Annotated in this window: 210 protein-coding genes, 1 other RNA gene, 1 pseudogene and 1 riboswitch (2 of these 213 running past the window's edge); of the genes and pseudogenes, 95 read left to right on the forward strand and 117 right to left on the reverse strand. The window is 61.0% G+C overall.

Going from position 1 to position 226,166, the window contains the following annotated elements; all coding sequences use genetic code 11:
* On the reverse strand, positions 1-851 hold the 5' end (the start) of the coding sequence (locus AB4O16_RS14325; protein ID WP_224791561.1) for a BCCT family transporter. The gene continues 1,090 nt to the left of window position 1, outside the view; the window shows 851 of its 1,941 coding nt (coding positions 1-851); its start codon is at positions 849-851; the stop codon falls past the left edge of the window.
* Positions 852-1,231: 380 nt separating this feature from the next.
* Between AB4O16_RS14325 and betI the strand changes: the two genes are divergently transcribed.
* The 11 genes from betI (at position 1,232) to yccS (ending at position 16,369) form a co-directional block, all read left to right on the forward strand.
* A complete protein-coding gene (gene betI / locus AB4O16_RS14330) occupies positions 1,232-1,825 on the forward strand; it encodes a transcriptional regulator BetI (protein ID WP_150719160.1) in 594 nt (197 codons plus the stop codon).
* 63 nt (positions 1,826-1,888) lie between these two features.
* Complete coding sequence (betB, locus tag AB4O16_RS14335) at positions 1,889-3,361, forward strand: betaine-aldehyde dehydrogenase (RefSeq protein ID WP_160388490.1); 1,473 nt, start codon at positions 1,889-1,891, stop codon at positions 3,359-3,361.
* A 175-nt stretch (positions 3,362-3,536) separates the two neighbouring features.
* On the forward strand, positions 3,537-5,240 hold the full coding sequence (gene betA, locus AB4O16_RS14340; protein ID WP_160388491.1) for a choline dehydrogenase: 1,704 nt from the start codon (positions 3,537-3,539) through the stop codon (positions 5,238-5,240).
* A gap of 327 nt (positions 5,241-5,567) precedes the next feature.
* Entirely contained in the window at positions 5,568-6,293 is a 726-nt protein-coding gene (locus AB4O16_RS14345; RefSeq protein WP_460157964.1) for an AzlC family ABC transporter permease, read from the forward strand.
* Positions 6,290-6,634, forward strand: a complete 345-nt coding sequence (locus AB4O16_RS14350) for an AzlD domain-containing protein (RefSeq protein ID WP_057398214.1) — start codon at positions 6,290-6,292, stop codon at positions 6,632-6,634. The genes AB4O16_RS14345 and AB4O16_RS14350 overlap by 4 nt, the downstream gene beginning before the upstream one ends.
* Positions 6,635-6,867: 233 nt before the next feature.
* Positions 6,868-8,310, forward strand: a complete 1,443-nt coding sequence (locus AB4O16_RS14355; protein WP_460157965.1) for a TldD/PmbA family protein — start codon at positions 6,868-6,870, stop codon at positions 8,308-8,310.
* The gene (locus AB4O16_RS14360; protein ID WP_460157966.1) at positions 8,310-9,647 is read left to right on the forward strand and encodes a TldD/PmbA family protein; all 1,338 of its coding nucleotides are present in this window, start codon (positions 8,310-8,312) and stop codon (positions 9,645-9,647) included. The genes AB4O16_RS14355 and AB4O16_RS14360 overlap by 1 nt, the downstream gene beginning before the upstream one ends.
* Positions 9,648-9,758: 111 nt before the next feature.
* Positions 9,759-11,186, forward strand: a complete 1,428-nt coding sequence (gene mdtD / locus AB4O16_RS14365) for a multidrug transporter subunit MdtD (RefSeq protein ID WP_160386070.1) — start codon at positions 9,759-9,761, stop codon at positions 11,184-11,186.
* A 105-nt stretch (positions 11,187-11,291) separates the two neighbouring features.
* Entirely contained in the window at positions 11,292-12,629 is a 1,338-nt protein-coding gene (gene dbpA / locus AB4O16_RS14370) for an ATP-dependent RNA helicase DbpA (protein WP_256678226.1), read from the forward strand.
* Positions 12,630-12,776: 147 nt separating this feature from the next.
* Positions 12,777-13,955, forward strand: coding sequence for a BaiN/RdsA family NAD(P)/FAD-dependent oxidoreductase (locus tag AB4O16_RS14375; protein ID WP_460157967.1), 1,179 nt, complete (start codon positions 12,777-12,779; stop codon positions 13,953-13,955).
* A gap of 230 nt (positions 13,956-14,185) precedes the next feature.
* Positions 14,186-16,369, forward strand: coding sequence for a YccS family putative transporter (gene yccS / locus AB4O16_RS14380; protein ID WP_160386073.1), 2,184 nt, complete (start codon positions 14,186-14,188; stop codon positions 16,367-16,369).
* Positions 16,370-16,495: 126 nt separating this feature from the next.
* Here the strand turns inward: yccS and AB4O16_RS14385 are convergent, their stop codons facing one another.
* Entirely contained in the window at positions 16,496-17,233 is a 738-nt protein-coding gene (locus tag AB4O16_RS14385; RefSeq protein WP_160386074.1) for a substrate-binding periplasmic protein, read from the reverse strand.
* Positions 17,234-17,489: 256 nt separating this feature from the next.
* Between AB4O16_RS14385 and AB4O16_RS14390 the strand changes: the two genes are divergently transcribed.
* On the forward strand, positions 17,490-17,942 hold the full coding sequence (locus AB4O16_RS14390) for a GNAT family N-acetyltransferase (protein WP_460157968.1): 453 nt from the start codon (positions 17,490-17,492) through the stop codon (positions 17,940-17,942).
* Between the two features lie 281 nt (positions 17,943-18,223).
* On the opposite strand, the gene AB4O16_RS14395 is transcribed toward AB4O16_RS14390, so the two are convergent.
* The 4 genes from AB4O16_RS14395 to AB4O16_RS14410 form a co-directional block, all read right to left on the reverse strand.
* On the reverse strand, positions 18,224-19,282 hold the full coding sequence (locus tag AB4O16_RS14395; RefSeq protein ID WP_460158063.1) for an IS110 family RNA-guided transposase: 1,059 nt from the start codon (positions 19,280-19,282) through the stop codon (positions 18,224-18,226).
* Between the two features lie 194 nt (positions 19,283-19,476).
* Positions 19,477-19,773 carry a winged helix-turn-helix domain-containing protein gene (locus tag AB4O16_RS14400; protein WP_007894945.1) on the reverse strand — a complete coding sequence of 99 codons (297 nt, stop codon included), beginning with the start codon at positions 19,771-19,773 and terminating at the stop codon, positions 19,477-19,479.
* Positions 19,774-19,810: 37 nt separating this feature from the next.
* On the reverse strand, positions 19,811-20,299 hold the full coding sequence (locus tag AB4O16_RS14405; protein WP_460158064.1) for a YgjP-like metallopeptidase domain-containing protein: 489 nt from the start codon (positions 20,297-20,299) through the stop codon (positions 19,811-19,813).
* Positions 20,300-20,344: 45 nt separating this feature from the next.
* Entirely contained in the window at positions 20,345-22,468 is a 2,124-nt protein-coding gene (locus AB4O16_RS14410) for a putative bifunctional diguanylate cyclase/phosphodiesterase (RefSeq protein WP_460157969.1), read from the reverse strand.
* Positions 22,469-22,790: 322 nt separating this feature from the next.
* Here AB4O16_RS14410 and AB4O16_RS14415 point away from each other — a divergent pair, with 322 nt between their 5' ends.
* The gene (locus AB4O16_RS14415) at positions 22,791-23,459 is read left to right on the forward strand and encodes a polysaccharide lyase family 7 protein (protein WP_460157970.1); all 669 of its coding nucleotides are present in this window, start codon (positions 22,791-22,793) and stop codon (positions 23,457-23,459) included.
* A gap of 180 nt (positions 23,460-23,639) precedes the next feature.
* Here the strand turns inward: AB4O16_RS14415 and fba are convergent, their stop codons facing one another.
* From fba to tkt, 6 genes are all read right to left on the reverse strand, one after another.
* Positions 23,640-24,704: a class II fructose-bisphosphate aldolase gene (gene fba, locus AB4O16_RS14420; protein ID WP_007981624.1), complete on the reverse strand. Its 1,065-nt coding sequence runs from the start codon at positions 24,702-24,704 to the stop codon at positions 23,640-23,642.
* Between the two features lie 260 nt (positions 24,705-24,964).
* Entirely contained in the window at positions 24,965-25,297 is a 333-nt protein-coding gene (locus tag AB4O16_RS14425) for an MliC family protein (RefSeq protein WP_460157971.1), read from the reverse strand.
* A gap of 56 nt (positions 25,298-25,353) precedes the next feature.
* Positions 25,354-25,575 carry a hypothetical protein gene (locus tag AB4O16_RS14430; protein ID WP_460157972.1) on the reverse strand — a complete coding sequence of 74 codons (222 nt, stop codon included), beginning with the start codon at positions 25,573-25,575 and terminating at the stop codon, positions 25,354-25,356.
* 35 nt (positions 25,576-25,610) lie between these two features.
* On the reverse strand, positions 25,611-26,774 hold the full coding sequence (locus AB4O16_RS14435) for a phosphoglycerate kinase (RefSeq protein ID WP_460157973.1): 1,164 nt from the start codon (positions 26,772-26,774) through the stop codon (positions 25,611-25,613).
* A 12-nt stretch (positions 26,775-26,786) separates the two neighbouring features.
* Positions 26,787-27,839 carry an erythrose-4-phosphate dehydrogenase gene (epd, locus tag AB4O16_RS14440; protein ID WP_160386080.1) on the reverse strand — a complete coding sequence of 351 codons (1,053 nt, stop codon included), beginning with the start codon at positions 27,837-27,839 and terminating at the stop codon, positions 26,787-26,789.
* A gap of 180 nt (positions 27,840-28,019) precedes the next feature.
* On the reverse strand, positions 28,020-30,017 hold the full coding sequence (tkt, locus tag AB4O16_RS14445; protein WP_460157974.1) for a transketolase: 1,998 nt from the start codon (positions 30,015-30,017) through the stop codon (positions 28,020-28,022).
* Positions 30,018-30,278: 261 nt separating this feature from the next.
* Here tkt and AB4O16_RS14450 point away from each other — a divergent pair, with 261 nt between their 5' ends.
* From AB4O16_RS14450 to AB4O16_RS14465, 4 genes are all read left to right on the forward strand, one after another.
* Positions 30,279-31,274, forward strand: coding sequence for an ArsR/SmtB family transcription factor (locus AB4O16_RS14450; protein WP_160386082.1), 996 nt, complete (start codon positions 30,279-30,281; stop codon positions 31,272-31,274).
* A gap of 18 nt (positions 31,275-31,292) precedes the next feature.
* On the forward strand, positions 31,293-32,483 hold the full coding sequence (metK, locus tag AB4O16_RS14455; protein WP_103396728.1) for a methionine adenosyltransferase: 1,191 nt from the start codon (positions 31,293-31,295) through the stop codon (positions 32,481-32,483).
* A 315-nt stretch (positions 32,484-32,798) separates the two neighbouring features.
* Positions 32,799-34,478 (forward strand): NAD-dependent DNA ligase LigB, encoded by a 1,680-nt coding sequence (gene ligB, locus AB4O16_RS14460; protein WP_460157975.1) that lies wholly within the window; start codon positions 32,799-32,801, stop codon positions 34,476-34,478.
* A gap of 96 nt (positions 34,479-34,574) precedes the next feature.
* Positions 34,575-34,970, forward strand: coding sequence for a DUF1090 domain-containing protein (locus tag AB4O16_RS14465; RefSeq protein ID WP_160386084.1), 396 nt, complete (start codon positions 34,575-34,577; stop codon positions 34,968-34,970).
* Between the two features lie 150 nt (positions 34,971-35,120).
* Here the strand turns inward: AB4O16_RS14465 and AB4O16_RS14470 are convergent, their stop codons facing one another.
* Positions 35,121-35,570 carry a c-type cytochrome gene (locus AB4O16_RS14470; protein ID WP_160386085.1) on the reverse strand — a complete coding sequence of 150 codons (450 nt, stop codon included), beginning with the start codon at positions 35,568-35,570 and terminating at the stop codon, positions 35,121-35,123.
* Positions 35,571-35,698: 128 nt separating this feature from the next.
* Between AB4O16_RS14470 and mltA the strand changes: the two genes are divergently transcribed.
* Positions 35,699-36,883, forward strand: coding sequence for a murein transglycosylase A (mltA, locus tag AB4O16_RS14475; protein WP_460157976.1), 1,185 nt, complete (start codon positions 35,699-35,701; stop codon positions 36,881-36,883).
* 133 nt (positions 36,884-37,016) lie between these two features.
* Here mltA and AB4O16_RS14480 read toward each other — a convergent pair whose 3' ends face one another.
* Positions 37,017-37,400: an MAPEG family protein gene (locus tag AB4O16_RS14480; protein ID WP_160386087.1), complete on the reverse strand. Its 384-nt coding sequence runs from the start codon at positions 37,398-37,400 to the stop codon at positions 37,017-37,019.
* Between the two features lie 49 nt (positions 37,401-37,449).
* A complete protein-coding gene (locus tag AB4O16_RS14485) occupies positions 37,450-38,283 on the reverse strand; it encodes an EamA family transporter (protein ID WP_160386088.1) in 834 nt (277 codons plus the stop codon).
* A 279-nt stretch (positions 38,284-38,562) separates the two neighbouring features.
* Between AB4O16_RS14485 and AB4O16_RS14490 the strand changes: the two genes are divergently transcribed.
* Positions 38,563-39,732: an MFS transporter gene (locus AB4O16_RS14490; RefSeq protein WP_160386089.1), complete on the forward strand. Its 1,170-nt coding sequence runs from the start codon at positions 38,563-38,565 to the stop codon at positions 39,730-39,732.
* On the opposite strand, the gene AB4O16_RS14495 is transcribed toward AB4O16_RS14490, so the two are convergent.
* On the reverse strand, positions 39,687-40,598 hold the full coding sequence (locus AB4O16_RS14495) for a LysR family transcriptional regulator (protein WP_160386090.1): 912 nt from the start codon (positions 40,596-40,598) through the stop codon (positions 39,687-39,689). The genes AB4O16_RS14490 and AB4O16_RS14495 overlap by 46 nt on opposite strands.
* A gap of 91 nt (positions 40,599-40,689) precedes the next feature.
* Between AB4O16_RS14495 and AB4O16_RS14500 the strand changes: the two genes are divergently transcribed.
* Both AB4O16_RS14500 and AB4O16_RS14505 read left to right on the forward strand, forming a co-directional pair.
* Positions 40,690-41,103 carry a VOC family protein gene (locus AB4O16_RS14500; protein WP_160386091.1) on the forward strand — a complete coding sequence of 138 codons (414 nt, stop codon included), beginning with the start codon at positions 40,690-40,692 and terminating at the stop codon, positions 41,101-41,103.
* 38 nt (positions 41,104-41,141) lie between these two features.
* Entirely contained in the window at positions 41,142-42,431 is a 1,290-nt protein-coding gene (locus AB4O16_RS14505; protein WP_256678224.1) for a cation:dicarboxylate symporter family transporter, read from the forward strand.
* A gap of 2 nt (positions 42,432-42,433) precedes the next feature.
* Here AB4O16_RS14505 and AB4O16_RS14510 read toward each other — a convergent pair whose 3' ends face one another.
* Together AB4O16_RS14510 and AB4O16_RS14515 are read right to left on the reverse strand one after the other, a co-directional pair.
* Entirely contained in the window at positions 42,434-43,330 is an 897-nt protein-coding gene (locus tag AB4O16_RS14510) for a formate/nitrite transporter family protein (RefSeq protein WP_160386092.1), read from the reverse strand.
* A gap of 177 nt (positions 43,331-43,507) precedes the next feature.
* The gene (locus AB4O16_RS14515) at positions 43,508-43,912 is read right to left on the reverse strand and encodes an acyl-CoA thioesterase (RefSeq protein WP_102699934.1); all 405 of its coding nucleotides are present in this window, start codon (positions 43,910-43,912) and stop codon (positions 43,508-43,510) included.
* A gap of 198 nt (positions 43,913-44,110) precedes the next feature.
* A riboswitch (S-adenosyl-L-homocysteine riboswitch) is annotated at positions 44,111-44,210 on the forward strand.
* A gap of 23 nt (positions 44,211-44,233) precedes the next feature.
* Between AB4O16_RS14515 and ahcY the strand changes: the two genes are divergently transcribed.
* The 4 genes from ahcY to AB4O16_RS14535 all read left to right on the forward strand — a co-directional run bounded on the left by ahcY (position 44,234) and on the right by AB4O16_RS14535 (position 49,753).
* Positions 44,234-45,643 (forward strand): adenosylhomocysteinase, encoded by a 1,410-nt coding sequence (gene ahcY / locus AB4O16_RS14520; RefSeq protein WP_160386093.1) that lies wholly within the window; start codon positions 44,234-44,236, stop codon positions 45,641-45,643.
* Positions 45,644-45,826: 183 nt separating this feature from the next.
* The gene (metF, locus tag AB4O16_RS14525) at positions 45,827-46,672 is read left to right on the forward strand and encodes a methylenetetrahydrofolate reductase [NAD(P)H] (protein WP_110660518.1); all 846 of its coding nucleotides are present in this window, start codon (positions 45,827-45,829) and stop codon (positions 46,670-46,672) included.
* A 171-nt stretch (positions 46,673-46,843) separates the two neighbouring features.
* The gene (locus AB4O16_RS14530) at positions 46,844-47,659 is read left to right on the forward strand and encodes a substrate-binding periplasmic protein (RefSeq protein ID WP_160386094.1); all 816 of its coding nucleotides are present in this window, start codon (positions 46,844-46,846) and stop codon (positions 47,657-47,659) included.
* Positions 47,660-47,881: 222 nt separating this feature from the next.
* Positions 47,882-49,753, forward strand: coding sequence for a DEAD/DEAH box helicase (locus AB4O16_RS14535; RefSeq protein ID WP_160386095.1), 1,872 nt, complete (start codon positions 47,882-47,884; stop codon positions 49,751-49,753).
* Between the two features lie 161 nt (positions 49,754-49,914).
* Here the strand turns inward: AB4O16_RS14535 and AB4O16_RS14540 are convergent, their stop codons facing one another.
* From AB4O16_RS14540 to AB4O16_RS14550, 3 genes are all read right to left on the reverse strand, one after another.
* Positions 49,915-50,508 carry a YceI family protein gene (locus AB4O16_RS14540; protein WP_460157977.1) on the reverse strand — a complete coding sequence of 198 codons (594 nt, stop codon included), beginning with the start codon at positions 50,506-50,508 and terminating at the stop codon, positions 49,915-49,917.
* A gap of 32 nt (positions 50,509-50,540) precedes the next feature.
* Positions 50,541-51,092 (reverse strand): cytochrome b, encoded by a 552-nt coding sequence (locus AB4O16_RS14545; RefSeq protein WP_160386097.1) that lies wholly within the window; start codon positions 51,090-51,092, stop codon positions 50,541-50,543.
* Positions 51,093-51,353: 261 nt separating this feature from the next.
* Positions 51,354-53,108 (reverse strand): flavin monoamine oxidase family protein, encoded by a 1,755-nt coding sequence (locus AB4O16_RS14550; protein ID WP_460157978.1) that lies wholly within the window; start codon positions 53,106-53,108, stop codon positions 51,354-51,356.
* Between the two features lie 223 nt (positions 53,109-53,331).
* On the opposite strand from AB4O16_RS14550, the gene AB4O16_RS14555 reads away from it, so the two are divergent.
* Positions 53,332-54,738, forward strand: coding sequence for an adenosylmethionine--8-amino-7-oxononanoate transaminase (locus tag AB4O16_RS14555; protein ID WP_460157979.1), 1,407 nt, complete (start codon positions 53,332-53,334; stop codon positions 54,736-54,738).
* A 151-nt stretch (positions 54,739-54,889) separates the two neighbouring features.
* A complete protein-coding gene (locus tag AB4O16_RS14560) occupies positions 54,890-55,609 on the forward strand; it encodes a 16S rRNA (uracil(1498)-N(3))-methyltransferase (protein WP_460157980.1) in 720 nt (239 codons plus the stop codon).
* Positions 55,610-55,717: 108 nt separating this feature from the next.
* On the opposite strand, the gene trhA is transcribed toward AB4O16_RS14560, so the two are convergent.
* Complete coding sequence (trhA, locus tag AB4O16_RS14565) at positions 55,718-56,335, reverse strand: PAQR family membrane homeostasis protein TrhA (RefSeq protein WP_160386101.1); 618 nt, start codon at positions 56,333-56,335, stop codon at positions 55,718-55,720.
* A gap of 131 nt (positions 56,336-56,466) precedes the next feature.
* Here trhA and AB4O16_RS14570 point away from each other — a divergent pair, with 131 nt between their 5' ends.
* Positions 56,467-57,381: a LysR family transcriptional regulator gene (locus tag AB4O16_RS14570; protein ID WP_110661568.1), complete on the forward strand. Its 915-nt coding sequence runs from the start codon at positions 56,467-56,469 to the stop codon at positions 57,379-57,381.
* Between the two features lie 112 nt (positions 57,382-57,493).
* Here the strand turns inward: AB4O16_RS14570 and madM are convergent, their stop codons facing one another.
* From madM to pilG, 15 genes are all read right to left on the reverse strand, one after another.
* On the reverse strand, positions 57,494-58,258 hold the full coding sequence (gene madM / locus AB4O16_RS14575) for a malonate transporter subunit MadM (RefSeq protein WP_160386102.1): 765 nt from the start codon (positions 58,256-58,258) through the stop codon (positions 57,494-57,496).
* 1 nt (position 58,259) lies between these two features.
* A complete protein-coding gene (gene madL, locus AB4O16_RS14580) occupies positions 58,260-58,676 on the reverse strand; it encodes a malonate transporter subunit MadL (protein WP_160386103.1) in 417 nt (138 codons plus the stop codon).
* A 63-nt stretch (positions 58,677-58,739) separates the two neighbouring features.
* Positions 58,740-59,651 carry a malonate decarboxylase subunit epsilon gene (gene mdcH / locus AB4O16_RS14585; protein WP_460157981.1) on the reverse strand — a complete coding sequence of 304 codons (912 nt, stop codon included), beginning with the start codon at positions 59,649-59,651 and terminating at the stop codon, positions 58,740-58,742.
* A complete protein-coding gene (locus AB4O16_RS14590; protein ID WP_460157982.1) occupies positions 59,648-60,268 on the reverse strand; it encodes a malonate decarboxylase holo-ACP synthase in 621 nt (206 codons plus the stop codon). Before AB4O16_RS14590 ends, mdcH begins: the two co-directional genes overlap by 4 nt.
* Positions 60,262-61,065 carry a biotin-independent malonate decarboxylase subunit gamma gene (mdcE, locus tag AB4O16_RS14595; protein ID WP_460157983.1) on the reverse strand — a complete coding sequence of 268 codons (804 nt, stop codon included), beginning with the start codon at positions 61,063-61,065 and terminating at the stop codon, positions 60,262-60,264. The genes AB4O16_RS14590 and mdcE overlap by 7 nt, the downstream gene beginning before the upstream one ends.
* Positions 61,062-61,913: a biotin-independent malonate decarboxylase subunit beta gene (locus AB4O16_RS14600; protein ID WP_460157984.1), complete on the reverse strand. Its 852-nt coding sequence runs from the start codon at positions 61,911-61,913 to the stop codon at positions 61,062-61,064. The genes mdcE and AB4O16_RS14600 overlap by 4 nt, the downstream gene beginning before the upstream one ends.
* Entirely contained in the window at positions 61,906-62,205 is a 300-nt protein-coding gene (locus tag AB4O16_RS14605) for a malonate decarboxylase subunit delta (protein ID WP_007975424.1), read from the reverse strand. Before AB4O16_RS14605 ends, AB4O16_RS14600 begins: the two co-directional genes overlap by 8 nt.
* Positions 62,205-63,080 carry a triphosphoribosyl-dephospho-CoA synthase gene (locus AB4O16_RS14610; RefSeq protein ID WP_460157985.1) on the reverse strand — a complete coding sequence of 292 codons (876 nt, stop codon included), beginning with the start codon at positions 63,078-63,080 and terminating at the stop codon, positions 62,205-62,207. The genes AB4O16_RS14605 and AB4O16_RS14610 overlap by 1 nt, the downstream gene beginning before the upstream one ends.
* Entirely contained in the window at positions 63,080-64,750 is a 1,671-nt protein-coding gene (gene mdcA, locus AB4O16_RS14615) for a malonate decarboxylase subunit alpha (protein WP_460157986.1), read from the reverse strand. Before mdcA ends, AB4O16_RS14610 begins: the two co-directional genes overlap by 1 nt.
* A 218-nt stretch (positions 64,751-64,968) precedes the next feature.
* On the reverse strand, positions 64,969-65,430 hold the full coding sequence (locus tag AB4O16_RS14620; RefSeq protein ID WP_160386110.1) for a chemotaxis protein CheW: 462 nt from the start codon (positions 65,428-65,430) through the stop codon (positions 64,969-64,971).
* Entirely contained in the window at positions 65,423-71,461 is a 6,039-nt protein-coding gene (locus AB4O16_RS14625) for an Hpt domain-containing protein (RefSeq protein ID WP_460157987.1), read from the reverse strand. Before AB4O16_RS14625 ends, AB4O16_RS14620 begins: the two co-directional genes overlap by 8 nt.
* A gap of 37 nt (positions 71,462-71,498) precedes the next feature.
* Entirely contained in the window at positions 71,499-73,559 is a 2,061-nt protein-coding gene (locus AB4O16_RS14630; RefSeq protein ID WP_460157988.1) for a methyl-accepting chemotaxis protein, read from the reverse strand.
* Between the two features lie 160 nt (positions 73,560-73,719).
* A complete protein-coding gene (locus AB4O16_RS14635; protein WP_460157989.1) occupies positions 73,720-74,259 on the reverse strand; it encodes a chemotaxis protein CheW in 540 nt (179 codons plus the stop codon).
* Positions 74,260-74,269: 10 nt separating this feature from the next.
* Positions 74,270-74,635 carry a twitching motility response regulator PilH gene (gene pilH / locus AB4O16_RS14640; protein WP_160386114.1) on the reverse strand — a complete coding sequence of 122 codons (366 nt, stop codon included), beginning with the start codon at positions 74,633-74,635 and terminating at the stop codon, positions 74,270-74,272.
* A 57-nt stretch (positions 74,636-74,692) separates the two neighbouring features.
* Positions 74,693-75,097 carry a twitching motility response regulator PilG gene (gene pilG, locus AB4O16_RS14645; protein ID WP_007987791.1) on the reverse strand — a complete coding sequence of 135 codons (405 nt, stop codon included), beginning with the start codon at positions 75,095-75,097 and terminating at the stop codon, positions 74,693-74,695.
* Positions 75,098-75,452: 355 nt separating this feature from the next.
* Here pilG and gshB point away from each other — a divergent pair, with 355 nt between their 5' ends.
* From gshB to AB4O16_RS14680, 7 genes are all read left to right on the forward strand, one after another.
* Positions 75,453-76,406 (forward strand): glutathione synthase, encoded by a 954-nt coding sequence (gene gshB / locus AB4O16_RS14650; protein ID WP_460157990.1) that lies wholly within the window; start codon positions 75,453-75,455, stop codon positions 76,404-76,406.
* A gap of 64 nt (positions 76,407-76,470) precedes the next feature.
* Complete coding sequence (locus AB4O16_RS14655) at positions 76,471-77,370, forward strand: energy transducer TonB (RefSeq protein ID WP_160386115.1); 900 nt, start codon at positions 76,471-76,473, stop codon at positions 77,368-77,370.
* Positions 77,371-77,562: 192 nt separating this feature from the next.
* Positions 77,563-78,135, forward strand: coding sequence for a YqgE/AlgH family protein (locus AB4O16_RS14660; RefSeq protein WP_160386116.1), 573 nt, complete (start codon positions 77,563-77,565; stop codon positions 78,133-78,135).
* Positions 78,135-78,572 carry a Holliday junction resolvase RuvX gene (gene ruvX, locus AB4O16_RS14665; protein ID WP_150718517.1) on the forward strand — a complete coding sequence of 146 codons (438 nt, stop codon included), beginning with the start codon at positions 78,135-78,137 and terminating at the stop codon, positions 78,570-78,572. The genes AB4O16_RS14660 and ruvX overlap by 1 nt, the downstream gene beginning before the upstream one ends.
* Positions 78,573-78,650: 78 nt before the next feature.
* Positions 78,651-79,154, forward strand: a complete 504-nt coding sequence (pyrR, locus tag AB4O16_RS14670; protein WP_103395763.1) for a bifunctional pyr operon transcriptional regulator/uracil phosphoribosyltransferase PyrR — start codon at positions 78,651-78,653, stop codon at positions 79,152-79,154.
* Between the two features lie 27 nt (positions 79,155-79,181).
* On the forward strand, positions 79,182-80,186 hold the full coding sequence (locus AB4O16_RS14675; protein ID WP_103395764.1) for an aspartate carbamoyltransferase catalytic subunit: 1,005 nt from the start codon (positions 79,182-79,184) through the stop codon (positions 80,184-80,186).
* Positions 80,183-81,454 (forward strand): dihydroorotase, encoded by a 1,272-nt coding sequence (locus AB4O16_RS14680; RefSeq protein WP_460157991.1) that lies wholly within the window; start codon positions 80,183-80,185, stop codon positions 81,452-81,454. Before AB4O16_RS14675 ends, AB4O16_RS14680 begins: the two co-directional genes overlap by 4 nt.
* 76 nt (positions 81,455-81,530) lie before the next feature.
* On the opposite strand, the gene AB4O16_RS14685 is transcribed toward AB4O16_RS14680, so the two are convergent.
* Positions 81,531-81,959, reverse strand: coding sequence for an NINE protein (locus tag AB4O16_RS14685; RefSeq protein WP_460157992.1), 429 nt, complete (start codon positions 81,957-81,959; stop codon positions 81,531-81,533).
* Between the two features lie 251 nt (positions 81,960-82,210).
* Between AB4O16_RS14685 and AB4O16_RS14690 the strand changes: the two genes are divergently transcribed.
* A complete protein-coding gene (locus AB4O16_RS14690) occupies positions 82,211-82,831 on the forward strand; it encodes a C40 family peptidase (protein ID WP_160386119.1) in 621 nt (206 codons plus the stop codon).
* A gap of 143 nt (positions 82,832-82,974) precedes the next feature.
* Here AB4O16_RS14690 and AB4O16_RS14695 read toward each other — a convergent pair whose 3' ends face one another.
* Positions 82,975-84,009 carry a type IV pilus twitching motility protein PilT gene (locus tag AB4O16_RS14695; protein WP_460157993.1) on the reverse strand — a complete coding sequence of 345 codons (1,035 nt, stop codon included), beginning with the start codon at positions 84,007-84,009 and terminating at the stop codon, positions 82,975-82,977.
* Between the two features lie 56 nt (positions 84,010-84,065).
* Here AB4O16_RS14695 and AB4O16_RS14700 point away from each other — a divergent pair, with 56 nt between their 5' ends.
* The 9 genes from AB4O16_RS14700 to AB4O16_RS14740 all read left to right on the forward strand — a co-directional run bounded on the left by AB4O16_RS14700 (position 84,066) and on the right by AB4O16_RS14740 (position 90,747).
* Positions 84,066-84,752, forward strand: a complete 687-nt coding sequence (locus AB4O16_RS14700) for a YggS family pyridoxal phosphate-dependent enzyme (protein ID WP_460157994.1) — start codon at positions 84,066-84,068, stop codon at positions 84,750-84,752.
* A gap of 20 nt (positions 84,753-84,772) precedes the next feature.
* Complete coding sequence (proC, locus tag AB4O16_RS14705; RefSeq protein ID WP_460157995.1) at positions 84,773-85,591, forward strand: pyrroline-5-carboxylate reductase; 819 nt, start codon at positions 84,773-84,775, stop codon at positions 85,589-85,591.
* 10 nt (positions 85,592-85,601) lie between these two features.
* Positions 85,602-86,192 carry a YggT family protein gene (locus tag AB4O16_RS14710; RefSeq protein WP_160386122.1) on the forward strand — a complete coding sequence of 197 codons (591 nt, stop codon included), beginning with the start codon at positions 85,602-85,604 and terminating at the stop codon, positions 86,190-86,192.
* 198 nt (positions 86,193-86,390) lie between these two features.
* Positions 86,391-87,530, forward strand: coding sequence for a homoserine O-succinyltransferase MetX (gene metX, locus AB4O16_RS14715; RefSeq protein ID WP_460157996.1), 1,140 nt, complete (start codon positions 86,391-86,393; stop codon positions 87,528-87,530).
* Positions 87,531-87,537: 7 nt separating this feature from the next.
* Positions 87,538-88,158, forward strand: a complete 621-nt coding sequence (metW, locus tag AB4O16_RS14720) for a methionine biosynthesis protein MetW (protein WP_160386124.1) — start codon at positions 87,538-87,540, stop codon at positions 88,156-88,158.
* A 26-nt stretch (positions 88,159-88,184) separates the two neighbouring features.
* A complete protein-coding gene (locus AB4O16_RS14725; RefSeq protein ID WP_160386125.1) occupies positions 88,185-88,619 on the forward strand; it encodes a DUF4426 domain-containing protein in 435 nt (144 codons plus the stop codon).
* Positions 88,616-89,212 (forward strand): RdgB/HAM1 family non-canonical purine NTP pyrophosphatase, encoded by a 597-nt coding sequence (gene rdgB, locus AB4O16_RS14730; protein WP_160386126.1) that lies wholly within the window; start codon positions 88,616-88,618, stop codon positions 89,210-89,212. The genes AB4O16_RS14725 and rdgB overlap by 4 nt, the downstream gene beginning before the upstream one ends.
* Positions 89,209-90,414, forward strand: coding sequence for a radical SAM family heme chaperone HemW (hemW, locus tag AB4O16_RS14735; RefSeq protein ID WP_256678225.1), 1,206 nt, complete (start codon positions 89,209-89,211; stop codon positions 90,412-90,414). The genes rdgB and hemW overlap by 4 nt, the downstream gene beginning before the upstream one ends.
* A 9-nt stretch (positions 90,415-90,423) precedes the next feature.
* Positions 90,424-90,747, forward strand: a complete 324-nt coding sequence (locus tag AB4O16_RS14740) for a DUF3392 domain-containing protein (RefSeq protein WP_007987827.1) — start codon at positions 90,424-90,426, stop codon at positions 90,745-90,747.
* 115 nt (positions 90,748-90,862) lie between these two features.
* On the opposite strand, the gene trmB is transcribed toward AB4O16_RS14740, so the two are convergent.
* The 4 genes from trmB to AB4O16_RS14760 form a co-directional block, all read right to left on the reverse strand.
* The gene (gene trmB, locus AB4O16_RS14745) at positions 90,863-91,588 is read right to left on the reverse strand and encodes a tRNA (guanosine(46)-N7)-methyltransferase TrmB (protein WP_007975392.1); all 726 of its coding nucleotides are present in this window, start codon (positions 91,586-91,588) and stop codon (positions 90,863-90,865) included.
* A 9-nt stretch (positions 91,589-91,597) separates the two neighbouring features.
* Positions 91,598-92,392 carry a thiazole synthase gene (locus AB4O16_RS14750; RefSeq protein WP_150701761.1) on the reverse strand — a complete coding sequence of 265 codons (795 nt, stop codon included), beginning with the start codon at positions 92,390-92,392 and terminating at the stop codon, positions 91,598-91,600.
* Positions 92,393-92,452: 60 nt separating this feature from the next.
* On the reverse strand, positions 92,453-92,653 hold the full coding sequence (gene thiS, locus AB4O16_RS14755; protein ID WP_160386128.1) for a sulfur carrier protein ThiS: 201 nt from the start codon (positions 92,651-92,653) through the stop codon (positions 92,453-92,455).
* A 71-nt stretch (positions 92,654-92,724) separates the two neighbouring features.
* On the reverse strand, positions 92,725-93,105 hold the full coding sequence (locus AB4O16_RS14760; RefSeq protein WP_160386198.1) for a DUF423 domain-containing protein: 381 nt from the start codon (positions 93,103-93,105) through the stop codon (positions 92,725-92,727).
* Between the two features lie 77 nt (positions 93,106-93,182).
* On the opposite strand from AB4O16_RS14760, the gene mtgA reads away from it, so the two are divergent.
* On the forward strand, positions 93,183-93,905 hold the full coding sequence (gene mtgA / locus AB4O16_RS14765; RefSeq protein WP_460157997.1) for a monofunctional biosynthetic peptidoglycan transglycosylase: 723 nt from the start codon (positions 93,183-93,185) through the stop codon (positions 93,903-93,905).
* 206 nt (positions 93,906-94,111) lie between these two features.
* On the opposite strand, the gene rpoH is transcribed toward mtgA, so the two are convergent.
* From rpoH to ftsY, 4 genes are all read right to left on the reverse strand, one after another.
* On the reverse strand, positions 94,112-94,966 hold the full coding sequence (gene rpoH / locus AB4O16_RS14770; protein ID WP_007975386.1) for an RNA polymerase sigma factor RpoH: 855 nt from the start codon (positions 94,964-94,966) through the stop codon (positions 94,112-94,114).
* Positions 94,967-95,086: 120 nt separating this feature from the next.
* Positions 95,087-96,109, reverse strand: coding sequence for a permease-like cell division protein FtsX (gene ftsX, locus AB4O16_RS14775; protein WP_460157998.1), 1,023 nt, complete (start codon positions 96,107-96,109; stop codon positions 95,087-95,089).
* Positions 96,106-96,777 carry a cell division ATP-binding protein FtsE gene (gene ftsE / locus AB4O16_RS14780; RefSeq protein WP_007975383.1) on the reverse strand — a complete coding sequence of 224 codons (672 nt, stop codon included), beginning with the start codon at positions 96,775-96,777 and terminating at the stop codon, positions 96,106-96,108. Before ftsE ends, ftsX begins: the two co-directional genes overlap by 4 nt.
* Entirely contained in the window at positions 96,774-98,303 is a 1,530-nt protein-coding gene (gene ftsY, locus AB4O16_RS14785; protein ID WP_460157999.1) for a signal recognition particle-docking protein FtsY, read from the reverse strand. The genes ftsE and ftsY overlap by 4 nt, the downstream gene beginning before the upstream one ends.
* A 343-nt stretch (positions 98,304-98,646) precedes the next feature.
* Here ftsY and AB4O16_RS14790 point away from each other — a divergent pair, with 343 nt between their 5' ends.
* The 5 genes from AB4O16_RS14790 to AB4O16_RS14810 are packed head-to-tail and all read left to right on the forward strand — an operon-like array spanning position 98,647 to position 103,985.
* On the forward strand, positions 98,647-100,002 hold the full coding sequence (locus tag AB4O16_RS14790) for a M16 family metallopeptidase (RefSeq protein WP_460158000.1): 1,356 nt from the start codon (positions 98,647-98,649) through the stop codon (positions 100,000-100,002).
* Positions 99,995-101,485 carry a M16 family metallopeptidase gene (locus AB4O16_RS14795; protein ID WP_460158001.1) on the forward strand — a complete coding sequence of 497 codons (1,491 nt, stop codon included), beginning with the start codon at positions 99,995-99,997 and terminating at the stop codon, positions 101,483-101,485. Before AB4O16_RS14790 ends, AB4O16_RS14795 begins: the two co-directional genes overlap by 8 nt.
* Positions 101,485-102,093, forward strand: a complete 609-nt coding sequence (gene rsmD, locus AB4O16_RS14800; protein ID WP_460158002.1) for a 16S rRNA (guanine(966)-N(2))-methyltransferase RsmD — start codon at positions 101,485-101,487, stop codon at positions 102,091-102,093. Before AB4O16_RS14795 ends, rsmD begins: the two co-directional genes overlap by 1 nt.
* 56 nt (positions 102,094-102,149) lie before the next feature.
* Positions 102,150-103,148 carry a hydrolase gene (locus AB4O16_RS14805; protein WP_160386135.1) on the forward strand — a complete coding sequence of 333 codons (999 nt, stop codon included), beginning with the start codon at positions 102,150-102,152 and terminating at the stop codon, positions 103,146-103,148.
* A gap of 3 nt (positions 103,149-103,151) precedes the next feature.
* On the forward strand, positions 103,152-103,985 hold the full coding sequence (locus AB4O16_RS14810) for an AraC family transcriptional regulator (RefSeq protein ID WP_160386136.1): 834 nt from the start codon (positions 103,152-103,154) through the stop codon (positions 103,983-103,985).
* A 139-nt stretch (positions 103,986-104,124) separates the two neighbouring features.
* Here the strand turns inward: AB4O16_RS14810 and AB4O16_RS14815 are convergent, their stop codons facing one another.
* Together AB4O16_RS14815 and AB4O16_RS14820 are read right to left on the reverse strand one after the other, a co-directional pair.
* Positions 104,125-104,979, reverse strand: a complete 855-nt coding sequence (locus AB4O16_RS14815) for a sulfurtransferase (RefSeq protein ID WP_460158003.1) — start codon at positions 104,977-104,979, stop codon at positions 104,125-104,127.
* Between the two features lie 32 nt (positions 104,980-105,011).
* Positions 105,012-105,683, reverse strand: coding sequence for a TetR/AcrR family transcriptional regulator (locus AB4O16_RS14820; protein ID WP_160386138.1), 672 nt, complete (start codon positions 105,681-105,683; stop codon positions 105,012-105,014).
* Between the two features lie 145 nt (positions 105,684-105,828).
* Here AB4O16_RS14820 and AB4O16_RS14825 point away from each other — a divergent pair, with 145 nt between their 5' ends.
* From AB4O16_RS14825 to AB4O16_RS14845, 5 genes are all read left to right on the forward strand, one after another.
* A complete protein-coding gene (locus AB4O16_RS14825; RefSeq protein ID WP_460158004.1) occupies positions 105,829-107,259 on the forward strand; it encodes a coniferyl aldehyde dehydrogenase in 1,431 nt (476 codons plus the stop codon).
* Between the two features lie 28 nt (positions 107,260-107,287).
* The gene (locus AB4O16_RS14830) at positions 107,288-107,833 is read left to right on the forward strand and encodes a twin-arginine translocation pathway signal protein (protein ID WP_460158005.1); all 546 of its coding nucleotides are present in this window, start codon (positions 107,288-107,290) and stop codon (positions 107,831-107,833) included.
* Between the two features lie 92 nt (positions 107,834-107,925).
* Positions 107,926-109,521 carry a GMC family oxidoreductase gene (locus tag AB4O16_RS14835; protein WP_160386141.1) on the forward strand — a complete coding sequence of 532 codons (1,596 nt, stop codon included), beginning with the start codon at positions 107,926-107,928 and terminating at the stop codon, positions 109,519-109,521.
* A gap of 115 nt (positions 109,522-109,636) precedes the next feature.
* Positions 109,637-110,116, forward strand: a complete 480-nt coding sequence (gene coaD, locus AB4O16_RS14840; RefSeq protein WP_007897855.1) for a pantetheine-phosphate adenylyltransferase — start codon at positions 109,637-109,639, stop codon at positions 110,114-110,116.
* Between the two features lie 182 nt (positions 110,117-110,298).
* Positions 110,299-110,550, forward strand: a complete 252-nt coding sequence (locus AB4O16_RS14845; protein ID WP_003195146.1) for a YfhL family 4Fe-4S dicluster ferredoxin — start codon at positions 110,299-110,301, stop codon at positions 110,548-110,550.
* Between the two features lie 123 nt (positions 110,551-110,673).
* On the opposite strand, the gene mutM is transcribed toward AB4O16_RS14845, so the two are convergent.
* Together mutM and AB4O16_RS14855 are read right to left on the reverse strand one after the other, a co-directional pair.
* Complete coding sequence (gene mutM / locus AB4O16_RS14850; protein WP_460158006.1) at positions 110,674-111,486, reverse strand: bifunctional DNA-formamidopyrimidine glycosylase/DNA-(apurinic or apyrimidinic site) lyase; 813 nt, start codon at positions 111,484-111,486, stop codon at positions 110,674-110,676.
* Positions 111,487-111,528: 42 nt separating this feature from the next.
* Positions 111,529-112,398: an HDOD domain-containing protein gene (locus AB4O16_RS14855; RefSeq protein ID WP_460158007.1), complete on the reverse strand. Its 870-nt coding sequence runs from the start codon at positions 112,396-112,398 to the stop codon at positions 111,529-111,531.
* 153 nt (positions 112,399-112,551) lie between these two features.
* On the opposite strand from AB4O16_RS14855, the gene AB4O16_RS14860 reads away from it, so the two are divergent.
* From AB4O16_RS14860 to ilvD, 4 genes are all read left to right on the forward strand, one after another.
* A complete protein-coding gene (locus tag AB4O16_RS14860; protein ID WP_103395796.1) occupies positions 112,552-113,748 on the forward strand; it encodes a class I SAM-dependent rRNA methyltransferase in 1,197 nt (398 codons plus the stop codon).
* A gap of 237 nt (positions 113,749-113,985) precedes the next feature.
* Positions 113,986-115,182 (forward strand): MFS transporter, encoded by a 1,197-nt coding sequence (locus AB4O16_RS14865; RefSeq protein WP_460158008.1) that lies wholly within the window; start codon positions 113,986-113,988, stop codon positions 115,180-115,182.
* A 193-nt stretch (positions 115,183-115,375) separates the two neighbouring features.
* Positions 115,376-115,834, forward strand: a complete 459-nt coding sequence (locus tag AB4O16_RS14870) for an REP-associated tyrosine transposase (protein WP_160386146.1) — start codon at positions 115,376-115,378, stop codon at positions 115,832-115,834.
* 362 nt (positions 115,835-116,196) lie between these two features.
* Positions 116,197-118,038 carry a dihydroxy-acid dehydratase gene (gene ilvD, locus AB4O16_RS14875; RefSeq protein ID WP_460158009.1) on the forward strand — a complete coding sequence of 614 codons (1,842 nt, stop codon included), beginning with the start codon at positions 116,197-116,199 and terminating at the stop codon, positions 118,036-118,038.
* 190 nt (positions 118,039-118,228) lie between these two features.
* On the opposite strand, the gene AB4O16_RS14880 is transcribed toward ilvD, so the two are convergent.
* Together AB4O16_RS14880 and AB4O16_RS14885 are read right to left on the reverse strand one after the other, a co-directional pair.
* Complete coding sequence (locus tag AB4O16_RS14880) at positions 118,229-118,477, reverse strand: DUF6124 family protein (protein WP_110660892.1); 249 nt, start codon at positions 118,475-118,477, stop codon at positions 118,229-118,231.
* A 612-nt stretch (positions 118,478-119,089) separates the two neighbouring features.
* On the reverse strand, positions 119,090-120,145 hold the full coding sequence (locus AB4O16_RS14885) for an HAD family hydrolase (RefSeq protein ID WP_160386150.1): 1,056 nt from the start codon (positions 120,143-120,145) through the stop codon (positions 119,090-119,092).
* 241 nt (positions 120,146-120,386) lie between these two features.
* Here AB4O16_RS14885 and AB4O16_RS14890 point away from each other — a divergent pair, with 241 nt between their 5' ends.
* Positions 120,387-121,778, forward strand: a complete 1,392-nt coding sequence (locus AB4O16_RS14890) for an L-cystine transporter (protein ID WP_150718481.1) — start codon at positions 120,387-120,389, stop codon at positions 121,776-121,778.
* A 114-nt stretch (positions 121,779-121,892) separates the two neighbouring features.
* Here AB4O16_RS14890 and AB4O16_RS14895 read toward each other — a convergent pair.
* Together AB4O16_RS14895 and AB4O16_RS14900 are read right to left on the reverse strand one after the other, a co-directional pair.
* A protein-coding gene (locus AB4O16_RS14895; RefSeq protein ID WP_371925942.1) for an IS3 family transposase occupies positions 121,893-123,262 on the reverse strand; the annotation gives its coding sequence in 2 pieces (ribosomal slippage) (positions 121,893-122,786 and positions 122,789-123,262; 1,368 coding nt in all).
* 83 nt (positions 123,263-123,345) lie between these two features.
* Complete coding sequence (locus AB4O16_RS14900; protein WP_460158010.1) at positions 123,346-123,858, reverse strand: dihydrofolate reductase; 513 nt, start codon at positions 123,856-123,858, stop codon at positions 123,346-123,348.
* An 85-nt stretch (positions 123,859-123,943) separates the two neighbouring features.
* Between AB4O16_RS14900 and AB4O16_RS14905 the strand changes: the two genes are divergently transcribed.
* Both AB4O16_RS14905 and AB4O16_RS14910 read left to right on the forward strand, forming a co-directional pair.
* Positions 123,944-125,314: a DUF2868 domain-containing protein gene (locus AB4O16_RS14905; protein ID WP_460158011.1), complete on the forward strand. Its 1,371-nt coding sequence runs from the start codon at positions 123,944-123,946 to the stop codon at positions 125,312-125,314.
* Positions 125,307-126,683, forward strand: a complete 1,377-nt coding sequence (locus AB4O16_RS14910; protein ID WP_460158012.1) for a GTPase/DUF3482 domain-containing protein — start codon at positions 125,307-125,309, stop codon at positions 126,681-126,683. The genes AB4O16_RS14905 and AB4O16_RS14910 overlap by 8 nt, the downstream gene beginning before the upstream one ends.
* Before the next feature lie 127 nt (positions 126,684-126,810).
* Here AB4O16_RS14910 and AB4O16_RS14915 read toward each other — a convergent pair whose 3' ends face one another.
* The 7 genes from AB4O16_RS14915 to AB4O16_RS14945 form a co-directional block, all read right to left on the reverse strand.
* The gene (locus AB4O16_RS14915; protein ID WP_460158013.1) at positions 126,811-127,368 is read right to left on the reverse strand and encodes a phosphonate degradation HD-domain oxygenase; all 558 of its coding nucleotides are present in this window, start codon (positions 127,366-127,368) and stop codon (positions 126,811-126,813) included.
* Positions 127,368-128,501, reverse strand: coding sequence for a TIGR03364 family FAD-dependent oxidoreductase (locus AB4O16_RS14920; protein WP_460158014.1), 1,134 nt, complete (start codon positions 128,499-128,501; stop codon positions 127,368-127,370). The genes AB4O16_RS14915 and AB4O16_RS14920 overlap by 1 nt, the downstream gene beginning before the upstream one ends.
* 143 nt (positions 128,502-128,644) lie before the next feature.
* A complete protein-coding gene (locus AB4O16_RS14925; RefSeq protein ID WP_008020008.1) occupies positions 128,645-129,670 on the reverse strand; it encodes a putative 2-aminoethylphosphonate ABC transporter substrate-binding protein in 1,026 nt (341 codons plus the stop codon).
* 39 nt (positions 129,671-129,709) lie between these two features.
* Complete coding sequence (locus AB4O16_RS14930; RefSeq protein ID WP_460158015.1) at positions 129,710-131,434, reverse strand: putative 2-aminoethylphosphonate ABC transporter permease subunit; 1,725 nt, start codon at positions 131,432-131,434, stop codon at positions 129,710-129,712.
* The gene (locus AB4O16_RS14935) at positions 131,434-132,510 is read right to left on the reverse strand and encodes a putative 2-aminoethylphosphonate ABC transporter ATP-binding protein (protein WP_160386158.1); all 1,077 of its coding nucleotides are present in this window, start codon (positions 132,508-132,510) and stop codon (positions 131,434-131,436) included. The genes AB4O16_RS14930 and AB4O16_RS14935 overlap by 1 nt, the downstream gene beginning before the upstream one ends.
* Positions 132,511-132,688: 178 nt before the next feature.
* Complete coding sequence (locus AB4O16_RS14940) at positions 132,689-133,552, reverse strand: LysR family transcriptional regulator (protein WP_460158016.1); 864 nt, start codon at positions 133,550-133,552, stop codon at positions 132,689-132,691.
* A gap of 16 nt (positions 133,553-133,568) precedes the next feature.
* Positions 133,569-135,830, reverse strand: coding sequence for a heavy metal translocating P-type ATPase (locus AB4O16_RS14945; protein WP_160386160.1), 2,262 nt, complete (start codon positions 135,828-135,830; stop codon positions 133,569-133,571).
* 93 nt (positions 135,831-135,923) lie between these two features.
* Here AB4O16_RS14945 and cadR point away from each other — a divergent pair, with 93 nt between their 5' ends.
* Complete coding sequence (cadR, locus tag AB4O16_RS14950; RefSeq protein ID WP_160386161.1) at positions 135,924-136,373, forward strand: Cd(II)/Pb(II)-responsive transcriptional regulator; 450 nt, start codon at positions 135,924-135,926, stop codon at positions 136,371-136,373.
* 122 nt (positions 136,374-136,495) lie between these two features.
* Here the strand turns inward: cadR and AB4O16_RS14955 are convergent, their stop codons facing one another.
* The 3 genes from AB4O16_RS14955 to AB4O16_RS14965 form a co-directional block, all read right to left on the reverse strand.
* Complete coding sequence (locus tag AB4O16_RS14955; RefSeq protein WP_460158017.1) at positions 136,496-137,467, reverse strand: thymidylate synthase; 972 nt, start codon at positions 137,465-137,467, stop codon at positions 136,496-136,498.
* Positions 137,468-137,516: 49 nt separating this feature from the next.
* Positions 137,517-138,329 carry a prolipoprotein diacylglyceryl transferase gene (gene lgt, locus AB4O16_RS14960; RefSeq protein WP_160386163.1) on the reverse strand — a complete coding sequence of 271 codons (813 nt, stop codon included), beginning with the start codon at positions 138,327-138,329 and terminating at the stop codon, positions 137,517-137,519.
* A gap of 97 nt (positions 138,330-138,426) precedes the next feature.
* Positions 138,427-139,209: a sulfite exporter TauE/SafE family protein gene (locus AB4O16_RS14965; protein ID WP_460158018.1), complete on the reverse strand. Its 783-nt coding sequence runs from the start codon at positions 139,207-139,209 to the stop codon at positions 138,427-138,429.
* A gap of 134 nt (positions 139,210-139,343) precedes the next feature.
* On the opposite strand from AB4O16_RS14965, the gene AB4O16_RS14970 reads away from it, so the two are divergent.
* On the forward strand, positions 139,344-140,090 hold the full coding sequence (locus tag AB4O16_RS14970) for an NRDE family protein (RefSeq protein ID WP_460158019.1): 747 nt from the start codon (positions 139,344-139,346) through the stop codon (positions 140,088-140,090).
* A 126-nt stretch (positions 140,091-140,216) separates the two neighbouring features.
* Here AB4O16_RS14970 and ptsP read toward each other — a convergent pair whose 3' ends face one another.
* Together ptsP and AB4O16_RS14980 are read right to left on the reverse strand one after the other, a co-directional pair.
* A complete protein-coding gene (gene ptsP, locus AB4O16_RS14975; RefSeq protein ID WP_460158020.1) occupies positions 140,217-142,496 on the reverse strand; it encodes a phosphoenolpyruvate--protein phosphotransferase in 2,280 nt (759 codons plus the stop codon).
* 22 nt (positions 142,497-142,518) lie between these two features.
* Positions 142,519-142,998, reverse strand: coding sequence for an RNA pyrophosphohydrolase (locus AB4O16_RS14980; RefSeq protein WP_003229203.1), 480 nt, complete (start codon positions 142,996-142,998; stop codon positions 142,519-142,521).
* A gap of 143 nt (positions 142,999-143,141) precedes the next feature.
* On the opposite strand from AB4O16_RS14980, the gene AB4O16_RS14985 reads away from it, so the two are divergent.
* Complete coding sequence (locus AB4O16_RS14985; RefSeq protein WP_160386167.1) at positions 143,142-143,798, forward strand: histidinol-phosphatase; 657 nt, start codon at positions 143,142-143,144, stop codon at positions 143,796-143,798.
* Between the two features lie 120 nt (positions 143,799-143,918).
* Here AB4O16_RS14985 and AB4O16_RS14990 read toward each other — a convergent pair whose 3' ends face one another.
* Positions 143,919-144,344, reverse strand: coding sequence for a DUF2269 domain-containing protein (locus tag AB4O16_RS14990; protein ID WP_160386168.1), 426 nt, complete (start codon positions 144,342-144,344; stop codon positions 143,919-143,921).
* 39 nt (positions 144,345-144,383) lie between these two features.
* Positions 144,384-145,898, reverse strand: a complete 1,515-nt coding sequence (gene ilvA / locus AB4O16_RS14995; RefSeq protein WP_057712867.1) for a threonine ammonia-lyase, biosynthetic — start codon at positions 145,896-145,898, stop codon at positions 144,384-144,386.
* Positions 145,899-146,043: 145 nt separating this feature from the next.
* Between ilvA and rpiA the strand changes: the two genes are divergently transcribed.
* Complete coding sequence (gene rpiA / locus AB4O16_RS15000) at positions 146,044-146,718, forward strand: ribose-5-phosphate isomerase RpiA (protein ID WP_160386169.1); 675 nt, start codon at positions 146,044-146,046, stop codon at positions 146,716-146,718.
* 173 nt (positions 146,719-146,891) lie between these two features.
* Here rpiA and AB4O16_RS15005 read toward each other — a convergent pair whose 3' ends face one another.
* The 4 genes from AB4O16_RS15005 to AB4O16_RS15020 all read right to left on the reverse strand — a co-directional run bounded on the left by AB4O16_RS15005 (position 146,892) and on the right by AB4O16_RS15020 (position 151,221).
* A complete protein-coding gene (locus AB4O16_RS15005; RefSeq protein WP_460158021.1) occupies positions 146,892-147,809 on the reverse strand; it encodes an SdiA-regulated domain-containing protein in 918 nt (305 codons plus the stop codon).
* Between the two features lie 118 nt (positions 147,810-147,927).
* On the reverse strand, positions 147,928-148,854 hold the full coding sequence (locus tag AB4O16_RS15010; RefSeq protein WP_460158022.1) for an SdiA-regulated domain-containing protein: 927 nt from the start codon (positions 148,852-148,854) through the stop codon (positions 147,928-147,930).
* A gap of 269 nt (positions 148,855-149,123) precedes the next feature.
* A complete protein-coding gene (locus AB4O16_RS15015) occupies positions 149,124-149,789 on the reverse strand; it encodes a fumarylacetoacetate hydrolase family protein (RefSeq protein ID WP_160386172.1) in 666 nt (221 codons plus the stop codon).
* Positions 149,790-149,826: 37 nt separating this feature from the next.
* Positions 149,827-151,221 (reverse strand): FAD-binding oxidoreductase, encoded by a 1,395-nt coding sequence (locus AB4O16_RS15020; RefSeq protein ID WP_160386173.1) that lies wholly within the window; start codon positions 151,219-151,221, stop codon positions 149,827-149,829.
* 204 nt (positions 151,222-151,425) lie between these two features.
* Here AB4O16_RS15020 and serA point away from each other — a divergent pair, with 204 nt between their 5' ends.
* On the forward strand, positions 151,426-152,655 hold the full coding sequence (gene serA, locus AB4O16_RS15025; RefSeq protein WP_110659339.1) for a phosphoglycerate dehydrogenase: 1,230 nt from the start codon (positions 151,426-151,428) through the stop codon (positions 152,653-152,655).
* A 62-nt stretch (positions 152,656-152,717) separates the two neighbouring features.
* Here the strand turns inward: serA and AB4O16_RS15030 are convergent, their stop codons facing one another.
* Entirely contained in the window at positions 152,718-153,143 is a 426-nt protein-coding gene (locus tag AB4O16_RS15030; protein WP_160386174.1) for a DUF4399 domain-containing protein, read from the reverse strand.
* Positions 153,144-153,278: 135 nt separating this feature from the next.
* Between AB4O16_RS15030 and AB4O16_RS15035 the strand changes: the two genes are divergently transcribed.
* Complete coding sequence (locus AB4O16_RS15035; protein WP_460158023.1) at positions 153,279-153,863, forward strand: transporter substrate-binding domain-containing protein; 585 nt, start codon at positions 153,279-153,281, stop codon at positions 153,861-153,863.
* 124 nt (positions 153,864-153,987) lie between these two features.
* Here AB4O16_RS15035 and AB4O16_RS15040 read toward each other — a convergent pair whose 3' ends face one another.
* Positions 153,988-154,473 carry a 2-thiouracil desulfurase family protein gene (locus tag AB4O16_RS15040; protein ID WP_460158024.1) on the reverse strand — a complete coding sequence of 162 codons (486 nt, stop codon included), beginning with the start codon at positions 154,471-154,473 and terminating at the stop codon, positions 153,988-153,990.
* A 2-nt stretch (positions 154,474-154,475) separates the two neighbouring features.
* The gene (locus tag AB4O16_RS15045; RefSeq protein WP_150719382.1) at positions 154,476-155,108 is read right to left on the reverse strand and encodes a 2OG-Fe(II) oxygenase; all 633 of its coding nucleotides are present in this window, start codon (positions 155,106-155,108) and stop codon (positions 154,476-154,478) included.
* A 108-nt stretch (positions 155,109-155,216) separates the two neighbouring features.
* Between AB4O16_RS15045 and AB4O16_RS15050 the strand changes: the two genes are divergently transcribed.
* The gene (locus AB4O16_RS15050) at positions 155,217-155,969 is read left to right on the forward strand and encodes a DUF2059 domain-containing protein (RefSeq protein WP_160386177.1); all 753 of its coding nucleotides are present in this window, start codon (positions 155,217-155,219) and stop codon (positions 155,967-155,969) included.
* 120 nt (positions 155,970-156,089) lie between these two features.
* On the opposite strand, the gene bipL is transcribed toward AB4O16_RS15050, so the two are convergent.
* Complete coding sequence (bipL, locus tag AB4O16_RS15055; protein ID WP_160386178.1) at positions 156,090-157,037, reverse strand: phospholipase BipL; 948 nt, start codon at positions 157,035-157,037, stop codon at positions 156,090-156,092.
* 96 nt (positions 157,038-157,133) lie between these two features.
* On the opposite strand from bipL, the gene AB4O16_RS15060 reads away from it, so the two are divergent.
* Both AB4O16_RS15060 and AB4O16_RS15065 read left to right on the forward strand, forming a co-directional pair.
* Positions 157,134-157,715: a DUF6436 domain-containing protein gene (locus AB4O16_RS15060; protein ID WP_460158025.1), complete on the forward strand. Its 582-nt coding sequence runs from the start codon at positions 157,134-157,136 to the stop codon at positions 157,713-157,715.
* A 100-nt stretch (positions 157,716-157,815) separates the two neighbouring features.
* Entirely contained in the window at positions 157,816-160,215 is a 2,400-nt protein-coding gene (locus AB4O16_RS15065) for a penicillin acylase family protein (protein WP_160386180.1), read from the forward strand.
* Positions 160,216-160,356: 141 nt separating this feature from the next.
* Here AB4O16_RS15065 and AB4O16_RS15070 read toward each other — a convergent pair whose 3' ends face one another.
* A complete protein-coding gene (locus AB4O16_RS15070) occupies positions 160,357-161,322 on the reverse strand; it encodes a GlxA family transcriptional regulator (RefSeq protein ID WP_160386181.1) in 966 nt (321 codons plus the stop codon).
* 306 nt (positions 161,323-161,628) lie between these two features.
* Between AB4O16_RS15070 and AB4O16_RS15075 the strand changes: the two genes are divergently transcribed.
* Positions 161,629-162,270, forward strand: a complete 642-nt coding sequence (locus tag AB4O16_RS15075) for an HD domain-containing protein (RefSeq protein WP_460158026.1) — start codon at positions 161,629-161,631, stop codon at positions 162,268-162,270.
* Positions 162,271-162,401: 131 nt separating this feature from the next.
* Here the strand turns inward: AB4O16_RS15075 and AB4O16_RS15080 are convergent, their stop codons facing one another.
* The 7 genes from AB4O16_RS15080 to AB4O16_RS15110 all read right to left on the reverse strand — a co-directional run bounded on the left by AB4O16_RS15080 (position 162,402) and on the right by AB4O16_RS15110 (position 170,789).
* Positions 162,402-163,292 (reverse strand): ABC transporter permease subunit, encoded by an 891-nt coding sequence (locus tag AB4O16_RS15080; protein ID WP_015097268.1) that lies wholly within the window; start codon positions 163,290-163,292, stop codon positions 162,402-162,404.
* Entirely contained in the window at positions 163,289-164,209 is a 921-nt protein-coding gene (locus tag AB4O16_RS15085) for an ABC transporter permease subunit (RefSeq protein WP_460158027.1), read from the reverse strand. Before AB4O16_RS15085 ends, AB4O16_RS15080 begins: the two co-directional genes overlap by 4 nt.
* Complete coding sequence (locus tag AB4O16_RS15090; protein ID WP_160386184.1) at positions 164,206-165,348, reverse strand: ABC transporter ATP-binding protein; 1,143 nt, start codon at positions 165,346-165,348, stop codon at positions 164,206-164,208. Before AB4O16_RS15090 ends, AB4O16_RS15085 begins: the two co-directional genes overlap by 4 nt.
* Before the next feature lie 72 nt (positions 165,349-165,420).
* Positions 165,421-166,518, reverse strand: a complete 1,098-nt coding sequence (locus AB4O16_RS15095; protein WP_160386185.1) for a polyamine ABC transporter substrate-binding protein — start codon at positions 166,516-166,518, stop codon at positions 165,421-165,423.
* A gap of 188 nt (positions 166,519-166,706) precedes the next feature.
* The gene (locus AB4O16_RS15100) at positions 166,707-167,819 is read right to left on the reverse strand and encodes a polyamine ABC transporter substrate-binding protein (RefSeq protein WP_103395837.1); all 1,113 of its coding nucleotides are present in this window, start codon (positions 167,817-167,819) and stop codon (positions 166,707-166,709) included.
* A 187-nt stretch (positions 167,820-168,006) separates the two neighbouring features.
* The gene (locus AB4O16_RS15105; protein ID WP_160386186.1) at positions 168,007-169,371 is read right to left on the reverse strand and encodes an aspartate aminotransferase family protein; all 1,365 of its coding nucleotides are present in this window, start codon (positions 169,369-169,371) and stop codon (positions 168,007-168,009) included.
* Between the two features lie 59 nt (positions 169,372-169,430).
* Positions 169,431-170,789 carry a glutamine synthetase family protein gene (locus tag AB4O16_RS15110; protein ID WP_160386187.1) on the reverse strand — a complete coding sequence of 453 codons (1,359 nt, stop codon included), beginning with the start codon at positions 170,787-170,789 and terminating at the stop codon, positions 169,431-169,433.
* Positions 170,790-171,444: 655 nt separating this feature from the next.
* On the opposite strand from AB4O16_RS15110, the gene AB4O16_RS15115 reads away from it, so the two are divergent.
* Positions 171,445-172,821: a glutamine synthetase family protein gene (locus tag AB4O16_RS15115; protein WP_160386188.1), complete on the forward strand. Its 1,377-nt coding sequence runs from the start codon at positions 171,445-171,447 to the stop codon at positions 172,819-172,821.
* A 227-nt stretch (positions 172,822-173,048) separates the two neighbouring features.
* Complete coding sequence (locus tag AB4O16_RS15120) at positions 173,049-173,681, forward strand: TetR/AcrR family transcriptional regulator (protein ID WP_460155246.1); 633 nt, start codon at positions 173,049-173,051, stop codon at positions 173,679-173,681.
* A gap of 192 nt (positions 173,682-173,873) precedes the next feature.
* Here the strand turns inward: AB4O16_RS15120 and AB4O16_RS15125 are convergent, their stop codons facing one another.
* The 9 genes from AB4O16_RS15125 to AB4O16_RS15165 form a co-directional block, all read right to left on the reverse strand.
* On the reverse strand, positions 173,874-174,089 hold the full coding sequence (locus AB4O16_RS15125) for a TOBE domain-containing protein (RefSeq protein WP_007967989.1): 216 nt from the start codon (positions 174,087-174,089) through the stop codon (positions 173,874-173,876).
* A gap of 33 nt (positions 174,090-174,122) precedes the next feature.
* Positions 174,123-174,929 carry an aliphatic sulfonates ABC transporter ATP-binding protein gene (ssuB, locus tag AB4O16_RS15130; RefSeq protein WP_160386190.1) on the reverse strand — a complete coding sequence of 269 codons (807 nt, stop codon included), beginning with the start codon at positions 174,927-174,929 and terminating at the stop codon, positions 174,123-174,125.
* Positions 174,926-175,708, reverse strand: a complete 783-nt coding sequence (ssuC, locus tag AB4O16_RS15135) for an aliphatic sulfonate ABC transporter permease SsuC (protein WP_160386191.1) — start codon at positions 175,706-175,708, stop codon at positions 174,926-174,928. The genes ssuB and ssuC overlap by 4 nt, the downstream gene beginning before the upstream one ends.
* 9 nt (positions 175,709-175,717) lie before the next feature.
* Positions 175,718-176,866 (reverse strand): FMNH2-dependent alkanesulfonate monooxygenase, encoded by a 1,149-nt coding sequence (gene ssuD / locus AB4O16_RS15140; RefSeq protein ID WP_160386192.1) that lies wholly within the window; start codon positions 176,864-176,866, stop codon positions 175,718-175,720.
* A gap of 25 nt (positions 176,867-176,891) precedes the next feature.
* Positions 176,892-177,857, reverse strand: a complete 966-nt coding sequence (locus tag AB4O16_RS15145; protein ID WP_460155247.1) for a sulfonate ABC transporter substrate-binding protein — start codon at positions 177,855-177,857, stop codon at positions 176,892-176,894.
* 90 nt (positions 177,858-177,947) lie between these two features.
* Positions 177,948-178,541, reverse strand: a complete 594-nt coding sequence (gene ssuE / locus AB4O16_RS15150; RefSeq protein ID WP_460155248.1) for an NADPH-dependent FMN reductase — start codon at positions 178,539-178,541, stop codon at positions 177,948-177,950.
* Positions 178,542-178,859: 318 nt separating this feature from the next.
* Positions 178,860-179,498, reverse strand: a complete 639-nt coding sequence (locus AB4O16_RS15155) for a peroxiredoxin (protein WP_160390226.1) — start codon at positions 179,496-179,498, stop codon at positions 178,860-178,862.
* Positions 179,499-179,791: 293 nt separating this feature from the next.
* Positions 179,792-181,132 (reverse strand): OprD family porin, encoded by a 1,341-nt coding sequence (locus AB4O16_RS15160; RefSeq protein ID WP_160390225.1) that lies wholly within the window; start codon positions 181,130-181,132, stop codon positions 179,792-179,794.
* A 412-nt stretch (positions 181,133-181,544) separates the two neighbouring features.
* On the reverse strand, positions 181,545-182,876 hold the full coding sequence (locus AB4O16_RS15165; protein WP_160390224.1) for an OprD family porin: 1,332 nt from the start codon (positions 182,874-182,876) through the stop codon (positions 181,545-181,547).
* 353 nt (positions 182,877-183,229) lie between these two features.
* On the opposite strand from AB4O16_RS15165, the gene tauA reads away from it, so the two are divergent.
* The gene (tauA, locus tag AB4O16_RS15170) at positions 183,230-184,219 is read left to right on the forward strand and encodes a taurine ABC transporter substrate-binding protein (protein ID WP_460155249.1); all 990 of its coding nucleotides are present in this window, start codon (positions 183,230-183,232) and stop codon (positions 184,217-184,219) included.
* 92 nt (positions 184,220-184,311) lie between these two features.
* On the opposite strand, the gene argA is transcribed toward tauA, so the two are convergent.
* The gene (gene argA, locus AB4O16_RS15175) at positions 184,312-185,610 is read right to left on the reverse strand and encodes an amino-acid N-acetyltransferase (RefSeq protein ID WP_007978929.1); all 1,299 of its coding nucleotides are present in this window, start codon (positions 185,608-185,610) and stop codon (positions 184,312-184,314) included.
* A 231-nt stretch (positions 185,611-185,841) separates the two neighbouring features.
* Positions 185,842-187,008, reverse strand: coding sequence for an acetylornithine deacetylase (gene argE, locus AB4O16_RS15180; RefSeq protein WP_460155250.1), 1,167 nt, complete (start codon positions 187,006-187,008; stop codon positions 185,842-185,844).
* A gap of 157 nt (positions 187,009-187,165) precedes the next feature.
* On the opposite strand from argE, the gene AB4O16_RS15185 reads away from it, so the two are divergent.
* Positions 187,166-188,533 carry a CYTH domain-containing protein gene (locus AB4O16_RS15185; RefSeq protein ID WP_460155251.1) on the forward strand — a complete coding sequence of 456 codons (1,368 nt, stop codon included), beginning with the start codon at positions 187,166-187,168 and terminating at the stop codon, positions 188,531-188,533.
* Positions 188,534-188,656: 123 nt separating this feature from the next.
* Here the strand turns inward: AB4O16_RS15185 and AB4O16_RS15190 are convergent, their stop codons facing one another.
* A complete protein-coding gene (locus tag AB4O16_RS15190) occupies positions 188,657-189,121 on the reverse strand; it encodes an Lrp/AsnC family transcriptional regulator (protein WP_253558241.1) in 465 nt (154 codons plus the stop codon).
* Between the two features lie 126 nt (positions 189,122-189,247).
* On the opposite strand from AB4O16_RS15190, the gene AB4O16_RS15195 reads away from it, so the two are divergent.
* From AB4O16_RS15195 to AB4O16_RS15215, 5 genes are all read left to right on the forward strand, one after another.
* Complete coding sequence (locus AB4O16_RS15195) at positions 189,248-189,586, forward strand: hypothetical protein (RefSeq protein ID WP_160390219.1); 339 nt, start codon at positions 189,248-189,250, stop codon at positions 189,584-189,586.
* Between the two features lie 90 nt (positions 189,587-189,676).
* Complete coding sequence (locus AB4O16_RS15200) at positions 189,677-191,461, forward strand: GspE/PulE family protein (RefSeq protein WP_460155252.1); 1,785 nt, start codon at positions 189,677-189,679, stop codon at positions 191,459-191,461.
* A gap of 84 nt (positions 191,462-191,545) precedes the next feature.
* The gene (locus tag AB4O16_RS15205) at positions 191,546-192,466 is read left to right on the forward strand and encodes an SPFH domain-containing protein (RefSeq protein ID WP_104450213.1); all 921 of its coding nucleotides are present in this window, start codon (positions 191,546-191,548) and stop codon (positions 192,464-192,466) included.
* Between the two features lie 8 nt (positions 192,467-192,474).
* Positions 192,475-192,924 carry an NfeD family protein gene (locus AB4O16_RS15210; RefSeq protein WP_460155253.1) on the forward strand — a complete coding sequence of 150 codons (450 nt, stop codon included), beginning with the start codon at positions 192,475-192,477 and terminating at the stop codon, positions 192,922-192,924.
* Between the two features lie 68 nt (positions 192,925-192,992).
* Positions 192,993-193,310 (forward strand): DUF2388 domain-containing protein, encoded by a 318-nt coding sequence (locus tag AB4O16_RS15215; protein WP_460155254.1) that lies wholly within the window; start codon positions 192,993-192,995, stop codon positions 193,308-193,310.
* A 65-nt stretch (positions 193,311-193,375) separates the two neighbouring features.
* On the opposite strand, the gene gcvP is transcribed toward AB4O16_RS15215, so the two are convergent.
* The 10 genes from gcvP to AB4O16_RS15265 form a co-directional block, all read right to left on the reverse strand.
* A complete protein-coding gene (gene gcvP / locus AB4O16_RS15220; RefSeq protein ID WP_460155255.1) occupies positions 193,376-196,249 on the reverse strand; it encodes an aminomethyl-transferring glycine dehydrogenase in 2,874 nt (957 codons plus the stop codon).
* A gap of 244 nt (positions 196,250-196,493) precedes the next feature.
* Complete coding sequence (gene gcvH / locus AB4O16_RS15225) at positions 196,494-196,877, reverse strand: glycine cleavage system protein GcvH (protein WP_460155256.1); 384 nt, start codon at positions 196,875-196,877, stop codon at positions 196,494-196,496.
* A gap of 49 nt (positions 196,878-196,926) precedes the next feature.
* Positions 196,927-198,009, reverse strand: a complete 1,083-nt coding sequence (gcvT, locus tag AB4O16_RS15230; protein ID WP_460155257.1) for a glycine cleavage system aminomethyltransferase GcvT — start codon at positions 198,007-198,009, stop codon at positions 196,927-196,929.
* A gap of 156 nt (positions 198,010-198,165) precedes the next feature.
* Positions 198,166-199,782 (reverse strand): ABC transporter permease, encoded by a 1,617-nt coding sequence (locus AB4O16_RS15235; RefSeq protein WP_160390213.1) that lies wholly within the window; start codon positions 199,780-199,782, stop codon positions 198,166-198,168.
* 186 nt (positions 199,783-199,968) lie between these two features.
* A complete protein-coding gene (locus AB4O16_RS15240) occupies positions 199,969-200,973 on the reverse strand; it encodes an extracellular solute-binding protein (RefSeq protein WP_460155258.1) in 1,005 nt (334 codons plus the stop codon).
* 221 nt (positions 200,974-201,194) lie between these two features.
* Positions 201,195-202,412: a 2-octaprenyl-3-methyl-6-methoxy-1,4-benzoquinol hydroxylase gene (locus tag AB4O16_RS15245; protein WP_460158065.1), complete on the reverse strand. Its 1,218-nt coding sequence runs from the start codon at positions 202,410-202,412 to the stop codon at positions 201,195-201,197.
* A 9-nt stretch (positions 202,413-202,421) separates the two neighbouring features.
* Positions 202,422-202,907, reverse strand: coding sequence for a DUF4442 domain-containing protein (locus AB4O16_RS15250; RefSeq protein WP_110661970.1), 486 nt, complete (start codon positions 202,905-202,907; stop codon positions 202,422-202,424).
* Positions 202,900-204,087, reverse strand: a complete 1,188-nt coding sequence (gene ubiH / locus AB4O16_RS15255; protein ID WP_160390209.1) for a 2-octaprenyl-6-methoxyphenyl hydroxylase — start codon at positions 204,085-204,087, stop codon at positions 202,900-202,902. The genes AB4O16_RS15250 and ubiH overlap by 8 nt, the downstream gene beginning before the upstream one ends.
* Entirely contained in the window at positions 204,084-205,418 is a 1,335-nt protein-coding gene (gene pepP, locus AB4O16_RS15260; RefSeq protein ID WP_160390208.1) for a Xaa-Pro aminopeptidase, read from the reverse strand. The genes ubiH and pepP overlap by 4 nt, the downstream gene beginning before the upstream one ends.
* A gap of 27 nt (positions 205,419-205,445) precedes the next feature.
* Positions 205,446-206,003, reverse strand: a complete 558-nt coding sequence (locus AB4O16_RS15265) for a YecA/YgfB family protein (RefSeq protein ID WP_460155259.1) — start codon at positions 206,001-206,003, stop codon at positions 205,446-205,448.
* A gap of 197 nt (positions 206,004-206,200) precedes the next feature.
* Between AB4O16_RS15265 and AB4O16_RS15270 the strand changes: the two genes are divergently transcribed.
* From AB4O16_RS15270 to AB4O16_RS15285, 4 genes are all read left to right on the forward strand, one after another.
* The gene (locus tag AB4O16_RS15270; protein ID WP_007982902.1) at positions 206,201-206,410 is read left to right on the forward strand and encodes a TIGR02449 family protein; all 210 of its coding nucleotides are present in this window, start codon (positions 206,201-206,203) and stop codon (positions 206,408-206,410) included.
* Positions 206,407-206,724 (forward strand): cell division protein ZapA, encoded by a 318-nt coding sequence (locus AB4O16_RS15275; protein WP_008055229.1) that lies wholly within the window; start codon positions 206,407-206,409, stop codon positions 206,722-206,724. The genes AB4O16_RS15270 and AB4O16_RS15275 overlap by 4 nt, the downstream gene beginning before the upstream one ends.
* A gap of 30 nt (positions 206,725-206,754) precedes the next feature.
* Positions 206,755-206,933: non-coding RNA, 6S RNA (gene ssrS / locus AB4O16_RS15280), on the forward strand.
* 86 nt (positions 206,934-207,019) lie between these two features.
* Entirely contained in the window at positions 207,020-207,625 is a 606-nt protein-coding gene (locus tag AB4O16_RS15285; protein ID WP_046039060.1) for a 5-formyltetrahydrofolate cyclo-ligase, read from the forward strand.
* Between the two features lie 35 nt (positions 207,626-207,660).
* Here AB4O16_RS15285 and AB4O16_RS15290 read toward each other — a convergent pair whose 3' ends face one another.
* Positions 207,661-207,816, reverse strand: coding sequence for a hypothetical protein (locus AB4O16_RS15290; RefSeq protein WP_007982896.1), 156 nt, complete (start codon positions 207,814-207,816; stop codon positions 207,661-207,663).
* Between the two features lie 195 nt (positions 207,817-208,011).
* Here AB4O16_RS15290 and AB4O16_RS15295 point away from each other — a divergent pair, with 195 nt between their 5' ends.
* Both AB4O16_RS15295 and AB4O16_RS15300 read left to right on the forward strand, forming a co-directional pair.
* Positions 208,012-208,461 carry an EVE domain-containing protein gene (locus AB4O16_RS15295; RefSeq protein ID WP_160390206.1) on the forward strand — a complete coding sequence of 150 codons (450 nt, stop codon included), beginning with the start codon at positions 208,012-208,014 and terminating at the stop codon, positions 208,459-208,461.
* A 137-nt stretch (positions 208,462-208,598) separates the two neighbouring features.
* Positions 208,599-209,657, forward strand: a complete 1,059-nt coding sequence (locus AB4O16_RS15300; protein ID WP_460158066.1) for an IS110 family RNA-guided transposase — start codon at positions 208,599-208,601, stop codon at positions 209,655-209,657.
* 373 nt (positions 209,658-210,030) lie between these two features.
* Here the strand turns inward: AB4O16_RS15300 and AB4O16_RS15305 are convergent, their stop codons facing one another.
* Complete coding sequence (locus AB4O16_RS15305) at positions 210,031-210,441, reverse strand: flagellar basal body-associated protein FliL (RefSeq protein WP_150716287.1); 411 nt, start codon at positions 210,439-210,441, stop codon at positions 210,031-210,033.
* Between the two features lie 150 nt (positions 210,442-210,591).
* On the opposite strand from AB4O16_RS15305, the gene AB4O16_RS15310 reads away from it, so the two are divergent.
* Positions 210,592-211,569, forward strand: coding sequence for an NADPH:quinone oxidoreductase family protein (locus AB4O16_RS15310; RefSeq protein ID WP_460155260.1), 978 nt, complete (start codon positions 210,592-210,594; stop codon positions 211,567-211,569).
* 51 nt (positions 211,570-211,620) lie between these two features.
* Here the strand turns inward: AB4O16_RS15310 and AB4O16_RS15315 are convergent, their stop codons facing one another.
* Positions 211,621-212,238 carry an energy transducer TonB gene (locus AB4O16_RS15315; protein WP_160390894.1) on the reverse strand — a complete coding sequence of 206 codons (618 nt, stop codon included), beginning with the start codon at positions 212,236-212,238 and terminating at the stop codon, positions 211,621-211,623.
* Between the two features lie 330 nt (positions 212,239-212,568).
* Between AB4O16_RS15315 and glpT the strand changes: the two genes are divergently transcribed.
* On the forward strand, positions 212,569-213,918 hold the full coding sequence (gene glpT, locus AB4O16_RS15320) for a glycerol-3-phosphate transporter (protein ID WP_160390848.1): 1,350 nt from the start codon (positions 212,569-212,571) through the stop codon (positions 213,916-213,918).
* On the opposite strand, the pseudogene AB4O16_RS15325 reads toward glpT, so the two are convergent.
* The 7 genes and pseudogenes from AB4O16_RS15325 to AB4O16_RS15355 all read right to left on the reverse strand — a co-directional run bounded on the left by AB4O16_RS15325 (position 213,894) and on the right by AB4O16_RS15355 (position 222,234).
* Positions 213,894-214,563 (reverse strand): annotated as a pseudogene (locus AB4O16_RS15325) (gamma-glutamylcyclotransferase). The gene glpT and the pseudogene AB4O16_RS15325 overlap by 25 nt on opposite strands.
* 308 nt (positions 214,564-214,871) lie before the next feature.
* Entirely contained in the window at positions 214,872-215,840 is a 969-nt protein-coding gene (locus tag AB4O16_RS15330; RefSeq protein ID WP_460155261.1) for a CDP-6-deoxy-delta-3,4-glucoseen reductase, read from the reverse strand.
* The gene (gene ubiD, locus AB4O16_RS15335) at positions 215,840-217,306 is read right to left on the reverse strand and encodes a 4-hydroxy-3-polyprenylbenzoate decarboxylase (RefSeq protein WP_160390850.1); all 1,467 of its coding nucleotides are present in this window, start codon (positions 217,304-217,306) and stop codon (positions 215,840-215,842) included. The genes AB4O16_RS15330 and ubiD overlap by 1 nt, the downstream gene beginning before the upstream one ends.
* 69 nt (positions 217,307-217,375) lie before the next feature.
* On the reverse strand, positions 217,376-219,373 hold the full coding sequence (locus AB4O16_RS15340) for an acyltransferase family protein (protein WP_460155262.1): 1,998 nt from the start codon (positions 219,371-219,373) through the stop codon (positions 217,376-217,378).
* Positions 219,374-219,568: 195 nt separating this feature from the next.
* Positions 219,569-220,828: a transcription termination factor Rho gene (rho, locus tag AB4O16_RS15345; RefSeq protein WP_046039047.1), complete on the reverse strand. Its 1,260-nt coding sequence runs from the start codon at positions 220,826-220,828 to the stop codon at positions 219,569-219,571.
* A 247-nt stretch (positions 220,829-221,075) separates the two neighbouring features.
* Positions 221,076-221,405, reverse strand: a complete 330-nt coding sequence (trxA, locus tag AB4O16_RS15350) for a thioredoxin TrxA (protein WP_003206727.1) — start codon at positions 221,403-221,405, stop codon at positions 221,076-221,078.
* 121 nt (positions 221,406-221,526) lie between these two features.
* On the reverse strand, positions 221,527-222,234 hold the full coding sequence (locus tag AB4O16_RS15355; protein WP_160390852.1) for a FadR/GntR family transcriptional regulator: 708 nt from the start codon (positions 222,232-222,234) through the stop codon (positions 221,527-221,529).
* Positions 222,235-222,490: 256 nt separating this feature from the next.
* Between AB4O16_RS15355 and AB4O16_RS15360 the strand changes: the two genes are divergently transcribed.
* From AB4O16_RS15360 to ppx, 5 genes are all read left to right on the forward strand, one after another.
* Positions 222,491-223,276, forward strand: coding sequence for a transporter substrate-binding domain-containing protein (locus tag AB4O16_RS15360; RefSeq protein WP_460155263.1), 786 nt, complete (start codon positions 222,491-222,493; stop codon positions 223,274-223,276).
* 22 nt (positions 223,277-223,298) lie between these two features.
* Positions 223,299-223,967, forward strand: coding sequence for an amino acid ABC transporter permease (locus AB4O16_RS15365; protein WP_046039042.1), 669 nt, complete (start codon positions 223,299-223,301; stop codon positions 223,965-223,967).
* Positions 223,964-224,614, forward strand: coding sequence for an amino acid ABC transporter permease (locus tag AB4O16_RS15370; RefSeq protein ID WP_460155264.1), 651 nt, complete (start codon positions 223,964-223,966; stop codon positions 224,612-224,614). The genes AB4O16_RS15365 and AB4O16_RS15370 overlap by 4 nt, the downstream gene beginning before the upstream one ends.
* Entirely contained in the window at positions 224,601-225,338 is a 738-nt protein-coding gene (locus AB4O16_RS15375) for an amino acid ABC transporter ATP-binding protein (RefSeq protein ID WP_460155265.1), read from the forward strand. The genes AB4O16_RS15370 and AB4O16_RS15375 overlap by 14 nt, the downstream gene beginning before the upstream one ends.
* 201 nt (positions 225,339-225,539) lie before the next feature.
* A protein-coding gene (ppx, locus tag AB4O16_RS15380) for an exopolyphosphatase (protein WP_460155266.1) crosses the window boundary here: on the forward strand, positions 225,540-226,166 show its beginning. 876 nt of this gene lie beyond the right edge of the window; only the first 627 of its 1,503 coding nucleotides appear in the window; its start codon is at positions 225,540-225,542; its stop codon lies beyond the right edge, outside the window.

Genomic DNA, 226,166 nt, shown 5'->3' on the forward strand with positions numbered 1-226,166 from the left:
ACGCCGTTCAGGTAATCACCGACGTTCTGTACAAAGCCGTTGAGCAGGTGCAGGGTCGGACCAAACAGCAGCACGAAAATCAGCAGGCCGCTGAACAGCACGATGTTCAGGTTGGACAGGCGGCGGATACCGTTTTCCACACCCGACACGGCAGCGATGGTCGCCACGGTGCTCATCACGATAATCACGATCAGCAGATTGGTGTTGCTGTGTTCCATGCCGAACAGGTTTTCCAGCCCCGACGACACTTGCAGCGAACCAATCCCCAGGTTGGTCACCAGACCCAACAGGGTCACGAACATGCCAAAGCCGTCTACCGCATGACCGGCCGCGCCTTTGACCCAGCGCTCACCTACCAGCGGATACAGCGCCGAACGCAAAGCCAGCGGCTGGTTATGACGATAAGCAAAGTAGGCAACGGCCAGACCGACCAATGCGTAGATCGCCCAGCCGTGCAGACCCCAGTGCAGGAACGTCAGCTGCACCGCCTGACGGGCGGCAAGATTGCTGCCAGCCACGCCTTCCGGCGGATTGAAGTAGTGATCCAGCGGCTCGGAAGCACCGAAGTACAGCAACGAAATGCCGATACCCGACGAGAACAGCATCCCCGCCCAGGCGCCGTAGCTGAAGTCCGGGGTGTCGTCCTTGCTGCCCAGTTTCAGTTTGCCGTAGGACGAAAACGCCAGGCCGACGACGAAGATCAGGTAGGCGGCAATCACCACCATGTAGTACCAGCCGAAGCTACGGGACAACCAGGCTTGCGCCGTACCGAGCAGTCTGCCGGCCTCTTGCGGGGCAATGATCAGAATGGCGGTCAACAACAGAATCAACGCGGTAGAGGTGTAGAACACCCAACCGTTGACCGTCACCTTCTCGGGTGGGGTCTTTATTAGCGAGGCAGAACTCATGGCACAGATGCTCCGGGCAGTGCGAGAGAAGAACGCAAGACAAACGTGTTACCCGACCAATCGGTTAGTGGGCAGCCGACCAGCGGGTGATATAAAGACACCCCGAAAAAAGCCCGAAAGCCTGAAGCGCCGTGGCGCGTAGGTTTCGAGCATTTTCGGAAGTCGATTTTTTCGCCGCCATCTGTAGGAAAAATCTGTTGATAGCGACGATTTGTCGCAGATCTTATTCTTTGTTGATTGAACGTTCAATCAAAACAAAATAGACTGGCCCACAAGCCGATAGACGTTCGACGTCTGCCGGAAGGCCTAAGGAGATGTGCAAGATGCCCAAGGTCGGTATGCAACCCATCCGCCGCCAGCAATTGATCGAAGCCACTTTGCTGGCCGTCGATCAGGTCGGAATGGGGGACGCCAGCATTGCGCTGATCGCCCGTTTGGCCGGTGTCTCGAACGGCATCATCAGTCACTATTTTCAGGACAAGAATGGCCTGATCGCCGCCACCATGGGGTACTTGATGACTGTGCTGAGCGAGAACGTCACCGCGCGCCGACTGGCGTTGACAGATGACAGCCCGCGGGCGCATCTGCAGGTGATCATCGAAGGCAACTTCGACGCCAGCCAGGTCAATGGCCCGGCAATGAAAACCTGGCTGGCCTTCTGGGCCACCAGCATGCACCAGCCGTCTTTGCACAGGTTGCAGCGGATCAACGATCACCGTCTGTATTCCAACCTGTGCTGCCAGTTCCGCCGCGTGTTGCCGCTCGATGATGCGCGCACCGCCGCCCGTGGCCTGGCAGCGTTGATTGACGGTTTGTGGTTGCGCGGCGCGCTGTCGGGAGACGCTTTCGACACCGGGCAGGCGCAACAGATCGCTTACGAATACATGGATATCCAACTGGCCAAGCGGGTGAGTTAGAGCACATACAGAACGCTCAACCACCGGACCGTGCCAACCACTTGATGCTCTTGCGAGGACTTTATGGCCCGTTTCGAATTGCAAAAACTCTACATCGATGGTGCTTACAGCGACGCCAGCAGCGACGCCACTTTCGAAGCCATCAACCCGGCTAACGGTGAAGTCCTCGCAAAAGTACAGCGCGCAACCTTCGATGACGTCGAGCGCGCTGTCGTCAGCGCCGAAAAGGGCCAGAAAATCTGGGCTGCCATGACCGCCATGGAGCGTTCGCGCATCCTGCGTCGCGCCGTGGAAATCCTGCGTGAGCGCAACGACGAACTGGCCGCCCTGGAAACCCTGGACACCGGTAAATCGTTCTCCGAAACCAAGTACGTCGACATCGTTACCGGTGCTGACGTGCTGGAATACTACGCAGGCCTGGTGCCGGCCATCGAAGGCGAGCAGATTCCGCTGCGCACCACGTCGTTCGTCTACACCCGTCGCGAGCCGCTGGGCGTCGTCGCCGGTATCGGCGCGTGGAACTACCCGATCCAGATCGCCCTGTGGAAATCCGCACCGGCCCTGGCGGCTGGCAACGCGATGATCTTCAAGCCAAGCGAAGTCACCTCGCTGACCACCCTGAAACTGGCCGAGATCTACACCGAAGCCGGCCTGCCAAACGGCGTGTTCAACGTCCTGACCGGCAGCGGCCGTGAAGTCGGCACCTGGCTGACCGAGCACCCGCGCATCGAGAAGATCTCGTTCACCGGCGGCACCGACACCGGCAAGAAAGTCATGGCCAGCGCTTCGGCTTCGTCGCTCAAGGACGTGACCATGGAACTGGGCGGCAAATCCCCGCTGATCATCTGCGACGACGCCGACCTCGATCGCGCCGCCGACACCGCGATGATGGCCAACTTCTACAGCTCCGGCCAGGTCTGCACCAACGGCACTCGCGTGTTCGTACCGGCTCACCTGAAAGCCGCTTTCGAAGCCAAGATCGTTGAGCGCGTTGCGCGCATCCGCGTCGGCAACCCGGAAGATGAAAACACCAACTTCGGCCCGCTGGTCAGCTTCGCCCACATGGAAAGCGTGCTGGGCTACATCGCCAAGGGCAAGGAAGAAGGCGCACGCGTTCTGTGTGGCGGTGAGCGTCTGACCGACGGCGATTTCGCCAAGGGCGCCTTCGTGGCCCCGACCGTGTTCACCGACTGCACCGACGAGATGACCATCGTCCGTGAAGAAATCTTCGGCCCGGTGATGGCGATCCTGTCGTACGAAACCGAGGAAGAAGTGATCCGTCGCGCCAACGACACCGACTTCGGCCTGGCCGCCGGTATCGTCACCAAGGATCTGAACCGCGCCCACCGCGTGATTCATCAACTGGAAGCCGGTATCTGCTGGATCAACGCCTGGGGCGAGTCCGACGCGAAAATGCCGGTCGGCGGCTACAAGCAGTCGGGTGTCGGCCGTGAGAACGGCATCAGCTCGCTGAACAACTTCACCCGCATCAAATCGGTACAGGTCGAGCTGGGCGATTACGTCTCGGTGTTCTAAGGCGGCAATTGCTTCGCCTGCGAGGCCGTCATCGCCAGCAAGCCGGCTCCTACAGATTTGGCGTCGTTCGCCAAATCATTGGTTACCTCAACCCTGTAGGAGCCGGCTTGCTGGCGATCGAGTGCGCAGCACTCGCCAAGGCCCGACCTGACCACTATCAAAGAGGGTGCATTCAATGTCCCAAGAATTCGATTACATCATCATCGGTGCCGGCTCGGCCGGTAACACCCTGGCGACCCGTCTGACCGAAGACGCAGGCGTCACCGTCCTGCTGCTCGAAGCCGGCGGCCCGGACTACCGTTTCGACTTCCGCACGCAGATGCCGGCCGCTTTGGCGTTCCCGCTGCAAGGCCGTCGCTACAACTGGGCCTACGAAACCGATGCCGAGCCACACATGGACGGTCGTCGCATGGAATGCGGTCGCGGCAAGGGCCTGGGTGGTTCTTCGCTGATCAACGGCATGTGCTACATCCGCGGCAACGCCATGGACTACGACGGCTGGGCGAAACTGCCAGGCCTTGAAGACTGGTCGTACCTCGACTGCCTGCCGTATTTCCGCAAAGCGGAAACCCGTGACATCGGTCCGAACGATTACCACGGTGGCGACGGCCCGGTCAGCGTGACTACACCGAAAGCCGGCAACAACCCGCTGTTCCACGCCATGGTTGAAGCCGGCGTACAGGCCGGTTACCCGCGCACCGAGGACCTCAACGGCTACCAGCAGGAAGGCTTCGGCCCGATGGACCGCACCGTGACGCCGAAAGGCCGCCGTGCTTCCACCGCCCGCGGCTATCTGGACGTCGCCAAGAAACGTTCGACCCTGACCATCGTCACCCACGCCCTGACCGACAAGATCCTGTTCGAAGGCAAGCGTGCGGTCGGTGTGCGTTACCTGGTCGGCGCCGCTGAAGAGCGTGTTGAAGTCAAGGCGCGCAAGGAAGTGCTGCTGTGCTCCGGCGCCATCGCTTCGCCGCAGATACTGCAACGTTCCGGCGTCGGCCCGGCCGAATTGTTGAACAAGCTCGACATTCCGGTGGTCCACGACCTGCCGGGCGTCGGTGAAAACCTGCAGGATCACCTTGAGTTGTACCTGCAATACGCTTGCACCCAACCGGTTTCGCTGTACCCGTCGCTGCTCTGGTACAACCAGCCGGCCATCGGTGCCGAGTGGCTGTTCAACGGCACCGGCATCGGCGCCAGCAACCAGTTCGAAGCCGGCGGTTTCATCCGCACCCGTCCGGAATTCGAATGGCCGAACATCCAGTACCACTTCCTGCCGGTAGCGATTAACTACAACGGCAGCAACGGTGTGAAAGAGCACGGTTTCCAGGCACACATGGGCTCCATGCGTTCGCCTAGCCGCGGACGCATCCAGGCCAAGTCGAAAGACCCGCGCCAGCATCCGAGCATCCTGTTCAACTACATGGCCACCGAGCAGGACTGGCAGGAATTCCGCGACGGCATCCGCCTGACCCGGGAAATCATGCAACAGCCGGCTCTGGACGCCTTCCGTGGTCGCGAGATCAGCCCGGGCATCGAAGTGCAAACCGATGAACAGCTGGACAAGTTCATCCGCGAACACGCCGAAACCGCGTTCCACCCTTCCTGCTCGTGCAAGATGGGCACCGACGAAATGGCCGTGGTCGATGGCGAAGGTCGCGTGCACGGCATGCAAGGCCTGCGTGTGGTCGATGCCTCGATCATGCCGATCATCACCACCGGCAACCTCAATGCACCAACGATCATGATGGCCGAGAAAATCGCCGACAAGATCCGTGGTCGCAAGCCATTGCCGCGCAGCACCGCCACCTACTATGTGGCAGGTGAAGCGCCGGTGAAGGGCAAGCCGGCGCGGGAAGTGAGCCAGACAGCTCTGTAACCGTTCTCGCACTTGCTTCAAACAGAACCGTCAACCTTTCCGGGTTGGCGGTTTTTTTTCGATTAACACAAGCTATTTACAACAAACAATAATCTTCACACCAAGTAACTAAAAACAATTACAGACTCTCAACAACACTCGTTACACATGTATTCCCACGAACCTAAAGACCTCCATTACTATCCGCGACCCGCTTCAGCCGGACGCGAGCAGTTCAATGGAGATCAAGGACATGCCTGGCATCGACAGACTCAAGACCCCAAGTCACTTTCGTAGAAAGCACTACTTCCCACTGGATGAAACAACCTATACGCGAGCGGCCCACTGATGGTGACTCCAGTTACATCCACTCGATCCTCGACCATCAACGTTTTCACTGAAGGTGCGCGCGACGCAATCACGTTTGGCGTCGCGTTCATTTTCCTGTACTTATCCATCGGTATTTTAAGCGCAACTCAATCATTATCACTAAGCCAAGCGCTTGCAACGACTCTGTTAATATTTTCCACCCCACTGCAGTTCCTGCTGATACAAAGTCATAACGACGGATGGATACTGGTCCCTATCATCCTGGCGCTCAACGCTCGCTTCGTACTACTTTCCGCAACGCTTGCCCCCTATATTAGAAACACTTCCACCTCGAAAACCATGGCTTCCCTGATTCTGATCACTCCCTCGATATTCACTGGGTGCGTCACTCGATTCAAGCGCAAAACCGATCGCCCCTTCACTTACATGATCGGCCTTGGTCTTCCAATATTTGCTGTATCGATTATCTGTACCTACGTCGGCTTCATCACCGGCGCACAATTCACTTCACCGGTCATCTATGCCGCGATGACACTTCTATTACCGCTGCAATTTACCGCTTTGGCCGGCAAGCACTGGCCTCATTACTCGGAAGTGTCGAGTTACTGGCTTGGCTTTGTCGGCGCCCCCCTTCTGGTCTATTTATTCAAGGATTACAGCTTGCTCTGCACGCCTTTTATAATCGGCGGATTGATCGTGTTGATTGAAAACAATTACAAAAAACGAGGTGGTGTAGCTCCATGACAATCTGGCTTCTTATTGCATTTTCCGCCCTTACCGCCTTTGCATTTCGTGCCCTTCCCTTTGCCTTCAAAAACAGCACCGCACTTACGCAAACCCAAGGTTCCTTTTATCGGTTTATCAGCTACAGCGCACAAGCAATGTTGGGAGTCATCATTTACGACACTGCATTCAACAAGAAGGATGCTCTGACACTGATACAGCAATTTGAAACGCTGGATGCACTGAAGCTGTTCTTGCTAGTCGGCACCTTCATCGCGGTGGCCAAAACAAGAAAAATTCTGCCTGCTTTTTTTGCAAGCCTATTCATTTATGTTGCAGCTTTCGTTTATCTGAACGGCTGAATGCAGTACTTTGCCGGACAGTGGAATTGTTCGCGAGCAAGCTGCAATGGCTGTTCGCGAACTCAATCTTCAGCCAATTCGTCACGCGCCCTCTGCACTTCGTAATCTTTTCCGCCACTGCTCCGCCCTTGATCCGCCCACCCTCGCAGGCCTAATCTAGCGCCACGCAATCGTTTCACCCCTTCCCCTCGCAGCACCGCTCCATCGCCACTCCAGACCCAGGAGGTTCACGAATGTTCGACTTCTACCCCCAGCTCAAGCAGCGCTTCGCTGCCTTGCGCACGGGTGCTGAATTCTTTTCCCTGCGTTATGTGCGCGAATACGGGCAGTACCTGTCGGTGCGCAAGAACGTCGCCGAGCCGCCGAGCCTGAGCCGTGACGAAGGGGCGATGCTGACCGTGCGGGTCAATGGTGTCGAGGCCTATGCGGCCACCAACGACCTGTCGCCAACAGGCTTGCAGGCTGCCCTCGAACGTGCCGAGCTGCTGGCCCGTCGACTCAAGCCCCACGCCTTGCTGGACCTGCGTTCGCAGGCTGTTTCCAGCGACCGTGCCGATTATTTTTCGCCGAACCTCGACCAAGCCTTCCCGTCACTGAACGACTGCTACCACCTGCTGGGCGCCGAGTCGGCCGCCGTGCCCGGGGACGAGCGCCTGGTGAACTGGCAAGTCAGCCTCGGCATCACCCACGTCGAGCAGATCTACCTCAACAGCGCCGGCGCCGAACTGCGCCAGGCCCAACGTTTTGTGTACCCCGGCCTGGATGTCACGGCCTACGACGGCAACGACAGCCAGACCCGCAGCCTTGGCCGCGAGAACTTCGGCCAGCAGGGCGCGGCGGACGTCATCAGCCGCTGCGGCCTGATCGGTGCCGGCGCCCATGTGGCCGACCAGGCGCTGCAATTGCTTCTGGCGCCAAACACCCCGCAAGGCAAACGCGACCTGCTGCTGATGCCCGACCAGATGATGCTGCAAATCCACGAATCCATCGGCCACCCGCTGGAGCTGGACCGCATCCTCGGTGACGAGCGCAATTACGCCGGCACCAGTTTCGTCAAAACCGAAGACTTCGGCCGCCTGCAATATGGTTCCGGACTGCTCAACGTGACCTTCGATCCGGATATACCCGAGGAGCTCGCCAGCTACGGCCATGACGACGACGGTACGCCCGCCAGCAAGCAGTTCCTGATTCGTGAAGGCCTGTTGCTGCGCCCGCTGGGCGGTGCGCTGTCGCAATTCCGGGCCGGCATGGACGGCGTGGCCAACAGCCGCGCCTGCGGCTGGAACCGTGCGCCGATCGATCGCATGGCCAACCTCAACATCGAACCGGGCGATCAGTCCATCGAACAGTTGATCGGTGGCATCGAACACGGCGTGCTGATGTCGACCAACCGATCCTGGTCGATCGACGATGCGCGCAACAAATTCCAGTTCGGCTGCGAATGGGGCCAACTGATAGAAAACGGCGAACTCAAGGGCGTGGTGAAGAATCCCAACTACAGGGGCATCTCCGCGCAGTTCTGGAAGAGCCTCAGCGCCGTTGGCGATGCCAGCACCCTCAAGGTCCTCGGCACACCGAACTGCGGCAAGGGTGAGCCGAACCAGGTGATCCGCGTCGGCCACGCTTCACCGGCCTGCGTGTTCAGCAACGTTGATGTATTCGGAGGAGACGCCTGATGCATCCGTCAATCAGCCAGTCCGCATCGTTCAAGGCGCTGGTCAACAGCCTGCGTGAAGCCCTGCAAGAGCCCGAGCAGTTCACCCTCAGCTACGCCGCCGAATCGTCGGCCTTCATACGCTTCAACCAGGCCAGGGTGCGCCAGGCCGGTCAGGTGCAGCAGGCGAGCATTGGCCTGAAGCTGATCAACGAAGGCCGCCATGCCGATCTGCAGATCACGCTGGCGGGTGATCCCCACGTTGATCTGCAACGCTTGACCGACGGTCTGCACCAATTGCGGGAAACCTTGCCGCTGTTGCCTCCGGATCCTTACCTGCTGCTCAACCACAATGGCTGGCAGAGCAACAACGTGCAGGCCCATCCGCTACCGGACACCGAGCAGGTGGTCGCGCAGATTACCCAGGCCGCCGAAGGGCTGGATCTTGTCGGTTTCTACGCTGCCGGACCGATCAGTCGTGGCTTTGCCAGTTCTTCGGGCGCCTTCGGCTGGCATCAGGCCAACAGTTTCAATTTCGACTTCAGCCTGTTCCACGAGAACGGCCAGGCCGTAAAGGCCAGCTACGCCGGGCATGAATGGGATGGCGAAGGCTTTGCCAAACGCTTCCAGCAAGCCCGCGAGCAGCTTGAGGTTCTGGGTCGGCCGCTGCGTACCCTGGCGCCCGGCCAGTACCGCGCTTACCTGGCACCGGCGGCGCTGGAAGAAATAATGGGCATGCTGTGCTGGGGTGGTTTCTCGGCACAATCAATTGCCAGCAAAAGCAGCCCGCTGCAAAAGCTCTACGCTGGCGACAGCACGTTCAGCCCGCTGGTCTCGCTGGATGAAAAAGTCAGCGGTTCACTGAGCCCGGCATTTTCCGATGAAGGTTACCCGCGCAGCGATCTGGGGTTGATCGTCGACGGCAAGGCCGGGGCGCGGCTGGTCAGCTCGCGCAGCGCCGCGGAATACGGTTTGACCGCCAACGGTGCCAGCGGCGGTGAATCGCCGAGCGCACTGAACATGAAGGCCGGAGCATTGCCCGACGCGGACATCCTCAAGCAACTGGGCACGGGGTTGTACATCAGCAACCTGTGGTACCTGAACTTCTCGGATCAACCCGCCGCCCGCCTGACCGGCATGACCCGCTTTGCCACGTTCTGGGTCGAGAACGGCGAGATCCAGGCACCGGTCAGCACCATGCGCTTCGATGACAGCGCCTTCAGCCTGCTCGGTTCACGCCTGGAAGCGTTGACCGCAGAGCGCGAATTGCTGTTGTCGGCGAGTACCTACAGCCAGCGGGCCACGGCTTCGGCGTTGTTGCCTGGAGCGCTGGTCAGTCGACTAACGTTGACCTTGTAAAAGCATCGCGGGCAAGCCCGCTCCCACAGGTTGAGCGTGATCCCTGTGGGAGCGGGCTTGCCCGCGATGAAGTCACCACGGACTCCCTGACTCACACTGACAAGAGGTTCCATGCCCAACCGCCCGCCTCTCGACGCTGTGACCGCCCGCTGGATACCCTGGGTCGTCGCCATTGCCTTCTTCATGCAGTCCCTCGACGGGACCATCCTCAACACTGCCCTGCCGGCCATGGCCCGCGACCTGGCCGAAGACCCGTTGCGCATGCAGGGTGTGATCATCGCCTACATGCTCACGGTCGCCTTGCTGATTCCCGCTTCGGGATGGATCGCCGATCGCTTCGGCACCCGGAAGATCTTTTTCAGCGCGATCCTGCTGTTCAGCCTCGGCTCGCTGCTGTGCGCCCTGTCGACCACCCTGACCCAGTTGATCGGCGCCCGGGTGATCCAGGGCCTGGGCGGCGCGTTGATGTTGCCGGTCGGGCGGCTGGTGGTGTTGCGCGCCTACCCGCGTTCGGAACTGGTGCGGATCATGGGCTTCATCACCATTCCCGGGCTGCTCGGCCCGCTGATCGGCCCGACCATGGGCGGCTGGATGGTGCAATACCTGACCTGGCACTGGATTTTCCTGATCAACCTGCCGGTGGGGCTGGTCGGTTGCTACGCCGTGTGGAAATTCATCCCCGACCTGCGCGGGTCCGAGCGCACCCGCTTCGATAGCCTGGGCTTCGTGCTGTTTGGCGCGGCGATGATCCTGATCACCATCGCCATGGAAGGCCTGGGTGAATTGCACCTGCCACACCTGCGGGTGATGTTGCTGCTGTTCGGCGGCATGGCGTGCCTGGCGGCGTATTGGCTGCGTGCCGGGCATATCGACAATCCCTTGTTCGCGCCGTCGCTGTTCAAGACCCGGACCTTTGCCGTGGGCATTCTCGGCAACCTGTTCGCTCGCCTGGGCAGCGGCGCCCTGCCCTTTCTGGTGCCGTTGCTGCTGCAAGTGGCGCTGGGCTATTCGCCATCACAGGCCGGGATGAGCATGCTGCCGCTGGCCGCGGCGGCGATGATTGCCAAGTGGGTCGCGCGGCCGCTGATCGAGCGTCTGGGCTACCGCATCGTGCTCACCGGCAATACCCTGGCGCTGGGCATCATGCTGGCGAGCATGGGCCTGGTCAGCGAGCAGACGCCGTACTGGCTGCTGCTGTGCCAGCTGGCGATCCTTGGCGCCATCAACTCCCTGCAGTTCACCGCGATGAACACCGTGACCCTGATCGACCTCGACGACGCCAGCGCCAGCAGCGGCAACAGTTTGCTGTCGGTGGTCGCGCAATTGTCCCTGAGCCTGGGCGTTGCGTGCGCCGGTGCGTTGCTCGGCGGGTTCACGGCGGAGATTGGTAACGACGGTGTAGACACGGTTCTGGGTGCGTTCCAGCTGACGTTTGTCACGGTCGGGATCATGGCGATGCTGGCCGCAACGATCTTTTCTCAACTCTCAAAGGAAGACGGACGGCGCGTCAAACGTCCGGAAGAGCACATAGAGCCTTAGGGCGAATGGCCATCGGGCTGGTACACTGCGCGACATTTTGTTTTGCAGGCCAGTCCCGTGACCACCATCGCCACCGAATTTAATACTTTGCCGCTGTCCGCCGCCATGCTGGCTAACCTCGACTCCCTCGGTTATGCCCAGATGACGCCGATCCAGGCGCAAAGCTTGCCGGTGATCCTCAAGGGGATGGACCTGATCGCCCAGGCCAAGACCGGCAGCGGCAAGACCGCGGCCTTCGGCATCGGCCTGCTGAACCCGATCAATCCGCGCTACTTCGGTTGCCAGGCGCTGATCCTGTGCCCGACCCGCGAGCTGGCTGACCAGGTCGCCAAGGAAATCCGTCGCCTGGCCCGGGCCGAAGACAACATCAAGGTCCTGACCCTGTGCGGCGGCGTGTCCCTCGGCCCGCAGATCGCTTCGCTGGAACACGGCGCGCACATCATCGTCGGCACCCCGGGACGCATCCAGCAGCACCTGCGCAAGGGCTCGCTGGTATTGCACGGCCTGAACACGCTGATCCTCGACGAAGCCGACCGCATGCTCGACATGGGTTTCTACGATTCCATCGAAGAAATCATCATGCAGGCCCCGGAACGTCGCCAGACCCTGCTGTTCTCCGCCACCTACCCGGTGGGTATCAAGCAGTTGGCCTCGAAGTTCATGCGCAACCCGCAGCAAGTGAAGGCCGAAGCCTTCCACGACGACACGCAGATCGAACAGCGCTTCTACGAGATTTCGCCGGATGACCGCATGAGTGCGGTGACCAAGGTGCTTGGCCACTTCCGCCCGGCGTCCTGCGTGGCTTTCTGCTACACCAAGCAGCAGGTTCAGGAAACCGTCGATCACCTGACCGCCAAAGGCATTTCCGCCGTCGGCCTGCACGGCGATCTGGAACAGCGTGACCGTGACCAGGTGCTGGCGATGTTCGCCAACCGCAGTACTTCGGTACTGGTGGCCACCGACGTCGCCGCTCGTGGTCTCGATATCGATTCCCTGGACATGGTGATCAACGTCGAACTGGCCCGTGATTCGGAAATCCACATCCACCGCGTCGGCCGTACCGGCCGCGCCGGTGAGAAAGGCCTCGCCATCAGCCTGGTGGCGCCGTCCGAAGCTCAGCGCGCCCAAGCCATCGAGCAATTGCAGCAGACGCCGCTGACCTGGGATCAGGTCGACAACCTCACCTCCAAGGGTGGCGGTCCGCTGCTGCCGCAGATGAGCACCCTGTGCATCGCTGCCGGCCGCAAGGACAAGGTTCGTCCGGGCGACATTCTTGGCGCACTGACCGGTGATGCCGGCATCCCGGGTGCCCAGGTCGGCAAGATCGCGATTTTCGACTTCCAGGCCTATGTGGCCGTGGAACGCGGCGTCGCCAAGCAGGCCTTGCAGCGCCTGAACGACGGCAAGATCAAGGGCCGCTCGTTGCGCGTGCGTATCCTGTAAGAACAACGTATACCCCTGTGGGAGCGGGCTTGCCCGCGATGAGGCCAGAACATTCAACATCAATGTTGTCTGTCAGTCCGCCATCGCGGGCAAGCCCGCTCCCACATGGATCGCCGGTGAATTTGAATTTTGTGTGAGGACACCGTTTTGCGCTCTACCGAAGTCGTGATCATTGGCGCTGGCGCCGCAGGGTTGATGTGTGCACTGACCGCCGCCGGGCGCGGGCGCAAGGTGTTGCTGCTCGACCATGCCAACAAGGCCGGCAAGAAAATCCTGATGTCGGGCGGTGGCCGCTGCAATTTCACCAACATGTACACGGAGCCGAGCAATTTCCTCTCGCAGAACGGGCATTTCTGCAAGTCCGCCCTGGCCCGTTACACCCAGTGGGACTTCATCGGCATGGTGGCCAAGCATGGCGTGCCGTACCACGAGAAGAAACTCGGCCAGTTGTTCTGCGATAACAAGTCCAGCGACATCCTCGAAATGCTGCTCAACGAGTGCGACCAGGTCGGCGTCAGCCTGCACCTGGACACGTCGATCCAGACCATCGAGAAGCTCGAAAAGGGCTATTTGCTGGACACCACGCTCGACCAGATCACCTGCGAATCGCTGGTGATCGCCACCGGCGGCCTGTCGATCCCGACCCTGGGCGCCACCGGATTCGGCTATCAGGTGGCCAAACAGTTTGGCCACGAACTGCTGCCGACCCGTGCCGGCCTGGTGCCCTTCACCATCACCGATCAGCTCAAGGCCTTGTGCACCGAGCTGTCCGGTACGTCGGTGGATTGCCTGGTGAGCTGCAACGACCAGAGCTTTCGCGAGAACATCCTGTTCACTCACCGTGGCCTCAGCGGCCCGGCGATTTTGCAGATCTCCTCGTTCTGGGAATCCGGTGACACTGTCGAAATCAACTTGATGCCGGACCACGACGTGCCGGCCTGGCTGCAACAGCAACAGGCCGAACGCCCCAACAGCGAGCTGAAAACCCTGCTCGGGGAAATCTTCACCAAGAAGATGGCCAACCTGCTGGCGGACAACTGGTTCGTCTCCAAGCCGATGAAGCAGTACACCCACGCGGAACTGGCCGATATCGCGGAGAAACTGGCGAGCTGGAAAGTCGTACCGGCGGGCACCGAAGGCTATCGCACCGCCGAGGTGACCCTGGGCGGCGTCAACACCAATGAAGTCTCATCCAAGACCATGGAATCGCTGAAAACCCCGGGGCTGTACTTCATCGGCGAGGTACTCGATGTGACCGGGCATCTGGGCGGGTTCAATTTCCAGTGGGCGTGGGCATCCGGATACGCGGCTGCGCAGTACGTCTGATTCAAAAAATCAACACCACCCCCTGTGGGAGCGAGCTTGCTCGCGATGAGGCCATAACATTCAACAGAGATGTTGATTGACAGGCCGCCATCGCGAGCAAGCTCGCTCCCACAGTGGTTTGTGGTGCCTGACAAGGAACAGATTTTGCTGTCTGATGTGATCGACGCCATTGCGTCGGCGTCATTAGTGGCTCAATTTAGCGTCATTGCCTCGGAAGGCCTTCGCATTTCATGTCATCGACTTCGTTCCGCCAGTCTCTGCGTCGCCTTTGGGCGCTGGATAAGTTCAGCTACAGCGTGCGGGTATTCATTGCCCTGACCGGCACCATGGCGCTGTGTTGGTATCAGGACGAGATGGGCCTGTTGATCCCGTTGTTCCTGGGGATTATCGCCAGCGCCCTGGCCGAGACCGACGACAGCTGGCAGGGCCGTCTCAACGCGCTGGCCGTGACCCTGGTGTGTTTCGCGGTTGCCGCCCTGTCCGTCGAACTGCTCTTCCCCTATCCCCCGCTGTTTATCATCGCCTTCGCCCTGGCCGCGTTCTGCCTGACCATGCTCGGCGCCCTCGGCGAGCGCTATGGCGCGATTGCCTCGGCGACGCTGATTCTGTCGGTCTATACCATGATCGGCGTGGACCAGCGCGGTGGTGCGGTCATCGACGTGTGGCACGAGCCGGTGCTGCTGGTGGCCGGCGCCGCCTGGTACGGCCTGCTCTCGGTGTTGTGGCAGGCGCTGTTTTCCAATCAGCCGGTGCAGCAGAGCCTGGCGCGGTTGTTCCGCGAACTGGGTTATTACCTGAAGCTGAAATCCTCGCTGTTCGAGCCGATCCGGCAGATGGACGTGGAGGCGCGGCGCCTGGAACTGGCCCAGCAGAACGGTCGGGTTGTGGCGGCGCTCAACGCCGCCAAGGAGATCATCCTGCACCGGGTCGGCAACGGCCGCCCGGGGTCGAAGGTCAGCCGTTACCTCAAACTGTACTTCCTCGCCCAGGACATCCACGAGCGCGCCAGTTCATCGCACTACCCTTACAACGCCCTGGCCGACGCCTTCTTCCACAGCGACGTGCTGTTCCGCTGCCAGCGCCTGCTGCGCCAGCAAGGCAAGGCCTGCCGGGCATTGGCCGAATCGATCCAGATGCGTCAGCCGTTCACCTACGACGCCAGTTTCGCCGAAGCCCTGAGCGACCTCGACGCCTCCCTCGAACACCTGCGCATCCAGAGCAACCCGGCCTGGCGCGGCCTGCTGCGTTCGCTTCGGGCGCTGGCGGCGAACCTTGGCACCCTCGACCGCTTGCTCAGCGATGCCAGCAACCCCGACGCCCTGGCCGACGCCACCGACAGCAGCCTGCTCGATCGCTCGCCGCGCAACCTCAAGGACGTATGGCTGCGCCTGCGCACACAGCTGACGCCGACTTCGCTGCTGTTCCGCCATGCCCTGCGATTGCCCCTGGCCTTGAGCATCGGCTACGCCATGGTGCATTTGATTCACCCGTCCCAAGGCTACTGGATCATCCTCACTACGCTGTTCGTCTGCCAACCGAACTACGGTGCCACCCGCCGCAAACTCGGCCAGCGGATCATCGGCACCGCCATCGGCCTGACCCTGGCCTGGGCGCTGTTCGACCTGTTCCCGAACCCGCTGATCCAGTCGTGTTTCGCCATCGCCGCCGGGGTGGTGTTCTTTACCAACCGCACCACCCGCTACACCTTGGCGACGGCGGCGATCACCCTGATGGTGCTGTTCTGCTTCAACCAGGTGGGTGACGGTTACGGGCTGTTCCTGCCACGGTTGTTCGATACCCTGCTCGGCAGCCTGATCGCCGGGCTGGCGGTGTTCCTGTTCCTGCCGGACTGGCAGGGACGGCGCCTGAACAAAGTGCTGGCCAACACCCTGGTCTGCAACAGCATTTACCTGCGCCAGATCATGCAGCAATACGCGGCGGGCAAAAGCGATGACCTGGCCTACCGCCTGGCCCGCCGCAACGCGCACAACGCCGACGCCGCGCTGTCGACCACACTGGCCAACATGCTGATGGAGCCGGGGCATTTCCGTAAGGAAGCGGACGTGGGCTTCCGCTTCCTGGTGCTGTCACACACGCTGCTCAGTTACCTGTCGGGCCTCGGTGCGCACCGGGAAACCCAACTGCCGCCGGACGTGCGTGAACATTTGATCGAGGGGGCCGGAGTGAAACTCGCCGCCAGCATCGATGAAATCGCCCAGGGGCTGGCGAGCAAGGCTTCGATTGCGATCCAGAGCGATGAAGAAGAAGCGCTGGCCAATGAGCTGGAACAGATGCCTGATGAAATCGATGAGGGGCAGCGACTGGTGCAGACGCAGCTGGCGTTGATCTGTCGGCAGTTGGGGCCGTTGCGGACGCTGGCGGCGCACCTCATCAAGGATACGAGTGAAGATTGAGACTTGTAGTGTCTGGGCGGGCGTAATCGCTGGCAAGCCAGCTCCCACAGTTGATCCGTGGCGCAACGCAAATAAATTGTAGGAGCTGGCTTGCCAGCGATAAGGCCATCAGCCCCATCACAAAGCCTACATCCCGTGCTGCTTCATCAACTTGTCATAACTCCCGTCCGCCTTCATCGCCGCAATCTCGCGGTCGAAACCGGCGACGATCTGTTCGTGTCGGGGATTCTTCAGGCTGACCAGAATGTGCAGGCTGTTTTCGCTCAAGGCCTTGGGCAAAAACTCCACGGCGTTGCGTACCTTGGCTGGCTCACGGGCCAGGTAATAGCGGGCGACGTACTCATCCTCCAGCGTCAGTTTGACTCGGTCTGCAGCGACCATGCGTACCGCCATGGCGAAGCTGTGCACCGGGATTTTCTGCAACGAGTCGTCCTTGTCGAACGCGGGCGAATAGGCGTAGCCGCGCACGATGGCAATCGGATACGTGTGCAATTGCTGCAGGTTGTTGAACTCGATGGGCGCGTCTTTGCGCTTGAGAAAACGTACGCGATTGAGCAGGTATTCGCCGGAAAACTGGCCGAGCTTCGTACGCTCGTCGTTGTACCAGGCGTTGACCAGCACGTCATATCGACCCTCGCCCAGGCCCATCAAGGCCCGCGCCCAGGGCACCTGTTCAAATTCACTGGCATAGCCGGCCCTGGCGAGCGCGGTACTGACAATGTCCGTGGCCAGACCACCGTTGACGAGCGTGGAATCGGTAAAAGGGGGCCAGGCATCGGCGACCAACCGCAGTTTTTCTGCCGCCGCTCCCTGAACCAGCAACAGCAATCCAATCAAAGCAAAAGCTCGATGCAATCGCGGCATGCCAGAAATCCTTAGCGGGCGGATTGCCCGACGTGTTTTCAGCCAAAACCCCACGGCCCCGTACCGGCAAGACCCGGGTACTCAACATTAGCTCATCGAAGCCATAGCACAGCGCTTGGATTCAGATTACACAAAGAAGACATCCGCGCGAAAAATGAATGATGGCATTTTGGCCTATATCACAGATTCTTCCGCCATAAAGACTTCTGGCGTGAGTACGCTTAGTATCGGAACGACGTTTTCAGGGAATCAAAACATGACAGTCGATTGGATCTGCAAACACCACAGCGACCTCGGCAAAGAGCAGCTGTACGCCATTTTGCAGTTGCGCGCCGAGGTGTTCGTCGTCGAGCAAAAATGCGTTTACCAGGATATCGATGGCCAGGATCTGGAAGGTGACACCTGCCACGTGATGGCCTGGGACGGTAACCAGCTGGTGGCCTACCTGCGGCTGCTCGACCCGCAATCGCAGGGCGGCGACGTGGTGATCGGGCGGGTGATCATCGCTCCGCACGCACGCGGCACGGGGCTTGGGCATGAGCTGATGGATCAGGCGCTGCACCAGATCGAAAAATACTGGCCCGGCCTGCCGGTCTATCTCTCTGCCCAGGCGCATTTGCAGGGGTACTACGGGCGCTACGGGTTTGTCGTGGCGGGTGAGGAATATGTCGAAGATGGCATTCCACACATTGGGATGCGTCGCGCTTGAAGACCCTATCGCTGGCAAGCCAGCTCCTATGTATGGACTCGCCCCCACTGTCTACCCGCTTTTGAAAAACCGCTGCCCCGTTGCATCTATGTATTAGGCCTATTCGTGGAAGCCGTCTTCGGCTTCTGGCCAAAATTGGAAAAGCTCGTGGTATGCCGATTACAGTCAGGCCTCGAAGGCCAGTAGGAGCTTAGGCATCAATCCACGCCGGTCTTACCTGGGGTCAATTTTTTTCAGCAGAGGGTCAGACGGTTAGTACCTCGGTGGCAGAACTCTGTCGCTCAGTGGCCCATCGTCGCTGGCAGACCATCACCCGCGTGGCGACGATAAGTCTGATCATTCTGTAGAAGCACCCAGACGATTCGCAGGTTGCGGTTGGCTAGCCTGATGGCAGCCTCCTTGCGGCCCAACCGGCTCATCCAGTGCAACAAGCGGCGGTCATCGGGTTGCTGGGAATCAGGTCGTAGTTGTTGCAGCACCGCATGGGCTCCCTGGATCATCAGGCTGCGTAAATAAGCATCACCTCGCTTGGTCATGCCCCCCAACCGGACCGTCTCCCCGCTGCTGTGCTGGTCAGGCACCATGCCAAAGTACGCGGCAAACTTGCGGGCATTGGGAAATCGCTCAGGCTTGGTTTCCTTGGCCACCAGTGCCGTGGCTGTGACCGGGCCGATGCCGCGCACGGTCATTAGCCGCTTCGCCGTCATGTCAGCGTTGGCGGCCACTTCCAGGCGTCCCGTCAGTACGCTGATGCGCTCGCCCAAATGGCGCCACTCGGCCAACAGTTCGTCGATCAGTTCACGCAGCAGGCCCGGCACCGGCTGGGTGGCATCTTCCAGCACCCGCGGGATTTTCTGGCTGATCGCAACATCGCCCTGTGCCAAGGCTACGCCGTGCTCAAGCAGCAGGCCGCGCATCTGATTACTGAGGGCCGTGCGTCGACGCACATAGCCCTGGCGGGCGCGATGCAACGCCTGCATTGCCAGCGCCGCAACGCTTTTGACCGGTACTGCGCAGATTTTTTCATCGCGATTAGCCCGCAGAATCGCCAGCGCATCGTTGCGATCATTTTTAGGCCCGCTGCGATGTGTGGCCACCAACCCGGCTGGAAGAATCCGCACCGGATTGCCTTGGTCTTGCAGCTGGCGGGCCCAGGCCTGGGCACCCGGTCCGGTCTCCATCAAAACCACGACATGCGGCGGCAACTGTCGGAGAAAATCATAAAACGCCTCGCGCGACTTGATCCGCTGCTCGTAGAGCAACTGGCCGAGGATATTTTCACCGGCGACCTGAAAGACCTGCTTGGCCAGGTCGACCGCCAAGGTTGTGCAGGCCGACAAATCGGAAGAAGACACGGATTGATCAAACGAACTATGATTTTTCATGGACTCGCCCTCGCTGTCGTTGGCTGTTTAGACTGCCACCGTGGCGCATTGACGCCTCGGCTTGGGCGAGTCCATCCAATTACAAGGACGGTGCAGAACCTGTGGGAGCTGGCTTGCCAGCAATGGCGTCAGCCCAGGCACCGCAAATCTCAGGGATACTCCAGCACCGCCTTGATCTGCCGCAGATTACGCTCGATCCACCCGCGATCGATCGCCCCCCACTCGCGAATCCGGTAGCGCCCCGCATGGTTGCGCGCGCCCTCTTCCTGCTCGAACTCACAGACGATATCCAGGTCCGCCAGCGCCGCGATGGTGTCCTGTGCCGTGCGCCGGGGCATGCCGGTCACCTCGGTGAGCGCCGGGACGCTGCTGGCCAGCCCGCTGTCGATCAGGTACGCCACGTACAGGCGGCGATAGAAGCTGCTCTTGGTCTTGCTTACGTCCATCCATTGCTCCTTAAAAGATCGCAGCCTGCGGCAGCTCCTACAGATCCCGCCACGTCAGGTACACCCGCACATCGAACTCCACCTGGTGATAACCCGGCAGCATGTGCTCGCACAGTTTGTAGAAGGCCTTGTTGTGGTCTGACTCCTTGAAGTGCGCCAGTTCATGCACCACGATCATTTTCAGGAACTCGCACGGCGCTTCCTTGAACAGCGAAGCGATGCGGATTTCCTTCTTGGCCTTGAGCTTGCCGCCTTGCACCCGCGAGATCGTGGTGTGCAGGCCAAGGGCACGGTGCGTCAAGTCCAGGCGGTTGTCGAACAGCACCTTGTCGATAGCCGGAGCATTGCGCAGGAATTCCTGCTTGAGGTCCAGGGCATAGGAGTACAGCGCCTTGTCGCTCTGCACCCCATGCTTGTGCGGGTAACGCTGGGTCAGGTAATCGCCCAGCCGACCGTCGGCGATCAGCTGGCGCACTTGATCCTGCAAGGTAGCGGGATAGGCCTGGAGGTATTTCAACACGGTCATCGGGGCGGCAATACAGGTCACTGAAAGGTCGCCAGTGTAGCGAATTCAGCGGGGCAGCGCGCTCCAGTCAAACGGCCGGACAAACTCCCCGGTGTCTTCGGCCATCATCGGCCGGGCCACCAGAAAGCCTTGCACATATTCACAACCGTTGGCCTGCAGCCATTCATACTGCTCGACGGTTTCCACCCCTTCGGCAATCACCAGCATGCCGAACTGTTTGCACAGGTCGATCACGCTGCGCACCAGCGCCGCATCCCGCACCGAATCCGGCAACCGGGCGATCAGATGCCGGTCGAGCTTGAGTGAGTCCAGTTCCAGGTCGCGCAAGTGCGCGAGGGAACAGGGGCCGGCGCCGAAGTCATCCAAAGCCACTCGCACACCCAGATTGCGCAGCAGACGCAATTGCTTGCGGGTTTCCTCGGGGTGATGCATCAAGGCCTCTTCCGTAACCTCGACCTCCAGTTGGCGGGGCTGCAAGCCATGACGCTCCAGCACCTGACGCAACTCTGTGGCCAGGTTGGGCATGCCGAACTGCGTACTGCTCAAGCTGATGCCGAGCACCAGGTCTTCGGTGAACTGGGATTCCCAGGCTTTGCGTTGGCCGGCACTGCGATGGTAGATCCAGCTGCCCAGACGGCTGATCAGCCGCGCCTCTTCCAGTAATGGCAAAAAAAGCCCCGGCGGCACATCGCCAACGCTCGGATGCTGCCAACGCAGCAAGGCCTCGAAGCCGCGAATCCGCCCGTCCGCAATGGCCACCTGAGGTTGATACACCAGGTTGAAATCGCGGTTCTCGATGGCCGTGCGCACACTTTCTTCCAGCATCAACCGCGAGCGTGCCCGGCCGTTCATTTCGTGATCGTAGAAGCGGTATTGCTGGCGACCGGCACGTTTGGCCTCGTACATGGCGATGTCGGCTGCCCGCAGCATCCCGTCGAGATTGGCACCGCAATCGGGGAACGTAGCGATGCCGATGCTGGCACCCAGGGCGATATCAAGGCCGTCGACCTGCTGGCAGATCGACACGCGCTCGATGAGCTTCTCGGCAATCTTCGCCGCCTGCTCGGGGAACTCCAGATCCAGCAGTGCGGTGAACTCGTCGCCGCCCATCCGCGCGAGAATGTCGAAGGGCCGCAAGCAGGCCTTCAACTGTTCGGAAACCCAGCGCAGCACCCGATCGCCGGCATCGTGCCCGAGCGAATCATTGACGCGTTTGAAGCCGTCGAGGTCCAGGTACATCAAGACCCAGGAACCGTCGGAACGCTCGCCACGCAGCAGCAGGTTCTCTACGGTCTGGTAGAAACCGCGGCGGTTGAGCAACCCGGTCAGCGGATCGGTGACCGCCTGAAACTCCAGTTGCTGATGCAGATGGCGTACCACCGACATGTCCAGCACGGTCACCACCATTGCATGTTGCTCGGCAGGCAATGGCGCGCAGGACAAGGCCACCGGCACCTGCTGGCCCGGTGCTGTACGCAGCAGGGCATCGTGCAGGCGCAGGGTTTCGCCGCGTTTGTATCCGGCCAGCAACTCGGAATCGGCCCAGATCGGGATATGCGGTTTTTGCAGGTAGTCCAGGAACTCCTTGCCTTGCAGTTCCTGCACGGGGGCATTGAGCAACCGCGATATCGCCGGGTTGGCAAAACGAATCAGACCATCCTCGCCCAAGACCAGAATGCCTTCGGCTGCGTTTTCCAGCACCGATGCATTGAAGGCACGAGCGGACTCCAGATCTTGACTCAGGCGCTGCAAGGCCCGGCGGTTGCGCTGGTGCTCGAGCAACGCCTGGACCTTGGGCGTGAAGATCTGTGGGTCGAAGGGCTTGAACAGGTAATCCACCGCACCGCTGGCATAGCCCTTGATCACCGCGTCCTGGGACTGTTCCTTGGCCGTCAGGAAAATGATCGGTGTGAGACGGGTTCGCTGGCTGCCGCGCATCAGGCGCGCCACCTCATAACCATCCATGCCTGGCATCTGCACGTCCAGCAGCACCAGGTCGATATCATGTTCAAGCAACAAGCCGAGGGCTTCGAAGCCCGAGGCGGCAGTGATGACCCGCCAGTTCTGGCGCTGTAACAACGCGCGCATGCTGATCAGGTTTTCAGGGTAATCGTCGACGACTAAAAGGGTTGAGCCGCCTTCTACTGGCGTTGGTTGCGCGCATTCCATGCTGCTTCTCTAATTGCGGGGCGTCAGGCCGGTTTCTCGTGAAAACCGGACAAATACTGTGCCTTCACTCTAGACCCGGTTCTGCAAAAGCAGAAGGTATCAGTGAGCCATCATTCACCATTGTGACTTTTTGCCGACTAACGGTCGATGGTTAAAGCCCATAAAACCGGCAGAGATGGCATTTCGACAGGATGTTGACGTCAGCCATCCGTCAGACAGGCGTTAACAAAAACCTTCGCTACGCTTATAAAGGCCGCCCCCAAAGGCGCGTCCTAGAGCTTCTGGCACGCCCGTGCAGCATGAATCAAGCGGAAGAACCGACATGATCGATCTTGCAACCTGGAACCTCAGCGTCCCCGTCGGCAGCCCGCCGTACACCGTTGAAACCTCCAAACTGGTGGATGGCTTCAAGGATCAATACTTCCATTCCGATACTGGCACGTTGTTCTTCTGGTCACCCGTGACCGGCTCCCGTACCGAAAACGCGATTTATCCGCGCACCGAGCTGCGTGAAACCTACAACAACGGCACGTTGAAAAACTGGTACTACCCCGATGCTGACAATTTGTTGCACGCCACGCTGGCAGTGAACCAGGTGCCCAGCTCCGGGAAGATCGTCATTGGCCAGATCCATGCCTATCAAAGCCAGAAACCGCTGGTGAAGGTCGAATACCAATACAAAAGCAAGGCAGGCACCGGCAATATCGTCGCAAAGGTCCGGATGCATCCCGATGACGATAAGGGTCGCGTGATCACCGTTGCGACGGGGGTGAAGCTCGATCAGCAGTTCAACTATCTCATCCACCTAAGCCCCGGTGGCGCCTTGGGCATCAGCGCGGCAGGCTATCAATGGGATACGCAGATCAGCGCAACCTGGCGCGACAAACCGCTGTACTTCAAGGCTGGGGTCTATGTGCAGGACAACACCGGGTACACCAGTGAAGGCGGGAAGGTGACGTTCAGCAAGCTGGATATCGATCACAATCAATAACGCCACACCCTTTGTGGCGAGGGGGTTGCTCCCGTTGGGCCGCGAGCGGCCCCCAAACAGGTCGGTTTTACGGCGGCTGCGCCACCGAACGGGGGCAAGCCCCCTCGCCACATGCATTCATCGCCCACAAAAAACCCGCCTCTCGGCGGGTTTTTCATCAAGGCAGTATAACGCTCAGGCTTAGTTGACCTTGGCGTTCAACTCACCTTTCAGGTAACGCTGATACATGCCTTCCAGCGAGATCGCCTTGATCTTCGAAGCGTTGCCGGCGGTGCCGAAGGCTTCGTAGCGAGCGATACACACGTCGCGCATGGCCGTCACGGTGGCGCCGAAGAATTTACGCGGGTCGAACTCGCTCGGGTTGGTGGCCATCAGGCGACGCATGGCGCCGGTGGATGCCAGGCGCAGGTCGGTGTCGATGTTGACCTTGCGCACGCCGTGCTTGATGCCTTCGACGATTTCTTCAACCGGTACGCCGTAGGTTTCCTTGATGTCGCCGCCGTACTGGTTGATGATCGCCAGCCACTCTTGCGGAACCGAAGACGAACCGTGCATCACCAGGTGAGTGTTCGGAATGCGCTTGTGGATTTCCTTGATGCGGTCGATCGCCAGCACGTCGCCGGTAGGCGGCTTGGTGAACTTGTAGGCGCCGTGGCTGGTGCCGATGGCGATGGCCAGGGCATCGACCTGAGTGCGTTTGACGAAGTCAGCGGCTTCTTCCGGGTCGGTCAGCATCTGGCTGTGATCCAGAACGCCTTCGGCGCCGATGCCGTCTTCTTCACCGGCCATGCCGGTTTCCAGCGAACCCAGGCAGCCCAGCTCGCCTTCTACCGATACGCCGCAGGCGTGAGCCATGGCGACGGTCTGTTGGGTTACGCGGACGTTGTAGTCGTAGTCGGTCGGGGTCTTGCCGTCTTCGCCCAGGGAACCGTCCATCATCACCGAGCTGAAGCCCAGTTGGATGGAGCGCTGGCAGACGTCAGGGCTGGTGCCGTGGTCCTGGTGCATGCACACCGGGATGTGCGGGAATTCTTCGATGGCTGCCAGGATCAGGTGACGCAGGAACGGTGCGCCGGCGTATTTGCGAGCACCGGCCGAAGCCTGGACGATCACCGGGGAGTCAGTCTTGTCAGCGGCTTCCATGATGGCGCGCATCTGCTCAAGGTTGTTGACGTTGAAGGCTGGAACGCCGTAGCCGAACTCGGCTGCGTGGTCCAGCATCTGGCGCATGCTGATAAGTGCCATTGTGTGTATCTCTCCCGGTTGAGGGTCGTTAATCGTGCCAGCCTGCCGGAGCGGCGGCGGCTATTCAAGTTATTGCAGATCGGGGGTTGGCCCGGGCTGCGAATTCGGGTGTTGCAAAATCTCAAGAACTTCCCCGGAACCCCTGTGGGAGCGAGCCTGCTCGCGATGGTGGCCCAGACAACGCGGACATTCAGGTACCCCGCGTTATCGTTAACGGCCATCGCGAGCAGGCTCGCTCCTACAGGTTCGGCGTAGTCCGTTTATTGCGCCTTGCAGCCACGCCCAATCAAATCATTGGTGGCGACCCAGTAAACCAGGCCTTCCTCACCTTTCATGTGAAACGCCAGCATGTTGTCGCTGTACAGCGAGCCCGAGGCACCTGGCTCTTCCTTCAGGCGGTAGACCTGATCGGCACCGCCCAGGCGCACGTCGACTTCCTTGCGGCTGTCGTCGGTAAAGCGCCACAGCACCTTGGCCTGGCTGTCGCAGGTCCAGGTGGTCCAGTTATCCACAGGCGCGGACGACTGGAACGGGTTCAACTGAGCACAACCTGCCAACAGAGCCAACGCCGTAACGGCGATAAAACCTTTCATCCGTGTCCCTCGACTGACGGCGCACGCCGCCAGCCCTGAGTAAAGAGTCAGACCCGTCAAGGGCAGCCATGTTCCTTGGCGGGTGCCTGGGTCTCGTACTTGTCCAGGCCCTCGGGCCCGGAACGCTTGTTGAGCACCGGGTTGGTTTCCGCCTGCCAGTCAGCCTGGTAGCAGCCCTTTTCCGTCCCGGACGGTGCGGGTTCCGGCTTGGCCTTGGGGTTACTCCCGCATGCCACCAGCGAACCCGCGACGATCAACAGCGCTAACGTCTTGACCATGTCAACACTCCCTTGCCAGGCCAAACGGGCGACCCTCAGGCCTTGGCCCGGCTTTCCAGGACTTCAACGGCTGGCAGAACCTTGCCTTCGACGAATTCGAGGAACGCGCCGCCACCGGTAGAAATGTAGGAGATCTGCTCGGCCACGCCATACTTGTCGATGGCGGCCAGGGTGTCGCCACCGCCGGCAATGGAGAACGCCGCGCTGTCTGCAATGGCCTTGGCCAGCACTTTGGTGCCGTTGCCGAACTGATCGAACTCGAACACGCCGACCGGACCGTTCCACAGGATGGTTTTCGACGACTTCAGCAGCTCGGCGAAATTCGCCGCGGTCTGCGGGCCGATGTCCAGGATCATGTCGTCGGCAGCGACGTCAGCGATCAGCTTGACGGTCGCCGCGGCGCTTTCAGCGAATTCCTTGGCAACCACAACATCAACCGGCAGCGGCACGCTGACCTTGGCGGCGATGGCGCGGGCGGTGTCGAGCAGGTCCGGCTCGTACAGCGACTTGCCGACCGGGTGACCGGCAGCGGCGAGGAAGGTGTTGGCGATGCCGCCGCCGACGATCAACTGGTCGCAGATCTGGCTCAGGCTGTTCAGTACGTCGAGTTTGGTCGACACCTTGGAGCCGGCAACAATGGCCGCCATCGGCTGGGCCGGAGCGCCCAGGGCCTTGCCCAGTGCATCCAGTTCAGCGGCCAGCAACGGGCCAGCAGCGGCGACTTTGGCGAACTTGGCCACGCCGTGGGTCGAACCCTCGGCACGGTGAGCGGTGCCGAAGGCGTCCATCACGAACACGTCGCACAGGGCGGCGTATTGCTGGGCCAATTCGTCGGCGTTCTTTTTCTCGCCTTTGTTGAAGCGCACGTTTTCGAACAGCACGATGTCACCGGCCTTGACGTCAACGCCGTCCAGGTAGTCAGCCACCAGCGGCACTTCGCGGCCCAAGGCCTTGCTCAGGTAGTCGGCGACTGGCTTGAGGCTGTTCTCGGCCGAGAACTCGCCTTCGGTCGGACGGCCAAGGTGCGAGCAGACCATCACGGCCGCGCCTTTTTCCAGGGCCAGCTTGATGGTCGGCAGCGAGGCCAGGATACGCGCATCGCTGGTGACAACACCGTCCTTGACTGGGACGTTGAGGTCTTCGCGGATCAATACGCGCTTACCTTGCAGATCGAGGTCGGACATCTTCAACACGGTCATGGGTCGCACTTCCTACGGTTTTTTTGAAATGGCTGTTTGCAGATAGTGTTCTGCAACGTCCAGCATTCGGTTGGCAAAACCCCATTCGTTGTCGAACCAGGCCAGGATGTTCACCAGCCGTGGGCCGGAAACGCGGGTCTGACTGGCATCGACGATTGCCGAATGTGGGTCGTGGTTGAAATCACAGCTTGCGTGGGGCAACTCGGTGTAAGCCAGGAGGCCTTTGAGCGGGCCGCTGGTGGCCGCCTCGCGCAGTATCCGGTTGACCTCGGTGGCATCGGTCGCGGTGGCGGTCTGCATCGTGATGTCGAGGCAGGACACGTTGACCGTCGGCACCCGCACGGCTTTGGCCTGAATTCTTCCGGCAAGTTCCGGCAACAGGCGTTCGATACCACGCGCCAGACCGGTGGACACCGGAATCACCGACTGGAACGCCGAACGGGTGCGACGCAGGTCTTCGTGGTGATAGGCATCGATGACCGGCTGATCGTTCATGGCCGAGTGAATGGTGGTGATCGACACGTAATCCAGGCCGATCGCCTGATTCAGCAGGCGCAGCAGCGGCACGCCGCAGTTGGTGGTGCAGGACGCGTTGGACACCAGCAACTCGTCGCCGGTCAGGCAATCCTGGTTCACGCCGTAGACGATGGTGGCGTCGACATCGGTCTCGCTGGCCATCGGCTGGGAAAACAGCACGCGCGGGGCGCCGGCATCGAGGAAACGCTGGCCGTCTTCGCGGGTGTTATAAGCGCCGGAGCACTCCAGCACCAGATCGACGCCCAGGGACGCCCAATCGATGCCTTCGGGGGTGGCACTGCGCAGGACTTTCACGCAGTCGCCATTGATATGCAGACAATCGCCGTCGACCTTCACTTCGCCGGGGAACCGGCCATGGGTGGAGTCGAAGCGTGTCAGGTATTCGATGCTGGCCATGTCCGCCAGATCGTTGATCGCGACAATCTCGAACCCGGCCCTGTCGCCTCGCTCGAACAACGCACGCAAGACGCAACGACCAATCCGGCCGTAGCCGTTGAGTGCAACTTTGTAGGGACGCGGTTGAGGCATGGGGTTCTCGATTACCGTGGTGAATCCGTTATCGCGGCGTTGCCTGTTCGACCGCTATCGCGGGCAAGCCCGCTCCCACATGGGGCCGGTGTTGTGAGCACTGTTTGTGTCACACAACACGTCCCCTGTGGGAGCGGGCTTGCCCGCGATGGCGTCAGCCCAGACGACACGTCTTCTGGATCAGTCTTCCAGCAGCTCTTCAGCCTGACCCAGGATGTTTTCCAGGGTGAAGCCGAACTCTTCGAACAAGGCAGGCGCAGGCGCCGACTCGCCGTAGGTGGTCATGCCGATCACGCGGCCTTCCAGGCCCACGTACTTGTACCAGTAGTCCGCATGAGAAGCCTCGATGGCGATACGGGCGCTGACCTGCAACGGCAGGACCGCTTGCTTGTAGCCGGCGTCCTGGGCATCGAACACGCTGGTGCACGGCATGGAAACCACGCGAACCTTGCGGCCCTGTTCGGTCAGTTTGTCGAAGGCCTGGACGGCCAGGCCGACTTCCGAACCGGTAGCGATCAGGATCAGCTCAGGCTCGCCCGCGCAGTCTTTGAGCACATAACCACCACGGCTGATGTCGGCGATCTGGCCGGCATCACGGGTTTGGTGCTGCAGGTTCTGACGCGAGAAGATCAGGGCCGAAGGACCGTCCTTGCGCTCCAGTGCGTACTTCCAGCTCACCGCCGATTCAACGGCGTCAGCCGGACGCCAGGTATCGAGGTTCGGCGTGCAGCGCAGGCTGGCCAGTTGCTCAATTGGCTGGTGAGTCGGGCCGTCTTCGCCCAGACCGATGGAGTCGTGGGTGTAGACGTGGATCACACGCTGCTTCATCAGCGCGGACATGCGCACTGCGTTGCGCGCGTATTCCATGAACATCAGGAAGGTCGCGCCGTAAGGCACCAGGCCGCCGTGCAGGGCAACGCCGTTCATGATCGCGGTCATGCCGAACTCGCGCACGCCGTAATACATGTAGTTACCGCTGGCATCTTCGGCGGTGACGCCTTTGCAACCTTTCCACAGGGTCAGGTTGGAACCGGCCAGGTCAGCCGAGCCGCCGAGGAACTCAGGCAGCAGCGGGCCGAACGCGTTCAGGGCGTTCTGGCTGGCTTTACGGCTGGCGATGGTTTCGCCCTTGGCAGCCACTTCGGCGATGTAGGCCGAGGCTTTTTCGCTGAAGTCAGCCGGCAGTTCGCCGCTCAGACGACGGATCAGCTCGTTGGCTTCGGTCGGGAACGCGGCGGAGTAGGCAGCGAAACGCTGGTCCCACTCGGCTTCGACAGCTTTACCGGCTTCCTTGGCGTCCCACTCGGCGTAGATATCGGCCGGGATTTCGAACGGGCCGTGGTTCCACTTCAGCGCCGCACGGGTCAGGGCGATTTCCGCGTCACCCAGTGGGGCACCGTGGCAATCTTCCTTGCCTTGCTTGTTCGGCGAACCGAAACCGATGGTGGTCTTGCAGCAGATCAGGGTTGGCTGCGCGCTCTTGCGGGCGGTCTCGATCGCCGTCTTGATCTCTTCCGGATCGTGACCGTCGACATTGCGGATCACTTGCCAGTTGTAGGACTCGAAACGCTTTGGCGTGTCGTCGGTGAACCAGCCTTCGACTTCACCGTCGATGGAAATGCCGTTGTCATCGTAGAAGGCGATCAGTTTGCCCAGGCCCAGGGTACCGGCCAGGGAAGCGACTTCGTGGGAAATGCCTTCCATCATGCAGCCATCACCCAGGAACACATAGGTGTGGTGGTCGACGACGTCGTGACCGGGACGGTTGAATTGCGCCGCCATGACTTTTTCAGCCAGGGCAAAACCCACGGCGTTGGCCAGGCCCTGGCCCAGTGGACCGGTGGTGGTTTCCACGCCCGGGGTGTAGCCGAGTTCCGGGTGGCCCGGGGTGCGGCTGTGCAGTTGACGGAACTGCTTGAGGTCATCGATCGACAGGTCGTAGCCGGTCAGGTGCAGCAGCGAGTAGATCAACATCGAGCCGTGACCGTTGGACAGTACGAAGCGGTCACGGTCGGCGAACGATGGATTGCTCGGGTTGTGCTTGAGGTAGTCGCGCCAAAGTACCTCGGCGATATCCGCCATACCCATTGGGGCACCGGGATGGCCGCTGTTGGCTTTTTGCACGGCATCCATGCTGAGGGCACGAATGGCGTTGGCACGCTCACGACGGCTAGGCATCGCTGTTCTCCTGGGGGCTTGAATAAAACGAAACGGAAAAAAGGCGAGCATTTTCCCTCACCGGGCCGCCTCGGGGCAATGACAGATAGTCATCTGGAGACGTTTTTCCAACGGATAACGGTGGTTTCGGCTGATGAATCCTTTCCGCCATCCGTTTGTAGAGTTAACCATCCCGTGAGAAGTGCCATCTATCGAGCAATATCAAAACTTTTTGATATTGCTCTTGCGATGCCTTCGACCCGTGACTAGACTGCCGGCCTTATGAATTTACGCGTGCCCTCCATTCAGCATGACGATTGCGATGAGCTGGCAGCCTTGTGCAAGGCTGGCGGCGATCCCCTGCGGCTGAATGTCTTGCGCGCACTGGCCAACGACTCGTTCGGTGTGCTGGAGCTGGCGCAGATCTTCGGCATCGGCCAGTCAGGCATGAGCCACCACCTCAAGGTCCTGGCCCAGGCCGACCTGGTGGCAACGCGCCGTGAAGGCAATGCGATTTTCTACCGTCGCGCCCTGCCCCACACCGAGTTATTGGGCGGCAAATTGCACGCAGCCCTGCTCGAAGAAGTGGACAACCTGACGCTGCCAGCCGACGTACAGTCGCGCATCGCCCAGGTCCACGGGCAACGCGCAGCGGCCAGCCAGGACTTTTTCTCACGGGTCGCGGAGAAGTTTCGCGCCCAGCAAGACTTGATCGCCGGCCTGCCGCAGTACCGCGAGAGCGTGGTGGCCCTGCTCGACAAGCTGAGCTTCGACAAAGACGCCACGGCCATTGAAGTCGGCCCCGGCGACGGTGCATTCCTGCCGGAACTGGCGCGCCGCTTTGCGCAGGTCACGGCACTGGACAACAGCACCGCGATGCTCGAACTGGCGCGCCAGGTCTGCGAACGCGACAAGCTGACTAACGTTAGCCTGCAACTGGCCGATGCATTGAACGGCGTCAGCCTCAAGGCCGATTGCGTGGTACTGAACATGGTGCTGCATCATTTTGCCGCGCCGGCCGATGCGCTCAAGCACATGGCCAATTTGCTGCAACCAGGCGGTAGCCTGTTAGTGACAGAGTTATGTAGCCACAACCAGAGTTGGGCCAAGGAGGCCTGCGGTGATCTCTGGCTGGGGTTTGAACAGGACGATCTGGCCCGTTGGGCCACCGCTGCGGGACTCGTTCCCGGGGAAAGCCTCTATGTAGGCTTACGTAATGGTTTCCAGATCCAGGTCCGCCATTTTCAGCGGCCGGCTGGCGACACTCACCATCGGTAATTTCAGGAAAACATCGAGATGAGCGAATACTCCCTCTTCACCTCCGAGTCCGTGTCTGAAGGGCATCCGGACAAAATCGCCGACCAGATTTCTGATGCGGTGCTGGACGCCATCATTGCTGAAGACAAGTTCGCCCGTGTGGCGTGCGAGACTCTGGTGAAAACGGGCGTGGCCATCATCGCCGGCGAAGTCACCACTTCGGCCTGGGTTGACCTGGAGCAGATCGTTCGTGACGTGATCACCAACATCGGCTACACCAGCTCCGACGTCGGCTTCGACGGCGCGACCTGCGGCGTGATGAACATCATCGGCAAGCAGTCCCCTGACATCAACCAGGGTGTCGACCGTGCCAAGCCTGAAGATCAGGGCGCCGGCGACCAGGGCCTGATGTTCGGCTACGCCAGCAACGAAACCGACGTGCTGATGCCAGCACCGATCACCTTCTCGCACCAGCTGGTGCAGCGCCAGGCCGAAGCCCGCAAATCCGGCCTGCTGCCTTGGCTGCGTCCGGACGCCAAGTCGCAAGTCACCTGCCGTTACGAAAACGGCAAGGTTGTCGGTATCGACGCCGTCGTTCTGTCGACCCAGCACAACCCGGAAGTGTCGTACAACGACCTGCGCGAAGGCGTGATGGAGCTGATCGTCAAGCACGTGCTGCCTGCCGAACTGTTGAGCAAGGACACCCAGTTCCACATCAACCCGACCGGCCAGTTCATCATTGGCGGCCCGGTGGGTGACTGCGGCCTGACCGGTCGCAAGATCATCGTCGACAGCTACGGCGGCATGGCCCGTCACGGCGGTGGCGCGTTCTCCGGCAAGGATCCATCGAAGGTTGACCGTTCGGCAGCCTACGCCGGTCGTTACGTAGCCAAGAACATCGTTGCCGCCGGCCTCGCCGAGCGCTGCGAGATTCAGGTTTCCTACGCGATCGGTGTTGCCCAGCCGACTTCGATCTCGTTGAACACCTTCGGCACCGGCAAGATCAGCGATGACAAGATCGTCAAACTGGTCCGCGAAGTGTTCGACCTGCGTCCATACGCGATCACCACCATGCTCGACCTGCTGCACCCGATGTACCAGGAAACCGCTGCGTACGGCCACTTCGGTCGCACCCCGGCAACCAAGACCGTTGGCGAAGACACCTTCACCACGTTCACCTGGGAAAAAACCGACCGCGCCGACGCCCTGCGTTCTGCTGCCGGCCTGTAAGACGCCCCCGCAACACCCAAAGCCCCGCACGGTTCGCGCCCTGCGGGGCTTTTTATTGGGGCTTTCAGCGTGGGCATGGTCCCTTGCAGGAGCCGGCTTGCCGGCGATGGTCGTTAACGATAATGCGCATGAGCTGGATAAACGCGGCGCACTTGAGTCCATCGCCGGCAAGCCGGCTCCTACAGTTTCCCGGTAATCGCTTTACACCGCGAAGAGGCCCGCCCTGGCATCGGAAACACCCGGCAAAACACCCCCTCGCGACACCACTGATGCTGACCTAGCCTTCAAGCACCCCACCGAGCAAGGACGCTCACGATGCTTCCCGACCTGCGCCTGTTTTTCGCCTTTGTGCTGATCTTTGCCCACCTGACCGCCAATGCCGCCGTGTGCCCCGACTGGCCATCCGGGCGTGCCGCGAACGAGGTCGACAAACTGCAACGGCAAATCGACGTCTGGGACGACAACTATCACCGCCAGGGACGCTCACTGGTCGCCGATGAACTCTACGACCAGTCCCGCGCGCGCCTCAGCCAGTGGCGCCGCTGCTTCAACCTGAACCCGTCCATAGACCCCTTGCGTACTGCGCGAGGCTCGCTGCCCCACCCCATCGCCCACACCGGCCTGGGCAAACTGCAGGATCGCGCCGCGGTGGAAAAATGGCTGCGTGACCGGGTGGGCGTCTGGGCCCAGCCGAAAATCGATGGCGTGGCGGTGACCCTGGTTTACCGCAACGGTCTGCTGACCCAGGCAATCAGTCGTGGCGATGGCGTGAGCGGTCAGGACTGGACAGTTCCGGCGCGACAGATTCCGGCCATCCCGCAACGGCTGTCGCAGCCTCAGGACCTGCTTGTGCAAGGCGAACTGTATTGGCGCCTGAGCGATCATGTGCAGGCCCTGGCCGGCAGCCTCAACGCTCGCACCACGGTGGCGGGCCTGATGGCGCGCAAGGTCTTGAGCCCCGAGCAGGCCGCCGGCATCGACCTGTTTGTCTGGGACTGGCCACAAGGGCCGGCGAACGTACTCGCACGTGACACTGCACTGACCTTGCTGGGCTTCCCGGACACCACGGCATACAGCCAGCCAATCCTCTCCGTCTTCGATGCCGAGCGCTGGCGCGAGTACTGGTATCGCTCCCCCCAGCCCTTTGCCAGCGACGGCATCGTCCTGCGCCAGAACCAGCGCCCGGCCGCCGAACGCTGGCAGGCCAAGCCACCGTACTGGGCCATCGCCTGGAAATACCCCTTCGCCCAGGCACTGGCCGACGTGCGCCAGGTTCACTTCACGATCGGCCGGACCGGGCGAATCACACCGATACTTGAACTGACCCCGGTGATGCTCGATGACCGGCAGATCAAACGCGTCAGCGTCAGCTCGCTGCAACGCTGGCAGGCGCTGGACATACCTCCGGGTGATCAGGTGGCCATCAGCCTGGCCGGGCTGACCATTCCCAGACTCGATAGCGTCGTTTGGCACAGCAGCGAGCGGGTCGAATTGAACGTGCCGAAGGCAGCGGACTTTCACTTGTTGAGTTGCTGGCAACCGACTCCGGGCTGTGAGGGCCAGTTTCTCGCGCGCCTGACCTGGCTCAGCGGCGAACAGGGCCTGGCGCTGCCCAATGTGGGTCCGGGGACGTGGGAAAAACTTCTTGCAACAGGTCGCCTGAACAGTCTGCTGGATTGGTTGACCCTCGATACCCAAGAGCTTGCTACCATTAACGGTTTCGGCGAGCGCAGTGCGGCGCGCCTTGCAGACAGCTTCAACCAGGCCCGGGACCGCCCGTTCAAGCGCTGGCTCAAGGCCCTGGGATTGCCGCCGACAGGTCAGGCGCATCTCGGCGACTCTTGGCAGGCACTGGCGCAGCGAGACATCGAGCAATGGCGGGCCGAGGCCGGTATCGGGCCGGGACGCGCGGCACAACTGAATGCTTTTTTCCGCGATCCGCAGGTCCTGGCCTTGAGTGAAACATTACGTGATGCGGGGATTGACGGCTTTTAGCGGTCAGCCTTGCGCCTGGCGGGAACCCCAGGGGGACTGCCGGGCTCCAACAAGCCATCGCCACACCGGCCGCTTGCTTTCTTACATGGAGCTTTTATGAAATTTCTTTCACCGCTCGCCCTGTTGGCCCTTTGCAGTGTGCTGGCCACCCCGTTGATGGCAGACGAAGAAGCACCGGGGTTGACCGGTTGCGCTGCCAAGAAGCAAGGCATCGTCAATCAGATCGAATTGGCCAAGGTTCACGGCAACGCCGACCAGCAGGCAGGCCTGGAAAAAGCCCTGAGCGAAGTCGAAGCGAACTGCACCGACGCCTCGCTGAAGAAAGAACGGGAAAACAAGGTGCTCGACGCCCGGCATGAAGTCAGCAAGCGTCAGACAGACCTCGACAAGGCCATGAGCAAGGGCGACCCAGAAAAGATCAACAAGCGCAAAGACAAGCTCGCCGATGCCCGCAAGGAATTGCAGGATGCACTGGATGAACTGGACAAGTAAGAGCGGGTAAAAGCCCAGGATTCATGGTGCTATCAGAACCGCCTTCGCGGGCAAGCCCGCTCCCACAGGGTTTTGGGTGTACACAAAGTCTATGTTCACCACAAAAACCTGTGGGAGCGGGCTTGCCCGCGAAGGCATCAGCAACACCAATCAATGATCCCGAAACGCCTTATGACACGCACTGCAAGCATCTTCGACCTTTTGCACCGCCGGCCCCAGGTTGCTGGCTTTGTAAGGCTGAACCTGGCTGGCGATCACCAACTCGCCGGTGGCGGTTTCAAGGTCGCGGGCCATGCCCTGGAAGCGCGCCTGCTGCTCCCAGACATCGCTCTTGGCGCTGGTGTGATCTTCCTCGCGCACTTGCGGGAAATGCTGCCACGGTTCATGGGACAACGCATCGAGCTTCACCGCACCCTCGGCGAACTTCGGACCATCGAATGGAATGCGCCCACGCAACATGCCGCCCAGGTCTTCGCCGGTCTTGAGCATCTGCTTGAAAATGGCCTTGCGCTGGCCCAGCGGCGAGTTGGGGTCGATACCGCCACACGCGGACAACGTCAGGCAGGCCAGCAATACAACAGAAAGTCTTTTAAGAGTCATGGTGGCTTCAGGTCACGGGAAACGGCGGCCAGTATCCTCGCGTCATCGGCAAAGACCAATAGCCCTATTATCAATAAGGGTTGTTTGAGCGCATGAAGCACTCGGGCAACCGGCAAAGGAATCACTCCATGAACAGCCGCTTCAAGGCCTGGCGTCACAGCCTGGCCTGGACCCTGCCGATGGTGGCCCTGCTCGCAGGCTGCACCGGTGGCGACAAGCAACAACCGAAAACCCATGCCCTGGCCACCTACTCCAGCGCCACATGGGAAGCGCTGCCGGCGGTGTCCGACAACGACCTGGTTGCCGGTTTCGGTTCGTGGCGCAGCGCCTGCACCCGGCTCAAGGCCGATCCGGTCTGGGGTGGCACCTGTGCGGCAGCTGCCAACGTGCCGCAAACCGCCAGCGACATTCGCGGCTTTCTCAAACAGAACCTGGATGTCTATGGCCTGCGCGCCGCCAACGACAACCCCAACGGCTTGATCACCGGCTACTACGAGCCGGTCTATCCCGGCAGCCTGACCCAGACCAGCGTTGCCAACGTCCCGGTCTATGGCGTGCCCGAGGACATGATCATCGTCGCCCTCGACAGCATTTACCCGGAACTCAAGGGCAAACGCCTGCGCGGTCGACTCGAAGGTCGCGTGCTCAAGCCTTACGACGATGCGGCAACCATCGAAAGCAAAGGGGTCAAGGCGCCGGTCGTGGCCTGGCTGACCGATCCGATGAACCTGCAGTTCCTGCAAATCCAGGGGTCGGGGCGTATCCAGCTCGATGACGGCCGGCAGTTGCGCATCGCCTATGCCGATCAGAACGGCCATCCGTATCGGCCGATCGGCCGCTGGCTGGTGGAACAGGGCGAGCTGAAAAAGGAAGACGTGACCATGGGCGCGATCAGTACCTGGGCCAAGGCCAATCCGTCACGGATTCCCGAACTGCTCGGCAGCAACCCCAGCTACGTGTTCTTCACCCGCAACCCGGACAGCAACGAAGGTCCGCGCGGTTCGCTGAACGTACCGCTGACCGCCGGTTACAGCGCAGCGGTGGATCGCAAGGTGATTCCGCTGGGCAGCCTGTTGTGGCTGTCCACCACCAGACCGGACGGCACCGCGCTGGTTCGGCCTGTGGCAGCCCAGGACACCGGCGGCGCCATTGCCGGTGAAGTCCGCGCGGATCTGTTCTGGGGTACCGGTGATGCGGCCGGACAACTGGCCGGGGACATGAAGCAGCAGGGACAGATCTGGATGCTCTGGCCTAAAGGCGCAGTGTTGCCGCAAGTGCCGCAGGTGGCGGATGCCGAGAAGACCAAGCCCTGATCTGTAGGAGCCGGCTTGCTGGCGATGACGGCGGATCGATCAGCAACGACGTTGCCTGACACCCCGCTATCGCCAGCAAGCCGGCTCCTACAGTTTTTGCCGCGATGAGGCCGCTAAAAACCCTGATGATCTATCAGGCCGACACCACAAAAAAACTCACGATCAGCCCCATCCCCACGAACCACATCAACGACCGCAGCGCCGCCAGGTCCGTCAGATAGAAAATGATGTAGAGCAGACGGCTGGTGATGAACAGCACCGACAACACATTGATTGTCACCAATTCAGCGTTGCCCGCCAGGTGCGCCACGATTACCGCGGCGGCAAACGCCGGTGTCACTTCAAAACTGTTCAGCTGCGCCGCATTCGCCCGCTTGCCCAAACCCTCCAGTGAGTCGAGAAACCCTCGTGGGTCATGATTGTGTCTCAAACCGTATCCGCCGCTGACCTTCGCCACGGCCGTGCACACATACGGCAGGAAAATCGCGATCAAAATGCACCACAGAGCAACCGTCATAAAGCAGTCCCTTCTTCACGTTATAGAAAATCGATTCCATCGACGGTGATCAAAATTTCATCACCAGTATGCCGATCATCACAAGGCTACAGGCGAGTAGCCGCGGTCCGCCAAACGGTTCTTTCAGGTAACGCATGCCGAACAGCACCACCAGGATCACACTGATCTCGCGCAACGCGGCGGCCTCGGCAATCGAGCCCATCTGCATCGCCCACAGCACCAGAGCGTAGCTGAACAACACGCAGAACCCGACCGCCAGGCCCAGCCGCCACTGCTCACGCCAGAACAACTTGAATGCCGGACGCTTGCGTACCCAGGCCAGCAACGGAAACGGCCAGGCGCTCAGCAACGTGACCCAGACCAGGTAATCCAGCGGATGGGACCAGCGCCGCAACGCCTGACCGTCGATGTAGGTGTAGCTACCGATGCACAGGCCGATCAACGCCACCACCGGCAACATCGACCACGGCAACCGTGCACCGCCGCCACCCTGCCAGAGCAGGCACAGCATGCCGAACGGGATCAGCAGGATGCCGAAAATCTGCTGATGGGTCAGTACCTCCCCGGCAAAGATCAGCGTCAGTGCCAGCACCACCAACGGTGACAGACCGCGCATCAGCGGATAAACCAACCCGAGGTCGCCGACCCGATAGGCCTGTATCAGCAAATAGCGATAGAGCAGCTCGAACGCCGCCGATGCCAGGATCCACGGCCAGATCTCCAGTGGCGGCATGCTCAGGAACGGCAGCATCAGCGCGACAAAGAGCAGCGCCACGCTGTCCATGCAGGCCACCACCAACAGCCGCTCCGCACTGAATTTGATCAGGGTATTCCACGCCGCATGCAACAGCGCCGCCACCAACACCAACGCCGTCGCAAACACGGCACACTCCTTATTTTGTCCCGCCCCTCTGTAGGAACCGGCTTGCTGGCGATGGCGACCTTAAGAACGCCATCGCCGGCAAGCCGGCTCCCACAAAGGCGATAGAGAATTGATTCGCCATATGTCAGTGGCTGTTTATACTGCAAGCGACCACGCCGCACTCAGTTGCGCACAGACTAATTCCAATAAAAATTCTGCCCGGCCCGCTCTCATCGAGTACGGTCGTCGGCCTGCGTATGCCTGATCACAGCGTCAAGACTACCGACAGAGACCTTGCGCATGCCACTCGCCTTGCTTGCCCTCGCTGTTGCCGCTTTCGGCATCGGCACCACTGAATTCGTCATCATGGGCCTGCTGCCCGACGTCGCCCGCGACCTCGGCGTGAGCATTCCCGATGCCGGGCTGCTGATCACCGGCTATGCCCTGGGCGTGGTGTTCGGCGCACCGGTCCTCGCCGTCGGCACCGCCAACATGCCGCGCAAGGCCACGCTGCTGGGCATGACGCTGATGTTCATCCTCGGCAACATACTCTGCGCCCTGGCGCCGAACTACGCGACGCTGATGGCCGCGCGAGTGATCACCGCGCTGTGCCACGGCGCATTTTTCGGCATCGGCTCGGTGGTCGCCGCCGGGTTGGTCGCACCGAACAAACGCGCCCAGGCGATTGCCATGATGTTCACCGGCCTGACCCTGGCCAACGTGCTCGGCGTGCCACTGGGCACCGCGCTCGGGCAATACGCCGGTTGGCGCTCGACCTTCTGGGCGGTGTCGGTGATCGGTGTGCTGGCGGCCATTGCGCAGTGGGTCTGGCTGCCGAAAAACATCGCGATGGACAAAGCCAACCTGGCCAGCGAGTTCAAGGTGCTGGGCAAGGCCAACGTACTGTTGGCCCTGGGCATGAGTGTGCTGGCCTCAACCAGCCTGTTCAGCGTGTTTACCTACATCGCGCCGATCCTGCAGGACATCACCGGCGTCAGCCCCCACGGCGTCACCCTCATGCTGTTGTTGTTCGGCGTTGGCTTGACCGCCGGCAGCATGCTCGGTGGTCGTCTGGCGGACAGCCGCTTGCTGCCTTCGCTGGTGGGCATGGCGCTGGCGGTGCTGGTGGTGCTGGCGGCATTCACGCAAACCAGTCATTCGGCAATCCCGGCGGCGATCACACTGGTGCTGTGGGGGACGTTCGCCTTCGCCCTGTGCCCGATCCTGCAACTGCTGATCATCGATCAGGCCCATGAAGCGCCGAACCTCGGCTCGACCCTGAACCAGAGCGCGTTCAACCTCGGCAACGCGGCCGGGGCATGGATTGGTGGATTAGTGGTGGCCAGCGGCGCCGACCTGGCGGATCTGCCGTGGACGGGTGCGTTGGTCGGCGGGCTCACGGTGTTGACTGCGCTGTACTTCATCTACCGGCAACGTCGGGGCGCGGTTGCGGTCAATGTGTCCGGCTGATTGGGTTGTGGGTCGCAGAGCAATTCGAGCAGATGCCGCATCGCCAACGGGCGGTGCGGCGTCGAGCCGTACATCACCACCAGTTCCCGCGAATAACGCTGCCCATCCCCTACCGGCAATACACACATCCCGTCCAACGCCATTCCGGCCCATTGCGGCACCAGCGATACCCCCATCCCCTGCGTGACCAACATGACGATGGTCTCCAACGCATCCAGCTCACAGAGTACATCGGGCTCGATCGCCTGTTCATCGAGATATCGCTGAGCAATTTTTCCGCCCCATGAGCGCGCGTCGTAACGAATGAACGGGCCTACGCGTAGCAGCGTTTCCAGCGACTGGCCGGCGTGTGTGGCCGGGGCAACCAGAATCAATGGCTCCACCCTCAACACTGTCAGCGCCAAAGCCTTCGGTGGTTGAAACGGCGGCCTGACCAGAATCGCCGCGTCCAGTTCTCCTGTCAGTACTTTCTCGTAAAGGCTTTTTGAATCACCCGGCGTGATCTTCAGTTTCAGCGCCGGCGCCGATAACGCCAATCGCTCGATCAGCCCCGGCAACACACCCGTCAGCGCCGTCGAAATCGCGCCGATCTTCACTTCTCCCGTCAGAGCATCGTGGTGCATATCGTTTTGCAGCGCCTGCGTCTGTTCGATGATCGCCCTGATTTGCGGCAGCACCAGCAGACATTGATCCGAGGGTCGTGCGCTATGCGCGGTGCGCAGCAACAAGGCATAACCGAGCGATCGCTCGAGCGCCTGAACCCGCTGACTGATCGCCGCCGCCGTGCGGTTTTCGCGGCGCGCGGCAGCAGCAATCGAACCGGTTTCAACTACGGCGATCAGGCTTTGAAGAAAGCGCACATCCATAAGTTTTCCTTTCGCTCAGAACAAGGCGAAGCCGTTTTGCTCCGTCGCACGGCCTGTTTACCCTGAGTGCTCCTTCACGCAGGACTATCACATGAACAGACCTTTTCACGCTGCATACCATGTTTGCGACCTGGAACAGGCGCGGGATTTTTATCGAGATGTGTTGGGCTGCACTGAGGGCCGCCGCTCAGAGACTTGGGTCGACTTCGAATTTTTCGGCAATCAGATCTCATTGCACCTGGGTACACCGTTCGCCACCACTCGCACCGGGCAAGTTGGCGAGCACAAGGTATTGATGCCGCACATCGGTGTCGTGCTGCCGTTGGAAGAATGGCTGACATTGGCCGACCGCCTGACAGGCCTAGGCACCGTTTTCGAAATCCCGCCGGTGATCCGTTTTGCTGGCGAACCCGGCGAGCAACGCACGATGTTCTTCCTCGACCCCAGCGGCAACCCGATCGAAGTCAAAGGATTCAAAGACTTCAGCGGCCTGTTCGCGCACTGATTCCAACCCCAACAAACACAACAAAAAAGGGGCACACCATGAGCACAAAAAATCCCACCAGCCTTGTCACGCGCATCATGATCGGGCTCGCCGCCGGGATCATCGTCGGCATCCTTCTCAACCAGTTTCCCGAACACAAGACGTGGTTCATCGACAATCTGCTGCAACCGGCAGGGGATCTGTTTATCAGGCTGATGAAAATGATCGTCGTACCGCTGGTCTTTGCCTGCATGGTCGTCGGTATTGCCGGCGCTGGCAGTACCAAAGCGCTGGGTCGGGTCGGGATAAAGACGCTGGTGTATTTCTTCACAATCACTAGCATTGCCATCGTTTTCGGGCTGATCGTCGGCAACGTATTCCAGCCCGGCGCTGGCGCGGACTTCAGCAGCACCTTGCAAGCCCCCGTCACCGGCCTCGCTTCCACGGGCGAAACACAGAACCTGGGCCGAACCTTGGTCAACATCGCTCCCGACAACATCGTACTGGCCATGTCTCAAGGCAAACTGCTGTCAGTGCTGTTTTTCGCCATTCTGTTCGGCTGCGCCTTGTCAATGCTGCCCGAGCAGCAGAAGGCGCCTCTGATCGCTGTGATGCAGGCGATTTCAGACACCATGTTCAAGGTCACTCACCTGGTCATGCACTATTCGCCGATCGGCATTTTCGGCCTGATCGGCGTAACCGTGGCCAGCTTCGGTCTTAATGCCTTGCTACCACTGGCTAAGCTGATTGGCATCACTTATGTGGCGGTGTTGGTGTTCGCACTGTGCGTGTTGGGGGTGGTGGCGCGAATGGCCGGAATCCACTTTTTCCACCTGATTCGGGAAATACGCAGTGAACTGCTGTTGGCGTACAGCAGCGCCGCATCGGCCACAGTGATGCCGCAGCTGATCGAGAAAATGGAGCGCTATGGGGCACCGCGCCCGATTACCAGCATGGTGATTCCGTTGGGTTACTCGTTCAATCTGGATGGCGCATCACTGTTCGCAGGGTTGGGCACGCTGTTCATCGCCCAGGCTTACGGCATCGACCTCGGCCTGGCTGATCAGGCAATGCTCGTATTGATCATGGTCTTGACGTCAAAAGGCGCGGCCGGTGTGCCGGGTTTCATGTTCATTATCCTGACGGCAACACTCACCGCTGCCGGATTGCCGGTGGAAGGTGTGGCGATCATTGCCGGCGTCTACCGCTTGATGGACATGCCGGTCACCGCGCTCAATGTGCTGGGTAATGCGCTGGCACCATTGGTCATCGCGCGCTGGGAGGGCCAGCTCAAGGCGCCGCAAAGCGAACCGTCAGCAGAATCGGCCAGCCCGCCACTCAAGGCCTGAAACTATTTTCCCTTGCTGCCCGAGTCATCCTCGCGGGGTGCGCCGGAGTCTGGTTTATCAGCCTTCGGCGGACCGCTCTCGCTGCGAATCTGCGCATGGCTGATCAGCGCGAAAATAAAACTGCCACCGATGATGTTCCCCGCCAGCGTCGGCGCGGCGAACACCAGCCAGAAATCACTCCACGGCAACTCACCGGCAAACACCAGATACGAGACCTCCAGCGAACCGACCACGATGTGAGTGAAGTCCCCCAGCGCCATGAGGTAGGTGATGAGGATGATGATCCACATCTTGGCGCTCTCCATGGACGGAATCATCCAGACCATGGTGGCGATCATCCACCCGGAAACGATGCCCTTGGCGAACATCTGGCTGGCATGGTTTTCCATGACCTTGCGGCCGATATCGAGGAAGGCGACGTCGGTCTTGCTGTCGAAAATCGGCAGCTCCAGCATCACGTACGCCACCAGCAAGGTGCCGCAGAGGTTGCCGATCAGCACCACCGTCCATAGCCGCAGCAGACGGCCGAAATTGGTCAGCGTCGGTTTGGTCATCACCGGCAGGACAGCCGTCAGGGTGTTTTCGGTGAACAGTTGCTGGCGGGCCAGGATCACCGCGAGAAAACCGGCGCAGTAACCGAAGCTGGCAATGACCTTGAATCCTTCGCCGTCCGGCAGACGCGAATTGAGCAATCCCATGCCCATCAGCGACAGGCCCATGGTCAACCCCGCCGCCAGCGCCGACCACCACAACGCCGCAATGCTGCGCTCCAGTTCCTGGTCGCCTTGAGCGCGAATGATCTCGTGCAATACCGCGGCGCGGGGCGGCTGGTTCTTTTCGACTTCGTGCTCTTCTTGCGCCGAAAGGTTCGGGGTCTTGCCGTCGTGTGCCGAGTTCATGGGATGCGCAACCGGTGGCGGGCTATTTAGCTACGACACTGCGGGGGTCACGACTGTTCATTCGTTGGAATGAAACCGCCTCTGTAGGAGCCGGCTTGCCGGCGATGGGTTCACCTTGGTTTTCGTGGTGTCGCCAATTGCGCTATCGCTGGCAAGCCAGCTCCCACAGGGCTCGCATTACGAGCCGGCGTCATCGTCCTGGAACTGGTCCTTGACGTACTTGATCTCGGTCCGGCCATGAGGTGCCGGCAGGCCGTCTTCACCGAGGTTCACGAAGACCATTTTCTCAACGGTGAGGATGCTCTTGCGGGTGATCTTGTTGCGCACTTCGCACGTCAGGGTGATCGAGGTGCGGCCGAACTCGGTGGCGGTGATGCCCAGTTCGATGATGTCGCCCTGGCGCGAGGCGCTGACGAAGTTGATTTCGGAAATGTACTTGGTCACTACACGCTGGTTGCCCAACTGGACGATGGCATAGATCGCCGCCTCTTCGTCGATCCAGCGCAGCAGGCTGCCGCCGAACAACGTGCCGTTGGGGTTGAGGTCTTCGGGTTTTACCCATTTACGGGTGTGGAAATTCATATTCACTCCTGAGCGTCTTGCCGAATGATGCTGACCATCATGGCAGAGCCCGACCCAGAGCTCTATTGGGCATCGACTATGGTCTCGATTACCGTTCGGACATTGACTGACAGAAACGCTTTGGAAGATCAGCATAGCCCGCTATAATCGCCACCGTTTCAAAACGGTCATCATCACTTGATACCGTTTTCCCGCCACCTGTCCGAGGGGCGCTGCAGCAGGCTAGACCTGTCAGGCTCGGATGGGGCGTTGCCTGGCCTTAGGCCAGACACTAAACGCACAACGGCGCCCATTCGCATACATTACGAATGGAGGCTCTTCATGAGCGCTGTTATCACGCCTGCAGATTTTAACGATTACAAAGTCGCCGACATGTCCCTGGCTGCCTGGGGCCGTCGCGAAACCATCATCGCCGAATCCGAAATGCCGGCACTGATGGGCCTGCGCAACAAGTACTCCGCCGAGCAACCGCTCAAGGGCGCGAAGATCCTCGGCTGCATCCACATGACCATTCAGACCGCCGTGCTGATCGAAACCCTGGTTGCCCTGGGTGCCGAAGTACGCTGGTCGTCCTGCAATATTTTCTCGACTCAGGACCAGGCTGCCGCTGCCATCGCCGCTGCCGGCATCCCGGTTTTCGCCTGGAAAGGTGAAACCGAAGAAGAGTACGAGTGGTGCCTGGAGCAAACCATCCTGAAAGATGGCGCGCCTTGGGATGCCAACATGATCCTCGACGACGGCGGCGACCTGACCGAGCTGCTGCACAAGAAGTACCCAGCCGTTCTGGAACGCGTCCACGGCGTGACCGAAGAAACCACCACCGGCGTGCACCGCCTGCTGGACATGCTGGCCAAGGGCGAGCTGAAAATCCCGGCCATCAACGTCAACGACTCCGTAACCAAGAGCAAGAACGACAACAAGTACGGCTGCCGTCACAGCCTGAACGATGCGATCAAGCGCGGCACCGACCACCTGCTGTCCGGCAAGCAAGCGCTGGTGATCGGCTACGGTGACGTGGGCAAGGGTTCCGCCCAGTCCCTGCGTCAGGAAGGCATGATCGTCAAGGTCTCCGAAGTCGACCCGATCTGCGCCATGCAAGCCTGCATGGACGGTTTCGAAGTGGTATCGCCGTTCATCGACGGTATCAACAACGGTACTGAAGCAAGCATCGACAAGGCACTGCTGGGCAAGATCGACCTGATCGTGACCACCACCGGCAACGTCAATGTTTGCGATTCGAACATGCTCAAGGCCCTGAAGAAGCGCGCTGTTGTCTGCAACATCGGCCACTTCGACAACGAAATCGACACCGCTTTCATGCGCAAGAACTGGGCATGGGAAGAAGTGAAGCCACAGGTGCACAAGATCCACCGCACCGGCGCTGGTGATTTCGACCCTCAGAACGACGACTACCTGATCCTGCTGGCCGAAGGCCGTCTGGTTAACCTGGGCAACGCCACCGGCCACCCGAGCCGCATCATGGACGGCTCGTTCGCCAACCAGGTTCTGGCTCAGATCTTCCTGTTCGGCCAGAAGTACGCCGACCTGTCGCCAGCCCAGAAGGCCGAGCGCCTGACCGTTGAAGTACTGCCAAAGAAACTCGACGAAGAAGTGGCCCTGGAAATGGTCCGTGGCTTCGGCGGCGTTGTGACTCAACTGACCAAGACCCAGGCCGACTACATCGGTGTGACCGTCGAAGGTCCGTTCAAGCCGCACGCTTACCGCTACTGATCCGCTGATCGGCAATAGCGGTGTTCTGATACACCGCGTTGCCTGCATCGCCAGCAAGCCGGCTCCTACAAGTGAGAAGTCGTACGCAACATGACGGTACGACGTAAATCCTGTAGGAGCCGGCTTGCTGGCGAATGCGGACAAACCGGCCCCTCAGGCTTACGCGTTTCAAAGGGTATGACCATGTCCCAAGATCGTCGCTACAGCTTCGAATTCTTCCCTACGAAGACCGATGCTGGGCATGAAAAGCTGCTCGCCACTGCCCGCCAGCTGGCTACCTACAACCCCGATTTCTTTTCCTGCACCTACGGCGCCGGCGGTTCGACCCGTGATCGCACGCTGAACACCGTGTTGCAGCTCGAAAGCGAAGTCAAAATCCCCGCCGCTCCGCACCTGTCCTGCGTGGGCGACAGCAAGGACGACCTGCGCGGCCTGCTGGCCCAGTACAAGGCTGCCGGCATCAAGCGCATCGTTGCCCTGCGCGGTGACCTGCCTTCGGGCATGGGCATGGCCAGTGGCGAAATGCGCCACGCCAACGACCTGGTGGAATTCATTCGTGAAGAAACCGGCGATCATTTCCACATCGAAGTCGCCGCCTACCCGGAAATGCATCCGCAAGCGCGCAACTTCGAAGACGATGTCGCCAACTTCGTGCGCAAGGCCAACGCCGGCGCCGACAGTGCGATCACCCAGTACTTCTTCAACGCCGACTGCTACTTCTACTTCGTGGAACGCGTACGGGCGCTGGGCGTGAACATTCCGATCGTGCCGGGCATCATGCCGATCACCAACTACAGCAAGCTCGCGCGCTTTTCCGATGCCTGCGGTGCGGAAATCCCGCGCTGGATCCGCAAGCAACTGGAAGCCTACGGCGACGACACTCAGAGCATTCAACGCTTTGGCGAACAAGTCATCACCGAGATGTGCGAACAACTGCTGCAGGGCGGCGCTCCAGGGCTGCACTTCTACACGCTGAACCAGGCTGAAGCGAGCCTGGCGGTGTGGAATAACCTGAAGCTGCCTCGCTAAAAATCGTCGACGCAAGAACAGAAGATCGCAGCCTTCGGCAGCTCCTGTAGGAACTGTCGTACGCTGCGATCTTTTGCTTTCAACGCACTGATAATGTGCGGCAATCCACGGACTTAGAGCATCTGCGGTCAGTTTCTGGCTCTTTGCGGCTTCTCGTCGTAATCTCAGCCCATGCCTTTGATCACGCAGTTAATCACCCTGCTTGTCTTCACTTGCCTGAGCTTCGCCGCCCGGGGCGAGAAGTTGCGCATTGTCACGGAGCCGTGGGCGCCATATGTGTACGAAGTCAACGGTAAATCACTGGGCCTGGACTACGAAACCACCGCCATTGTCTTCAAGCGCCTGGGCATCGAAGTGGAGTGGCAGTTCCTCCCATGGAAACGCTGCCTGTCGATGCTTGAAACCGGGCAGGCGGATGGCGCGCTGGACATTTTTCACAGTGATGAGCGTGATGCGACCCTGCTCTACCCCAGCGAACCGCTGTCTGAAGTGCAGTTCGTGATGTTCTACGCCAATGACCGGCCCCATCCGTTTCGCACCCTCGATGACCTGCGCGGCCTGACCATCGGCACCTCGCCGGGTTACCTGTACAGCAAGGACTTCAGCGATTCGACGCTGTTCACCCGCGAGCCCGCCCCCACCCATGAGGCCAACTTCGGCAAACTGGTGCGCGGGCGCATTGACCTGTTGATTACCGACCGCCGGGTCGGCCAGCATTTGCTCGATGAACTGGGCATCCGCGACAAGATCACCGAAAACCCCACGATCATCAGCCAGCAAAGCCAGTTTCTCGCGGTGCGGCGCAATGCGGGCATGGATCTGCTGGTGCAGCGCTTCGGCGCCGAACTCAAGCGTTTCAAGCGCGAGCCCGCCTACGCTGAACTGAGCGCGCGCTACGGTGCCGAACCGGGCGCCAGCGTCAAGACTGACAAGACCACGGCCGCCACGGAAAAAACCGTTGAGCAGCAGGAAAGCGGCGCACAGTGATTGCTCTGTTATACTCCGGCCTTCCCGCCAGGCTCACGCCCGGACGCCCGGAATCGTTAAAGGCATCTCAACCCCGCTACTGCGCAGCTTTCAGCCCGCGCGAGCGCTTGCAGGCGAGCCTTCGAGACCCGGCAGGACCGGACGGGATTGCGTCCTCTTAAACGCGATTCGCGCCAGGCAAGACTCCCATTGGGCCAAGCCCTAACTAGAACAGGATTACTCATGTCCTTTGCTTCCCTCGGTCTCTCCGAGGCTTTAGTCCGCGCCATCGAGGCGGCGGGCTATACCGAGCCTACTCCGGTGCAACAGCGGGCCATTCCCGCCGTGTTGCAAGGTCGCGACCTGATGGTCGCGGCACAGACAGGTACTGGTAAAACCGGCGGTTTCGCCCTTCCGATCCTGGAGCGGTTGTTCCCCAACGGTCACCCGGACAAATCCCAGCGTCACGGCCCGCGCCAACCGCGCGTGCTGGTCCTGACCCCGACTCGCGAACTCGCAGCGCAAGTGCATGAAAGCTTCAAGGTCTATGCCCGTGACCTGAAGTTCGTCAGCGCCTGCATCTTCGGTGGCGTTGGCATGAACCCGCAGGTTCAGGCCATGTCCCGCGGCGTAGACGTGCTGGTGGCCTGCCCTGGCCGCCTGCTCGACCTGGCCGGCCAAGGCAGCGTCGACCTGTCCCACGTGGAAATCCTCGTGCTGGACGAAGCCGACCGCATGCTCGACATGGGTTTTGTCCATGACGTGAAGAAAGTGCTGGCGCGTCTGCCGGCCAAACGCCAGAACCTGTTGTTCTCGGCGACCTTCTCCAAGGACATCACCGACCTCGCCGGCAAACTGCTGCACAACCCGGAACGCATCGAAGTCACGCCGCCGAACACCACGGTCGAGCGCATCGAGCAGCGCGTATTCCGCCTGCCGGCCAGCCACAAGCGTGCCTTGCTGGCCCACCTGATCACCGCTGGCGCCTGGGAACAGGTGCTGGTGTTCACCCGCACCAAGCACGGCGCCAACCGTCTGGCCGAGTACCTGGACAAACACGGCCTGAGCGCCGTCGCGATCCATGGCAACAAGAGCCAGAACGCCCGCACCAAAGCCCTGGCCGACTTCAAGGCCGGCACCGTGCGCATCCTGGTGGCCACCGACATCGCCGCCCGCGGCCTGGACATCGACCAGTTGCCACACGTGGTCAACTTCGAACTGCCGAACGTCGATGAAGACTACGTGCACCGTATCGGCCGTACCGGCCGTGCCGGTCGTTCGGGCGAGGCGATCTCGCTGGTGGCCCCGGACGAAGAAAAACTGCTGAAAAGCATCGAACGCATGACCAAGCAGAAAATCGCCGACGGCGACCTGATGGGCTTCGATGCCAGCACCATCGAAGCGGAAAAACCTGAAGTTCGCGAGCGTCCGGACATGCGCAACCCGCGCAATCCACGTGGCCCGCGCGGCGACGGTCCGAATGGCGGTGGCGGCGGTAGCGGTCGCAAGGACAAAGGCAAGGACAAGGGCAAGGAAAAACCCGCCGGCGAACGCGGCGAGCGCCCTGCCCGCCAGCAGAAGCCACGCGAAGGCACCCCGGCCCGCGAACAGCGTCAGCCAAGCCAGCCGCCACGCGCTGCTGCTGACCGTGCTCCGGACGAGTTCCTGGACGACGATGTCGATAACTTCGGTAACCGCGTCGACTACGTCCCGCAGCAGAAACCAGCCCAGGGCCGTGGCCGTCGTCCGGGTGCTCCGGCACAAGGCACGGCAGCAGGCTCGGGCGCACCACGTGGCGGCAAACCACAGGGTCGCCAGAACGGTCCACGCAACAGCGATGGCGCCACCACCGGTACGCCACCCGCCAAGCGCAGCGGCCCTCGCAGTGGCGCACCGCGCGACGGCCAGGCCCGCCGCGAAGACTCGCGCAATCGCCGTCCGGCCCGCGACGAGCAGCCTCGTTCGGAACCGGCTGTGCAGAACCCGCGTGGTCCCGCGCCGAAGATCATGCACAAGGAGTCGAAGGCTGACCGCTTCCCGACACCTGAGCAGCTGGATCAACTGCCAAGCCGTCCTCGTGGTGAAAAACCAGCGCTGCTGACCCGCAATCGCTGAGTTATCGCCGCAATGAAAAATGCCCCGGCTCGAAAGAGTCGGGGCATTTTTTTATGGCGAAAAACCTGTGGGAGCCGGCTTGCTGGCGATTGGGGCAACTCGGTTTCTGCCGTGTCTCGGAAGACGCCATCGCCAGCAAGCCGGCTCCTACGGTCTTAACATTATTTCGCTTTAACACCTTCAAACGTAATGTACAGGTCGACTGCGTCGGACTGTGGACCCAGGTCCATCATCTTGCCGAAATCGGAACGCTTGATGCTGGTGGTGCCCTCGAAGCCAGCACGGTAGCCGCCCCATGGATCCTTGCCTTCACCCAGGAAGGTGGCCTTGACCACGACCGGCTTGGTTACGCCAGCAATCGTCAGGTCGCCGTTCACGTCTGCAGTGTCTTTGCCAGCGGCGTTTTTGCCAGTGGATTTAACGCTGGTGGACTTGAAGGTAGCCTTGGGGAAATCAGCCACTTTCAGGAAATCTTTGCTGGAAATGTGCTTGTCACGTTCGGCGTTGTTGGTGAAAACGCTGGCGGTGTTCACGTTGAACTCGATCTTGCTGTCTTCGGGCTTGGCAGCGTCGAAGCTGAACTTGCCGTCGATGTCCTTGAAGGTACCGGTGATGTAGCTGTAGCCCAGGTGGCTGATCTTGAAGTCGACGAAGGCGTGCTGGCCTTCCTTGTCGACGGTGTAGTCAGCCGCCATCACGTTGGCAGACAGAACAGCAGAACCGATTGCCAGAGCGGCGAGAGTCTTTTTCAACATGCTTTGTTTTCCTTGGGAGTCGAGGTTGAACTTCAGGCTTTGCGACCCAGCATTCGCTTGAGGGTCACATCACGGTCGATAAAGTGATGCTTCAATGCTGCCAACGCATGGAGGCCGGAAAAAATTACCAGCGCCCATGCCAGGTAGAGATGAATCGCACCGGCGTTATCTGCCTGGTCCGGTAGTCCGGAAATCACGGCAGGTACTTCAAACCAGTCGAACAGCGGAATCCCGGCACCTTCTGCGGTGGAAATCAGGTAACCGGCAATCATCACGGCGAACAGACAGAGATACAGAAAGACATGGCCGAATTTCGCGCCCAGACGCGTCATGCGGCTGTAGCTGGTCAAGGTCGGCGGCGGCGGGCTGACCAAACGCCACAACACCCGCAGCACCATGACACCCAGCAGGATCAAGCCAATGCTCTTGTGCAGATCCGGCCCTGCCTTGCGCCACGGGTCGTAGTAACCCAAGTCGACCATCCACAGCCCAAGGGCGAACAAACCGAACACGGCCAGAGCCACGCCCCAGTGCATGAAGATGCTGACCCAGCCATAGCGGGAGGTAGAGTTACGTAGCTGCATTGCCCAGATCCCTGTAAGTGCTGGCCCAAGACTATCGAGTTATCTATCGAATTAAAGCGGAAAATTTTGCTTTGAAATATCGAGAAATACGATCAAGAGTCTGAAACAGGCGAGTTAAGAAAAGATTAACGGCCAATGTGTGTACAAAAATGTAGCCCAATTCAATAACACTTCCCGCAGAAGGTTTATTCGATTGTGAACCCGGATTTCTGCGGGCATAAAAAAACGCGGCATTTCTGCCGCGTTTTTTTGATCCCGGGCTTACTGCGCCTTGGTAACCGTTGCCGGGGTTGCAGCAGCTTTGGCCGCTGGCTTCTTCGCCGGTTCAGCTTTCTTGGCGGGAGCTTTGGCCGGGGCTTTTTTCGTCTCGGTCTTGGCAGCCGGTTTCGCCGGTGCCTTCTTGGCCGGCTCGGCTTTTACCGGTGCCGCAGGCTTCGGTGCTTCCACCGGGGTCGGTGCAGCGGCCGGAGCCGGGGCGGGTGCCGGAGCTGGCGGTGCAACCGGCTCAGGGGCCTTGACCGGCTCTGGCTTCTTCTCGTCGTCGGAGCCGCCGAACAGGTTGCTGAAGAAATTGCCTTTCTTCGCCGCTGCCGCACCAGCGCCCGCCGCTGCGGCGGCCGCGCCCACTTTCGCAGGTTCGAACGACTTGCCAGCCGCCAGGTCTTCAACCTGGCTGGCGGCACGCTGGCCAGTGCGCAGCGCGCCTTCCAGAGTGCCCGGATACAGGGTGTCGGTGTGTTCGCCAGCGAAGGTCACGCGCTGGATCGGGCGTTCCCACAGGCGCCAGAACTTGCTGATCTGACCGGGACCGAAGGCCAGGTAGGCACCGCCAGTCGATGGGTCGGTGCTGTAGCGACGGATTTCATAGCCGGTGAACGAACCGCGAGCCTGCGGATAGAACGCATGCAGACGGATCAACACCTGATCGACCATCTGCTTGTCGCCGAACGCCTGCATCACCCGCGCGTTGTCGCCGGACAGGTTGATCACCACGTTGGCACCGCCCTTCAGGGCAGGCTCGATCCACAACATGCCCAGGCCGGTGTTGCTGTAGATCTCGCCGGACATGCGCGCCTTGGACTCCCACACCGGCGTCTTGAACTTCAGCATGATCTGGTCGCGCCAGCCGTAGTTGGTGCCCTTGATCGCCGCCAGGTGCTGAGCGTCCAGCGCCGGGGTCATCTGGATCTTGTTCAGGGCGCGCAGTGGCACGGCCAGCACGACGTAGTCCGCCTGATAACCGACGCTGTCGACTTTGACGGTCACGCCGTCCTTGTCCTGAATGATCGCCGAGACCGGAGCATTGGTCTTGATGACTTTCAACTGTTTGACCAGGGCCTGGGCCAGCACCTGGCTGCCACCCACCAGGCGCGAAGCACGCAGGTCACGATCGGAGACGCCACGGTAGACGCGGCTTTGCTGCGCGAAGTACAGCAGCGACAAGCGCGAAGGTTCATCGTAGCGGGTACGGATCTGCTGGTTGATCAACTGACGAGCGGTGGCCGGCAGGTTCTGCTTGTCGAGCCAGCTCGACACGTTGATCTGGTCCAGCGCGTGCAGCGTGTTGTTGGCGGCCGGGTTCAGCGGGTCGTCGATCGAGCGCGCCAGATCGTCCACGGTCTTGTCGAATCGCTTGAGCGCCTCGGCGGTGGCTGGCTGCTTGGTCGCCAGGTCGGCGGCGGAGAAAAACTCGCCATCGATCAGGTAGCCTGGGCTTCGCACGAACTCAGGGGCCGGCGTGGTGCTCAGCTTGAAGTTCGATACGTACTTGTTCAGCACCGGCTGGGTCTTGTCGTTGCCGATCCACTCGCTGGTGGCCATGCCGGAACGGCCGCCCAGGCTCGAGCGCGCTTCCAGCAAGGTGACCTGCCAGCCCTTGTTCTGCAGTTCGTACGCGGCCGTCAGGCCCGACAGGCCGCCGCCGATCACGATCGCGGTTTTATCCTTGGCCAGCGCAGATACGCTGAACAGCCCCAACATCACCAGCGCACAGGCGCGCAGCCAACCGACAGACATTCAGCGAACTCCGGAATCACACGAGGAAAACAGCAGTTTTTACGAGCCAGACGGCTCAAGAACCGCGAAGGATACGTCAGCCTTCAAACACCCGCCAGCAACGTCTATCGGCCCGGGCAAAGTAGCTGATTCGACACAATGGGTTGTCCCCGTGGCACGCATTGCATAGGCTTGCGCGATTGTTTGTCCGCGCTGGTCACGGACCGCCTCCAGGAGAGTGAAAATGGGCCTGAATAATCAGTGGATGCAACGCGATCTCGCCGTGCTGTGGCATCCCTGCACCCAGATGAAAGATCACGAACAACTGCCGCTGATCCCGATCAAGCGTGGGGAAGGCGTGTGGCTGGAAGATTTCGAAGGCAAACGCTACCTCGACGCGGTCAGCTCCTGGTGGGTCAATGTGTTCGGGCACGCCAACCCGCGGATCAACCAGCGCATCAAGGATCAGGTCGATCAGCTTGAACATGTGATCCTCGCCGGTTTCAGTCATCAGCCGGTGATCGAGCTGTCCGAACGGCTGGTGAAGATGACGCCGGAAGGCCTGACCCGGTGCTTCTACGCCGATAACGGTTCGTCCTGCATCGAAGTCGCGCTGAAAATGAGCTTTCACTACTGGCTCAACCGCGGTCAACCGAACAAGAAGCGCTTCGTCACCCTGACCAACAGCTACCACGGCGAAACCATGGCGGCGATGTCGGTGGGCGACGTGCCGCTGTTCACCGAGACCTACAAAGCGCTGTTGCTGGACACCATCAAGGTGCCGAGCCCGGATTGCTACCTGCGCCCCGAGGGCATGAGCTGGGAAGAGCACTCGCGCAACATGTTCGCGGCCATGGAGCAGACCCTCGCGGAAAACCACGACACGGTCGCGGCGGTGATCGTCGAGCCGCTGATCCAGGGCGCCGGTGGCATGCGCATGTACCACCCGGTGTACCTCAAGCTGCTGCGCGAAGCCTGCGACCGCTACGGCGTGCACCTGATCCACGATGAAATCGCCGTCGGCTTCGGTCGCACCGGGACGATGTTCGCCTGTGAACAGGCTGGCATCCGCCCGGACTTCCTGTGCCTGTCCAAGGCCCTGACCGGCGGTTATCTGCCACTGGCGGCGTGCCTGACCACCGACGAAGTCTACAGCGCCTTCTACGACGACTACCCGACCCTGCGCGCCTTCCTGCACTCGCACAGCTACACCGGCAACCCGCTGGCGTGCGCGGCGGCACTGGCGACCCTGGACATCTTCGAAGAAGACAACGTCATCGAGAACAACAAGGCCCTGGCGCAGCGCATGGCTTCGTCTACCGCGCATCTGGTCGATCACCCGAATGTTTCGGAAGTGCGCCAGACCGGCATGGTGCTGGCCATCGAGATGGTCAAGGACAAGGCCAGCAAAGAGGCTTATCCATGGCAGGAACGTCGCGGCCTCAAGGTGTTCCAGCATGCCCTGGAGCGCGGTGCTTTACTGCGTCCGTTGGGTAGCGTGGTGTACTTCCTGCCGCCCTATGTGATCACTCCGGAGCAGATCGACTTCCTTGCCGAAGTGGCCAGCGAAGGGATCGACATTGCCACCCGTGACAGCGTCAGCGTGGCGGTGCCGAAGGACTTCCATCCGGGGTTCCGTGATCCGGGCTGATTGAGTTCACCTAAGCTTCAGCGGTGAGCGGACTGCCGTCATCGCGGGCAAGCCCGCTCCCACAGGATTGATGTAGTCCATGTGGGAGCGGGCTTGCCCGCGATGAAGTCGACACCGATTCAAATGATCAACACCCTTCCTGAGATCCCGCATGAGACTGTCCCGCTTCTTCATCGACGCCCCCCTGAGCACCGGCGAGCACGAGCTGCCCGAAGCCCAAGCCCACTACATCAGCCGCGTGCTGCGCATGGCCGAGGGCGATGCGTTGCAACTGTTCGACGGCTCGGGCCAGGAGTTTCGCGCCCGGCTGGTCGAAGTCGGCAAAAAGCGCGTGGTGGTGCAGATCGATGAAAGCTTCGCCGGGCAGATCGAGTCGCCGCTGCAGATCCATCTCGGCCAGGGCCTGTCCCGTGGCGAGCGCATGGACTGGGCGATTCAGAAAGCCACGGAACTGGGCGTCACTGAAATCACCCCGATCTTCACCGAGCGCTGCGAAGTCCGGCTCAAGGACGAACGCGCCGACAAACGCCTGCTGCACTGGCGCCAGGTGGCGATCAGCGCTTGCGAGCAATGCGGGCGTTCACGGGTACCGGTGATTCATCCGCCACTGTTGCTGGCTGACTGGTTGAAGCAGACCGAAGCCGAATTGAAGCTGGTGCTGCATCCGGTGGCTGAGCCGTTGGTAAGTCATGCGAAGCCCGCGACACTGGCGTTTTTGATCGGACCGGAAGGCGGATTGTCAGATGCCGAGGTGGATCAGGCCAAGTCCGGCGGCTTCCACGCCGCCCGCCTCGGCCCTCGGGTATTGCGCACCGAGACCGCGCCGGTTGTTGCACTGGCGGTGGCTCAGCAGCTTTGGGGAGATTTCTAGAGCCCCATCGCTGGCAAGCCAGCTCCCACAGGTATCGGGTTGCCGCCAACACCGTGACCGACATCAATCCTGTAGGAGCCGGCTTGCTGGCGATAGCCGTTACGCGGTCTAAAGCACATAAAAGAAAATCGCCACAAAGTGCAGCAAACTCCCCGCGATCACGAACAGATGCCAGATCCCGTGGGCATGGCGCAGCCGGTCGTCCAGGGCAAAAAAGATAATCCCCACGGTGTACAACACACCGCCCGAGGCCAGCCACGCAAATCCGGCGCCACCCAGCGCCGCGAGCAGCGGCTTGACCGCCACCAGCACGATCCAGCCCATCACCGCATAAATCACGATCGACAGAATCCGCGCCTCCGAACGCGGCTTGATCTCCTGCAGGATGCCGATCAGCGCCAGCCCCCAGACGATCCCGAACAAGGTCCAGCCCCATGGCCCGCGCAAGGTCACCAGGCAGAACGGCGTGTAGCTGCCGGCGATCAGCAGGTAGATCGAAAAGTGATCGACCTTCTGCATGATCGCTTTCTTGCGCCCGCGCACGCTGTGGTACACGGTCGATGCGCTGTACAGCACCAGCAACGTAAAGGCGTAGATCGCCATGCTGACGATCTTCCACGGGCTGCCGTCGAGGCTGGCCAGCACAATCAGCCACACCCCGCCGACAAACGCCGCCACTGCCCCGAACAGATGCGTCCAGGCGTTCAGTCTTTCCCCGTGATACATGTGGTGCTCCCCTCGAGTTTCATCACCGCAATGCGCAAGGCTCAGCCCTGGAGCGTAAAAGCACAATGTTTCCGTACGACGGGCCCGGCGAAATTGGGCACAATCGACCGATACGAAAAAGAGTCCACCCCATGCTGATCGATGAAGAGTTGACCCTGAAAAAACTCGAGGTGTTCCTGGCCTTCATGCGCACCGGCAATCTGGCGCGGGCCGCTGCCGAGCTGCAGACCAGCAATGTGAGTGTGCATCGGGCGATCCATTCCCTGGAAAGCGCCCTGCGCTGCCCCTTGTTCAAGCACGAAGGCCGTAACCTGACGCCGCTGGAAAGCGCGTATGTGCTGGAGGAGCGGGCGCAGAAGCTGATTCAGGATGTGGTCGAAAGTGTGCGCCTGACCCGCGAAGCCGCCGGGTTCTCGGCCGAACGTTTCAAGCTGGGTTCACTGTATTCACTGACGGTGAAGACCGTGCCGCAGCTGATCATGGGCCTGAAGATCCGCCGCAGCGAACTCAACATCGACCTGATTCTGGGCTCCAACATCGACCTGCTCTACAAGCTCAAGAACATGGAAGTCGATGCGGCCCTGGTGTCGCTGGACGAGACTGTCAACGATCCGGATTGCGAGCAGATCCCGCTGTTTTCCGACGACATATTCCTCGCCACCCCCGCCGACTCGAAGTTTGCCCAGCGAACCGAAGTCGACCTGGCCGAAGTCCGCGACGAAACCTTCATCACCCTGACCCAGGGCTTCGCCACCCATCAGGACGGCAAGCGGGTATTCGAGCAGGCAGGGTTCGAGCCGAAGGTGGCGATGCAGGTCAACGACATCTTCACCTTGTTGAGCATGGTCAGTTCGGGTGTGGGTTATGCGTTGCTGCCGGGGCGGATTGCGGCGGTGTACGAGAACCGGGTGAAGCTGATCCCGTTGCAGGAAAAGTACCGGTTGCAGCAGCACATTGGCGTGGTGTTCCTGAAGGCCAAGGAGCGTGATCCGAATCTGCTGGCGTTGCTGGCGGAGTGTCGGATGTATGCCAATCGGCAAGTCTGAAACCGCGTCGCCTGCATCGCGGGCAAGCCACGCTCCCACAGGAACTGCGCTGTCCCTGTGGGAGCGAGCTTGCTCGCGATGACGTCGATACAATCAGCGAAGATACCGAGACTTACCCAACAATCCCGCGAACAATGAAGTACAACAACGAAGGCCCGAGCAGACAGCCAAGCCCGGTGTGGAAGGTCGCAGTCAGCGCGCCATAAGGCACCAGGCGCCGATCCGTCGCCGCCAGCCCGGCGGTCACGCCACTGACAGTCCCGGCCAACCCACCGAACACCATCGCCGAGCGCGGGTTATCCAGGCCCATCCAGCGCGCCGCCATCGGTGTGCCGACCATCACCAGGATCGCCTTGATCAGGCCCGTGGCAATCGACAGCGCCACCACATCGGAGCTGGCGCCAATCGCAGCTCCCGTCACCGGGCCGACGATGTAGGTCACCGCACCGGCGCCGATGGTGGTCATGCTCACCGCATCGCGGTAACCGAAGACCCAGGCCATGCACGCGCCGACAATAAACGGCAGTACGGTGCCCAGCAGCAGCGCAATCACACCGATCAATCCAGCCTTTTTCGCTTCGGTGGCCTGCACCTCGAATGCCGTGGCAACGATGGCGAAGTCCCGCAACATGGCACCGCCCATCAGGCCGATGCCGGAAAACAGCGTCAAGTCCGCCAGGCCTTTTTGCCCGCCGGTCATCGTGCCGCCGACCCAGGCCAGCACCAGGCCGATGACGATGGCAATTGCCGAGCCGTGGATGCGCCCGAAGGTCAGGCGTTTGGAGATCACCACTGACACCCACATGATCACGCCGACAAAGGCGAATGCGGTGACCAGACCGTTGTGTTCCAGACCGTTCTTGATGAGATCCCACATATCAGCGACCTCCTGCCGGTGCGCCAACCGGCGTTACATCCACCGGCTCATCGGGCAAGGGTTCGCCTTTGTGCGTCCGGCTGATCAGGGCAATGGTGCAGCCGCAGATCACCACAGAACCGATCGCCGCCAACACCGCCACCGGGCCACCATGCAGCGCCGTGACCACGTTCTGCTGCGCCGCCATGGCAACGACTACCGGGATGTACATGGCGCCCCAGAAACCGACGCCCAGCTCACAATCCTTGGTCATGCCGCCACGCTTGTGCATCCACAACCGTGCGCAAATCAGCAGGATCATCGCGATCCCGACACCGCCGACGTTTGACTTCACGCCCAGCAACACACCGAGCATGTCCCCCATGATCACCCCTGCGAGCGTACAGATCGCCAACAGCGCCACACCGTAAATAATCATTGTTGTAGTCCTCAAAGTGCCTTTCGAATGTTGTTTTTGTTGTTCGAAGCCTGAGTCGGTGATTTAAGAGTGGCGGCTTCCCTCCTCACGCATCAGCGCCTGCAAGGTATCGAGCCGGGCACCGTCGAAGGCAATCACGGAGCCCTGCTCGAACACCCGGCGCGCCAGCCCGGTCAGCACCGCACCGGGCGGCAGTTCGATCTGTAGACGTACCCCGCGCTCGTAAGCGCTTTGTACCGTGCCGCGCCAATCGACGATGCGGCACATGTTGAAGGCCAGGTCGTCACGCAAGGCTTCAGGCTTGATCAGCGGTCGCGCGCGACTGCCGCTCAGGTAACCGATCTTCGGTGTTTCCATCGGTACTTGGGCGAAGGCTTCGGCCAGGCGTTGCGCGGGCACCTCAAGCAACGGGCAGTGGGAGGGCACGCTCACTGCCAGTCGCTTGGCCAAGCCAGCCCCGCAACCTTTCGCCAACTCCGCCACCGCTTTCATCGCCGCGTCGCTACCGGCAATCACCAGTTGGTTATCGGCGTTGATATTGGCCAGATAAACCGGCATTTGCGCGCTGTGCACCCGGGCCAGCAATCCTTCCACCGTGGCCAGGTCCAGACCGATGATCGCGGTCATGCCGTAGCCCTGTGGATAAGCCTGCTGCATCAACTCACCGCGCAGGCTGACCAGATGCAGCGCATCGCTGAAACCCAGGGCGCCAGCCACCACTGCGGCCGGGTAGGCGCCGATCGACAGACCGGCCACGTAGTCCGGGGTCATGTCCAACTGGCGTGAAGCGGCGACACCGGCGATCAGCAGGCAAAGCTGAACCGCTCTCGTCGACTGCAACGCCTCGGCGCAATCCAGCCGCGTGACATCTTCACCGAGCACGTCGCTCGCCTCGGTCAGCGTTTCCCGAGGCAAACGCGCCAGCATGCCGGGTTGCTGCGCACCCTGGCCGGGGAACACCAGCAAGCGGCTCACGCGGCTTGCTCCTGTGGATTCCACGGGTCAGTGACCAGAGTGGCTTGAATGGCACTTTTCAGCAGGACCCGCGACGAAGCGCCGGCCCATTCGCGCAAGGCAACGGCGCCAAGCGGCGTCTGCAATTGCAGGTCCACGCGGCACACGCTTGTGTCGAGAACGGCCACCAGCGCCTGGGCATCGACACGACTCAACGGACTCGGCGTACGCAGGATCAGGTCGAGGTCGCTGCCCTCGTGCAAAGCGTCAAATCCACTGGCCAACTCGAACCCGGCACTGCCGCTGACACCCCAGGCCCAACCACAGTCATCAAGGTGCGAGCGCAGTTGCGCCAAGGCCCGCAACGCCGGGAAATCACGCTGGCCTTGAACATGGCGGAGTTCTTCCGGCCGCACCTGCCGGGTGATGGCGGCGACGTCCATGAAGGTTGCAAATCGCTGCTCGCGCAACGGCCCGCGCACGCCCACCGCCACCTGCCCCGCCGCGCTCAAGGCGCGACGGACCACCACCGGCTGGCCGGCACTGATCGAGTCGATCACCCAGGCAGGCGCATCCGCAGGCAACTGCTGCGGGGTCATGCCCCACAGCAGGTCGTGAGCCAGTAGCGTGCTCACCACTGCGCTCTCAGCAACTGGCGAACCTTGCTCGAGGCCGCACGATTACTCGCACCGAGGCGACCGCTCAGATCACGACCACCGGCGGCCACATCGCCAATCGCCTGATGCAGGCAATCGGTCACCCGCGCCAGATCCGCCGCCGTCGGTTGTTCGATCTGCTCCACCGACAGGGTTTCCCACAGCAATCCGAGGCTGGCATAGCTGTCGATGTCGTAGGCCATCGGCGGCACGCTGGCCGCCAGGGCTTCGAGCTCTTCGACACTGCGCAAGGTCACCCGCGCCGCCGACGCCTTGCCCATCGCATGCACCATCACCCCCGGATCGCGCAGGGCGATCAGGCGATTGGCCTGATAACCGTGGGCCAGAAACGCCCCGGACATGGCTTTGCCCACCAGCAAACCGATGACCGCATGGCCGGCCAGGCGGGCACGGGCATAGCTGTCCGCCGCAGCGGCCAGCGCCTGATGAATGCCCAGGGCTTCCTCGCGTCGACCGTAGGCCTGGCTCGGCACGTCGACGATGGCGATCAGGGCGCGTTTGTGTGCCTTGTCCTGATCGGCGGCGATGACTTCATCCACCGCCTTGGCCAGACCCCAGCCTTCGAGCAGCCCCACCTCGCCGTTGCGGGCACGGACGAAGCGGTTTTGCGGGTCAGCCACTACCGCGATGAAACGCACAGGCTGATCGCCCAGCGTACCGTCCGCGACTTTCAGCGAAGCCGGCAAACCTTCGACCGCTTTCGCCCCGGCACTCAAGGCGTTGAACCAGTTCAATCCGCGTAGGGAATACGAGTTCATGGGCGTTCTCCTTGGTACAGATCGCGAACCACGGACGGCTCGATTTGCGGTTCGGCATCCAGACGCGCCAACCGTTGCAGGAACAGTTCAGTCTGATGACTGCGCGGTTGCGCCGGCAAACCTTGCTGGAGTAACTCGCCCACCTGCTGGCGGATCTGCGCCACGTCGTCGGCAACATAGCGATCCACCAGGCCACTGGCGAAACGTTGCTCGCCACCGGTCAGGCTCCAGATGAAGGGCCGGTCGCGGGAGTCGTATTCTTCGAGTCCGGCTTCCTGTTCGATCACCTGCGGACCGTTCAGGCCGAGTCGCGCTTCCTGGGTCACCAACAGATAACTGCACAACCCGGCGGCAATCGACATGCCGCCAAAGCAACCGACGCTGCCCGCCACCACACCGACCACGGGCTGGTACTGCTGCAAATCGACAATCGCCGCGTGGATGTCGGCAATCGCCGCCAGGCCGAGGTTGGCTTCCTGCAACCGCACGCCACCGGTTTCCAGCAGCAGCACGGCGCGGGTCGGGATGCCGTTGCGGTTGTCTTCGGCGGCCAGTTCCAGTGCGCCGGCAATTTTTGCTCCGCCGACTTCACCGAGGCTGCCGCCCTGGAACGCACCTTCGATGGCCGCAATCACCACCGGCAAACCATTGAAGCTGCCCTTGGCGATGACCACGCCGTCATCGGCTTGCGGCACCACGCCCTGGCGCGACAGCCATGGCGACATGATGCGCTGGAACGGGTCGAGCAGTTCGCGGAAGGTGCCGGCGTCGAGCAGGGCCTTGGCCCGTTGCCGGGCACCGAGTTCGACGAAGCTGTGCTTGTTCAGCAGGGATGCGCTGTCAGTCATGGCCGATCTCCTCGAAGCCCTGTTCCAGACGCAAGCGCACCACGCCGGGTGTCGCCCCGAAATCGTGGATGTCGATATCCATCGCCGGCGGCGTCTGGCCGTCGAACATCCGTGCGAACAGATGCTGCCAGCGTTGTTCGCTGCCATTGACCGAGGTCTGCACGTTGATCGTCAGCTTGCCGGCCTGGCCTGGTTCGATCAGCACTTCCAGATCGCCAGAGCCGACACAACCCACCAGGGTACGACCGCGTGGCGGCTGCCCGGCGGGGAATTCAAAGGATAAGGTTTCCATCAAAACGCTCCCTGGATAAGGCCGTCGCCAGACTCGATACGGTCGATGAACAGGCAGGCTGCGAGCAGGTCGGCAGCACCGCCGGGCGAGGCATTCAACGCGATGAGTTGTTGGTCCAGCTCATGCAGGCGGCGACGCCCGGCGAGGCTGGCACTGCCACCCGCATCGAGCACCGCCCGGGCACCCTCCTGCATGGTGTGCAGGCCTTCTTCGCCTGCGCGATACAGCACGCAGGTGTCGGCCAGATTCGTCATGATCGCCAGCAGCGCGTCGAGCCGGGCGTTCTGTTCGCCATGACCGGCTGCACGACTGCGCAGCAGTTGTGGCAGGGCCCGTTGGGTCACAGCCGGGAAACCCAGTTGCGCTTCTTCACGGGCGCCGCGAGCGCCGTAACGTTGGGCGACTTGCGCACCGTGACTGAGCGGGCGTGGAGCAAAACGGTCGTCGAGCAGGGCCAGCCGCGCAGCACGTATCGCCACGCTGTTGGCATTGCAGGATTGAGGTTCCAGTGCTGCGGCAGTGATCAACAGGCCCAAGGCCCAGATCGCCCCGCGATGGGTGTTCACGCCACCGGTGGTGTCGAGCATCGCTTGCTCGCCTTCACGTCCGATGCGGCCAACGGCTTCGCGCAGCGGCAAGCCGACTTCGCCGAACTCGATGGCGGCTTGAGCCATTTCCTTGAAGGCCGGCCACAACGATAACGCCGAAGCGTGCATCAGCCCCAGGTGCAAATCGGTGTGGGCGCCATTGCCGCGACGGTCGACCAGTGCCGGTTTCGGCGACAGGTCAGCCTCGTCGATCAGTGCATCCACCGCCAGGTCCGCCAGTCGTTCGGCCAGGCTCAGGTTTTTCGGTTGCAGGTTAAGTGCGTGCATTACCAGCTCCTGAACTTGGCGGGCGGGTTGTAGAGGCCACCGGACCACTCCACCAGATCGGCCACGCTTTTCGCCGCGAGCAGTTCGCGAGTGGCGTCGGTGCGGCGGATGCCGAGGTCTTCGGGCAAGGCGATCAGGCCTTCGCGGCGCATGCGCGCGGTGTCTTTGGGGTTGTGACGCAGGCCGATGGCGGTCACCCCGGCAACGGCGGCGATCATCGCCTGGCGTTCTTCCAGCGAGCGCGCCTTGTACAGGTAGGCGATGCCTTCTTCGGTCAACAGGTGGGTCACGTCGTCGCCGTAGACCATGATCGGCGCCAGCGGCATGCCGCTTTTCTTCGCCACATCGACAGCATCGAGGGTTTCAACGAAAGTCGGCTTGCCGCCCTCCTGGAAGGTCTCGACCATCTGCACCACGAGTTTCTTGCCGCGTTCGAGCATCGGCTCGGCCACGTCGGTATTGCGCATGTCGAGCCAGGCTGGCGTGCCGTGGCGACGACCGCGCGGGTCGTGGCCCATGTTCGGTGCGCCGCCGAAGCCGGCCAGGCGCCCACGGGTCACGGTGGAGGAATGGCCGTCGCCATCGACCTGCAACGTCGCGCCGATGAACAGGTCCACCGCGTATTGCCCGGCCAGCTGGCTGAACATCCGGTTCGAACGCAGGGAGCCGTCGCGCCCGGTGAAAAACACATCCGGACGCGCCGCAATGTAGTTCTCCATCCCCAGTTCGGTGCCGAAGCAATGCACGCTTTCGACCCAACCGCTTTCAATCGCCGGGATCAGCGTCGGGTGCGGGTTGAGCGTCCAGTTGCGGCAGATCTTGCCTTTGAGGCCGAGGGATTCGCCGTAAGTCGGCAGGATCAACTCGATGGCAGCGGTGTTGAAGCCGATGCCGTGGTTGAGGGACTGCACGTTGTGTTTTTCGTAGATCCCGCGGATCGCCATCATCGCCATCAGCACGTGCACCGGCTTGATGTGCCGTGGGTCGCGGGTGAACAGCGGTTCGATGTAGAACGGCTTGTCGGCCACCACCACGAAGTCGACCCAGGAAGCGGGGATATCTACCCGTGGCAGGTCGCTGACGTCGTCCACCAGTTGATTGACCTGGACGATGACGATGCCGTCGCTGAAGGCCGCCGGCTCGATCAGTGCCGGGGTGTCTTCGGTGCTCGGCCCGGTGTAGATGTTGCCGGCGCGGTCGGCCATGAAACCGGCCGAGAGCACGACGTTGGGAATCAGGTCTACCACCAGCCGTGCGTAGAGTTCGATGTAGGTGTGGATCGCGCCGATTTCCAGCAGGCCGTCTTCAAGCAACTGGCTGATGCGCAGGCTTTGGGTGCCGGCAAAAGAGAAATCGAGCTTGCGGGCGATGCCGCGTTCGAACAGGTCCAGGTGCTCGGCGCGGCCGACGCTGGGCATGATCATGTGCAGGTCATGCAGCTTCGCGGGATCGGCCTTGGCCAGGGAACGCGAAAGGAAATCCGCCTGCTTCTGGTTGTTGCCTTCGAGCACCACACGGTCGCCCGGCAGGATCAACGCTTCCAGCGCCGCGACGATGTTGTCGGTGGGCAACACCACACCGTCGGCAAGACCTCGCACCAGCTCGAGACGCCGCTGCTTTTCGCGGCGCCGCCGCGTCCATCGCGAGTCGGGGGATATTGTTGTTGTCATGACCACTCCACGGGTTCGCTGTCGTGGAGCTACCTTAGGAGTGTTGGGTGGGGGCATCAATCAAGCAGAGTGGTGGATCGTTACGCTTAGGGTAATGGTTGTCTGGACTGACGCCATCGCGGGCAAGCCCGCTCCCACAGGTTTTGTGTTCACCACAGATCAACTTTGGGAGCGGGCTTGCCCGCGATGAGGCCGGTCAAATCGCCGCTGAATCGGGATCAATTGATCAACCCGGCATCCACCAACAACCCCTCCAGCGCCAACAAATCCGGCACCTTGGCCACCTGCTCGCCCACCTGCACCGCCGCCTGCTCCAGCGCACACAACGGCACGTCCACATAACTCAACTGACTGTCGAGCTTGCAGGAGCGCGGAATGCCCTGCACCAGCAGCGCGATGAATTTCAGTTCGGGGCGCCCGCCGAGGGTGTTGAGGATGACAATCCGCGCACGCTCGCCAATGACGATTTTCTGCCCGCAGGCCGACTCGAAACTCAGCAGCGGAATCTGCCGGTCGCGCCACGTCACCAGGCCCAGGTACCACGGCGGCGTGTCGAGGTCGAAGGTCCCCGGTGGCTGGTAATCGATCAGCTCGGCAACGGCGACGTTGGGCAGGATCAGGTTGCGGTCGGCCAACGGCAGCAGCAGGCCGGTGAGGTTGCTGGTGCGGTGCTCAAGCATGGGTCTTGCTCCACAAGGCGATGCTTTCGAGCAGCACCGATTCCTGGTACGGCTTGCCAAGGTAGTCGTTGACGCCGATGGCCATGGCCCGATCGCGGTGTTTCTGTCCGGTACGGGAAGTGATCATGATGATCGGCAGGTGTTGCAGGCGTTCGTCGCTGCGCACCTGGGCCGCGACTTCGAAGCCATCCATGCGCGGCATCTCGATGTCCAGCAGCATCAGGTCAGGCATGTGCTCTTCCAGCAGCAGCATGGCATCGACCCCGTCCTTGGCGGTCAGCACGCTCATGCCGTGGCGTTCGAGCAAGCGGCTGGTGACCTTGCGCACGGTGACCGAGTCGTCGACCACCATCACCAGCAGCGGCCGATGCGGTTCGGCCTCGACTTCCTGCCCCGCCGGACGCTGGGGTACGCGGGCCTGCATGGCGCGGATCGGCGCCAGCAAATCCAGAATCAGCACCACCCGGCCATCGCCGAGAATCGTCGCCCCGGACACCCCTTGCACCGCGGCAAACTGTGGCCCCAGGCTCTTGACCACGATCTCGCGGGTGCCGGCCATGGCATCCACCTGCACCGCGATATGCCGTTCATTGCACTGCACCAGCAGCACCGGCAACGGCAGGGTCTGGCCCAACAGTTTCGGGCGCGGACTGGTTTTCAGCAGCTCACCCAGATAGCACAGTTCGTAACGTTGCCCGGCATATTCGTAGGTCGGCGAATCGAAACGGAAATACCCTTCGAGTTCAATGGGCAGCACGCGAACGATGCCGTCGATGGTATTGAGCGGGATCGCGTACTGGTCCTCGCCGCACTGCACCATCAGCGCCCGGTTGACCGATACGGTGAACGGCAGGCGAATGCGAAAATGCACGCCCTGCCCCGGCACCGAGTCGATGCTCATGGTGCCGCCCAGTTGCCGCACCTCTTCGTGCACCACGTCCATGCCGACGCCGCGCCCGGAGATCTGGGTGATTTTCTCGGCGGTGGAAAACCCCGGTTGCAGGATGAACTGCAACACGTCGTGATCACTGATGATGCTGTCCGGAGCGAGCAGGCCGCGCTTGATCGCCTTGCGCCGTACCGCGTCCAGCGGCACACCGGCGCCGTCGTCGCGGATGTCGAAAATGATGTCGCCACCTTCGCGCAGCAGATCGAGGGTGATCCTGCCCTTGGCCGGTTTTCCCGCCGCCAACCGCGCCTCGACGGACTCCAGTCCGTGGTCGACGGCGTTGCGCAGCATGTGCTCCAGCGGCGCGGCCATGCGTTCGAGGACGTTGCGATCCATCTCGCCTTCGGCGTTATCGACGATGAAATCCACGTCCTTGCCCAGCTCGCCGGCCACCTGCCGGACGATGCGCTGCAACCGCGGGACCATCCGTTCGAACGGCACCATGCGCGTGCGCATCAGGCCTTCCTGCAATTCGGTGTTGATGCGGCCCTGCTGTTGCAGCAGGTTCTCCGCATCATGATTGCGCCGCTCGAGGGTTTCCTTGAGGTCGAGCAAATCCGAGGCGGATTCGAACAACGCCCGGGACAACTGCTGCAACTGTGAATGGCGGTCCATTTCCAGCGGGTCGAATTCTTCGTAGCCCAGGCGTTCGGCGTCGACTTGCTGGCGGCTGAGGATCCGTCCCTGGGTTTCGGTATCGAGGCGGCGCAACTGGTCGCGCATACGCTCGATGGTGGTCTCCATCTCGCTCAGGGCGATGTGCGCATCGTTGACTTGCTGTTCGATGCGGCCACGGAAAATCGATGTTTCACCCGCCAGGTTGACCAGGTCATCGAGGAGCTCCGCCGAGACCTTGACCATGTCTGCCCCGGCATCGGACGGCGGCGCCACCGGTTCGGCCTTGGGCGTGACCGGCGGTGCAACCGGTACGTGGGCTTCAGGCACGGTCGGGTGGCTGAAGTTCTTGATCGCATCGATCAAGCGGTCGGCCGGCGGCATCGGCTCACCGGCGCGGGCCGCGTCGAGCATCTGCGCCAGGCGGTCATGGCTGCGCTGCAACAGCGCGAACAACGCTTGCGTCGGTTGCAGCACACCGGTGGACAGGCCTTCGTAGAGGAACTCCAACTCATGGGCCAGATCGCCAATCGCGGCGATTTCCACCATGCGCGCGCCACCCTTGAGGGTGTGCAGGTCACGCAGCAGGGTTTCCACTTCCTGACGACTCGAGGGCTGGGCCTGCCAGCGTTCCAGCGCCGCACCGGAGCTTTCGATGATGTCGAAACCTTCCTCGAGGAAGATCTCCAGCAACTCCGGATCGTGTCCGGCCGAGTCGTTAGCGGTCGCTTGCCGGGCCGCCTCGGCGACACCCGCATGACCTTGACGGTAGGCACGAATGGCTTCGATCAGCTCGAGGGAATCGTTCAGTGGCTGGTGGCGCTGCAACTGTTCAAGGTACAACGCCAGTCGCTCATGGCTCTGTTGCAGCAGCGCTGCCAGTGCATCGCTGAAGGCGTATCGACGGTCCACCAGGCCTTGGTAAAGGCTTTCCAGCTCATGGGCCAGATCGCCGACCGGCCCGACTTCGGCCATGCGCGCGCCGCCCTTGAGGGTGTGCAAATCCCGTTGCAGGGACGACAGTGGCGCGGCGTTGTCCGAATCGCGCAACCAGCGCTGCAAGGCCTGACCGGCGCTTTCGAGGATATCCACTGCTTCTTCGAGGAAGATCGCAACGATTTCATCGTCCACGCCGACAACTCGGTCCTCTGTAGGAGCTGCGGTGCGGCGATCCGACTTGCCAGCGATGGGCTCACCGGCGCCGCGTTTATCCAATGACAGCGCGTCATCGTTAGCGTCCATCGCGAGCGGGCTCGCTCCTACAGGTGCAGGGGGTAGCGTGTGCGCTAGATCGGCGGTGGCTGCGCCCAGTTCGCGGATGCTCAGGGTGCGGCTGCCATCGCTGCGGATCAGGCCCATGGCCGACGGGTCGAGACTCTCGTCGAGCAGCTCGCGCAAGGCTCTGATCCGTTGCGGTTGCGGGCTGACTTCCTGGCCGGCGGCCAGTTCGTCGAGCATGTTGATCAGCGCTTCGTGGGCTGCCTGTGCTTCATGGAAAAAGCGCTCGCTGACCGCGAGGCTGCTTTCTTCCACCGCACCGTACAGGTCGAGCAACGCTTCGCACAGCTCATCCACCGGGTGCAGGTCGGCCAGATGGGCGCCTTCGCCGAGGGTGGTCAATTCGTCCAGCAGCGCGCTGAGTTCCTGACGTTCGCCGGGGTGTTGCTGCCAGCGTTGCAACAGGCTTTCGGCATCCAGCAGGATGTCCATGCCTTGGGCGAGGAAGTTGTTGATCAGTTGCGGGTCGCGCTTGATTCGCAGCCCGGTGTTTGGTGTATTCAGCAGGTTTTCCAGACGCTCGGCCAGCAGTGCCCTGGCGCGTTCGATCAAACTCCGCGCACCGGGAATTTCCGCCAGCGGATCGCGTTTGAGCTGGCGCAAACCAAGGCGGAACAGCCCTTCTGCCTCCAGCAGCAATTCGACCTCATCCAGGTCCAGCGCGATCAGGTGCGCCTTGTATTCCCGGGCCAGTTGATCCAGCGGTGCGGCCAGTTCGGCAATCGGCAAGACACCGGCCATGGAGGCGCTGCCCTTGAGGGTGTGCAAGGCGCGCTGCAACTCATCGCTGGCCTGCAACGGCACATGTTCGGCGGCTTGATCGAGGAAGCGATTGAGGCTGCCCAAATGGGTTTCGGCTTCTTTGCGGAAGATCTCCAGCAATAGCGGGTCGAGGGCCGCGACGTCTTGGGTATCCTCATCGGACACCGGTTCATCGCCCTTGGCCAAGGCATGAGCGCGGGCGGCCAACTGATCGACATCGTTGCGCTGACGCTGGGCATTGGCGGCGTATTCCGCCACCAGTTCCGGCAGCAGATGCAGCACATCGCCGATCAGTTGCTGCACCGTAGCGCCAGGCTCCACGCTGTTCTCCAGCACGCGGTTGAGCAGGTTTTCCACGGCCCAGGCCAGCTCGCCCAAGACCAGAGCGCGCACCATGCGGCCACTGCCCTTGAGGGTATGGAAGGCTCGGCGCAGCTCGCTCAGGGCCGAGTGGTTGTCAGGGTTGACCGACCAGCGCGGCAAGTACTCGCGGAGGATTTCCAGGACTTCGTCGGTTTCCTCGAGGAACACCTCACGCAGCTCCTCGTCCACCGGCTCTTCGCCTGCCGGCGGCGGCAGCAGGCTGCCCGGGGTGTTCAGCGCGGGCGGGTTCAGGCTCGAAACCGGGCTGGCGAGCACATCGGCCAGGGTCTGGACGATCTGCGGATCATCCAGCTCCTGCATCATCTGCATGACCTGGGCTTCGCTCGGGTTGAGCACATCCTCCAGCACCGGCACATGTTGCTCACTGGGGAAAAACCCGAGGCTCGCCAGACTTTTTTCCGCGACGTCGAGCAGGTTCTCACCCTGCGCCTGCGGGTCATCGCTGAGGCGCTCGAGGTAGTACTCGATGCTGGTGATCACGTCGGCCAGGCTGTCCAGTTCCTGCCAGCCCGGTTGACCCGGCTCGAGCAACAGGTGCTCGCGAATGAAGTGATTGCAGGTTTCCACCAGGCTCGCCGCCCGGCTCAAGGGAATCATCGCCAGCGCGCCACGTACCTGGGTCAGCAAAGCCGGCAGCGCCTGCAAATGCTGGCGGTCCCAGTCGGCGTCGATGTAGTCGACGATCATGTCCTTGGCCTGCTGCAGGCAGATGCGGGCCTCCTTGATCACGATCTGATGGATCTGCGTCAGGTCGGTGGTCGGCAGGCGGTTGTCATCCTGGCTTTCCGGCTCCACGGTGCCGACCATGCCGGCCAGCGTCGCTTCGACGTACAACAAGGCCCCGGCAACGTCCATGAGAATGGCATCGTTGGGTTCGCGCTGGCCCTGCGCGAGGCTGAGCACCACCGCCAATTGATCGATGATCACCTTGCGCGGCTGGCCGAAGCCCAGGACCGCCAGGGTATCGGCGATTTGCCGCAGCGGTGCCAACAGGCTGTCGAGGTCGGAGGTGTGCTGGCGGTCGCTGCGCACGAACAGGTCCAGACGTTCCTTGACCCGCACCAGCTCTTCGCACAGCGCGGCCAGCACCGAGCGCATGGCGTCACGGTCGGGACCGGCCAGCCGCGCGCGTTCTTCATCGACCATCGCGCTGTCGGGCAGCGCGTCGTCCAGTGAGTAGCGTTCTTTCATGGTCAGCATCTGCCCGGTGGGATGTTCAGCCTTGGCTATGTAGAACAGCAAACTCTTGAGCAACTCCGGCGGGGCCGGTTGATTGATACCCTGCATGCCTTGTTCGAGCAGGCGCTTGAGTTCCTGGTCGGCATCCTTGAACAGACTGCGCAAGGCCGGGCTGTTGGCAATCGCACCGCCCCGCATGCCTTCGACCAGCGCCGATGCCACCTGCCACAACGGGCTCAGGGGCGCATTGGCGCACAGCGCTTCGAGACGGGTGAAGACCTTGGCCAGGTAATCGAGGTTGGTGTCGTTGTCTTGCTCACGCAGGAAGCCGACCAGCGCCATTTGCAGCATCTGCCGCAGCTTGCGCAGCACAGCGGGCAACTCGGCCGGTTCCAGCTGCGCCAGCGTTTGTGCGTCCAACGCTGGCAACTCGGGCAATTGCGGGCTGAACAGGCTGGTTTCCGACAACAGGCTTTCGCCACGGGCGCTGCGCAGGTCGTTGATCAACGGCAACACCACCAGCGGCAAGTCGCGGCGCGCGCCTTGCACGCGGTCCAGGTAGATCGGCAGCTGCCCAAGGGCCTGCATCAACAGGTGAAAGCCCTCGTCGCGATGGCTGACACGGTTGCCCTGCAAGGCCATGGCCAGTTGTTCCATTTCTTCGGCGAGCAACGCCGCGCCGTAGAACTCGACCATCTGCAAACTGCCGTGGGCCTGATGGATGCACGCCAGGCATTCATCGAGCGCATGCGCGGCCTGCGGGTCATCGAGCACGGTTTCGATCGCGTGATGAGCCTGTTTCAGCGTTTCGGCAATCTCGCCCTTGACCCACTCGAGGGCCACATAGTCGTGCCGATCACCCATAACCACTCCAATCACAATTCAGATACCCATGGGCGGTTCAAGCTTTGTCCACAACCTGCACCTTGGCAGCCGGCAAGGTGAAACCGGACACCGAACGACGCAACTGACTGGCCATTTTCGCCAGGTTGCCGATGCTGTCGGCCGTGGCGGTGGAGCCCGACGACGTCTGCGAGGTGATCTGCTGGATCACGTTCATCGTCAGGGAAATCTGCCCGGCCGACGAGGTCTGCTGCTGCGCGGCATTGGAAATGCTCTGGATCAATGCCGCGAGCGTCTTCGACACGCCCTCGATTTCTTCCAGGGCCACACCGGCATCCTGCGCCAGACGGGCGCCACGCACCACCTCGGTCGTCGTCTGTTCCATGGAGATGACCGCTTCGTTGGTGTCGGTCTGGATCGCCCGCACCAGGGTTTCGATCTGCCGGGTAGCGGCAGACGAGCGCTCGGCCAGGCGCTGCACTTCGTCGGCGACCACGGCGAAACCGCGGCCGGCATCACCGGCCATGGACGCCTGGATGGCCGCGTTGAGGGCAAGGATGTTGGTCTGGTCGGCAATGTCATCGATCAGGCTGACAATGTCGCCGATTTCCTGGGAGGACTCGCCCAGGCGCTTGATGCGCTTGGCGGTGTCCTGAATTTGCTCGCGAATGTTGTCCATGCCGTGGATGGTGTTGTGCACCACCTCGTTGCCCTTGTTGGCGATTTCCACCGAGCGCTCGGCAACCGCCGAAGATTCCGCCGCGTTGGCCGACACCTGGTCGATGGACTCGGCCATGTCGTTGATCGCCATCGAAGCCTCGGAAATCTGCTGGGCCTGATGTTCCGACGCCTGGGCCAGGTGCATGGCGGTGGCCTGGGTCTCCTGCACGGCGGCGGCCACCTGGCCGGCGGTGAGGTTGATGGTCGCGACCAGGTCGCGCAACTGGTCGACGGAGTAATTGATCGAATCGGCGATGGTGCCGGTAAAGTCTTCGGTCACCGAGGCTGTCACTGTGAGGTCGCCGTCGGCCAGATCTTCGATCTCGTCGAGCAGGCGCATGATCGCGTTCTGGTTACGCTCGTTTTTCTCGGCGGTTTCGCGCAACTGACGGTTGGTTTCGCGCACCATCACCAGGCCGATCAGGATGATAGAAGTCAGCGCCAGCAAGCCCAGCACATAACCGCCAATGGTGTCGGTGGTGCGCCCGCCGACCATGTTTTCAAAACCGCTGGCCAGGTGCGAGGCTTCGTCGAGCAGGGTCTGCGACAGACTGAAAATGTTCGAGGCCGACTCGCGAACCTTGAACAGCTCTGGCGAGGTTTCGAGGATTTCGTCCACGGAGCCGGAGACAAACTCGAACAGTTCGGAGATTTCCGCGAGCCGCGCACGGGCGTCGCGGTCTTCGACCTGGCTGACCTTGAGCGCCGGGTCGCCCTGGAGCATGCCGTTGAGCACCTTGCCGAACTGCGTCGCGTCGCGTCCGAAGGCATCGGCGGCCTGCTGTGAGTTTTCGTCGCCGGCCAGCACCGTATTGACCGCGCCGAGGATCCGCTCGGCCAGCAGCGACTGGCGCTGGGCCATCGCCACCTGGGCCGCCGGAGCGCCCCGCTGGAGGAGAATCTCGACGACCTTTTCGTACTCGACCTGCAGCTGCGGCACGGTTTCGGCCAGGGTCGCGGCGACCTGATGCAGCGACAGTACGGTTTGTTCGCTGGAGAGAATCGCGTCGGTGTTTTTCAGCAGGCGGTCCCAATCCTGTTGCACCGCGCGCATTTCCGGACGCACGGCGGCGGGGGCCGGCGGCAGGCTGGTGGCCGGGTCGCCCTTCTTCAGGTAACCCCAGCGCCGGGCAAAATCGTTGCGCGCATCACTGAGCAACTTGAACGCGGCAGCCTTGCCGGCGGCGGCTTCGGTGGCGTTCTTGGCGATACGCTGGGACAGCACGCGCAGCTCGCCGGCGTGGCCGATGTACTGTTTGTCGTAGGTAGCCTGGGTGTTGAGGTACGCGAAGTTGGCGAACAGCAGCATGATGAAGACGATCAGCGCGATGAACAGCACGATGATCTGCGACCGGCTGCGCGACCCTTCCATTGGCTTGCCTGCTTTTGCTTTTATCATCGGTCCTCGCCTGTTAACCCACACCCTTGATGCCTACTGAGGTCCGCCTCTGTGGGAGCGAGCCTGCTCGCGAAAGCGATGCACCAGTCGACACTCATATTGGCAGTTCGACCGCCTTCGCGAGCAGGCTCGCTCCCACACTGGATCTCCGTTGTTCCGGTTACACCGCGACGCTCATGAACCCCTGGGACTGCGTCAACGCAAACGGGCTGAACACCTGCCAGCACTGCTCGCGCTGAAACCGGCCTTTGACGAACGCCGCCACCGGTCCCTTCAACTCGTCTGCCGGCACCGGCTCCAGGCTGTCCTGGGCAAAGTGCTGGAGGCCGAAGACTTCATCGACCAGCAACCCGGCAAACACCTCGCCATGCTCGACCACCAACACCCGACGCTGCCTGCGCACCGCCGACAGTTCGTGCCCGAAGAAGCCGCTCAAATCCATGACCGGCAGCAATCGCCCGCGCAGGTTGGCGACACCCTTGACCCAGGGTTTGACCCCGGGCAGCTGAGTCAGGCGTGGCTCGTGCAAGACTTCGCTGACTTCACTCATGGGCGCAACGTACCAGTGCTCGCCCAGGCGAAAACCGATGCCGCTCCAGTTGTCCCGACGGGTCGGCTGGGACGGCAAGTCCGCCGCCAGCAATCGACAGCGTCGATCGATTTGCAGCAGCAGCTCGAAGGCCGTCAGCGACTCGTTCATGGCCTGCCGATCAACCGGCCAGCACGCTGTTCAGCGTCTTGATCAGGGTGTCTTCGTCGACCGGTTTGGTCAGGTAGTCCTTGGCGCCCTGGCGCGTGCCCCAGACCTTGTCGGTATCCTGGTCCTTGGTGGTGATGATGATCACCGGGATGTGTCCGGTTTCCGGGTCCTTGGTCAACTGGCGGGTTGCCTGGAAGCCGTTGAGGCCGGGCATGACGATGTCCATCAGGACCGCGTCGGGCTTTTCCTGGCGGGCCAGGGCCACGCCGTCGGCGCCGTTTTCGGCTTTCAACACTTCATGCCCGTGCTTTTCCAGCATGCCGGTCAGTTTGTACATTTCGGTCGGCGAATCATCGACGATCAGAATACGAGCCATGGTCTTCCCCATTCTTGTCGGCGCCGGGCCCGATGGCCGAGCGTCACTGTGCGTGTCCTACTGCGGCAAAACGGCGGCGAAACCAGGAACATGGGCCTGGATCGCATCAAGCAATTCTTCCTTGCTGAAAGGCTTGGTCAAAAACTGGTCGGAGCCGACGATGCGCCCCTTGGCCTTGTCGAACAGGCCATCCTTGGATGACAGCATAATCACTGGCGTGGACTTGAACGCGCTGTTGTTCTTGATCAGGGCGCAGGTCTGGTAGCCATCCAGGCGCGGCATCATGATGTCGACAAAGATGATGCCGGGGTGGTTGTCGGCGATCTTGGCCAGGGCATCGAAGCCGTCGATGGCCGTGATGACCTCACAACCCACATTCTTGAGCAGCGTTTCGGCGGTGCGACGAATCGTCTTCGAGTCGTCGATCACCATGACCTTCAAGGCGCTGGGGTGCTGTTCCATAAAATGCTCTACCGTCGCCTTTGCGAAACAATTTGTCCGTTTGCCGGTTAACGCGGCTCGAAACCCTTGATACTCAAGGGCCAGCACGACATGGCAGCCTTTTTAGCACAGTCTCCAGAACCAATCTATCGGCTGACCCGCAAGGTGGTTTTTCCTTGACCGGGAACACACTCAGCGCCACTCTGACGCCACTTTTATATGGCATCGCTTCTTTTAATTGTAGGAGCGAGCAGGCTCGCGATGGACGTCAACGATGACGCGGGAAACCTGACACCCCGCGGTGTCCTTGAGGTCATCGCGAGCAGGCTCGCTCCTACAGATCGACACATGCCCCCAAAATTTCGAGGAAAACCCAATGAGCGTTCGCGTCGGGATTGTCATGGACCCTATCGCCAGCATTTCCTATAAAAAGGATAGCTCGCTGGCCATGCTGCTGGCCGCGCAGAAGCGTGGCTGGGAGCTGTTCTATATGGAGCAGCGCGACCTGTATCAGGGTGAAGGTCAGGCCAGGGCGCGGATGCGTCCGCTGCAGGTGTTCGCCAACCCGGAAAAATGGTTCGAGCTGGGCGCCGAAAGCGATGCGTTGCTGAGCGATCTGGATGTGATCCTGATGCGCAAGGATCCGCCGTTCGACATGGAGTTCGTCTACTCCACCTACTTGCTGGAACAGGCCGAGCGCGCTGGCGTGCTGGTGGTCAACAAGCCGCAGAGCCTGCGCGACTGCAACGAGAAGCTGTTCGCCACGCTGTTCCCGCAGTGCACCCCGCCGACCGTGGTCAGCCGCCGGGCCGACGTGCTGCGCGAATTTGCCGCCAAACACGGTGATGTGATCCTCAAGCCGCTGGACGGCATGGGCGGCACTTCGATTTTCCGTCACCGCGCGGGCGATCCGAACCTGTCGGTGATCCTCGAAACCCTGACCGCCCTCGGCGCCCAGCAGATCATGGGCCAGGCCTACCTGCCGGCCATCAAGGACGGCGACAAGCGCATCCTGATGATCGACGGCGAGCCGGTGGATTATTGCCTGGCACGGATTCCGGCCCAGGGCGAAACCCGTGGCAACCTCGCCGCCGGCGGCCGTGGCGAAGCCCGCCCGCTGACCGACAAGGATCGCTGGATCGCCGCGCAAGTCGGCCCGACCCTGCGGAAAAAAGGCCTGTTGTTCGTTGGCTTGGACGTGATCGGCGAGCACCTGACCGAGATCAACGTCACCAGCCCGACCTGCATTCGCGAGATTGATAATGCATTTGGCACCGACATTGGCGGCATGCTGATGGATGCCATCGATCAGAAGCTCAAGGCACGTTGATTAGCCAAACCAACATTGCGTTATCATGCGCGGCCTGTGAAAACGCGATGTTGGTTTCCTTGTCATGACCCTCCCGTCCGATCTGCCTGCCGAACTCGCCCATCGTGGCGTGCGCCCGGCCGATCGCCTTGGTTTTACCCTGTTCCTGGCAGCGCTGATCCACCTGGCCTTGCTGTTGGGCATCGGCTTTGCCGTGGTCGAACCCAAGCAGATCAGTAAAACCCTGGAAATCACCCTCGCCACCTTCAAAAGCGAAAAGAAGCCCGAGAAGGCCGATTTCCTGGCCCAGGAACATCAGCAAGGCAGCGGCACCCTGGATAAAAAGGCGATCCCCAAGACCACCGAGGTCGCGCCATTCCAGGACAACAAGGTACAGAAAGTCACGCCACCACCGGCCGCCAAGCCTGAAGTGCAGGAAGCTCCGCCGAAGGCTGCCGTGACCACCGTGGCGCCGAAGCCGAAAAAAGCCCCCGCCAAGACCGAGGAACCCAAGACCGAGGTCAAGCCCCAGGTCCAGGCGCCAACGTTCGACAGCGAACGATTGTCCAGCGACATCGCCAGCCTCGAAGCGGAACTGGCCGCCGAACAGCAGCTGTACGCCAAGCGCCCGCGCATTCACCGCTTGAGTGCGGCCTCGACCATGCGCGACAAGGGCGCCTGGTACAAGGACGAATGGCGCAAGAAGGTCGAGCGCATCGGCAACCTCAACTACCCCGACGAAGCACGGCGCAAACAGATCTACGGCAACTTGCGCCTGATGGTGTCGATCAACCGCGACGGTTCGCTGTACGAGGTGTTGGTGCTGGAGTCTTCCGGCCAGCCGCTGCTCGACCAGGCGGCGCAGCGGATCGTGCGGCTGGCGGCGCCGTTTGCACCCTTTACCGGTGATCTGTCGGATGTAGACCGGCTGGAGATCATCCGCACCTGGAAATTCGCCCGCGGCGACCGACTCTCCAGCAATTGACCACCCCCGAAACCCTGTGGGAGCGAGCTTGCTCGCGATGACAACTTCACATCCAACAAAGATGTCGACTGCCAGGCCGCCATCGCGAGCAAGCTCGCTCCCACAGGAATCCAAGTCGTCAGAGGGGATTTGAGGCATTTCCCATGCATCCCCAGCTTGTCAGTTCGCCCCTCGAACGCCACACTAGCGCACATGAAAAACGTCAGCCCCAGCTACCTCAAGCATCAATTCCTGATCGCCATGCCGCACATGGCCGACCCGAACTTTGCGCACACCTTGACCTACATCGTCGAGCACACGGCCAATGGGGCCATGGGGCTGGTGGTCAACCGTCCGCAAGAGCTGAGCCTGGCCGATATCCTCGAGCAATTACGCCCGGATATCGAACCGCCAGCGCTCTGCCAGCATGTGCCGATCTTTGTCGGCGGCCCGGTGCAGACCGATCGCGGCTTCGTCCTTCACCCCAAGGGGCTGACGTTCCAGGCAACCGTTGATCTGGAAGACGAGTTAGCCCTGTCGACCACCCAGGACATCCTGTTCGCCATCGCTGACGGCGTCGGCCCGGCAAAAAGCCTGATCGCCCTCGGCTATGCCGGTTGGGAAGCCGGTCAACTGGAGGCCGAACTGGCGCAGAACGCCTGGCTGAACTGCCCGTTCGACGCCGATATCCTGTTCAACACCAGCAGCGAACTGCGCCTGGAAGCGGCGGCCAAACACCTGGGCGTCAACCTCAGCCTGCTGACCAGCCAGGCGGGGCACGCCTGATGGCCCTGCGGCTGATTCTCGGATTCGACTACGGCACCAAACAGATCGGCGTTGCGGTCGGCCAGGTGGTGACCGGCCAGGCCCGCGAGCTGTGCACGCTCAAAGCGCAGAACGGCATCCCTGACTGGAACCAGCTCGAAGCCCTCATCAAGGAATGGAAGCCCGATGCCGTGGTGGTCGGCCTGCCGTTGAACATGGACGGTACACCCAGTGACATGTGCGCCCGCGCGGAAAAGTTCGCCCGGCGCCTGAACGGCCGCTTCAACCTGCCCTTCTATACCCACGATGAACGCCTGACCACCTACGAGGCCAAGGGCGAACGCCTGGCGCGTGGCGGGCAGAAAGGCAGTTACCGCGACAACCCGGTCGATGCCATTGCCGCCGCCCTGCTGCTGCAAGGCTGGCTCGACGAAAACACCGCACTGTTTGAATCCTGAAGAGCCGCCGCGCGTCTCACTTAGCTACAACCCGAGCCACACCCGCACAAGCCGGCTCGGGCCCAAGAAGGAGCAACCATGAGCCTGCCCAATCCCGCCGAACTGATCAGCCAGATGGCCACGCGCCTGAAGGCCCACCTGGAACACCGTGGCATCAGCGATCCGCGCTTCATCGGCATCCGTACCGGCGGCGTCTGGGTGGCCCAGGCCCTGCTCAAGGAACTGGGCAGCGATGAGCCACTCGGCACCCTGGACGTGTCCTTCTACCGTGACGATTTCAGCCAGAACGGCCTGCACCCGCAGGTTCGCCCTTCGGCGCTGCCGTTCGAGATCGAAGGCCAGCACCTGGTGCTGATCGACGACGTGCTGATGAGCGGGCGGACCATCCGCGCCGCCATGAACGAACTGTTCGACTACGGCCGCCCGGCCAGCGTGACGCTGGTGTGCATGCTGGACCTGGACGCCGGCGAACTGCCGATCCGCCCGAACGTGGTTGGTGCCACCCTGTCGCTGGCCGCCCACGAACGGGTGAAACTGTCCGGCCCGGAGCTCGCGCTCGAACTGCAAGACCTCGCCCTTTAATTCGCCCTATTGAGAGTCCCCCTCGCGATGACGCCTCTAGAAACCAAGCGCCCGCTGCAGCTCAATGATCAGGGCCAGCTGCGCCACTTCCTCTCGCTCGACGGTTTGCGCCGCGAGTTGCTGACGGAAATCCTCGACACCGCCGACTCCTTCCTCGAAGTCGGCGCCCGGGCCGTGAAGAAAGTCCCGTTGCTGCGCGGCAAGACCGTGTGCAACGTGTTCTTCGAGAACTCGACCCGCACCCGCACCACCTTCGAACTGGCGGCCCAGCGGCTCTCGGCGGACGTAATCACCCTCAACGTGTCGACATCTTCGGCGAGCAAGGGGGAAACCCTGCTCGACACCCTGCGCAACCTCGAAGCCATGGCCGCCGACATGTTCGTCGTGCGCCACGGTGATTCCGGCGCCGCGCACTTCATCGCCGAGCATGTTTGCCCGCAAGTGGCGATCATCAACGGCGGCGACGGCCGTCACGCGCACCCGACCCAGGGCATGCTCGACATGCTGACCATCCGCCGGCACAAGGGCAGTTTCGAAAACCTTTCGGTGGCCATCGTCGGCGACATCCTGCACTCGCGGGTCGCGCGCTCGAACATGCTGGCCCTGAAAACCCTCGGCTGCCCGGACATTCGCGTGATCGCGCCGAAAACCCTGCTGCCGATCGGCATCGAGCAATACGGCGTGAAGGTCTACACCGACATGACCGAAGGCCTGAAAGACGTGGACGTGGTGATCATGTTGCGTCTGCAGCGTGAACGCATGACCGGCGGCCTGTTGCCGAGCGAAGGCGAGTTCTACCGCCTGTTCGGCCTGACCACCGCACGCCTGGCCGGCGCCAAGCCCGACGCCATCGTGATGCACCCGGGGCCGATCAACCGTGGTGTGGAAATCGAGTCGGCAGTGGCTGACGGCCCGCACTCGGTGATCCTCAACCAGGTGACCTACGGGATCGCCATTCGTATGGCCGTGCTGTCCATGGCCATGAGCGGGCAAACAGCCCAGCGCCAATTCGAGCAGGAGAACGCACAGTGAAGCTCAGCATTCTCGGTGCCCGCGTGATCGATCCAGCCAGTGGCCTGGATCAAGTAACCGATATCCACATTGAAGCCTGCAAGATCGTCGCCCTTGGCGCCGCGCCGGCCGGTTTTGTCGCCGTCGACACCATCGACGCCAATGGCTTGGTGGCCGCTCCCGGCCTGGTCGATCTCAACGTCGCCCTGCGCGAACCGGGTTACAGCCGCAAAGGCTCGATCGTCAGCGAAACCCGCGCCGCGGCGGCTGGCGGCGTGACCAGCCTGTGCTGCCCGCCAAAAACCAAACCGGTGCTGGACACTTCGGCGGTGGCCGAGCTGATCCTCGACCGCGCCCGCGAGGCCGGCAACACCAAGGTCTTCCCGATTGGCGCCCTGAGCAAAGGCCTGGACGGTGAACAGCTGGCAGAGCTGGTGGCACTGCGCGACGCCGGTTGCGTGGCCTTCGGCAATGGCCTGGAGAGTTTCCGCAACACCCGCACCCTGTGCCGGGCACTGGACTACGCAGCGACCTTCGACCTGACGGTGATTTTCAACTCACAGGATCACGACCTGGCCGAGGGTGGCCTGGCCCACGAAGGTCCGACCGCCAGCTTCCTTGGCCTGCCGGGCATTCCGGAAAGCGCCGAGACCGTCGCCCTGGCCCGGGATCTGCTGCTGGTTGAGCAGACCGGCGTGCGCGCACACTTCAGCCAGCTCACCAGCGCACGCGGTGTGGAGCTGATCGCCCAGGCCCAGGCCCGGGGCCTGAAGGTGACCGCGGATGTTGCCCTGTACCAGTTGATCCTGACTGACGAAGCCCTGATCGGCTTCAGCAGCCTGTATCACGTCCAGCCACCGCTACGCACCCACGCCGACCGCGAGGGCCTGCGCGCTGCGGTGAAATCGGGGGTGATCTCGGCCATTTCCAGCCACCACCAACCCCATGAGCGTGACGCCAAGCTGGCACCGTTCGGCGCCACCGAACCGGGCATCAGCAGCGTTGAGCTGTTGCTGCCGCTGGCGATGACCCTGGTCGAGGACGGCTTGCTGGACCTGTCGACGCTGCTCGAACGCCTGAGCACCGGCCCTGCCGAGGCTTTGCGCCTGCCGGCAGGCAAACTGGTGGTGGGTGGCGCGGCGGACATCGTGCTGTTCGACTCTGCGGCCTCGACCGTCGCCGGTGAAACCTGGTTGTCGAAGGGCGAAAACTGCCCGTTCATCGGCCACAGCCTGCCGGGTGTGGTGCGTTACACCCTGGTGGATGGGCGGATCAGCCACCAGGCTTGAAACCGCGCTGTACCAATCGCCAGCAAGCCGGCTCCTACAGATCCCGTGTAGGAGCCGGCTTGCTGGCGATGACTTACTAAAAGGCGCCGCGACTCTGCGCGTTACGCACGGAAACCTGGTCATTCAACGTCCAGAAGTCATACAGCACCCCCAGAAAGAACAACCCGCCGGTCAACAGGTACAGCAACCCACTGATCCATTTCCCCTGATACATCCGATGCACACCGAACACCCCGAGAAACGTCAGCAGAATCCACGCCACGTTGTATTCGACAGGTCCCGCGGTAAAGCGCAGGTCAGCCTCGCGATCCATTGCCGGGATCAGGAAAAGGTCGATCAGCCAGCCAATTCCCAGCAAACCAAAGGTAAAGAACCAGATCGTCCCGGTCACCGGCTTGCCGTAATAGAAGCGGTGAGCGCCGGTAAACCCGAAAATCCACAGCAAATAACCAATCACTTTGCTGTGGGTGTCTTGCTGCGGAACAGTCTGTTGATAGGGGTTCATGAATGACCTCGATTCGCGCGATAGATAAATATTCTTCATTTCTTTGTGACTTTTTTACAGGCACCCGACGTATGGCAAGTGCTACCTTCGCACCTGTCAAAGCCTTGTAACACCGGACTTCTGTCCGACAATTACGCCATTTTGCCGCTTTTTTGCCACCATTGCCCCCCGGATTGAATCGACCAACGGCCTCGGAAGCGACAAAAAAGCTGTTATAAAGTTGCGCGCTAACCTATTAAGAGCCTTGCCTAATGCGTTCATTTTTCAAGACATGGCTAACCATTTGCCTTTTGATGCCACTGGCCGCCCACGCCACCAATCGTGAGCAACGTCTTCCAAACGTTAATGGTTACACCCCGAAATCCCATGCCTCTGCTCCTTCGAGCAAAGACAAGAAATCCGCTAAACACGCTCCAAGCCTGGCCAGCAATAAAAGCGGCCTGGTACCACCGATGGGCACCAAGGAAAGCAGCGACGTGCTGAGCCGCGCCGTGAACGTCCTTGGCACTCCCTATCGCTGGGGCGGCAGCAGCCCGAGCAAAGGCTTCGATTGCAGCGGCCTGGTGAAATACGCGTTCAACGACGCCACGTTCGACCTGCCACGCACCTCCAACGCCATGGCCAGCGGTCATGGGGAGAAAGTCGATCGCAACGACCTGAAGCCGGGCGACCTGATTTTCTTCAACATCAAGAGCCGTCGGGTCAATCATGTTGCCATTTACCTGGGCAACGACCGCTTCATCCACGCACCACGCCGTGGCAAGTCGGTGAGCATAGACACCTTGAAGAAACCGTACTGGGAAAACCACTACGTGGTTGCCAAGCGGGTTCTGCCGAAAGAGCCGAACCAGTTGCGTGTGGTTCAGCGCTGACTTGAACTACCGGGGTCAGCCTCGGGAATTGCTTTGAATATGATGGCCTCATCGCGGGCAAGCCCGCTCCCACATGGACTGCATCGATCCTGTGGGAGCGGGCTTGCTCCGGGCGGCGATCCGACGATGGCGTTTCTGGATCCTCAGAAGTTATCCGGCGAACGCGCTTTCTCCCGCGCATGATCCCGACTGATCACCCCCCTGGCCAACAGCTCCTTCAAGCTCATGTCCAGCGTCTGCATCCCCAACGCCCCTCCCGACTGAATCGCCGAATACATCTGCGCCACCTTGTCCTCGCGGATCAGATTACGGATCGCCGACGTTCCCAACATGATCTCGTGGGCTGCGATGCGCCCACCACCGACCTTCTTCACCAGCGTCTGGGACACCACCGCCAGCAGCGACTCGGAGAGCATCGAGCGCACCATTGACTTCTCGTCCCCCGGAAACACGTCCACTACCCGGTCGATGGTCTTCGCCGCCGACGTGGTGTGTAGCGTGCCGAACACCAGATGGCCGGTTTCGGCGGCGGTCAACGCCAGGCGAATGGTCTCCAGGTCGCGCATTTCCCCTACCAGGATCACGTCCGGGTCTTCGCGCAGTGCCGAACGCAAGGCGGTGGCGAAGCTACGGGTATCGCGGTGGACTTCACGCTGGTTGATCAGGCACTTGCGCGGCTCGTGGACGAACTCGATCGGGTCCTCGATGGTGAGGATGTGGTGATGGCGATGGGTATTGAGATAATCGATCATCGCCGCCAGCGTGGTGGATTTGCCGGAACCGGTCGGCCCGGTCACCAACACCAGGCCACGGGGAGCGTCGGTCATTTTGCGAAACACTTCGCCCATGCCCAGCTCATCCATGCTCTGCACTTTTGCCGGGATGGTGCGAAATACGGCGCCCGCGCCACGGTTCTGGTTGAACACATTGACCCGAAAGCGCGCCACGCCGGGCACTTCAAAGGAAAAGTCGATTTCCAGGTGCTTCTCGAAGTCCGCCCGCTGAGCGTCATTCATGATCGCGTGAACCAGCGCCTGCACCTGCTGGTGGTCCAGGGCCGGCAGGTTGATGCGCCGCACATCGCCATCCACCCGAATCATCGGTGGCAGGCCGGCAGACAAATGCAAGTCGGACGCCCCCTGTTTGGCGCTGAACGCCAGCAGTTCAGTGATATCCATTGCGCCTCTCAATTCCAGTAGAATGCCGCGAACCTTCAGACCGCTGGCGCCTCTTGATGTCCACCATAGCAGACAACATTCTTCAGGTTAGTTCGCGCATAAACGCCGCAACACTCGCCGCCAACCGCGCCGAGAACAGTGTCCATCTGCTGGCCGTGAGCAAGACCAAACCCGCACAGGACCTGCGTGAAGCCTACGCCGTCGGCCTGCGCGACTTTGGCGAGAACTACCTGCAGGAAGCGCTGGGCAAGCAGCTGGAACTGACCGACCTGCCCTTGATCTGGCACTTCATCGGCCCCATTCAATCGAACAAGACGCGTGCTATCGCCGAACACTTCGACTGGGTGCACTCCGTGGATCGTCTGAAAATCGCACAACGCCTGTCCGAACAACGTCCCGCCAATCTGCCGCCCCTGAACATCTGCATTCAGGTCAACGTCAGCGGTGAAGCGAGCAAATCCGGCTGTACCCCAGCCGATCTGCCGGCCCTGGCCAATGCCATCTGCGCACTGCCGCGCCTGAAATTGCGTGGATTGATGGCGATTCCCGAGCCGACTGAAGATCGTGACGCCCAAGATGCCGCTTTTGCTGCCGTGCAAAGCCTGCAGGCCAGCCTGAATCTGCCACTCGACACACTTTCCATGGGCATGAGCCACGACCTTGAGTCGGCCATTGCCCAGGGTGCCACCTGGGTCCGTATCGGTACGGCCCTGTTTGGCGCTCGCGACTACGGTCAACCGTGACCTCTTTATAAGGACCTGACATGAGCAAGACGCGTATTGCCTTTATCGGTGCCGGCAACATGGCCGCCAGCCTGATCGGCGGCCTGCGGGCCAAGGGTCTGGAAGCGGCGCAGATCCGCGCCAGCGACCCGGGCGAAGAAACCCGCGCCCGCGTGAGTGCTGAACACGGCATCGAAACCTTCGCCGACAACGCCCAGGCCATCGATGGCGCCGACGTCGTCGTCCTCGCGGTCAAGCCGCAGGCGATGAAAGCCGTGTGCGAAGCCATTCGCCCAAGCCTCAAGCCCAATCAACTGGTGGTTTCGATTGCCGCAGGCATCACCTGCGCCAGCATGAACAACTGGCTTGGCGCCCAGCCGATCGTTCGCTGCATGCCCAACACCCCGGCGCTGCTGCGTCAGGGCGTGAGCGGCCTGTTCGCAACAGCCCAAGTGACCGCCGAACAGCGTCAGCAAGCCCAGGACCTGCTGTCCGCAGTCGGCATCGCCTTATGGCTGAATGAAGAGCAGCAACTGGATGCCGTCACCGCCGTTTCCGGCTCGGGCCCGGCGTATTTCTTCCTGCTGATCGAGGCCATGACCGCCGCCGGCGTGAAACTCGGCCTGCCGGCGGACATCGCCGCGCAACTGACGCTGCAAACCGCACTGGGCGCCGCCCACATGGCGGTTTCCAGCGACGTCGACGCTGCAGAACTGCGCCGCCGTGTCACCTCGCCCGCGGGCACCACGGAAGCTGCAATCAAGTCGTTCCAGGCCAATGGCTTCGAAGCCATGGTCGAAAAAGCACTCGGCGCTGCCGCGCATCGCTCGGCCGAGATGGCCGAACAATTGGGTCAATAAGGAGCTTTTCATGATTGGATTGAACACCGCAGCAGTCTACGTGCTGCAAACCCTCGGCAGCCTGTACCTGCTGATCGTGCTGATGCGCTTCGTGCTGCAACTGGTGCGGGCGAACTTCTATAACCCGCTCTGCCAGTTCATCGTCAAGGCCACCCAACCGCTGCTCAAACCACTGCGCCGGATCATCCCGAGCGTGTTCGGCCTGGACATGTCCTCGCTGGTGCTGGCGATCCTGGTGCAACTGGCGTTGATGGCCCTGACCCTGCTGCTGACCTACGGCACCACCGGCAACCCGCTGCAACTGCTGATCTGGTCGATCATCGGCGTGACCGCGCTGTTCCTGAACATTTTCTTCTTTGCCCTGATCATCAGCGTGATCCTGTCCTGGGTCGCCCCGGGCAGCCATAACCCGGGCGCCGAGCTGGTGAACGACGTCTGCGAACCGGCCCTGGCGCCGTTCCGCAAGTTCCTGCCGAACCTGGGCGGGCTGGATCTGTCACCGATCTTTGCGTTCCTGACGATCAAACTGATCGACATGCTGGTGATCAACAACCTCGCCGCCATGACCATGATGCCGGAAATCCTCCGCGTGCTGATCTGACCCGTTCGGCCGGATGACCGCGTTATCGTTCATCGCGGGCAAGCCACGCTCCCACATTGAATACGTACCCCTGTGGGAGCGTGGCTTGCCCGCGATGGCCGCACCTCGGTCTCACGGGAAAAATCAGGCCCGACCTTTGCTTGCCGCTAACCCCAGCGGTCTTTAGACTTACGCCTCATTTCAATGAGAGCAGGGTCGATGCCAGCTGCCTTTCCCCCCGATTCTGTTGGTCTGGTGACGCCGCAAGTGGCGCACTTCAGCGAGCCGCTGGCCTTGGCCTGCGGTCGTTCGCTCCCGGCCTATGACCTGATTTACGAAACCTACGGCACGCTGAACGCCTCGGCGAGCAACGCCGTGCTGATCTGTCACGCCTTGTCCGGACACCACCATGCTGCCGGCTATCACAGCACCGACGACCGCAAACCCGGTTGGTGGGACAGCTGCATCGGTCCCGGCAAGCCGATCGACACCAGCAAGTTCTTCGTGGTCAGCCTGAACAACCTCGGCGGCTGCAACGGCTCCACCGGCCCGAGCAGCATCAACCCGGAGACCGGCAAGCCGTTCGGCGCCGACTTCCCGGTGTTGACCGTCGAGGATTGGGTGCACAGCCAGGCGCGTCTGGCCGATCGTCTCGGCATCGCCCAATTCGCGGCCGTGATCGGCGGCAGCCTGGGCGGCATGCAGGCGATGCAATGGAGCATCACCTACCCCGACCGCATCCGCCACTGCGTAGCCATTGCCTCGGCGCCCAAGCTGTCGGCACAGAACATCGCGTTCAACGAAGTGGCACGCCAGGCGATCCTCACCGACCCGGAATTCCACGGCGGTTCGTTCCAGGAACACAGCGTGATCCCCAAGCGCGGCCTGATGCTGGCGCGGATGGTCGGGCACATCACCTACCTGTCCGACGACTCCATGGGTGAAAAATTCGGCCGCGGGCTCAAGAGCGAGAAGCTCAACTACGACTTCCACAGCGTCGAGTTCCAGGTTGAAAGCTACCTGCGCTATCAGGGCGAAGAGTTCTCCGGACGCTTCGACGCCAATACGTATCTTTTGATGACCAAGGCGCTCGATTACTTCGATCCAGCGGCGAACTTCGACGATAACCTGGCGAAAACCTTCGAAGGTGCCAACGCCAGGTTCTGCGTGATGTCGTTCACCACCGACTGGCGCTTCTCCCCTGCCCGCTCGCGGGAACTGGTGGACGCACTGATGGCTGCGCGCAAGGACGTCTGCTACCTCGAGATCGACGCCCCGCAAGGCCACGACGCCTTCCTGATTCCGATCCCGCGCTACCTGCAGGCATTCGGCAATTACATGAACCGCATTACGTTGTGAGAAAGCCATGAGAGCTGATCTGGAAATCATCCAGGAATGGATCCCCGCCGGCAGCCGAGTGCTCGACCTCGGGTGCGGCGATGGCGAACTGCTGACCTGGCTGCGCGATAACAAGCAAGTCACCGGTTATGGCCTGGAAAACGACGCGGACAACATCGCCGAATGCGTGGCCAAGGGCATCAACGTCATCGAACAGGACCTGGACAAGGGCCTGGGCAACTTTGCCAGCAACAGTTTCGATGTCGTGGTCATGACCCAGGCGCTGCAAGCGGTGCACTACCCGGACAGGATCCTCGAGGAAATGCTGCGCGTCGGCCGCCAGTGCATCATCACTTTCCCGAATTTCGGCCACTGGCGCTGCCGCTGGTACCTGGCGAGCAAGGGCCGTATGCCGGTTTCCGAGTTCCTGCCGTACACCTGGTACAACACGCCGAACATTCACTTCTGCACCTTCGCGGACTTTGAAGCCTTGTGTCGCGAACGTGAAGCGAAGGTCATTGATCGGCTTGCCGTGGATCAACAGCATCGGCACGGGTGGGCCAGTAAGCTATGGCCTAATCTGTTAGGTGAGATCGGCATCTACCGGGTCACCAGCCCGGGACTTACCGACCACAAGGTCGCAGTCTGATCCACCCTATTTCAAGGAGAACGATCATGGGTCGTCTAGCGTTGCTTTTACTCACTGCCTGCCTGAGCGTCACCGCCATGGCTGCCGACGCCATCAAGGGCGAACGCAAGGAAACCTTCGGTGACGTGACGGTGCACTACAACACCTTCAACTCCACCTACCTGCTGCCGGACGTGGCCAAGGCCGCCCAACTGACGCGCAGCAAGGACCAGGGCGTGATCAATATTTCGGTGATCAAGGCCGGCACGCCGGTGACGGCCGAGGTCACCGGCACGATCAAGGACCTGACCAGCCAAAGCTATACATTGAATTTCAAACAAGTCACCGAGCAGGGAGCGATCTACTACATCGCCCAATACCCGGTACCTCAGCAGGAAGTCCGCACCTTCGACATCAAGGTGCAGAACGGTGACAAGATCAACACCATCAATTTCAACCAAGAGCTTTTCCCCGGCGAATGATGAACTTCACCCAACTCGTACTGGCCAGCCATAACGCCGGCAAACTCAAGGAACTCCAGGCCATGCTCGGCGAATCGGTGCAACTGCGCTCGATCGGCGAGTTCAGCAGCGTCGAGCCTGAAGAGACCGGTCTGTCGTTCGTCGAAAATGCCATCCTCAAGGCCCGTAATGCCGCGCGCATTTCCGGCCTGCCGGCACTGGCCGACGATTCCGGGCTGGCGGTGGACTTCCTTGGCGGCGCACCAGGTATCTACTCGGCGCGTTATGCCGATGGCAAGGGCGATGCGGCGAACAACGCCAAGCTGCTCGACGTGTTGAAAGACGTGCCCGAAGCCGAACGCGGTGCGCAGTTCGTCTGCGTGCTGGCGTTGGTGCGCCACGCCGATGATCCGCTGCCGATCCTCTGCGAAGGCCTGTGGCACGGGCGCATCCTGACCCAGGCCAGCGGTTTACACGGCTTTGGCTACGACCCGCTGTTCTGGGTGCCGGAACGCGATTGCTCCAGCGCCGAACTGAGCCCTGGCGACAAGAACCAGATCAGCCACCGCGCCCGTGCAATGGATCTGCTGCGCCAGCGCCTGGGCTTGAAATGACCCGTGAACCATCCGCGTCGCCGCTGATCTTCGGCGGCGACGCTCAATCGCCTCGGGCGGCCCTGCCTGTGCTGCCGCCGCTGGCGCTGTATATCCACATCCCGTGGTGCGTGCGCAAATGCCCTTATTGCGACTTCAACTCCCACACCGCCAGCCCCGTGCTGCCGGAGGAAGAGTATGTCGACGCCTTGCTCGCCGATCTCGACCAGGATCTGCACGCCGTTCATGGTCGTGAGCTGAGCTCGATTTTCTTTGGTGGCGGCACGCCGAGCCTGTTCAGCGCCGATTCGCTGGGGCGCTTGCTCAAAGGCGTCGAACAACGCATCCCGTTTGCCAGCGACATCGAAATCACGCTGGAAGCCAATCCGGGGACGTTCGAGCAAGACAAGTTTGTCGCGTACCGGAAACTGGGGATCAATCGCCTGTCGATCGGCATCCAGAGTTTCCAGCAAGAACAGCTCGAGGCCCTGGGGCGGATTCACAACGGCGACGAAGCCGTACGCGCCGCCGGCATGGCGCGGCAGGCCGGGTTCGATAACTTCAACCTGGACTTGATGCACGGCTTGCCGAATCAGTCCCTGGACGATGCCTTGGCGGACCTGCGCACAGCCATTGCCCTGAAACCGACACACCTGTCCTGGTATCAACTGACCCTGGAACCGAACACAGTGTTCTGGAACCAGCCGCCGACGCTGCCGGAAGACGACACGCTATGGGACATTCAGGAAGCCGGGCAGGCGCTGCTGGCCGAACACGGTTACGCACAATACGAAGTCTCGGCCTATGCCCTGCCCGGTCGCCCGGCTCGCCACAACCTCAATTACTGGAGCTTTGGCGACTTCATTGGCATCGGCGCCGGCGCCCATGGCAAGCTCAGCCATCCCGACGGGCGCATCATCCGCACCTGGAAAACCCGCCTGCCGAAGGACTACCTGAATCCGGCGAAGAGCTTCCAGGCTGGCGAGAAAGCGCTGGCGAACGATGAGATGCCGTTCGAGTTCCTGATGAACGCGCTGCGCCTGACGGAAGGCGTCGAATCGCGGCTGTACCCGGAGCGTACGGGCATGACCCTGGAAAGCCTTGCTGAAGGCCGCCGTGAAGCCGAACAAAGCGGCCTGTTACAGGTCGAACCGTCACGTCTGGTAGCCACCGAGCGCGGACAACTGTTCCTCAACGACTTGCTGCAGAAATTTCTGACATAAGGAAATCGAATGGATTTGGTACTCGACCTGCTTGCCACCGTGTCTCGCTGGAGCCGCAGCAACCTCTCGGAAATCGCCCTGGCCCTGGTGGGCTGCCTGCTGGTGCTGTTCGGTGCGGATTTCAAAGGCTGGGTCGAGCAGCGCCTGGGCAGCATCGCCGGCGCCTTGCGCGTACCGCTGATGTCCCTGCTGTGCATGATCGGCAGCGGCGCGGCACTGATCTACGCCACGCCATGGGTCGTGCGTGGCCTGAGCCAGTTCAACAACTACAGCCTGGCGCCGGTGTTGTTGGTGGTGCTGGTGCTGATCGGCGTCGTGGCAGACCGCCGCTGATTTCCAGGCGCAAAAAAACCTGTAGGAGCCGGCTTGCTGGCGATGGTGTGTCAGCCACATCGATGTTGACTGACACTCCATCGCCAGCAAGCCGGCTCCTACAGGTTTGTACGGGTCAGGACTGTTTTTCGAACTTCAAATCCCACACGCCATGCCCAAGACGTTCGCCACGGCGTTCGAACTTGGTGATCGGCCGCTCGGCGGGACGCGGTACGCACTTGCCGTCTTCGGCAAGGTTGCGGTAACCCGGCGCAACGTTCATCACCTCAAGCATGTACTCGGCGTACGGTTCCCAGTCAGTGGCCATGTGCAGAATGCCGCCGACCTTCAACTTGCTGCGCACCAGCTCAGCGAAGGACGCCTGAACGATACGGCGCTTGTGGTGACGGCTCTTGTGCCACGGGTCCGGGAAAAACAGCATCAGGCGATCGAGGCTGTTATCGGCCACGCAGCGGTTGAGCACTTCGATGGCATCGCAATCGTAGACTCGCAGGTTGGTCAAACCCTGGGTCAGCACGCCATTGAGCAGCGCGCCGACACCCGGACGGTGAACCTCGACGCCGATGAAGTCCTGGTCCGGCGCGGCCGCGGCCATTTCCAACAGCGAATGGCCCATGCCGAAACCGATTTCCAGCGAGCGCGGTGCCGAGCGACCGAACACCTGGTCGAAGTCCACCGGCGCATCGGCCAGCGGCAGCACGAACAGCGGCGTGCCCTGCTCCAGGCCCTTTTGCTGGCCTTCGGTCATGCGCCCGGCGCGCATCACGAAACTCTTGATGCGGCGGTGTTGGCGCTCGTCGCCTTCTTCCGTCTGGATAGGCGTGTCGTTCGATTCAGTCATCAATGGCTCTTACTTGATCAGACCATCCAGCGGCGAAGAGGCGCTGGCATAGAGTTTTTTCGGCATGCGACCGGCGAGGTAGGCCAGGCGGCCTGCGACGATGGCATGTTTCATGGCTTCAGCCATCATGACCGGCTGCTGGGCGTGGGCGATGGCCGAGTTCATCAGCACGGCATCACAACCCAGTTCCATGGCGATGGTGGCGTCGGAAGCAGTACCGACACCGGCATCCACCAATACTGGAATCTTGGCTTCTTCGAGGATGATCTGCAGGTTGTACGGATTGCAGATCCCCAAACCGGAACCGATCAGACCGGCCAGCGGCATCACCGCGATACAGCCGATTTCCGCCAATTGACGGGCGATGATCGGGTCATCGCTGGTGTAGACCATCACGTCGAAGCCTTCCTTGACCAGCGTCTCGGCGGCCTTGAGGGTTTCGATCACGTTGGGAAACAGGGTTTTCTGATCGGCCAACACTTCCAGCTTGACCAGATTGTGGCCATCGAGCAGCTCACGGGCCAGGCGACAGGTGCGCACGGCTTCGATGGCGTCGTAGCAACCGGCGGTGTTCGGCAGGAAGGTGTAGCGATCCGGTGACAGCACTTCGAGCAGGTTCGGCTCGCCCTCGATCTGGCCAAGGTTGGTGCGGCGCACGGCGAAGGTGACGATCTCGGCACCCGAAGCTTCGATGGCGGTGCGGGTTTCTTCCATGTCACGGTACTTGCCGGTACCGACCAGCAAACGCGACTGGTAAGTACGACCGGCCAGGACGAAAGGCTTGTCGCTGCGAACGATGCTCATGGGAAATCCTCTGTAGGGGTGAGGTACTTGATGAATTCTGTGGCCACCGGACCGAGGTGGCTAGCCGCCGCCGATGGCGTGCACCACTTCGACGTTGTCACCGTCGTTCAACGTGGTGTCTGCATGCTGACTGCGCGGGACGATATCCAGATTGAGTTCGACCGCCACCCGGCGACCGGTCAGGTCCAGACGGGTGATCAGGGCCGCAACGGTTTCACCGTCGGGCAGTTCAAAGGATTCGCCGTTCAACTGAATGCGCATGCCGGATGCCGCCATCATTTTTAGGGGCTGGCATTCTAGCCCGATCATGACCTAAAGGTCAGCAACAAGCGTCAAGCGGTCAGCGGCAGGCGCCAGGCGGCCAACCCCAGGCAGAGCCAGCCAACGAGGAAGGCCAGGCCACCCAATGGCGTGATGATGCCGAGCTTGCTGATGCCCGTCAGCGTCAATAGATACAGGCTGCCGGAGAACAGCAAGATACCGATGACAAACGATGCACCCGCCCAAGTCACCAGACGCCCGGGGATCTGCGTGGCCAGCAACGCGACGCCCAACAATGCCAGGGTGTGCACCAGTTGATAGGTGACGCCGGTATGGAAGATCGCCAGGTACTCGGCGCTCAAGCTGTTTTTCAGGCCGTGGGCGGCAAAGGCGCCGAGGCCGACACCGGTGAAGCCGAAAAAAGCGGCCAGCATCAGAAAGCCACGCAGCAGCATGCAGAACTCCAGTCAGTTTCGATCCAAAGGGTCTGTATAATGGCCCGCTCAACGGGTTCGGCCAAGCCATCTCTATGCTGCGTATCTATTTCCGTCGTTTCACCAAGGCCGTGCTCTGGTTCATGGGCGGCAGCGTTTTGCTGGTGCTGATCTTTCGCGTGGTGCCGCCGCCGGGGACTGCGCTGATGGTCGAGCGCAAGATCGAGTCCTGGTTTGACGGCGAACCCATTGACCTGCAACGGACCTGGAAACCCTGGGACGAGATCTCTGATGACCTCAAAGTTGCGGTGATTGCCGGCGAAGACCAGAAATTCCCCGAGCATTGGGGCTTCGATATCGGCGCGATTCAGGCAGCGTTTGCCCACAACGAGCGCGGCGGTTCGATCCGCGGCGCCAGCACCCTCAGCCAGCAGGTCTCGAAAAACCTGTTCCTGTGGTCCGGCCGCAGCTGGCTGCGCAAAGGCCTGGAAGCCTGGTTTACCGCACTGATCGAAGTGTTCTGGCCCAAGCAGCGAATTCTTGAGGTGTACCTCAACAGTGTCGAGTGGGATGACGGTGTGTTTGGTGCAGAAGCGGCGGCCCGGCACCACTTTGGCGTGAGTGCCAAAGGCCTCAGCCGCCAGCAATCGAGCTTGCTCGCTGCTGTGCTGCCCAACCCGCGTGTCTGGAGCGCGAGCCATCCGACCGCTTACGTGGCGCGACGTGCAGGCTGGATTCGGCGACAGATGAATCAACTGGGTGGCGACAGCTATCTGGTCGGGCTGAACGATTCGCGCCGGGCGCCTTGGGCCCAATAACTGATCACCATTTACTGAAGCACTGAAGATCCCTGTGGGAGCGAGCTTGCTCGCGATAGCGGTGGGTCATTCAACATTGATATCGACTGAACCGACGCCATCGCGAGCAAGCTCGCTCCCACAGGGTCCTCGCAAGCCGACCATCAGACACAAACAAAAACACCCCGATCAATGACCGGGGTGTTTTTTTATTGCCTGCTCGCCGGTTACGCCGCGATCGACAACTTGAGCTTGTTCATCGCGCTCTTCTCAAGCTGACGAATACGCTCGGCCGACACGTTGTACTTCTGCGCCAGGTCATGCAGCGTGGCTTTTTCTTCCGCCAGCCAGCGCTGGTAGAGAATGTCACGGCTGCGGTCGTCCAGCACTTCCAGCGCTTCGTGCAGGTTGTGGTTGGAGTTGTCGCTCCAGTCCGCGTCTTCCAGTTGACGCGCCGGGTCGTACCGGTGGTCTTCCAGATAGTTGGCCGGCGATTGGAAGGCACTGTCGTCGTCCGCTTCGGCAGCCGGGTCGAAGGCCATGTCATGGCCCGTCAGGCGACTTTCCATCTCGCGCACTTCCCGAGGCTCTACACCCAGGCTTTCGGCTACACGATGGACTTCCTCGTTATTCAACCAGGCCAGACGCTTCTTCTGGCTGCGCAGGTTGAAGAACAACTTGCGCTGGGCCTTGGTGGTCGCGACTTTCACGATGCGCCAGTTGCGCAGGATGAACTCGTGGATTTCCGCCTTGATCCAGTGCACGGCAAAGGACACCAGGCGCACGCCCATTTCCGGGTTGAAGCGCTTCACGGCCTTCATCAGGCCGACGTTGCCTTCCTGGATCAGGTCAGCCTGAGCCAGGCCGTAGCCGGAATAGCTACGGGCGATATGTACGACAAAACGCAGGTGGGCGAGCACCATCTGCCGAGCCGCCCCCAAATCCTGCTCATAATAGAGACTCTCGGCCAGTTCACGCTCCTGCTCCGGCGACAGCAATGGAATGCTGTTGACGGTGTGCACATAGGCCTCCAGGTTCGCACCCGGGACCAGAGCATATGCAGGTTGCAAAGAATTGGTCATACGAAAAAACCTCCCACTTACAAACTCGTGCAGTTCAGCACTGCGAAAATTGACCGGAAACCGAAAGACAAGTTCCCTAAAACCCATAAAAGCTGAAAGGTCAATACGAGCAAAATGATACTACTTAGGCGCAAGCTCCCTCAGGTGGCGTGCGACTGCAATCCATGCACCGATATACCCCAACAGCACCGCGCCAAGCAAGAGAGACAGACCGTCGGCAACTGGCACTCCGGCCAGCGCAAAATCACTGCCGTACAAACCGGCCAGCCCTACCACCGCGTCGTTCAGCCAATCCAGGCCGAACGCGAGAACGCCCCAGGACAGAATGCCCGCACCGAAGCCATACAGCGCGCCCATATACAGGAAGGGCCTGCGCACATAGCTGTCAGTGCCGCCGACCAGTTTAATCACTTCTATCTCTGTGCGGCGGTTTTCAATATGAAGACGAATGGTATTGCCTATCACCAAAAGTAATGCAGAAACCAGCAGCACGGTCAGACCGAAGACAAAACGGTCACCCAGCTTGAGGATGGCTGCCAGACGCTCGACCCAGACTAAATCAAGTTGCGCCTGCTGTACCTTCGGCAGCTCGGATAGTTTTTGTCTTAATGCTTCAAGGGCCGGCTTGTCGACTTCGGTCGGCGTCACCAGGACCACGCCCGGCAGCGGATTCTCCGGCAGCTCCTTGAGCGCCTCGCCCAGCCCGGACTGTTGCTGGAACTCTTCCAGCGCCTGCTCGCGACCCACGTACTCGGCATCGGCCACACCAGGCATACCCTTGATCTGATCGCGCAGCGATTCGCCTTCGGCCGGCTTGGCCTCAAGGTCCAGATACAAGGAAATCTGTGCCGCACGCTGCCATGAGCCGCCAAGACGCTCGACGTTACTTAGCAAAAGTGACAGCCCCATGGGCAAACTCAGGGCCACCGCCATCACCATGCAGGTGAAAAAACTGCCGATGGGCTGCTTGCCCAGGCGGCGCAGGCTGTCGACCATGCTGGCGCGATGGCTTTCGATCCAGGCACGGAACAACGTGGCAAAGTCCGGCCCGTCGTCATCGTCGTGTTTTTTCTTTTGCGGCTGCGGATCGGCCGCTTTCGGGGCTACGCGCTCGGAAACCTTGGGGCTGCGTGTTGCACTCATACCGCGGCCTCCCCGTCACCGATCAATCGACCGCGTTGCAGCGTCAGCATGCGATGGCGCATGCGGGCGATCAGGGCCAGGTCGTGGCTGGCGATCAGCACGCTGGTACCGAGGCGATTGATGTCTTCGAACACGCCCATGATTTCGGCGGCCAGACGCGGATCGAGGTTACCGGTCGGTTCGTCCGCCAGCAGCAAGGCCGGACGATGGACGATGGCGCGGGCGATACCGACGCGCTGCTGCTGACCGGTGGACAGGTCGCCCGGGTACAGGTCGGTTTTATCCGACAATGCCACGCGTTCCAGAGCCGAGTCCACGCGTTTGGCGATCTCGGCCTTGGACAGGCCCAGTATCTGCAACGGCAACGCAACGTTGTTGAACACCGTGCGATCGAACAGCAACTGGTGATTCTGGAACACCACGCCGATCTGCCGGCGCAGGAAAGGAATCTGCGCATTGCTGATGGTGCTCAGGTCCTGCCCGGCGAGCAGCAGTTTGCCGCTGGTCGGACGCTCCATGGCCAGCAACAGCCGCAACAAGGTGCTTTTACCGGCGCCGGAATGGCCGGTGACAAACAGAAACTCGCCACGACGGACTCGAAAGCTCAGCTCATGCAAGCCGACGTGACCGTTCGGGTAGCGCTTACCGACCTGTTCGAAACGAATCATGAACGCTCCCGCTCGGCAAACAATGCCTGGACAAAGGGTTCTGCTTCAAAGGTACGCAAATCGTCGATGCCTTCGCCGACGCCGATGTAGCGGATCGGCAGGCCGAATTGCTTGGCCAGGGCGAAAATCACCCCGCCTTTGGCGGTGCCGTCGAGCTTGGTCAGCGCCAGGCCGGTCAGTTCGACGGTCTGGTTGAATTGCTTGGCCTGGTTGATGGCGTTCTGACCGGTGCCGGCGTCAAGCACCAGGAGCACTTCATGAGGTGCGTCGGCGTCGAGCTTGGCGATCACGCGGCGAACCTTTTTCAGCTCTTCCATCAGGTTGTCTTTGGTGTGCAGGCGGCCGGCGGTGTCGGCGATCAGCACATCGATGCCACGGGCCTTGGCGGCCTGCACGGCGTCGAAGATCACCGAGGCCGAGTCGGCGCCAGTGTGCTGCGCGATCACCGGGATCTTGTTGCGCTCACCCCATACCTGCAATTGCTCCACCGCCGCGGCGCGGAAGGTGTCGCCAGCGGCGAGCATGACTTTCTTGCCTTCCAGCTGAAGCTTCTTCGCCAGCTTGCCGATGGTGGTGGTCTTGCCGGCACCGTTGACGCCGACGACCAGAATCACGAACGGCTTGTTCTGCGAGGTGATTTTCAGCGGCTGCTCGACAGGCTTGAGCATGGCGGCCAGTTCAGCTTGCAGGGATTTGTACAGGGCGTCGGAGTCGGCCAGCTCTTTGCGCGCGACCTTCTGGGTCAGGCGCTGAATGATCACCGACGTGGCTTCGACACCAACGTCGGCGGTCAGCAAACGGGTTTCGAGGTCTTCGAGCAGCTCGTCATCAATGGCCTTGCGACCAAGGAACAGGCTGGCCATGCCTTCGCCGATGCTGGCGCTGGTCTTGGACAGGCCCTGCTTGAGGCGGGCGAAGAAGCCGGCTTTGGTTTCTTCGCTGCGTACCGGTTCGACCGGAGCTTCGTCAGGAGCTTCGACTGGAGCGGGAACGGAAACAGGTTCTGCAACAATCGGGGCTACCGGGGCCACGACCACCGGGGCAACCGGTTCGGTTACGACCGGTGCAGGTGCAGGTGCAGGCTCAGCCACAACGATCGGCGCCACCACCGGCTCGACCACAGGCGCATGAACCGGTGCCGGCGCAAACGCAGCCGGGGCCGGGGCCGGAATCGGCGGAGTCACATGGGGGGCCAGGTCATTCTCGACCAGTGCCACCGGCTCTTCCGCCACAGGCAAGGTCAGCCAAGGCTCGGCAGCAGTGCTCAGCGGTTGCTCGAAGACTTCACTGACTGGTTCGGCAACAACGTCGGCCTGTGGCTGCAGCACCGGTTCGGCAATCGGCAGGACCACCGGCGCGGGCGCTTCTTCCATTACCGGGGCCGGGGCAGGTGCCGGCGCGGGCTCAGGAACGGGTTGTGGCTGTTCGACGACGGGGTCCTGCGGCTTTTTGCGCAGCCATCCGAACAGGCTTTTTTTCTCGCCAGCCGCAGCTGGGGTCTTCTTGTCGTCGTTGGAACCAAACATGGAGGACGGCTATCTCACGGTAGCGACGCGCCAATGGCGCCCCGGCAAATAAATATTCGATGCAGAACAGACTGCGATTGACCCAGCTTGTTCACGCGCAACATTTTGTCGAGGTGCCCACGGCGCCTCAAAGGTCGACTAATACGAAGGACTGGAACGGCATCGTCGGCGAAAACGCAGAGTTTAGCTGACAAACTCAAAGTTTCTGCCGGTAACCCATGCAACCCACAGGCCGGTCAAAGGCCTGATAGGCGTGGCCGCCAGTAAAACGGATCAGTATCCTAGCACCCTCTCGCCCGCTGACGCTAAGAACAAGCGGGCAGCCCCAAAGGTTTGAAAACGAATGAATGCTCTTGCCCGCCGCGCCGCAGGCCTGCTGCTCAGCACAGTTTGCCTGCCCCTTTCGGCCCTGGCTGCCGACCCGCAACCCACCCACGAATTCACCCTCGACAACGGTCTGAAGGTGGTCGTGCGTGAAGACCACCGTGCACCCGTGGTGGTCTCCCAAGTCTGGTACAAGGTCGGCTCCAGCTACGAGACGCCGGGCAATACCGGCCTGTCCCACGCCTTGGAACACATGATGTTCAAGGGCAGCGAGAAGGTTGGTCCCGGCGAAGCCTCGCTGATCCTGCGCGACCTCGGTGCCGAAGAGAACGCATTCACCAGCGACGACTTCACTGCCTACTACCAGGTGCTGGCCCGCGACCGCCTGGGCGTAGCCTTCGAACTGGAAGCCGACCGTATGGCCAGCCTGCGCCTGCCGGCCGACGAGTTCACCAAGGAAATCGAGGTCATCAAGGAAGAACGCCGCCTGCGTACCGACGACAAGCCGATGTCCAAGGCCTACGAACGCTTCAAGGCCATGGCCTACCCGGCCAGTGGCTATCACACGCCGACCATCGGCTGGATGGCCGACCTTGAGCGGATGAAAGTCGAAGAACTGCGCCACTGGTACCAGACCTGGTACGTGCCCAACAACGCCACGCTGGTGGTGGTCGGTGACGTGACGCCTGACGAAGTCAAAGCCCTGGCCCAGCGTTACTTCGGCCCGATCGCCAGGCGTGAAGTGCCGGCCGCGAAAAAACCGCTGGAGCTGGCCGAACCGGGCGAGCGCCAGATCACCCTGCATGTGCAGACCCAGTTGCCCAGCCTGATGCTGGCCTTCAACGTGCCGAGCATTGCCACCGCCGACGACAAACGCCTGGTCAATGCCCTGCGCCTGATCTCGGCGCTGCTCGACGGCGGCTACAGCGGACGCATCCCGACGCAACTGGAGCGCGGAGAAGAACTGGTGTCCGGCGGCTCGTCGAGTTACGACGCCTATACCCGTGGCGACAGCCTCTTTACCCTGTCGGCAGCACCCAACTCGCAGAAGCACAAGACCATCGCCCAGGCCGAAGCCGGTTTGTGGAAGCTGCTCGAGCAACTGAAAACCACTGCGCCGACGGCCGAAGAACTCGAACGGGTCCGCGCACAAGTCATCGCCGGACTGGTCTACGAGCGCGACTCGATCACCAGCCAGGCCACCGCCATCGGCCAACTGGAAACCGTCGGCCTGTCATGGCAGTTGATGGACACCGAACTGGCCGACCTGGAAAGCGTGACCCCGCAAGACATCCAGAAAGCCGCCAAGCTGTATTTCACCCGCGAACGTCTCAGCATCGCCCATGTATTGCCTCTGGAGACGACTCATGAGTGAGCGTAAACAATCCCGCCTGGCCCTGATCGGCCTGGTCGCCGTTGCCGTGATCGGCTCTGCCGCGTTCTATTTGTCGCGCTCTGGCGAAACCAATGCCAGCGAAGCCCTGGACAAGGCCAAGGCCAGCCAGAAACTGCAATCGCTGGCAGAACTCAACGGCAAGGCGCCGAACCACCGCAAGCTGGACGTGCAGACCTGGAACACCGCCGAAGGCACCAAGGTGCTGTTCGTCGAAGCCCATGAGCTGCCGATGTTCGACATGCGCCTGATCTTCGCCGCCGGCAGCAGCCAGGACGGCGATGCACCGGGCCTGGCATTGCTGACCAACGCCATGCTCAACGAAGGCGTGGCCGGCAAGGACGTCGGCGCCATTGCCCAGGGCTTCGAGGGCCTGGGTGCCGATTTCGGCAACGGCGCTTACAAGGACATGGCCATCGCTTCGCTGCGCAGCCTCAGTGCCGGGGACAAGCGCGAACCGGCCCTGCAGCTGTTCGCCGAGGTCATCGGCAAGCCGACCTTCCCTGCCGACTCGCTGGATCGCATCAAGAACCAGATGCTCGCCGGTTTCGAATACCAGAAACAGAACCCCGGCAAACTGGCGAGCCTGGAACTGATGAGCCGCCTGTACGGTGATCACCCGTACGCGCATTCCAGCGACGGCACGGCGAAAAGCGTACCGGCGATCACCGCGGCACAACTGCGTGCGTTCCACCAGAAAGCCTACGCAGCCGGCAACGTGGTCATCGCACTGGTCGGCGACCTGTCCCGCGCAGAAGCAGAAGCCATTGCTGCGCAGGTTTCCAACGCCCTGCCCAAAGGCCCAGCCTTGCCGAAGATCGCGCAACCGGTCGAACCCAAGGCCAGCGTCGGCCACATCGAGTTCCCGTCCAAACAGACCAACCTGATGCTCGCGCAATTGGGCATCGACCGCGACGACCCGGACTACGCGGCATTGTCCATGGGTAACCAGATTCTCGGTGGCGGCGGCTTCGGTACCCGCCTGATGAGCGAAGTGCGCGAGAAGCGTGGCCTGACTTACGGCGTGTATTCGGGCTTCACCCCGATGCAGGCGCGCGGCCCGTTCATGATCAACCTGCAGACCCGTGCCGAGATGAGCGAAGGCACCCTGAAACTGGTGCAGGACGTGCTCGCCGACTACCTTAAGACCGGCCCGACCGAAAAAGAACTCGACGACGCCAAGCGCGAACTGGCCGGCAGCTTCCCGCTGTCCACCGCCAGCAACGCCGATATCGTCGGCCAACTGGGCGCCATCGGCTTCTACAACCTGCCGCTGAGCCACCTGGAAGACTTCATGCAGCAGTCCCAGGCCCTGACCGTCGAACAGGTCAAAGCCGCCATGAACAAACACCTGAGCACGGACAAGATGGTCATCGTCAGCGCTGGCCCGACCGTGCCGCAAAAGCCGTTACCGGCCCCTACTGATAAACCTTCCGAGCAGCCGCTCGGGGTTCCGGAGCACTAATGGCCCATCCTAAAAAACCCGCCAAAAACGTCCACAACGGCGTGAACCAACTGCGCATCATCGGCGGCGAATGGCGCAGCCGCAAACTGAGCTTCCCCGACGCCCCGGGCCTGCGCCCGACGCCCGACCGTGTGCGTGAAACCCTGTTCAACTGGCTCGCGCCGTACGTGCCGGGCGCCAAGGTCCTCGACCCGTTCACCGGCAGCGGCGCGCTGTTCCTCGAAGCCTTGTCCCGTGGCGCATCCATGGGCCAGGCGCTGGATGCCAGCAGCATTGCGGTATCCAGCCTGAAGGAGCACCTGGGTACGCTGCGTTGCACCAACGGCCAGGTCCAGACCGCCGACGCCCTGCGCTATCTGGAAACCCAGACCGCAACGGCCTACGACCTGGTGTTCCTCGATCCGCCGTTCAACCAGAACCTGCTGCCCGCCGTTTGCAAGTTGCTCGAAGAGCGCCAATGGCTGGCCGAAGATGCCTGGGTGTACACCGAAAGCGAGTCCGCGCCTTCGACCCTGGGCCTGCCGCAGAACTGGCGCCTGCATCGCGAGCAGAAATCCGGGCGCGTCTACTACTCGTTGTGGCAACGTATGGCAGAGATCGCCGGTTAATCGAACGGCCTGAAAAAGGTGCGTACCCGCTACGCACCGCTGCATCGAGAAAGAACGTGCCCCATCCGCCAGAACGCTTCACCCCCGCCCCAGGCCTTGGCAACCCGCACTTGCAAACCTTGTGGGGGCCGCTGTGGCGTAAAACCGTGCACATCGGCCGCGAGCGCGAACGCCTGTGGCTTGAAGATGGCGATTTTCTCGACCTCGACTGGCACGGTCCGCACAGCGCCGATGCGCCCTTGGTACTGGTGTTGCACGGGCTCACCGGTTCGTCGAATTCGCCGTACGTGGCCGGCATGCAAAAGGCATTGGGTGACCGGGGCTGGGCCAGCGTCGCGCTGAACTGGCGCGGCTGTTCGGGCGAGCCCAACCTGTTGCCACGCAGCTACCATTCCGGCGCCAGCGAAGACCTGGCCGAAACCATCCGGCATTTGCGCGCCAAACGGCCTCTCGCGCCACTGTATGCGGTGGGTTACTCCCTGGGCGGTAATGTCCTGCTCAAGCATTTGGGCGAGACTGGCAGCGACAGCGGCGTGATGGCTGCCGTGGCGGTGTCGGTGCCGTTCCGCCTGGACCAGTGCGCCGATCGCATCGGCCAGGGCTTCTCGAAAATTTACCAGGCGCATTTCATGCGCGAGATGGTCGCCTACATCAAGAACAAGCAGCGACAGTTCCAGCACGACGGACGCGAAGAGGGCCTGGCAGCCCTGACGGCCCTCGGATCACTGGAAAACATGCGCACGTTCTGGGATTTCGACGGCCGCGTCACCGCGCCACTGCACGGCTTCGCCGATGCCCAGGACTACTATCGCCGAGCCTCAAGCCGCTATTTCCTTGGCGAAATTCGTACACCGACCCTGATGATCCAGGCTGCCGACGACCCCTTCGTGTTTCCCCACAGCCTGCCGCACGTCGATGAGTTGTCCGCCTGTACGCAGTTCGAGCTGCAAGCCAAGGGTGGGCACGTCGGCTTCGTCGACGGCACGCTCAGGCAACCGGGTTACTACCTGGAGCGACGCATCCCCGAGTGGCTGGCCGCCACAGGGCGCGCTTGAGTCATGGACGCTGATCAGGGCGAGTCGATCCACTTCTGGCAAACCCCGCCACTGGCCGGGGTCGAGTTGTTGTCCGCACGCTACATCGATCACCGTTTCGCCCCCCATGTGCATGACGGCTATGTGATCGGCATGATCATGGCCGGTGCCCAGCGTTATCGCTATCGCGGCGCCGAACACCTGGCAGGCAGCGGCACGCTGGTGCTGATCAACCCCGATGAATTGCACACCGGGCACAAAGGCACCGAGGATGGCTGGCTGTACCGGGCGTTTTATCCGGACAGCGGGCAGATCACCTCGCTGCTGGCCGAACTCGAACTGCCCACTCACCACCTGCCGGCCTTCGGTGCGACGCTGTATCGCGACCAGGATCTGGTGAACGGCTTCTGCCAACTCCATCGACTGCTGGAGAGCCCCGCCACCGCCTTGCAGCAACAAACGGTCTGGCGCGAATTGGTGCTGTCGCTGTTGCAGCGGCATGCCGCGGTGCCAGATGCCGGTAAACCCGGCAAGGAGCACCGGGCCGTAAGCCTGGCCAAGGATCTGCTCCATGCACAACTGGCGGCCCCTCCCTCGCTGGAAGAACTGGCGACGGCGGTCAACCTCTCGCCGTTCCACTTTGCCCGAGTGTTCCGCCGCGCCACGGGCATGCCGCCGCACACCTGGCTGATGCAACAGCGCATCGCCCGGGCCAGGGCGTTGCTGCAAAGTGGTTGTCTGCCGCTGGAAGTCGCCATGCAGTTGGGATTTGCCGACCAGAGTCATCTGAGCCGGCAGTTCAAGCAGGTGTATGGCGTTGGGCCGGGGGCGTATCGCACCGCTAAAGCAGGAACTTGAGGTTTAACGAGGTTTCACAAACACCATCCATCCCTGTGGGAGCGAGCTTGCTCGCGATGGCGGATCAACAATCAACATCAATATTGAATGTAATGGCCCCATCGCGAGCAAGCTCGCTCCCACAATATTTTCGTGGTGTTTACTCGCCGGTGGCGACGCCTCGCGCAGGCTCGTTGATCCACTCGCTCCATGAACCGGCATACAACGAACCCAACGGATAACCGGCCAGACACAACGCAAACAGGTTGTGGCACGCGGTCACACCGGAACCGCAGTACGCCACCAGATCATTCGGCGAACGATCACCCAGTTTGGCGGCAAAACGCTGCTTGAGCATATCGGCCGGCAGAAAACGCCCGTCACTGCCAAGGTTGTCGGTAAACGCCGCACATTGAGCGCCGGGGATGTGCCCGGCAATCGGATCGATCGGCTCCACTTCGCCCTTGAAACGCGGCAGTGCGCGGGCATCGAGCAGGGTCAGTTCCGGTCGGGAGAGGCGCTTTTGCAATTTCTCGGCACTGATCAGCAGCGCCATGTCCGGCTTGCCGGTGAAGGAACCACGAGGGATCGCAGGCGCATCCAGGCTCAGCGGCAAACCGGCCGCGTGCCAGGCCTTGAGCCCGCCGTCCAAGATGAATACGCCATCGCGCTTGCCCAGCCAGGCCAGCAACCACCAGGCACGCGCCGCATAGGCTCCCGGACCGTCGTCATATAGCACTACTTCGCTATCGGCGTTGACGCCCCAGGCTTGCAGGCGTTCGATCAACTGCGACGGCTCCGGCAATGGATGACGCCCGGTCACGCCCTTGACCACCCCGCCGCTCAAATCACGCTCGAGGTCGGCATAACTCGAACCGGCAATGTGCCCTTCGGCATAGTTGCGCTGACCGTAGTCCGGGTCTTCGAGGGCAAAACGGCAATCCAGAATCACCAGCCCCGGCTGGTCCTTTTTCAGGTCCAGTGCTTGCGGGCTGATCAGTTGCGCAATGGGCATAGCGGGCTCCTGTGATTATGTCGGTCTTGATCCTACTGTACTTCTTCCAGCGCCTGGGCCAGGGGCACGTAAAACTCTTCGAACAAGGCGTTGACCGCATCGCGGGCCTCATCCGTGACGAAACCGGATTCCAGCACCAGAACCTGGTACACCCCGCGCTTGATGGCCTGCTCGCTGAGGTGGCTGGAGTTCTCCCGCGTGGTGCACAGGAAGCGCACCCAGGACGTAAGGATGATCCATGCATTGAGGGTCAGGGATTCGATCTGCACCTTGTCCATTTTCAGGATGCCGGCGGCGACAAAACCTTCGTAGATGGCTGCTCCGTGGATCAGGCTGCGCTGGGAAAAGCGTCGATAGCGATCGGCCAGGTCCGGGTCGCTGTCGAGCAAATGTTCGAGATCGCGATGCAGAAACCGATAGCGCCACATCGCCGCCAGCAACTCCTTGAGGTAGAAGCGCTTGTCTTCCACCGTAGCGGCGCGGCCCTGGGGCGGGCGCAGGAAGCTGTCCACCAGGCTTTCGTACTCGCTGAACAATACGGCGATGATCGCCTGCTTGTTAGGGAAGTGGTAGTACAGGTTGCCCGGGGAAATTTCCATATGGGCAGCAATGTGGTTGGTACTGATGCTGCGCTCGCCCAGTTGATTGAACAGCTCCAGGCTGTTCTGCACGATGCGCTCGCTGGTTTTGATCCGTGGGGCCATGGCTTGGGCTTAAATTCAGAGTGCGTTGACGGGCATCTTAGATCTATCCGCGAGCGGATAAAACAAAGCTGTTCCAGGATGTCATTTGACTTTCTAGAGCATAGACTCTAAAAAGTACTTCATTACAATAAATCCGGAGCCGACCATGACTGCTGATATTTCCTACCTGCAAAACCTACAGCAGCCGCTGGAAGAGCTTCAGGCATTGTTCGACGCCCAGCGTGCCGCCTACGCCGCCAACCCGATGCCACCCGCTGCGCAGCGCCAGCAATGGCTCAAGGCGTTGAAGGATTTATTGAACAGCGAACGCCAGGCCCTGATCGATGCGATCAGCCAGGACTTCAGTAATCGCAGCGCCGATGAAACCCTGCTCGCCGAACTGATGCCCAGCCTGCATGGCATCCATTACGCCAGCAAACATCTAAAGGGCTGGATGCGAGCCTCGCGACGCAAGGTGGGCGCAGCCTTCCAGCCGGCTTCGGCCAAAGTCGTTTACCAACCGCTGGGCGTGGTCGGGGTCATCGTGCCGTGGAACTACCCGCTGTACCTGGCCATCGGTCCGTTGGTCGGCGCGCTGTCGGCGGGCAATCGGGTGATGCTCAAGCTCAGTGAGTCGACGCCTGCCACCGGCCTGCTGATGAAACAACTGCTGGCGAAAATCTTCCCCGAAGACTTGGTTTGCGTGATTCTGGGCGAGGCGGACATGGGCGTGGCGTTCTCACGCCTGCCGTTCGATCACCTGCTGTTCACCGGCGCCACCAGCATCGGCAAACACGTGATGCGCGCCGCCGCAGAGAATTTGACTCCGGTCACCCTGGAACTCGGCGGCAAATCCCCGGCCATCGTCTCTCACGACGTACCGCTCAAGGATGCCGCCGAGCGCATCGCCTTCGGCAAGACCCTGAACGCCGGCCAGACCTGCGTGGCCCCGGACTATGTATTGGTGCCGGAGGATCGCGTCGGTGCTTTCGTCGAAGCCTACCGCACTGCCGTCCGCGGGTTTTATCCGACGCTGGCCGACAACCCGGACTACACGGCGATCATCAATGAACGACAACTGGCGCGCCTCAACGGCTACATCAGCGACGCCACCAGCAAGGGTGCGCTGCTGATGCCGCTGTTCGACCAGAGTCAGGGCCGTCGCATGGGCCATAGCCTGCTGCTCAATGTCACCGACGACATGACGGTGATGCAGGACGAGATCTTCGGGCCCCTGCTGCCGATCGTGCCGTACAAGGATCTGGAACAGGCATTTGCCTACATCAACCAGCGCCCTCGCCCACTGGCGCTGTACTACTTCGGCTACGACAAGCGCGAACAACAGCGCGTGCTGCACGAAACCCATTCCGGTGGCGTGTGCCTGAACGACACGTTGCTGCACGTCGCCCAGGACGACATGCCGTTCGGCGGCATCGGCGCCTCGGGCATGGGCCATTACCACGGCCACGAAGGGTTCCTTACTTTCAGCAAAGCCAAGGGCGTGCTGATCAAACAACGGTTCAATGCGGCGAAACTGATTTACCCGCCGTATGGCAAATCGATTCAGAAACTGATCCAGAAGCTGTTCATTCGCTAACGATCATCATCGCCGGGTAATAACAATAATGAATCCCAGTCTGTCCGATACACCCGCGCTGTCACGGCGCGGGCTGCTTAAATTCAGCCTCGGCGCCAGCGCCTTTCTCGCCACTGCCGGATTGGGCGCCAACCTCAGCGGCTGTTCGGCGAGCGTCCCGGCAAGCGGTTTCGTCACACTGCGCAGCGGCGACCTGCTGTTTTTGCGGGCGTTGCTCCCGGTCATGCTCGAGGGTGCCGTGACTTCCGAACGGATGCCCGAGGCTGTCGACGGCACGCTGAAAAGCCTGGATTACAACCTCGCCCACCTGTCGCCGGAAATGCTCAAGCTGACCCAACAACTGTTCGATGTGCTGGGCATGGCCGTGACTCGCGGACCGCTGACCGGAATCTGGGGCAGCTGGGAAAACGCCAGCGCCGACGATATCCGGCATTTCCTCGATCGCTGGGAAAACAGCTCGTTGAGCCTGTTGCGCATGGGCCACAGCTCCTTGCTGCAACTGGTGATGATGGCCTGGTACGGGCGCAAGGAATCGTGGGCACATTGCGGGTATCCCGGGCCGCCCACTGTCTAAAGCTCTGCACAAATCCTGTGGGAGCGTGGCTTGCCCGCGATGGCGTCAGTTGCCTCACCACCGCATCCAAAATAATAAAGAGAACCTGAAAGATGCCCGTACCCGATCCGTTCCGCGAAGGCATGGCCCGAGGCTGGAAAACCTACAACGGCTCACAACTGACCCAGGACCTGACACTCGAAGCGGACGTGGCGATCATCGGCAGCGGTGCCGGCGGCGGCACCACCGCCGAAATCCTCAGCGCGGCCGGCTACAAGGTGCTGCTGATCGAAGAAGGCCCGCTCAAGACCAGCAGCGACTTCAAGATGCTCGAAGACCAAGCCTACGCCAGCCTTTATCAGGAAGGCATCGGCCGCATGAGCAAGGACGGCGCCATCACCATCCTGCAAGGCCGGGCGGTGGGCGGCACCACGCTGATCAACTGGACCTCCAGTTTCCGCACCCCGGAGCCGACCCTGGAACACTGGGCCAAAGAACACAACGTCAAGGGCCACAGCCCGGCGGAAATGGCGCCGTGGTTCGAGAAAATGGAGCAGCGCCTGGGCGTCGCGCCGTGGATGGTGCCGCCCAACGCCAACAATGACGTGATCCGCAAGGGCTGCCAGGAACTGGGTTACAGCTGGCACGTCATCCCGCGCAACGTACGCGGCTGCTGGAACCTCGGCTACTGCGGCATGGGCTGCCCGACCAACGCCAAGCAGTCGATGATGGTCACCACCATTCCGGCCACTCTGGAAAAAGGCGGCGAGCTGCTTTACCTGGCCCGCGCCGAAAAACTCATGATCAGCGGCGACAAGGTCAGCGGCCTGCAATGTTCGGCGATGGATGAACGCTGCGTTGCACCGACCGGGCGCACCATCACGGTCAAGGCGCGGCATTACGTGCTCGCCGGTGGCGGCATCAACAGCCCCGCCTTGCTGATGCGCTCCGCTGCACCCGACCCGCACAAGCGCCTTGGAAAGCGCACGTTCCTGCACCCGGTGAACATGTCTGCGGCGTTGTTCGACGAAGTGGTCAACCCCTTCTACGGCGCGCCGCAGTCGATCTATTCCGACCATTTCCAATGGCAGGACGGCACCACCGGCAAGATGTCCTTCAAACTGGAAGTCCCGCCGTTGCATCCGGCGCTGGCCACGACATTGCTCGGCGGTTTCGGCCAGGAGAACTCGCAACATATGGCCAATCTGCCGCATACCCACGCCATGCTGGCGTTGCTGCGCGACGGCTTTCACCCGGACAGCCCCGGTGGCAGCGTCGAATTGCGCAGCGACGACACGCCGGTGCTGGATTACCAGCTCTCGCCTTACGCCTGGGATGGCTTGCGCCGGGCGTTCCACACCATGGCCGAGATCCAGTTCGCCGGTGGCGCCAAGGCTGTCATGCCGATGCACGCCGATGCCCGTTACGTGAAGACCCTCGCCGAAGCCCGCACGCTGATCGACGGCCTGAGCCTGGAGTTGTACCGCACACGCCTGGGCAGCGCCCACGTGATGGGCGGTTGCGCCATGGGCGAAGACCCGAAAAACGCGGTGACCGACAGCCTCGGCCGGCATCATCAACTGGGCAATCTGTCGATCCACGACGGCTCGCTGTTCCCCACCAGCATTGGCGCCAATCCGCAGCTGTCGGTCTACGGACTGACGGCGCAATTGGCGACCTCACTGGCCGAGCGTTTAAAAAACCCGTGAAAATGACGATTATTCCCATCGTCTATAGTGCTTTCTTACCCAACAGGCGACTTGGCCGACCGGGAAGGCTGCGATACCATCCGACTCCCCAACGGATTCCCGCCAGGACGACGCGATGAACCGAGTGTTGTACCCAGGTACCTTCGACCCTATTACCAAGGGCCATGGCGATCTGGTCGAACGCGCCTCGCGCCTGTTCGATCACGTGATCATCGCCGTCGCCGCGAGCCCCAAGAAAAACCCGCTGTTTCCTCTGGAACAACGGGTAGAACTGGCGCGCGAGGTCACCAAGCATCTGCCGAACGTTGAAGTCGTCGGTTTCTCGACGCTGTTGGCGCACTTCGCCAAAGAGAAGAATGCCAACGTGTTCCTGCGTGGTTTGCGCGCGGTGTCGGACTTCGAATACGAATTCCAGCTGGCCAACATGAACCGCCAGCTGGCACCGGACGTGGAAAGCCTGTTCCTGACCCCGTCCGAGCGCTACTCGTTCATTTCCTCGACACTGGTCCGTGAAATTGCAGCCCTGGGCGGCGATATCACCAAGTTCGTGCACCCTGCGGTGGCGGATGCCCTGACACTTCGATTCAAGAAGTAATACACGACTGTAGGAGCCGGCTTGCTGGCGATCAATACAACGCGGTGCACCTGACACACCGCCATCGCCAGCAAGCCGGCTCCTACAGAACGTCGCGCCCGCGTGCATAGCGCCCGCCAATGCGGCACAATTGTGTGCATTGGTTTATTGCGCCCGGGCTTGCCGCCCCGGCTGGAGTTAGCATGTCCCTGATCATCACCGACGATTGCATCAACTGCGACGTCTGCGAACCCGAGTGCCCGAACGCCGCCATTTCCCAAGGCGAAGAGATCTACGTGATCGACCCGAACCTGTGCACCCAGTGCGTCGGCCACTACGACGAACCGCAGTGCCAGCAGGTCTGCCCGGTGGATTGCATTCCACTGGACGAAGCTCATCCGGAGACTGAAGAACAGTTGATGGAGAAGTACCGCAAGATTACCGGCAAGGCTTGAGCTTCCAACACCTGTTCAACCGCCATCGCGGGCAAGCCCGCTCCCACAAGGACCGCATAAATCCTGTGGGAGCGGGCTTGCTCGCGATGACGTCATCAGCCTCACCGAAGATCTAACTGACTTTCAGCTCTGACAACGCGGGCAGAAAACGCTGGCGCGCTGCCCAAGCTTTACTTCCCGCAGCCCCGTGCCACAGACCTTGCAGTGTTCGCCACCGCGGCCGTACACGAACAGTTCCTGCTGGAAATAACCAGGCTGACCGTCGCCACCGATAAAGTCCCGCAGCGTGGTACCGCCGCGCTCGATGGCAGCCGCCAGGATGCGCTTGATCTCGATCGCCAGTTTCAAATACCGCGCACGGGAAATGCTCCCGGCTTCGCGGCGTGGGTCGATCCCGGCGGCGAACAACGCTTCGGTCGCATAGATATTGCCGACGCCCACCACCACCGCGTTGTCCATGATGAACGGTTTGACCGCCATCGAACGGCCCCGGGACTGCTGGAACAGGCGCTCGCCGTCGAACAGGTCGGTCAGCGGCTCAGGCCCCAGGCGGATCAGCAACTCATGATTGAGCGGGTCGAGACTCCAGAGCATCGCGCCGAAACGGCGCGGGTCGGTGTAACGCAGGGCCAGGCCCGACTCCAGTTCGATGTCCACATGCTCATGCTTGGCCGCCGGCAACCCGGCCTCCACCAGTCGCAAATTGCCCGACATGCCCAAATGGCTGATCAAGGTGCCGACTTCGGCGTTGATCAGCAGGTACTTGGCGCGCCGCTCCACCAACACGATGCGCTGCCCGGACAGGCGCACATCGAGGTCTTCGGGAATCGGCCAGCGCAAACGCCGGTCACGCACGATCACCCGGCTGACACGCTGGCCCTCCAGGTGCGGCGCGATGCCGCGACGGGTGGTTTCGACTTCTGGCAATTCAGGCATGGTGCTCTCGGATCAGGCTAATGGCCTGGAAAGTTCCGACACTCAGCGATGAGTGCCGAGGTCGCGGATCGTCTGCTTGAGGGTCTCGAAGTCGTAGTCCGAGAGGCCGACATAATCGAGCACCAGCGCCGCGATGCTGTTCCACTCGTGATCTTCGGTCTGGTTGCCCAGCACCCGGTACGACGCGCAAATGTGCTCGGCCATCTTCAGGATCGCCAACAGGTTCTTCAATAAACTGTTGCGCGAAGACTCATCGCTGAAAATCGCCAACGCATTGTGGTGATTGGCGATCGCCGCGCTTACGTGTTCCGGCAGGCGCCACGACTTGGCCGTGTAATAGCCGACCACCGAGTGGTTGGTATTGAACACCTGGTTCTCCGTATCCACCACCCGGCATTCGGCACTGGCGTTGGCATAGGCCTGCTCCAGAACGCCCATGTAGTCGGGAAAACGCTGGAGCATCAAGGGCACGCCGCAGTCGTGGAACAGGCCCAGAGCGTACGCTTCGTCACCATTTTCAATGCCGATGCGCTTGGCCAGGGTCAGGCAGGTCATGGCCACGTCCTGAGCGGTGTCCCAGAAACGGTTCAGGGTGACGATAGTGTCGTCATTCATCTCGCCCTTGATCGACTGCGCGTTGATCAGGTTGATGACCGAGCGGCTGCCCAGCAGATTGACCGCGCGCTGGATCGAGGCAATCTTGTTGCTCAGCCCGTAATACGGCGAATTGACGATCTTCAGCAGAGCCCCGGAAAGTCCCGGATCCTGGGAAATCAGCTTGGCGATGACTTCCAGATCCGGGTCGGGCATGTACTGCTCCATCTGCAAATCCACCATGATTTGCGGCTGGGCCGGTACGCTGATGCCCTGCAGGGCTTGTTGGATCTGTTCTGAAGTCAGCTCTTGGGACATATGTACACACTCTGGGTCAGACAGCGATTCTAACCTTTATAAAGTTGGATCCGACATACCAAATCGCAAGACAACCCTCGCCACATGTCCACTTGCAGGCCAATCCGGGGTCCCGACACGCTATACTCCCGCTCTTTTTTCCGGAGCGACGACATGTCCCTGCCTAGCCTGCGCCTCAAAGCCAACGCCGACCGTCGTCTGCGCAACGGTCATTTGTGGGTCTACAGCAACGAAATCGATGTAGCCGCGACGCCTTTGCACGGTTTCAAGGCCGGCGACCAGGCGATCCTCGAAGCCGCCGGCGGCAAGCCGCTGGGCATCGTCGCCATGAGCCCGAACAACCTGATCTGCGCCCGTGTGCTGTCGCGCGACATCAAGCTGCCGCTGGACAAATCGCTGTTGGTGCACCGCCTGAACGTGGCCCTGTCCCTGCGCGATCGTCTGTTCGACAAGCCGTTCTACCGCCTGGTCTACGGCGATTCCGACCTGCTGCCAGGCCTGGTGGTCGACCGTTTCGGCGACATCCTGGTGGTGCAGATCGCTTCGGCGACCATGGAAGCCCATAAAGATGACGTGATCGCGGCGCTGACCCAAGTGCTCAAGCCAAGCGGCATCCTGTTCAAGAACGACTCCGCCGCCCGTGACGCCGAAGGCCTCACCCGCTACGTCGAAACCGTATTCGGCCTGGTGCCGGAGTGGGTCGCTCTCGAAGAGAACGGCGTGAAATTCGAAGCCCCGGTCATCCAGGGCCAGAAAACCGGCTGGTTCTACGACCACCGCATGAACCGCGCCCGCCTGGCACCGTATGCCAAAGGCAAACGCGTACTCGACCTGTACAGCTACATCGGCGGCTGGGGCGTACAAGCCGCTGCATTCGGCGCCAGCGAAGTGTTCTGCGTCGACGCATCGGCTTTCGCCCTCGACGGCGTCGAGCGCAACGCCGCGCTGAACGGCTTCGCCGAAAAAATGACCTGCATCGAAGGCGACGTGTTCGAAGCCCTCAAAGAGCTGAAAGCCAGCGAAGAACGCTTCGACGTGATCGTGGCCGACCCGCCGGCGTTCATCAAACGCAAGAAAGACATGAAAAACGGCGAAGGCGCTTACCGCCGCCTGAACGAACAAGCCATGCGCCTGCTCACCAAGGACGGCATCCTGGTCAGCGCATCGTGCTCTATGCACCTGCCGGAAGACGACCTGCAGAACATCCTGCTGACCAGCGCCCGCCACCTGGACCGCAACATCCAGATGCTTGAGCGTGGAGGCCAGGGTCCGGATCATCCGGTTCATCCTGCTATCGCTGAAACCCGCTACATCAAGAGCATTACTTGCCGGTTGCTGCCTAACAGCTAAAACCGCAAACCACTGTAGGAGCGAGCTGGCTCGCGATGATCCTGAGAGCACCGCTGGGTGTCAGGCACCCAGCGTTATCGTTGACGACCATCGCGAGCGAGCTCGCTCCTACAGAGGTTCCCGACAGCAAAACAGGAAGCCTCCTACAGCGCTTTTGATTGAATTGCCTGCGTCCAAGACTAGTATCGGTTTCTGGTTTCAAGCATGAACGCTTGATCACTCCGGAAAACAAGAACTATGTCTGAGTCCTCTTACCCAGCACTTAGTGGCGATCTGAAGCGCCAACGGGCCTCCCGCTTTATCCTGATTACCAATATCTCGTTAATCAGTTTTTTCCCGCTGAATATCCTCCTGCCATCTTTTCCTGCTCTGGCCACGAAATTCAACACTTCAACTGCAGAAATCGCCCTATCCACCAGTCTGTTCACGCTGGTTTTTGCGTTCTCTCAATTAATAACCGGCCCGCTCTCGGATAGGTGGGGGCGCAAGGAAGTTCTTCTTGGTTGCATCGTCGTTTCTACGCTCGGCTCGATAGGGTGCGCGCTGGCTACGGACTTCCCAAGCTTCCTGGCGTTTCGTGCAGTCCAAGCCATCGGGTGTGGTTTTTTTGTGTTGGGTCATGCACTGGTGGAGGATTTGTTCGATGAACAGGATAGGGCCCGGGTGCGCATTTATTACATGACGCTGAGCGGTTCCTTTGTTGCACTGGCACCGCTGTTAGGCACTTGGCTACAAACCACTTTCGATTGGCAGGGTAGTTTTTATGGTTTTGCGCTCATGGCGCTCGGCATGCTGATCCATGCCCAACTGATACTGCCTTCCAAGGCAGCCCTCCCGGAAAAAACACCCGTTTCTATCATCCGTACGTTGAAATCCATTGTTGGAAATCGAGACTTCATCCGCTACTGGTGGATAGCCGCGTTAGTGTTCGCTTGTTATTTCGCGTTGATCAGCGTGACACCGCTGATTTTCATGGATGAGTTGAAACTATCCGAGTACCAGTACGCGTGGGTACTCATGGTGTATGGAGTCGCCTATTTCCTGGGTGGAGTCGTTGCCAGTACCGTGCAGAAACATATCTCCCTCTCTCTGCAAATCAACATCGGCCTCGGATTACTGGGTGCCGCCGGTGTGTTGTTGGCGTTGATCATCCGTTATGAGGCGATGACAACCATCACCCTGCTCATACCGATAGTGATCAGTGCTCTGGCGATTACCCTGGTTCGGCCTGCCGCCATTTCCGCAGCCATGTTGCTGTTCTCAAACAGTGCCGGGACGGCAGCATCCGCAGGCAATAGCATCATGTTCATCACCGCCGCCGTCAGCAGTGCCGCCCTCGCACAAACAGGAGACAATTTGCTCATGACCATTGCTGTCAGCTACATCGTGTTCAGTCTTTGGGGGTTGCTGACGAACATCAGAATCGGGCGCTGACTTGTAGGAGCGAGCTCGCTCGCGAAGAACGTCAACGATGATGCAGCGCTTCTGGTAACCATCGTCGCCTGTAGGTTCATCGCGAGCAAGCTCGCTCCTACAGACATAAGACATATCTGGAACTACTGTCGAACCACCTATCTCCCCTTCCTCACCTACCGTTTCTCTTCCAATCGCAGAAGAGGACCAAGGAATGTCCAACGCACCCCATGCCCATCACTTACGCACCGGCCGTCGCTCGGAAACCGGCCGGATTTATTTGCTCACAGCTGTTACCCACCTGCGAAAACCCGTCTTCAAGGACTGGCATATGGGTCGTAGGGTGGTAAGCGAATTCAGGAGGGCAACTGAGGACGGCCAAGCCTCCTCTATTGCCTGGGTGATCATGCCAGATCACTTTCACTGGCTGGTCGAGTTGCATAGCGGTGATTTGCCGAAACTGATGCAAGCCACCAAATCTCGAAGCGCCCGCGCTATCAACAAGGTGAGAGGCTGCCACGAGACGCTATGGCAAAAAGGTTATTTTGACCGGGCGTTGCGTCGCGAGGACGATCTGAAAGCGATGGCCCGATACATCGTTGCCAACCCATTGCGAGCAAGGCTAGTCGACCATATCGGCAAATATCCGCTATGGGACGCCATCTGGCTCTGAAACGCAGCCCACTGTAGGAGCGAGCTCGCTCGCGATGGTCGTCAACGATAACGTTGGCATCCAGGCACCCCGCGGCGTTTTCTGGTTCATCGCGAGCGAGCTCGCTCCTACAAGGATTGCGTCCGCACGTCTTGTGAATGCTGCCTCCACGCTTGCAACCATTCCCTCCAGCCGCCAGCCGTGTAGAATCGCGAACATTCATCGCCAGTCATCCCCGGCGGGTTTATGAGCTCAAGCTGAAGCGCGCGGCGATCCCGCAAAGTTATCGGCAACTTCCGGACACGCGGCCATTTCTGAGTGTTCCAGACGTCAATAGAAGCTCACTTCCCTTTTGATACCTGATTAGCCGCCCGGAGTGCTTCATGCCTGATTACCGCTCGAAAACATCCACCCACGGCCGCAACATGGCCGGTGCCCGCGCTCTGTGGCGCGCCACGGGGATGAAAGATGACGACTTCAAGAAGCCGATCATCGCCATTGCCAACTCCTTCACCCAGTTCGTACCGGGCCACGTCCACCTCAAGGACCTGGGCCAGCTGGTTGCCCGCGAAATCGAACGCGCTGGCGGCGTGGCAAAAGAATTCAACACCATCGCTGTCGATGACGGCATCGCCATGGGCCACGACGGCATGCTGTATTCGCTGCCGAGCCGCGAGATCATCGCCGACTCCGTCGAGTACATGGTCAACGCCCACTGCGCCGACGCCATCGTGTGCATCTCCAACTGCGACAAGATCACCCCCGGCATGCTGATGGCGTCCCTGCGCCTGAACATCCCGGTGATCTTCGTCTCCGGCGGCCCGATGGAAGCCGGCAAGACCAAACTCGCCTCCCACGGCCTCGACCTGGTCGACGCCATGGTGATCGCCGCCGACTCCAGCGCTTCTGACGAGAAAGTCGCCGAGTACGAGCGCAGCGCCTGCCCGACCTGCGGTTCGTGCTCTGGCATGTTCACCGCCAACTCGATGAACTGCCTGGTCGAAGCACTGGGCCTGGCATTGCCGGGCAACGGTTCGACCCTGGCCACCCACAGCGACCGCGAGCAGCTGTTCCTGCAGGCCGGCCGCACCATCGTCGAGCTGTGCAAGCGTTATTACTTTGATAACGACGAGTCGGTATTGCCGCGCAACATCGCCAACTTCCAGGCGTTCGAAAACGCCATGACCCTGGACATCGCCATGGGCGGTTCCACCAACACCATCCTGCACTTGCTGGCCGCTGCCCAGGAAGCCGAGATCGATTTCGACCTGCGCGACATCGACCGTCTGTCCCGTCACGTGCCGCAACTGTGCAAGGTCGCGCCGAACATCCAGAAGTACCACATGGAAGACGTGCACCGTGCCGGCGGGATCTTCAGCATCCTCGGCTCGCTGGCCCGCGGCGGTTTGCTGCACACCCAGCTGCCGACCGTGCACAGCCGCAGCATGGAAGAAGCCATCGCCAAGTGGGACATCACCCAGACCAACGACGAAGCCGTGCATCACTTCTTCAAGGCTGGCCCTGCGGGCATCCCGACGCAAACCGCGTTCAGCCAGTCGACCCGCTGGGAAACCCTGGATGACGACCGTGAAAACGGCTGCATCCGCAGTGTCGAGCACGCGTACTCGCAAGAAGGCGGCCTGGCCGTGCTGTACGGCAACATCGCGCTGGACGGTTGCGTCGTGAAAACCGCTGGCGTCGACGAGTCGATCCACGTCTTCGAAGGCAACGCCAAGATCTTCGAAAGCCAGGACAGCGCCGTGCGCGGCATCCTCGCTGACGAAGTGAAAGAAGGCGACATCGTTATCATTCGCTACGAAGGCCCGAAAGGCGGCCCGGGCATGCAGGAAATGCTGTACCCGACGTCGTACCTGAAATCCAAAGGCCTGGGCAAAGCCTGCGCCCTGCTCACCGACGGCCGCTTCTCCGGCGGCACCTCGGGCCTTTCCATCGGCCACGCTTCACCTGAAGCAGCTGCCGGCGGCGCGATCGGCCTGGTACAGGACGGCGACAAGGTACTGATCGACATTCCTAACCGCTCGATCAACCTGTTGGTCAGCGACGAAGAACTGGCTGTACGCCGGGTCGAGCAGGACAAGAAAGGCTGGAAGCCGGTGGAAGTGCGTCCACGTAAAGTGACCACTGCGCTGAAAGCCTACGCCCTGCTGGCGACCAGTGCCGACAAGGGTGCTGTGCGTAACAAGGCGATGCTTGACGGGCTGTAAGCGTTAACCGTCGAACATGAAAATGCCCCGCCAAGTGCGGGGCATTTTTGTTTACGCTGCCCCCCCTGTAGGAGCGAGCCTGCTCGCGATGAACGCAAAGACACCGCGCTAAATCAGAAAGCACGCGTCATCGTTAACGACCATCGCGAGCAGGCTCGCTCCTACAGTGGGCGAGTGGGCGTCACATCGATCAGTCTTGCGGGTCGAGGTTATCCAGCGCCTGATTCACCGCCAGCTCGCCCAACATGATCACCTGCGCAATCCCCAGCATCGTGCTGCGTTGCGAGCCTTCCAGCAGTGCGGCGAAATCGCTGGCCATGACATTGGCCGAGGCGAGGGATTCGCAGGCGTGGGCCAACAGGGTTTCGGTGTCGAGGCCGGGGGCGATGACGAATGTTCGGCTGGGTTTGCGCGGAGGATCGGGGGTAATTTTGAGCATAGATAAAACTCCTTACACCATAAGACAAGGAGCCATCACCCTCGCTACCAAACGAAGGGTGGCGGCCATGCGCAGGTTGGTAGACCGGGGTGTAAGGAAACCGGCGCGCCCGAAAGCGCCCTGTGCATGACCACCATAAAAAGCAGAGACGCAAGAACGCCTGCAAATCATGATGCTTTGCACCCTACACAGCCGGGCTACCAAACCCGATCACTGATGCTCAGTGACAGGTAGACGGTAGATTCCAGGAGTAAGGCGCACAAGCCGGCGGATTCTGGCGTAGTCGTAGGCCGCTACGCAAGAATGCGTAGGTTGCGACTGTAAGGAGATGTCGTTCAAGCGGAGGCTTTCATTGCACCGACTGGCCCCATCGCGGGCAAGCCCGCTCCCACAGGGGATCTTCGGTGTTCACACAGTCTGTGCTTCACCCGAGATCTTTGTGGGAGCAAGCTTGCTCGCGATGGCGGTACAACTGCCGATATGGTTGCTGGATGTGGTGGCCCCATCGCGGGCAAGCCCGCTCCCACAGGGGATCTTCGGTGTTCACACAGTCTGTGTTTCACCCGAGATCTTTGTGGGAGCGGGCTTGCCCGCGATTGGAGCGACCCGGTCTTACTGGATTTCTTCAGGCTTGACGATCACCCAGTTCTTGTCGGCAGTCACCGTCAACCCTTCCTTGGCCTGGGCCGCGGCGTTCTTGGCCATCATGCCCTGGATCTGGGTCATGTACTTGTCCTTGCGGTTGACCCACAGGTGGATGCCGCCCTTGGCCACGTCAACACTGTGGAACAGCATGTAGCCGTCGCTGGTCGGAGTGTCGCCGCCGACCAGCACCGGTTTTTTCCACTCGTCGATGTAGGTCAGGATCGCCGCCTGTTTGCCGGCCATCCAGGTTGCCGGGGTCCACAGGTACGGGGTCAATTCGAGGCCGAGGTTGGCCTTCTCGTCATATTTGCCGGCGGTGATCTGCTTGCGCGCGGTGGTCAGTTCGCCGGTCTTCTGGTCCTTGAGCAACAGCGACACACCGATCACGTTCTGCGGTTTGACGTTGTAGCCGTACTTCGGATCGGCCGCGACCATGCGTACCAGTTCTTCGGAGGCGGCGGTCATCACGTAGACCTCGATGCCGTTCTCCATCAGTTTGTTGTACAGCTCTTGCTGGCCGGTGAAGATTTTCGGCGGGTTGACGTCGAGTTTCTTGACCACGTCGCCTTCGTAATAAGTGGCCGGTACCGGTTTGCCGGAGGCCATCAGTTCATCGACGTAGCCCTTGAGCTCCTTGAGCGTAAAGCCAGAGAACACCTGGGCGACCCATGGGTAGCAGACCATGTCGTCGAGTTCGCAGAGGCGGTAGTAGTAGCTGAACAGGCTTTCCTTGTGGTCGGCGGTGTCTTTGAACGGCATCAGCTTCAGGGAGGGATCGAGCTTGTCGCGGGTGATCAGGCCTTTGTTCTCCATGAACGGCAGCAACGACTCTTCAAGGTCGTAGCGGTAACTGGTGTTGTCCATGTCGAACACCGCGTAGTTACCCTTGTTGGCGTTGGCGGCGATCATCGCGTCCAGCGCCTTGGCCTGATCGGCCGGCCAGTGCTTCAGATCCGTTGCGAGAACCTGGCCGGCGAGGCCGAGGCAAATCGCTGCAGCCAGAAATTTCGGTGCGAACTTCATGTGCATATCTCCCTGAATGAAAGACATCGACGCTAACAAATAAGTGTGACAGTCCCCGTCTGTCAGCGACCGCCCACGTCCCTTTCGCGTCAGTTGCATTTCTGACAGCGACATCCGCTTATTCCAAAAACGACAGTCACCATACGTTTTTGATATTAATTCATTAGTTTTCAAGCTGTTAGGCTTGCCGGTTCGCAGCTGCCCCGGAAGGTGGCTGGCACAAGTCTCACTCGGAGTTCTCATGAATCTGCCGCTGATCCTCAATCTGCTGGTGTTCCTCGCCCTGCTCTTCGGCTTGGCCCAAACCCGCCACACCACCTGGAGCCTGGCGAAAAAAGTCCTGCTCGCTCTGGTGCTGGGCGTGGCGTTCGGTGTGGCGTTGCACACTGTCTATGGTGCCGGCAACCCGGTATTGAAAGCCTCGATCGGCTGGTTCGATCTGGTGGGCAACGGTTATGTGCAGCTGCTGCAGATGATCGTGATCCCGCTGGTGTTCGCCTCGATTCTCAGCGCCGTGGCGCGCCTGCACAACGCCTCGTCCTTGGGCAAGATCAGTTTCCTGACCATCGGCACGCTGCTGTTCACCACCGCCATCGCGGCGCTGATCGGCATCGGCCTGACCAACCTGTTCGGCCTGACCGCCGAAGGCCTGGTGGCCGGCACCCAGGAAATGGCGCGCCTGCAAACCATCCAGACCGACTACGCCGGCAAGGTCGCCGACCTGAATGTGCCGCAGCTGTTGCTGTCGTTCATTCCGCAAAATCCGTTCGCCGATCTGGCGCGGGCCAAGCCGACGTCGATCATCAGCGTGGTGATTTTCGCCGCGTTCCTGGGTGTCGCCGCGCTGCAACTGCTCAAGGATGACGCCGAGAAAGGTCAGAAAGTGATCAACGCCATCGACACCCTGCAAGCCTGGGTGATGCGCCTGGTGCGCCTGGTGATGAAGCTGACCCCGTACGGCGTGCTGGCGCTGATGACCAAGGTGGTCGCCGGTTCCAACCTGCAAGACATCATCAAGCTCGGCAGTTTCGTGGTGGTGTCCTACATCGGCCTGGGCCTGATGTTTGTAGTCCACGGCGTGCTGGTGTCGGCCGCCGGGATCAACCCACTGCGCTTCTTCCGCAAGATCTGGCCGGTGCTGACGTTTGCCTTCACCAGCCGCTCCAGCGCTGCAACGATTCCGTTGAGCATCGAGGCGCAGACCAGTCGCCTGGGCATCCCGCAGTCCATCGCCAGCTTCGCCGCGTCGTTTGGCGCAACCATTGGCCAGAACGGTTGTGCCGGCCTGTACCCGGCGATGTTGGCGGTGATGGTGGCGCCGACCGTGGGCATCAACCCGCTGGACCCGTTGTGGATCGCGACGCTGGTGGCGATTGTCACGCTGAGCTCGGCCGGTGTGGCCGGGGTTGGTGGCGGTGCGACCTTTGCCGCATTGATCGTGTTGCCGGCGATGGGCTTGCCGGTGTCACTGGTGGCGTTGCTGATTTCGGTCGAGCCGCTGATCGATATGGGGCGTACGGCGTTGAACGTCAGTGGGTCGATGACGGCGGGGGCGATTACCAGCCAGGTGATGCAGCAGACTGATAAAGAGTTGCTGGATGCGGATGAGCATTCGGAGTTGGCTCACGCTTAAGTAGCGTCAGTCAGACCGCTATCGCTGGCAAGCCAGCTCCCACAGGAATTGCGGTGTAGCACATAGTGTGTGAACACAACAGAAACTTGGACTGACCCCAAAATGTTGGACGGTCTACTGCCACATGCCCACTGACTGAGTCCTGTATTCCACAGGACTCAGTCCGCCGAGCTTTGATTTGATCCGATCATGATTGTAGTAACTGATGTACTCGTCCAGCCCTACATTCAGCTCTTCCAGGTTCTCGAAGCGTTTGAGGTAGAAAAACTCGGACTTCAGGGTGCCGAAGAAGCTCTCCATCGCCGCATTGTCGAGGCAGTTTCCCTTACGTGACATGCTCTGCTTTATGCCGCGTTGCTTCAGCGCATGCTGATAGCGAGGTTGCTGATACTGCCAGCCTTGGTCGGAGTGAAGCAGCAGATGAGTCGGTCCTCGTAGGCGCTCGAAGGCCTTTTCCAGCATTCCGGTCACCAAAGCAAAGCACGGTCGCGGGGCCGTTTCATAGGCGATGATCTCACCGTTGTACAAGTCCATTACCGGCGACAGATAGAGTTTCTTTGATCCGACCTTGAACTCGGTGACGTCAGTTACCCACTTCTGATTGGGCCGTTGCGCGACGAAATTACGCTCCAGGAGATTCGCCGCTATGGTTCCAATTTGCCCCTTGTAGGATCGATATTTTTTGGGGCGCACCAAGGACTTAAGGCCCATGCGATCCATTAAGCGCTGAATCATTTTTTCACTGACCGACTCTTTCTTTTGAAGCGCCAAAGCGATGCGGCGATAGCCAAATCGCCCTTCGTGCTCGTCGTAGAGGTCTCGGATCTTCGTTTTCAGCGAGGCGTATTTGTCGGGTTTCTGAAGGGCGCTGACCTGGTAATAGAACGTGCTGCGAGCCAGGTTGGCTAGCTTGAGCAGACCGTCCAGAGGAAACCTGGATCTCAACGCCATTACGGCGATGGTTTTTTCCCGGGGCGACTCCTCTTCGAAACCTCCTTTATCTCTTCGAGCTTTTTTAGGTAAGCGTTCTCCATACGCAGGTGTTCGAGTTCGGCCTTCAGTTGCTCTCGGCTCTTCGAATCGTCGTCCACGGATTGGGATTGATCAGGGACAGGCGTTTTTTTGGGCATGACGACAGCCTTTTTTCTCTTGGGTACGATCAGGACAGGAAGACCGCCACTGTAGTACTGCCGCTCCCAAATGCCCACCTGCGAGGACTGACCAAGCCCGAACCGCGCGGCGACTTCCCGATGTGAGAGCCGCTCCTTTTGCATGCATTGGATGACTGAGCGTTTAAATGCCGCGCTGTAATGGCGACCATGAGATTGCAGGCCAGCACTGCCTCGGGCCCGATAGGTGGCGACCCAGCGCCGAAGCAGGCTGCAGTCGATCAAGTAGCGGTGAGCTACCTTGCGAAAACCTACATTGCCGTTGATATAAGCCTCAATGGCCGTAATTTTGAACTGAAGCGAAAACTTGCCCATGGAAACACCGCCAAAAGTCAGGATTGGTGTCCAGCTTTTGGGGTGCAGTCCAACTTGTGGGAGCGGGCTTGCCCGCGATGCTTTTAAGCTTTTTCCCAGACTTCGAAGTTGTACGCCGGTTTGTCGCCTTCCGCCGGGTTTGGCACATTGGAAACCAGCTTCCACTGGCTCAAATCAAACTCCGGAAACCACGCATCCCCTTCCGGGCTCAGCGCCACACGGGTCAGGTACAGGCGATCAGCCTGCGCCAACCCTTGCGCATACAACTGCGCCCCGCCAATCAGCATCAACTCATCGACGCCCTGTTCCTTCGCCCATGCTTCGGCGCGAACCACCGCTGCTTCCAGCGATGGATAAACCTCCGCACCTTCGAGCAGCAGATCCGCCTGACGGCTGACCACGATGTTCAAACGCCCCGGCAACGGTCGACCAAGGGAATCCCAGGTCTTGCGGCCCATGATGATCGGCTTGCCGAGGGTCGTGGCCTTGAAGTATTTGAAGTCCCCCGGCAGGTGCCAGGGCATGCTGTTGTCGACGCCGATCACGCGGTTTTCACCGAGGGCTGCGATCAGGCTGAGGGGGAGTGATTTAGTCATGCCGGCGAGGATACCAGAGCCGTGCTTTCGCCGATAAGCGCCACAGCGGTTATGCTCACAGCTCAATTAAGCGACGGGATGCCGCGTGACTGAACTCAATACCCTCTGGCTGACAGAAACCATCCGCCTGCGCGAAGAGCACGCAGGCCCTCTGGAAGACCTTGAAGCCAACCGACTGGCCCGCAGCGCCGGCGGCGATTTGCCGTCGCGCATTCAACGCCGGGCCCTGTGGCTGGCTGAACGCGATGGCCTGGCTACGGCCCTCGAACACTGGCTGCAAGGCGCACGACTGGCGCTGATCGTCATGGCGCTGCTGGCGGTGATCAGCGGCGCCGGCCTGGCCTTTGCGGCAATGGGCGACGGCCTGCACCCGGTGAATGTGTTCTGGGCTTTGGGCAGCCTGCTCGGGCTGAATCTGATCCTGCTGCTGAGCTGGGCCCTGGGGCTGGTGTTTGCCGGCGAACACGGCGCCAGTCTCGGGCGCCTGTGGCTGTGGCTCAGCGAAAAACTCGCCCGGGATGCCAAAGCCGCACAGCTGGCCCCGGCCCTGCTCCTGTTACTGCAACGCCAGAAACTCAATCGCTGGGCCATCGGCGTGCTGGTCAACAGCCTGTGGTTGCTGGCGATGCTCAGCGCGCTGGTGATCCTGCTGACGTTGATGGCGACCCGTCGCTACGGCTTCGTCTGGGAAACCACGATCCTCAGTGCCGACACCTTTATCGCCGTCACTCAAGCGCTGGGTGCGCTCCCGGCCCTGCTCGGCTTCAGCGTGCCGACCGAGGAGATGATCCGTGCCAGCGGCGATGCCGCACTGAACATCGAAAGTGCCCGTCAGGCCTGGGCCGCCTGGCTGGTGGGGGTGCTGCTGGTCTACGGCGTTTTGCCGCGCCTGCTGCTCGCGCTGTTTTGCCTGTGGCGCTGGAAGACCGGGCAAACAGCAATGCGTCTGGATTTGAACCTGCCCGGCTACGCGCAACTGCGCGAACGCTTGATGCCCACCAGCGAGCGCCTCGGTGTCAGCGATGAGGCACCGGCGCAACTGCATCGCGTGGAAAGCGGCGTGACTGAACAGCAAAGCGACGGCGCGCTGTTGGTCGCCATCGAACTGGACGAGCAGCGCCCGTGGCCACCGCCATTGCCGAAAAACGTCAGCGACGCCGGCATCCTCGACAGCCGCGAGTCGCGGCACAAACTCCTCGAACAGCTGAGCCGTTTTCCTCCGGCGCGCCTGGCCATCGCCTGCGATCCACGGCGCTCGCCGGATCGCGGCAGCCTGGCCCTGATTGCCGAACTGGCTCGCAGCGCCAGCGCCACCCGCGTGTGGTTGTTGCAGGCACCGCCCGGTGAAGCGCTGGACGCCGAACGCCTGGGCGACTGGCACGTGGCGTTGCAACAGCTTGAGTTGCCGTTTGCCGATTGCGCGCCGCTGAACTGGCTGGAGACGGGTCATGACTGATACCCACAAGCAGCCCCTGAAACTCGCCGTCGTCGGCCACACCAACGTCGGCAAGACCTCGTTGCTGCGCACCCTGACCCGCGATGTCGGCTTCGGTGAAGTGTCCCATCGCCCCAGCACCACGCGGCATGTCGAGGGTGCCCGTCTTTCGGTCGACGGCGAGCCGCTACTAGAACTCTACGACACTCCCGGTCTGGAAGACGCCATCGCCCTGCTCGACTACCTCGAGCGCCTGGAGCGGCCTGGCGAACGCCTCGACGGCCCGGCCCGCCTGGCGCGTTTCCTGGAGGGCAGCGAAGCCCGGCAACGCTTCGAACAGGAAGCCAAGGTGCTGCGCCAGTTGCTGGCGTCGGACGCCGGGCTCTATGTGATCGACGCTCGGGAGCCGGTGCTGGCCAAGTATCGCGACGAACTGGAAGTGCTGGCCAGTTGCGGCAAACCCTTGCTGCCGGTGCTGAACTTCGTCAGCAGCGCCAACCACCGCGAGCCGGCCTGGCGGGAAGCGCTGGCGCGGCTGGGCTTGCATGCCCTGGTGCGCTTCGACAGCGTCGCGCCGCCGGAGGATGGCGAACGTCGACTCTACGAAAGCCTCGCCCTGCTGCTGGAGTCTGCCCGGCCGCAACTGGAACGCCTGATCGCCGATCAGCAAGCCCAGCGCCTGGCTCGCCAGCAAAGCGCAGCGCGATTGATTGCCGAGTTGCTGATCGATTGTGCGGCTTGTCGGCGCAGCGTGGTCAGTGAGGCCGAAAAGGAACAACAGGCGATCAGCGAACTGCGCAAAGCCGTACGCCAGCGAGAGCAGCGTTGCGTCGAGTCCCTGCTCAAGCTCTACGCCTTCCGCCCACAGGATGCCGCGGCCAGTGATTTGCCGCTGCTCGACGGTCGTTGGGGCGACGACTTGTTCAATCCGGAAACCCTGAAGCAACTGGGTGTGCGCGTCGGTGGCGGAATCGCTGCCGGCGCGGCTGCCGGGGCCGGGGTCGATTTGCTGGTAGGTGGCATCACCCTGGGCGCAGCGGCATTGGCCGGAGCGATTGCCGGTGGTGCCCTGCAAACCGCACGCAGTTATGGCAGCCGCTTGCTGGGCAAGATCAAGGGCCAGCGCGAGCTGACGGTGGATGACAACGTGTTGCGCCTGTTGGCGCTGCGCCAGCGCCAATTGCTGCAAGCGCTCAATGCCCGTGGGCACGCGGCGATGGACAGCATTCAGGTGGCCGCGCCCCAGGACAAGAGCTGGCGCGAAGGCAAATTGCCCGAGGCACTGAACAAGGCGCGGGCGCATCCGCAGTGGTCGTCGCTCAATCCGCATCCGAAGTTGAATCAGGCGGAGCGGCAGGAGCAGGTTGAGGCACTGGCAAGAGATTTATAGGGGCTGAGCCGGCGCCATCGCGGGCAAGCCCGCTCCCACAGGTTTTCTGGTGTACACAAGATCTGTGTCACCACTGATCCTTGTGGGAGCAGGCTTGCCCGCGATGGCCGCGCCTCGATTCAAAGGTTCACGCCGCCAACAGGCGCACCGCCTTGTCCTTCAACACCGCCAGATCAATCACCGGCACATGCATCTCTTTCGCCAGTTCATCCCACTGACGCATGCGCAAGCTCACGGCACACAGCGGGTCCTGCTCGAACGCCTCGGCCTCTGCAGCCGTCATCACCCCGCCCTGATATTCCAGGGTCCGGCGACTGGCTTCGCTCAGGCGATCATAGTATCCCGCCTCCTTGAGCGTCAGATAACGCTTGGCCTGCACGTGGTATTCGACCAGCCGCGCCATGCGCTCGCTGAATCCGGCGCGGCGTAAATAGTCAGCGCCGAGCCGCTCATGGCTGACTACGCCGTAGCCGCCCATGTTCTCGGCACTCTCGGCGCAGATGTGCCCGATGTCGTGAAAGAACGCTGCCAGCACCACTTCATCGTCGAAGCCTTCGGCCATGGCCAATTGCGCAGCCTGGGACATGTGCTCAATCTGCGACACCGGCTCGCCGATGTAGTCGCTGTCACCAAAGCGCTCGTACAGAGCGAACACTTCGGCGATCACTTGCTCTTTACGCTCCATCAGATTTCTCCCAATACCGTGGCAACGTTGCGTTCGGCCATGGCCGGCCCGACGCTCATACCGACACCGGAGTGCATCAACGCCACGCCCAGGCCTTTTTCCGGGCGCAGGAACGAGAAGGGTCCCGGCCCCCGTGAACCATAGACGCCCTGCCAGCGTTCGACCACCTGCACCTTGCAGCCCAGCGTCTGCTCGGCCAGTTCGATCATCCAGTCATCGACCTGTTCGGCATTGAAGGGCGAGGGATCGCTGCCGTAATGGTGCGAATCGCCGATGATCAACTCGCCATGGGGCGTCGGACTGATCAGCAGGTGGATGCCGTTTTCGTGCAGATGCGGCGCGTATTGCAGAATTTCCGCCTGCACCGCCGCAGCCTCCGGCAAATCGGCGAAGGCGCCGTAGTGCACGCAACTCAACCCGGTGAGCAACGCGTGTTGCAAGTTGAGGTTGATCTGCGGTCGGGCGCGGAGCATTTGCAGGCGGCAGATTTGCGGGTCGAGTTCGGCGATTTGCGCGGCCAGCAAGGTCTGATAATCGTGGCCGGAGCAGACGATGATCTGCTCGGCACTGAAGCTGCCGGCCGTGCTGTGCAGGCGACCCGGTTCGATATCGCGCACCAGGGTGGAGAAGTGAAACTCGACGCCCAGGTCGCGGCGCAGGAAGTCGATCAACGCCGGAATCGCATCGCGCGAATACAGCTGCTGGTCGTCCATGCCGTGCAGCGCCGCGCGGTGATGGCGGAACTGGCCGCCGTACAAATCGCGCAAGGCGGCACCGCGCAACAGGTCGACACGGTAACCGTGCTCCACCGCGCGGCCGTCGCAGAAGGCTTCCAGCAGTTGCTCTTCAGCCTCGGTGCGGGCGAACAGGTACGAGCCATTGCGCTTGAGTTGCAGGCCGGCGAGCTGTGCCCAATCGCCCCAGATTGCGCGGCTGGCGCGGGCCAGTTCGAGCATCGGTCCCGGTGGTTGGCCGGTGACCAGTGCCTGGCCGAAGTTGCGCACCGAAGCGCCGACAGGCGTTTCGCTGCGCTCGAATACCCTGACCTTCAGACCGCGTTTGGCGGCGGCATAAGCGTGGGACAAGCCCAGGATGCCGGCGCCGACGATCAGCATGTCGTTGTGTTGTGTCATCTAGAGGTGCTCTGAATGAGAGACCGCTATCGCGGGCAAGCCCGCTCCCACAGGTTTCGAGGTGTTCACAAAATCTGCATTCACCATAGATCCCTGTGGGAGCTGGCTTGCCAGCGATGAGGCCCTGTCAGCCGATGAAAATCTTACTTGGCCGCCACTTTCTCGGACTTGCCGTCATAGCGCTTGCGCCATTCGGTCAGGATCTCGTCGCGGTTTTTCGAGGCCCAGGCAAAGTCGTTCTTGATCAGGCGCTGTTCGTAGTCGGCCGGCAATTCGGTCTGCGGCTTGGCGATGCCAGGCTGGGCGAGTACGGCGAAGTTTTCTTTGTAGAGTTCCATCGCTTCAGGGCTGGCAGAGAAGTCAGCCAGTTTCTTTGCCGCTTCCTCGTGGGCAGTGCCCTTGATCACGGCAGTCGCTTCGATTTCCCAGCCCAGGCCTTCCTTCGGCAGGATGATGTCCAGCGGTGCGCCCTGGCGTTTCAGTTGAACCGCCGGGTACTCGAAGGAAATACCGATCGGGAATTCGCCAGCGGCGGCCAGTTTGCAAGGCTTGGAGCCGGAGTGAACGTACTGGCCGATGTTCTGGTGCAGGCCGTCCATGTAGGCCCAGCCCTGCTTCTCGCCGAAGGTCTGCAACCAGGCACTGACGTCGAGGAAACCGGTGCCGGACGAGGCCGGGTTGGGCATGACGATCTTGCCTTTGTACTCAGGCTTGGTCAGGTCTTGCCAGCTCACGGGCTTGGTCAGGCCCTGCTTCTCGGCTTCGACGGTGTTGAAGCAGATGGTCGCGGCCCAGACGTCCATGCCGACCCAGGCTGGCGGATTGGCGGCGTCGCGGTAGTTCGCACCGATCTTGCCAAGATCCTTCGGTGCGTAGCTTTGCAGCATGCCTTGCTGATCGAGGATCGCCAGGCTGGAAGCCGCCAGCCCCCACACGGCGTCAGCCTGCGGACGGGCTTTTTCGGCGAGCAACTTGGCGGTGATGATGCCGGTGGAATCGCGTACCCACTTGATTTCGACGTCCGGGTTGGCCTTCTCGAAAGCCTCTTTGTAGGTCTTCAGCTGTTCGGCTTCGAGGGCGGTGTACACCGTCAACTCGGTTTTCGCCGCAAAGGCGTTCAGGCTGAAAGCGGTGAGGACAGCAGCGGCCAGGGCCAGGGGCTTGAACATGATCTTTTCCTGTTTTTTGAGTTGAGGGGTTGTGCAGATTCAATGACCGGGCGCGGTCTGCCGCCAGGCCTGGGAGCTGCGCAGCAAGCCGCGCGATGCCCAGGCCAGCAGCAGGGACACGCCCGCCGAGGTAATCAGGATCAGGGTCGACATCGCCGCCGCGCCGCCGACGTTGCCGGCGTCGTCCATGTTCAGCACCGCCACCGCCGCGAGGATGGTGTCGGGGCTGTAGAGGAAGATCGCCGCCGAGACGGTGGTCATGGCCGAGACGAACAGGTAGCGCACGATGTCCAGCAACGCCGGCAGGCAGGTCGGCACGGTAACGCGCAGGTAATGGCGGTACAGCGGCGCCTTGAGCGACAGCGCGGCGGCTTCGAACTCGGCATCGAGTTGGCGCAGCGCGGTGGTGGCGGTCATTTGCGCGGTGGTCAAATAGTGCGCAATGGTGCAGACGACCAGCAGGGTCATGGTCCCGTAGAGCACATGCAGCGGGTTGCCGGTGAGGTTGAAGAAGAAGACGTAACCCAAACCCAGCACCAGGCCCGGCACCGCCATCGGCACGAAGCTGAGCATGCGCAAGGTCAGGTTCAAGCCGCGCTGCCCTTTGGTTTTTTCCATCAGGTAAGCGCCTGTGAAGATCAGCATGGAGCCGATCAACGCGGTGCCCAGGGCCATCTTCAGGCTGTTGCCATAGGCCAGCCAGCCACCGCCGGCGGTTTCATTGAACTGATAGTGGTTGAGCGACAGCGACAGGTTGTACGGCCAGAACTTCACCAGGGACGAGAACACCGCCATGCCGAACACCAACAGCAACGCGGCGCAGATCAGCAACACGATGGCCATGTAGCAGCTGTCGCGCAGCTTCGACGGCGCGGGTTTGAACACTTGGGCGCGGCCGCTCATGGAATCGCCGTGACGACGACGCAACCAGGCATCGACGCCGAAGCTGAACAGCGCCGGCAGCAACAACACCATGCCGATCAAGGCGCCGCGGCCGAACTGCTGTTGGCCGACCACGGCTTTGTAGGCTTCCAGCGCGAGCACCTGATAATCGCCACCGACCACTACAGGCACGCCGAAATCAGTGATGGTCAGGGTGAACACCAGGCAGAACGCGGCGAACACGGCCTGGCGGGTCGCCGGCCAGGTGATGCTGCGGAAAGCTTTCGCGGGGCTGGCGCCCATGCTCGAGGCCGCGTCGAACAGCCGTGCATCCGCCAGGGACAGGGCCGACAGAAGAATCATCAAGGCATGCGGGAAGGTGTAGATCACCTCACCCAGAACGATGCCCCAGAAGCCGTAGATGTTGTCCGAGAGCAGGCCACGCAACATGCCCTGGTTGCCGAACAGGTACACCAGCGCAATACCGGGCAGCATCGACGGCGCCATCAATGGCAGCAACGAGATACCGCGCCAGATGCCTTTGGCCGGAATCAAGGTGCGTTGCAGGGCGTAGGCAAACAGGTAGGCCAGCGGTACGACAATGGCCGCGACGCTGAGGGAAACTTTCAGGCTGTTGCCGAGCAACCAGTGGAAATTCTCGCTGGTCACCAGCTCTTTCGCGGCGACCCAGCCACCGCCCTGCCCGGCCTCTGCGCTGAAACCGCGCCAGAAGATCGCCAGCAACGGCATCAACACGGCAACGCCCAACAACATCAGCATGAGGACCTTGCCACCAACCACGAACAACCGGTCACCGAACTCGACGCGGGTGGACTGCCGAACCTGCCTTTGTGGCAGCGGCAGCGCGATGTTCGCGCTCATCAGGCGAACACCTGCAGGCTGCGCGGCGGCAAGGCAACCATGATCTGCTGCGCGCCAAGGCGCGGCATGGCTTCCGGCGCCAGTTCCGCCAACAGTGCGTGGCCCGGCAATTGATCGAGTTCAAAACTCATGCGGCAGCGGTTGCCGAGGAAGGTGATTTCACGAACCTTGGCCGGGAACAGGTTTTCCTCGTGCACCAGCGGATTGACGTTGATCGCTTCCGGGCGGCAGAACAAACGGCCGGAAGCGGTCTTGGCGCCGCCATCGGCCAGACGCACGTTCATCCCGCCGACCTGGGCGTGACTGTCGCTACTGCGCTGGAACGGTAGCCAGTTACCCTGGCCGACGAACTCAGCCACGAATGGCGTGGCCGGGCGGTTGTAGATTTCCTGCGGGGTGGCGTATTGCTCGACCTTGCCGTTGTTCATCACGGCGATGCGGTCGGCCATCAACATGGCTTCATCCTGATTGTGGGTGACCATCAGGGTGGTGATGCCGAGGTTGCGTTGTAGCTGGCGCAGTTCGGTGCACAGATGCTCGCGCACCCGGGCATCGAGGGCCGACATCGGTTCGTCCAGCAGCAACAGTGAAGGCGCCGGGGCCAAGGCGCGAGCCAGGGCAACGCGCTGCTGCTGGCCGCCGGACAACTGGCCGGGGTATTTTTTCTCGCTGCCGCTCAGGCCGACCAGTTCCAGCATCTGACCGACACGCTGGCGAGTCTGGTCGCGACCATTGCCGGCGAGGCCGTAGGCAATGTTCGCTTCGACCGTGAGATTGGGGAACAAGGCGTAGGACTGGAACAGAATGCCGTAGTCCCGCGCCTGGGGTGCCAGGTGGGAAACATCACGGTCGCCCAGGTACAACTCGCCGCTGTCCTGCTTCTCGAGGCCGGCGATGCAGCGCAGCAAAGTGGTCTTGCCACAGCCCGACGGGCCCAGCAGGCACACCAGCTCACCGGCGGCCACGTCGAGGGACACGTTATCCAGCGCCGTGAAAGCACCGAAGCGTTTCTGTACCCCGCGCACCTTCATTGGCGCGCCGGGGTTGGTCAGGGCAGTTGCGATCGAGTTGTTCATGGACGGGCCTCATCTAGCAGATGGGGCCATCCTAGAGTTGTAATGAGTCCGTCATGTGGCAGTAAGGCAAAAACTGCCGATAGTGGTATTCGAGGATTTTGGTTCAAGTTTTGTGTTGCCTGTACCGGCCTCATCGCGAGCTTGCTCGCGATGAGGCCGGTACAGGCAACCCCAGAATTCAGGCCGGCGCCATTTCCTGCGCCAACCCCAGAAACGCCGCCGGTAGCCGCGCGTTCTTGCGCTCCTTGAGGCAGTACAGATACTCGGGAATCTGCGGCGCATTCTCGATGGTCAGCACCCGCAGTTGCGGGTCATGGGGCACTTCCTGACGGGCAATGATGCTGATGCCGATGTTGCGCAGCACCGCTTCGCGGATCGATTCACGACTGCCGATCTCCAGCAGCGGTCCGAGACCGACTCCGGCGCCGGCCAGCAACTCTTCGGTCAGGCGGCGGGTGGTCGAGCCCGGTTCGCGCATCAGCAGGGTATGCCCGGCCAACGCGCTGAGCGGCACATGGTCGTGAACCGCCAGCGGATGATTGCGGTGCACCGCCAGCACCAGCGGATCGCTACCCAGCACCCGGCGAATCAACCGCGCATCATCGAGCAATTGCGAGGACGCCGCGACATCGACACGGTAGTCCTCCAGCGCTTCGAGCACCTGCTGGGAATTGCCGATTTCCACCGACACTTCGACCTGTGGCAGTCGCTCGCGGAAAGTCTTCACCAGGTCGAGGATGTAATACGGCGCCGTGGCGGCAATGCGCAACGTGCCCTGGACCTGGCCACAGTTACGCAGGAAAAACTCGATGTCGGCTTCCTGCTGCATCAGTGCCTTGACCATCGGCAGCAGGCGCGCGCCCTCCTCGCTGACACTGAGGCGCCGACCGCCACGGTAGAACAGCTCGACCGCATACTGACTTTCGAGGTTACGTATCTGCGTCGTCACCGTCGGCTGGCTCAGGCCAAGCTTTTTGGCCGCCTGGGTAATGCTGCCCAGGCGGGCCACCATGTAAAACGCCTTCAGCTCGGCACTCAGCACAACCGCCCCTCATCCTTTACTTGCGCAACAGGCGCAAACCGTTGAACACCACCAGCAAACTCACGCCCATGTCGGCGAACACTGCCATCCACATGGTAGCGACCCCGGCGAAGGTTACCCCAAGAAAGATCGCCTTGATGACCAGAGCCAGGGCGATGTTCTGCTTGAGAATGATCGAAGTCTGCCGCGACAGTTGAATGAATGCGGGAATCTTGCGCAGATCGTCGTCCATCAGGGCGACATCGGCCGTTTCGATCGCGGTATCGGTACCTGCGGCAGCCATGGCGAAACCGATCTCGGAACGCGCCAGTGCCGGGGCATCGTTGATGCCGTCACCGACCATGCCGACACGGTGCCCTTGGGCGTAAAGCGCCTCGATAGCCTGCAACTTGTCACCCGGCAACAAATCACCCTTGGCATCGTCGATACCGACTTGCGCGGCAATGGCTTGCGCGGTGTGGACGTTATCGCCGGTGAGCATCAGCGTCTTGATGCCCAGGTCATGCAACTGCCGGATAGCCTCGCGGCTCGATTCCTTCACCGTGTCCGCCACGGCGAACAGCGCCAATGGGCCGGACGAATCAAGCAGCAGCACCACCGACTTGCCCTGTTTTTCCAGGGCAAACAGCTTTTCTTCCAGTGCGGGCGAACACAGGCCCAGATCCTCTACCAAACGATGGTTGCCCAGATGGTAGAGCTGGCCGTTGATCTCGCCGCGCACACCGCGCCCGCCCAGCGCTTCGAAGTTATCCACAATCAGTGGCGGGGTTTGTTTATCCACAGCGGCCTTGGCGATGGCCAGCGATACCGGGTGATCCGAGCGCCCGGCCAGGGCGGCGGCAATGGCAGGCGCCGACTCATCGGCGGTCGGGTCCAGCGACAGGAAATCAGTCTGCACCGGCTTGCCATGGGTGATGGTGCCGGTCTTGTCCAGGGCCAGGTAGTCGAGCTTGTAACCGCCCTCCAGATAGACGCCGCCCTTGACCAGGATGCCTTTGCGCGCCGCCGCCGCGAGGCCGCTGACGATGGTCACCGGCGTGGAAATCACCAGCGCACACGGGCAGGCCACCACCAGCAGCACCAGCGCCCGATAGATCCAGTCGAACCACAACGCACCCATGAACATGGGCGGAATCACCGCCACGGCCAGGGCCAGGACGAACACCGCCGGGGTGTAGATTTTCGAGAAGCTGTCGACGAAGCGCTGGGTCGGCGCCCGTGCCCCCTGGGCCTGCTCGACGGCGTGGATGATGCGCGCCAGGGTCGAGTTATCCGCCGCAGCGGTTACTTCAAATTCCAGTGAGCCAGCCTGATTGATGGTGCCGGCGAACACTTTGTCGCCGACGGTTTTCTCCACCGGCAGGCTTTCACCGGTGATTGGCGCCTGATCGATGGTCGAGCGGCCGGACAGCACTTCGCCGTCCAGGCCGATGCGCTCACCGGGACGGATCCGTACCCGCGCGCCGAGCCCGATGGTTTTGACGTCCTGTTCAAGCCAGCTCCCGTCAGCCTGTAACACCGTTGCCGTGTCCGGGGTCATCTGCATCAGGCCGCTGATGGCATTGCGCGCACGGTCGAGGGACCGGGCCTCGATCAACTCGGCCACGGTGAACAGGAACATCACCATTGCCGCTTCCGGCCACTGGCCGATCAGCACCGCGCCGGTCACGGCTATGCTCATCAGCGCGTTGATGTTCAGGTTGCGGTTCTTGAGGGCGATCCAGCCTTTTTTGTAGGTACCGAGGCCACCGCTGAGGATCGATACCAGCGCGATGATCGCCACCACCCAGTTCGGTGCGGAAGCGGTGAAGTGGATGACCTCAGCCAGCAATGCACCAACACCGGACAACGCCAAAGGCCACCACGGCTTGTTCCGGGGCACCGGCGTCGGGGTTTCAGCCCCCTGATCCATAGGCTCGGCATGCATGCCAAGGGACTTGATGGCCTCGACGATCGGCTCGATACCAGGCAAATCGTGGGTTACGCCCAGCACACGATTAATCAGATTGAACTCGAGCTGCTGCACGCCGGTCATCTTGCTGAGCTTATTCTGGATCAGCGTCTGCTCGGTCGGGCAGTCCATCGCTTCAATGCGAAAGTTGCTCAGCCTGGCCCCGTTCGTCGGCGCTTCGCTCAGCTTTACGATCGCTGGCGCCGTCGCACTGGATGAACAGCAGGAGTCGCCGTGACCGCCGTGGCCGTGTTTTTGCACGGGTTTGAGCTTGTGGCTGTGCTCGTGTTCAGCCCCGGGTTTGTGGGAGTGCAGGGAATCGCTCATTGGTTGCGTCCATAAGAGTGCCTGTTGCCAAGTAAAGACCCTGTAGCCACTATAGGGTCAAGCACCCATTTTGGAGATTTGGAGATTGTCGTCATGAAGATTGGAGAATTGGCGAAGCTCACGGACTGTGCCGTGGAAACTATCCGCTACTACGAGCGCGAAAACCTTCTGCCGGAGCCGGCCCGCAGTGACGGCAATTATCGCGTCTACACCCAGGCACACGCCGAGCGCCTGACCTTCATCCGCAACTGTCGCACCCTGGACATGACGCTCGAGGAAATCCGCAGTCTGCTGGCGTTTCGCGACAGTCCGCAGGACCAGTGCGAAAGCGTCAACGCGCTGATCGACGAGCACATCCATCACGTCAAGGCGCGGATCGACGGCTTGCTGGCCTTGCAGACACAACTGCTCGACCTGCGCCAACGCTGTGGAGAAGGGCCGGATGTCGATCAATGCGGGATTTTGCAACGGCTGGAAGTGAGTGGCGGGGTTGTGGCGCCGGAGGTGGAGCATTCTCATGTTGGCCGTAGTCACGGCCACTGAAAACTACACAAAACCCTGTGGGAGCGAGCTTGCTCGCGATGGCGGCGGCACATTCAACATTGATGTGACTGACAAACCGCTATCGCGAGCAAGCTCGCTCCCACAGGGTCGGTGGTGGTTTTTTAGACCGCCATCGGCGCGGTCATCGGCGCGTGGTGCTCGTAGCCTTCCAGGGAGAAATCACCCGGCTCCACCAGCTCCAGCCATTCCGGTTGATATACGCCAGTCTTGGCAAACTCCGGCACGCGGTCGGAAATCACCAGTTTCGGCATCGGGAACGGCTCGCGCTTGAGCTGTTCGTTGAGCATGTCCAGGTGGTTTTCGTAGACGTGGGCGTCACCGATGAAATAGGTGAACCAGCGCGGCGTGTAGCCGGTCAGGCGACCGATCAGGCTCAGCAGCGCCGCCCCTTCGGTGAGGTTGAACGGCGTGCCCAGGCCCAGGTCGTTGGAACGGATGTAGAGGGTCAGAGAGATCTCTTTGGTCTCGACATTCGGGTGGAACTGGTACAGCAGGTGGCACGGCGGCAGGGCCATTTCATCAAGCTGGGCGCAGTTCCAGCCGTGGAACAGGATGCGGCGGCTGCCCGGGTCCTTGATGATGGTGTCGACGCACTGGCGGACCTGGTCGATGGCCTTGTACAGCACCACGTAGGCCTGACCGTCTTCCTCGCCTTCGGCAATCTGCCGGTAGCCTTGCGCCAGGGTCTGCTCGATCGCGGCCGGATTGCTCAGCGGGATCTGCTTGTACGCTGGCCATTTGCGCCATTGCACGCCGTAGATCTCGCCGAGGTCGTCTTCGCCCTGACGGAACGGGTTGGCCAGCCACTGGGCGTTTTCGTTGGCGTTCTGGTCCCAGACCTTGCAGCCCAGTGCGCGGAATTCGGCGGCGTTGTTCACCCCACGCAGGAAACCGCACATTTCGCCGATAGCCGATTTGAAGGCCATCTTGCGCGTGGTGATCGCCGGGAAACCTTCCTGCAGGTCATAACGCAGCATCGCACCGGGAAAGCTGATGGTGTTCACGCCGGTACGGTTGGCCTGTTTGGTGCCGTTCTTGATGACGTGGGCGACCAGTTCGAGATATTGCTTCATGAATTACCTGTGTCCTTGAACCCGCAACCATCGCTGCGGGGTTCGAATTTTATACAGCTGCCGCTGGAGTCGCCGGGGCGCGGTGATACGCCAGCCAGATCAGGAACAGACCGCCGAGGATCATCGGCACGCACAGCACCTGGCCCATGGTCAGCCAGTTCCAGGCCAGATAGCCCAGCTGCGCGTCCGGTACACGGACGAATTCGACGATGAAACGGAAGATGCCGTAGAACAGCGCGAACATCCCAGAGACCGCCATGGTCGGCCGCGGCTTGCGCGAGAACAGCCAGAGGATCAGGAACAGCGCCACGCCTTCGAGGGCGAACTGGTACAGCTGCGAAGGGTGACGCGCCAGTTGCGCCGGATCGCTGAACGGCGGGAAGACCATCGCCCACGGCACGTCGGTCGGCTTGCCCCACAGCTCGGCGTTGATGAAGTTGCCGATACGCCCGGCGCCCAGGCCAATCGGCACCATCGGCGCGACGAAATCCATCAGCTGGAAGAACGACTTGTTGTTCTTTTTACCGAACCACAACGCCGCCAGCATCACGCCGATGAAACCGCCGTGGAACGACATGCCGCCTTTCCACACTTCGAAAATCAGCGTCGGGTTGGCGAGGTAGGCATGCAGATCGTAGAACAACACATAACCCAGGCGCCCGCCGACGATCACCCCCATCGACATCCAGAACACCATGTCGGAGAGTTTCTCTTTGGTCCAGGTTGGGTCGAAGCGGTTCAAGCGGCGAGAGGCCAGCAGCCAGGCGCCGCCGATACCGATCAGGTACATCAGACCGTACCAGTGGATTTTCAGCGGACCGATGGCCAGGGCCACCGGGTCGATCTGCGGGTAAGGCAGCATTGCGACTCCTCGTTAGAGTTCAAATCTTAAAAATTCCCGGGCGACGCTGCCACCTCAGGATTAAGCCAGGATTGCGCTGTGCGTCAGAGCAGATGCTTCAGACCAGAAAGTTCAGGCCGACGCAGAACAGCAAAGCGGCAAACAGCCGTTTCAGCAACCTCGGCGACAACCTGTGGGCCAATCGCGCACCCAAACGGGCGAACACCATGCTGGTCAGGGCAATGCCCAGCAACGCCGGCAAATAAATGAAACCGAGACTATGGGCCGGGAGCAACGGATCGTGCCAGCCCAGAATCATGAAACTTAATGCACTGGCCAGGGCGATCGGCAGCCCGCAGGCCGATGAAGTGGCCACCGCTTGCTGCATCGGCACGCTGCGCCAGGTCAGGAACGGCACGGTCAACGAACCGCCGCCAATGCCGAAAATCGCCGAAGCCCAGCCAATCACGCTGCCGGCCACGGTCAGACCGAGTTTGCCCGGCACGGTTCGGCTGGCCTTGGGTTTAACCTCCAGCGCCAGCTGAGCGGCGATCACCAGGGCGAACACACCTATGAGTTTCTGCAGGTTGGGACCGGAAATCGCTTCCGCCGTCAGCGCGCCGAACCCGGCACCGACCAGAATGCCGACCGTCATCCACATGAAGATTGGCCAACGCACGGCGCCACGGCGGTGATGTTCGCGTACCGCGTTGACCGAGGTAAAGATGATCGTCGCCAGGGACGTTCCCACTGCCAGGTGCGTGAGAATCGACGGATCGAACCCCTGGGCCTTGAAGCTGAACACCAGCACCGGGACGATGATGATTCCGCCGCCTACGCCAAACAGCCCGGCGAGCACACCTGCACAGGCGCCGAGCGCCAGATAGAGCAGAAATTCCATGGTCGTCTCGCCCGCATCCCCAAAACCGGAGCGGCATGGTAACGGATGCATGGCCTCAAGCTCCACTGTGCAAGGCGATGGATCGATGAGCGATGTCTGCGTAGAGTGGGCAAAAAACACACAAGGACAACCTTATGTGCCTGATCGTTTTTGCCTGGCGCCCGGGTCATGCCCAGCCGCTGGTCGTGGCGGCCAATCGCGATGAGTTCTACGCCCGCCCCAGCCTGCCCCTGGCACCATGGCCTGAAGCGCCGCACGTTCATGCAGGGCGCGACCTCGAGGCCGGCGGCACCTGGCTCGGCGTCGGTGCCAACGGACGTTTTGCGGCGCTGACCAACATCCGCGATCCCCATCGACCGCCAGGGCGCAAGTCTCGTGGCGAGCTGGTTGCGCGGTTTCTCAGCGGAAAACTGCCAATTGATGACTATTTAGCCGAGGTTATCGACGGTTCGCTGGAATATGGCGGCTTCAACCTGCTGGTCGGCAATGCCAACGAACTCTGGCATTTCAATCAACGGGAATCGGAGGCGGTGATGTTGGCCCCGGGGATCTACGGTTTATCCAATGCCGGGCTGGATACGCCGTGGCCGAAGCTGCTCAAGGCCAGGACTGCATTGAGCGAGGTGCTGGACGATCCGCAGCCTCAGGCGCTGCTGGCGTTATTGAGCGATGCGCAGACCGCGCCGTTTGCCGAGCTGCCGGATACCGGCGTGGGGCTGGCCACCGAGACGCTGCTGTCGAGCGTGTTCATTGCCAGCCAGAGTTACGGAACCCGGGCGAGCACGGCGTTGATTGTGCAGGCGGATGGTTCACGGCATTTGGTCGAAAGGAGTTTCGGGCCGTTTGGTGGGCATCTGGGAGAGGTAGATATTCTGGTTTAGGCGGCGTCCGGGCGGACGCCATCGCGGGCAAGCCCGCTCCCACAGTGATCGTTGGTGAATACAAACTTTGTGAACACCAGAGAAACCTGTGGGAGCGGGCTTGCCCGCGATTGGGGCGCCGCAATACTAGAGGGTCTTGACCGCAGCCGGATTGATCATCCGCGCCAATCCAAGGTTCTTCAGCGCCAGTTGCAACGAGCTGTGGATAACCTGCGGGTTGTCGATGGTCATCAGTTCGGCCAGCAGCTCCTTGGCCTTGCTCAGGTTGATCTGGCGCAGCATCCACTTCACCTTCGGCAAGTTGGTGGCGTTCATCGACAGGCTGTCGAAACCCATCGCCATCAACAGCACGGCGGCTGCCGGGTCACCGGCCATTTCACCGCAGATGCTCACCGGCTTGCCTTCGGCATGGGCATCGCGCACTACGGCTTGCAAGGCTTGCAGCACCGCCGGGTGCAGGTAGTCGTAAAGGTCGGCCACCCTCGGGTTGTTGCGATCAACGGCCAGCAAGTACTGGGTCAGGTCGTTGGAGCCGACCGACAGGAAGTCCACTTGCCGCGCCAGCTCCTTGGTCTGATAAACCGCAGCCGGAATCTCGATCATCACGCCGATCGGCGGCATAGGCACGTCGCAGCCCTCGTCACGCACTTCGCCCCACGCACGGTGGATCAGGTGCAGGGCTTCTTCCAGTTCGTGAGTGCCGGAGATCATCGGCAGCAGAATCCGCAGGTTGTTCAAGCCTTCGCTGGCCTTGAGCATGGCGCGGGTCTGCACCAGGAAGATTTCCGGGTGGTCGAGGGTGACACGAATACCGCGCCAGCCGAGGAACGGGTTGTCTTCCTTGATCGGGAAGTACGACAGCGATTTGTCGCCGCCGATGTCCAGGCTACGCATGGTCACCGGTTGCGGGTGGAATGCGGCGAGTTGCTCGCGGTAGATCGCCAGTTGTTCCTTTTCGCTCGGGAACCGCTGGTTGATCATGAACGGTACTTCGGTGCGGTACAGACCGACGCCTTCGGCGCCGCGTTTCTGTGCTCGCGCCACATCCGCCAACAGGCCGGTGTTGACCCACAGCGGCATGCGGTGGCCATCGACCGTGACACACGGCAGATCACGCAGCGCATCGAGCCCCAGGGCCAGTTGTTTCTCTTCCTCGACCACCTCGGCGAACTGCTTGCGCAGCACCTCGCTGGGGTTGGTGTAGACCTCGCCGCGATGACCGTCGACGATCATGCCGATGCCATCGACCTTGGAATACGGCAGGTCGACCAGGCCCATCACGGTCGGGATGCCCATGGCCCGGGCAAGAATCGCGACGTGGGAGTTGCCCGAGCCGAGTACCGACACCAGGCCGACCAGCTTGCTTTCAGGCACCTCGCCGAGCATCGCCGGCGTCAGTTCCTCGCTGACCAGGATGGTGTTGTCCGGGTAGACCAGCGTTTGCTGGCGCTCTTCCTGCAAGTAGGCGAGCAGGCGGCGACCGAGGTCCTTGACGTCGGATGCACGCTCGCGCAGGTAAGCGTCGTCCATCAATTCGAAACGGTTGACGTGATCGGTGACCACCTGACGCAAAGCGCCCTGTGCCCACTGGCCGGTCTTGATCACGGTGGTCACTTCGCTGCCCAGCGCCGCGTCGTCGAGCATCATCAGATAGACGTCGAACAACGCCCGTTCTTCCGGGCGCAACTGAGTGGCGAGCTTGGCGGACAACGCGCGCATGTCCGCGCGCACACCTTCGATGGCGGTCTTGAACAGACCCAGTTCGGCCTCGATGTCGGTGATGGTCTTGTCGGGCACCACGTCCAGATCGGCCGGGGGCAGCATGACCACCGCCGTACCGACTGCCGCACCCGGCGAGCCCGGAACGCCGATGAACTTGGCTTCCTGGATGCCTTTGCCCTGACGACCGAGGCCACGGATCGAACCGGTGGCTTCGGCGTGGGCGATAACGCCGGCGAGCTGCGCACTCATGGTCACGAGGAAGGCTTCTTCACCTTCATCGAACTGGCGACGTTCCTTTTGCTGGATGACCAACACGCCGACGACCCGGCGGTGGTGAATGATCGGTGCCCCGAGGAATGAAGCGAAGCGCTCTTCACCGGTCTCGGCGAAGTAGCGGTAGCGCGGGTGGTCCGCAGCGTTTTCGAGGTTCAGGGGTTCTTCGCGCGTACCGACCAGGCCAACCAGACCTTCGTTGGGTGCCATGCTGACCTTGCCGATCGAGCGCTTGTTCAAGCCCTCGGTGGCCATCAGCACGAAACGGTTGGACTCGGGGTCAAGCAGGTAGACCGAGCAAACCTGGCTGCCCATGGCCTCTTTGACGCGCAACACAATAATCCCCAACGCCGCCTTGAGATCCTTGGCGGAGTTAACTTCCTGGACGATCTTGCGCAGCGTATTGAGCATGGCTCGGGGTCGAACTCCGTCGTCAGTCGCGCGCTAAAAGGCGCGGGGCAAGCTCTTTGAGAGCGCGTCGATACACCTCGCGCTTGAATGTCACCACCTGGCCCAACGGATACCAATAGCTGACCCAGCGCCAGCCATCGAATTCCGGTTTACCGGTCAAATCCATCCGCACCCGCTGCTCGTTGGAGATCAGGCGCAGGAGAAACCATTTCTGTTTCTGGCCGATGCACAGCGGTTGGCTGTGGGTACGTACCAGACGTTGCGGCAAACGATAGCGCAACCAGCCCCGGGTGCAGGCGAGAATTTCAACATCTTCGCGCTCAAGGCCCACTTCTTCGTTCAGCTCGCGGTACAAGGCGTCTTCCGGCGTCTCTTCGGGGTTGATTCCCCCCTGCGGAAACTGCCAGGCATCTTGATTGATTCGGCGAGCCCATAGCACCTGGCCGGCGTCATTCGTCAGAATGATCCCGACATTGGGGCGAAAACCATCGGGGTCGATCACGGCTACAACCTCGCAAACGCATGTCGTCGCATTGTTCCACAAAGGTTGTGAAGGCGGCAACGAAGGTTCCTACCTTATGTGCACTCTTGTGAAAAGACCGTATTCTTGTCGCCTTTTTACTGACTTTTCAGCGGGTAACTGCAATGCGCCTGGCTTTATTCGATTTGGACAACACCCTTCTGGGCGGTGACAGCGATCACGCCTGGGGCGATTACCTGTGCGAGCGCGGCTTTCTCGACGCCGTCGCCTACAAGACTCGCAACGATGAGTTCTACCAGGATTACCTGGCCGGCAAACTGGATAACGCCGCTTACCTGAACTTCTGCCTGGAAGTGCTCGGCCGCACCGAAATGGCCACGCTGGATCAGTGGCACAGCGATTACATGCGCGACTGCATCGAGCCGATCATGCTGCCCAAGGCGATCGAACTGCTGGCCAAACACCGTGCCGCCGGCGACAAACTGGTGATCATCACTGCGACCAACCGCTTCGTCACCGCGCCGATCGCCGTGCGCCTTGGCGTCGAAACCCTGATCGCCACCGAGTGCGAAATGGTCGACGGCCGCTATACCGGGCGCAGCACCGATGTGCCGTGCTTCCGTGAAGGCAAGGTGACGCGCCTGAATCGCTGGCTGGAGGAAACCGGGTATTCGCTGGACGACAGCTACTTTTATAGCGACTCGATGAATGATCTGCCGTTGCTGGAGCAGGTGACCCATGCGGTGGCGGTCGATCCTGATCCGAATCTGCGGGCCGAGGCCGAGAAGCGGGGTTGGCCGGTGATCAGCCTGCGCGGCTGATATCGCCATCGCAGGCAAGCCAGCTCCCACAGGTTTCTCGGGTGCTCACAAAATCTGTGTTCACTAAATATCCCTGTGGGAGCTGGCTTGCCTGCGATTGGGTCGACTCGGTTTCATGGGTTAAACCGGCTTGGCGCCCATCAATCCGGCAATGGCGATAAAGCAGACAAAACTGAACAACGCCAGGGCAAAGGTGAACTTCCCCACGCCACCCGGCGTCTTGCGCAGTTTATTGAGGCGCACCAGCAGCCAGAACCACGCCAGCGCCGCCACGGTGTACAGCACACTGGAGGCCAGCAACCAGGTCTGCCCCAGCGGCCAGCCCACCAGATGCACCATCCACCAGCCGGTGAACGGCATACTCAGGAGCGCCAGCCCCATCAACAGCCAGACAAATACACGCGGCCGTTGCAGGGTACGGCTTCCCGCCGTCGCGTCACCCTTGCGCCGCGCCAGCAAAACCCAGACGCCCAACCCCAGCGCACACGCCAGCAGTACAACAGTTGCCACCATGTGCGCCATTTTCAGGGCAGTTAACGTTTCCATTGTTCGATTTCCTTATTGCCTGCCCAACAGCGTAGCCCCTCAGCCAAGAAACAGCTGATAGGCCGGGTTGTCGCTTTCGTCCCAGTACGGGTAGCCGATTTCTTCCAGCGCCGCCGGCACCAGGTGGCGTTCGTCATGGGGCACTTGCAGGCCCGCGACGACACGGCCATCCGCCGCGCCATGGTTGCGGTAGTGGAACATCGAGATGTTCCAGCGCCCGCCAAGCTTGTTGAGGAAGTTGAAGAGTGCGCCCGGACGCTCCGGGAATTCGAAACGCAGGATCACTTCATCGACCACATGCGCCGCGCGCCCACCGACCATATGGCGGATGTGCAGCTTGGCCAGTTCGTTGTCGGTCAGGTCCAGCACCGGGAAACCCTGCTCGCTCAGGCTGGCGATCAACGCGCTGCGCGGGTCGTTTTCCGGGTGGGTCTGCACGCCGACAAAGATGTGCGCTTCGCTGCCGGTGTTGTAGCGGTAGTTGAACTCGGTGATCTGGCGCTTGCCGATGGCTTCGCAGAACGCCTTGAAGCTGCCCGGTTTCTCGGGAATGGTCACGGCGATGATCGCTTCGCGGCCCTCGCCCAGCTCCGCACGCTCGGCCACATGACGCAAGCGGTCGAAATTGACGTTGGCCCCGGAGTCGATGGCCACGAAGGTCTGGCCGCTGACGCCACGCTGCTCGACATACTTCTTGATCCCGGCCACGCCCAAGGCGCCGGCAGGTTCGGTGATCGAGCGGGTATCGTCGTAGATATCCTTGATGGCGGCACAGATTTCGTCGGTGCTGACGGTAATCACCTCATCGACATGGTCTTTGCAGATATCGAAGGTGTGCTGACCGATCTGGGCCACCGCAACGCCGTCGGCGAAGAGGCCCACGGTCGGCAGCACCACACGCTCGCCCGCCGCCATGGCGGCTTGCAGGCAATTGGAATCATCCGGTTCGACGCCGATGATCTTGATGTCCGGGCGCAGGTACTTCACGTACGCCGCGATGCCGGCGATCAGGCCGCCGCCGCCCACCGGAACGAAAATCGCATCCAGCGGCTGCGGGTGCTGGCGCAAAATCTCCATGGCCACGGTGCCCTGCCCGGCAATGGTGTGAGGATCGTCATACGGGTGAATGTAGACGTAGCCTTTTTCGTCGACCAGTTTCAGCGAGTAAGCCAGGGCTTCCGGGAACGAGTCGCCGTGCAGCACCACTTTGCCGCCACGCGAACGCACGCCTTCGACCTTGATTTCCGGGGTGGTCTTGGGCATGACGATGGTCGCTTTCACGCCCAACACCTTGGCCGCGAGCGCCAGGCCCTGGGCATGGTTGCCCGCCGAGGCGGTGACAACGCCACGGGCGCGTTCTTCGTCGCTCAACTGGGTCAACTTGTTGTAGGCGCCGCGAATCTTGAACGAGAACACCGGCTGCAAGTCTTCGCGCTTGAGCCAAATGCTGTTGCCCAGCCGCTCGGAGAGCTGGCGGGCAGACTGCAACGGGGTTTCTACGGCAACGTCATAAACGCGCGAGGTGAGGATCTTTTTGACGTACTGTTCAAGCATCGGAAAGCATCACTGAGCGGGTTGGGCAGGACCACGGAGTCTAACCCGGCTTTTGCCCGGACGACCACACGAATACAGAGGTTTTAGCCCGACATGGGGCTATAATGCCGGCCTTTCGTCCCCTCCTCGGCACCCCGGAGCCCGCATGAACCAGGATCAACTCAAACAGGCAGTGGCTCAGGCCGCCGTCGACTTCATCCTTCCGAAACTCGACGACAAGAGCATCGTCGGGGTCGGCACCGGTTCCACCGCCAACTGCTTCATCGACGCCCTGGCCAAACACAAGGGCGCATTCGACGGCGCCGTCGCCAGTTCCGAAGCCACCGCCGCGCGCCTCAAGGGCCACGGAATTCCGGTGTACGAACTGAACACCGTCAGCGACCTGGAGTTCTATGTCGACGGCGCCGATGAAAGCGACGAGCACCTGAACCTGATCAAGGGCGGCGGCGCGGCCCTGACCCGCGAGAAGATTGTCGCGGCCGTGGCCAAGACGTTCATCTGCATTGCCGACGCCAGCAAACTGGTGCCGGTGCTCGGTGCTTTCCCGCTGCCGGTGGAAGTGATCCCGATGGCCCGCAGCCACGTGGCCCGCGAGCTGGTGAAGCTCGGCGGCGACCCGGTTTACCGCGAAGGCGTGCTGACCGACAACGGCAACATCATCCTCGACGTGTTCAACATGCAGATCACCAACCCGGTGGAGCTGGAGACACAGATCAACGCGATCGTCGGCGTGGTCACCAATGGCTTGTTCGCGGCGCGTCCGGCGGACCTGTTGTTGCTGGGTACCAGCGAAGGCGTGAAGACACTGCGCGCCGAGTAAGCAAGACCGCCCACATTGTTGTGGGCAGATGAAAAACCTGTGGGAGCGAGCTTGGTCCGGGCGGCGATCCGACGATGAGGCCGTGTCAGTCGACTGAAATGTTGAATGACAGACCGCAATCGTCGGATCGCCGCCCGGACCAAGCTCGCTCCCACAGTGTTTTGGGGTGCTGGTTAGGGTTGTGTGGGTTTCTTGAACACGTAGAACAGGTTCGGCTCACTGACCAGGTACAGCGTACCGTCATCATCCACCGCGATTCCCTCCGCCTGCGGCACGGTTTTTTGCAAACCCTGGCGCCCCTTGTGCAATGACATTGTGCTCAACGGCCGCCCGTCCACATCGAGCTCCAGAATCAACCGCGACTCATCCGACAGCGCCAGCAAATGCCCGCTGCGTTCGTCGTATTGCAGGCTCGACAGGTCCCGCACGAACACTCCGGCATCACGCTTGGGGTCGTTGATCACGTGCACCGAGTAGGACTCTTCGGGATTGAAGCGCGGAAAACCGTGCACTTCGTAGATCAACATCGGATTGCGCTCCTTGGCCACGAACAGGCGCTTGCCCACCGAGTCGTAAGCCAGCCCTTCGAAACCCGAGTTGCCACCCATGTGTACGCCGAGGGTCATCTGCTCGGCGTCCGCCGCATCGATGAAGGTGGTGTCCGGTTCCAGACGGATCTTGATCAGCCGCTGCTGGCTTTCGTCAGTGACCACGTAAATGTCTTCGCTGATGAACTCCACCGCCTCCGGATCACCGAAACCGACCAACGCCACACGGCGCAAAATCCTGCCGTCGAGGGACAGCTCGATCAGCTCGCTTTGTTTGTTGGTGACGGTGAACAGGCTTTTGCGCACCGGGTCGTAGGTCAACGCTGAAACGTTGTCGGCCAGGCCATCGATCACCTGCGCTTCGGTGACGACCTTGTACTGATCCAGGCTCATGGAGCGGGAACTCACCGGCTGCCACAGCGCATGCAGATTGAACCAGCCTCGCTCGAACAGGCGCAGGTACTGGGCGATCGCTATCAACGCGATCAGCAAGACCACCGACAGGATCAGAATCAGGGATTTGGGGCGGGCAAATCGACGCATTCGGGTGGGCTCAGGGTAGAAACAGGCGGATGAAATATCACGCCTGTCTGAACTGAAGCTTAATGGCCACTGGCCTGAACCTACAACCGAACGCGAACAATCCTACAAATCGTCAACGTCAGCGCTGTTTTTCGAAGCGATAAAACAGGTTCGGCTCACTCACCATGTACAGCGTGCCCGCCTCATCCATGGTCACGCCTTCGGCACGTGGAATGGTGCCTTTCAGGCCGTTGAAGCCTCGCAGCAGAGTAATGAAGCTGACCTGCTCGCCGTTCTTGTCCAGTTCCAGCAACAGGTGCGAGTCGGCGGACAGCGCCAGCATGTGGCCGGTCCGCGGGTCGATCGCCAGCGCCGACAGGTTGCGCATGTCCAGTGCGTGACTGGCCAGCTTCAGCTTGTCGCCGGTAAGGACCTTGCCATCACCCTTCCAGGTAAACAATGCCGGCGGGCGCTCTTCGCCCAGTACCATCTGCTGATTGGCAGCATCCCAGGTAACAGCTTCAAAGGCTTTGTTCTGGTCTTTGGAAGGGCCGAGGTCATATTTCGGGAAATCGGCGATGTTCAGCTCGCGGGTGTCGGCATCGACCTTGACGATAACGATCAGGTGCTCACGCTCATCGACAATGGCCAGTCGGCCGTCGCCCAGCACGGTGACACCCTCTGGATTGCTCCAGCCGACCAATGGCATTTTGCGCAGCACATCACCCTGCAAGCTCAATTCGGCCAGGAACGGGTTCTTGCCCATGACCGAAAACAGGGTTTTGGTCTGAGGGTCATAGGCCACGTCCGATGCTTCGTCCTTCTCCATGCCCGGCAACGGCTTGGCATCGATCACCGCCCGATAGTCCGGCAGCCAGACACTGGCCTGACGCTCGGCCGGGCTCTTGAATTGCTCTTTCACCCAGAGCACGCCCCGGGCATCCCAATGCATGGCAAATGCAACGCCGTAGGCGACAACGGCTACCAGCAGTAGCCAGGTGTGCCAACGCAGGGCGAAGCGTGAGCGGCGGACAGGTTCAAGCGAGGAATGCGGAGCAGTGGCCATTGGGAAATGCGTTCCAGAAATTCAGGCTAGGGGTAATAGCACAATTTGGGGCCGGCTCAGAGGCCGAAAGCACTGAAATTATCCAGACCGGATGTGAAAAAAACGGGAAATGACAGGATGAAGCTGTGTGGAGTCCCAACTTCAGACCACCACACACTACTGTGGGAGCGAGCTTGCTCGCGATGAGGTCGTGTCAGCCAACAGAGATGTTGAATGACACACCGCAATCGCGAGCAAGCTCGCTCCCACAGGGTACAGCGGCGTTACAACTAACGGACGCTGCTGGTGAAACTGCTGGCGCCCGGCAGTTCCAGGACGATCTCGTCACCGACATTCAGCGGACCAACGCCCACTGGCGTGCCAGTGAGGATCACATCACCGGCCTGCAGCGAGAAGCAGCCGGCCATGTGCTGGATCATCGGCACGATCGGGTTGAGCATGGCGCTGCTGTTGCCGTCCTGGCGCACTTCGCCATTGATGGTCAGGCGGATGCCGATGTCGGTCAGGTCGGCGAAGGTGCCGCCGGAAACGAACGGAGCAATCACTGCCGCACCATCGAAGGACTTGGCGATTTCCCAGGGCAGGCCCTTGGATTTCAGCTCGGCCTGCTTGTCGCGCAGGGTCAGGTCCAGCGCCGGGGCGAAACCGGAGATGGCGTCGAGCACTTCTTCAACGCTCGGCTTGGTCGACAACGGCTTGCCGATCAACACCGCGATTTCCGCTTCGTAATGCACCGAGCCACGTTCGGTCGGAATGCTGAAACCGCCTTCCAGCGGCACTACGCAACTGCCCGGCTTGATGAACAGCAGCGGCTCGGTCGGTACCGGGTTGTCCAGTTCCTTGGCGTGTTCGGCGTAGTTGCGGCCGATGCACACCACTTTCCCCAGCGGGAAATGAATGCGCGTACCGTCGACATACTGGTGCTGATAGCTCATTACCGACTCCTGCTTCGTTGGCTCTTTAAGTTCGAAATCAAACAGCGAAAATCTTGCCCGGGTTCATGATGCCGTTCGGGTCGAACACCGCCTTGACGGCTTTCATGTACTCGATCTCGACCGGCGAGCGGCTGTAGGTCAGGTAATCGCGCTTGGTCATGCCCACGCCGTGCTCGGCGGAAATCGAACCGTTGTACTTCTCGACGGTTTCGAACACCCACTTGTTGACGGTGGCGCACTTGGCGAAAAACTCGTCCTTGCTCAGGTTATCCGGCTTGAGGATATTCAAGTGCAGGTTGCCGTCGCCGATGTGGCCGAACCAGACGATTTCGAAGTCCGGGTAGTGTTCGCCGACGATCGCGTCAATTTCCTTCAGGAACGCCGGCACTTTCGACACGGTGACCGAAATGTCGTTCTTGTACGGCGTCCAGTGGGAAATGGTTTCGGAGATGTATTCGCGCAGCTTCCACAGATTGTGCAGCTGGGTTTCGCTCTGGCTCATCACGCCGTCCAGCACCCAGCCCTGCTCGACGCAGTGCTCGAAGGTTTCGAGGGCGTGGTTGGCCACTTCTTCGGTGGTCGCTTCGAATTCCAGCAATGCGTAGAACGGGCAATCGGTTTCGAATGGCGCCGGGACGTCACCGCGACCCATGACTTTGGCCAGGGCTTTGTCGGAGAAGAATTCGAAGGCGGTCAGGTCAAGCTTGCTCTGGAAGGCGTGCAGCACCGGCATGATCGAGTCGAAATCGGTGGTGCCGAGGACCATCGCGGTGAGGTTTTTCGGGGCACGGTCCAGGCGCATGGTCGCTTCGACCACGAAACCGAGGGTGCCTTCGGCGCCGATGAACAGCTGGCGCATGTCGTAGCCGGTGGCGTTCTTGATCAGGTCGCGGTTCAGTTCCAGTACGTCGCCCTTGCCGGTGACGACTTTCATGCCGGCGACCCAGTTACGGGTCATGCCGTAGCGAATCACCTTGATTCCGCCGGCATTGGTGCCGATATTGCCGCCAATCTGGCTCGAACCGGACGAGGCGAAGTCCACCGGGTAGTACAGGCCTTTTTCTTCAGCGACGTTCTGCAATTGCTTGGTGACCACGCCCGGCTGACAAACGGCAGTACGGTCGGTGAGGTTCACGTCGAGGATCTGGTTCATGTAGTCGAACGACACGACTACTTCGCCATTGGCTGCCACGGCCGCGGCAGACAAACCGGTACGGCCGCCGGACGGCACCAGCGCCACCTTGTGTTTATTAGCCCACAGGACGATGGCCTGGACCTGCTCGGTGGTCTTGGGGAACACGATGGCGGTCGGGGCCGGGGCGAAATGCTTGGTCCAATCCTTACCGTAAGCATTCAGGGAGTCGGCATCGGTCAACACCTTGCCAGGCTCAACCAGGGTCTTCAGCTCTTCAATCAGGGCAGGATTGGTCATCGACAGAACTCTCGAACAATTCATGGTCATCCTGAGAACGCTTCACGTCGCAGGAATGAGTGTTTAGCGGGGCGCCTATGCTAGCATATCGACCCCGCAGGATAGTGCCCAAGGGCTGTTCTGCGGTGACGGCTTTCCTGCCGTCCGGGTCAGCATCTGTTGACCACCTCCTGCCATTTTTCTCCGGGATACAGGTTTACGCAGATGAGCAAGACTTCTCTCGATAAGAGCAAGATCAAGTTCCTTCTTCTCGAAGGCGTCCACCAATCGGCTGTCGACGTCCTCAAGGCGGCGGGCTACACCAGCATCGAGTACCTCACTGGTTCTCTGCCGGAAGCCCAGCTCAAGGAAAAGATCGCAGATGCTCACTTCATCGGCATTCGCTCGCGCACTCAACTGACCGAAGAGATCTTCGATCACGCGAAGAAGCTGGTCGCGGTCGGCTGTTTCTGCATCGGCACCAACCAGGTCGACCTGAGTGCTGCCCGCGAGCGCGGCATCGCCGTGTTCAATGCGCCGTACTCCAACACCCGTTCCGTAGCGGAGCTGGTGCTGGCCGAAGCGATCCTGCTGTTGCGCGGCATCCCTGAGAAGAACGCTTCCTGCCACCGTGGCGGCTGGATCAAGAGCGCGGCCAACTCCTTCGAGATCCGCGGCAAGAAGCTGGGTATCGTCGGCTACGGCTCGATCGGTACTCAACTGTCGGTCCTGGCGGAAGGCCTGGGCATGCAGGTGTACTTCTACGACACCATCACCAAGCTGCCATTGGGCAACGCCACCCAGGTAGGCAACCTGCACGAGCTGCTGGCGATGTCCGACATCGTTTCGCTGCACGTACCGGAAACCGCCGCTACCCAGTGGATGATGGGCGAGAAGGAAATCCGCGCCATCAAGAAAGGCGGCATCCTGATCAACGCCGCCCGCGGCACCGTGGTCGAACTGGACCACCTGGCGGCCGCCATCAAGGACAAGCACCTGATCGGCGCGGCCATCGACGTCTTCCCGGTGGAGCCACGCTCCAACGACGAAGAGTTCGAAAGCCCGCTGCGTGGCCTGGACAACGTGATCCTGACCCCGCACATCGGTGGTTCCACCGCTGAAGCCCAGGCCAACATCGGTCTGGAAGTGGCTGAGAAGCTGGTCAAGTACAGCGACAACGGTACTTCGGTATCGTCCGTGAACTTCCCGGAGGTGGCCCTGCCGGCTCACCCTGGCAAGCACCGCCTGCTGCACATCCACGAAAACATTCCGGGCGTACTCAGCGAGATCAACAAGGTCTTCGCCGAAAACGGCATCAACATCTCCGGTCAGTTCCTGCAGACCAACGAGAAGGTCGGCTACGTGGTCATCGACGTCGACGCCGAGTACTCGGACCTGGCGCAAGAGAAGCTGCAACACGTCAACGGCACCATCCGTAGCCGCGTGTTGTTCTGATCACGGGTTGAGCGACAAAAAAAGGGAGCCTTCGGGCTCCCTTTTTCATTCACGCCACAACGTTACTTGACGTTGACGGTGATCTTCTCGGATACGATCGGCGGATCGAACGGCATGTGGTTGCTATCGCCCAGTTCAAGCTGCAGGGTGTGTTTGCCCGGCGTGAGCGTCACTTCAGACTGGGTCTGCGCGTTGCCGAAATGCAGGTGGTTGGCATCTTTTGGGATCGGCACACCGGCGGCCGGCAGCTCGTCGACATCGATCAGCAAGTGGTGATGACCGGTGTTCTTGGTGGTATTACCCGCCGGCGCCAGGGCAATGTTCTCGACAGCGAACTTGACGACGACTGTCTGGGGAACCGTCGCGCCGTCCTTGGGAGACACGATGGACACTTCGGCACCTTTCGGAGCCGGCGTTGCAGCGCTGGCCAGCACCGAAACACCCATCAACAGGCCAGCCAAAGCAGCACGTGACATAAAGGTTTTCATTCTCTTCTCCAGTTTTTCCGTAAAATCCGCGTGGCCATGACAACTTCATGGCCATTCGTTGTCGAAGGCACTCGACAACCATAGCAAAGCGAGCCTGAATCAGAGGGTCGCGATAATAAATTCAAAGGAGTGACCATGCGCTTTCTGCCTGGCCTGATCTGCCTGCTACCCCTTTTGAGCCCGCTGGCTCATGCCGAACTGATTGATGACATCAACGACCGGGGCGAATTGCGCATAGCCGTTGAAGCCAATACCCCACCCTTCAACTTCAAGGATGACGACAAGCTCACCGGCTTCGAAGTCGAACTGGGCCAACTGCTGGCAAGTGAACTCGATGTCCGGGCCGACTTTGTCGTCACCGACGGCAGCGACCTGCTGACCGGCGTCCAAAGCGGCAAATACGACATAGCCATCAACCACATTGCAGTGACCGCGGATCTCAGTGATCGTTTCGACTTCAGCGAACCTTACGTTCAAACCAGCACGCAAATGATCGCGCAGAAAGAAGAGCCACGCTCCATTCTGCTGGTGCAGTCGTTGACAGAAGAAAAGCCAAAATCCAACCCGGCCGTGAGCCTGGTGATTCCGTTTCAGAAGGGTAATCCGGCGTTCCATGCCAGCCTGGAAAACGCCTTGCAGCGAATCAAGGATGACGGGCGCCTGCATGCGCTGGAGCAGAAGTGGTTGAGGGCGGATGCGGGTGTGGCACCCAAGCCCTGAAATCACTGGGTAACCTTGTGGGAGCGAGCCTGCTCGCGAAAGCGATATATCAGTCAATATCAATGTCGACTGACACTACGTCTTCGCGAGCAGGCTCGCTCCCACAGTGGATTTGTGGTGATTGTCAGTCTTGTGCGGCCAGGGCTACTGCCGCTTCAGCCAACTCCAGCTCACTGAACACCTGCACCCCATGGCGCTTGAGCAGCGCCGCCGTCACGCCCTCGCCACTGACCTTCACGCCGCTGAAGGTCCCGTCATAGGTCAACAGGTTGCCGCAAGACGGACTGTTGGCCTTGAGGACGGCGATGCGGATGCCGTGTTTTTGCACCAACTCCAGCGCCTGATACGCCCCCGACAAAAACTGCGCACTGACGTCCTCGCCCTCGGTGGTGATCACCGACGCCTGGCCATCGAGGACTTGCCCGCCCTGCCCGCCTGGAATTTCCGCTGCCGCCCGAGGCGTTGGCAAGCCGCCGGCCACTTCCGGGCACAACGGCACGACCCGTCCTTCGTCGAGCCACGCCTGAAGCTGATCGAACGGCCCGCTGGCCCCGCCGTCGTAACGAACCCGGTGGCCCAACAGGCAGCGACTGACCAGAATCTTCTGCATGATCAAAACGGCTCGTTGCCGCGCCGCCGGAACCAGCCAGTCAACGACAGGCGATCGCGGGTCGCGGGCAGGACCTCGTGGGGGACCTCGCCGGAGAGGAACACCACCAGGCAGCCGCCAGTAGGCTGCACGTCGTAGACGCGGTCATTGTCGAGGTACATGCGCAACTGGCCGCCGTGTTCGGGAAGCCAGGCGTCATTGAGGTAAACCACCGCGGAGACCATGCGCCGGTCGTCATCGCGAAAGCGATCGACATGCTTGAGGTAGAACGCCCCCGGCGGGTACATCGCAAAATGGCTTTCGAAATCCTCCAGGCCGAGAAACAGACCGCGATTGATCGCCTCGCGCAGGCTGTCCATCAGACTCAGATAGCTGTCGCAGGCCTCGGCCTGGCCGGGGTCGATCCACTGGATATGATCGCCGCGAATTCCTTCGCGGATCTCCGACGACGGCCCACGGCCCACGGCGGCGGGAGCCAGCTCACCCTCGGCAGCACGTTTGCGACACTCGGCCGCCAGCGCTCGGGTCAGGTCCTGAGGCAGGAAAATGTTCTGCTGCGACCAGCCGTGTTCAGCCAGGTCGTCGACGATTCGTAACAGCAGCGGGTGATCAGAGGATATTTGCATGGCGCGCATAGTATTCCTGCGCCCGAAAATCCGACAGAGCCGCGCAGCGGGTTGATACGAATTCTCGACAAGTACGGATGCCACACGGAGAATAGTCGCCTGCCGACAGGAGTCCCTATGCGCCGTTTGCTTTTATCACTGTTGATGTTCTGCGTTTTGCCCGCCTGGGCAGACGGCCACGACCAGTTGTACAAGGTCGCCGGCTGGCCGGAACAACGCGCGCATTTCAACGACGCCCTCTCCGCCGCACAACAACGCTACCAGGGCAGCCTGCCTCCGGCGGTGTTTCAGGCACTGGTCAATAACAGCAATCAACGTTTTTCCGCCCAGGCCGTGGACCAGCGCGCCGAAGCGCAATTGCGCAAGAACCTCACCGACCCGAAACCTGCACTGACGTTTTTCCAGTCGCCCCTGGGCAAGAAAGTCATCGCCGCCGAACTGCTGGCGACCCGCCGCGACCAACTGGCGAAAAACGCCAAGGGTCTGCCGAAGATGCAGGCCAGCGACAGCCGCCTGCTGATCATCGGTCATCTGGCACAAGCCCTGCCCGCACGCGAGGCCGGCGCGGAAGTCAGCCTGGCGATCGCCGGTGTTGCCGCCGACAGTTTGAGTTCGATGATCCCGGGGTTGCTCGGTGCCGGTCAGGCCCAGGGCATGCTCAACGGGCAACGCCAGCGCCTGATGGACCAGATCGGCAGCGACCTCAACAACACGCTGCTGTATGTCTATCGCGAGCTGTCGGACGACGAACTGGAAGAGTTCGCGACCTTTGCCGAATCGGCGGAAGGCCAGGCTTACTATCAGGCTGCGCTGGCGGCGATTCGGGCGGGGTTGGCGGTGGGGCAGAGCAATTCGAACCTGACCCAATAATCTTCGTCGGCTGATAGACCGCAATCGCTGGCAAGCCAGCTCCCACAGTGTTTTGTGGCGCTCATGCTCGACACAACCTTTGTGGGAGCTGGCTTGCCAGCGATGAGGCCAGCACAATCACTAGGGATTGCGCCCCTTGATCCGCTTGGTCAAAAACCCGAAGTACTCCGTTCGCATCACCAACGTCTCATTCGCCAGATGATGCCGCGCCTCGGGCAGCATCAGCACCTGCGGCCGATCGAACTTGCCCCGCAACACCTCCAGGTTATGCTCCCAATCTACCGTCATGTCGGCCTGCCCCTGCACGATCAGCGGCCGGCGGCTGCTCATGGGCGCTGCCTCGATGCGTTTGATCCAGCGCGCCAATGCGCCCACCCAGGCGGTCGGCAGGCGCAGCGGCTGCAACGGATCGGCTTGCAGGAACGGCAGAAAGGCCGGGTCGTTGGAGTTCTCGCTGAAGCGCCGGGCGATGGCTTTGACGAAAGGCTTGAGCACGTAGTAACTCAACTGCGACCAACCCCACGCCCGTGGCCGCACCAGTGGCGACAGCAGGATCACCTGCCCCTGCGCCGGGCTGCTAGCCCCTGCATTCAACACATGATCGATCACGATCGCCCCACCGGTACTCTGCCCGCACAGGTGCCACGGTTGCGGCAAATCGAGGGAATGCGCCTCGCTGAACAAGCCTTGCAAGGTGTCCTGATACTCGGCGAAATCCTTGATACTCGCCCGCTCGCCGCTGGACAGGCCATGCCCCGGCAAGTCGCAGGCGATCACCGCAAAGCCCTGGTCCAGCGCCCACTCGATCACATGCCGGTAGAGCCCGGTGTGATCATAGAAACCGTGGATGACAAACAGCGTCGCCTTGGCCTGCTCGGGCCACCAGAACTGGCTGACCAGTTCATAACCATCGACCTCGAAACGCCCAAGGCCGCTACGCACCTGACGCTGCGCGAAATCCAGCCCGTAGAATCGCTGATAGGCCTGCGCCTGCGCCGACAACGGCTGCCCGGCCGCCAATGGCAGCAGACTTGCACGTAGAAGATCAGGGTCGAAAGTGGCCGGCATGGACGATTCCAGAGCGTGAAACGGACTTTATAGGCCTGCGATATTCATCTGTCGCGGCAAGCATGGCAAGCTAGCCGACCTTCGAGGATCGAACCGATGCGCCCGCCCCTTCGCGCCACCCTGTTTGCCAGCCTGCTCGCCGTGGTGTGTGCGGGCGTATTGTGGGCGGCCTACAACTGGTTCCAGGGGCGTTACCTGCGGGCGTTCAGCGAGCACACGGCGATGTTCTCCGGCGATCCACTGCGCCTTCCCGAGTCCCTCGCCGGCCCTGGCGCCATCCGCCTGGTGCATTTCTGGGACCCGGCCTGCCCGTGCAACGTCGGCAATCAACAACACCTGACCGAACTGGTCGAGCGCTACGTACCCCATGGCGTGGAATTCTATGCCGTGCAAAAACCCGGCAGCCACGGCCAGTTGCCGAGCACCCTGAGCAGCCTGAAAACCATCGACATCCTGCCCGGTTCCGAACAGATCCCCGCCAGCCCGGCCGTGGCAATCTGGGATCGCAGCGGCAAACTGGCGTACTTCGGCCCCTACAGCGAAGGCCTGACCTGCAACTCCAGCAACAGCTTCATCGAACCGATCCTGCAAGCGCTGGATGAGGGACGTGCGGTGAGTGCCACGAACACACTGGCGGTGGGATGTTACTGCCCGTGGCCTGTCGATCCGGCGAAGTAGGCAAAGACGCGCCAATACGAATCCCTCCTATGGGCGATGCCCCAGGCCGGCGCGCCGTGTTACACAGTGGCACCTGGAATCACAATAACAAGGAGTTTCCATGAAACGCAGCTTGACCGCTCTCGCGCTGTTGATCGTCGTGCTGGCCGCCGGGGCTGGCTGGTATTTTTACAGCAAGCAGCCGTCACGCCAGGGCATGGTGGAACTGCAACACCTGCAAGGCTCGGTCAGCGTGCGCTACGACGAGCGCGGCGTTCCGCACATCCGCGCGGAAAACGAAACCGACCTGTACCGCGCCCTCGGCTACGTGCATGCCCAGGACCGTCTGTTCCAGATGGAAGTCCTGCGGCGCCTGGCCCGTGGCGAACTGGCCGAAGTACTCGGGCCGAAACTGCTCGACACCGACAAACTGATGCGCAGCCTGCGCATTCGCGAACGCGCCGAAACCTACTTCGCGAACCTCGACAAACAGTCGCCCTCTTTCATCGCCATGCAGGCCTATCTGGACGGCATCAACCAGTATCAGGACAGCCACGCCAAACCCGTGGAGTTCGACGTGCTGGGCATTCCAAAGCGCCCGTTCACCGCTCAGGACACCATCAGCATCGCCGGCTACATGGCCTACAGTTTTGCCGCGGCCTTTCGTACCGAACCCTTGCTGACTTTCGTGCGCGATCAACTGGGTCCCCAATACCTCAGCGTTTTCGATCTCGACTGGCAACCCAAGGGCGTGCTCAACGCAACCGCACCGCCACTGGCCAGCGCTGACTGGAAAGACCTCAACGCGCTCGCCCGCCTGAGCGAACAGGCCTTGGCCGACAACGGCCTGCCACAGTTCGAGGGCAGCAACGCCTGGGTCGTCGCGGGCAGCCGGACGCAAAGCGGCAAGCCGTTGCTGGCGGGTGATCCGCATATCCGTTTTTCCGCGCCGTCGGTGTGGTACGAAGCGCACCTCTCGGCCCCGGGCTTCGAACTCTACGGCCACTATCAGGCCCTGATGCCGTTCGCGTCCCTGGGCATGAACCGCGACTTCGGCTGGAGCATCACCATGTTCCAGAACGACGACCTCGACCTGATCGCCGAGAAGGTCAACCCGGACAACCCCAATCAGGTCTGGTATCGCGGCAAGTGGGTAGACATGACGACCAGCGAGCAGCAGATCGCGGTCAAGGGCCAGGCTCCGGTGACGCTGGTGCTGCGCCAGTCGCCCCACGGTCCGATCGTCAACGATGCCTTGGGCAGCGGCGTCGGCAAAACGCCGATTGCCATGTGGTGGGCGTTTCTCGAAAGCCAGAATCCGATCCTGGAAGGTTTCTACCAGCTCAATCGCGCCGACACACTGGCCAAGGCCCGCGGCGCTGCGGCAAAGATCCAGGCGCCGGGCCTGAACGTTGTCTGGGCCAATGCCAAGGGTGACATCGGCTGGTGGGCGGCGGCACAACTGCCCAAGCGCCCGGCAGGAGCGCGCCCGTGGTTCATCCTCGATGGCAGCACCGCCGAGGCCGACAAGGACGGCTTCTACCCGTTCAGCGCCAACCCTCAGGAAGAAAACCCGGCGCGGGGCTACATCGTCTCGGCCAACTTCCAGCCGGTGTCGCCGACCGGCATGGAGATTCCCGGCTATTACAACCTCGCCGATCGCGGCCAGCAACTCAATCGCCAGCTCAGCGACAAAGCCGTCAAATGGGACCTGGAAAACAGTCAGAAACTGCAACTGGGCACCACCACAGCCTACGGTCCACGCTTGTTGGCCCCGCTGCTGCCAGTGTTGCGCGAAGTGGTGAGCGACCCCGCCGAACTCAAACTGGTGGAGCAACTGGCCCAGTGGCAAGGTGACTACCCGCTCGACTCGACCAGTGCCACGCTGTTCAACCAGTTGCTGTTCAACCTGGCTGACGCGGCGATGCGCGATGAGCTGGGCAACGACTTCTTCGAAACGCTGCTTTCGACCCGGGTGATCGACGCCGCGCTACCCCGCCTGGCCGCCAGCGCCGATTCAGCGTGGTGGGACAACCGCAACACCCTCGGCAAGGAAACCCGCGCCGACACGGTCAAGGCTGCATGGCAGGCCTCCATTGCCCACCTCAAGGCCACGCTCGGGGCAGACTTCACTCAATGGCAGTGGGGCAGCGCGCACACGTTGACCCATGGCCATCCGCTGGGGCAGCAAAAGCCGCTGGACCTGTTCTTCAATGTCGGCCCCTTCGCCGCACCCGGCACCCACGAAGTGCCGAACAACCTCTCGGCGAAGATCGGCCCGGCTCCGTGGCCTGTCACCTACGGCCCCTCGACCCGGCGCCTGATCGACTTCGCCGACCCGGCCCACAGCCTGACCGTCAACCCGGTCGGCCAGAGCGGCGTACTGTTCGACAGTCACTATGATGATCAGGCCGAGGCCTACGTCGAGGGGATGTACTTCCAGGCGCACCTGAATGACGAAGAGGTCACGGCCAATACGCGCAGTACCTTGAAGCTGTTGCCGGCGCGGGCTATTCCATAATTCTGTGTCAGCAGGACTGGCCTCATCGCGGGCAAGCCCGCTCCCACAGGGATCTTTGTTGAACACAAATTCTGTGAACACCAGAAAAACCTGTGGGAGCGGGCTTGCCCGCGATGAGGCCCGAAAGAACGACACAAGGCTTCAAACAATCGCCGCAAAATTCAGCCTGAACTGCTGCGGCGTCACCCCCAATCTGCGATTGAACACACTGCGCATGTGCTGGGCATCGCGGAAACCGCATTGATAAGCCACGGTCTTGAGCGGCGCACGGGTGCTTTCGAGCATCACCCGCGCCGCATCGACCCGCGCGCGCTCGACGAACTCGGCCGGGGTGATTTTCGCTTCCCTGGCAAATACCCGGGAAAAATTGCGCGCACTCATGTTGGCCGCGTTGGCCAGATCGGCAATGGTCAGGTCACCGGTCAGGTTGGCCAACACGTAATGCTGGACCATGGCCACCGCCGAGGTGGGTTCGGCGTGGGGCGTGAGGAACGGGCTGAACTGCGATTGCCCGCCCGAGCGCTGGGTGAACACCACCAGCCGCTTGGCGACGTTCAGCGCCACTTCCGGTCCCTGATCCCGGCCCAACAGGTACAGGGACAGATCGATGCCCGCGGTGACCCCGGCCGAGGTGAACAGGTCCCCGTCCTCTACGTAGAGACGATCCGCCTCCACCCGGGACGAGGGGCACAGCGCCGCCAGATCCGCTGCGTCCTGCCAATGCGTGGTGATCGTGCGCCCCTCCAGCAACCCGGCACGGGCGAGCATGAAGGCGCCGTTGCAGATCGAGCCAAACCGCTGTGCCCGTGCGCAGGCTTCGCGCAGCCAGGTGTCGAATGCCGCGCCGAAACTCATGAACGGCAACTGCGGCCCGCCGGCCACCAGCAGCAAGTCGTACGCTTGCAGCGCTTCGCTGAAATGCCGATGGGCGTTGAGTGAAAGGCCGTTGGAGCACGCCATCATCCCGCGCTCGACGCCAATCACCTCCAGCCGATAGTGATCCTGGGGGGCAAGAAAGCGATTGGCCTCGGCAAACACATCCATGGGGCCGGTGACGTCCAGCGACTGGACGCCGGCGAAGACCACGATGGCGATGGTTTTACTCATGGTTCGAAGAGCCTCTCATGGCACTGATTGCAACGCACACCTTGTAGGAGCGAGCCTGCTCACGATGGTCGTCAACGATAACGATGGGTGCCTGACACCCCGCGGCGCTCTCAGGTTCATCGCGAGCAGGCTCGCTCCTACAGGGTCTGCATGCACCCTAGCCAATCCACACCCAACAAGCGAGGTTGGCGCGATATGCATGCTCATTGGCCGGGATCGCAGCCATGGATCGATTGTCCGGTTTCGGGCGCCGGAACAGACTGGCCCCCTCAGCGCCATCATGGCGTTCACGACGAGGAACACTCCATGAGCACCACCATCGCCGGCATCAGGATCCCCGACAGCACCTTGGCGCGGGCCGCCACCGAGTACATCCGCGACATCGAATCCGACCTGCTTTACCACCACTCGCGCCGGGTCTTCCTGTTCGGTGCATTGAGCGGCGAACGCAAGCAACTGGCCTACAACCCCGAGCTGCTGTACATCGGCGCGATGTTCCATGATGTCGGCCTGGTGCAAGGTCATCGCAGCGACAACGAGCGCTTCGAAGTCGACGGGGCCAATGCGGCGGCAGCGTTTCTCAAGCCTTACGGGCTGAGCGACGACGATATCGAACAGGTCTGGTTATCGATTGCCCTGCACACCACGCCGGGCGTGCCCCGGCATTTGCGGCCCACCGTGGCGTTGGTCACGGCTGGCGTCGAGATGGACGTGCTGGGCATGGACTACGCGGCGTTTTCCAGCGTGCAGCGTGAAGCGGTGGTGCATGCGCATCCACGGGGAGAGGGGTTCAAGGAGTGCATCATCTGTGCGTTTGCCGACGGCTTGCGTCATCGCCCGCAGACCACGTTCGGCAATGTGAAGACCGATGTGCTGGTGGATCAGGAGCCGGGGTTCAAGCCGATGAACTTTGTCGAGGTCATCCGCCAATCCCCTTGGGTCGCATAAGCCCCTTGTAGGAGCCGGCTTGCTGGCGATGGTGTGTCAGTCGAAATCAATGTGACTGACACACCATCGCCAGCAAGCCGGCTCCTACAGGGGATTCGGGTTGATCACAAAGGTGTGATCAACCGTCAGGCTTATGCCGCTTCCGGCGCCTGTGCGCGACGCACGTCCGGCTGTTTCCAAGAGTCGGCTGCCGCTTCTTCGATCGCTTGCTGGATCGCACGCTTGCGGCTTTCTTCGGCGCGACGGCTGAAGAACCACACCAGGAAGGTCACGATCGACACCGCCAACAGGATCAGGCTGGCCACGGCGTTGATCTCGGGTTTGACCCCCAGGCGCACCGCCGAGAACACTTCCATCGGCAGGGTCGTGGAACCCGGGCCGGACACGAAGCTCGCCAGCACCAGGTCATCCAGCGACAGGGCGAACGACATCATGCCGCCCGCTGCCAGCGACGGCGCGATCATCGGGATGGTGATCAGGAAGAACACCTTCCACGGTTTCGCACCGAGGTCCATGGCCGCCTCTTCGATGGACAGGTCCAGCTCGCGCAAGCGTGCCGACACCACCACCGCCACATAGGCCGCACAGAACGTGGTGTGGGCGATCCAGATGGTGACGATGCCGCGTTCCTGCGGCCACCCGATCATCTGCGCCATGGCCACGAACAGCAGCAACAGCGACAGACCGGTGATCACCTCAGGCATCACCAGCGGTGCAGTGACCAGGCCACCGAACAGGGTGCGGCCCTTGAAGCGCGTAATACGTGTCAGCACGAACGCCGCCAATGTACCCAGCGCCACCGCTGCCACCGCCGTGTAGCAGGCGATTTCCAGCGAACGCACCACCGAACCCATCAGTTGGCTGTTGTCGAGCAGGCCGACATACCACTTGATCGACCAGCCGCCCCACACTGTTACCAGCTTGGAGGCGTTGAACGAGTAGATCACCAGGATCAGCATCGGCAGGTAGATGAACAACAGACCCACGACCAGCATCAGGCTGGAGAAACGGAAGCGCTTCATTCTTTACCCTCCATTTCCTTGGCCTGACTGCGGTTGAACAGAATGATCGGCACAATCAGGATCGCCAGCATCACCACCGCCAGGGCAGACGCCACCGGCCAGTCACGGTTGTTGAAGAACTCTTGCCAGAGCACTTTACCGATCATCAGGGTTTCCGGACCGCCGAGCAGTTCCGGGATCACGAACTCGCCCACCACCGGGATGAACACCAGCATGCAGCCGGCGATGATGCCGTTCTTGGACAGCGGCACGGTGATTTTCCAGAAGCTGTTGAAGGTGCTCGAACCCAGGTCGGATGCGGCTTCCAGCAGGCTCTGGTCGTGCTTCACCAGGTTGGCGTACAGCGGCAGGATCATGAACGGCAGGTAGGAGTAAACCACGCCGATGTAGACCGCCAGGTTGGTATTGAGGATCTGCAGCGGTTCGCTGATCCAGCCCATGCTCATCAGGAAACCGTTGAGCAGGCCGTTGTTGCTGAGGATGCCCATCCACGCATAAACGCGGATCAGGATCGCGGTCCAGGTCGGCATCATGATCAGCAGCACCAGCACCGTTTGCATTTCCTTGCGTGCAACGGAGATGCCGTAGGCCATCGGGTAGCCGATCAACAGGCAGAGGATGGTGCTGAACAACGCCATCTTCAACGAGCCGAGGTAAGCGGCGATGTACAGCTCGTCACCGGCCAGCATCGAGTAGTTGCCCAGGTTAAGCAGCAACTGCAGCTTCTGCTCGGCGTAGCTGTAGATTTCGGTGTACGGCGGAATGGCCACGTCTGCTTCGGCGAAGCTGATCTTCAGGACGATGAAGAACGGCAGCATGAAGAACAGGAACAGCCAGATGAATGGGATGCCGATGACCATCTGACGGCCACCGGGAATTATTCGATTGAGACGGCGTTTGAATTTGCGCATGTTCATGAGCGAAGCACCACGCCGCTGTCGTCTTCCCAGTACACGTAGACCTGATCACCCCAGGTCGGACGCTGCCCGCGACGTTCGGCGTTGGCCACGAACGACTGCACCAGCTTGCCGCTTGGCAGTTCGACGTAGAACACCGAGTGGCCACCGAGGTAGGCGATGTCATGCACTTTGCCGCTCGACCAGTTGTACTCGCAGGTCGGCTTTTCGGCGGTGACCAGCAGTTTTTCCGGACGGATCGCGTAGGTGACCGACTTGTCCTGCACCGAGGTGCTGATGCCGTGGCCCACGTAGATCTGGTGGTCCATGTCCTTGCAGGTAATGATCGCGTGGCCTTCGGCGTCGTCGATCACTTCGCCTTCGAAGATGTTCACGTTACCGATGAATTCGCAGACCAGGCGGCTGGTCGGGGTTTCGTAGATGTCGATCGGGCTGCCGATCTGGGCGATCCAGCCCAGGTGCATGATCGCGATGCGCTCGGCCATGGTCATGGCTTCTTCCTGGTCGTGGGTCACCATGACGCAGGTTACGCCGACGCGTTCGATGATCTCGACCAGCTCCAGCTGCATTTGCGAGCGCAGCTTTTTATCCAGCGCACCCATCGGTTCGTCGAGCAGCAACAGCTTCGGGCGCTTGGCCAGGGAACGGGCCAGGGCCACACGCTGACGCTGACCGCCGGACAACTGGTGCGGCTTGCGCTTGGCGTACTGGCTCATCTGCACCAGCTTGAGCATTTCTGCCACACGGGCATCGACTTCTGCAGCCGGGATCTTGTCCTGCTTGAGGCCGAAGGCGATGTTCTGCGCCACGGTCATGTGCGGGAACAAGGCGTAGGACTGGAACATCATGTTGATCGGCCGCTCGTAGGGCGGCATGTCGGTGATGTCTACGCCATCAAGGAAAATGCGTCCCTCCGTGGGCCGTTCGAAACCTGCGAGCATGCGCAGCAAAGTGGACTTGCCCGATCCCGAGCCGCCGAGCAGGGCGAAAATTTCGCCTTTCTTGATTTCCAGGGACACATCGTCCACGGCAATCGTCTCGTCGAACTTCTTCGTGACCCGGTCGATTTTGACCAGCACCTGTTTAGGTGACTGGTCGCCCTCGAGGGCTTTCTTATAGGCGCCGGAGGCAACTGCCATTTACGAAACTCCCAGAAAAAAGAGTGCAGTTCGCTCAAGGTGAGCCAACTTTGGATAGTTTGAGCCTTGAAGCTATTTACCCGTCTTGACCGTGGTCCAGCTGCGGGTCATCACGCGTTGAATATTCGGCGGTAGCTCGATGGACACGTAGGTCTTGTCGAGCACCTCTTGCGGCGGATAAACCGCTTCGTCGGTGCGAATGGACTGTTCCATCAGTTTGTCCGACCCGGGGTTCGGGTTGGCGTAGCCGACGTAATCACTGACCTGGGCGATGACCTCAGGCTTCAGCAAATAGTTGATGAAGGCATGAGCCTCCTTGGAGTTGGCCGAGCCCTTCGGAATCGCCAGCATGTCGAACCAGAGCGCGCCGCCTTCCTTCGGAATGGCGTAGGCGATGTTGATGCCTTTCTTGGCTTCCGCGGCACGGTTGCGCGCCTGGAAGATGTCGCCGGAGAACCCTACCGCCACGCAGATATCGCCATTGGCGAGGTCGGTGATGTACTTGGACGAGCTGAAGTAGGTGACGTACGGCCTCACGGCCAGCAACTTGGCAGTCGCCTTCTTGTAATCTTCGGGATTGGTACTGTTGGCATCCAGGCCCATGTAGTTGAGGACCGTCGGCATCATTTCATCGGCAGAGTCGAGGAACGCCACGCCACACTTTTGCAGTTTCTTGATGTTCTCCGGCTCGAACAGCACGCCCCAGGAATCGATCTTGTCGACGCCCAGCACCGCCTTGACCTTGTCGACGTTGTAGCCGATGCCATTGGTGCCCCACAGGTACGGCACGGCATACAGGTTGCCCGGATCGTTCTGCTCCAGACGCTTGAGCAACGCCGGGTCGAGGTTCGAGTAATTCGGCAACTGCGACTTGTCGAGCTTCTGGAAAGCACCCGCCTTGATCTGCTTGCCAAGGAAGTGGTTCGACGGCACGACCACGTCGTAGCCGGTACGCCCGGCCAGCAGCTTGCCTTCCAGGGTTTCGTTGGAGTCGAAGACGTCGTAGACCGGCTTGATTCCGGTCTCTTTCTGGAAGTCGGCCAGAGTGGTCTCGCCGATGTAGTCCGACCAGTTATAAATATGCACGGTACCGGCGGCCTGGACACTGACAGCAATCGTCAGCCCGGCGCCAACCAGCATGGCATTGCGCAACAAAGAAAAAATAGGCACGTGGAGGTCCTCTAAAATTAGTTGGGCCCAAGTTGACCCGCGTTACATGGCAACCGTGATTGCCCAGCAACTAAACCGGCGCGCAACTTACCCTCGAAAAACCGTTCCAGCAAAACTTTCTGTCATTTAATTACACCTGTTGTCGCCACCGCGCGGGTGACGACAACGGGTTGTTGCATCAAACCGGCTTATTTACCGGATTTGATCTTGGTCCAGCTGCGGGTCATGATCCGCTGGGTCGCGGCCGGCAGGTCGGCGATCGCGTACAGCTTGGCCAGTACGTCCGCTGGCGGGTAAACGCCCGGGTCGCTGGTGATGTCTTTGTCCACCAGTGGCGTGGCAGCCGCGTTACCGTTCGGGAAACGCACGGCGTTGGTGATTTCAGCCATGATTTCCGGCTTCTGCAGGAAGGTCATGAACTTGTAGGCGCCTTCGACGTTTTCGGCATCTTTAGGGATGGCGACCATGTCGTAGAAGCTGCCTGCACCTTCTTTCGGAATGTTGTAGCTGACTTTCACCTTGTCACCGGCTTCGGCAGCGCGGGACTTGGCCTGGTAGATGTCACCCGAGTAACCCACGGCCACGCAGATGTTGCCGTTGGCGAGGTCGGAGATGTACTTGGACGAGTGGAAGTAGGCGATCGAAGGACGGACCTTCATGATCAGCGCTTCAGCCTTGTCGATGTCTTCTTTCTTCTGGCTGTCGGTCGGCAGGCCCAGGTAATGCAGTGCTACCGGAATCATCTCGGTTGGCGAGTCCAGCAGGCTGATACCGCACGATTTCAGCTTGGCGGCGTTTTCAGGCTTGAAGATCAGGTCCCAGGAATCCACCGGTGCGTCGGCGCCCAGTGCGGCCTTGACCTTCTCGGCGTTGAAGCCGATACCGATCGAACCCCACATGTACGGGAAGGCGTGTTCGTTGCCCGGGTCGCTGACCGAAACGGCCTTGAGCAGGTCGGTGTTCAGGTTCTTCCAGTTAGGCAGCTTGGACTTGTCCAGCTTCTGGTAAACGCCGGCCTTGATCTGCTTGGCCAGGAAGTTGTTCGACGGTACGACGATGTCGTAACCGGACTTGCCTGCCAGCAACTTGGCTTCCAGGGTTTCGTTGCTGTCGAAGACGTCATAGACAACCTTGATGCCCGACTCGTCTTCAAACTTCTTGATGGTGTCCGGTGCAATGTAGTCGGACCAGTTGTACACGTGCAGTACTTTGTCATCGGCCTGAACCGCGCCCGCCATCAACCCCATCAGCGACATGGCAAGGAGAGTCTTGCCAGCGAGCTTTTTACCTAGTGCCTTCATGCGTAATGCTCCAAATTTTTCTTTTTTGAACCACTTGTTCAGCGACCGAACCCGGGCAACTGGAACCGCGGCTAGTCTGGCAAGATCCGCATCGGTCTTTCAAGGAAAGGCCACGCTTTCTGACAGCTCCGAGCGAAAGTAGCTGTTTTGATACAAACCCCAGCAACTCCCGCTCTGAGCCTAGCACTTAGCCCTGCAACGCACTCAGGGTCAGGTCAAGACACTTGCGAGCTTTGGTTACCAGTTCATCGATTTCCGCCGGTGTGATCACCAGTGGCGGAGCGATGATCATGGTGTCGCCGACGGCGCGCATGATCAGGCCGTTGTCGAAGCAGAACTGACGGCAGATCATGCCGACGCCCTTGCCCTCGTAACGCTTGCGTGTGGCCTTGTCCTGGACCAGTTCGATGGCACCCAGCAGCCCGACCCCGCGAACTTCACCCACCAGCGGGTGATCGTTCAGTTCCCGCAGACGCTTTTGCAAATACGGTGCCGTTTCTGCATTGACGCGCTCGATAATTTTCTCGTCGCGCATGATGCGGATGTTTTCCAGTGCCACGGCAGCGGCTACCGGGTGACCGGAGTAGGTGAAACCGTGGTTGAAGTCGCCGCCCTCATTGAGCACGTCCACCACTTCGTCACGCACGATCAGGCCACCCATCGGGATGTAGCCCGAGGTCAGGCCCTTGGCGATGGTCATCATGTCGGGCTTGAGGTCGTAGAAATCGGCACCGAACCACTCGCCGGTACGACCGAAACCGCAAATCACTTCGTCAGCCACGAACAGGATGTCGTACTTGGCGAGGATTTCCTTGATGCGCGGCCAGTAGGTCTCTGGCGGAATGATCACGCCGCCGGCGCCCTGGATCGGCTCGGCAATGAAGGCACCGACGTTGTCGACGCCGACTTCAAGAATCTTTTCTTCCAGCTGGTTGGCCGCCCAGATACCGAATTCTTCCGGGGTCATGTCGCCGCCTTCGGCGAACCAGTACGGCTGGGCAATGTGGACGATGCCCGGGATCGGCAAGTCGCCCTGCTCGTGCATGTAGGTCATGCCGCCCAGGCTCGCGCCGGCCACGGTGGAACCGTGATAGCCGTTCTTGCGGCTGATGATGACTTTCTTGTTCGGCTGGCCCTTGATCGCCCAGTAGTGACGGACCATGCGCAGCATGGTGTCGTTGCCTTCGGAGCCGGAACCGGTGAAGAACACGTGGTTCATGCCTTCTGGCGCGATGTCGGCGATAGCCTTGGCCAGCTCCAGTACCGGCGGGTGCGCGGTCTGGAAGAACAGGTTGTAGTAAGGCAGCTCGCGCATCTGTTTGCTGGCGGCATCGGCCAGTTCATCGCGACCATAACCAATCGCGACACACCACAGGCCGGCCATACCGTCGAGGATCTTGTTGCCTTCGCTGTCCCAGAGGTAAACGCCCTTGGCGCTGGTGATGATCCGCGGGCCTTTCTCTTTCAGCTGCTTGAAGTCGCTGAACGGAGCCAGGTGGTGATCATTGCTCAAGGTTTGCCATTCACGGGTTTGCGGATTGTTGCTGGTCATGTGAATCTCCTAAAAAAATCAGGTGAAAGCACCGCCAGGCAGCGGCGGTGCCCGGCGTATCAGACGGCAAAGAGCAGGAATTCCCTTTCCCACGAACTGATGACGCGCTTGAAGTTTTCATGCTCGGCCCGCTTGACCGCGACGTAGCCAGTGATGAAATTCTTGCCGAGGTAACGCTCGATGGTCGCGCTGTTTTCCATGCGCTCCAGCGCGTCCTCGATGGTCAGCGGCAGGCGCAGGTTGCGGCGTTCATAGCCACGCCCCACTACCGGCGCACTCGGGTTCAGGCCTTCGACCATGCCGATGTAACCGCAGAGCAGGCTCGCGGCAATCGCCAGGTACGGGTTGGCATCGGCGCCCGGCAGGCGGTTTTCCACCCGGCGGTTCTGCGGCCCGGCATCCGGCACCCGCAGGCCCACGGTGCGGTTCTCTTCGCCCCACTCCACGTTCACCGGCGCCGAAGTGTCCGGCAGGAAGCGGCGGAACGAGTTCACGTTCGGGGCGAACAGCGGCAACAGCTCGGGAATGAGTTTCTGCAAGCCACCGATGTGGTGCAGGAACAACTGGCTCATGGTCCCGTCGTCGTTGGAGAAGATGTTCTTGCCGGTCTCGATGTCGATGATGCTCTGGTGCAAGTGCATGGCACTGCCCGGCTCGCCGGTCATCGGCTTGGCCATGAAGGTCGCGGCCACGTCATGCTTGAGCGCGGCTTCGCGCATGGTGCGCTTGAACACCAGGATCTGGTCGGCCAGGGACAGGGCATCGCCGTGACGGAAGTTGATTTCCATCTGCGCCGTGCCGTCCTCGTGGATCAATGTGTCGAGGTCCAGGTCCTGCAGTTCGCACCAGTCGTAGACGTCTTCGAACAGCGGATCGAATTCGTTCGCCGCTTCGATGGAGAACGACTGGCGCCCGGTTTCCGGACGACCGGAGCGACCGATCGGCGGCTGCAACGGGTAATCCGGGTCGTCACTGCGCTTGGTCAGGTAAAACTCCATTTCCGGCGCCACGATCGGCTTCCAGCCCTTGTCGGTATAGAGTTTCAGGACTTTCTTGAGCACGTTGCGCGGCGACAGCTCGATCGGGTTGCCTTGCTTGTCGTAAGTGTCGTGGATGACGATCGCGGTCGGCTCGATGGCCCAGGGCACCAGATACACCGCGCTCTGGTCGGGGCGGCAGATCATGTCGATGTCGGCCGGGTCGAGCAGTTCGTAATAGATGTCGTCTTCGACGTAATCGCCGGTCACGGTCTGCAGCAGAACGCTTTCTGGCAGGCGCATGCCCTTTTCGGCGATGAATTTGTTGGTCGGCGAAATCTTGCCCCGGGTAATCCCGGTCAAGTCGGCGATCATGCATTCGACTTCTGTGATCTTGTGGTTTTTCAACCAATCGGTGAGCTGGTCGAGGTTGTTACTCATAAATGCCTCTAGGCTTGAGTTGTCTGACCCTTTTAAGGTCAGGCGTTGTTTGACGCATCGGCGTCGCGTTGTAGAGCGTTTGCGCGGCAGATTATCGCTGCTGCAAAGGCCGGGCGTGCAGAATCGCGAGCGGTGCCCTGAACGATGGTCAGGCCGCTATTGTGAATCGGTTCTATATTGAATGGAGTAACCGTAATGGGGGTGCCATCGCGACCGTCCAGAATAACGGACGGGGACGGTCGGACCGTCACGGATGAGAGGATCACCGCAGCCGCTGAAGCCATGGAACGGACCGACCTGTCATCACTGATGTGATGAACATGCCGACCGAGCTGTCTTGAGCAGTCGGTGATGCCGATTATCGGCAGGCGAGACATGAAGCACCCCGGTATTATTGCTGTTATGGGTTTGATTCGAGCTTAGCCTTGTTCATTTTTTTACACAACACCCCCGTAAAAAATACAACACGGCCCGCTCAAGCTCGCGGCCGTCGCAACGCCCAGCGGAGCAAAAGTGCCCCAAAGAGCCTCAAAAAAGCCCCACGAGCGCTTTTTTAGGGCAAAAAAGGCCTCGCTTGACTTCGGCATGCCGTTCGGGTTGACTGAAACCAGAAAAGATCAATGATTGATATTTTTAACAACAAAGGTGTTGCATCATGTCGGTACCCCCGCGTGCCGTTCAGCTTAACGAAGCGAACGCGTTCCTTAAGGAACATCCTGAGGTTCTGTACGTTGACCTTCTGATTGCGGATATGAATGGTGTGGTGCGCGGCAAGCGCATCGAACGCACCAGCCTCCACAAGGTTTACGAGAAAGGCATCAACCTGCCGGCCTCTCTATTTGCTCTGGATATCAATGGCTCCACGGTGGAAAGCACCGGCCTGGGCCTGGACATCGGTGATGCTGACCGAATCTGCTATCCAATTCCCGATACCCTGTGCAACGAGCCATGGCAGAAGCGCCCTACCGCGCAACTGTTGATGACCATGCACGAACTCGAAGGTGAACCCTTCTTCGCCGACCCGCGTGAAGTGCTGGCCAATGTCGTGCGCAAGTTCGACGAAATGGGCCTGACCATCTGCGCCGCGTTCGAACTGGAGTTCTACCTGATCGACCAGGAGAACGTGAACGGTCGTCCGCAACCACCTCGCTCGCCGGTTTCCGGCAAACGTCCGCACTCGACACAGGTCTACCTGATCGACGACCTCGACGAATACGTCGACTGCCTCCAGGACATCCTGGAAGGTGCGAAAGAGCAAGGCATCCCGGCCGACGCCATCGTCAAGGAAAGTGCCCCGGCGCAGTTCGAAGTGAACCTGCACCACGTGGCCGACCCGATCAAGGCCTGCGACTATGCGGTCCTGCTCAAGCGCCTGATCAAGAACATCGCCTACGACCATGAAATGGACACCACCTTCATGGCCAAGCCTTACCCGGGCCAGGCGGGCAATGGTCTGCATGTCCATATCTCGATTCTCGATAAAGATGGCAAAAACATTTTTGCCAGTGAGGATCCCGAGCAGAACGCCGCACTGCGTCACGCGATCGGCGGTGTGCTCGAGACCCTACCGGCGCAGATGGCTTTCCTCTGCCCGAACGTCAACTCCTACCGTCGTTTCGGTGCACAGTTCTACGTGCCGAACTCGCCGTGCTGGGGCCTGGACAACCGTACCGTAGCGATTCGCGTGCCGACCGGCTCTGCCGATGCCGTGCGCATCGAACACCGCGTGGCCGGCGCCGATGCCAACCCGTACCTGCTGATGGCTTCGGTCCTGGCGGGCGTGCACCACGGCCTGACCAACAAGGTCGAGCCTGGCGCTCCGGTGGAAGGCAACAGCTACGAGCAGAACGAGCAGAGCCTGCCGAACAACCTGCGCGATGCACTGCGCGAGCTGGACGACAGCGAAGTCATGGCCAAGTACATCGATCCGAAATACATCGATATCTTCGTGGCCTGTAAAGAGAGCGAGCTGGAGGAGTTCGAACACTCCATCTCCGACCTCGAGTACAACTGGTACCTGCATACCGTTTAAGCGGTTGCAGTAGTGAAGAAACGCCGTTGGCCTCACAGCCAGCGGCGTTTTTTTATGGCCGCCTGCGGCGGATCGCGAGCAAGCTCGCTCCCACACTGGATTTGTGTTCAACGCAAATGTTGTGTTCGCAGAAGATCCCTGTGGGAGCGAGCTTGCTCGCGATGGCGGCCGACGAGACAACACACAACCCTGCTCGTACAATGCCCGCTGCCCCGCAGGAGACTTCAATGACACGCGTAACCACTCCCCGCAAACCCCGCGCACGCAGCCAGGCCCGGATCGACTCGATACTCGATGCGGCCCGCACGCTGTTGGCCGCCGAGGGCGTGGCCAGCCTGTCGATCTACAGCGTCGCCGAGCGCGCGGAGATTCCGCCCTCCTCGGTCTACCATTTCTTCGCCAGTGTGCCGGCGTTGCTGGAAGCCTTGACCGCCGACATCCACGCTGCGTTCCGCGCCTGTCTGCAAGCGCCCATCGATCACCATGCCTTGAACGGCTGGCGGGATCTGTCGCGACTGGTCGAGCAACGCATGCTGGACATCTACGCAGAGGACGCCGCTGCGCGCCAGCTCATCCTCGCCCAGCACGGCCTGACCGAAGTCACCCAGGCCGACCGCCAGCACGACATCGAACTGGGCGACCTGATGCACAAGCTTTTCGATCATCATTTCGAGCTGCCGAAGCTGCCGGATGATGTGGATGTGTTTGCCCTGGCGATGGAGTTGGGCGACCGGGTGTATGCGCGTTCGGTGCAACAGCACGGGCAGATTACGCCGCGCATGGCCGAGGAAGGGATGCGGGTGTTTGATGCTTATGTGGGGTTGTATTTGCCGCCCTATCTGCCCAAGCGGAATCTCTAGCGCATTCTCGGGCCTCATCGCGGGCAAGCCCGCTCCCACAAGGGTCTTCTGTGAATTCAGATTCTGTGAACGACAGAAAACCCTGTGGGAGCGGGCTTGCCCGCGATGGCCGCACCGCTCAACTCAAGACACGCACGCACAAAAAACCCCGAAGGGCTCAAACCCTCCGGGGTTGTTGTTTGTGCACACGGCTTACAACTTGGCGATCGACACCTCGGTGGATTTCACGAACGCGATCACTTCACTGCCGACCGCCAGCTCAAGTTCTTTCACAGAGCGGGTGGTGATCACCGAAGTGACGATGCCGGACGCGGTCTGCACGTCGATTTCCGACAGTACGTCGCCGAGCACGATTTCCTTGATGGAGCCTTTGAACTGGTTGCGAACGTTGATGGCCTTGATAGTCATGATGTTGATTCCTGTCGTGGGATAAGACTTGAGTTATTGAGCCCAGCGCAACTGCGTGGGCAAGGGTGAAACAGGTTCCGGTTCCGGCGGCTGGCCGGGCAGCGCCAGCACGCGATTGAGCACTTCGGTTTCCAGCGCCGCCAGCCGATGAGAGCCACGGACCCGAGGCCGCGGCAGTTCCACGTGCAGGTCGAGGCCGACTTCGCCGTCTTCGATCAGGATCACCCGATCGGCGATCGCCACCGCTTCACTGACGTCGTGGGTCACCAACAACACGGTAAAGCCGTGCTGCTGCCAGAGGCGCTCGATCAGTTGCTGCATTTCAATTCGGGTCAGGGCATCCAGCGCACCCAAGGGTTCGTCGAGCAACAGCAGGCGCGGTTGGTGAATCAACGCACGCGCCAAAGCCACGCGCTGCTTCTGTCCACCGGACAGCGCCGCTGGCCACTCGTTGGCACGATCCGCCAGACCCACCGCTTCCAGAGCTTCAAGTGCTTGCGGTCGCCAGTTGCCCTTGAGGCCCAGGCCGACGTTGTCGATGATCTTTTTCCACGGCAGCAGACGTGCTTCCTGGAACATCAGCCGGGTGTCTTCCCGCGCCTCACTCAGTGGTGCGGCGCCGGCGAGCAATTCACCGGCGGTGGGTTGATCAAGGCCGGCCAGCAAGCGCAACAAGGTGCTTTTGCCGCAACCACTGCGACCCACCACGGCGACAAACTGGCCGGCCGGAATGTGCAGGTCGATCTCGCGCAGCACCTGCCGCGAGCCGAAGGTTTTTTGCAGCTTGCGCACCGCCAGCGGAATCCCGCGCAGCAGGCGTGGAGGTTGCTCGGCGATCATGCTGCACCTCCCTTGGCCACCTGATACGCCGGGTGCCAGCGCAGCCACACCCGCTCAAGTCCACGGGCCGCGAGGTCGGCCAGCTTGCCGAGCACCGCGTACAACAGAATCGCCAACACCACCACGTCCGTCTGCAAGAACTCCCGGGCATTCATGGCCAGATAGCCGATGCCGGAACTCGCGGAGATGGTTTCCGCGACGATCAGCGTCAACCACATGAAGCCCAGGGCGAAACGCACGCCGACCAGAATCGAAGGCAGCGCCCCCGGCAGAATCACCTGCCAGAACAGGCTGAAACCCGTCAGGCCATAGCTGCGCGACATCTCCACCAGCGCCGGATCGACGTTGCGGATGCCGTGATAGGTGTTGAGGTAAATCGGGAACAATGTGCCCAGCGCCACCAGGAAAATCTTCGCCGACTCGTCAATGCCGAACCACAGGATCACCAGCGGGATCAGCGCCAGGTGCGGCACGTTGCGGATCATTTGCACCGAACTGTCGAGCAGGCGCTCGCCCCACTTCGACAGTCCGGTAATGAAGCCAAGCGTCAGGCCGATGCCGCCACCGATGGTGAAACCGAGCGCGGCACGCCAGCCGCTGATAGCCAGGTGTGTCCAGATTTCGCCGCTGCGCACCAGGCTCACGCCCGCTTCGATCACGGCGATCGGGGCCGGCAGGATCCGTGTCGACAACCAACCCGCCGACACACTCAACTGCCACACCGCCAGCAGCAACACCGGCAACGCCCAGGGCGCGAGGCTATGGATGATTTTCTTCATGACCGCGCCTCAGCTCTGGGACGCGGCTTTGGGCAGGATGTCGTTGGCGACCATCTCGCCGAACGGGCTGACGTAACCGGCACCTTTCGGTAGCTCGGGACGCTCGACATCGAGGTGCGGGAACAGCAACTCGGCCACCCGGTACGACTCTTCCAGATGTGGATAACCGGAGAAAATGAACGTGTCGATGCCCAGGTCCGCGTACTCCTTGACGCGAGCGGCCACCGTCGGACCATCGCCCACCAGCGCCGTACCGGCACCGCCGCGCACCAGGCCGACACCGGCCCACAGGTTAGGGCTGACTTCCAGGTTGTCGCGGTTGCCGCCATGCAAGGCGGCCATGCGTTGCTGACCGACCGAATCGAAGCGTGCCAGCGAAGCCTGGGCGCGAGCGATGGTGTCGTTGTCCAGATGCGAGATCAGTCGGTCCGCAGCCTTCCAGGCCTCTTCGTTGGTTTCGCGCACGATGACATGCAGGCGAATGCCGAAGCGCACGGTACGACCGAGCTTGGCGGCCTTGGCCCGGACCTGTTCGATTTTTTCCGCAACGGCTGCCGGTGGCTCGCCCCAGGTCAGGACCATTTCCACCTGTTCAGCGGCCAAGTCTTGCGCGGCTTCCGAAGAACCGCCGAAGTACAGTGGCGGACGCGGTTGCTGGACCGGCGGATAGAGCAATTTCGCGCCTTTCACGCTGATGTGCTGACCGTCGTAATCGACGGTTTCACCTTCCAGCACGCGGCGCCAGATGCGGGTGAACTCCACCGAGGCCTGATAGCGCTCTTCGTGACTGAGGAACAGACCATCACCCGCCAATTCTTCCGGATCCCCGCCCGTCACCAGGTTGAACAACGCACGCCCGCCGGACAGCCGATCCAGGGTCGCGGCCTGACGCGCCGCCACCGTCGGGGAAATGATCCCGGGGCGCAGAGCGACGAGGAACTTCAAACGCTGGGTCACAGGAATCAGCGATGCCGCCACCAGCCACGAGTCTTCGCACGAACGGCCGGTAGGGATCAGTACCCCGCCGAACCCCAGGCGATCCGCTGCCTGTGCGACTTGTTGCAGATAACCGTGGTCAACGGCGCGTGCGCCTTCGGCGGTGCCAAGGTAATGGCCGTCGCCGTGGGTAGGCAGGAACCAGAAGATATTGAGGCTCATGGAGTGGTCTCCTTGGGGAATCGAATTATTGGGCTTTTGCAACGGCAGCCGGCGGCGTCCAGATCACGTCCTTGATGCTCAACGGCTTGGGAATCAGCTTGAGCTGGTAGAAGCTGTCGGCGATTTTCTGCTGCGCGGCGACCACTTCAGGGGTGAGGAACAGCGCGCCGTAACCCTGGCGTTTCACTGAGGTCAGGGTGATATCCGCCGGCAGGCCGAGCAGCGGCGAAACCTGTTGAGTCACCTCTTGCGGGTTGGCTTTGGACCATTCGCCGACCGCACGCACTTCTTCGACGAGGGTCTTGATCACCTCGGGATTTTTCTGCGCATAAGGCTTGGTCGCCAGATAGAACTGATGGTTGTCGACGATGCCTTGACCATCACGCAGGGTGCGCGCTTGCAACTGTTGTTCAGCGGCGGCCTGGTACGGGTCCCAGATGACCCAGGCGTCGACGCTGCCACGCTCGAACGCGGCGCGGGCATCGGCCGGCGGCAGGAATACGGTCTGGATATCGGTGTATTTGAGGCCGGCGTCTTCCAGTGCGCGCACCAGCAGGTAGTGCACGTTGGAGCCCTTGTTGAGCACGATTTTCTTGCCCTTGAGCTCGGCCACCGATTTGATCGCCGAGTCCTTCGGCACCAGGATCGCCTCACTGTGCGGCGCTGGCGGTTCGTAGGCGACGTAGAGCAGATCTGCGCCGGCCGCTTGAGCGAACACCGGCGGAGTCTCACCGGTGACGCCGAAGTCGATGGAGCCGACGTTCAAGCCTTCGAGCAGTTGCGGGCCACCGGGGAACTCAGTCCATTGCACGTCCACGCCTTGGGCGGCGAGGCGTTTTTCCAGGGTGCCTTTGGCTTTGAGCAGCACCAGGGTGCCGTACTTTTGATAGCCGATTCTTAACGTCTCGGCCTGAGCTTGAGTAATGGCGCCGAAGGTGACAGCCGCAACAAACAGAGCGACCAGACCACGACGCAAAATGACAGGGCGCATGGCGCTCTCCTTTTTGCAGTTGGGTTTTGGCTGCACCTGCTTGCCCGTTGGCGGGCGAGTAAGGCCAGTACTTCAATTTTTCGGTAAGGCTCAAATGCTCCAGCGAGCACTCAACAAACGTTCATTCAACAGGTTCGGATCGAGCGGCCTGGGCCGTCGCGCCATGGCACCGGTGAACTGCTCCAGCGCTTCATACAAACGTTGCTCCAGCTCCGGCGCCAATTGCGCCTGGGCGCTGCCTTCGCCGTAAGCGATCTGGCTGTCGACGGCGAAAATCCCTTGCAGCATTTCCTGGGCCTTCAATGCCGACAGCACCGGCTTGAGCGCGTAATCCACTACCAGCATGTGGGCGATGCTGCCGCCGGTGGCCATTGGCAAAACAACCTTGTGACTCAGGGCGCGTTCGGGCAGCAGGTCCAACAAGACTTTCAGGGCCCCGGAAAACGATGCCTTGTAAACCGGAGTGGCGATCAGCAGGCCATCGGCGTTTTCAATCTGTTGCAGCAGGTCGATAACCTTGGGGCTGTCGAAGCGTGCGTGCAGCAAGTCCTCGGCCGGGAAGTCCCCTACCTGGTAACTCACCACTTCCACGCCCTGCTCTTGCAACCATTGCCGGGAGCGATCCAGCAGCACCCCGGAACGAGAGCGCTGACTGGGACTGCCACCGAGTGAGACGACCAACATTCAGACGATTCCTTGCACGGTGTTGGCGATTCGCGGCTTGCGATCTCGCTTCGATGGAGTGACCTTAACAGCTGATTTATATATCCATAAATCATATTTATTCATTTGGTTATGCATTATGGAAATATACAAATCGATTTCTTCCAGGCAAAAAAACAGGCCGTCGAAACGGCCTGAAAATCCCCAGCTTTGTAGATGATGCGCTGCCCGATCTGGCGCCATCGCGAGCAAGCTCGCTCCCACAGTTGACCGTGTACCTCCTGTGGGAGCGAGCTTGCTCGCGATGGCGGCATCAGCCACACCGTAAATATTGATGACTCACCGATTGGGCTGCGGCGTCAGGCGCAAGTAAGGCTTGACCGCCCGATAGCCCTTGGGAAAGCGCTGTTTGATTTCATCCTCATCCTTGAGCGACGGCACGATCACCACCTCGTCACCGTCCTGCCAGTTGGCCGGCGTGGCCACCTTGTAGTTATCGGTCAGTTGCAGCGAGTCGATCACCCGCAGGATTTCATTGAAGTTGCGGCCGGTGCTCGCCGGGTAGGTGATCGTCAACCGGACCTTTTTGTTCGGGTCGATCACGAACAGCGAACGCACGGTCAGGGTGTCGTTGGCGTTGGGATGGATCAGGTCGTAGAGGTCCGAGACCTTGCGGTCGGCGTCATCGAGGATCGGAAAGTTGACCACGGTGTTCTGGGTTTCGTTGATGTCCTCGATCCACTTGTGGTGCGACTCCACCGGGTCCACCGACAAAGCGATGGCCTTGACGCCGCGCGCTGCGAACTCATCCTTGAGCCTGGCGGTGAACCCCAGTTCGGTGGTGCACACCGGCGTGAAGTCCGCCGGGTGGGAAAACAGCACACCCCAGCTATCGCCCAGCCACTGATGGAAACGGATGGTGCCGGCGCTGGAGTTCTGTTCGAAATCGGGGGCGATATCGCCAAGTCTGATACCCATGGTGCTGCTCCTTGTGAGTGCTTGATGGGTTCAACTGTGCCTGTGTTTTTTATCTATTAAAAAGAATAAATATCGATTTATTTAGATCATTAAGAAATATTAAAGATCTGTTCACTGGACGTGCACGCGCAACCCGCCGAACATCCCCCACAAGGTTCGAGAAGGCCTTGAGTTGCTGCAAAGAGGGAACTTCAAGGCGGGATTACGGGGGTGAACCCGTCTTGAACATGTAAAAAGCCCCGCCCGGTGCAATACCGGGCGGGGCTTTTTTTGTCTCGGTTACGCGAGCGCTATTACAACAGCGGGATCGAGTAGCTGACGATCAGGCGGTTTTCGTCCTGCGAACGGGTGTTCGGCAGGTCGGTGCGCCAGGTGGCGTTTTTCCACGCCAGGCCCAGGTTCTTCAGTGGGCCTTCCTGCACCACGTAGGCAACGCTCAGGTCACGCTCCCACTCGGAGGCACCATTGGCCGCCTCGCCACCTTTGGCGTTGACCGTGTCGATGTTGTCGCCATGCAGATACACCAGGCCCGCCGTCAGGCCAGGTACGCCGACCTTGGCGAAGTCGAACGAGTAGCGTGCCTGCCAGGTTTTCTCGCCGGCACGGCCGAACTTCTGGATTTGCGAATCGGTGATGGTGTAGTTCGACGAACCGTCACCCTGGTTCAGCCATGGGAAGTCGCTGCTGCCATTGCTGACCTGGTAACCACCACCGAAGGTATGACCGGCAACCGAATACAGGAACAGGCCGCTGTACAGGTTGTTGTCGACCTTGCCCTTGCCGTTTGGTGCGTTGTAGTTGCCAGTGGTGTAGTACAGCGGATCGTGACCGTTGGCACCGTCGTCAGAGCTGTTGAAATAACGGAAGTCCGACTTCAACACGCCCGGGCCGATTGCCCAATTGTGAACCAGGCCCAGGAAGTGTTGCTTGTAGAACTCTTCCAGGTTGCCGTAGTAGTACTGGGCAGTCAGGTCCTTGGTGATCTTGTAGTCGCCACCGGCATAGATGAACTTGTTGCTGTCGCGGAACTTGGTGCCGCGAGTGTTTGCGCCGGAAATCGACATCTGCTCGTTGTTGCTGGAGTTACGGCCTTTGACGGCTTCGATCTGACCACCGACCAGCGACAGGTCCTTGATCTCGGCGGAAGTGATCTGGCCACCCTGCCAGGTTTGCGGCAGCAGACGACCATCGTTGGTCACGATCACCGGGTTTTTCGGCTGCAAGGTGCCCAGCTTCAGTTCAGTCTGGGAAACCTTGGCCTTGGCAGTCAGGCCCAGGCTGGAGAAATCATCTACCGCCTCACCGTTGGATTTGCTCGGGAAAACCGTGCCGCCGTAAGAGGTCGCCGTGGCGCCGTTGGTACCGCCACCCGAATCCAGCTTGACGCCCAACAGGCCGATCGCATCGATACCGAAACCGACGGTGCCTTGGGTGTAGCCGGAGATGAAGCGCAGATCGAAGCCCTGGCCCCATTCTTCGTTTTTGTTGGCACCGGCACCGTCACGGTTGTCGGTGTTGATGTAGAAGTTACGCAGCCCCAGTGTTGCCTTGCTGTCTTCGATAAAACCCGCGGCGCTTGCCTGCTGGGCCAGTACCCCGACGGCCACAGCCATGGCCAAGGTGGATTTGTTCATGTTTCGCTCCTCTAGTTTCTAATTCTGATGTTCCTGGTCCCGAATCGATTGCCCGGGATCCTGAATGCATAAATTCGCGGCAAAGCGTCTAAGCCGGTCGTTTGGCGGGCGGCAGGATACATGGCCTTAAAGCCAAAAAGAATTGCTTAAGATTTTTTAATATCGCTGCGGAATATGACTTCCCACGGCAGAACCGAGGTATCGGCGCCAGCGCCGATTCCTGAACCTGATCAGTTGTCGAGGGAGGAAATTGCCAAATCCGAGTTCAGGGATGAGTGTCGGACGGACGCACTTTAAGCGGGATCAACAAAAACTAAAAAGAATAATAAATACTCAGCAAAGATCATTATGGAATATTAAAATCAACCCCAAAAAAACCTCGCCCGCAGGCGAGGCTTTTTCGCAAGGCTGGTTACAGGAAGCTGTAGGTGTAGTTGAAGATCAGACGGGTCTGGTCAACATCAGGGTTGTTGGAGACTTCACTGCCACGGTAGACGCCATTACGCAGCGTTACGCCGAAACCTTTGAGGGTGCCCTGCTGGATGGTGTAGTCGATCCGCATGTCGCGCTCCCACTCGGACGCATCAGGACCTCTGCCGTTGGTAGCCTTGATGTCATCGCCATGCAGGTAGGCGATCGAAGTTTTCAGGCCCGGTACGCCCAATGCAGCAAAGTCATAGGAGTACTGACCGAAGGTAGTGTTTTCACCGGCACGAACAAATCCGTTGATCATGGAGTCGGTGAACAGGTAGAAGCTGGCGCCACCGTTCCCTTCCGGACGGCCATTGCCATCGACCACGTTGCCCTGGTTCAGGTAGACAAAACCACCGTCATCGCTGACACGTTGATGACCGAGCAGGAAGGCGTTGCCACCCAGGGTGTAGGTGAACATGGCGCTCCAGGTCTTGTTATCGACCTCACCCGGGTTCTTGGCGAAACCGTTGTTGTTGTTGAAACGGAAACCCGCATCACCGTTCTTGCCGTCGGAGCTGCTGTCGAAGTAGCGAATATCAGTCTTGAAGGACTGGTTGGCATTGATCGGGTAGACGTGAATCAGGCCCAGGAAATCCTGCTTGTAGTAGTCCTTCAGATTCGAGTGGTAATACTGCAGGGTCAGGTCCTTGGTGACCTTCCAGTCAGCACCACCGTAGTAGAACTTGTTGCTGTCCTCTGTACCGCCAGCCACGGCCAGGCCGGTGGAGTTCGAAGAGGCGCGACCCGCCGAATGTTCCAACTGACCTGCGTTGAAGGTCACGTTGTCGATTTCTTTCGACGTGATGGTGCCACCGTCAAAGGTCTGGGGCAGCAGACGGCTGTCGTTCGCGACCAGGATCGGCAGGTTGGGTGCCAGCGCACCACCCAGGTGGGCTTCGGTTTTCGAGAAGCGCGCCTTGACGTTAGCAGCTGCACGGCTCCATTCGGACACGGCCGAACCATCGCTGTCGCTCGGGAAGAAGGTGTTGTTGTCCGGGTGGTGCCCCTTGCCGCCGTCCAGGTGGATACCCAGCAGAGCCTGGGCGTCGATACCGAAACCGACAGTGCCTTGGGTGAAACCGGACAGATAATCGAATTTCAGGCCCTCTGCGGACTCTTTCTGATCCGCACCGCCTTCACGGTTATCGTTGTTGTAATACATGGTTCGAGAGCTGATGGACGCCTTGCTGTCTTCCAGGAAACCGGCGGCGCCTGCCTGCTGCGCCAAAACCCCTACGGCCACGGCCAAAGCCAAGGTGGACTTGTTCATTGTGTAGCTCCTCTCGATTCTAATTCTTGTATTCCTGGTCTCGGGTCGTCGCCCGAAATCCTAAGATGCGCGATTAGCGCCAGAGCGTGACCCACAAGTCAATCGTAACCATGTGTGTCTACGACCATTGTCTAATCCCCGTTTTTTTGGTCCATGCAGGGTCATGAGTTCGTCATAAACCTGAAAAGAATTACCCGCTTCTTTTCTAATACCTTTTAGGAATTTAGCTTCTCGCCCCGGATTACAAGGTTCGGCTCATAAGCTAATTCCTAAAAGGTATTTATTTTTACTTTCTTAGATCGATTAGTTTCATACGCAATTCGGAAACAAATCCTTTACCGAAAGGCGACCCCATGACGATCAAGCGCGCACTATCCATACCAATTGTTACAGTTTGTGTATCCCTGGCATTTTCATTAACGGCTCAGGCAGCGAATCTCACCGTCGGCTACCAGACCGGAATCGACCCCAGCAAAGTCCCCCAGGCCGATGGCCTTTATGAAAAAACCATCGGCCAGCCGATTGACTGGCGACGCTTCAACAGCGGCCCGGAGGTGGTCACGGCGATTGCTTCGGGCGATGTGCAAATCGGCAATCTCGGCTCCAGCCCGCTGGCCGCCGCTGCCTCGCGCAACCTGCCGATTGTCGCGTTCATCGTCTCGGCCCAGATCAATGCCGCCGAAGCGCTGGTGGTGCGCAACGGCAGCGGCATCGAAAAACCGCAAGATCTGATCGGAAAGACCATTGCCACGCCGTTCGTTTCAACCTCCCACTACAGCCTGCTCGGAGCGCTGAAGCACTGGGGCCTGGACAATTCAAAAGTCAAAGTGGTGAACCTGCAGCCAGCGGAAATCGCGGCAGCCTGGAAGCGCGGTGATATTGACGGCGCGTTTGTCTGGTCGCCCGCGCTTGGGGAAATTCGCAAGACCGGCAAGACCTTGACCGACGCTGCGCAGGTAGGCCAATGGGGCGCGCCGACCTTTGAAGTCTGGGTGGCGCGCAAGGACTACGCCGAAAAACATCCGGAGGTCGTGGCAAAGTTCGCCAGGGTTACCCTGGATTCGTTCGCCGACTATGCCGCGCATAAGGACCAATGGACGGTTGATTCGGTGCCGGTGCAGAAAATCGCCAAACTGACCGGTGCCAACGCCGCTGATGTACCGGAGCTGCTGGCCGGTTCCGCCTTCCCGGATACCAAGGCGCAACAGAGCACTGCGCTGCTGGACGGCGGCACGGCCAAGGCGATTGGCGAGACGGCGAAGTTCCTGAAGGAGCAAGGGAAGGTTGAAACGGTACTGCCGGATTATTCGCCGTATGTCAGTGCGAAGTTCGTAACCGAGTAAATATTGCGGTTGCTTCGCAACCGATCGCCGGCAAGCCAGCTCCTACATTGAACGGTGTAGGAGCTGGCTTGCCGGCGATGGAAGCAACCCGGTTACAGGGCTTTTTCGAAGATCTTCGAATTACGCTGATAGTTGTACAGCGACGCCCGCGCCGACGGCAGGCGGTCGACGCTGCTCGGTTCGAAACCGCGCTCGCGGAACCAGTGCGCGGTGCGAGTGGTGAGGACGAACAAGGTTTTCAGCCCCTGCGCCCGTGCGCGGGTTTCAATGCGCTCCAGCAGCTCATCGCCGCGACCGCCATGGCGGTATTCCGGATTCACCGCCAGGCACGCCAGTTCACCAGCATCCGAATCGGCGATCTGGTACAGCGCCGCACAGGCGATGATCATGCCTTCGCGTTCAACCACACTGAATTGCTCGATTTCGCGCTCCAGCACCTCGCGGGAACGGCGCACCAGGATGCCCTGCTCTTCCAGCGGACTGATCAGGTCCAGCAAACCACCGACGTCTTCAATGGCCGCTTCGCGTACCACCTCGAACTGCTCTTGGGCCACCAGGGTGCCGCCACCATCGCGGGTGAACAGCTCGGTCAGCAGTGCACCGTCTTCGGCGTAACTGACGATGTGGCTGCGGGCCACGCCGCCACGGCAAGCTTCGGCCGCAGCATCCAGCAATTCCGCCTGATAGTTACTGCCCAGCCGCTGCAGATGCGCCGGCACTTGCTGCGGACGCAGTTCGCGCACCAGGCGCCCGTGCTCGTCGATCAGGCCCAGGTCGGCGCCGAACAGCAGTAGTTTGTCCGCGCCCAGGTCGATGGCCGCGCGGGTGGCGACGTCTTCACAGGCGAGGTTGAAAATCTCACCGGTCGGCGAATAGCCCAGCGGCGACAGCAGCACGATGGAGCGCTCGTCCAGCAGACGGTTGATGCCCTTGCGGTCGACCCGACGCACTTCGCCGGTGTGGTGATAGTCGACGCCTTCAAGCACGCCGATCGGCCGTGCCGTCACCAGGTTGCCGCTGGCCACCCGCAGACGCGAGCCCTGCATCGGCGACGAGGCCATGTCCATGGACAGGCGCGCTTCGATGGCGATGCGCAGCTGGCCTACCGCGTCGATCACACACTCCAGGGTCGCGGCATCGGTGATGCGCATGCCGTGATGGTAATGCGGGGTCAGGCCACGGGCCGCCAGGCGCGCTTCGATTTGCGGCCGGGAGCCGTGAACCAGCACCAGACGCACCCCCAGGCTGTGCAACAGCACCAGGTCGTGGACGATATTGCCGAAGTTGGGGTGTTCAACGCCGTCGCCGGGCAGCATGACGACAAAGGTGCAATCGCGGTGGGCGTTGATATAGGGCGAAGCGTGACGAAGCCAATTGACGTATTCGGGCATGAACCTGGGCCTGTAATAAATAGCAGCCGAAAAAAGGGCGAAACTGAAAACGCACAGCGGGCTGATGGTTATCGTCGGAACAGGCTTGGCGACACGCGCGCTCTCCTCATGAATACGGGTTGGGGTACCGGCAATTTATACATGAAACCTGTAGGAGCCGGCTTGCTGGCGATGCAAGCGCTGCGGTTCATCGGCTGATCCGCAGCGCTTGCATCGCCAGCAAGCCGGCTCCTACGGTTTGTGTTGTGTTTCGGCCGGTGACAGGCAGTAATGTTCAATCAACTGTCGTAATAGATGCACCGTAGGCTGCAAACGTGACATTTCGAGGTATTCCCCCGGTTGATGGGCGCAGGCGATATCACCCGGGCCAAGCACCAGCGTTTCACAGCCAAGGCGCTGAAGATAAGGTGCTTCGGTGCCGAACGCCACTGCTTCGGCGCTGTGACCGGTGAGCTTTTCGGCAAGGCGTACCAGTTCTGCATCCTCGGCCTGCTCGAATGGCGGCACTTCGGGGAACAACGGCGCGTAGGTGATCTTGACCTGATGCCGCTCGGCAACCGGGTTGAGCTTCTGCAGGATCTCGGCGCGCAGGACCTTGGGGTCCATGCCGGGCAACGGCCGCAAATCGAACTCCAGCGAACACTGGCCGCAGATGCGATTGGGGTTGTCGCCGCCATGGATGCAACCGAAATTCATCGTCGGCGTCGGCACGCCAAACTGCGGATTGCGGAATTCGCGCTGCCACAACAGGCGCAGGCCACGCAGTTCGCCGATGGCATCGTGCATGGCCTCCAGGGCGCTGTGGCCCAGGCGCGGGTCGGAGGAATGACCGCTCTGACCGAGGATGTCGATGCGCTCCATCATGATGCCCTTGTGCATGCGGATCGGCTTGAGCCCGGTCGGCTCGCCGATCACCGCCGCCCGCCCCAGTGGTCGCCCCGCATCGGCCAGCGCGCGGGCGCCGGACATCGAACTTTCTTCATCACAAGTGGCGAGAATCAGCAACGGCTGTTTGAACGGCTGGTCGAGCAGCGGCTTGACCGCCTCGATCGCCAGGGCGAAAAAGCCCTTCATGTCGCAACTGCCCAGGCCGACCCAACGACCGTCGACTTCAGTCAGCTTCAGCGGGTCGGTTTGCCACAACGCCCCGTCGAACGGCACGGTGTCGCTATGCCCGGCCAGCACCAGGCCGCCGGGGCCGGAACCGAAACTGGCCAGCAAATTGAACTTGCCGGGGCTGACCTGCTGGATCTCGCAGGTAAAACCCAGCTCACCGAGCCACGTCGCCAGCAGATCGATGACCGGGCGGTTGGTTTGATCGAGACTGGGCTGGGTGCAACTGACCGACGGTGCAGCGATCAGCGCAGCGAATTGTTCTTTCATCGACGGCAATGGCATCGCTGACTCCAGGCACCCGAATTGAGGTCCATCATAGAACCAACCGATGACAGGAATAAACCGTCGCGGCGCGTACTAACCTTGAGTCCTGTACACTGCACGACCTTGGCAGCCACACATTCCCCCGGCTGCGCTCCCGATCCTGGATTTTCCGGCCATGCAGAAAGAAACCGAAATCAAACTCCGCGTCAGCCGCGAAACCCTCGCCGCCCTGCGCGAGCACCCGTTACTGAAAAAACGCAACAAAAGTGGCTGGGAACGCCGTGAGTTGATGAATCAATACTTCGACACGCCCGAGCGCGACCTGGCCCAGGCCAAAGTCGCCCTGCGCCTGCGCAAGGATGGCGAAGAAGTGATTCAGACCCTCAAGACCCGCGGCCAGAGCATCGCCGGCCTGTCCGTTCGTAACGAGTACGACTGGAACCTGCCCAAAGCCAAGCTCGACCTGAAGAAACTCGACGGCGAATGCTGGCCCGAGGAACTGGCCGAACTGGACAAGAAGACCCTGAAGCCGATCTTCACCACCGACTTCGTCCGCGAACGCGCGGAAATCGCCTGGGGCCGTGGCAAGACCAAAGTGGTCATCGAAGCCGCGCTGGACCTGGGTCACGTCGTGGTCGGCAAGCAGAAAGAGGAAATCTGCGAGCTGGAACTGGAACTGCGCGAAGGCGAGCCGGCAGCCCTGCTGGAACTGGCCGCCGAACTGGCCGAAAAGCTGGCCCTGATGCCATGTGACATCAGCAAGGCCGAGCGCGGCTATCGCCTGTACGACGCCCACAGCTATTCGTTGAGCCTGCCGGCGCCGCAGATCACTGCCGAAACACCGCTGGACGACGCGTTCGTCGCGCTGAGCTGGCATTTGCTCGGCAGCAGCCAGCGTCTGGCCGAGCAGTATCGTTTCAACGGTCACTGGCGCCTGTTGCAGGACTGGGTCGAATGCCTCGCGGAAATGCGCGCACTGATCAGCAGCCTGGGCCAGGCCGCTCCACGTCAGTCGACCCACGACCTGCGTATCGCCCTCGATGCCTTGCTGGAAGACTGGCGTCCGCTGGTCCAGGCCGGCCTGGACGACGAAGACGTGCGCAAAGCCGCGCCCGAGCAGTTCCTCGAAGAACTCGAAGACCCGCGCTGGGGCCTGTTCTCCCTGACCACTTCGCGCTGGCTGCTGGCCCGCACCTGGGCCGCCGACCGCAACACCCGCGGCAATCGCCAGGGCGCTGCGCAACTGGGTAGCTGGTTGCCACGCCTGCTGGGCGAAGAAGCCACTTCGCTGCAATTGCAGCGCTACCAGCAACAGCCGGAAGACCTGGCCGAGCAACTGCCGCGCATCGAACGCATCCAGGTCTGGCTGCACCATGCGCGTAACGTGCTCGAAATCCCGGAAATGGATCGCCTGTACGGCGAACTGAACAAACTGGCGCAACTGGCCAACGAGTCGATCACCGACGAAGTCCTCGATGCGCGCAAGCAGCAGGCGATTGCGGTGTATCAGAACCGTGCCTGGAAAATGCTGCTGCGTCTGTAATACCGCCATCGCGAGCAAGCTCGCTCCCACAGGATCTGTGTCAGATCACGCATCGTGTTCCAACACAAAACACTGTGGGAGCGAGCTTGCTCGCGATGAGGCCGGCACAGTCACCACAAAATTTCAGACCGGCAAACTGGTGGTCGACTTGATCTCCGACAACGCCACGATCGAATTCACCTCCTGAATCCCCGGCACCATCGACAGCTTCTCAAAAAAGAAGCGCTCATACGCCTCGATGTCCGCCGTGACAATGCGCAGCAAAAAATCCACCGCCCCCATCAGCACGTAACACTCCAGCACCTCCGGAAAGCCGCGAATTGCCTCGGTGAATTCGGTGAAGTTCGAGCGCCCGTGGGCATTGAGTTTCACCTCCGCGAAGATCTGCGTGTTCAGGCCGATTTTCTTGCGGTCGAGCAAGGTCACCTGGGCGCGAATGATGCCCTCCTCCTTCATCCGCTGAATCCGTCGCCAGCACGGCGATTGCGAGAGACCCACCTGCTCGGCGATCTGTGCGCTGGAAAGCGAAGCGTCCTCTTGCAGCAGGGCGAGGATCTTGCGGTCATAGCTGTCCAGCTCGCTTTGCATAAAAAAACCCTTAATCGAGTAACTAGCGAATTGATTGATTCTTCACTCCGGCAATACGACCAATCATAGAGAAGAAATGCCCGGCACAGGATGTAAACATTTCTCCAGTAAATCTGGAGCCTGACCATGCCGTATCTCGAAGCCGTGAACATCCCTCCTGCCCGCGCCGATGTCTGGAACGTCAGCAACGCCCATTGTCGTGTTCGCTATCAAATGCTCGCCGAGGCAGAACCGGACCTGCTGTGTCGCGCCCTCAATCTGTTCGCCTTGCAAATGCTCACGCCACAGCAGGTCAACGTGCAGCGCGAGGACGACTGGCTGTCCATCGAGCTCGTCATCGACGGTCTGAGCTGGCACCGCGCGCAAGTGATTGCGGAAAAACTTCGTAACCTGATCAGCGTTTGTTCGGTTGAGCTGCAAGAAGCTGACTCTGCATGGGCCGAAGCGGCTCAAGCGGCGGGCTGAAAAACTCCGAAACGGCTTCGTCGGGTAGTGGCCCAGCGGTCAGCCGGGCCACGGCTATCCTTTGCCGACTGTCGATCAAAAGGAGCCCGCATGTCCGCACATATCGCCTTTCAGGACCGCTGGCTGGATCTCAATGATGTGCTGCGCGAACTGGTCGCGCAGGGCTTCATCAGCCAGGATTCGGCCGAACACGCGCTCAACGCCCGGCGCCGCAACCCAGCCCATGGCCAGATGCATCCACTGGAATTCATCGCCAGCCAACAGTTGGGCGACCTCAGCCGTCCCGGCAAACCGCTGGACCTGGAAAGCCTGACCCTGTGGCTGTCCAGGCAGGCCGGCCAGCCTTACCTGCGCATCGACCCGTTGAAAATCAACGTCGCGGCCGTGACCCCGCTGATGTCCTATGCCTTCGCCCAGCGCCACAAGATTCTCGCGGTCGCGATCGACCGCGATGCGGTCACCGTGGCCAGCGCCCAGCCCTATGTAAGCGGCTGGGAAGCTGACCTGACCCACGTGCTCAAGTTGCCGATCAAGCGCGTGGTGGCCAACCCGGTGGACATCCAGCGCTTGAGCGTAGAATTCTTCCGCCTGGCCAAATCGGTCACCGGGGCGAACAGCGCCGACCCGCAAGTCGCTAACCTGGGCAATTTCGAACAGTTGCTCAACCTTGGCGCCAGCGACCAGGAGCCGGACGCCAACGACGCACACATCGTCAACATCGTCGACTGGCTGTTCCAGTACGCGTTCCAGCAACGCGCCAGCGACATCCATATCGAGCCCCGGCGCGAGCAAGGCACGGTGCGCTTTCGCATCGACGGCGTGTTGCACAACGTCTATCAATTCCCGCCCCAGGTCACCATGGCCATCGTCAGCCGCCTGAAAACCCTGGGGCGCATGAACGTCGCGGAGAAACGCAAACCCCAGGACGGTAGAGTGAAAACCAAGACCCCGGAGGGCGGCGAAGTCGAACTGCGTTTGTCGACACTGCCCACCGCCTTCGGCGAAAAAATGGTCATGCGGATCTTCGACCCGGAAGTACTGCTCAAGGACTTCGACCAGCTTGGCTTCTCCACCGACGATCTGCGCCGCTGGCAGGACATGACCCGCCAACCCCACGGCATCATCCTCGTCACCGGGCCGACGGGGTCGGGCAAGACCACAACCCTCTACACCACCCTGAAAAAACTGGCGACACCGGAGGTCAACCTCTGCACCATCGAAGACCCCATTGAGATGGTCGAGCCGGCGTTCAACCAGATGCAGGTCCAGCACAACATCGACCTGACCTTCGCCGCCGGCGTGCGCGCGCTGATGCGGCAAGACCCGGACATCATCATGATCGGCGAGATCCGCGACCTCGAAACTGCCGAGATGGCGATCCAGGCAGCGCTCACCGGGCATCTGGTGCTGTCGACCCTGCACACCAACGACGCGCCCAGCGCCATCAGCCGCCTGCTGGAACTCGGCGTGCCGCATTACCTGATCAAGGCCACGGTGCTCGGCGTCATGGCCCAGCGACTGGTGCGAACCCTGTGCCCGCATTGCAAGGCGCCGCTGACGCTGGGCGAAGACGACTGGCAAACCCTGACCCGCCCGTGGCAGGCACCGTTGCCGGGCAATGCCCAGCGGGCCGTCGGTTGCGTGGAATGCCGCGACACCGGCTATCACGGCCGCGCCGGGGTCTATGAAATCATGCAGATCAGCGATGGCATCAAGGCGTTGATCAGTCCCGATACCGATCTGCTGGCCGTGCGCCGCCAGGCATTCAAGGAAGGCATGCGCAGCCTGCGGCTTTCAGGGGCGCAAAAGGTCGCCGCCGGGCTGACGACCATCGAGGAGGTCCTGCGAGTCACACCCCAGAGCGAGCAGAACTGAGCCCGGTTGTTCTTATCCGCCATCAGCGCCGTTACACTCCAGCGATTGCAACTCCACAGATCCACACATCAACAAGGAATCGTTATGCAGATCGGTAGTGTGCTTTTGCTTTTTGTCGGCCTGGTGGTCGCCATTCTGTTCATGGGTTTCAAGGTCGTGCCCCAGGGCTTTGAATGGACCGTCGAGCGTTTCGGGCGCTACACCAACACGCTCAAGCCGGGACTGAACATCATCATCCCGGTCATGGACCGCATCGGCCGCAAGATGAACGTGATGGAAAGCGTGCTGGATATTCCGCCACAGGAAGTCATCACCGCCGACAACGCCACGGTGCAAATCGATGCAGTGTGTTTCTTCCAGGTGGTCAACACGGCCCAGGCTGCCTACGAGGTCAACAACCTCGAACACGCCATTCGCAACCTGTTGCAAACCAACATCCGTACGGTGCTCGGCTCGATGGAGCTCGACGCCATGCTCAGCCAGCGCGACGGCATCAACGAAAAACTCCTGCGCACCGTCGATGAAGCGACCGCACCGTGGGGCATCAAGATCACCCGGATCGAGATCAAGGACATCAGCCCGCCCGCCGACCTGATGGCGGCGATGTCGGGGCAGATGAAAGCCGAGCGGATCAAGCGCGCGCAAATCCTCGAAGCCGAAGGCCTGCGCGCTGCAGCGATCCTGACCGCCGAAGGCAAGAAGCAGGCGCAGATCCTCGAAGCCGAAGGCAGCCGGCAGGCCGCCTTCCTGGAGTCCGAAGCCCGCGAGCGGCAAGCCGAGGCAGAAGCCCAGGCGACCAAAGTGGTGTCCGAAGCCATCGCCAGCGGCAACGTGCAAGCGGTCAACTACTTCGTCGCGCAGAAGTACATCGATGCACTGGGCAAGCTGGCTTCGGCCAACAACAGCAAAGTGATCCTGATGCCGCTGGAGGCCAGCTCGATGATCGGTGCGGTGGGCGGCATTGGCGAAATCGTCAAGGCCACTTTCGATAACAAGAAAGCCTGAGGCGCGCCATGTGGGCATTTTTTCAGCATCTTTCGTTCTGGGACTGGTTGGCGCTGGGCACGGTGCTGTTGATTCTTGAGGTGTTCGGCGCCGGCGGCTACCTGTTGTGGATCGGCATGGCGGCGGCCGCCGTGGGTGTCTTGACCTTCCTCTTGCCGGGCCTGTCCTGGGAATGGCAGTTCCTGTTGTTCGGCCTGCTGTCGATCGCCACCGCGCTGTATTGGTGGCGACGTCAGCGCACGGCGAACCGCCCGAGCGATCAACCGCACCTGAATCTGCGCGGCCAGGAACTGATCGGCAAAACCTTCGTGGTGCAGGAAGCCATTGTCGACGGTCGCGGCAAGATCAAGGTGGCCGACGGCGTGTGGATGGCCCGCGGGCCGGACGCAGCCATTGGCAGCCGCGTGCGGGTGGTCGGCCAGCAAGGCGCGATCCTGCTGGTCGAAACGGCCGAATAGGGGGTCACGGAACTCGATTGGGGGTTGGCAATCCAACCGCGTAGTCAACCCAGTGGAGTCACCCTGTCATGCGTTTCAAACTTGCTGTCGCTACCGTCGCGCTGTTGTCCCTGCCTGTCGGTTCGGCGATGGCCGATACTTTCTGGCGTAACGTTCTTACCTCCGGTGCAACCACCGGTTCGAGCTATCTGACATCCAAGGATCACAAGCTGGTCGTCGCGGCCCAGGACGACGCGAGCAGCTTCGTCGCCAGCGACGGCGGCATCCGCGGTCCGTACCTGGAAGCGGCCATGCAGAAAGTCCGCGCCGAAAACCCGGGCCTGCAAGCCACGGACATGGAACTGGCGAACGCGATCCTGGCCAAGAATGCCATGGCTTCGGAGTAAGCGTTGCGAATGAAAAATGCCGCTCACATGAGCGGCATTTTTTTTGCCCAGCGTTGCACAAGAGATCAGCGGTAATCGTCCACCGGCACACACGCACAAAACAGGTTCCGATCCCCGTAGACGTTATCCACCCGGTTCACCACCGGCCAGTACTTGTGGGCCTTGGTGTGCGCGTCCGGCGTGACCGCCTGCACGATGCTGTAAGGCCGTTCCCACACGCCGGTGATGTCGGCCAGCGTATGCGGCGCGCCTTTCAACGGGTTTTCTTCGGCTGGCCAGTTACCGTTCTGCACCTCGTTGATTTCCGCGCGGATGCTCAGCATCGCACCGATGAAACGGTCCAGTTCCGCCTTCGATTCACTTTCGGTCGGCTCGACCATCAGCGTTCCCGGCACCGGGAACGACATGGTCGGGGCATGGAAGCCGTAGTCCATCAGGCGCTTGGCGACGTCCTCTTCGGTGATGCCGGTCAACGCCTTGAGCGGCCGCAGGTCGAGGATGCATTCGTGGGCCACCCGTTCGTTGCGTCCGGTGTAGAGCACCGGGAAGGCACCGGACAAATGTTGCGCGAGGTAATTCGCGGCGAGGATCGCCACTTCACTGGCATCCGCCAGTTGCGGCCCCATCATGGCGATGTACATCCAGCTGATCGGCAGAATGCTTGCACTGCCCCAGGGCGCGGCGCTGACGGCACCGTTTTGCGGCTGCGGCCCGTCGATCGGCACCACCGGGTGGTTGGCCACGAACGGCGCCAGATGCGCCCGTACCCCGATCGGCCCCATGCCCGGCCCACCGCCACCGTGTGGAATGCAGAACGTCTTGTGCAGGTTCATGTGCGAGACATCGGCGCCAATATCCGCCGGCCGCGCCAGCCCGACCTGAGCGTTGAGGTTGGCGCCATCCATGTACACCTGACCGCCGTGATGATGGATCACTTCGCAGATTTCGCTGATGCCCTCCTCGTACACCCCATGGGTCGAAGGGTAGGTCGCCATCAGGCAGGCGAGTTTGTCGGCGGCCTGCGCGGCTTTTTCCTTGAGGTCATCCAGATCGACGTTGCCCGCCTCGTCACACTCGACGATGACCACCCGCATCCCGGCCATCTGCGCCGATGCGGGGTTGGTGCCGTGAGCCGACGAAGGAATCAGGCAAATGTCGCGGCCACCCTGTTGCCAGCTTTCATGGTATTTGCGGATCGCCAGCAGCCCGGCGTATTCGCCTTGGGCACCGGAGTTGGGCTGCATGCAGATCGCATCGAAACCGGTGATCGCGCACAGCCAGTGCTCCAGTTCTTCGATCATCAGCCCATACCCGGCGGCCTGCTCCTTGGGCACGAACGGGTGCAGGTTGGCGAACTGCGGCCAGGTGATCGGGATCATCTCGCTGGTGGCGTTGAGCTTCATGGTGCAGGAGCCCAGCGGGATCATCGATTGGTTGAGCGCCAGGTCCTTGTTTTCCAGTTGCTTGAGGTAGCGCAGCATCTCGGTTTCGCTGTGATGGGCGCTGAACACCGGATGGCGCAGATAAGGCGAAGTTCGCGCCAACCCTTCGGGAATTCCGCCAGGCAAGGCTTCGGCATCCAGATCCTCGATGCTCAGCCCGTGATCGGCCCCCAGAAACACGTCGAACAGCTTCATGACGGTGGCTTCGTCGCAGGTTTCGTCAAGGCTCAAGCCCAACTGCCCGCGCCCGAGAATGCGCAGGTTGATCTGCGCGGCCTGGGCACTTTCGATGATCGCCGTCTGGGTTCCGCCGACTTCCAGCGTCAGGGTGTCGAAGAAGTGCCGGTTGACCCGGGTGATACCGTTGCGCTCAAGCCCGGCGGCCAGGATGCAGGTCAGCCGGTGGACACGCTGGGCGATCCGCTTGAGCCCTTCCGGGCCATGGTAGACCGCATAGAAGCTGGCGATATTGGCCAGCAGCACCTGGGCCGTGCAGATGTTGGAGTTGGCCTTCTCCCGGCGGATGTGTTGTTCGCGGGTTTGCAGGGCCATGCGCAGGGCAATGTTGCCTCGTGCGTCTTTCGAAACCCCGATGATCCGCCCGGGAATAGCCCGCTTGTATTCATCGCGGCTGGCAAAAAATGCCGCGTGGGGCCCGCCGTAGCCCATGGGCACGCCAAATCGCTGGGACGAGCCGAACACCACATCGGCGCCCAGTTCACCCGGCGGGGTCAGCAACAACAGGCTCAGCAAATCCGTGGCGACACAGGCCAGGGCCTGTTGCGCGTGCAGGTGATCGATCAGCGGCCGCAGGTCGTGGATTTCGCCGTGGGTGTCCGGGTATTGCAGCAGCGCGCCGAAGACCTGGTGCTGTTTCAAGTTATCCACAGCGTCGACGATCAGCTCGAAGCCAAAACCTTCAGCGCGGGTCTGCACCACGGAAATGGTTTGCGGGTGGCAGTTTTCGTCGACAAAGAACAGGTTGCTTCTGGATTTGGCGACCCGTTTGGCCAGGGCCATGGCTTCCGCCGCGGCGGTAGCCTCATCAAGCAATGAGGCGTTGGCCAACTCAAGACCGGTCAGGTCGATAGTCATTTGCTGGAAGTTCAGCAGCGCTTCGAGCCGCCCTTGGGCGATCTCCGGTTGATAGGGGGTGTACGCGGTGTACCAGCCGGGATTTTCCAGCACATTTCGCAAAATGACGGCCGGTGTGAGGGTGCCGTGATAGCCCATCCCGATCAGGCTGGTCCAGACCTGGTTCTGCTCGGCATAACCGCGCAACTTGGCCAGCGCGGCCTCTTCATCGAGCGCCGGGGGCAGGTCCAGCGTCCGGTTGAGGCGGATGCCCGGCGGCACGGTCTGCTCGATCAACTCGACCCGGCTGCCCAGGCCCAGGCTGTCGAGCATCGCCTGCTGCTCGGCGGCATCGGGTCCGAGGTGGCGGCGCAGAAAGGCATTGGGGTCGCGTAACTGGCTCAGGGACGGCATCTTGGACATGACGGGCTCTCTCTTGACTGGCGCTCAGCGTCGATGCAACACGGTCAAACCAGCATAGCAGCCAGTACCGGACGCGAATCCTGTAGGAGCGAGCCTGCTCCGGGCGGCGCTCCGACGATGAACCTGAGAACACCGCGCGGTGTCAGGCTTCCAGCGCCATCGTTGACGACCATCGCGAGCAGGTAAGGATTTGTCAGGCAAAAAAAGCCCCGACGGATCGGGGCTTTGGGATGTTGCATCAGGCTTATTCGCCGATGGCAGCCTTGTAGCCGGCGGCGTCCAGCAGTTTTTCCAGATCGGCGGTGTTGCTTGGCTTGAGCTTGAAGATCCACGCACCGTACGGATCGGAGTTGAGCAACTCAGGTGTACCGCTCAGTTCTTCGTTGACCGCGATCACTTCACCGGCAATCGGGGAGTAGATGTCGGAAGCGGCTTTGACCGATTCAACGACACCGGCCTGATCTTCAGCGGCAAACACGTTGCCGACTTCAGTCAGCTCGACAAACACCACATCACCCAGCGCTTCCTGCGCGTGATCGCTGATGCCCACGGTGACGGTGCCATCGGCTTCCAGACGTGCCCATTCGTGACTTTCGGCAAAACGCAGGTCGGCAGGGATATTGCTCATGTTCTGTGTCCTCAGGAAATTGTCAGCGGTCGTTAACCGCTGGAAAAGATTAGATCAAGGTTTTGCCGTGGCGTACGAAGGTCGGTTTGACCACCCGGACCGGGTACCACTTGCCACGGATTTCCACTTCAGCGCGGTCGGCAGTTGCCATCGGCACGCGCGCCAGTGCAATCGACTTGCTTAGCGTAGGAGAGAAACTACCACTGGTGATCTCCCCTTCGCCAACATCGGCGATGCGGACCACCTGATGAGCGCGCAAAACACCGCGCTCCTCAAGGACCAGACCGACCAGTTTGTGCTGCACGCCGGCGGCCTGCTCGGCTTCCAGGGCCTTGCGTCCGACGAATTTGCGGGTGGCAGGCTCCCAGGCGATGGTCCAGGCCATATTGGAGGCCAACGGTGAAATGTCTTGCTGGATGTCCTGGCCGTAAAGGTTCATGCCGGCTTCGACCCGCAAGGTATCCCGTGCGCCAAGGCCGATAGGCGAAATCCCGGCACCGACCAGATCGTTGAAAAAGCCTGGCGCCTGATTGGCCGGCAGAATGATTTCCAGGCCGTCTTCGCCGGTATAACCGGTGCGCGCGATGAACCAGTCACCGTCGAACAGGCCTTCGAAGGGTTTGAGGAGCTGGATCAGGTTGCCGCGGGACTGGCTGACCAGCTCGGCAATTTTTTGCCGGGCATGAGGGCCCTGGATGGCCAGCATCGCCAACTCGGCACGTTCGCTCAGTTGTACATCGAAACCGTCGAGATGCGCTTGCATCCAGGTCATGTCCTGGTCGCGGGTGGAGGCGTTGACCACCAGGCGATAACCTTCGTCGAGACGGTAGACGATCATGTCGTCGACGATGCCGCCCTGCTCGTTGAGCATGGTGCTGTACAACGCACGGCCGGGGCTGTGCAGGCGTTCGACATCATTGGCCAGCAAATGCCGGAGCCAGGCTTTGGCCTGGGGGCCGCCGACGTCGATTACGGTCATGTGGGATACATCGAAGACACCGCAATCGCGGCGCACCTGATGGTGTTCCTCGACCTGCGATCCATAATGCAGAGGCATGTCCCAACCGCCAAAATCGACCATCTTCGCGCCGAGTGCGAGATGAAGGTCATACAGAGGCGTACGCTGTCCCATGGGTTTCTCCTTCCGGGCGTGGCGAAGGTGCGGGCAAGTGCTGCACGGACTGAATGCCTTGAAACAAAGGGCCTTTAGCCGATTTCAGCTACCTGGTCTGTCAGACGGACCGCACCGAATGCCGCGCATTGTAGCCGCAAGGTGTAGGACTGACACCTAGCTGTTTCGATGCGCTGAACGCCGGATCAATCCGATGACCGGTAACAGCCCGACCAGCACCAGCGTCAACGCTGGCAAAGATGCCCGCGCCCATTCTCCTTCGCTGGTCATTTCAAAGATCCGTACCGCCAGCGTGTCCCAGCCAAACGGGCGCATCAGCAGGGTCGCGGGCATTTCCTTGAGCACGTCGACGAACACTAGCAGCGCAGCGCTCAACGTTCCGGGTAGCAATAATGGCAGATACACTTTGAAAAACAGTCGCGGCCCACTGACGCCAAGGCTACGTGCCGCTTCGGGCAAAGATGGCCGTATACGCGCCAGGCTGCTTTCCAACGGCCCGTAGGCCACCGCGACGAAGCGCACCAGATAGGCCAGCAACAACGCCGACAGACTGCCCAGCAGCATCGGCTTGCCCACGCCACCGAGCCAGCTCGAAAGCGGGATCACCAGCTCACGGTCCAGATAACTGAACGCCAACATGATCGAGACCGCCAGCACCGAACCCGGCAAGGCGTAACCCAGGTTCGCCAGACTGACCCCGGAACGAATGACCCGGGTAGGGGCCAGACGCCTGGCAAACGCCAGCAACAAGGCGACGCTGACAGTGATCAGTGCCGCCATCGCACCCAGATACAAGGTATGGACGATCAACCCGGTGTAGCGCTCGTCGAGATCGAAGCGCCCGCGCTGCCAGAACCACACCGCCAGTTGCAGCATCGGGATGACGAAAGCGCAGGCAAACACCAGACCGCACCACGTCGTGGCCGCCAGCGCCTTTACGCCTTGCAGGTGATACAGCGCCTTGAGCCGTGGTCGCTCGTTGCTCGCCCGGTTGGCCCCGCGGGCACGGCGTTCGCCATAGAGCACGAGCATCACCACCAACAGCAACAGGCTGGCCAGTTGCGCCGCGGAAGACAGGCTGAAAAAACCGTACCAGGTCTTGTAGATGGCCGTGGTGAAGGTATCGAAGTTGAATACCGACACTGCGCCGAAATCCGCCAGGGTCTCCATCAACGCCAATGCCACGCCCGCACCGATGGCCGGCCGCGCCATGGGCAATGCCACCCGCCAGAACGCCTGCCAGGGCGATTGACCAAGGACCCGTGCGGCTTCCATCAGGCCTTTGCCCTGAGCCAGGAATGCCGTGCGGGCCAGCAGATAGACATAGGGATAGAAAACCAGCACCAGCACCACGATCACACCGCCCGTGGAACGCACGCGCGGCAGCCGCAGACTACTGCCGAACCACTCGCGCAGCAGGGTTTGCACGGGCCCGGCGAAATCCAGCAGGCCGACAAACACGAACGCCAGTACGTAGGCCGGTATCGCGAAGGGCAGCATCAGCGCCCAATCGAGCCAGCGCCGACCGGGAAATTCACAGAGGCTGGTCAGCCAGGCAAGGCTGACGCCCAGCAGGGTGACACCCGCACCGACACCGAGCACCAGCGTCAGTGTGTTGCCCAGCAGGCGCGGCATCTGCGTGTCCCACAGGTGCGACCAGATTTGAACGTCGATGGTTTGCCAGGAAAGCAGCAGTACGCTCAGGGGCAGCAGGACCAGCGCAGCGATGGCGAAGACGACTGGATACCAGCGGCGTTGGGCGGGATGGGCCACAGGCTTGGTTCTCTACTATCTAATGGATGAGATCGACACTGTAGGAGCGAGCCTGCTCGCGAAAAACGTCAACGATAACGCGGGGTACCTGACGCTCATCGCGAGCAAGCTCGCTCCTACATCGTCAGAGGCGCGCAACGCAAAAACAAACGCCCCGCGTAGGCGGGGCGCAGTATATAGGGTGACTTAGTTCCAGCCAGCCTTGTCCATCAGGCGAATCGCTTCTGCCTGACGCTTGCCGGCAATTTCCACTGGCAAGGTGTCAGCGATGAACTTGCCCCAGGCCGCCACTTCTTCCGAGGGTTGAACCGCAGGGTTCGCCGGGAACTCCTGGTTCACGTCGGCGAAGATTTTCTGCGCTTCAGGCGTGGTCATCCACTCTACCAGGGCCTTGGCCGCTTCCGGGTGCGGTGCGTTCTTGGTCAGGCCGATGCCCGACAGGTTGATATGCACGCCACGGTCGACCTGGTTCGGCCAGAACAGCTTCACCGGCAGCTCCGGCTTCTGCTTGTGCAGGCGGCCGTAGTAGTAGGTGTTGACGATGCCGACATCGCACTGGCCGGCGTTGATCGCTTCCAGCACGGCGGTGTCGTCGGAGAACACGTCAGTGGACAGGTTCCTGACCCAACCCTTGAGGATTTCCTCGGTCTTGGCGGCGCCGTGCACTTCGATCATGGTCGCGGTCAGGGACTGGTTGTAGACCTTCTTCGCCGTGCGCAGGCACAGGCGACCTTCCCATTGCTTGTCGGCCAAGGCTTCATAGGTGGTCAGTTCACCTGGCTTCACCCGCTCAGTGGAGTAGGCAATGGTCCGCGCCCGCAGGCTCAGGCCAGTCCAGGCATGGGAGGCTGCGCGGTATTGCAGCGGAATGTTGGCGTCGATGGTTTTCGAGGTGAACGGCTGGAGGATGCCCATCTGCTCGGCTTGCCAGAGGTTGCCGGCATCGACGGTCAGCAGCAGGTCGGCCGGCGTATTCGCGCCCTCGGCCTTGAGGCGCTGCATCAGGGGCGCCTCCTTGTCGGTGATGAACTTCACCTTCACGCCGGTCTTGGCGGTGTAGGCATCGAATACCGGCTTGATCAGATCGTCGATTCGCGAGGAGTAGACCACCACCTCGTCAGCAGCCTGGGCGGCGGTGCTGGCGATCAGGGTCAGGGCCAGTGCAGTCAGTAGACGCTTCGGTGCCAACATGGGAGCGGTCTCTCGATTGAAAAATGAGGCCAAATGATAAGGACTCACATTTACCTTCTCAATCGAAGCGGGCTGCGGAGGAGTTACCAGATGTTGCACAGGCAGAAATTCAGGGCGAATGTGCCGCCGTCTTCGCGAGCAGGCTCGCTCCCACATTTAAAATGCATTCCAAAGTGGGAGCGAGCCTGCTCGCGAAGAGGCCATCAGCCTCAATAGAGAAGTCAGGGTTTGGCCAGCGTCGGCAAATCCCCGGTCAACCCCAGCGCCTCACGCACGAACAGGGCCTTGGCTTCCGGCATTTTCTCAACCATTTTCAATCCGGTATTGCGCAACCAGCGCACCGGCAACGGATCGGCCTGGAACAAGCGCTCGAAACCTTCCATCGCCGCCATCAGCGCCAGGTTGTGGGGCATCCGCCGACGCTCGTAACGGCTGAGGACTTTCACATCCGCCAGGCGTTCGCCACGGGTTGCCGCTTGCAGCAACACTTCGGCCAGCACGGCGGCATCGAGGAATCCGAGATTCACCCCCTGCCCCGCCAACGGGTGAATGGTGTGGGCCGCGTCGCCGATCAACGCCAGGCCTTCAGCCACATAACGCTTGGCATGGCGCTGGCGCAGGGGCACACACAGGCGCGGGTCGGCGCTCAGCACTTCGCCGAGCCGACCTTCGAAGGCGCGCTCCAGCGCCTTGCAGAAACCTTGTTCATCCATCGCCATCAGACGTTCGGCTTCGCCGGGCGTGGTCGACCAGACAATCGAACACCAGTCCTGCTGGCCGTCGCGTTCAAGGGGCAGAAACGCCAGCGGACCGTTGTCGGTGAAGCGCTGCCAGGCCGTCATTTGATGCGGTTTGGCGCAACGCACGCTGGTGACGATGGCATGGTGCAGATAATCCCATTCCCGGGTCGCCACCCCGGCCAGGCGTCGCACCGCCGAGTTGGCGCCATCCGCCGCGATCACCAGTGGTGCGCGCAGCGTACGGCCATCGGCCAGGGTCAGCAGCCAGTCATCGCCGGAGCGGCGCATCTGTTCCAGCCGAGCATTGGCCAGCAACCCAAGGTCGCAGTCATGCAACCGGTCGAGCAAGGCATCCTGGACCACGCGGTTCTCGACGATATGGCCCAACACCTCGGCGTGCACGCTGGCCGCCGAAAAGTGGATCTGCCCGGTGCCGCTGCCATCCCAGACCTGCATGTCGGTATAGGGGCTGCTGCGCCGCCCGGCGATGCCGTCCCAGACGCCAAGGCGTTCGAGAATCCGCTGACTGGCGATCGACAAGGCGCTCACGCGCGGCTCGAACGCGGCCTGCGTGTTGAAGGGTTTGACGCTCATGGGGCTGCCGTCCAGCAGCAGGACTTCCAGCCCGCTGTCCTGCAACGCCAGCGCCAGGGCGCTGCCGACCATTCCGGCCCCGACAATCAGCAGATCTGCGCGCATTTCCATGCTTTAAGCCTGTCTCTCTTGCGGCTTGAGCCGCACGTAAAGGGTTTTCCCGACCCGCGCCACCAGATGGCCGGCGCCGTCATGAATGTCGACCTGCAATTGCGGCAGGTACTTTTCGCCATTGGCCGTCTGCCGACGGATCTCGTCGAGCAAGGTGTCGTCGATGGTGAAGCGGGCGAATACCGGGCCTTTGCCCGGCGCGATGAAATCGATGTCGGCGGCCTTGTCCCAGACGATGTACTTGCGCCCCAGGTTTTCCATCAGCATCAGCATGAAGAACGGATCGACCATCGAGTACAGGCTGCCGCCGAACTGGGTGCCGACGTAGTTGCGGTTGTACCAGCCCAGCCCCATGCTGACCCGCACGTCACGAAAATCATCGCTGATGTGCTGCACCCGCACACCGGCACCGAAGTACGGCGGGTAGAAGCTCATGAAAAAGCGCATCAGCCGGGCTTTGCCGAATCGGCGGATCAACCAGTTACGCATCCGGTCGCGTCCCCAACCCCATCGCCTGCCGTGCGAACCAACGCTTGGCCGGTGGCAGCAGATCAAGGCCGAGCAGACCGATGTTGCGCCCCAGGGATACCAGCGGCTGGGTGCTGCCGAACAGGCGCGTGACCTGATCGGAGAAGCCCACGGTGAGGTCCTGGTCCAATCGCTGGCGTTCGCGATAGGCCTGCAACGTGGCGAAGTCGCCCAATGGTTTTTCGCTGGCGAGCAAGGCATCGGCCAGGGCCTGGGCATCGCGCAGGGACAGGTTGAACCCCTGCCCGGCAATCGGATGCAGGCTGTGCGCCGCGTTGCCGAGCACCGCCAGATGCGAACGCACCTGCTCCTCGGCCTCGACCAGTGTCAGCGGATACAGATGCCGTGCACCGACCTGTTTCAATGTGCCAAGGCGATAACCGAACACACCCTGCAACTCGCTCAGGAAACTGCGCTCATCAAGGGCTGCGAGGCGTTGTGCGTCCATGCCCAGACGGGTCCAGACCAGCGCGCAGCGGTTTTCCGGCAGCGGCAGCAATGCCATCGGGCCTTCGTCGGTGAAGCGCTCGAAGGCCATGCCGTTGTGGGCTTCGCTCGGGGTGATGTTGGCAATCAGCGCGCTCTGGTTGTACGGACGCTTGCGAATGCCGATCCCCAATTGTTCGCGCAGTCCGGAACGACCGCCGTCGGCGAGCACCGCAAGGTCGCATTCCAGGGTGGTTTCATCGTTGAGGGTCAGGCGATAGCCATCGGGCAGCGGCTCCATGCGGGTGACTTCCGCCGGGCAGCGCCAACTGATCACGTCCTTGTCCAGGCCTTGCCACAGGCATTGGCCGAGCCAGGCGTTTTCCACCACGTAACCCAGCGCCGGAACGCCCTCTTCCATCGCCGACAAACGGGCAGTGGAGAAACGCCCACGGTCGGAAACATGAATCTGCTTGATCGGCTCGGCGCGGCGGGAGACTTCCTGCCAGACGCCCAGCCGCTGATAAATCTGCTGCGAGCCGAAGGACAACGCCGAAGAACGCGCATCGTAACTCGGCTGATACGTGTCGCCAGGAGCGAACGGCTCGATCAGCACGATCTTCCAGCCCCGGGCCTTGGCCCCGGCCTGCAGCGCCAGCGCCAGGCTGGCACCGACCAGCCCGCCACCGATGATTGCCAGGTTGACTCGACTCATGCCGCTTGTGTCCGTGCAGCGGCCATCAGGGCCTCGATCTCGGCGACGGTTTTCGGCACGCCGTTCGTCAATATTTCACAGCCGGTTTTGGTGACCACTACATCATCCTCGATACGCACGCCAATGCCGCGCCATTTCTTCGCAACATTCTGGTTGTCCGGAGCAATGTAGATCCCCGGCTCCACGGTCAGCGCCATGCCGACCTCCAGCACGCGCCACTCGCCGCCGACCTTGTATTCGCCGACATCGTGCACATCCATGCCCAGCCAATGGCCGGCGCGGTGCATGTAAAACGCCTTATAGGCTTCGCTGGCGATCAACTCGTCGACGTCGCCCCGCAAAAGCCCCAGCTTGACCAGCCCGGTCGTGATGACCCGGACCGTGGCCTCGTGCGCCTGATTCCAGTGCTTGTTCGGGGCGATTTCGGCAAAGGCGGCCTCCTGGGAGGCCAGCACCAATTCGTAAATCGCTTTCTGTTCCGCTGAATACTTGCCGCTGACCGGAAAGGTGCGGGTGATGTCGCTCGCGTAGCAGTCGATCTCGCAACCGGCATCGATCAGCACCATATCCCCGTCCTTGAGCAGCGCGTCATTCTGCTGGTAATGCAGGATGCAGCTGTTGCGTCCCGCCGCGACGATCGACCCGTAGGCCGGCATCTTCGCCCCGCCCTTGCGGAACTCGTAATCGAGTTCGGCTTCCAGGCTGAATTCGTGCAATCCGGCGCGACAGGCCTGCATCGCCCGCACATGCGCCTGGGCGGAAATCCGCGCCGCCTCGCGCATCACTTTCACTTCTGTCGCCGATTTATACAGGCGCATATCGTGCAGCAGATGATCCAGGGCAACGAATTCGTTCGGCGGCTGGGCGCCGAGGTTGGCCTTGGAGCGGATCACGTTGATCCACTCCATCAGGTGACGGTCGAATTCGGGGTTGCTGCCCATGGCCGAATACACCCGGTCACGGCCTTCGATCAGCCCTGGCAGGATGTCGTCGATATCGGTGATGGGAAAGGCATCGTCGGCGCCGAAGTCGCGAATCGCGCCCTCTTGCCCGGCACGCAGGCCATCCCACAACTCACGCTCGGCGTTGCGCTCGCGGCAGAACAGGATGTATTCGCCATGCACGCGCCCCGGCATCAACACCAGTACGGCCTGGGGTTCGGGAAAACCGCTGAGGTACTGGAAGTCGCTGTCCTGGCGGTAGACGTGCTCGACGTCGCGGTTGCGAATGGCCACCGCGGCGGCGGGCAGGATGGCGATGCTGTTGGGTTCCATCTGCGCCATCAGGGCCTTGCGGCGACGACTGTATTCCGATTTCGGGATATGGATCATGGGCAGATGGCGTTCCCTGGCAAACGATTAGTGCAGCGACGGTTTGGCGGCAGCCGACAGGTCTTTTTTGGTCTCGGAGAACAGCAGCAGTGGTGCGATGCGCACGTACTCCATGACTTCCATGTAGTCGTTTTCGCCGTCGTCGGACTCTTCCAGGGCATCTTGCACCTGGGAAATGGCCGCCAGATCCTGCAGCACTTCGTTGGCCTCGGTGCTCAGCATGCTGCTGTCACGGCAATTCAGGCCGAAACCGCTGAGGAAACCCTGGCACCACTCGCCCAGTGCGACGGCACGCTCGGTGAGCGGGGCGTCGTCGGTCGGCAACAGCAGAACGACGGTCACGTCATCGCCGGTGAGCTCGCCCTTGACCATCTCTTGCAGGCCGATCAGGGCGTTGCGAACGTTGTCCTGGGGCTCGCTTTCGAGCAGTTCGGCGGCGTCGATCAGCCAGCCTTCGGCGTCGAAACCGGCGCCGGCGCAGCTGCGACCGAGCAACAGGCCGTGCAGCTCGGCAGGCGAGACGTTGTGACCGCTGGAAGTCAGCAGGGTGGCGAAGGCTTGGTACGGGGAATTCTGAATGGTCATGGGCAGCTAGGCGCCAGACGGCGCTATGTCTAGAATGAAGGCCTTGTATCCTACATCGACTACCCCTGTAGGAGCGAGCTTGCTCGCGATGAACCCGAGAACGCCATGGGCTGTCAGGGACCTAGCGTTAACGTTGGCGACCATCGCGAGCGGGCTCGCTCCTATAGAAGTCCGACACCCATCAGACAGTGAAGACAATGGAAGACACCGACCTGCAAGCACTGATGGCCAGACTCGAACTGCTGATTACCCGAGTCGAGCAACTTAAGAGCCAAAACGGACTCTTACTAGCTCAGGAAAAGACCTGGCGCGAGGAACGCGCGCACCTCATTGAAAAAAACGAAATCGCCCGGCGTAAGGTCGAATCGATGATTTCGCGCCTCAAGGCCCTGGAGCAAGACTCATGAGTTCAAGCAATAGCGTCACCGTGCAGATCCTCGACAAAGAGTATTCGATCATCTGCCCTCAGGAAGAGCGCAGTAATCTGGTCAGCGCCGCCCGTTACCTGGACGGCAAGATGCGCGAGATCCGCAGCAGCGGCAAAGTCATCGGCGCCGACCGTATCGCCGTGATGGCTGCGCTGAACATCACCCACGATCTGCTGCACAAGGAAGAACGCCCGGATATCCAGGCCAGCGGCTCGACCCGCGAACAGGTGCGTGACCTGCTCGATCGCGTCGATCTGGTGCTCGCCACCGATCCGGACGTCACTAAAGGCTGATTCGCGCCAGCGCTTGCGGTATAATCACCTCACTCCCTGGGGTGTTTGCCAGTTGGCGATGTCCCTGAGCCGATTTGCTATACCCTGGAGGTTGCACGTTGGGCTGGTGTGCATGTCCGCTAGACGGAAAGCCTTAAAGCCTACTGCATCTTCCACCTTGAACTTTCGGGTTCAAGGGCTAAGTCGACAGCGACACATTCGGGGAGCCTGATTCCAGTCCAATGCCGGTTTTGATACCGGCATTGGCGTTTTTACGGGTACGCTTCACCCATCCGTCCTGCCGAAACCAAAATCCATGACCGAACCTGCGCTGCTCCCCCGCCCGCAACTTCGACGCATGCTGCGCAAGGCCCGCCGCGCACTGACACCCAGTCAGCAGCGCCAGGCCGCTCGCGGGCTGTACAAGCAATTGGCCCAGCAACCGCTGTTCCGCCGCGCCAGACATATCTCGCTCTACCTGCCGACCGACGGTGAAATTGATCCGCGCCTGTTGCTGCGTGCCGCGCAGCGCCGGGGCAAGGCCACTTACCTGCCCGTGCTGAGCGCCTGGCCGCGTACCAAAATGGTGTTCCAGCGCATCCGTCCCGGGGAAAAACTCAAACCCAACCGCTTCCGCATTCTCGAACCACGGGCGAACCTCGCCCGGCAGCGCAAGATCTGGGCGCTGGACCTGGTGTTGCTGCCATTGGTGGGGTTTGACGATGTTGGCGGACGGCTGGGGATGGGCGGCGGTTTCTATGACCGGAGCCTGGCTTATCTGGCGCGCCGCAATGACTGGCGCAAGCCGACCCTGCTGGGGCTGGCCCACGAGTGTCAGAAGGTGGAGCGATTGGCTCAGGCGAGCTGGGATGTACCGCTGCAAGGCACGGTAACTGACAAGGCCTGGTATTACGCAGGCTAGGCGCCACGTCGATCAACGGCGCCGCGGCAACAGGATCAGCGCTTGAAGGCTGTCGACTGTTGCTGCAATTGGGCGAGTTCGACCGGTGCATCGGTCTTGTTGGCCCACAGGCTTTGGGCATAGCCGGTTGTCACGACGCCAAGGCCAAACAAAATGACCAAAATCCATAGTAAATCCGGTTTGCGTTTCATCGATTGCCCCCCAAAGGCATATCTACACGATGACAGCAGCGGTTTCCGTTTGTAGGCCGTGCAGCAGCGTCAAGCTTTAAAGGCCGGCATTTTGCGACAACGTGAACCGCTGCGCAAATGCTGACGTCAACCGACCGTCGGTTTGTCATAAAATTGCCGACAAGCTGCTCGATCACCACGCAAGGAGCAAAAGACATGGCCTATTGGCTGATGAAATCCGAGCCCGACGAACTTTCGATCAAAGGGCTGGAAAAGCTCGGCAAAGCGCGCTGGGACGGGGTTCGCAATTATCAGGCACGCAACTTCCTGCGGGCCATGGCGGTAGGGGACGAGTTCTTCTTCTATCACTCCAGCTGCCCGGAACCGGGAATTGCCGGAATCGGCAAGATTATCGAGGCCGCCTATCCGGACCCGACGGCGCTGGAGCCGGAAAGTCATTATTTCGACCCCAAGGCCACCCCGGACAAAAACGCCTGGAGCGCGATCGATGTCGCCCATGTCGAGACCTTTGCCCGGGTGTTGAAGCTGGACTATCTGAAGCAACAGACGGCCCTGGCCGAGATGCCACTGGTGCAGAAAGGCTCGCGGCTGTCGGTGATGCCGGTGACCCCGGAGCAGTGGGCGGCGGTGATTGCACTGCGTTGAGATGCTTCTGTAATTGGATGGACTCGCCCAAGCCGAGGCGTCAATGCGCCACGGTGGCAGTCTAAACAGCCAACGACAGCGAGGGCGAGTCCATGAAAAATCATAGTTCGTTTGATCAATCCGTGTCTTCTTCCGATTTGTCGGCCTGCACAACCTTGGCGGTCGACCTGGCCAAGCAGGTCTTTCAGGTCGCCGGTGAAGATATCCTCGGCCAGCTGCTCTACGAGCAGCGGATCAAGTCGCGCGAGGCGTTTTATGATTTTCTCCGACAGTTGCCGCCGCATGTCGTGGTTTTGATGGAGACCGGACCGGGTGCCCAGGCCTGGGCCCGGCAGCTGCAAGACCAAGGCAATCCGGTGCGGATTCTTCCAGCCGGTTTGGTGGCCACACATCGCAGCGGGCCTAAAAATGATCGCAACGATGCGCTGGCGATTCTGCGGGCTAATCGCGATGAAAAAATCTGCGCAGTACCGGTCAAAAGCGTTGCGGCGCTGGCAATGCAGGCGTTGCATCGCGCCCGCCAGGGCTATGTGCGTCGACGCACGGCCCTCAGTAATCAGATGCGCGGCCTGCTGCTTGAGCACGGCGTAGCCTTGGCACAGGGCGATGTTGCGATCAGCCAGAAAATCCCGCGGGTGCTGGAAGATGCTACACAGCCGGTGCCGGGCCTGCTGCGTGAACTGATCGACGAACTGTTGGCCGAGTGGCGCCATTTGGGCGAGCGCATCAGCGTACTGACGGGACGCCTGGAAGTGGCCGCCAACGCTGACATGACGGCGAAGCGGCTAATGACTGTGCGCGGCATCGGCCCGGTCACTGCCACGGCACTGGTGGCCAAGGAAACCAAGCCTGAGCGATTTCCCAATGCCCGCAAGTTTGCCGCGTACTTTGGCATGGTGCCTGACCAGCACAGCAGCGGGGAGACGGTCCGGTTGGGGGGCATGACCAAGCGAGGTGATGCTTATTTACGCAGCCTGATGATCCAGGGCGCCCATGCGGTGCTGCAACAACTACGACCTGATTCCCAGCAACCCGATGACCGCCGCTTGTTGCACTGGATGAGCCGGTTGGGCCGCAAGGAGGCTGCGATCAGGCTAGCCAACCGCAACCTGCGAATCGTCTGGGTGCTTCTACAGAATGACCAGACTTATCGTCGCCACGCGGGTGATGGTCTGCCAGCGACGATGGGCCACTGAGCGACAGAGTTCTGCCACCGAGGTACTAACCGTCTGACCCTCTGCTGAAAAAAATTGACCCCAGGTAAGACCGGCGTGGATTGATGCCTAAGCTCCTACTGGCCTTCGAGGCCTGACTGTAATCGGCATACCACGAGCTTTTCCAATTTTGGCCAGAAGCCGAAGACGGCTTCCACGAATAGGCCTAATACATAGATGCAATGGGGCAGCGGTTTTTCAAAAGCGGGTAGACAGTGGAGGCGAGTCCATACATAGGAGCTGGCTTGCCAGCGATGGCGGTCTTGAGGGCTTGCACTTTGTAGGAGCCGGCTTGCTGGCGATGGCGGTTTTGAGGGCGCTATCGCCGGCAAGCCGGCTCCTACAGGATCCAGCATTACTGGATGATCAGGTTGTTGAACAACAGATCCTCAACCACCGGCTTGCCGGTTTCGTCGTTCATCACCTGCTGGGTCTGCTTCAGGGCTTCCTGACGCAGCTTTTCCTTGGCCTCGACGTTGTTCATCGTCTCGGTGGTCTGCTGGGCGAACAGCGCGACCAATTGATTGCGGATCAAGGGTTCATTGGCCTTCACCGCCTTGGTGGCCTCGTCACCGGTCACCCGCAACGCCACATCAGCCTTGTAGACCTTCAGTTTCGGCGTGCCATCGAGCCCGTAATTACCCACGAACGGCGGGCTCAGGGTGATGTAGTTGACCTTCGGTGCCGCACCTTCTTTGGCTTCTTCTTCGGCCACCGCTGCCACAGGCAGAGACAGGGCCAGCAACAACATGATCCACGCTTTCACAATTCGCTCCTTATCCGGTTTGCGGCCTAGCATAACGACCCGTCACACAAGCACAAGCTTATGGCTGACTATCAGGGGCGGGCATGCTCGTTGACCCGTCGACCCACACACCTACACTTATCGGCCATCACTCCCAAAGGAATAGCCCTGATGAAAGCCGTGCTGTGCAAAGCCTTCGGCCCTGCCGAATCGCTGGTGCTTGAAGAGGTCGCCAGCCCTGTGGCGAAGAAGAATGAAATCCTGCTGGAGGTACACGCCGCCGGAGTCAACTTCCCCGACACATTGATCATCGAGGGCAAATACCAGTTCAAGCCACCCTTCCCGTTCTCCCCGGGTGGCGAGGCGTCGGGCGTGGTCAGCGCCGTGGGCGAAAAGGTCAGCCATTTGAAAGTCGGTGACCGGGTCATGGCCCTGACCGGTTGGGGCAGCTTTGCCGAACAGGTCGCCGTGCCGGGCTACAACGTGTTGCCGATCCCGCCGACCATGGACTTCAACACCGCCGCCGCCTTCAGCATGACCTACGGCACCTCGATGCATGCGCTCAAGCAACGCGGCAACCTGCAACCGGGCGAAATCCTGCTGGTGCTTGGTGCCTCCGGCGGTGTCGGCCTGGCCGCGGTGGAAATCGGCAAGGCCATGGGCGCCCGGGTGATCGCCGCTGCCAGCAGCGCGGAAAAACTCGCCGTGGCCAAGGCCGCCGGTGCCGATGATCTGATCAACTACAGCGAAACCAGCCTCAAGGACGAAATCAAACGCCTGACCGACGGCCAGGGCGCCGACGTGATCTACGACCCGGTCGGCGGCGACCTGTTCGACCAGGCCATCCGCGCCATCGCCTGGAACGGCCGCCTGCTGGTGGTCGGCTTCGCCAGCGGGCGCATACCCGAACTGCCGGTCAACCTGGCGCTGCTCAAGGGCGCAGCGGTGCTCGGCGTGTTCTGGGGCTCCTTCGCCCAACGCCAGCCACAGGACAACGCGGCAAACTTCCAGCAGTTGTTTGGCTGGTTTGCCGAAGGCAAATTGAAGCCGCTGGTGTCGCAGGTGTATCCGCTGGGCAATGCCGCGCAAGCCATCAATGATCTTGGCCAGCGCAAAGCGGTCGGGAAAGTGGTGGTGCAGGTTCGCTGAATCCGGCAAAGGGCCCGGCCCCCTGTTAACGGGGTCCAGGCGCTTTGATGCCTACAGAAGCTTGCGGATGTCTTCCGGCAAAAACCTCACATACCTGGAAACCGGGTTGTTGGAACATTGCCTGATAATGATCGGCACCTTTCTGTTCATGTCGGCAATCAATGACAGACGCCGCTCGGTCGGCAACGTTGCCGTTGAAAACGCATTCGACAGATAAGCCCTGACGTAATAGAACGCGGCGGAATCGATCCACGCGTATTCAGGGGCACGCGCTAGAGCCTCATTGAGATCGCGGCATCTCAATTCCTTGAGCCACTGATTGAGATGCAGGGGCAGATACACATCGAAGCCAAATATCATCGGTGCAATGACTTCCTGCTCCTGAGGCTTGTCACCCTCGACTCTCCATGGCTTGAATCGCCACTGCGCAACGGCGACCCGGACTGCCTCGGCGAAATCAGGATGATCGCTTTGCAAAATGCTCACCTTGCTGACCGAGCCATCGGCATGTGCCACGAACCTGACACGGACATTACCGGTGATTCCGGCCCGTTGCAGCGCCACCGGGTAAATCGGCTTGGGGTTGTATTCCGGCATCAGGAACACCTCACTTGCGCCGTTTGCAGCAGACATTACAAACAGCAGCACCACACACACAAACCAGCGCATCCCTCTCTCCCCACCCACACCTGAAACGCCATAGCTGGCAGTGCAACCAAGGTTAAAGCTCAAGGGCGCGGCCTTGAAGGTCACGGCTTCCGGTAACAAAGCAGGAGATTTCCCAAAGAATTGCCCTATTCAGGAGGACTCAGTCGCGTAAAGCATTGACGGGAAACTCTTCCTACAACGCCCTTCACTTACACCTGAGCGACATGTTCATAAAGGAACACGCGATATCCAACATTTCCGCTGTTTTGCCGATGAGAACCGGTGCTATTTTCGGTAACGAAACTGTAACATTCGCATCCGCAGTCAAAACAAGAAATTTGGAGCTCTTGAATGTTTGCTTTCTTTCGTCCTGCCGCACATCAGGCTCCATTGCCTGAAGAAAAAATAGACAGCACTTACCGACGCCTGCGCTGGCAGATTTTCGCCGGCATCTTCATTGGCTATGCGGGTTACTACCTGCTGCGCAAGAACTTCTCCCTGGCCATGCCGTACCTGATCGACGAGGGCTACTCCCGCGGTCAGCTGGGTCTGGCGATGTCTGCCATCGCAATTGCCTACGGCTTGTCGAAGTTCCTGATGGGCCTGGTGTCCGACCGCTCCAACCCGCGCTTCTTCCTGCCGTTCGGCCTGCTGGTGTCGGCCGGGGTGATGTTCGTTTTCGGTTTCGCGCCCTGGGCGACGTCCAGCGTGACCATGATGTTCATTCTGCTGTTCATCAACGGCTGGGCGCAGGGCATGGGTTGGCCGCCGAGCGGTCGGACCATGGTGCACTGGTGGTCGCAGAAGGAACGTGGCGGCGTGGTGTCCGTGTGGAACGTGGCGCACAACGTCGGTGGCGGCCTGATCGGCCCGTTGTTCCTGATCGGCATGGGCCTGTTCAACGATTGGCACGCCGCGTTCTACGTACCGGCAGCCGTGGCGCTGGCGGTAGCGGTGTTCGCCTTTGTGACCATGCGCGACACCCCGCAATCGGTTGGCCTGCCGCCGATCGAGCAGTACAAGAACGACTACCCGGAAGGCTACGATGCCAGCCACGAAGAAGAATTCAGCGCCAAGGAAATCTTCGTCAAATACGTGCTGCGTAACAAAATGCTCTGGTACATCGCCATGGCCAACGTCTTTGTCTACCTGCTGCGCTATGGCGTGCTCGACTGGGCGCCGACCTACCTCAAGGAAGCCAAGGGTTTCACCGTAGATAAAACTTCGTGGGCGTATTTCTTCTACGAGTGGGCAGGCATTCCGGGCACGCTGCTGTGCGGCTGGATGTCGGACAAGATCTTCCGTGGCAACCGCGGCCTGACCGGCATGGTGTTCATGGCACTGGTGACGGTCGCGACGCTGGTTTACTGGCTCAACCCGGCCGGCAATCCGATGGTCGACATGATCGCGCTGCTTTCCATTGGCTTCCTGATCTACGGCCCGGTGATGCTGATCGGCCTGCAGGCGCTGGAGCTGGCACCGAAGAAAGCGGCCGGTACGGCGGCGGGCTTTACCGGTCTGTTCGGTTACCTGGGCGGTTCAGTCGCGGCCAGTGCAGCGATGGGCTACACCGTGGACCATTTCGGTTGGGACGGCGGTTTCGTGCTGCTGGTCGGCGCCTGCCTGCTGGCGATGGCCTTCCTGGCCCCGACGCTAGGGCACAAACAAGTCGCCAGTCAGGGCCGCGAAGCGCTCGCTTGATCGGCTTTTGACTTACAACGCTTGAGCCGCGCCTCCAGATTCCGGTCTGGCATGGCGTGGCTGCGCAGGGCGTGCGCGGTTTGCTCGACATAATCGCGAGTGGTGCCGTAGCGCCCGCAGGCGTTTTCGAACACATGACTCAGCACATGGTCCGGCAGGTTGCCGGCATAGCTGGGCAGATGTCGCTCCAGAACGAATCCCAATGCCTGAACCTGGCTGCCATCTTCGAGACGGCAGTTGAGCCAGTGCGGGCGGTAGGAAGGAAATGGCATCTCGCGCTGCCAAAGTGCGTACAGCGAGGCTTCGAGTTGCTCTTCGGGCAGGCGATAGGCGAAACCGCTGCAAGAACCACCGCGATCCAGGCCAAACACCAGGCCGGGCATTTCCGGCGTGCCGCGATGTTCGTGGGACCACAGGTACAGCCCGCGATGATAGCCATGCACCCGGCCGCGAACCCGCTCAACCGCCGTGCATTCAGGGCGCCAGATCAGCGAACCATACGCAAACAGCCAGACCGGCCCACCCTTGTGGCGCGCCATGGATCGACTGCATCGAGCCGAGTAATTGTTCGTGAGTGAGCTGCGGCCCCAAGTCGAGCCGCGGAGGGTAAGCCAGATTCAAAAAAGCAGATTCAATGGCGCTCATGGCGAATAGCGTTCAGCTCCCCGCGGGTGAAGAATTACTTAATAGAACGCACCGCTGTAACAATAAGGCACATAAGTTTTAAGGCAATTTAAATGCCATGGCGCAGTTATAACTTACCGAGATTTATATAAGTTTATAAATACCGAAACGCTATATATGGGGTTATAACCTGTAGGAGCGAGCTTGCTCGCGATGGTCGTTAACGATTACGCGGGGAGTCAGGCTGCCCGCGGCGCTCTTGGGGCCATCGCGAGCAGGCTCTCTCCTACAGGGGGCGCGGCATTAGGAGCGCGGCTCAAGAGCGCGGCTCAAGAGCGCGGCGCATACGCAAATACGTCGGCGCGCATCTGATGGGCGTCCATTCCCGCTTCCACCAGCGCGTCCAGCGTGCCGTAGACCATGGCCGGAGAGCCGCTGGCGTATACGTGCAGCGGCTTGAGGTCCGGGAAGTCTTCACAGACCGCTTCGTGCAACATGCCGCAACGTCCTTCCCAGCCGCATTGATCGCTGACGACCTTGTGCAGGAACAGGTTGGGCAGCTTCAGCCATTCATCCCAATACTCGATCTGGTAAAAATCCTCGGGACGACGCACGCCCCAATACAGATGCACCGGGTGTTTGAAGCCCGAGGCCCGGCAATGTTCGATCAGGCCGTGGACCTGGCCCATGCCGGTACCGGCGGCGATCAGCACGAGAGGGCCGTCCGGCAACTCTTCCAGGTGGGTATCGCCAAACGGCAGCTCGACCCGCACCATGCTGTTGCGCTGGAGCTGTTCGATCAGGCTCAGCGCACTGGGTTCGCGCGCCAGTACGTGGATTTCCAGGTCGCGCCCCGCATGCGGGGCCGAGGCGAGGGAGAAGGCGGATTTTTCGCCGTTCTCGCGCTCGATCATCAGGTACTGACCGGCGTGATAACGCGGTGGTTTGCCGGCCGGAGCCCGCAGACGCACGCGCCAGGTGTCGCCGCCCACGTCCTTGCATTCAATGACCTGACACGACACGCGACGCACCGGCAGTTCTCCCAGCGCGAGCACGCCATCCCACAACACGATGCAGTCTTCCAGCGGCTCCGCTATGCAAGTGTAGAACTCGCCATGGTCGCGCACATCGCCGGCCTGCTCGACCCGCCCTTCCACCAGCAGCGCCGCGCACACGTGGCAATTGCCGTTGCGGCAACTTTGCGGGCATTCGTAGCCCAGACGTCGTGCGCCATCGAGAATCCGCTCGCCGGGCAATATCTCGAGCACTGCTCCGGAAGGCTGCAAGGTTACACGCATCAATCTATTCCTAACTGATTCCAGATGGCATCGATCCGCTGTGTCACGGCATCGTCCTTGACGATGACCCGGCCCCACTCGCGGGTGGTTTCGCCCGGCCACTTATGCGTGGCATCGAGGCCCATTTTCGAACCCAGGCCGGACACCGGCGAGGCGAAGTCGAGGTAGTCGATCGGCGTGTTATCGATCATCACCGTGTCGCGCTTGGGGTCCATGCGCGTGGTGATGGCCCAGATCACGTCGTTCCAGTCCCGGGCGTTGATATCGTCGTCGGTGACGATAACGAACTTGGTGTACATGAACTGTCGCAAAAACGACCAGACACCCAGCATTACCCGCTTGGCATGCCCCGGGTACGACTTCTTCATGGTCACGACGGCCATGCGGTACGAGCAGCCTTCGGGCGGCAGGTAGAAATCGGTGATCTCCGGGAACTGCTTCTGCAGGATCGGCACGAACACTTCGTTCAACGCCACGCCGAGGATCGCCGGCTCATCCGGTGGACGGCCGGTGTAGGTGCTGTGGTAGATCGGCTTGATCCGGTGGGTGATGCGCTCGACGGTGAATACCGGGAAGCTGTCGACTTCGTTGTAGTAACCGGTGTGGTCGCCGTACGGGCCTTCATCGGCCATCTCGCCCGGATGAATCACGCCTTCGAGGATGATTTCGGCGGTCGCCGGCACTTGCAGGTCGTTGCCGCGGCACTTCACCAGCTCGGTGCGGTTACCGCGCAGCAGGCCGGCGAAGGCGTATTCGGAAAGGCTGTCGGGTACCGGGGTCACGGCGCCGAGGATGGTCGCCGGGTCAGCGCCCAGCGCGACCGATACCGGGAACGGCTGGCCAGGATGCTTCTCGCACCACTCGCGAAAATCCAGCGCGCCGCCACGGTGGCTCAGCCAGCGCATGATGACCTTGTTGCGGCCGATCACTTGCTGACGATAGATGCCGAGGTTCTGGCGATCCTTGTTCGGGCCTTTGGTGACGGTCAGGCCCCAGGTGATCAACGGACCGACATCGCCCGGCCAGCAGGTCTGTACCGGCAACATGGCCAGGTCGACGTCGTCGCCTTCGATGACCACTTCCTGGCACACCGCGTCCTTGACGACTTTCGGCGCCATCGCAATGATCTTGCGGAAGATCGGCAGCTTGGACCAGGCGTCCTTCAGACCCTTCGGCGGCTCGGGCTCCTTGAGGAATGCCAGCAGCTTGCCGATCTCGCGCAGTTCGCTGACCGATTCGGCGCCCATGCCCATGGCGACCCGCTCGGGGGTGCCGAACAGGTTGCCGAGCACCGGGATGTCATAGCCTGTGGGCTTTTCGAACAACAGCGCCGGACCTTTGGCCCGCAGCGTGCGATCACACACCTCGGTCATCTCCAGCACTGGAGAGACGGGGATCTGGATGCGTTTCAACTCTCCGCGCTGCTCAAGCTGCTGCACGAAATCCCGAAGATCCTTGAATTTCATTGATGTTGGCACCCGAAAAATAGGCGTACATCCTACCTGCTCTGCCGGCCGCTGGCAGCTTATCGCTGCTTATCGGGATGCATTCACCCGACCTTTCCCCTGGTTTGCCCTGGCTTGCAGGCTGTCAAACAGCGGCTCGAGGATCGGCGCCACCCAGCGCGCACCGACTTCCGAGAGGTGATTGTCATCGGTGTACAGCGAGTAACCGCCGCGTTCGGCACGGCACAAGCCGCTCGCATCACACAGCCTTGGGGCCGGGTCCACCACATGTACCGCCGGGTCTTGCGCCAGCTGTGCGAACAATTGACTGATGAATGCCTGGCGTTTGTGATGTTCTGCGAGCGCCAGTCCGACATCGTCGACCGGGCGATCCAGCATTGCCAGGCGCGTGAGGCGATACGGTGGACTGAAGGCCTGCAATGGCGCCTCCTTCACCAGCCAGACCTGATGGCCGCCGGCACGCAATTGCGCGACGCGTGCACGCAAGCCATCGGCCAGACGTTGTTCGGCGCCGGCGCGGTCGTAATGCCCGTCTGCACTTTTCAGGGCATGGCCCAGATCACCCTTGACGTCGCCGTAGAGGTAAAGGCTCCAGCGCGCGACCAAGACCACATCGCTGACGGCTTGCGGATTGATGGCCTGCTCGACGCGCCGATTGAACCGCGCACAACGCGCATCGTGCTCCAGACCTTCGACAGGCACACATCCGGGTGAACTGGCGAGCATCACGCTGACGTCATGGGCCTTGGCGCCGTCGTCGAACACCGGAATCAATGCCGTGGCGTGGCTATCGCCCCAGACCAGCGCCCGGGTCGAGTGGTTTTGCGCGCCATAGCGGCAGAACAACCTGTCATCCGGCGTCTTGTCATCGGCCAGGCAGGCCATCAGCTCCGGCCGCCATTCCCGAGCCTTGGCATACTGCAGCGCCTGGTCAGACAACCGCCAAGGCAAGCCATCGGTCCAGCGCAAGGTCTGCCCGGCGAGCCCGAGCACCAGGACACCGCAGGCACCGGCCAGCAGAATCTGCCGCCGCCCGGCGAGCAGGCGACGCTCACGAAACGGGGTCTCGACGAATTTCCACGACAGATAACCGAGCAACAGCGTCAGCAAGATCAACCCGGCACTTTCGACAGCACTCGACTCACCGACACTGGCATAGCTGGAGAATACGAACACCGGCCAGTGCCACAGGTACCAGGAATAAGAGATCAGCCCGAGCCCGACCATTATTCGACTGCTCAAAAAATGACCAACCCAGGTGTCACGATGACCGTTGGCCAGAATCAGCAGTACCACACCCAGCACCGGCAGCAACGCCGCGACACCCGGGAATGGCGTGGCCTTGTCATAACCGAACACCGCCAACAGGATCAGCACCATGCCCAGCAGGCTCAGCCACTGCGCCGCCACAGGTTTGAGGCGCCACGCAGACTTGGGCGCCACCGCCAGCATCGCACCGGCCAACAGCTCCCACGCACGCATCGGCAGCAGGAAAAAAGCCTTTTCCGGATGATGGGCGACGGCCCACACGCTCAAGCCAAAGGACAGCAGCAATACGCCGAACAGCGCAAGGCGCCAGTGTTTCAGGCGACTCGACAGCAGTGTCAGCAGCAACGGGAAGACGATGTAGAACTGCTCCTCCACCGCCAGCGACCAGGTGTGCAGCAGTGGCTTGAGATCGGAGGCGACGTCGAAATAGCCGTCCTGGCGCATGAACAGGATGTTCGACACGAACATCACCTGGTAACGCACCGAGCGTCCCAGCTCCTCGTAATCCTTCGGTGCCAGCAAGAACCAGCCGACCGCCAGCACCGCGATGATCATCGCGAACAACGCCGGCAGAATCCGCCGCGCACGCCGGGCCCAGAAATCAACGAAGCTGAATTGCCCGGCCTGGCGCTGATTCCAGATGATCGACGTGATCAGGTAACCGGAAATCACGAAAAACACGTCCACGCCGACAAAGCCGCCGGTAAAGCCCGGGACGCCAAAATGAAACAGCACGACGGCGATCACCGCCACTGCGCGCAAGCCGTCGATATCCCTTCGGTAAACCAGTGTGCTCATAAATCGTTAAGCCAGTCAGATCATTATTATTTGCGCAGCCGCAGCGTCGACGCGGCGACCACTACAAACGCTGCTTCCTGAATTGCCAACTTACTGACCCTGGCCGCTGCAAAACCTCCCACGGCCCGGACAAAAATACGGGCAAAAAAATGGCGCCCCGCTGGGACGCCATTCTCTTGAACTCACCGGACGATGTTACTTGCGCTTCATCGACAGGAAGAATTCGTCGTTGGTCTTGGTCGTTTTCAGCTTGTCGACCAGGAACTCGATGGCAGCGACTTCATCCATAGGATGCAGCAGCTTGCGCAGAATCCACATGCGCTGCAGCTCGTCGTCGGCGGTCAGCAACTCTTCGCGGCGGGTGCCGGAACGGTTGATGTTGATGGCCGGGAACACGCGCTTTTCAGCGATGCGACGATCCAGAGGCAGTTCCATGTTGCCGGTGCCTTTGAATTCCTCGTAGATCACTTCGTCCATCTTCGAGCCGGTTTCAACCAGCGCGGTGGCGATGATGGTCAGCGAGCCGCCTTCTTCGATGTTCCGCGCGGCGCCGAAGAAACGTTTCGGTTTCTCCAGGGCGTGGGCATCGACACCACCGGTCAGTACCTTGCCGGAGCTCGGGATCACGGTGTTGTAGGCACGGGCCAGACGGGTGATGGAGTCGAGCAGGATCACCACGTCTTTCTTGTGTTCGACCAGGCGCTTGGCCTTCTCGATCACCATTTCGGCAACCTGCACGTGGCGGGTTGGCGGCTCGTCGAACGTCGAGGCAACCACTTCGCCGCGCACGGTGCGCTGCATTTCGGTCACTTCTTCCGGACGCTCGTCGATCAGCAGCACGATCAGATGAACTTCAGGATTGTTACGCGCGATGTTCGCGGCAATGTTCTGCAGCATGATCGTCTTGCCGGCTTTCGGCGGTGCAACGATCAGACCGCGCTGGCCTTTACCGATCGGGGCGCACAGGTCGATGACACGACCGGTCAAGTCTTCGGTGGAACCGTTGCCGGCCTCCATCTTCATGCGCACTGTCGGGAACAGCGGGGTCAGGTTCTCGAAGAGAATCTTGTTTTTCGCGTTCTCGGGACGATCGTAGTTGATCGTGTCGACCTTGAGCAGCGCGAAATAACGCTCGCCTTCCTTCGGAGGGCGGATCTTGCCAACGATGGTGTCACCGGTGCGCAAGTTGAAACGACGGATCTGGCTCGGCGAGACGTAGATATCGTCTGGGCCGGCGAGATAGGAAGCGTCAGCGGAGCGCAGGAAGCCGAAGCCGTCCTGGAGAATCTCCAGCACGCCATCACCGGAGATTTCCTCACCGCTTTTCGCGTGCTTCTTGAGCAGGGAGAAAATCACGTCCTGCTTGCGCGAACGGGCCATATTTTCTATGCCCATCTGTTCGGCCAATTCGAGCAGTTCGGTAATCGGCTTTTGCTTGAGTTCAGTCAGATTCATATAGGAATGACGTAATCATTTATGGAGGGGGGAAATTAAGCTTTTGGCTTAATGAGGCCGCGCCGCAGAGAAGGCGACAGGATCGCGTACTTATTCGAAAAGGAGTGCGTCGGCGACGGCTAGCAGGGGGCAATGGAGAAACCAGTGCGGGGCCGAATGTACCACCTGAGTTTAGGAGCGTCTAGCCCTGAATACGCAAAAAGCCCCGCTATTTGCGGGGCTTTTTCAGGACACTTTGCAGCGACGCTTAGATGTTGGCGTCGAGGAAAGCAGCCAGTTGCGACTTCGACAGGGCGCCGACCTTGGTCGCTTCAACGTTGCCGTTCTTGAACAGCATCAGGGTCGGGATACCGCGCACGCCATGCTTGGCCGGGGTTTCCTGGTTTTCGTCGATGTTCAGTTTGGCAACGGTCAGCTTGCCTTTGTAGGTCTCGGCAATTTCGTCCAGAACAGGAGCGATCATTTTGCAAGGGCCGCACCACTCAGCCCAGTAGTCGACCAGTACAGCGCCTTCAGCCTTGAGTACGTCGGCCTCGAAGCTAGCGTCGCTAACGTGTTTGATAAGATCGCTGCTCATGGAATTCTCCAGGGTTGTAAGCAAAAAAACGTGGCCCATCATAGCTGCCCTTCCCTCGTTCAGGAAGGTGCAGATGATTGAGTCTCGCTATGGTGGTCCATGAGTTTGGGTATAGCCCAGGTCAGGTCGTGGCGGGAGCGACGAAGGCGATTCCGGTTCGCAACGCCGCGTTGCGCACATGCTCGTGCATGGCTTTCTGCGCAGCGCCAGAGGCTCGGCGAGCCAGGGCGCGAAGGATCTTGCGGTGCTCCTGCCAGGTTTCCATGGCCCGCTCGGCCCGGATGAACGGTAGCTTCTGGCTCTCCAGGAAGATCTCGGCGCTGGCAGTGAGGATGCTCAGCATCGCCTGATTGCCGCTGGCCAGCAGGATGCGCCGGTGGAATTCAAAGTCCAGCCGCGCCGCGGCTTCGAAGTCGCCGGACTTCAGTTCGTTGCGCATGGCGGCGACATTGTCTTCCAGCGCATCGAGTTCGTCGGTGCTCAAGGTCACGGCCGCCAACCCTGCGGCAAACCCCTCCAGCGCATAACGCAACTGGAAGATATCCAGCGGCGAAGCCTGGGCCGCGAACGGCCAGCCCGGCGCCGCATCGCCTCGCGGCAGCTCCACCGGCGCCTGCACGAACACGCCTTTGCCTGGCTGGATACTGATGACGCCCAGCGCACTCAGGGACGATAACGCTTCGCGCAAGGAAGCACGGCTTACGCCCAGTTGCAGCGCCAGGTCCCGTTGCGAGGGCAAGGCATCCCCCGGCCCGAAGCCCTGTTCGGTGATCAGTTTGCGGATGGCTTGCAGCGCCACTTCAGGCACGGCGCGGGAGATCGAGTTCATGGTTTTCCAGACGAACCAGGCCAATGAGCGCTCAGTTGTAAAGCTATTCGCGACGCCCGGCAAGTCGTGCCCCATGGGGGTTCGGCGATTTTCCCGACTGCGCCATCAGGGTGCGAAACACAACCTGACTGTTCAGACCAGTAAGACCGTGCGACGCCAGCAAAACCGCGCTCTGGCGCCCCAAACCCCCTATGTTGGCATGGCCCATGCTCTGTCGATCGGCAGAAATCACTTCTCGCCGATTCGGAGATTTGCCATGACCCAGCGTTACAGCGCCCTCCTCGCAGCCCTGTTTGCCAGCCTGATGCTGAGCCAGGCACCCGCCCACGCCGACGGCCTGGAGGATGTGGTCAAGCGCGGCGTGCTCAAGGTCGCCGTGCCCCAGGACTTCCCTCCCTTCGGCTCGGTCGGCCCGGACATGAAGCCCCGTGGCCTCGACATCGACACCGCGAAACTGCTGGCCGACCAGCTCAAGGTCAAACTCGAACTGACCCCGGTCAACAGCACCAATCGCATCCCGTTCCTCACCACCGGCAAGGTCGACCTGGTGATCTCCAGCCTCGGCAAGAACCCGGAGCGCGAGAAGGTCATCGACTTCTCCCGCGCCTACGCGCCGTTCTACCTCGCCGTGTTCGGCCCTCCGGACGCCGACATCAAGACCCTGGACGATCTCAAGGGCAAGACCATCAGCGTCACCCGTGGCGCCATCGAAGACATCGAGCTGACAAAGGTCGCCCCCGAAGGCGTGACCATCAAGCGTTTCGAAGACAACAACTCGACCATTGCCGCGTACCTGGCCGGGCAAGTCGACCTGATCGCCAGCGGCAACGTGGTGATGGTGGCAATCAGCGAGAAAAATCCAAAACGCGTGCCGGCGCTGAAAGTGAAGCTCAAGGATTCGCCGGTCTATGTGGGCGTGAACAAGAACGAGCCGGCGCTGCTGGACAAGGTCAACCAGATCCTCGTCACCGCCAAAAGCGACGGTGCGCTGGAGAAAAACGCCCTGACCTGGTTGAAAGAACCGCTGCCGGCCGATCTCTGATTCGGCACGCTGGAGACGCTTTATGGCTTATCAGTTCGATTTCCTGCCGGTGGTCAACAACACCGACCTGTTGCTGCGCGGTGCGCTGTTCACGCTTGAGCTGACGGCCATCGGCGCGGTGCTTGGCGTGGGGCTGGGCATCGTCGGGGCGCTGGTGCGGGCGTGGAACATCCGGCCTTTCGCGGGGATTTTCGCGGTCTACGTCGAGTTGATCCGCAACACGCCATTCCTGGTGCAGCTGTTTTTCATCTTCTTCGGCTTGCCGTCCCTGGGCGTGCAGATCTCCGAATGGCAGGCCGCCGTGTTGGCGATGGTGATCAACCTCGGCGCCTATTCGACCGAGATCATCCGCGCCGGCATCCAGGCGATCCCCCGGGGTCAGCTGGAAGCCGCTGCGGCACTGGCGATGACGCGCTTCGAAGCGTTCCGCCATGTGGTGCTGCTACCGGCACTGGGCAAGGTCTGGCCGGCCCTGAGCAGCCAGATCATCATCGTCATGCTCGGCTCGGCAGTCTGCTCGCAGATCGCCACCGAAGAGCTGAGCTTCGCTGCCAACTTCATTCAATCGCGCAACTTCCGCGCCTTTGAAACCTACGCGCTGACCACGCTGCTGTACCTGTGCATGGCCCTGCTGATCCGCCAGTTGCTGAACTGGATTGGCCACCGCTTCATTGCAAGGAGCAGCCGATGAGCGACTTCACCTTCTGGGACATCGTGCGCAACCTGCTCATGGGTCTGCAATGGACGCTGGCGCTGTCGCTGGTGGCGTTCATTGGCGGTGGGCTGATCGGCTTGCTGATCATGGTCATGCGCATCTCGAAAAAATCCCTGCCACGCAGTTTCGCCCGCACTTACATCGAACTGTTCCAGGGAACGCCGCTGTTGATGCAGCTGTTCCTGGTGTTTTTCGGCGTGGCCCTGGCAGGGCTGGAGATATCGCCGTGGATGGCGGCAGCGATCGCGCTGACGCTGTTCGCCAGCGCCTACCTGGCGGAGATCTGGCGCGGTTGCGTCGATTCCATTCCCAACGGCCAGTGGGAAGCCTCGGCAAGCCTGGCGCTGAACCCGCTGGAGCAACTGCGCTACGTCATCCTGCCGCAAGCCCTGCGCATCGCCGTGGCGCCGACCGTGGGCTTCTCTGTGCAGGTCGTCAAAGGCACCGCCGTCACCTCGATCATCGGCTTCACCGAGCTGACCAAGACCGGCGGCATGCTCGCCAACGCCACCTTCGAACCCTTCATGGTCTATGGCCTCGTCGCACTCGGCTATTTCCTGCTCTGTTATCCCTTGTCGCTCAGTGCGCGCTACCTGGAAAGGAGACTGCATGCCTCTGCTTAGAATTTCCGCCTTGCATAAATACTATGGCGATCACCATGTGCTCAAAGGCATCGACCTGAGCGTCGAGGAAGGCCAGGTGGTGGCGATCATCGGCCGCAGCGGCTCGGGCAAATCGACCTTGCTGCGCACCCTCAACGGCCTGGAGTCGATCAACGACGGCGTGATCGAAGTCGACGGCGAGTACCTCGACGCCGCCCGCGCCGATCTGCGCAGCCTGCGACAGAAAGTCGGCATGGTGTTCCAGCAGTTCAACCTGTTCCCGCACCTGACCGTGGGCGAGAACGTCATGCTCGCGCCGCAAGTGGTGCAGAAAGTACCCAAGGCCCAGGCCGCCGAACTGGCGCGACAGATGCTGGAACGGGTCGGGCTGGGCGAAAAGTTCGATGCCTTCCCGGATCGACTGTCCGGCGGCCAGCAGCAGCGGGTGGCGATTGCCCGTGCCCTGGCGATGTCACCGAAAGTGTTGCTGTGCGACGAAATCACCTCGGCGCTGGACCCGGAGCTGGTCAACGAAGTGCTGAGCGTGGTCCGGCAACTGGCCAGGGAAGGCATGACGCTGATCATGGTCACTCATGAAATGCGCTTTGCGCGGGAGGTTGGGGACAAGTTGGTGTTCATGCATCAGGGCAAGGTGCATGAAGTGGGCGACCCGAAACGACTGTTCGCCAACCCGCAGACGGTGGAACTGGCGAATTTCATTGGGACAGTTGAGGCGGTGGCCTGACAGTCCTTCAGCGCCTGTCAGGCCGCCTTCGCGGGCAAGCCCGCTCCCACAGGGTTCCATGTTGGAACAGGATTGTGTGTCCGACGCAAACACCTGTGGGAGCGAGCTTGCTCGCGATTGACCGCGAAGCGGTCACCTACGCGTTGGCGGCAGCCTTTGATCGTGGCACGATGTCGAGGTTATCGACCGAGACCCCAGACCATGCCGCAATCCCAAGCCAAGAATCTGTCCCTGATCGCCGCAATCGACCTGGGCTCGAACAGTTTTCACATGGTCGTGGCCAAGGCCCAGAACGGTGAGATCCGCATTCTCGAGCGTCTCGGGGAGAAGGTTCAACTGGCCGCCGGCATCGACGAAGATCGCCATCTCAACGAAGAATCGATGCAGCGAGGGCTCGACTGCCTCAAGCGCTTCGCCCAACTGATCAACGGTATGCCCTCTGGCGCCGTGCGCATCGTCGGCACCAACGCCTTGCGTGAAGCCCGTAACCGCGCCGAATTCATCCGGCGCGCCGAAGAAATTCTCGGCCACCCGGTGGAAGTCATCTCCGGCCGTGAAGAAGCGCGCCTGATCTACCTCGGCGTGTCCCACACCCTCGCCGACACCCCCGGCAAGCGCCTGGTGGCCGACATCGGCGGCGGCAGTACCGAATTCATCATCGGCCAGCGTTTCGAGCCGCTGCTGCGCGAAAGCCTGCAGATGGGCTGCGTCAGCTACACCCAGCGCTATTTCAAGGACGGCAAGATCACCCCGGCCCGCTACGCCCAGGCGTACACCGCGGCGCGGCTGGAGATCATGAGCATCGAACACGCCCTGCACCGCCTGACC

The sequence above is a fragment of the Pseudomonas sp. S2_H10 genome (assembly GCF_054668285.1).

Excerpts from the sequence above, each read along its gene's own strand:
- AB4O16_RS14535 (WP_160386095.1), top strand. The coding sequence starts at position 47,882 with ATGTCCTTTGCTTCCCTCGGTCTCTCCGAGGCTTTAGTCCGCGCCATC.
- trxA (WP_003206727.1), bottom strand. The coding sequence starts at position 221,405 with ATGAGCAGCGATCTTATCAAACACGTTAGCGACGCTAGCTTCGAGGCC.
- lgt (WP_160386163.1), bottom strand. The coding sequence starts at position 138,329 with ATGCTGCCTTACCCGCAGATCGACCCGGTGGCCCTGGCCATCGGTCCG.
- AB4O16_RS15245 (WP_460158065.1), bottom strand. The coding sequence starts at position 202,412 with ATGCGCGCAGATCTGCTGATTGTCGGGGCCGGAATGGTCGGCAGCGCC.
- AB4O16_RS15005 (WP_460158021.1), bottom strand. The coding sequence starts at position 147,809 with ATGCGTCGATTTGCCCGCCCCAAATCCCTGATTCTGATCCTGTCGGTG.
- AB4O16_RS14930 (WP_460158015.1), bottom strand. The coding sequence starts at position 131,434 with ATGAGCGCGAACATCGCGCTGCCGCTGCCACAAAGGCAGGTTCGGCAG.
- gcvH (WP_460155256.1), bottom strand. The coding sequence starts at position 196,877 with ATGAGCAATATCCCTGCCGACCTGCGTTTTGCCGAAAGTCACGAATGG.
- AB4O16_RS14450 (WP_160386082.1), top strand. The coding sequence starts at position 30,279 with ATGAATTTACGCGTGCCCTCCATTCAGCATGACGATTGCGATGAGCTG.
- AB4O16_RS14845 (WP_003195146.1), top strand. The coding sequence starts at position 110,299 with ATGTCCCTGATCATCACCGACGATTGCATCAACTGCGACGTCTGCGAA.
- AB4O16_RS15060 (WP_460158025.1), top strand. The coding sequence starts at position 157,134 with ATGCGCCCGCCCCTTCGCGCCACCCTGTTTGCCAGCCTGCTCGCCGTG.
- rpiA (WP_160386169.1), top strand. The coding sequence starts at position 146,044 with ATGAACCAGGATCAACTCAAACAGGCAGTGGCTCAGGCCGCCGTCGAC.
- coaD (WP_007897855.1), top strand. The coding sequence starts at position 109,637 with ATGAACCGAGTGTTGTACCCAGGTACCTTCGACCCTATTACCAAGGGC.
- AB4O16_RS15010 (WP_460158022.1), bottom strand. The coding sequence starts at position 148,854 with ATGGCCACTGCTCCGCATTCCTCGCTTGAACCTGTCCGCCGCTCACGC.
- AB4O16_RS14855 (WP_460158007.1), bottom strand. The coding sequence starts at position 112,398 with ATGTCCCAAGAGCTGACTTCAGAACAGATCCAACAAGCCCTGCAGGGC.
- ssuE (WP_460155248.1), bottom strand. The coding sequence starts at position 178,541 with ATGTTGGTCGTCTCACTCGGTGGCAGTCCCAGTCAGCGCTCTCGTTCC.
- AB4O16_RS15145 (WP_460155247.1), bottom strand. The coding sequence starts at position 177,857 with ATGCGCCCTGTCATTTTGCGTCGTGGTCTGGTCGCTCTGTTTGTTGCG.
- tkt (WP_460157974.1), bottom strand. The coding sequence starts at position 30,017 with ATGCCTAGCCGTCGTGAGCGTGCCAACGCCATTCGTGCCCTCAGCATG.
- ssuD (WP_160386192.1), bottom strand. The coding sequence starts at position 176,866 with ATGAGCCTCAATATCTTCTGGTTCCTGCCTACCCACGGCGACGGCCAT.
- AB4O16_RS14345 (WP_460157964.1), top strand. The coding sequence starts at position 5,568 with ATGGTGACTCCAGTTACATCCACTCGATCCTCGACCATCAACGTTTTC.
- AB4O16_RS14900 (WP_460158010.1), bottom strand. The coding sequence starts at position 123,858 with ATGACTAAATCACTCCCCCTCAGCCTGATCGCAGCCCTCGGTGAAAAC.
- AB4O16_RS15330 (WP_460155261.1), bottom strand. The coding sequence starts at position 215,840 with ATGCGTGTAACCTTGCAGCCTTCCGGAGCAGTGCTCGAGATATTGCCC.
- gshB (WP_460157990.1), top strand. The coding sequence starts at position 75,453 with ATGAGCGTTCGCGTCGGGATTGTCATGGACCCTATCGCCAGCATTTCC.
- AB4O16_RS14470 (WP_160386085.1), bottom strand. The coding sequence starts at position 35,570 with ATGACTCTTAAAAGACTTTCTGTTGTATTGCTGGCCTGCCTGACGTTG.
- AB4O16_RS14545 (WP_160386097.1), bottom strand. The coding sequence starts at position 51,092 with ATGCAGCTACGTAACTCTACCTCCCGCTATGGCTGGGTCAGCATCTTC.
- epd (WP_160386080.1), bottom strand. The coding sequence starts at position 27,839 with ATGCCTCAACCGCGTCCCTACAAAGTTGCACTCAACGGCTACGGCCGG.
- fba (WP_007981624.1), bottom strand. The coding sequence starts at position 24,704 with ATGGCACTTATCAGCATGCGCCAGATGCTGGACCACGCAGCCGAGTTC.
- AB4O16_RS14700 (WP_460157994.1), top strand. The coding sequence starts at position 84,066 with ATGTCCACCATAGCAGACAACATTCTTCAGGTTAGTTCGCGCATAAAC.
- AB4O16_RS14920 (WP_460158014.1), bottom strand. The coding sequence starts at position 128,501 with ATGACACAACACAACGACATGCTGATCGTCGGCGCCGGCATCCTGGGC.
- ftsX (WP_460157998.1), bottom strand. The coding sequence starts at position 96,109 with ATGAGTGCAACACGCAGCCCCAAGGTTTCCGAGCGCGTAGCCCCGAAA.
- AB4O16_RS14390 (WP_460157968.1), top strand. The coding sequence starts at position 17,490 with ATGACAGTCGATTGGATCTGCAAACACCACAGCGACCTCGGCAAAGAG.
- pyrR (WP_103395763.1), top strand. The coding sequence starts at position 78,651 with ATGAGCCTGCCCAATCCCGCCGAACTGATCAGCCAGATGGCCACGCGC.
- AB4O16_RS14385 (WP_160386074.1), bottom strand. The coding sequence starts at position 17,233 with ATGCCGCGATTGCATCGAGCTTTTGCTTTGATTGGATTGCTGTTGCTG.
- trmB (WP_007975392.1), bottom strand. The coding sequence starts at position 91,588 with ATGACTGAATCGAACGACACGCCTATCCAGACGGAAGAAGGCGACGAG.
- AB4O16_RS14360 (WP_460157966.1), top strand. The coding sequence starts at position 8,310 with ATGCATCCGTCAATCAGCCAGTCCGCATCGTTCAAGGCGCTGGTCAAC.
- AB4O16_RS14830 (WP_460158005.1), top strand. The coding sequence starts at position 107,288 with ATGAATCCCAGTCTGTCCGATACACCCGCGCTGTCACGGCGCGGGCTG.
- glpT (WP_160390848.1), top strand. The coding sequence starts at position 212,569 with ATGTTTGCTTTCTTTCGTCCTGCCGCACATCAGGCTCCATTGCCTGAA.
- AB4O16_RS15080 (WP_015097268.1), bottom strand. The coding sequence starts at position 163,292 with ATGAAGCGCTTCCGTTTCTCCAGCCTGATGCTGGTCGTGGGTCTGTTG.
- AB4O16_RS15155 (WP_160390226.1), bottom strand. The coding sequence starts at position 179,498 with ATGGGTATCAGACTTGGCGATATCGCCCCCGATTTCGAACAGAACTCC.
- AB4O16_RS15105 (WP_160386186.1), bottom strand. The coding sequence starts at position 169,371 with ATGACCAGCAACAATCCGCAAACCCGTGAATGGCAAACCTTGAGCAAT.
- AB4O16_RS15270 (WP_007982902.1), top strand. The coding sequence starts at position 206,201 with ATGGAAGACACCGACCTGCAAGCACTGATGGCCAGACTCGAACTGCTG.
- AB4O16_RS14630 (WP_460157988.1), bottom strand. The coding sequence starts at position 73,559 with ATGATAAAAGCAAAAGCAGGCAAGCCAATGGAAGGGTCGCGCAGCCGG.
- betB (WP_160388490.1), top strand. The coding sequence starts at position 1,889 with ATGGCCCGTTTCGAATTGCAAAAACTCTACATCGATGGTGCTTACAGC.
- AB4O16_RS14610 (WP_460157985.1), bottom strand. The coding sequence starts at position 63,080 with ATGCACGCACTTAACCTGCAACCGAAAAACCTGAGCCTGGCCGAACGA.
- mutM (WP_460158006.1), bottom strand. The coding sequence starts at position 111,486 with ATGCCTGAATTGCCAGAAGTCGAAACCACCCGTCGCGGCATCGCGCCG.
- AB4O16_RS15265 (WP_460155259.1), bottom strand. The coding sequence starts at position 206,003 with ATGACCATTCAGAATTCCCCGTACCAAGCCTTCGCCACCCTGCTGACT.
- ilvA (WP_057712867.1), bottom strand. The coding sequence starts at position 145,898 with ATGCTTGAACAGTACGTCAAAAAGATCCTCACCTCGCGCGTTTATGAC.
- mdtD (WP_160386070.1), top strand. The coding sequence starts at position 9,759 with ATGCCCAACCGCCCGCCTCTCGACGCTGTGACCGCCCGCTGGATACCC.
- AB4O16_RS15040 (WP_460158024.1), bottom strand. The coding sequence starts at position 154,473 with ATGCAGAAGATTCTGGTCAGTCGCTGCCTGTTGGGCCACCGGGTTCGT.
- AB4O16_RS14540 (WP_460157977.1), bottom strand. The coding sequence starts at position 50,508 with ATGTTGAAAAAGACTCTCGCCGCTCTGGCAATCGGTTCTGCTGTTCTG.
- AB4O16_RS15045 (WP_150719382.1), bottom strand. The coding sequence starts at position 155,108 with ATGCGCGCCATGCAAATATCCTCTGATCACCCGCTGCTGTTACGAATC.
- AB4O16_RS14885 (WP_160386150.1), bottom strand. The coding sequence starts at position 120,145 with ATGAAGTTCGCACCGAAATTTCTGGCTGCAGCGATTTGCCTCGGCCTC.
- betA (WP_160388491.1), top strand. The coding sequence starts at position 3,537 with ATGTCCCAAGAATTCGATTACATCATCATCGGTGCCGGCTCGGCCGGT.
- AB4O16_RS14490 (WP_160386089.1), top strand. The coding sequence starts at position 38,563 with ATGCCACTCGCCTTGCTTGCCCTCGCTGTTGCCGCTTTCGGCATCGGC.
- ruvX (WP_150718517.1), top strand. The coding sequence starts at position 78,135 with ATGGCCCTGCGGCTGATTCTCGGATTCGACTACGGCACCAAACAGATC.
- AB4O16_RS15125 (WP_007967989.1), bottom strand. The coding sequence starts at position 174,089 with ATGACTATCAAGGCCATCAACGTTCGCAACCAGTTCAAAGGCTCCATC.
- AB4O16_RS14795 (WP_460158001.1), top strand. The coding sequence starts at position 99,995 with ATGAGTGAGCGTAAACAATCCCGCCTGGCCCTGATCGGCCTGGTCGCC.
- ligB (WP_460157975.1), top strand. The coding sequence starts at position 32,799 with ATGCTTCCCGACCTGCGCCTGTTTTTCGCCTTTGTGCTGATCTTTGCC.
- AB4O16_RS14945 (WP_160386160.1), bottom strand. The coding sequence starts at position 135,830 with ATGAGCGATTCCCTGCACTCCCACAAACCCGGGGCTGAACACGAGCAC.
- trhA (WP_160386101.1), bottom strand. The coding sequence starts at position 56,335 with ATGTATCACGGGGAAAGACTGAACGCCTGGACGCATCTGTTCGGGGCA.
- argE (WP_460155250.1), bottom strand. The coding sequence starts at position 187,008 with ATGCCATTGCCGTCGATGAAAGAACAATTCGCTGCGCTGATCGCTGCA.
- mltA (WP_460157976.1), top strand. The coding sequence starts at position 35,699 with ATGAACAGCCGCTTCAAGGCCTGGCGTCACAGCCTGGCCTGGACCCTG.
- AB4O16_RS15115 (WP_160386188.1), top strand. The coding sequence starts at position 171,445 with ATGTCGGTACCCCCGCGTGCCGTTCAGCTTAACGAAGCGAACGCGTTC.
- AB4O16_RS15090 (WP_160386184.1), bottom strand. The coding sequence starts at position 165,348 with ATGGCAGTTGCCTCCGGCGCCTATAAGAAAGCCCTCGAGGGCGACCAG.
- AB4O16_RS14515 (WP_102699934.1), bottom strand. The coding sequence starts at position 43,912 with ATGAATTTCCACACCCGTAAATGGGTAAAACCCGAAGACCTCAACCCC.
- AB4O16_RS14890 (WP_150718481.1), top strand. The coding sequence starts at position 120,387 with ATGAATCTGCCGCTGATCCTCAATCTGCTGGTGTTCCTCGCCCTGCTC.
- AB4O16_RS14655 (WP_160386115.1), top strand. The coding sequence starts at position 76,471 with ATGACCCTCCCGTCCGATCTGCCTGCCGAACTCGCCCATCGTGGCGTG.
- ftsE (WP_007975383.1), bottom strand. The coding sequence starts at position 96,777 with ATGATTCGTTTCGAACAGGTCGGTAAGCGCTACCCGAACGGTCACGTC.
- AB4O16_RS15070 (WP_160386181.1), bottom strand. The coding sequence starts at position 161,322 with ATGAGTAAAACCATCGCCATCGTGGTCTTCGCCGGCGTCCAGTCGCTG.
- AB4O16_RS14675 (WP_103395764.1), top strand. The coding sequence starts at position 79,182 with ATGACGCCTCTAGAAACCAAGCGCCCGCTGCAGCTCAATGATCAGGGC.
- metX (WP_460157996.1), top strand. The coding sequence starts at position 86,391 with ATGCCAGCTGCCTTTCCCCCCGATTCTGTTGGTCTGGTGACGCCGCAA.
- AB4O16_RS15195 (WP_160390219.1), top strand. The coding sequence starts at position 189,248 with ATGCCGTATCTCGAAGCCGTGAACATCCCTCCTGCCCGCGCCGATGTC.
- AB4O16_RS14500 (WP_160386091.1), top strand. The coding sequence starts at position 40,690 with ATGAACAGACCTTTTCACGCTGCATACCATGTTTGCGACCTGGAACAG.
- AB4O16_RS14825 (WP_460158004.1), top strand. The coding sequence starts at position 105,829 with ATGACTGCTGATATTTCCTACCTGCAAAACCTACAGCAGCCGCTGGAA.
- AB4O16_RS15185 (WP_460155251.1), top strand. The coding sequence starts at position 187,166 with ATGCAGAAAGAAACCGAAATCAAACTCCGCGTCAGCCGCGAAACCCTC.
- hemW (WP_256678225.1), top strand. The coding sequence starts at position 89,209 with ATGACCCGTGAACCATCCGCGTCGCCGCTGATCTTCGGCGGCGACGCT.
- rdgB (WP_160386126.1), top strand. The coding sequence starts at position 88,616 with ATGATGAACTTCACCCAACTCGTACTGGCCAGCCATAACGCCGGCAAA.
- AB4O16_RS14985 (WP_160386167.1), top strand. The coding sequence starts at position 143,142 with ATGCGCCTGGCTTTATTCGATTTGGACAACACCCTTCTGGGCGGTGAC.
- AB4O16_RS14835 (WP_160386141.1), top strand. The coding sequence starts at position 107,926 with ATGCCCGTACCCGATCCGTTCCGCGAAGGCATGGCCCGAGGCTGGAAA.
- AB4O16_RS15190 (WP_253558241.1), bottom strand. The coding sequence starts at position 189,121 with ATGCAAAGCGAGCTGGACAGCTATGACCGCAAGATCCTCGCCCTGCTG.
- AB4O16_RS14955 (WP_460158017.1), bottom strand. The coding sequence starts at position 137,467 with ATGAAGCAATATCTCGAACTGGTCGCCCACGTCATCAAGAACGGCACC.
- AB4O16_RS15250 (WP_110661970.1), bottom strand. The coding sequence starts at position 202,907 with ATGCGTAACTGGTTGATCCGCCGATTCGGCAAAGCCCGGCTGATGCGC.
- AB4O16_RS14810 (WP_160386136.1), top strand. The coding sequence starts at position 103,152 with ATGGACGCTGATCAGGGCGAGTCGATCCACTTCTGGCAAACCCCGCCA.
- AB4O16_RS14550 (WP_460157978.1), bottom strand. The coding sequence starts at position 53,108 with ATGTCTGTCGGTTGGCTGCGCGCCTGTGCGCTGGTGATGTTGGGGCTG.
- AB4O16_RS14815 (WP_460158003.1), bottom strand. The coding sequence starts at position 104,979 with ATGCCCATTGCGCAACTGATCAGCCCGCAAGCACTGGACCTGAAAAAG.
- AB4O16_RS15030 (WP_160386174.1), bottom strand. The coding sequence starts at position 153,143 with ATGAAAACCTTTATGTCACGTGCTGCTTTGGCTGGCCTGTTGATGGGT.
- AB4O16_RS15340 (WP_460155262.1), bottom strand. The coding sequence starts at position 219,373 with ATGAGCACACTGGTTTACCGAAGGGATATCGACGGCTTGCGCGCAGTG.
- AB4O16_RS14555 (WP_460157979.1), top strand. The coding sequence starts at position 53,332 with ATGGGCCTGAATAATCAGTGGATGCAACGCGATCTCGCCGTGCTGTGG.
- ubiH (WP_160390209.1), bottom strand. The coding sequence starts at position 204,087 with ATGAGTCGAGTCAACCTGGCAATCATCGGTGGCGGGCTGGTCGGTGCC.
- AB4O16_RS15315 (WP_160390894.1), bottom strand. The coding sequence starts at position 212,238 with ATGCGCTGGTTTGTGTGTGTGGTGCTGCTGTTTGTAATGTCTGCTGCA.
- AB4O16_RS14685 (WP_460157992.1), bottom strand. The coding sequence starts at position 81,959 with ATGAACCCCTATCAACAGACTGTTCCGCAGCAAGACACCCACAGCAAA.
- AB4O16_RS15275 (WP_008055229.1), top strand. The coding sequence starts at position 206,407 with ATGAGTTCAAGCAATAGCGTCACCGTGCAGATCCTCGACAAAGAGTAT.
- AB4O16_RS14625 (WP_460157987.1), bottom strand. The coding sequence starts at position 71,461 with ATGGGTGATCGGCACGACTATGTGGCCCTCGAGTGGGTCAAGGGCGAG.
- AB4O16_RS15015 (WP_160386172.1), bottom strand. The coding sequence starts at position 149,789 with ATGAGCTATCAGCACCAGTATGTCGACGGTACGCGCATTCATTTCCCG.
- mdcA (WP_460157986.1), bottom strand. The coding sequence starts at position 64,750 with ATGACAACAACAATATCCCCCGACTCGCGATGGACGCGGCGGCGCCGC.
- rho (WP_046039047.1), bottom strand. The coding sequence starts at position 220,828 with ATGAATCTGACTGAACTCAAGCAAAAGCCGATTACCGAACTGCTCGAA.
- AB4O16_RS14870 (WP_160386146.1), top strand. The coding sequence starts at position 115,376 with ATGTCCAACGCACCCCATGCCCATCACTTACGCACCGGCCGTCGCTCG.
- gcvT (WP_460155257.1), bottom strand. The coding sequence starts at position 198,009 with ATGGGACAGCGTACGCCTCTGTATGACCTTCATCTCGCACTCGGCGCG.
- cadR (WP_160386161.1), top strand. The coding sequence starts at position 135,924 with ATGAAGATTGGAGAATTGGCGAAGCTCACGGACTGTGCCGTGGAAACT.
- AB4O16_RS14690 (WP_160386119.1), top strand. The coding sequence starts at position 82,211 with ATGCGTTCATTTTTCAAGACATGGCTAACCATTTGCCTTTTGATGCCA.
- AB4O16_RS15295 (WP_160390206.1), top strand. The coding sequence starts at position 208,012 with ATGGCCTATTGGCTGATGAAATCCGAGCCCGACGAACTTTCGATCAAA.
- tauA (WP_460155249.1), top strand. The coding sequence starts at position 183,230 with ATGACGATCAAGCGCGCACTATCCATACCAATTGTTACAGTTTGTGTA.
- AB4O16_RS14750 (WP_150701761.1), bottom strand. The coding sequence starts at position 92,392 with ATGAGCATCGTTCGCAGCGACAAGCCTTTCGTCCTGGCCGGTCGTACT.
- metW (WP_160386124.1), top strand. The coding sequence starts at position 87,538 with ATGAGAGCTGATCTGGAAATCATCCAGGAATGGATCCCCGCCGGCAGC.
- AB4O16_RS15200 (WP_460155252.1), top strand. The coding sequence starts at position 189,677 with ATGTCCGCACATATCGCCTTTCAGGACCGCTGGCTGGATCTCAATGAT.
- AB4O16_RS15120 (WP_460155246.1), top strand. The coding sequence starts at position 173,049 with ATGACACGCGTAACCACTCCCCGCAAACCCCGCGCACGCAGCCAGGCC.
- rsmD (WP_460158002.1), top strand. The coding sequence starts at position 101,485 with ATGGCCCATCCTAAAAAACCCGCCAAAAACGTCCACAACGGCGTGAAC.
- AB4O16_RS15290 (WP_007982896.1), bottom strand. The coding sequence starts at position 207,816 with ATGAAACGCAAACCGGATTTACTATGGATTTTGGTCATTTTGTTTGGC.
- AB4O16_RS15240 (WP_460155258.1), bottom strand. The coding sequence starts at position 200,973 with ATGTTGGCACCGAAGCGTCTACTGACTGCACTGGCCCTGACCCTGATC.
- bipL (WP_160386178.1), bottom strand. The coding sequence starts at position 157,037 with ATGCCGGCCACTTTCGACCCTGATCTTCTACGTGCAAGTCTGCTGCCA.
- AB4O16_RS14355 (WP_460157965.1), top strand. The coding sequence starts at position 6,868 with ATGTTCGACTTCTACCCCCAGCTCAAGCAGCGCTTCGCTGCCTTGCGC.
- AB4O16_RS15035 (WP_460158023.1), top strand. The coding sequence starts at position 153,279 with ATGCGCTTTCTGCCTGGCCTGATCTGCCTGCTACCCCTTTTGAGCCCG.
- AB4O16_RS15355 (WP_160390852.1), bottom strand. The coding sequence starts at position 222,234 with ATGAACTCGATCTCCCGCGCCGTGCCTGAAGTGGCGCTGCAAGCCATC.
- ssuB (WP_160386190.1), bottom strand. The coding sequence starts at position 174,929 with ATGATCGCCGAGCAACCTCCACGCCTGCTGCGCGGGATTCCGCTGGCG.
- AB4O16_RS15365 (WP_046039042.1), top strand. The coding sequence starts at position 223,299 with ATGGCTTATCAGTTCGATTTCCTGCCGGTGGTCAACAACACCGACCTG.
- AB4O16_RS14405 (WP_460158064.1), bottom strand. The coding sequence starts at position 20,299 with ATGACCGTGTTGAAATACCTCCAGGCCTATCCCGCTACCTTGCAGGAT.
- AB4O16_RS14605 (WP_007975424.1), bottom strand. The coding sequence starts at position 62,205 with ATGGAAACCTTATCCTTTGAATTCCCCGCCGGGCAGCCGCCACGCGGT.
- AB4O16_RS14865 (WP_460158008.1), top strand. The coding sequence starts at position 113,986 with ATGTCTGAGTCCTCTTACCCAGCACTTAGTGGCGATCTGAAGCGCCAA.
- AB4O16_RS15285 (WP_046039060.1), top strand. The coding sequence starts at position 207,020 with ATGACCGAACCTGCGCTGCTCCCCCGCCCGCAACTTCGACGCATGCTG.
- AB4O16_RS14400 (WP_007894945.1), bottom strand. The coding sequence starts at position 19,773 with ATGGACGTAAGCAAGACCAAGAGCAGCTTCTATCGCCGCCTGTACGTG.
- argA (WP_007978929.1), bottom strand. The coding sequence starts at position 185,610 with ATGCCCGAATACGTCAATTGGCTTCGTCACGCTTCGCCCTATATCAAC.
- pilH (WP_160386114.1), bottom strand. The coding sequence starts at position 74,635 with ATGGCTCGTATTCTGATCGTCGATGATTCGCCGACCGAAATGTACAAA.
- AB4O16_RS14725 (WP_160386125.1), top strand. The coding sequence starts at position 88,185 with ATGGGTCGTCTAGCGTTGCTTTTACTCACTGCCTGCCTGAGCGTCACC.
- AB4O16_RS15110 (WP_160386187.1), bottom strand. The coding sequence starts at position 170,789 with ATGAGTAACAACCTCGACCAGCTCACCGATTGGTTGAAAAACCACAAG.
- AB4O16_RS15085 (WP_460158027.1), bottom strand. The coding sequence starts at position 164,209 with ATGAACATGCGCAAATTCAAACGCCGTCTCAATCGAATAATTCCCGGT.
- AB4O16_RS15310 (WP_460155260.1), top strand. The coding sequence starts at position 210,592 with ATGAAAGCCGTGCTGTGCAAAGCCTTCGGCCCTGCCGAATCGCTGGTG.
- AB4O16_RS15210 (WP_460155253.1), top strand. The coding sequence starts at position 192,475 with ATGTGGGCATTTTTTCAGCATCTTTCGTTCTGGGACTGGTTGGCGCTG.
- AB4O16_RS14430 (WP_460157972.1), bottom strand. The coding sequence starts at position 25,575 with ATGGTCAAGACGTTAGCGCTGTTGATCGTCGCGGGTTCGCTGGTGGCA.
- AB4O16_RS14965 (WP_460158018.1), bottom strand. The coding sequence starts at position 139,209 with ATGGAATTTCTGCTCTATCTGGCGCTCGGCGCCTGTGCAGGTGTGCTC.
- AB4O16_RS14925 (WP_008020008.1), bottom strand. The coding sequence starts at position 129,670 with ATGTTCAAGCCCCTGGCCCTGGCCGCTGCTGTCCTCACCGCTTTCAGC.
- AB4O16_RS14570 (WP_110661568.1), top strand. The coding sequence starts at position 56,467 with ATGCTGATCGATGAAGAGTTGACCCTGAAAAAACTCGAGGTGTTCCTG.
- AB4O16_RS14910 (WP_460158012.1), top strand. The coding sequence starts at position 125,307 with ATGACTGATACCCACAAGCAGCCCCTGAAACTCGCCGTCGTCGGCCAC.
- AB4O16_RS15370 (WP_460155264.1), top strand. The coding sequence starts at position 223,964 with ATGAGCGACTTCACCTTCTGGGACATCGTGCGCAACCTGCTCATGGGT.
- AB4O16_RS14935 (WP_160386158.1), bottom strand. The coding sequence starts at position 132,510 with ATGAACAACTCGATCGCAACTGCCCTGACCAACCCCGGCGCGCCAATG.
- ftsY (WP_460157999.1), bottom strand. The coding sequence starts at position 98,303 with ATGTTTGGTTCCAACGACGACAAGAAGACCCCAGCTGCGGCTGGCGAG.
- AB4O16_RS14660 (WP_160386116.1), top strand. The coding sequence starts at position 77,563 with ATGAAAAACGTCAGCCCCAGCTACCTCAAGCATCAATTCCTGATCGCC.
- mdcE (WP_460157983.1), bottom strand. The coding sequence starts at position 61,065 with ATGAACTCGTATTCCCTACGCGGATTGAACTGGTTCAACGCCTTGAGT.
- AB4O16_RS15050 (WP_160386177.1), top strand. The coding sequence starts at position 155,217 with ATGCGCCGTTTGCTTTTATCACTGTTGATGTTCTGCGTTTTGCCCGCC.
- AB4O16_RS15075 (WP_460158026.1), top strand. The coding sequence starts at position 161,629 with ATGAGCACCACCATCGCCGGCATCAGGATCCCCGACAGCACCTTGGCG.
- madM (WP_160386102.1), bottom strand. The coding sequence starts at position 58,258 with ATGTGGGATCTCATCAAGAACGGTCTGGAACACAACGGTCTGGTCACC.
- AB4O16_RS14880 (WP_110660892.1), bottom strand. The coding sequence starts at position 118,477 with ATGCTCAAAATTACCCCCGATCCTCCGCGCAAACCCAGCCGAACATTC.
- AB4O16_RS14435 (WP_460157973.1), bottom strand. The coding sequence starts at position 26,774 with ATGACCGTGTTGAAGATGTCCGACCTCGATCTGCAAGGTAAGCGCGTA.
- AB4O16_RS15100 (WP_103395837.1), bottom strand. The coding sequence starts at position 167,819 with ATGAAGGCACTAGGTAAAAAGCTCGCTGGCAAGACTCTCCTTGCCATG.
- ahcY (WP_160386093.1), top strand. The coding sequence starts at position 44,234 with ATGAGCGCTGTTATCACGCCTGCAGATTTTAACGATTACAAAGTCGCC.
- AB4O16_RS14415 (WP_460157970.1), top strand. The coding sequence starts at position 22,791 with ATGATCGATCTTGCAACCTGGAACCTCAGCGTCCCCGTCGGCAGCCCG.
- AB4O16_RS14820 (WP_160386138.1), bottom strand. The coding sequence starts at position 105,683 with ATGGCCCCACGGATCAAAACCAGCGAGCGCATCGTGCAGAACAGCCTG.
- thiS (WP_160386128.1), bottom strand. The coding sequence starts at position 92,653 with ATGCGCATTCAGTTGAACGGCGAATCCTTTGAACTGCCCGACGGTGAA.
- AB4O16_RS14620 (WP_160386110.1), bottom strand. The coding sequence starts at position 65,430 with ATGCTTGAGCACCGCACCAGCAACCTCACCGGCCTGCTGCTGCCGTTG.
- AB4O16_RS14510 (WP_160386092.1), bottom strand. The coding sequence starts at position 43,330 with ATGAACTCGGCACACGACGGCAAGACCCCGAACCTTTCGGCGCAAGAA.
- AB4O16_RS15375 (WP_460155265.1), top strand. The coding sequence starts at position 224,601 with ATGCCTCTGCTTAGAATTTCCGCCTTGCATAAATACTATGGCGATCAC.
- AB4O16_RS14505 (WP_256678224.1), top strand. The coding sequence starts at position 41,142 with ATGAGCACAAAAAATCCCACCAGCCTTGTCACGCGCATCATGATCGGG.
- pilG (WP_007987791.1), bottom strand. The coding sequence starts at position 75,097 with ATGGAACAGCACCCCAGCGCCTTGAAGGTCATGGTGATCGACGACTCG.
- AB4O16_RS14710 (WP_160386122.1), top strand. The coding sequence starts at position 85,602 with ATGATTGGATTGAACACCGCAGCAGTCTACGTGCTGCAAACCCTCGGC.
- ssuC (WP_160386191.1), bottom strand. The coding sequence starts at position 175,708 with ATGAAGAAAATCATCCATAGCCTCGCGCCCTGGGCGTTGCCGGTGTTG.
- ilvD (WP_460158009.1), top strand. The coding sequence starts at position 116,197 with ATGCCTGATTACCGCTCGAAAACATCCACCCACGGCCGCAACATGGCC.
- betI (WP_150719160.1), top strand. The coding sequence starts at position 1,232 with ATGCCCAAGGTCGGTATGCAACCCATCCGCCGCCAGCAATTGATCGAA.
- AB4O16_RS15215 (WP_460155254.1), top strand. The coding sequence starts at position 192,993 with ATGCGTTTCAAACTTGCTGTCGCTACCGTCGCGCTGTTGTCCCTGCCT.
- AB4O16_RS14530 (WP_160386094.1), top strand. The coding sequence starts at position 46,844 with ATGCCTTTGATCACGCAGTTAATCACCCTGCTTGTCTTCACTTGCCTG.
- AB4O16_RS14425 (WP_460157971.1), bottom strand. The coding sequence starts at position 25,297 with ATGAAAGGTTTTATCGCCGTTACGGCGTTGGCTCTGTTGGCAGGTTGT.
- madL (WP_160386103.1), bottom strand. The coding sequence starts at position 58,676 with ATGATTATTTACGGTGTGGCGCTGTTGGCGATCTGTACGCTCGCAGGG.
- rpoH (WP_007975386.1), bottom strand. The coding sequence starts at position 94,966 with ATGACCAATTCTTTGCAACCTGCATATGCTCTGGTCCCGGGTGCGAAC.
- ubiD (WP_160390850.1), bottom strand. The coding sequence starts at position 217,306 with ATGAAATTCAAGGATCTTCGGGATTTCGTGCAGCAGCTTGAGCAGCGC.
- dbpA (WP_256678226.1), top strand. The coding sequence starts at position 11,292 with ATGCTGGCTAACCTCGACTCCCTCGGTTATGCCCAGATGACGCCGATC.
- pepP (WP_160390208.1), bottom strand. The coding sequence starts at position 205,418 with ATGATCCATATCCCGAAATCGGAATACAGTCGTCGCCGCAAGGCCCTG.
- yccS (WP_160386073.1), top strand. The coding sequence starts at position 14,186 with ATGTCATCGACTTCGTTCCGCCAGTCTCTGCGTCGCCTTTGGGCGCTG.
- AB4O16_RS14790 (WP_460158000.1), top strand. The coding sequence starts at position 98,647 with ATGAATGCTCTTGCCCGCCGCGCCGCAGGCCTGCTGCTCAGCACAGTT.
- AB4O16_RS15065 (WP_160386180.1), top strand. The coding sequence starts at position 157,816 with ATGAAACGCAGCTTGACCGCTCTCGCGCTGTTGATCGTCGTGCTGGCC.
- AB4O16_RS14350 (WP_057398214.1), top strand. The coding sequence starts at position 6,290 with ATGACAATCTGGCTTCTTATTGCATTTTCCGCCCTTACCGCCTTTGCA.
- AB4O16_RS14600 (WP_460157984.1), bottom strand. The coding sequence starts at position 61,913 with ATGACTGACAGCGCATCCCTGCTGAACAAGCACAGCTTCGTCGAACTC.
- gcvP (WP_460155255.1), bottom strand. The coding sequence starts at position 196,249 with ATGTCCAAGATGCCGTCCCTGAGCCAGTTACGCGACCCCAATGCCTTT.
- AB4O16_RS15360 (WP_460155263.1), top strand. The coding sequence starts at position 222,491 with ATGACCCAGCGTTACAGCGCCCTCCTCGCAGCCCTGTTTGCCAGCCTG.
- metF (WP_110660518.1), top strand. The coding sequence starts at position 45,827 with ATGTCCCAAGATCGTCGCTACAGCTTCGAATTCTTCCCTACGAAGACC.
- AB4O16_RS14635 (WP_460157989.1), bottom strand. The coding sequence starts at position 74,259 with ATGAACGAGTCGCTGACGGCCTTCGAGCTGCTGCTGCAAATCGATCGA.
- AB4O16_RS14480 (WP_160386087.1), bottom strand. The coding sequence starts at position 37,400 with ATGACGGTTGCTCTGTGGTGCATTTTGATCGCGATTTTCCTGCCGTAT.
- AB4O16_RS14410 (WP_460157969.1), bottom strand. The coding sequence starts at position 22,468 with ATGGAATGCGCGCAACCAACGCCAGTAGAAGGCGGCTCAACCCTTTTA.
- AB4O16_RS15205 (WP_104450213.1), top strand. The coding sequence starts at position 191,546 with ATGCAGATCGGTAGTGTGCTTTTGCTTTTTGTCGGCCTGGTGGTCGCC.
- serA (WP_110659339.1), top strand. The coding sequence starts at position 151,426 with ATGAGCAAGACTTCTCTCGATAAGAGCAAGATCAAGTTCCTTCTTCTC.
- AB4O16_RS15160 (WP_160390225.1), bottom strand. The coding sequence starts at position 181,132 with ATGAACAAATCCACCTTGGCCATGGCTGTGGCCGTCGGGGTACTGGCC.
- AB4O16_RS15020 (WP_160386173.1), bottom strand. The coding sequence starts at position 151,221 with ATGACCAATCCTGCCCTGATTGAAGAGCTGAAGACCCTGGTTGAGCCT.
- AB4O16_RS14695 (WP_460157993.1), bottom strand. The coding sequence starts at position 84,009 with ATGGATATCACTGAACTGCTGGCGTTCAGCGCCAAACAGGGGGCGTCC.
- AB4O16_RS14860 (WP_103395796.1), top strand. The coding sequence starts at position 112,552 with ATGTCCCTGCCTAGCCTGCGCCTCAAAGCCAACGCCGACCGTCGTCTG.
- proC (WP_460157995.1), top strand. The coding sequence starts at position 84,773 with ATGAGCAAGACGCGTATTGCCTTTATCGGTGCCGGCAACATGGCCGCC.
- AB4O16_RS14465 (WP_160386084.1), top strand. The coding sequence starts at position 34,575 with ATGAAATTTCTTTCACCGCTCGCCCTGTTGGCCCTTTGCAGTGTGCTG.
- ptsP (WP_460158020.1), bottom strand. The coding sequence starts at position 142,496 with ATGCTCAATACGCTGCGCAAGATCGTCCAGGAAGTTAACTCCGCCAAG.
- AB4O16_RS14495 (WP_160386090.1), bottom strand. The coding sequence starts at position 40,598 with ATGGATGTGCGCTTTCTTCAAAGCCTGATCGCCGTAGTTGAAACCGGT.
- mtgA (WP_460157997.1), top strand. The coding sequence starts at position 93,183 with ATGCTGCGTATCTATTTCCGTCGTTTCACCAAGGCCGTGCTCTGGTTC.
- AB4O16_RS14990 (WP_160386168.1), bottom strand. The coding sequence starts at position 144,344 with ATGGAAACGTTAACTGCCCTGAAAATGGCGCACATGGTGGCAACTGTT.
- AB4O16_RS15165 (WP_160390224.1), bottom strand. The coding sequence starts at position 182,876 with ATGAACAAGTCCACCTTGGCTTTGGCCGTGGCCGTAGGGGTTTTGGCG.
- AB4O16_RS14970 (WP_460158019.1), top strand. The coding sequence starts at position 139,344 with ATGTGCCTGATCGTTTTTGCCTGGCGCCCGGGTCATGCCCAGCCGCTG.
- AB4O16_RS14560 (WP_460157980.1), top strand. The coding sequence starts at position 54,890 with ATGAGACTGTCCCGCTTCTTCATCGACGCCCCCCTGAGCACCGGCGAG.
- AB4O16_RS14915 (WP_460158013.1), bottom strand. The coding sequence starts at position 127,368 with ATGGAGCGTAAAGAGCAAGTGATCGCCGAAGTGTTCGCTCTGTACGAG.
- metK (WP_103396728.1), top strand. The coding sequence starts at position 31,293 with ATGAGCGAATACTCCCTCTTCACCTCCGAGTCCGTGTCTGAAGGGCAT.
- AB4O16_RS14740 (WP_007987827.1), top strand. The coding sequence starts at position 90,424 with ATGGATTTGGTACTCGACCTGCTTGCCACCGTGTCTCGCTGGAGCCGC.